The organism is Pseudomonas palmensis, assembly GCF_049942755.1.
Classification (GTDB): Bacteria; Pseudomonadota; Gammaproteobacteria; order Pseudomonadales; family Pseudomonadaceae; genus Aquipseudomonas; species Aquipseudomonas palmensis.
Genome location: NZ_CP187958.1, coordinates 3161577 through 3384696 on the forward strand (window position 1 = coordinate 3161577; position 223120 = coordinate 3384696).

The 223120-nt window shown below is 63.8% G+C and carries 219 protein-coding genes, 1 other RNA gene and 1 pseudogene (2 of these 221 only partly in view); 129 read left to right on the plus strand and 92 right to left on the minus strand.

Going from position 1 to position 223120, the window contains the following annotated elements; genetic code table 11:
* Window positions 1-515, plus strand: partial view of a hypothetical protein gene (locus ACPRTJ_RS14570; RefSeq protein WP_323157656.1) — the end only. It extends 610 nt beyond the left edge of the window; only the last 515 of its 1125 coding nucleotides appear in the window; its start codon lies off the left edge, out of view; it ends in the stop codon at window positions 513-515.
* Window positions 515-1597, plus strand: coding sequence for a hypothetical protein (locus tag ACPRTJ_RS14575; protein ID WP_323157655.1), 1083 nt, complete (start codon window positions 515-517; stop codon window positions 1595-1597). Before ACPRTJ_RS14570 ends, ACPRTJ_RS14575 begins: the two co-directional genes overlap by 1 nt.
* 613 nt (window positions 1598-2210) lie before the next feature.
* On the opposite strand, the gene ACPRTJ_RS14580 is transcribed toward ACPRTJ_RS14575, so the two are convergent.
* A complete protein-coding gene (locus ACPRTJ_RS14580; protein ID WP_426427049.1) occupies window positions 2211-2609 on the minus strand; it encodes a lysozyme inhibitor LprI family protein in 399 nt (132 codons plus the stop codon).
* A 36-nt stretch (window positions 2610-2645) separates the two neighbouring features.
* Window positions 2646-3275 carry a hypothetical protein gene (locus tag ACPRTJ_RS14585; protein WP_426427050.1) on the minus strand — a complete coding sequence of 210 codons (630 nt, stop codon included), beginning with the start codon at window positions 3273-3275 and terminating at the stop codon, window positions 2646-2648.
* A gap of 261 nt (window positions 3276-3536) precedes the next feature.
* Here ACPRTJ_RS14585 and ACPRTJ_RS14590 point away from each other — a divergent pair, with 261 nt between their 5' ends.
* Entirely contained in the window at window positions 3537-3689 is a 153-nt protein-coding gene (locus ACPRTJ_RS14590) for a helix-turn-helix domain-containing protein (protein ID WP_426427051.1), read from the plus strand.
* 270 nt (window positions 3690-3959) lie between these two features.
* Complete coding sequence (locus ACPRTJ_RS14595; protein ID WP_323157651.1) at window positions 3960-4877, plus strand: hypothetical protein; 918 nt, start codon at window positions 3960-3962, stop codon at window positions 4875-4877.
* A gap of 263 nt (window positions 4878-5140) precedes the next feature.
* Here the strand turns inward: ACPRTJ_RS14595 and ACPRTJ_RS14600 are convergent, their stop codons facing one another.
* Complete coding sequence (locus ACPRTJ_RS14600) at window positions 5141-5413, minus strand: helix-turn-helix domain-containing protein (RefSeq protein ID WP_426427052.1); 273 nt, start codon at window positions 5411-5413, stop codon at window positions 5141-5143.
* Window positions 5414-5493: 80 nt separating this feature from the next.
* Here ACPRTJ_RS14600 and ACPRTJ_RS14605 point away from each other — a divergent pair, with 80 nt between their 5' ends.
* A complete protein-coding gene (locus ACPRTJ_RS14605) occupies window positions 5494-6027 on the plus strand; it encodes a hypothetical protein (protein ID WP_323157649.1) in 534 nt (177 codons plus the stop codon).
* Window positions 6028-6047: 20 nt separating this feature from the next.
* Here ACPRTJ_RS14605 and ACPRTJ_RS14610 read toward each other — a convergent pair whose 3' ends face one another.
* Window positions 6048-7256 (minus strand): site-specific integrase, encoded by a 1209-nt coding sequence (locus tag ACPRTJ_RS14610; RefSeq protein ID WP_323157648.1) that lies wholly within the window; start codon window positions 7254-7256, stop codon window positions 6048-6050.
* A 333-nt stretch (window positions 7257-7589) separates the two neighbouring features.
* On the opposite strand from ACPRTJ_RS14610, the gene ACPRTJ_RS14615 reads away from it, so the two are divergent.
* From ACPRTJ_RS14615 to ACPRTJ_RS14655, 9 genes are all read left to right on the plus strand, one after another.
* Window positions 7590-8912, plus strand: a complete 1323-nt coding sequence (locus ACPRTJ_RS14615) for a tyrosine-type recombinase/integrase (RefSeq protein WP_426427053.1) — start codon at window positions 7590-7592, stop codon at window positions 8910-8912.
* Window positions 8913-9113: 201 nt separating this feature from the next.
* Entirely contained in the window at window positions 9114-10184 is a 1071-nt protein-coding gene (locus ACPRTJ_RS14620) for a hypothetical protein (protein WP_426427054.1), read from the plus strand.
* Between the two features lie 109 nt (window positions 10185-10293).
* Complete coding sequence (locus tag ACPRTJ_RS14625; RefSeq protein WP_426427055.1) at window positions 10294-10563, plus strand: helix-turn-helix transcriptional regulator; 270 nt, start codon at window positions 10294-10296, stop codon at window positions 10561-10563.
* Window positions 10563-10862: a helix-turn-helix domain-containing protein gene (locus ACPRTJ_RS14630; RefSeq protein ID WP_426427056.1), complete on the plus strand. Its 300-nt coding sequence runs from the start codon at window positions 10563-10565 to the stop codon at window positions 10860-10862. The genes ACPRTJ_RS14625 and ACPRTJ_RS14630 overlap by 1 nt, the downstream gene beginning before the upstream one ends.
* On the plus strand, window positions 10859-11269 hold the full coding sequence (locus ACPRTJ_RS14635) for a KilA-N domain-containing protein (RefSeq protein ID WP_426427057.1): 411 nt from the start codon (window positions 10859-10861) through the stop codon (window positions 11267-11269). The genes ACPRTJ_RS14630 and ACPRTJ_RS14635 overlap by 4 nt, the downstream gene beginning before the upstream one ends.
* 4 nt (window positions 11270-11273) lie before the next feature.
* Window positions 11274-11561 carry a hypothetical protein gene (locus ACPRTJ_RS14640; RefSeq protein WP_426427058.1) on the plus strand — a complete coding sequence of 96 codons (288 nt, stop codon included), beginning with the start codon at window positions 11274-11276 and terminating at the stop codon, window positions 11559-11561.
* A complete protein-coding gene (locus tag ACPRTJ_RS14645) occupies window positions 11554-11781 on the plus strand; it encodes a hypothetical protein (RefSeq protein ID WP_426427059.1) in 228 nt (75 codons plus the stop codon). Before ACPRTJ_RS14640 ends, ACPRTJ_RS14645 begins: the two co-directional genes overlap by 8 nt.
* Complete coding sequence (locus ACPRTJ_RS14650; protein WP_426427060.1) at window positions 11778-12668, plus strand: toprim domain-containing protein; 891 nt, start codon at window positions 11778-11780, stop codon at window positions 12666-12668. Before ACPRTJ_RS14645 ends, ACPRTJ_RS14650 begins: the two co-directional genes overlap by 4 nt.
* Entirely contained in the window at window positions 12655-14421 is a 1767-nt protein-coding gene (locus tag ACPRTJ_RS14655; RefSeq protein ID WP_426427061.1) for a DUF927 domain-containing protein, read from the plus strand. Before ACPRTJ_RS14650 ends, ACPRTJ_RS14655 begins: the two co-directional genes overlap by 14 nt.
* Window positions 14422-14993: 572 nt before the next feature.
* Here the strand turns inward: ACPRTJ_RS14655 and ACPRTJ_RS14660 are convergent.
* Entirely contained in the window at window positions 14994-15179 is a 186-nt protein-coding gene (locus ACPRTJ_RS14660) for a hypothetical protein (RefSeq protein ID WP_426427062.1), read from the minus strand.
* A 191-nt stretch (window positions 15180-15370) separates the two neighbouring features.
* Here ACPRTJ_RS14660 and ACPRTJ_RS14665 point away from each other — a divergent pair, with 191 nt between their 5' ends.
* The 12 genes from ACPRTJ_RS14665 (at window position 15371) to arsH (ending at window position 27425) form a co-directional block, all read left to right on the plus strand.
* The gene (locus tag ACPRTJ_RS14665; protein WP_426427063.1) at window positions 15371-16267 is read left to right on the plus strand and encodes a hypothetical protein; all 897 of its coding nucleotides are present in this window, start codon (window positions 15371-15373) and stop codon (window positions 16265-16267) included.
* Between the two features lie 1077 nt (window positions 16268-17344).
* The gene (locus tag ACPRTJ_RS14670; RefSeq protein ID WP_426427064.1) at window positions 17345-18373 is read left to right on the plus strand and encodes a hypothetical protein; all 1029 of its coding nucleotides are present in this window, start codon (window positions 17345-17347) and stop codon (window positions 18371-18373) included.
* A 940-nt stretch (window positions 18374-19313) separates the two neighbouring features.
* Window positions 19314-19526 (plus strand): hypothetical protein, encoded by a 213-nt coding sequence (locus tag ACPRTJ_RS14675; protein ID WP_274096824.1) that lies wholly within the window; start codon window positions 19314-19316, stop codon window positions 19524-19526.
* Window positions 19527-19738: 212 nt separating this feature from the next.
* Window positions 19739-21184 (plus strand): DUF6765 family protein, encoded by a 1446-nt coding sequence (locus ACPRTJ_RS14680; protein WP_058540834.1) that lies wholly within the window; start codon window positions 19739-19741, stop codon window positions 21182-21184.
* Between the two features lie 146 nt (window positions 21185-21330).
* Entirely contained in the window at window positions 21331-21900 is a 570-nt protein-coding gene (locus tag ACPRTJ_RS14685) for a TetR/AcrR family transcriptional regulator (RefSeq protein ID WP_210014854.1), read from the plus strand.
* 58 nt (window positions 21901-21958) lie between these two features.
* Window positions 21959-22804 (plus strand): SDR family NAD(P)-dependent oxidoreductase, encoded by an 846-nt coding sequence (locus tag ACPRTJ_RS14690; protein ID WP_078479487.1) that lies wholly within the window; start codon window positions 21959-21961, stop codon window positions 22802-22804.
* Window positions 22805-22866: 62 nt separating this feature from the next.
* Entirely contained in the window at window positions 22867-23724 is an 858-nt protein-coding gene (locus tag ACPRTJ_RS14695; RefSeq protein WP_426427065.1) for an SDR family NAD(P)-dependent oxidoreductase, read from the plus strand.
* 41 nt (window positions 23725-23765) lie between these two features.
* A complete protein-coding gene (locus ACPRTJ_RS14700; RefSeq protein ID WP_043860441.1) occupies window positions 23766-24464 on the plus strand; it encodes an epimerase in 699 nt (232 codons plus the stop codon).
* Window positions 24465-24562: 98 nt separating this feature from the next.
* Window positions 24563-24910 (plus strand): metalloregulator ArsR/SmtB family transcription factor, encoded by a 348-nt coding sequence (locus tag ACPRTJ_RS14705; RefSeq protein WP_058540837.1) that lies wholly within the window; start codon window positions 24563-24565, stop codon window positions 24908-24910.
* A 15-nt stretch (window positions 24911-24925) separates the two neighbouring features.
* Window positions 24926-26209, plus strand: a complete 1284-nt coding sequence (locus ACPRTJ_RS14710; protein ID WP_278929234.1) for an arsenic transporter — start codon at window positions 24926-24928, stop codon at window positions 26207-26209.
* Between the two features lie 31 nt (window positions 26210-26240).
* Window positions 26241-26711 (plus strand): arsenate reductase ArsC, encoded by a 471-nt coding sequence (locus tag ACPRTJ_RS14715; protein ID WP_043860438.1) that lies wholly within the window; start codon window positions 26241-26243, stop codon window positions 26709-26711.
* A 12-nt stretch (window positions 26712-26723) separates the two neighbouring features.
* On the plus strand, window positions 26724-27425 hold the full coding sequence (gene arsH, locus ACPRTJ_RS14720) for an arsenical resistance protein ArsH (RefSeq protein ID WP_426427066.1): 702 nt from the start codon (window positions 26724-26726) through the stop codon (window positions 27423-27425).
* 27 nt (window positions 27426-27452) lie between these two features.
* Here the strand turns inward: arsH and ACPRTJ_RS14725 are convergent, their stop codons facing one another.
* Complete coding sequence (locus tag ACPRTJ_RS14725; RefSeq protein ID WP_054914890.1) at window positions 27453-28226, minus strand: ParA family protein; 774 nt, start codon at window positions 28224-28226, stop codon at window positions 27453-27455.
* Between the two features lie 109 nt (window positions 28227-28335).
* Window positions 28336-28905 carry a TetR/AcrR family transcriptional regulator gene (locus ACPRTJ_RS14730; protein ID WP_426427067.1) on the minus strand — a complete coding sequence of 190 codons (570 nt, stop codon included), beginning with the start codon at window positions 28903-28905 and terminating at the stop codon, window positions 28336-28338.
* A gap of 138 nt (window positions 28906-29043) precedes the next feature.
* On the opposite strand from ACPRTJ_RS14730, the gene ACPRTJ_RS14735 reads away from it, so the two are divergent.
* The 3 genes from ACPRTJ_RS14735 to ACPRTJ_RS14745 all read left to right on the plus strand — a co-directional run bounded on the left by ACPRTJ_RS14735 (window position 29044) and on the right by ACPRTJ_RS14745 (window position 31009).
* Window positions 29044-29832 carry an SDR family NAD(P)-dependent oxidoreductase gene (locus tag ACPRTJ_RS14735; protein ID WP_058540840.1) on the plus strand — a complete coding sequence of 263 codons (789 nt, stop codon included), beginning with the start codon at window positions 29044-29046 and terminating at the stop codon, window positions 29830-29832.
* A 119-nt stretch (window positions 29833-29951) separates the two neighbouring features.
* Window positions 29952-30062: a hypothetical protein gene (locus tag ACPRTJ_RS14740; RefSeq protein WP_229590057.1), complete on the plus strand. Its 111-nt coding sequence runs from the start codon at window positions 29952-29954 to the stop codon at window positions 30060-30062.
* 14 nt (window positions 30063-30076) lie between these two features.
* Window positions 30077-31009 carry an alpha/beta fold hydrolase gene (locus ACPRTJ_RS14745; protein WP_426427068.1) on the plus strand — a complete coding sequence of 311 codons (933 nt, stop codon included), beginning with the start codon at window positions 30077-30079 and terminating at the stop codon, window positions 31007-31009.
* A 42-nt stretch (window positions 31010-31051) separates the two neighbouring features.
* Here the strand turns inward: ACPRTJ_RS14745 and ACPRTJ_RS14750 are convergent, their stop codons facing one another.
* From ACPRTJ_RS14750 to ACPRTJ_RS14765, 4 genes are all read right to left on the minus strand, one after another.
* Complete coding sequence (locus ACPRTJ_RS14750; protein WP_043860432.1) at window positions 31052-31393, minus strand: HopJ type III effector protein; 342 nt, start codon at window positions 31391-31393, stop codon at window positions 31052-31054.
* Window positions 31386-31682: a DUF1244 domain-containing protein gene (locus ACPRTJ_RS14755; RefSeq protein WP_043860431.1), complete on the minus strand. Its 297-nt coding sequence runs from the start codon at window positions 31680-31682 to the stop codon at window positions 31386-31388. Before ACPRTJ_RS14755 ends, ACPRTJ_RS14750 begins: the two co-directional genes overlap by 8 nt.
* A 26-nt stretch (window positions 31683-31708) precedes the next feature.
* Window positions 31709-32407: a dihydromonapterin reductase gene (gene folM / locus ACPRTJ_RS14760; protein ID WP_054914885.1), complete on the minus strand. Its 699-nt coding sequence runs from the start codon at window positions 32405-32407 to the stop codon at window positions 31709-31711.
* 86 nt (window positions 32408-32493) lie between these two features.
* Complete coding sequence (locus ACPRTJ_RS14765) at window positions 32494-33066, minus strand: antibiotic biosynthesis monooxygenase (RefSeq protein WP_043860429.1); 573 nt, start codon at window positions 33064-33066, stop codon at window positions 32494-32496.
* A gap of 229 nt (window positions 33067-33295) precedes the next feature.
* Between ACPRTJ_RS14765 and ACPRTJ_RS14770 the strand changes: the two genes are divergently transcribed.
* Complete coding sequence (locus ACPRTJ_RS14770; protein ID WP_043860428.1) at window positions 33296-34246, plus strand: MerR family transcriptional regulator; 951 nt, start codon at window positions 33296-33298, stop codon at window positions 34244-34246.
* An 85-nt stretch (window positions 34247-34331) separates the two neighbouring features.
* On the opposite strand, the gene ACPRTJ_RS14775 is transcribed toward ACPRTJ_RS14770, so the two are convergent.
* Entirely contained in the window at window positions 34332-34940 is a 609-nt protein-coding gene (locus ACPRTJ_RS14775; protein WP_043860427.1) for a hypothetical protein, read from the minus strand.
* A gap of 69 nt (window positions 34941-35009) precedes the next feature.
* Window positions 35010-35471 carry a PAS domain-containing protein gene (locus ACPRTJ_RS14780; protein WP_088515564.1) on the minus strand — a complete coding sequence of 154 codons (462 nt, stop codon included), beginning with the start codon at window positions 35469-35471 and terminating at the stop codon, window positions 35010-35012.
* A 150-nt stretch (window positions 35472-35621) separates the two neighbouring features.
* Here ACPRTJ_RS14780 and ACPRTJ_RS14785 point away from each other — a divergent pair, with 150 nt between their 5' ends.
* Complete coding sequence (locus ACPRTJ_RS14785; RefSeq protein ID WP_043860425.1) at window positions 35622-36077, plus strand: flavodoxin; 456 nt, start codon at window positions 35622-35624, stop codon at window positions 36075-36077.
* On the opposite strand, the gene ACPRTJ_RS14790 is transcribed toward ACPRTJ_RS14785, so the two are convergent.
* Window positions 36078-36965, minus strand: a complete 888-nt coding sequence (locus ACPRTJ_RS14790; protein WP_043860424.1) for a LysR family transcriptional regulator — start codon at window positions 36963-36965, stop codon at window positions 36078-36080.
* Window positions 36966-37061: 96 nt separating this feature from the next.
* Here ACPRTJ_RS14790 and ACPRTJ_RS14795 point away from each other — a divergent pair, with 96 nt between their 5' ends.
* The 4 genes from ACPRTJ_RS14795 to ACPRTJ_RS14810 all read left to right on the plus strand — a co-directional run bounded on the left by ACPRTJ_RS14795 (window position 37062) and on the right by ACPRTJ_RS14810 (window position 40245).
* Window positions 37062-37448 (plus strand): CidA/LrgA family protein, encoded by a 387-nt coding sequence (locus ACPRTJ_RS14795; RefSeq protein WP_043860423.1) that lies wholly within the window; start codon window positions 37062-37064, stop codon window positions 37446-37448.
* A complete protein-coding gene (locus ACPRTJ_RS14800) occupies window positions 37438-38124 on the plus strand; it encodes an LrgB family protein (RefSeq protein ID WP_426427069.1) in 687 nt (228 codons plus the stop codon). Before ACPRTJ_RS14795 ends, ACPRTJ_RS14800 begins: the two co-directional genes overlap by 11 nt.
* Window positions 38125-38316: 192 nt before the next feature.
* On the plus strand, window positions 38317-39222 hold the full coding sequence (locus tag ACPRTJ_RS14805) for an alpha/beta fold hydrolase (protein ID WP_426427070.1): 906 nt from the start codon (window positions 38317-38319) through the stop codon (window positions 39220-39222).
* Window positions 39223-39333: 111 nt separating this feature from the next.
* Window positions 39334-40245 (plus strand): SDR family oxidoreductase, encoded by a 912-nt coding sequence (locus ACPRTJ_RS14810; RefSeq protein WP_426427071.1) that lies wholly within the window; start codon window positions 39334-39336, stop codon window positions 40243-40245.
* A 293-nt stretch (window positions 40246-40538) separates the two neighbouring features.
* Here the strand turns inward: ACPRTJ_RS14810 and ACPRTJ_RS14815 are convergent, their stop codons facing one another.
* Entirely contained in the window at window positions 40539-41318 is a 780-nt protein-coding gene (locus ACPRTJ_RS14815) for an IclR family transcriptional regulator (RefSeq protein WP_426427072.1), read from the minus strand.
* A 118-nt stretch (window positions 41319-41436) separates the two neighbouring features.
* On the opposite strand from ACPRTJ_RS14815, the gene hmgA reads away from it, so the two are divergent.
* The 3 genes from hmgA to maiA are packed head-to-tail and all read left to right on the plus strand — an operon-like array spanning window position 41437 to window position 44672.
* Complete coding sequence (hmgA, locus tag ACPRTJ_RS14820; protein WP_043860418.1) at window positions 41437-42738, plus strand: homogentisate 1,2-dioxygenase; 1302 nt, start codon at window positions 41437-41439, stop codon at window positions 42736-42738.
* 2 nt (window positions 42739-42740) lie between these two features.
* On the plus strand, window positions 42741-44033 hold the full coding sequence (gene fahA / locus ACPRTJ_RS14825; RefSeq protein ID WP_043860417.1) for a fumarylacetoacetase: 1293 nt from the start codon (window positions 42741-42743) through the stop codon (window positions 44031-44033).
* 12 nt (window positions 44034-44045) lie between these two features.
* Window positions 44046-44672, plus strand: a complete 627-nt coding sequence (gene maiA / locus ACPRTJ_RS14830; protein WP_058540845.1) for a maleylacetoacetate isomerase — start codon at window positions 44046-44048, stop codon at window positions 44670-44672.
* A 77-nt stretch (window positions 44673-44749) separates the two neighbouring features.
* Here the strand turns inward: maiA and ACPRTJ_RS14835 are convergent, their stop codons facing one another.
* On the minus strand, window positions 44750-45556 hold the full coding sequence (locus ACPRTJ_RS14835) for a SirB1 family protein (RefSeq protein WP_123752863.1): 807 nt from the start codon (window positions 45554-45556) through the stop codon (window positions 44750-44752).
* A gap of 116 nt (window positions 45557-45672) precedes the next feature.
* On the opposite strand from ACPRTJ_RS14835, the gene ACPRTJ_RS14840 reads away from it, so the two are divergent.
* Window positions 45673-46695 (plus strand): Leu/Phe/Val dehydrogenase, encoded by a 1023-nt coding sequence (locus ACPRTJ_RS14840; protein ID WP_054914877.1) that lies wholly within the window; start codon window positions 45673-45675, stop codon window positions 46693-46695.
* Window positions 46696-46698: 3 nt separating this feature from the next.
* On the opposite strand, the gene ACPRTJ_RS14845 is transcribed toward ACPRTJ_RS14840, so the two are convergent.
* Window positions 46699-46962: a YebG family protein gene (locus ACPRTJ_RS14845; protein WP_043860413.1), complete on the minus strand. Its 264-nt coding sequence runs from the start codon at window positions 46960-46962 to the stop codon at window positions 46699-46701.
* Window positions 46963-47217: 255 nt separating this feature from the next.
* Here ACPRTJ_RS14845 and ACPRTJ_RS14850 point away from each other — a divergent pair, with 255 nt between their 5' ends.
* Complete coding sequence (locus tag ACPRTJ_RS14850) at window positions 47218-47688, plus strand: phosphate-starvation-inducible protein PsiE (RefSeq protein WP_043860412.1); 471 nt, start codon at window positions 47218-47220, stop codon at window positions 47686-47688.
* A gap of 7 nt (window positions 47689-47695) precedes the next feature.
* Here ACPRTJ_RS14850 and ACPRTJ_RS14855 read toward each other — a convergent pair whose 3' ends face one another.
* The 5 genes from ACPRTJ_RS14855 to ACPRTJ_RS14875 form a co-directional block, all read right to left on the minus strand.
* On the minus strand, window positions 47696-48004 hold the full coding sequence (locus ACPRTJ_RS14855; RefSeq protein WP_043860411.1) for a DUF3509 domain-containing protein: 309 nt from the start codon (window positions 48002-48004) through the stop codon (window positions 47696-47698).
* A 136-nt stretch (window positions 48005-48140) separates the two neighbouring features.
* Complete coding sequence (locus tag ACPRTJ_RS14860; protein WP_043860410.1) at window positions 48141-48554, minus strand: HPF/RaiA family ribosome-associated protein; 414 nt, start codon at window positions 48552-48554, stop codon at window positions 48141-48143.
* Window positions 48555-48802: 248 nt separating this feature from the next.
* Window positions 48803-51133, minus strand: coding sequence for a TonB-dependent Fe(3+) dicitrate receptor FecA (fecA, locus tag ACPRTJ_RS14865; RefSeq protein ID WP_426427073.1), 2331 nt, complete (start codon window positions 51131-51133; stop codon window positions 48803-48805).
* 89 nt (window positions 51134-51222) lie between these two features.
* Entirely contained in the window at window positions 51223-52152 is a 930-nt protein-coding gene (locus ACPRTJ_RS14870) for a FecR domain-containing protein (protein WP_426427074.1), read from the minus strand.
* Window positions 52149-52649, minus strand: a complete 501-nt coding sequence (locus tag ACPRTJ_RS14875) for a sigma-70 family RNA polymerase sigma factor (protein ID WP_088515558.1) — start codon at window positions 52647-52649, stop codon at window positions 52149-52151. The genes ACPRTJ_RS14870 and ACPRTJ_RS14875 overlap by 4 nt, the downstream gene beginning before the upstream one ends.
* Window positions 52650-52850: 201 nt before the next feature.
* On the opposite strand from ACPRTJ_RS14875, the gene ACPRTJ_RS14880 reads away from it, so the two are divergent.
* The 6 genes from ACPRTJ_RS14880 (at window position 52851) to ACPRTJ_RS14905 (ending at window position 59119) form a co-directional block, all read left to right on the plus strand.
* A complete protein-coding gene (locus ACPRTJ_RS14880; RefSeq protein ID WP_043859706.1) occupies window positions 52851-53156 on the plus strand; it encodes a DUF3649 domain-containing protein in 306 nt (101 codons plus the stop codon).
* On the plus strand, window positions 53153-54730 hold the full coding sequence (locus ACPRTJ_RS14885) for a PepSY-associated TM helix domain-containing protein (RefSeq protein ID WP_426427075.1): 1578 nt from the start codon (window positions 53153-53155) through the stop codon (window positions 54728-54730). The genes ACPRTJ_RS14880 and ACPRTJ_RS14885 overlap by 4 nt, the downstream gene beginning before the upstream one ends.
* The gene (locus tag ACPRTJ_RS14890; RefSeq protein ID WP_426427076.1) at window positions 54730-55056 is read left to right on the plus strand and encodes a DUF3325 domain-containing protein; all 327 of its coding nucleotides are present in this window, start codon (window positions 54730-54732) and stop codon (window positions 55054-55056) included. Before ACPRTJ_RS14885 ends, ACPRTJ_RS14890 begins: the two co-directional genes overlap by 1 nt.
* A gap of 4 nt (window positions 55057-55060) precedes the next feature.
* Complete coding sequence (locus ACPRTJ_RS14895; protein WP_058540851.1) at window positions 55061-55624, plus strand: RNA polymerase sigma factor; 564 nt, start codon at window positions 55061-55063, stop codon at window positions 55622-55624.
* Complete coding sequence (locus tag ACPRTJ_RS14900) at window positions 55621-56601, plus strand: FecR family protein (RefSeq protein WP_315405255.1); 981 nt, start codon at window positions 55621-55623, stop codon at window positions 56599-56601. Before ACPRTJ_RS14895 ends, ACPRTJ_RS14900 begins: the two co-directional genes overlap by 4 nt.
* A gap of 103 nt (window positions 56602-56704) precedes the next feature.
* A complete protein-coding gene (locus tag ACPRTJ_RS14905) occupies window positions 56705-59119 on the plus strand; it encodes a TonB-dependent siderophore receptor (RefSeq protein ID WP_236176816.1) in 2415 nt (804 codons plus the stop codon).
* Between the two features lie 65 nt (window positions 59120-59184).
* On the opposite strand, the gene ACPRTJ_RS14910 is transcribed toward ACPRTJ_RS14905, so the two are convergent.
* Window positions 59185-60060: a helix-turn-helix domain-containing protein gene (locus tag ACPRTJ_RS14910; RefSeq protein WP_426427077.1), complete on the minus strand. Its 876-nt coding sequence runs from the start codon at window positions 60058-60060 to the stop codon at window positions 59185-59187.
* Window positions 60061-60196: 136 nt separating this feature from the next.
* Here ACPRTJ_RS14910 and ACPRTJ_RS14915 point away from each other — a divergent pair, with 136 nt between their 5' ends.
* A complete protein-coding gene (locus tag ACPRTJ_RS14915) occupies window positions 60197-61111 on the plus strand; it encodes a DMT family transporter (protein ID WP_054914866.1) in 915 nt (304 codons plus the stop codon).
* Between the two features lie 37 nt (window positions 61112-61148).
* Here the strand turns inward: ACPRTJ_RS14915 and ACPRTJ_RS14920 are convergent, their stop codons facing one another.
* Both ACPRTJ_RS14920 and ACPRTJ_RS14925 read right to left on the minus strand, forming a co-directional pair.
* Window positions 61149-62120: a 2-hydroxyacid dehydrogenase gene (locus ACPRTJ_RS14920; RefSeq protein WP_054914865.1), complete on the minus strand. Its 972-nt coding sequence runs from the start codon at window positions 62118-62120 to the stop codon at window positions 61149-61151.
* A gap of 73 nt (window positions 62121-62193) precedes the next feature.
* Entirely contained in the window at window positions 62194-63141 is a 948-nt protein-coding gene (locus ACPRTJ_RS14925) for a LysR family transcriptional regulator (protein ID WP_043860975.1), read from the minus strand.
* Window positions 63142-63327: 186 nt separating this feature from the next.
* On the opposite strand from ACPRTJ_RS14925, the gene ACPRTJ_RS14930 reads away from it, so the two are divergent.
* Genes ACPRTJ_RS14930 through ACPRTJ_RS14945 form a run of 4 tightly spaced genes read left to right on the plus strand, consistent with a single transcriptional unit; the run spans window position 63328 to window position 68081 of the window.
* Window positions 63328-64839, plus strand: coding sequence for an efflux transporter outer membrane subunit (locus ACPRTJ_RS14930; protein ID WP_253086582.1), 1512 nt, complete (start codon window positions 63328-63330; stop codon window positions 64837-64839).
* The gene (locus ACPRTJ_RS14935; RefSeq protein ID WP_054914863.1) at window positions 64836-67022 is read left to right on the plus strand and encodes an FUSC family protein; all 2187 of its coding nucleotides are present in this window, start codon (window positions 64836-64838) and stop codon (window positions 67020-67022) included. Before ACPRTJ_RS14930 ends, ACPRTJ_RS14935 begins: the two co-directional genes overlap by 4 nt.
* On the plus strand, window positions 67012-67212 hold the full coding sequence (locus ACPRTJ_RS14940) for a DUF1656 domain-containing protein (RefSeq protein ID WP_043860978.1): 201 nt from the start codon (window positions 67012-67014) through the stop codon (window positions 67210-67212). Before ACPRTJ_RS14935 ends, ACPRTJ_RS14940 begins: the two co-directional genes overlap by 11 nt.
* An 11-nt stretch (window positions 67213-67223) precedes the next feature.
* On the plus strand, window positions 67224-68081 hold the full coding sequence (locus tag ACPRTJ_RS14945; RefSeq protein ID WP_043860979.1) for an efflux RND transporter periplasmic adaptor subunit: 858 nt from the start codon (window positions 67224-67226) through the stop codon (window positions 68079-68081).
* A 26-nt stretch (window positions 68082-68107) separates the two neighbouring features.
* Here ACPRTJ_RS14945 and ACPRTJ_RS14950 read toward each other — a convergent pair whose 3' ends face one another.
* Window positions 68108-68884 carry an enoyl-CoA hydratase gene (locus ACPRTJ_RS14950; protein ID WP_043860980.1) on the minus strand — a complete coding sequence of 259 codons (777 nt, stop codon included), beginning with the start codon at window positions 68882-68884 and terminating at the stop codon, window positions 68108-68110.
* A gap of 38 nt (window positions 68885-68922) precedes the next feature.
* A complete protein-coding gene (locus tag ACPRTJ_RS14955; RefSeq protein ID WP_043860981.1) occupies window positions 68923-69375 on the minus strand; it encodes a universal stress protein in 453 nt (150 codons plus the stop codon).
* A 170-nt stretch (window positions 69376-69545) separates the two neighbouring features.
* On the opposite strand from ACPRTJ_RS14955, the gene ACPRTJ_RS14960 reads away from it, so the two are divergent.
* The 5 genes from ACPRTJ_RS14960 to ACPRTJ_RS14980 all read left to right on the plus strand — a co-directional run bounded on the left by ACPRTJ_RS14960 (window position 69546) and on the right by ACPRTJ_RS14980 (window position 75656).
* The gene (locus ACPRTJ_RS14960) at window positions 69546-70457 is read left to right on the plus strand and encodes a LysR family transcriptional regulator (RefSeq protein WP_043860982.1); all 912 of its coding nucleotides are present in this window, start codon (window positions 69546-69548) and stop codon (window positions 70455-70457) included.
* A 191-nt stretch (window positions 70458-70648) separates the two neighbouring features.
* On the plus strand, window positions 70649-72202 hold the full coding sequence (locus ACPRTJ_RS14965) for an MFS transporter (RefSeq protein ID WP_043860983.1): 1554 nt from the start codon (window positions 70649-70651) through the stop codon (window positions 72200-72202).
* Window positions 72203-72222: 20 nt separating this feature from the next.
* The gene (locus ACPRTJ_RS14970) at window positions 72223-73299 is read left to right on the plus strand and encodes an HlyD family secretion protein (protein WP_043860984.1); all 1077 of its coding nucleotides are present in this window, start codon (window positions 72223-72225) and stop codon (window positions 73297-73299) included.
* Window positions 73296-74786 carry an efflux transporter outer membrane subunit gene (locus tag ACPRTJ_RS14975; RefSeq protein WP_043860985.1) on the plus strand — a complete coding sequence of 497 codons (1491 nt, stop codon included), beginning with the start codon at window positions 73296-73298 and terminating at the stop codon, window positions 74784-74786. The genes ACPRTJ_RS14970 and ACPRTJ_RS14975 overlap by 4 nt, the downstream gene beginning before the upstream one ends.
* Before the next feature lie 75 nt (window positions 74787-74861).
* The gene (locus ACPRTJ_RS14980; protein WP_043860986.1) at window positions 74862-75656 is read left to right on the plus strand and encodes an SDR family NAD(P)-dependent oxidoreductase; all 795 of its coding nucleotides are present in this window, start codon (window positions 74862-74864) and stop codon (window positions 75654-75656) included.
* Window positions 75657-75701: 45 nt separating this feature from the next.
* On the opposite strand, the gene ACPRTJ_RS14985 is transcribed toward ACPRTJ_RS14980, so the two are convergent.
* The 4 genes from ACPRTJ_RS14985 to ACPRTJ_RS15000 form a co-directional block, all read right to left on the minus strand.
* On the minus strand, window positions 75702-77393 hold the full coding sequence (locus ACPRTJ_RS14985; protein ID WP_043860987.1) for an alpha-keto acid decarboxylase family protein: 1692 nt from the start codon (window positions 77391-77393) through the stop codon (window positions 75702-75704).
* Between the two features lie 40 nt (window positions 77394-77433).
* Entirely contained in the window at window positions 77434-78795 is a 1362-nt protein-coding gene (gene paaK / locus ACPRTJ_RS14990; RefSeq protein WP_054914859.1) for a phenylacetate--CoA ligase PaaK, read from the minus strand.
* A gap of 114 nt (window positions 78796-78909) precedes the next feature.
* A complete protein-coding gene (locus ACPRTJ_RS14995; protein ID WP_078479507.1) occupies window positions 78910-80052 on the minus strand; it encodes an acyl-CoA dehydrogenase family protein in 1143 nt (380 codons plus the stop codon).
* Window positions 80053-80123: 71 nt separating this feature from the next.
* Complete coding sequence (locus ACPRTJ_RS15000; RefSeq protein WP_043860990.1) at window positions 80124-80537, minus strand: acyl-CoA thioesterase; 414 nt, start codon at window positions 80535-80537, stop codon at window positions 80124-80126.
* A 465-nt stretch (window positions 80538-81002) separates the two neighbouring features.
* Here ACPRTJ_RS15000 and ACPRTJ_RS15005 point away from each other — a divergent pair, with 465 nt between their 5' ends.
* Both ACPRTJ_RS15005 and ACPRTJ_RS15010 read left to right on the plus strand, forming a co-directional pair.
* On the plus strand, window positions 81003-81743 hold the full coding sequence (locus ACPRTJ_RS15005) for an SDR family NAD(P)-dependent oxidoreductase (protein WP_100633486.1): 741 nt from the start codon (window positions 81003-81005) through the stop codon (window positions 81741-81743).
* A gap of 45 nt (window positions 81744-81788) precedes the next feature.
* Entirely contained in the window at window positions 81789-82694 is a 906-nt protein-coding gene (locus ACPRTJ_RS15010; protein WP_043860993.1) for an HpcH/HpaI aldolase/citrate lyase family protein, read from the plus strand.
* Here the strand turns inward: ACPRTJ_RS15010 and ACPRTJ_RS15015 are convergent.
* From ACPRTJ_RS15015 to yaaA, 17 genes are all read right to left on the minus strand, one after another.
* Entirely contained in the window at window positions 82683-83351 is a 669-nt protein-coding gene (locus ACPRTJ_RS15015; RefSeq protein WP_052504232.1) for a TetR/AcrR family transcriptional regulator, read from the minus strand. The genes ACPRTJ_RS15010 and ACPRTJ_RS15015 overlap by 12 nt on opposite strands.
* A 241-nt stretch (window positions 83352-83592) precedes the next feature.
* Window positions 83593-84417 (minus strand): SDR family oxidoreductase, encoded by an 825-nt coding sequence (locus ACPRTJ_RS15020; protein WP_054914855.1) that lies wholly within the window; start codon window positions 84415-84417, stop codon window positions 83593-83595.
* The gene (locus ACPRTJ_RS15025) at window positions 84308-84787 is read right to left on the minus strand and encodes a thioredoxin family protein (RefSeq protein ID WP_426427078.1); all 480 of its coding nucleotides are present in this window, start codon (window positions 84785-84787) and stop codon (window positions 84308-84310) included. The genes ACPRTJ_RS15020 and ACPRTJ_RS15025 overlap by 110 nt, the downstream gene beginning before the upstream one ends.
* 76 nt (window positions 84788-84863) lie before the next feature.
* Window positions 84864-85328 carry a hypothetical protein gene (locus ACPRTJ_RS15030; protein ID WP_043860996.1) on the minus strand — a complete coding sequence of 155 codons (465 nt, stop codon included), beginning with the start codon at window positions 85326-85328 and terminating at the stop codon, window positions 84864-84866.
* 136 nt (window positions 85329-85464) lie between these two features.
* The gene (locus tag ACPRTJ_RS15035) at window positions 85465-86916 is read right to left on the minus strand and encodes a mannose-1-phosphate guanylyltransferase/mannose-6-phosphate isomerase (RefSeq protein WP_043860997.1); all 1452 of its coding nucleotides are present in this window, start codon (window positions 86914-86916) and stop codon (window positions 85465-85467) included.
* A 33-nt stretch (window positions 86917-86949) separates the two neighbouring features.
* Window positions 86950-87597, minus strand: a complete 648-nt coding sequence (locus tag ACPRTJ_RS15040; RefSeq protein WP_043860998.1) for an alginate O-acetyltransferase AlgF — start codon at window positions 87595-87597, stop codon at window positions 86950-86952.
* 12 nt (window positions 87598-87609) lie between these two features.
* A complete protein-coding gene (locus ACPRTJ_RS15045; protein ID WP_054914853.1) occupies window positions 87610-88773 on the minus strand; it encodes an alginate O-acetyltransferase in 1164 nt (387 codons plus the stop codon).
* 11 nt (window positions 88774-88784) lie between these two features.
* A complete protein-coding gene (locus ACPRTJ_RS15050) occupies window positions 88785-90242 on the minus strand; it encodes an MBOAT family O-acyltransferase (protein WP_058540860.1) in 1458 nt (485 codons plus the stop codon).
* Between the two features lie 127 nt (window positions 90243-90369).
* Window positions 90370-91476 carry a mannuronate-specific alginate lyase gene (locus ACPRTJ_RS15055; RefSeq protein WP_058541092.1) on the minus strand — a complete coding sequence of 369 codons (1107 nt, stop codon included), beginning with the start codon at window positions 91474-91476 and terminating at the stop codon, window positions 90370-90372.
* A gap of 7 nt (window positions 91477-91483) precedes the next feature.
* Window positions 91484-92926: an alginate O-acetyltransferase gene (locus ACPRTJ_RS15060; RefSeq protein WP_058540861.1), complete on the minus strand. Its 1443-nt coding sequence runs from the start codon at window positions 92924-92926 to the stop codon at window positions 91484-91486.
* A gap of 11 nt (window positions 92927-92937) precedes the next feature.
* Entirely contained in the window at window positions 92938-94497 is a 1560-nt protein-coding gene (gene algG, locus ACPRTJ_RS15065; protein WP_043861002.1) for a mannuronan 5-epimerase AlgG, read from the minus strand.
* 18 nt (window positions 94498-94515) lie between these two features.
* Complete coding sequence (locus ACPRTJ_RS15070; protein WP_426427079.1) at window positions 94516-96003, minus strand: alginate export family protein; 1488 nt, start codon at window positions 96001-96003, stop codon at window positions 94516-94518.
* Window positions 96000-97388 (minus strand): alginate biosynthesis TPR repeat lipoprotein AlgK, encoded by a 1389-nt coding sequence (gene algK / locus ACPRTJ_RS15075; protein WP_054914850.1) that lies wholly within the window; start codon window positions 97386-97388, stop codon window positions 96000-96002. The genes ACPRTJ_RS15070 and algK overlap by 4 nt, the downstream gene beginning before the upstream one ends.
* A gap of 103 nt (window positions 97389-97491) precedes the next feature.
* A complete protein-coding gene (locus tag ACPRTJ_RS15080) occupies window positions 97492-98658 on the minus strand; it encodes an alginate biosynthesis protein Alg44 (RefSeq protein ID WP_043861005.1) in 1167 nt (388 codons plus the stop codon).
* Between the two features lie 36 nt (window positions 98659-98694).
* Complete coding sequence (gene alg8, locus ACPRTJ_RS15085; protein ID WP_426427080.1) at window positions 98695-100185, minus strand: mannuronan synthase; 1491 nt, start codon at window positions 100183-100185, stop codon at window positions 98695-98697.
* 62 nt (window positions 100186-100247) lie between these two features.
* The gene (locus tag ACPRTJ_RS15090; protein WP_043861007.1) at window positions 100248-101564 is read right to left on the minus strand and encodes a nucleotide sugar dehydrogenase; all 1317 of its coding nucleotides are present in this window, start codon (window positions 101562-101564) and stop codon (window positions 100248-100250) included.
* Between the two features lie 795 nt (window positions 101565-102359).
* On the minus strand, window positions 102360-103139 hold the full coding sequence (gene yaaA, locus ACPRTJ_RS15095) for a peroxide stress protein YaaA (protein WP_043861008.1): 780 nt from the start codon (window positions 103137-103139) through the stop codon (window positions 102360-102362).
* 132 nt (window positions 103140-103271) lie between these two features.
* Here yaaA and ACPRTJ_RS15100 point away from each other — a divergent pair, with 132 nt between their 5' ends.
* From ACPRTJ_RS15100 to ACPRTJ_RS15125, 6 genes are all read left to right on the plus strand, one after another.
* Entirely contained in the window at window positions 103272-104390 is a 1119-nt protein-coding gene (locus tag ACPRTJ_RS15100) for a polysaccharide deacetylase family protein (RefSeq protein WP_415377621.1), read from the plus strand.
* 337 nt (window positions 104391-104727) lie between these two features.
* Complete coding sequence (locus ACPRTJ_RS15105; RefSeq protein WP_043861009.1) at window positions 104728-106122, plus strand: PhoH family protein; 1395 nt, start codon at window positions 104728-104730, stop codon at window positions 106120-106122.
* Between the two features lie 97 nt (window positions 106123-106219).
* Entirely contained in the window at window positions 106220-106693 is a 474-nt protein-coding gene (gene moaC, locus ACPRTJ_RS15110) for a cyclic pyranopterin monophosphate synthase MoaC (RefSeq protein WP_058540865.1), read from the plus strand.
* Window positions 106690-106935, plus strand: a complete 246-nt coding sequence (locus ACPRTJ_RS15115; protein WP_123752852.1) for a MoaD/ThiS family protein — start codon at window positions 106690-106692, stop codon at window positions 106933-106935. Before moaC ends, ACPRTJ_RS15115 begins: the two co-directional genes overlap by 4 nt.
* A 1-nt stretch (window position 106936) precedes the next feature.
* On the plus strand, window positions 106937-107383 hold the full coding sequence (gene moaE / locus ACPRTJ_RS15120) for a molybdopterin synthase catalytic subunit MoaE (RefSeq protein ID WP_123752851.1): 447 nt from the start codon (window positions 106937-106939) through the stop codon (window positions 107381-107383).
* Window positions 107384-107560: 177 nt separating this feature from the next.
* Window positions 107561-108340: an ABC transporter substrate-binding protein gene (locus ACPRTJ_RS15125; protein ID WP_426427081.1), complete on the plus strand. Its 780-nt coding sequence runs from the start codon at window positions 107561-107563 to the stop codon at window positions 108338-108340.
* Window positions 108341-108368: 28 nt separating this feature from the next.
* On the opposite strand, the gene ACPRTJ_RS15130 is transcribed toward ACPRTJ_RS15125, so the two are convergent.
* The 5 genes from ACPRTJ_RS15130 to algW form a co-directional block, all read right to left on the minus strand.
* Window positions 108369-108995 (minus strand): helix-turn-helix transcriptional regulator, encoded by a 627-nt coding sequence (locus ACPRTJ_RS15130; protein ID WP_054914846.1) that lies wholly within the window; start codon window positions 108993-108995, stop codon window positions 108369-108371.
* A 73-nt stretch (window positions 108996-109068) separates the two neighbouring features.
* Window positions 109069-110013, minus strand: a complete 945-nt coding sequence (locus ACPRTJ_RS15135; protein WP_426427082.1) for an ornithine cyclodeaminase family protein — start codon at window positions 110011-110013, stop codon at window positions 109069-109071.
* A 196-nt stretch (window positions 110014-110209) separates the two neighbouring features.
* Window positions 110210-111676, minus strand: a complete 1467-nt coding sequence (gene rhlB / locus ACPRTJ_RS15140; RefSeq protein WP_254996645.1) for an ATP-dependent RNA helicase RhlB — start codon at window positions 111674-111676, stop codon at window positions 110210-110212.
* 102 nt (window positions 111677-111778) lie between these two features.
* Window positions 111779-112438, minus strand: a complete 660-nt coding sequence (locus ACPRTJ_RS15145) for an alpha/beta hydrolase (protein WP_426427083.1) — start codon at window positions 112436-112438, stop codon at window positions 111779-111781.
* A gap of 149 nt (window positions 112439-112587) precedes the next feature.
* Window positions 112588-113745 carry a Do family serine endopeptidase AlgW gene (algW, locus tag ACPRTJ_RS15150; RefSeq protein WP_043861017.1) on the minus strand — a complete coding sequence of 386 codons (1158 nt, stop codon included), beginning with the start codon at window positions 113743-113745 and terminating at the stop codon, window positions 112588-112590.
* Window positions 113746-113985: 240 nt separating this feature from the next.
* On the opposite strand from algW, the gene ACPRTJ_RS15155 reads away from it, so the two are divergent.
* The 3 genes from ACPRTJ_RS15155 to cysN all read left to right on the plus strand — a co-directional run bounded on the left by ACPRTJ_RS15155 (window position 113986) and on the right by cysN (window position 117714).
* On the plus strand, window positions 113986-114744 hold the full coding sequence (locus ACPRTJ_RS15155) for a Nif3-like dinuclear metal center hexameric protein (protein WP_043861018.1): 759 nt from the start codon (window positions 113986-113988) through the stop codon (window positions 114742-114744).
* 136 nt (window positions 114745-114880) lie between these two features.
* Entirely contained in the window at window positions 114881-115798 is a 918-nt protein-coding gene (gene cysD / locus ACPRTJ_RS15160) for a sulfate adenylyltransferase subunit CysD (RefSeq protein ID WP_058540870.1), read from the plus strand.
* A 14-nt stretch (window positions 115799-115812) separates the two neighbouring features.
* Entirely contained in the window at window positions 115813-117714 is a 1902-nt protein-coding gene (cysN, locus tag ACPRTJ_RS15165) for a sulfate adenylyltransferase subunit CysN (RefSeq protein WP_123752848.1), read from the plus strand.
* 155 nt (window positions 117715-117869) lie between these two features.
* Here the strand turns inward: cysN and ACPRTJ_RS15170 are convergent, their stop codons facing one another.
* Complete coding sequence (locus tag ACPRTJ_RS15170; RefSeq protein WP_043861021.1) at window positions 117870-118349, minus strand: Lrp/AsnC family transcriptional regulator; 480 nt, start codon at window positions 118347-118349, stop codon at window positions 117870-117872.
* A 127-nt stretch (window positions 118350-118476) separates the two neighbouring features.
* Here ACPRTJ_RS15170 and ACPRTJ_RS15175 point away from each other — a divergent pair, with 127 nt between their 5' ends.
* Both ACPRTJ_RS15175 and mdeB read left to right on the plus strand, forming a co-directional pair.
* Window positions 118477-119673 (plus strand): methionine gamma-lyase, encoded by a 1197-nt coding sequence (locus ACPRTJ_RS15175; protein ID WP_043861022.1) that lies wholly within the window; start codon window positions 118477-118479, stop codon window positions 119671-119673.
* 25 nt (window positions 119674-119698) lie between these two features.
* A complete protein-coding gene (gene mdeB, locus ACPRTJ_RS15180) occupies window positions 119699-122380 on the plus strand; it encodes an alpha-ketoglutarate dehydrogenase (protein WP_426427084.1) in 2682 nt (893 codons plus the stop codon).
* Between the two features lie 129 nt (window positions 122381-122509).
* Here the strand turns inward: mdeB and ACPRTJ_RS15185 are convergent, their stop codons facing one another.
* Window positions 122510-122941: a YhcB family protein gene (locus ACPRTJ_RS15185; RefSeq protein ID WP_043862040.1), complete on the minus strand. Its 432-nt coding sequence runs from the start codon at window positions 122939-122941 to the stop codon at window positions 122510-122512.
* Window positions 122942-123078: 137 nt separating this feature from the next.
* On the opposite strand from ACPRTJ_RS15185, the gene ACPRTJ_RS15190 reads away from it, so the two are divergent.
* The 3 genes from ACPRTJ_RS15190 (at window position 123079) to zapE (ending at window position 126264) form a co-directional block, all read left to right on the plus strand.
* A complete protein-coding gene (locus ACPRTJ_RS15190; protein WP_054914842.1) occupies window positions 123079-123714 on the plus strand; it encodes an alpha/beta hydrolase in 636 nt (211 codons plus the stop codon).
* Window positions 123715-123738: 24 nt separating this feature from the next.
* A complete protein-coding gene (locus ACPRTJ_RS15195) occupies window positions 123739-125088 on the plus strand; it encodes a tryptophan--tRNA ligase (protein ID WP_286901260.1) in 1350 nt (449 codons plus the stop codon).
* An 81-nt stretch (window positions 125089-125169) separates the two neighbouring features.
* A complete protein-coding gene (gene zapE, locus ACPRTJ_RS15200; protein WP_043862043.1) occupies window positions 125170-126264 on the plus strand; it encodes a cell division protein ZapE in 1095 nt (364 codons plus the stop codon).
* A gap of 87 nt (window positions 126265-126351) precedes the next feature.
* Here zapE and ACPRTJ_RS15205 read toward each other — a convergent pair whose 3' ends face one another.
* The gene (locus ACPRTJ_RS15205; RefSeq protein WP_167400212.1) at window positions 126352-127248 is read right to left on the minus strand and encodes a GlxA family transcriptional regulator; all 897 of its coding nucleotides are present in this window, start codon (window positions 127246-127248) and stop codon (window positions 126352-126354) included.
* A 215-nt stretch (window positions 127249-127463) separates the two neighbouring features.
* Window positions 127464-128504 carry an NADP(H)-dependent aldo-keto reductase gene (locus ACPRTJ_RS15210; protein ID WP_043862044.1) on the minus strand — a complete coding sequence of 347 codons (1041 nt, stop codon included), beginning with the start codon at window positions 128502-128504 and terminating at the stop codon, window positions 127464-127466.
* Window positions 128505-128751: 247 nt separating this feature from the next.
* Between ACPRTJ_RS15210 and rplM the strand changes: the two genes are divergently transcribed.
* The 7 genes from rplM (at window position 128752) to ACPRTJ_RS15245 (ending at window position 133637) form a co-directional block, all read left to right on the plus strand.
* Window positions 128752-129180 carry a 50S ribosomal protein L13 gene (rplM, locus tag ACPRTJ_RS15215; RefSeq protein ID WP_043862045.1) on the plus strand — a complete coding sequence of 143 codons (429 nt, stop codon included), beginning with the start codon at window positions 128752-128754 and terminating at the stop codon, window positions 129178-129180.
* Between the two features lie 14 nt (window positions 129181-129194).
* Window positions 129195-129587 carry a 30S ribosomal protein S9 gene (rpsI, locus tag ACPRTJ_RS15220; protein ID WP_043862046.1) on the plus strand — a complete coding sequence of 131 codons (393 nt, stop codon included), beginning with the start codon at window positions 129195-129197 and terminating at the stop codon, window positions 129585-129587.
* Window positions 129588-129871: 284 nt separating this feature from the next.
* Window positions 129872-130465, plus strand: coding sequence for a ubiquinol-cytochrome c reductase iron-sulfur subunit (petA, locus tag ACPRTJ_RS15225; protein ID WP_043862047.1), 594 nt, complete (start codon window positions 129872-129874; stop codon window positions 130463-130465).
* On the plus strand, window positions 130465-131676 hold the full coding sequence (locus ACPRTJ_RS15230; RefSeq protein ID WP_043862048.1) for a cytochrome b: 1212 nt from the start codon (window positions 130465-130467) through the stop codon (window positions 131674-131676). The genes petA and ACPRTJ_RS15230 overlap by 1 nt, the downstream gene beginning before the upstream one ends.
* Entirely contained in the window at window positions 131676-132455 is a 780-nt protein-coding gene (locus tag ACPRTJ_RS15235) for a cytochrome c1 (RefSeq protein ID WP_043862049.1), read from the plus strand. Before ACPRTJ_RS15230 ends, ACPRTJ_RS15235 begins: the two co-directional genes overlap by 1 nt.
* Before the next feature lie 118 nt (window positions 132456-132573).
* Window positions 132574-133191: a glutathione S-transferase N-terminal domain-containing protein gene (locus tag ACPRTJ_RS15240; protein WP_043862050.1), complete on the plus strand. Its 618-nt coding sequence runs from the start codon at window positions 132574-132576 to the stop codon at window positions 133189-133191.
* Window positions 133192-133208: 17 nt separating this feature from the next.
* Window positions 133209-133637 (plus strand): ClpXP protease specificity-enhancing factor, encoded by a 429-nt coding sequence (locus ACPRTJ_RS15245; RefSeq protein ID WP_043862051.1) that lies wholly within the window; start codon window positions 133209-133211, stop codon window positions 133635-133637.
* 45 nt (window positions 133638-133682) lie between these two features.
* Here ACPRTJ_RS15245 and ACPRTJ_RS15250 read toward each other — a convergent pair whose 3' ends face one another.
* The 5 genes from ACPRTJ_RS15250 to ACPRTJ_RS15270 all read right to left on the minus strand — a co-directional run bounded on the left by ACPRTJ_RS15250 (window position 133683) and on the right by ACPRTJ_RS15270 (window position 137483).
* Window positions 133683-133901, minus strand: coding sequence for a YgdI/YgdR family lipoprotein (locus ACPRTJ_RS15250; RefSeq protein ID WP_043862052.1), 219 nt, complete (start codon window positions 133899-133901; stop codon window positions 133683-133685).
* 92 nt (window positions 133902-133993) lie between these two features.
* Window positions 133994-134572, minus strand: coding sequence for a BON domain-containing protein (locus tag ACPRTJ_RS15255; RefSeq protein WP_043862053.1), 579 nt, complete (start codon window positions 134570-134572; stop codon window positions 133994-133996).
* Window positions 134569-135162 (minus strand): phosphoheptose isomerase, encoded by a 594-nt coding sequence (locus ACPRTJ_RS15260; protein WP_043862054.1) that lies wholly within the window; start codon window positions 135160-135162, stop codon window positions 134569-134571. Before ACPRTJ_RS15260 ends, ACPRTJ_RS15255 begins: the two co-directional genes overlap by 4 nt.
* Before the next feature lie 135 nt (window positions 135163-135297).
* Window positions 135298-135669: a YraN family protein gene (locus ACPRTJ_RS15265; protein ID WP_426427085.1), complete on the minus strand. Its 372-nt coding sequence runs from the start codon at window positions 135667-135669 to the stop codon at window positions 135298-135300.
* On the minus strand, window positions 135669-137483 hold the full coding sequence (locus tag ACPRTJ_RS15270; RefSeq protein WP_058540875.1) for a penicillin-binding protein activator: 1815 nt from the start codon (window positions 137481-137483) through the stop codon (window positions 135669-135671). The genes ACPRTJ_RS15265 and ACPRTJ_RS15270 overlap by 1 nt, the downstream gene beginning before the upstream one ends.
* Before the next feature lie 269 nt (window positions 137484-137752).
* On the opposite strand from ACPRTJ_RS15270, the gene rsmI reads away from it, so the two are divergent.
* The 18 genes from rsmI to lpxC all read left to right on the plus strand — a co-directional run bounded on the left by rsmI (window position 137753) and on the right by lpxC (window position 157057).
* On the plus strand, window positions 137753-138547 hold the full coding sequence (gene rsmI / locus ACPRTJ_RS15275) for a 16S rRNA (cytidine(1402)-2'-O)-methyltransferase (RefSeq protein ID WP_229590060.1): 795 nt from the start codon (window positions 137753-137755) through the stop codon (window positions 138545-138547).
* Window positions 138548-138614: 67 nt separating this feature from the next.
* An RNA gene (gene rnpB / locus ACPRTJ_RS15280) (RNase P RNA component class A) lies at window positions 138615-138974 on the plus strand.
* A 308-nt stretch (window positions 138975-139282) separates the two neighbouring features.
* Window positions 139283-139738: a division/cell wall cluster transcriptional repressor MraZ gene (mraZ, locus tag ACPRTJ_RS15285; protein WP_043862058.1), complete on the plus strand. Its 456-nt coding sequence runs from the start codon at window positions 139283-139285 to the stop codon at window positions 139736-139738.
* A complete protein-coding gene (rsmH, locus tag ACPRTJ_RS15290; RefSeq protein ID WP_043862059.1) occupies window positions 139735-140682 on the plus strand; it encodes a 16S rRNA (cytosine(1402)-N(4))-methyltransferase RsmH in 948 nt (315 codons plus the stop codon). Before mraZ ends, rsmH begins: the two co-directional genes overlap by 4 nt.
* Window positions 140679-140972 carry a cell division protein FtsL gene (gene ftsL, locus ACPRTJ_RS15295; RefSeq protein WP_043862060.1) on the plus strand — a complete coding sequence of 98 codons (294 nt, stop codon included), beginning with the start codon at window positions 140679-140681 and terminating at the stop codon, window positions 140970-140972. The genes rsmH and ftsL overlap by 4 nt, the downstream gene beginning before the upstream one ends.
* On the plus strand, window positions 140972-142705 hold the full coding sequence (locus ACPRTJ_RS15300; RefSeq protein ID WP_162484872.1) for a peptidoglycan D,D-transpeptidase FtsI family protein: 1734 nt from the start codon (window positions 140972-140974) through the stop codon (window positions 142703-142705). The genes ftsL and ACPRTJ_RS15300 overlap by 1 nt, the downstream gene beginning before the upstream one ends.
* Complete coding sequence (locus ACPRTJ_RS15305; RefSeq protein WP_088515541.1) at window positions 142705-144171, plus strand: UDP-N-acetylmuramoyl-L-alanyl-D-glutamate--2,6-diaminopimelate ligase; 1467 nt, start codon at window positions 142705-142707, stop codon at window positions 144169-144171. The genes ACPRTJ_RS15300 and ACPRTJ_RS15305 overlap by 1 nt, the downstream gene beginning before the upstream one ends.
* Window positions 144164-145531 (plus strand): UDP-N-acetylmuramoyl-tripeptide--D-alanyl-D-alanine ligase, encoded by a 1368-nt coding sequence (locus ACPRTJ_RS15310; protein ID WP_196932581.1) that lies wholly within the window; start codon window positions 144164-144166, stop codon window positions 145529-145531. Before ACPRTJ_RS15305 ends, ACPRTJ_RS15310 begins: the two co-directional genes overlap by 8 nt.
* Window positions 145531-146613 carry a phospho-N-acetylmuramoyl-pentapeptide-transferase gene (gene mraY, locus ACPRTJ_RS15315; RefSeq protein WP_043862064.1) on the plus strand — a complete coding sequence of 361 codons (1083 nt, stop codon included), beginning with the start codon at window positions 145531-145533 and terminating at the stop codon, window positions 146611-146613. Before ACPRTJ_RS15310 ends, mraY begins: the two co-directional genes overlap by 1 nt.
* Window positions 146614-146619: 6 nt before the next feature.
* Window positions 146620-147966 carry a UDP-N-acetylmuramoyl-L-alanine--D-glutamate ligase gene (gene murD, locus ACPRTJ_RS15320; protein WP_104571974.1) on the plus strand — a complete coding sequence of 449 codons (1347 nt, stop codon included), beginning with the start codon at window positions 146620-146622 and terminating at the stop codon, window positions 147964-147966.
* A complete protein-coding gene (ftsW, locus tag ACPRTJ_RS15325) occupies window positions 147963-149177 on the plus strand; it encodes a putative lipid II flippase FtsW (RefSeq protein WP_054914837.1) in 1215 nt (404 codons plus the stop codon). Before murD ends, ftsW begins: the two co-directional genes overlap by 4 nt.
* On the plus strand, window positions 149167-150246 hold the full coding sequence (murG, locus tag ACPRTJ_RS15330; protein WP_104571975.1) for an undecaprenyldiphospho-muramoylpentapeptide beta-N-acetylglucosaminyltransferase: 1080 nt from the start codon (window positions 149167-149169) through the stop codon (window positions 150244-150246). The genes ftsW and murG overlap by 11 nt, the downstream gene beginning before the upstream one ends.
* Window positions 150239-151693 carry a UDP-N-acetylmuramate--L-alanine ligase gene (gene murC / locus ACPRTJ_RS15335; RefSeq protein ID WP_275728606.1) on the plus strand — a complete coding sequence of 485 codons (1455 nt, stop codon included), beginning with the start codon at window positions 150239-150241 and terminating at the stop codon, window positions 151691-151693. Before murG ends, murC begins: the two co-directional genes overlap by 8 nt.
* The gene (locus ACPRTJ_RS15340) at window positions 151690-152646 is read left to right on the plus strand and encodes a D-alanine--D-alanine ligase (RefSeq protein ID WP_043862069.1); all 957 of its coding nucleotides are present in this window, start codon (window positions 151690-151692) and stop codon (window positions 152644-152646) included. Before murC ends, ACPRTJ_RS15340 begins: the two co-directional genes overlap by 4 nt.
* 4 nt (window positions 152647-152650) lie before the next feature.
* Entirely contained in the window at window positions 152651-153517 is an 867-nt protein-coding gene (locus ACPRTJ_RS15345; RefSeq protein ID WP_058540880.1) for a cell division protein FtsQ/DivIB, read from the plus strand.
* Window positions 153518-153532: 15 nt separating this feature from the next.
* Window positions 153533-154786 carry a cell division protein FtsA gene (gene ftsA / locus ACPRTJ_RS15350; protein WP_043862071.1) on the plus strand — a complete coding sequence of 418 codons (1254 nt, stop codon included), beginning with the start codon at window positions 153533-153535 and terminating at the stop codon, window positions 154784-154786.
* A 56-nt stretch (window positions 154787-154842) separates the two neighbouring features.
* Entirely contained in the window at window positions 154843-156033 is a 1191-nt protein-coding gene (gene ftsZ / locus ACPRTJ_RS15355) for a cell division protein FtsZ (RefSeq protein WP_043862072.1), read from the plus strand.
* 112 nt (window positions 156034-156145) lie between these two features.
* Window positions 156146-157057, plus strand: coding sequence for a UDP-3-O-acyl-N-acetylglucosamine deacetylase (gene lpxC / locus ACPRTJ_RS15360; protein WP_043862073.1), 912 nt, complete (start codon window positions 156146-156148; stop codon window positions 157055-157057).
* A gap of 99 nt (window positions 157058-157156) precedes the next feature.
* Here the strand turns inward: lpxC and ACPRTJ_RS15365 are convergent, their stop codons facing one another.
* Window positions 157157-157606, minus strand: a complete 450-nt coding sequence (locus tag ACPRTJ_RS15365) for a DUF721 domain-containing protein (RefSeq protein ID WP_054914835.1) — start codon at window positions 157604-157606, stop codon at window positions 157157-157159.
* Window positions 157607-157868: 262 nt separating this feature from the next.
* Here ACPRTJ_RS15365 and secA point away from each other — a divergent pair, with 262 nt between their 5' ends.
* From secA to ACPRTJ_RS15385, 4 genes are all read left to right on the plus strand, one after another.
* Complete coding sequence (gene secA / locus ACPRTJ_RS15370) at window positions 157869-160604, plus strand: preprotein translocase subunit SecA (protein ID WP_054914834.1); 2736 nt, start codon at window positions 157869-157871, stop codon at window positions 160602-160604.
* 124 nt (window positions 160605-160728) lie between these two features.
* Window positions 160729-161946: a bifunctional glutamate N-acetyltransferase/amino-acid acetyltransferase ArgJ gene (gene argJ, locus ACPRTJ_RS15375; protein WP_258659932.1), complete on the plus strand. Its 1218-nt coding sequence runs from the start codon at window positions 160729-160731 to the stop codon at window positions 161944-161946.
* 101 nt (window positions 161947-162047) lie between these two features.
* Window positions 162048-162680: a glutathione S-transferase gene (locus ACPRTJ_RS15380; RefSeq protein ID WP_088515537.1), complete on the plus strand. Its 633-nt coding sequence runs from the start codon at window positions 162048-162050 to the stop codon at window positions 162678-162680.
* Window positions 162677-163621: a Nudix family hydrolase gene (locus ACPRTJ_RS15385; protein ID WP_043862078.1), complete on the plus strand. Its 945-nt coding sequence runs from the start codon at window positions 162677-162679 to the stop codon at window positions 163619-163621. Before ACPRTJ_RS15380 ends, ACPRTJ_RS15385 begins: the two co-directional genes overlap by 4 nt.
* 78 nt (window positions 163622-163699) lie before the next feature.
* On the opposite strand, the gene ACPRTJ_RS15390 is transcribed toward ACPRTJ_RS15385, so the two are convergent.
* The 3 genes from ACPRTJ_RS15390 to ACPRTJ_RS15400 are packed head-to-tail and all read right to left on the minus strand — an operon-like array spanning window position 163700 to window position 167263.
* Window positions 163700-164260 (minus strand): cob(I)yrinic acid a,c-diamide adenosyltransferase, encoded by a 561-nt coding sequence (locus tag ACPRTJ_RS15390; RefSeq protein ID WP_426427086.1) that lies wholly within the window; start codon window positions 164258-164260, stop codon window positions 163700-163702.
* A 2-nt stretch (window positions 164261-164262) separates the two neighbouring features.
* Entirely contained in the window at window positions 164263-166299 is a 2037-nt protein-coding gene (locus tag ACPRTJ_RS15395; protein WP_426427087.1) for a sensor histidine kinase, read from the minus strand.
* A 46-nt stretch (window positions 166300-166345) separates the two neighbouring features.
* Complete coding sequence (locus ACPRTJ_RS15400) at window positions 166346-167263, minus strand: putative 2-dehydropantoate 2-reductase (protein WP_426427088.1); 918 nt, start codon at window positions 167261-167263, stop codon at window positions 166346-166348.
* A 116-nt stretch (window positions 167264-167379) separates the two neighbouring features.
* On the opposite strand from ACPRTJ_RS15400, the gene ACPRTJ_RS15405 reads away from it, so the two are divergent.
* From ACPRTJ_RS15405 to ACPRTJ_RS15415, 3 genes are all read left to right on the plus strand, one after another.
* Entirely contained in the window at window positions 167380-167865 is a 486-nt protein-coding gene (locus tag ACPRTJ_RS15405) for a YajQ family cyclic di-GMP-binding protein (protein ID WP_043862082.1), read from the plus strand.
* A 117-nt stretch (window positions 167866-167982) separates the two neighbouring features.
* On the plus strand, window positions 167983-168828 hold the full coding sequence (locus ACPRTJ_RS15410; protein WP_043862083.1) for a mechanosensitive ion channel family protein: 846 nt from the start codon (window positions 167983-167985) through the stop codon (window positions 168826-168828).
* A gap of 195 nt (window positions 168829-169023) precedes the next feature.
* Entirely contained in the window at window positions 169024-170268 is a 1245-nt protein-coding gene (locus ACPRTJ_RS15415; protein ID WP_426427089.1) for an MFS transporter, read from the plus strand.
* Here ACPRTJ_RS15415 and ACPRTJ_RS15420 read toward each other — a convergent pair.
* Entirely contained in the window at window positions 170265-171818 is a 1554-nt protein-coding gene (locus tag ACPRTJ_RS15420) for an AmpG family muropeptide MFS transporter (protein WP_043862085.1), read from the minus strand. The two genes, ACPRTJ_RS15415 and ACPRTJ_RS15420, sit on opposite strands and share 4 nt — an antisense overlap.
* A 43-nt stretch (window positions 171819-171861) precedes the next feature.
* A complete protein-coding gene (locus tag ACPRTJ_RS15425) occupies window positions 171862-172215 on the minus strand; it encodes an MGMT family protein (RefSeq protein ID WP_043862086.1) in 354 nt (117 codons plus the stop codon).
* Window positions 172216-172358: 143 nt separating this feature from the next.
* On the opposite strand from ACPRTJ_RS15425, the gene ACPRTJ_RS15430 reads away from it, so the two are divergent.
* The 5 genes from ACPRTJ_RS15430 to groL all read left to right on the plus strand — a co-directional run bounded on the left by ACPRTJ_RS15430 (window position 172359) and on the right by groL (window position 176974).
* Window positions 172359-173366 carry a DUF481 domain-containing protein gene (locus tag ACPRTJ_RS15430; RefSeq protein WP_043862087.1) on the plus strand — a complete coding sequence of 336 codons (1008 nt, stop codon included), beginning with the start codon at window positions 172359-172361 and terminating at the stop codon, window positions 173364-173366.
* 100 nt (window positions 173367-173466) lie between these two features.
* On the plus strand, window positions 173467-174198 hold the full coding sequence (locus ACPRTJ_RS15435; RefSeq protein ID WP_426427090.1) for a HugZ family protein: 732 nt from the start codon (window positions 173467-173469) through the stop codon (window positions 174196-174198).
* 66 nt (window positions 174199-174264) lie between these two features.
* Window positions 174265-174723, plus strand: a complete 459-nt coding sequence (locus ACPRTJ_RS15440) for an FxsA family protein (RefSeq protein ID WP_054914827.1) — start codon at window positions 174265-174267, stop codon at window positions 174721-174723.
* Window positions 174724-174984: 261 nt separating this feature from the next.
* Window positions 174985-175278: a co-chaperone GroES gene (locus tag ACPRTJ_RS15445; protein ID WP_009050540.1), complete on the plus strand. Its 294-nt coding sequence runs from the start codon at window positions 174985-174987 to the stop codon at window positions 175276-175278.
* Between the two features lie 46 nt (window positions 175279-175324).
* Window positions 175325-176974, plus strand: a complete 1650-nt coding sequence (gene groL, locus ACPRTJ_RS15450) for a chaperonin GroEL (protein ID WP_043862090.1) — start codon at window positions 175325-175327, stop codon at window positions 176972-176974.
* Window positions 176975-177061: 87 nt separating this feature from the next.
* On the opposite strand, the gene ACPRTJ_RS15455 is transcribed toward groL, so the two are convergent.
* On the minus strand, window positions 177062-177817 hold the full coding sequence (locus ACPRTJ_RS15455) for a phosphatase PAP2 family protein (RefSeq protein ID WP_054914826.1): 756 nt from the start codon (window positions 177815-177817) through the stop codon (window positions 177062-177064).
* A 181-nt stretch (window positions 177818-177998) separates the two neighbouring features.
* Here ACPRTJ_RS15455 and colR point away from each other — a divergent pair, with 181 nt between their 5' ends.
* The 5 genes from colR (at window position 177999) to ACPRTJ_RS15480 (ending at window position 181693) form a co-directional block, all read left to right on the plus strand.
* Window positions 177999-178682 carry a two-component system response regulator ColR gene (colR, locus tag ACPRTJ_RS15460; protein ID WP_043862092.1) on the plus strand — a complete coding sequence of 228 codons (684 nt, stop codon included), beginning with the start codon at window positions 177999-178001 and terminating at the stop codon, window positions 178680-178682.
* Window positions 178672-179973: a sensor histidine kinase gene (locus ACPRTJ_RS15465; protein WP_043862093.1), complete on the plus strand. Its 1302-nt coding sequence runs from the start codon at window positions 178672-178674 to the stop codon at window positions 179971-179973. The genes colR and ACPRTJ_RS15465 overlap by 11 nt, the downstream gene beginning before the upstream one ends.
* A 97-nt stretch (window positions 179974-180070) precedes the next feature.
* Window positions 180071-180751 (plus strand): class I SAM-dependent methyltransferase, encoded by a 681-nt coding sequence (locus ACPRTJ_RS15470; protein ID WP_043862094.1) that lies wholly within the window; start codon window positions 180071-180073, stop codon window positions 180749-180751.
* Window positions 180752-180755: 4 nt separating this feature from the next.
* Window positions 180756-181469, plus strand: coding sequence for a lipopolysaccharide kinase InaA family protein (locus ACPRTJ_RS15475; RefSeq protein WP_043862095.1), 714 nt, complete (start codon window positions 180756-180758; stop codon window positions 181467-181469).
* Window positions 181466-181693, plus strand: coding sequence for a hypothetical protein (locus ACPRTJ_RS15480; RefSeq protein ID WP_043862096.1), 228 nt, complete (start codon window positions 181466-181468; stop codon window positions 181691-181693). The genes ACPRTJ_RS15475 and ACPRTJ_RS15480 overlap by 4 nt, the downstream gene beginning before the upstream one ends.
* Window positions 181694-181774: 81 nt before the next feature.
* Here ACPRTJ_RS15480 and ACPRTJ_RS15485 read toward each other — a convergent pair whose 3' ends face one another.
* The 9 genes from ACPRTJ_RS15485 to ACPRTJ_RS15525 form a co-directional block, all read right to left on the minus strand.
* Window positions 181775-184822 carry a multidrug efflux RND transporter permease subunit gene (locus ACPRTJ_RS15485; protein WP_100633520.1) on the minus strand — a complete coding sequence of 1016 codons (3048 nt, stop codon included), beginning with the start codon at window positions 184820-184822 and terminating at the stop codon, window positions 181775-181777.
* Between the two features lie 13 nt (window positions 184823-184835).
* Window positions 184836-185987: an efflux RND transporter periplasmic adaptor subunit gene (locus ACPRTJ_RS15490; RefSeq protein WP_043862098.1), complete on the minus strand. Its 1152-nt coding sequence runs from the start codon at window positions 185985-185987 to the stop codon at window positions 184836-184838.
* A 173-nt stretch (window positions 185988-186160) separates the two neighbouring features.
* Window positions 186161-187258 (minus strand): DUF1513 domain-containing protein, encoded by a 1098-nt coding sequence (locus tag ACPRTJ_RS15495; protein WP_088515534.1) that lies wholly within the window; start codon window positions 187256-187258, stop codon window positions 186161-186163.
* A gap of 2 nt (window positions 187259-187260) precedes the next feature.
* Window positions 187261-188325, minus strand: a complete 1065-nt coding sequence (locus ACPRTJ_RS15500; protein ID WP_043862100.1) for an imelysin family protein — start codon at window positions 188323-188325, stop codon at window positions 187261-187263.
* Window positions 188326-188339: 14 nt separating this feature from the next.
* Complete coding sequence (locus ACPRTJ_RS15505) at window positions 188340-189767, minus strand: di-heme oxidoredictase family protein (protein WP_043862101.1); 1428 nt, start codon at window positions 189765-189767, stop codon at window positions 188340-188342.
* Window positions 189768-189936: 169 nt separating this feature from the next.
* Window positions 189937-191268: an imelysin family protein gene (locus tag ACPRTJ_RS15510; RefSeq protein ID WP_043862102.1), complete on the minus strand. Its 1332-nt coding sequence runs from the start codon at window positions 191266-191268 to the stop codon at window positions 189937-189939.
* Between the two features lie 144 nt (window positions 191269-191412).
* Window positions 191413-193464: a putative bifunctional diguanylate cyclase/phosphodiesterase gene (locus ACPRTJ_RS15515; RefSeq protein ID WP_054914822.1), complete on the minus strand. Its 2052-nt coding sequence runs from the start codon at window positions 193462-193464 to the stop codon at window positions 191413-191415.
* Window positions 193465-193758: 294 nt separating this feature from the next.
* Complete coding sequence (locus ACPRTJ_RS15520; RefSeq protein WP_054914821.1) at window positions 193759-194355, minus strand: superoxide dismutase; 597 nt, start codon at window positions 194353-194355, stop codon at window positions 193759-193761.
* Between the two features lie 186 nt (window positions 194356-194541).
* Window positions 194542-195141, minus strand: a complete 600-nt coding sequence (locus ACPRTJ_RS15525; protein ID WP_043862105.1) for a LysE/ArgO family amino acid transporter — start codon at window positions 195139-195141, stop codon at window positions 194542-194544.
* A 122-nt stretch (window positions 195142-195263) separates the two neighbouring features.
* Between ACPRTJ_RS15525 and ACPRTJ_RS15530 the strand changes: the two genes are divergently transcribed.
* Genes ACPRTJ_RS15530 through ACPRTJ_RS15540 form a run of 3 tightly spaced genes read left to right on the plus strand, consistent with a single transcriptional unit; the run spans window position 195264 to window position 198062 of the window.
* Entirely contained in the window at window positions 195264-196190 is a 927-nt protein-coding gene (locus tag ACPRTJ_RS15530; RefSeq protein WP_043862106.1) for a LysR family transcriptional regulator ArgP, read from the plus strand.
* A gap of 12 nt (window positions 196191-196202) precedes the next feature.
* Window positions 196203-197198, plus strand: coding sequence for an NAD-dependent epimerase/dehydratase family protein (locus ACPRTJ_RS15535; protein ID WP_058540892.1), 996 nt, complete (start codon window positions 196203-196205; stop codon window positions 197196-197198).
* A 39-nt stretch (window positions 197199-197237) separates the two neighbouring features.
* Window positions 197238-198062, plus strand: a complete 825-nt coding sequence (locus tag ACPRTJ_RS15540) for a hypothetical protein (protein WP_058540893.1) — start codon at window positions 197238-197240, stop codon at window positions 198060-198062.
* 109 nt (window positions 198063-198171) lie between these two features.
* Here the strand turns inward: ACPRTJ_RS15540 and ACPRTJ_RS15545 are convergent, their stop codons facing one another.
* The 3 genes from ACPRTJ_RS15545 to ACPRTJ_RS15555 are packed head-to-tail and all read right to left on the minus strand — an operon-like array spanning window position 198172 to window position 200727.
* Entirely contained in the window at window positions 198172-199221 is a 1050-nt protein-coding gene (locus tag ACPRTJ_RS15545; RefSeq protein WP_058540894.1) for an alkene reductase, read from the minus strand.
* A 20-nt stretch (window positions 199222-199241) separates the two neighbouring features.
* Window positions 199242-200411 (minus strand): MFS transporter, encoded by a 1170-nt coding sequence (locus tag ACPRTJ_RS15550; protein ID WP_058540895.1) that lies wholly within the window; start codon window positions 200409-200411, stop codon window positions 199242-199244.
* 13 nt (window positions 200412-200424) lie between these two features.
* Entirely contained in the window at window positions 200425-200727 is a 303-nt protein-coding gene (locus ACPRTJ_RS15555) for an ArsR/SmtB family transcription factor (protein ID WP_043862111.1), read from the minus strand.
* A gap of 159 nt (window positions 200728-200886) precedes the next feature.
* On the opposite strand from ACPRTJ_RS15555, the gene ACPRTJ_RS15560 reads away from it, so the two are divergent.
* Window positions 200887-201477, plus strand: coding sequence for an ACP phosphodiesterase (locus ACPRTJ_RS15560; protein WP_043862112.1), 591 nt, complete (start codon window positions 200887-200889; stop codon window positions 201475-201477).
* On the opposite strand, the gene ACPRTJ_RS15565 is transcribed toward ACPRTJ_RS15560, so the two are convergent.
* Together ACPRTJ_RS15565 and olsB are read right to left on the minus strand one after the other, a co-directional pair.
* Complete coding sequence (locus tag ACPRTJ_RS15565; protein WP_123752839.1) at window positions 201453-202238, minus strand: lysophospholipid acyltransferase family protein; 786 nt, start codon at window positions 202236-202238, stop codon at window positions 201453-201455. The genes ACPRTJ_RS15560 and ACPRTJ_RS15565 overlap by 25 nt on opposite strands.
* A complete protein-coding gene (gene olsB, locus ACPRTJ_RS15570) occupies window positions 202238-202993 on the minus strand; it encodes an L-ornithine N(alpha)-acyltransferase (protein ID WP_043862114.1) in 756 nt (251 codons plus the stop codon). Before olsB ends, ACPRTJ_RS15565 begins: the two co-directional genes overlap by 1 nt.
* 133 nt (window positions 202994-203126) lie before the next feature.
* Between olsB and ACPRTJ_RS15575 the strand changes: the two genes are divergently transcribed.
* The 4 genes from ACPRTJ_RS15575 (at window position 203127) to ACPRTJ_RS15590 (ending at window position 206477) form a co-directional block, all read left to right on the plus strand.
* Complete coding sequence (locus tag ACPRTJ_RS15575; RefSeq protein WP_043862115.1) at window positions 203127-204020, plus strand: acyl-CoA dehydrogenase family protein; 894 nt, start codon at window positions 203127-203129, stop codon at window positions 204018-204020.
* A gap of 93 nt (window positions 204021-204113) precedes the next feature.
* Entirely contained in the window at window positions 204114-204695 is a 582-nt protein-coding gene (locus ACPRTJ_RS15580) for a YceI family protein (protein ID WP_043862116.1), read from the plus strand.
* Between the two features lies 1 nt (window position 204696).
* Window positions 204697-205854: a phospholipase D-like domain-containing protein gene (locus ACPRTJ_RS15585; RefSeq protein WP_054914815.1), complete on the plus strand. Its 1158-nt coding sequence runs from the start codon at window positions 204697-204699 to the stop codon at window positions 205852-205854.
* Window positions 205855-205895: 41 nt separating this feature from the next.
* Window positions 205896-206477, plus strand: a complete 582-nt coding sequence (locus ACPRTJ_RS15590) for a DJ-1/PfpI family protein (protein WP_043862118.1) — start codon at window positions 205896-205898, stop codon at window positions 206475-206477.
* 104 nt (window positions 206478-206581) lie between these two features.
* Here ACPRTJ_RS15590 and ACPRTJ_RS15595 read toward each other — a convergent pair whose 3' ends face one another.
* Window positions 206582-208105: a fumarate hydratase gene (locus tag ACPRTJ_RS15595; RefSeq protein WP_043862119.1), complete on the minus strand. Its 1524-nt coding sequence runs from the start codon at window positions 208103-208105 to the stop codon at window positions 206582-206584.
* Between the two features lie 283 nt (window positions 208106-208388).
* Between ACPRTJ_RS15595 and ACPRTJ_RS15600 the strand changes: the two genes are divergently transcribed.
* Window positions 208389-209501 (plus strand): GGDEF domain-containing protein, encoded by a 1113-nt coding sequence (locus ACPRTJ_RS15600; RefSeq protein ID WP_043862120.1) that lies wholly within the window; start codon window positions 208389-208391, stop codon window positions 209499-209501.
* Entirely contained in the window at window positions 209494-210420 is a 927-nt protein-coding gene (locus ACPRTJ_RS15605) for an iron-sulfur-binding ferredoxin reductase (protein ID WP_104571984.1), read from the plus strand. Before ACPRTJ_RS15600 ends, ACPRTJ_RS15605 begins: the two co-directional genes overlap by 8 nt.
* Before the next feature lie 463 nt (window positions 210421-210883).
* On the opposite strand, the gene pyk is transcribed toward ACPRTJ_RS15605, so the two are convergent.
* Window positions 210884-212335, minus strand: coding sequence for a pyruvate kinase (gene pyk, locus ACPRTJ_RS15610; RefSeq protein WP_043862122.1), 1452 nt, complete (start codon window positions 212333-212335; stop codon window positions 210884-210886).
* Window positions 212336-212538: 203 nt separating this feature from the next.
* On the opposite strand from pyk, the gene ACPRTJ_RS15615 reads away from it, so the two are divergent.
* From ACPRTJ_RS15615 to sbcB, 3 genes are all read left to right on the plus strand, one after another.
* Window positions 212539-212928: a tetratricopeptide repeat protein gene (locus ACPRTJ_RS15615; protein WP_043862123.1), complete on the plus strand. Its 390-nt coding sequence runs from the start codon at window positions 212539-212541 to the stop codon at window positions 212926-212928.
* A 157-nt stretch (window positions 212929-213085) separates the two neighbouring features.
* Window positions 213086-213445, plus strand: a complete 360-nt coding sequence (locus ACPRTJ_RS15620; RefSeq protein ID WP_043862124.1) for a PilZ domain-containing protein — start codon at window positions 213086-213088, stop codon at window positions 213443-213445.
* 38 nt (window positions 213446-213483) lie between these two features.
* Window positions 213484-214917, plus strand: coding sequence for an exodeoxyribonuclease I (gene sbcB, locus ACPRTJ_RS15625; RefSeq protein ID WP_426427091.1), 1434 nt, complete (start codon window positions 213484-213486; stop codon window positions 214915-214917).
* A 72-nt stretch (window positions 214918-214989) separates the two neighbouring features.
* Here sbcB and mvaT read toward each other — a convergent pair whose 3' ends face one another.
* Window positions 214990-215367, minus strand: coding sequence for a histone-like nucleoid-structuring protein MvaT (gene mvaT / locus ACPRTJ_RS15630; RefSeq protein ID WP_043862126.1), 378 nt, complete (start codon window positions 215365-215367; stop codon window positions 214990-214992).
* Window positions 215368-215667: 300 nt separating this feature from the next.
* Between mvaT and purU the strand changes: the two genes are divergently transcribed.
* Entirely contained in the window at window positions 215668-216516 is an 849-nt protein-coding gene (gene purU / locus ACPRTJ_RS15635; RefSeq protein ID WP_043862127.1) for a formyltetrahydrofolate deformylase, read from the plus strand.
* Window positions 216517-216566: 50 nt separating this feature from the next.
* On the opposite strand, the gene ACPRTJ_RS15640 is transcribed toward purU, so the two are convergent.
* From ACPRTJ_RS15640 to ACPRTJ_RS15660, 5 genes and pseudogenes are all read right to left on the minus strand, one after another.
* Window positions 216567-217559 (minus strand): lysylphosphatidylglycerol synthase transmembrane domain-containing protein, encoded by a 993-nt coding sequence (locus tag ACPRTJ_RS15640; protein ID WP_054914811.1) that lies wholly within the window; start codon window positions 217557-217559, stop codon window positions 216567-216569.
* The gene (locus tag ACPRTJ_RS15645; RefSeq protein ID WP_058540899.1) at window positions 217556-218329 is read right to left on the minus strand and encodes a DUF2334 domain-containing protein; all 774 of its coding nucleotides are present in this window, start codon (window positions 218327-218329) and stop codon (window positions 217556-217558) included. Before ACPRTJ_RS15645 ends, ACPRTJ_RS15640 begins: the two co-directional genes overlap by 4 nt.
* Window positions 218322-219446: a glycosyltransferase family 4 protein gene (locus tag ACPRTJ_RS15650; RefSeq protein ID WP_104571985.1), complete on the minus strand. Its 1125-nt coding sequence runs from the start codon at window positions 219444-219446 to the stop codon at window positions 218322-218324. The genes ACPRTJ_RS15645 and ACPRTJ_RS15650 overlap by 8 nt, the downstream gene beginning before the upstream one ends.
* Before the next feature lie 135 nt (window positions 219447-219581).
* The gene (locus ACPRTJ_RS15655; protein WP_370409115.1) at window positions 219582-220346 is read right to left on the minus strand and encodes a methyl-accepting chemotaxis protein; all 765 of its coding nucleotides are present in this window, start codon (window positions 220344-220346) and stop codon (window positions 219582-219584) included.
* A 141-nt stretch (window positions 220347-220487) separates the two neighbouring features.
* A pseudogene (locus ACPRTJ_RS15660) lies at window positions 220488-221456 on the minus strand (cache domain-containing protein); the annotation flags it as partial.
* Window positions 221457-221625: 169 nt separating this feature from the next.
* Here ACPRTJ_RS15660 and ACPRTJ_RS15665 point away from each other — a divergent pair.
* Window positions 221626-223098, plus strand: coding sequence for a helicase HerA-like domain-containing protein (locus ACPRTJ_RS15665; protein WP_043862132.1), 1473 nt, complete (start codon window positions 221626-221628; stop codon window positions 223096-223098).
* Here the strand turns inward: ACPRTJ_RS15665 and ACPRTJ_RS15670 are convergent.
* Window positions 223069-223120 carry the final stretch of a hypothetical protein gene (locus ACPRTJ_RS15670; RefSeq protein WP_426429168.1) on the minus strand. Its footprint extends 350 nt past the window's final position, so the window shows 52 of its 402 coding nt (coding positions 351-402); its start codon lies off the right edge, out of view — the gene reads right to left on this strand; its stop codon occupies window positions 223069-223071. The genes ACPRTJ_RS15665 and ACPRTJ_RS15670 overlap by 30 nt on opposite strands.

Here is a 223120-nt window from a genome sequence, read left to right on the forward strand (position 1 = left end):
GGGGCTATCATGCCTATCTTATCAAGTCTCCTGAAGTAGATAAGCAAAACGTAGTGGCACAACGTTTGAGTGAAGAAACGGTGCTCCAGCAAGAAGTTGAACAATTTGGCCTCCAGTTCAACGAGTTTGTCGAGTTCTTCCAATTGTATTGTGAGCTTGATGACGCTCTCGAACCCTTCCAAACTGCTGGCGAGACTCCGTCGGGGACGAATTGGCTTGGGAACGAAAACACCATTAATGGTTTTTTTGCTGCGGTGGCAGATTTCGGCTCTACTACCGATAGACAAACGCGAATCCGCAACGCAGTACTTGCTCAAATTGAGCGAGTAAAAATGGACCGAAATGAGGATTCGCTGGGACTTGAAAACTTCCAGAAAATAGTCACAGGTTTTCCTTCTAGAAAAACTAATATTGGATATGCAACCAGGAAGCTCATATTCGTTTGCTTCAAAGAATTCTTCCGGGATGAGGGCGCTACTCCGTTGAAGGATATTTGGGAACGAGAGGCTGAATAATGAATTTTGAAGAATGGGGGCGATTTGAATCAAGTGAACTGGGGGTCGATGAAACTTTTACAATTGCAGACTTCAATGGTGATTGCTCAGTAAATGGTTTTGTGGCGCTACCTGTATACGACTACTCGCCCAGGTACCACGAAAATGAGATATATGAGATAAAGATGCAGACTCAAGCAACTGCGCGTATATATCTCTTAACCTGTAAAGGATATGCTTTTGATTTTAATATCGCGTCAGAATTTTTTGCATGTGCTTTTCTGAAAGATGTCTGCGAGGAAGATCTAGAAGGTCCGAAGAGCTCTGATTATATATTCAAGTCTAGTTATATTGTTATCGAGTCTGCGTTCTTGATTGAGTATAATGAAGCATACTCCGCATCAAGCTCAATATGGGGCGGTTTTTCAGGGGGGAGTGGGAGCCATGTGGCGCATAAAATTCCTACGACTCAGACTATTTTAGCGTTACCTAATATGGTATTGCCAACGACATCTCATAGTGATGTAGTTATTCGGGCGAACAAGGATTTTTCGGTTCTTGGTAGATATCTCGCGCTGTATCAGCTTATAGAGCTAAGTTTTGATTATGATCTTGTGGAAGATATAAAAAGTCTCGGCCAGGATCTGAAAAATATTGGAAAGGTTCTGGCGACATATAATCACACTGAAACTGTTAGGCTGAATCGGCTGGTCTCAAAGTACTGGAAAGATGAAAGCAGCTTGCTGGCAGCTTTAGGTAGGTTTTTTTCAACGTCTCCTTACGATGCCGAGATTGAAGATCTTCTCTTCGGCTATGAGAAGGATGGGTTCCCCTGGGGCTTGAAAACAGATGCTGTGAAGCGAGCGGCATTTTTAGCGCAAGCAAGGGTATCGGTAGATAAGGCGTCTTTGAGCAGCGTCAAGTGTGGATGTACTGTAGAGGATCTACAAAAGGCGGTGACGTATATTATCTATAGGTTTCGGTGTGCCATCGCTCATGCTTCAATTGGTGAGTACATTATTACATTGGATGATGAAAAATTTGTGCACGAAAAGGCTGAGCCTTTGCTCATGAGCTTTATTTCCGAAATGTACAAGGTTTGATATTGGCGCCGAGTGTCCCGTCAGAAATGGCTCAGCAAATTCCATATGCCGAGCCGTTGGGGCGAATTAAAGTGCGTCTGAGGAGGAGTCTAATGTGACGCAGTTCAAATAACCCGTGTATCGGCGGCTGTCGTATTCGGCTGCATAGATGGGCTGAGTATTATTTAGCCTGTTTTGGCACATCAATGAAGCATGCTCTCCATAAAACGTTGCTATGTCTTGCGCTTCGCACTCGGCACTACCCTGTTTTTTGAATCGGCCACTTCTTTCATCAAGCGGGCAGGTTTCTAGGAACATGATTGTTTGAGGTGCATCCGAAATATATAGCTGGCGTCCCTCGTTTTTTGGGTCGTCATTATCCAGGCATCGAAAAAGAGCGTCTCTCTCTTTATCTTGTGCGGTGCGTGCTGTCATTAGCACGTTCGATAATGCCGAGCACATGCTGCTAGCGTAATTCCTGTTATTGAACTCAGCGACCTTGTACTCTTCGTAGTCGCATCCAGAGCCGGCTGCGCAGGCTAGCGAGAGAATTAAAGTAAACATATAAATCCTTTTAACAGTGGGTCAATAAGTTAGTTGTGTAATGTACTTAGCGTTCGTACTTCACGAGATCTTACTCACCACCATTCTGGGCGATCCATTCAAGCGCGTCCGCACGCTCTTGCGTCATGCTAAGCTCACAACCGGCCCCATTAAGAGAGTCCATTGTGCCGCCCGAAAGATTATAGTAGATACTGCAGTCAGCATCCCTGAATTTGATCCAAATCCGTTGAGCTTCCCGTAGTCTGTTCTTGCTCTCGTCTGATAAAACGCCCATCGCGTTCTTGTAAGCAAGATTTAATCTCGCATCTTGTAGTGATAGTTCGGCGCTGGAACATTCGACCATGTCATATGTTACGCCACCAGCTTTGTCCATGCAGTTGCTGTACGCTGGTGAATAATTGTCCTTGGCAAGTGCGCTGGTAGACAGGCCGCAGAGGATTGCGGCTATTGGGAAAATAGTTGATCGCATAATTGGTTCTCTATAAATAAAGGTGCATTACTTACGCTATGCGTTTTCAAATTCAATAGAGGATCTGGACTTGCTTGCGTCCTCGATAGCAGAAATGCACTCGTCGCGCTTTTGCTTTTTAGAGAACTCCATGCCTCGCGATCCAAACTTGCCGTGAATGTAGAGTTTTTTTCCAGCTTGACGGGTAATGCGTCTAACTTGGCTCAAGGGGACCTCTTCCATTGTCCCAAGCTCGGTAACAAACTTAAGGTTGAAATAGTCGGAGATAGAGTAGTTAGCCATATCTTTAGGAAGAAGCACTCTATCATTTTGCGGGTCCACCAGAACTCCAAAGTATGTCGAAGCTACCGATTGAGCAATTTTAAAGAAGGTAAATAGTGCAAAAACAATAATTACGCAGCCTATCGCCACCGAAGCAACTGTCTTTCCGCTGGCAAAAATCGCGTAAAGCCAATAAAAGATGACGACGGCGGCAATTGACGTGCCGCATGGCCGGGTCAAATTGCCTATGTCGAATACTCTTTGGCTGTACTCGTTCTCGGGATATTTAGACTTCAGTCTTGAGTAGTGGATTACTGATACAATCAGTAGCGGTAGTAAGGCTATGAAGCCGAACAAAAGCCCCATGAATTTAGACTGTTCTTGTTGCTGTTTTGCGGTGGCCAACGAATTATCTCCTTATGGTGATGGCTAATCGCTATACATCCTGTTTCCAAAGAAATTTAAAGCTTGTGTTTTCGGTTGCCAGTCGGATCTCGTGCTTACGGAGCCTCGCTTTCTCTCTGCCACGCCAGAACGGGTAGAGCTGGGCGATGTCACGATTAGTGTGTTCACGATTAGAGCACATCCCCACATCATTTGGGAATGCCATCATCCCTCAATCATCAGTTTGGTCTGCGCGTTCGCGAGCTCCGGCTAGCGTCCGGCATGACCCAAGAAGCCTTTGCAGATAGGTGCGGTTTCGCACGGACGTACATGTCTCGGATCGAAACCGGCGGTGCAAACCCTAGCTTGGTCGCGATCAAGATTCTCGCCGATGCCCTGGATAAAGAGTTGTCAGAACTCTTCGCAGGTCTCTGAAACCTCCTCAGTTTTAATCTCTCTCATGGAACCCGAGCACAGCGTCCAGCTAGTCAGGATATGGGGACGGCTTAAAATGTAAACTGTAAATAATGACTATCGTTCTGATGGATGATAGTCATGTTTAAGTTATGTCCGATATGCGAAGTGGAGATAGAAAAGGATTCAAAGCAGTGGTGTAATAAAACTTACTGCAGTCAGAAGTGTCGGAAGGTTTCTCATAGAAAAAAAGTATCCAAAAGTAAAAGGGCACTGCAACGCAGGGCCAACATGCGCCAAAATGATGAGGTTATGTATCTTGTGCGCGCATGTCAAAGAGCGGGGACTGTTCAGATTCTGAGCGGCCACACTTTGGAATCTTTCTTAGAAGTTATGAGCTTGGTGCGCAATCGACCTAAAGGAGAGGTAAATTTATGTCATATCGCCCCAGTGAAAGGCAAGAGTAGTATTGGTCTGTTTCATTGCCAAAACTTGTTTTACGGCGGGGCTTACCAAAATAAAAAGTTTGGCAGAAGATATCTCGGTGGGGGGTTGTCCATTAGCTATAAAAATTTGAGATCGAAGTGGCTCGTTGAAGAAGGTACCCCTGCAAACGATATTCTACTGCTGATCGAAGAGTTTTTAGGTGGCATCATTCCTCGATACCTTGAAATAGCGCCTGTTCGTAAATCAAAAAAGTACCAGCTTGTTGAAAGGATCGTAGAGCTAAATCCTGGCGTGAGCAGGGACGGGCTCATGAAGCTAAGCTATAATGCACTAGCTACAGAGTTAGGCGATCTTTGCCACGTGCCCGCTAACTTGCTCTCTGCCAGTTCCGAGTCAAAGTACATAGCTTATATGGATGGCTTGAGTCGTTTTATAGAGTATGGTGGCAAGCGTAAAGCGATGCTTTGCAAGCTCAGAAAAGCCATGGTGATTTCTTATATGGCTCTGGAGCGCGTAAAATATAGCGGAACTGTCAATAAGTACTTTTACGTAAAGTACGAGCCGCTTATTGACTTTAAATATGCCTTTGCGGTAATGAAGGATCCTCGTGAGTGGTCTGTCTTCAAGGATTTCATTTACGATTCAGTATTTTTCGTATTGCAGGGTGGAGAGCTAGATTTTGGGGTTTTCCGTAAACGGATGATGTCTTATCTCAGGTTTCCTAAAAGCCTCGAAGAATTGTTGAGCCGCAACTATTCTTGATCGTTTGGAAAGGGCTGTAATTCTGACCCTCTCAACTTTCTTCGTTTCAGAAAGCGTCAATGGCGACCATAAATACAAGCTGATTCACCATTGACGACTGTTAATTCAATGCAGCTAATCACCAGAATCATTGGCTTTCAAGGCTACCAGTTCAATCCTGTGGGCTCCCAAACGACGGAGAACCTCTAGGTCTACTAGGAGGATCGTACTTGGTAGGTCCAACATGCCTAGCACGTTACCAGTTTTACCCATCACTCGCACGCTCATCGGTTGTTCTCCTGGGCTTGGCGTTTCACGAATGCTTCCAGCGTTTTCACCCGTATTAGCCTCCGCTTCCCGAGCTTGAACGTTTCAAGCTCCCCGCGAGCAATCATTGCGTAAAGCATTGACCTGGCCACACCTATCAAACGTGCTGCCTCATCGACTCCAACAGAGATCGGTTTCAAAGGGGTACTGCTCTCCATCCTGCGCCTCCGCGTTATGGCTGGCGCAACGGATGCTGCGTCAGTGGAGCCACCATAAATGTGGTGCCACATTGGTGTCAACACGTTTGTGTTGTGTGTCCGGTTGTGTTGTGGCAACCTTGTGGAAATCCTTGGAGGTCTGGGGCAGATTCATGGCGATTAGAAAGAAAGCAGAAACCATTCATCTACGCGTTAGCGCAACCTCCAAGGCCTGCCTTGAAGGTTTGGCAAACGCGATGGGGAAGACGTCAACGCGGGTGCTTGAGGATCTGATAGCTGAAGCTGCTCAGAGCTGCGTGGCAGATGCTGACGGTGCTGTCGACGAACGCTTTTCTGGCAAGGATTGGACGTTGCTGAAGGCCTTGAAACTGGCTCAAATACCTGATGAGCCAATTCTCAAGAAGCTGAGGACGTATTTTTTGGCAGACAGAGCATTGAGCCAAAAAGATAGGTTTCTTGTCGAAGCCATCTTGTGGTCTCCAGATTCATTCTCTGGTGACACAGATATTTTTCTCGAATCTGAGGGGGTTATCAAAAAGCCCGACGAGTGTAGGGTTTTCAAGGTTGACTTGAATGCTATCAAGAATTTGATGCCATCACTAGAGGACTATGCGGAGTTCCGACTCAAGAACAAGCTTGTATCCCCCTCGTATAGAGAATATATGATGATGTTGGAGAAAAACTAAAAAGCTAGGTGATAGATCTTCTAGATTAGTTCTATAGCTGCTGCTTTGGTGTCTGGAGATAGGTGAGCGTAGCGCAGAGTCATCTTCAGGTCTGCGTGTCCAAGCAGGTCTCTAATCGTATTCAGCGCTACGCTCTGCATTGCTAACTTAGATGCAAATGTGTGGCGCAAGTCGTGCCAGCGGAAGGAATTGATTTCTGCCGCTTTCAGTACGCTATCCCAGGACTTTTTGACATTGTCCATGATGCCGCCGGTCCGGCTTGGGAAAATTATAGAATGACCGCTAGATTGCTCTTTCCAGGCTTTTAAAGATTTTAAGGCTTCTTCATGTAAAGGGATATGTCGGGTCTGGTCGGACTTCGTACCATCTCCGGCAACCGTTAGAGTCTTTTGCTGGAAGTCGACATCAGTCCAAGTCAAGTTGAATAACTCCCCTCGACGGACTCCTGTTTTGAGGCTGATGATCACCATTGGTTTCAGATGATCGGCGAATTCCCTAGTCCTCAAGTCAGGTAGTTCCTCCTGCCTACGCTCTAAGCGCCACTTGTTTGCACTATCGCGCTCCGCCCTAATTCGCTCCTCTCGGTCGTCTAGGGCTTGGCGCAGGCGTTTTTCCTCTTCCGCTGATAGGAATCGAACCCGTCCACGGGTGTCGAGCCTCATTGGTTTGAGTTTGGCCATGGGATGTTGCTCTATGATGCCCCACTCGACAGCTTTGGATAGTGCACCACGGAGCGCCGCCAATTTCCGATTAGCAGTTGCGTCCTTGAGGCCTGCCGTCAACCACTTAACCCGCATACCTTCCAGCTCTCGCTGAGTGATTTCTGTAAGGGCTTTCTCCATGAGAGCAACGAAGCTGTACTCTATGACGTGGCGGGTCTTTTTATGGGCCTTGTGGTGTGTTTCTAGCCAGGGGTAATAGGTTTCTTCAAGGTAGGTCTTTAGAGTGTGTGCTGAGCGACGTTTGTTCAGGGCGGCGATCAGGGGGGCACCATGAGCGTGGGCTTCCGCGAGCCAGCGGGCTGCTTCGGTCCTTGCTTGATCGAGGGTCATCATCCCCACTCGGCCCAGAGTGGCGGCTTGGTTTCGACCCCAGCTGACCATGTAGCTTGCGTGGCCACTGGGCAGCACGCGGATCGACAGGCCAGGCTGGGCGGTGTCGTGGATTCGAAATTGTTTCTCCTGCGGCTGGATGCTTGCGAGGATTTTGGCTGTGATCTTAGTTTTCATGGTTGGCATCTGTGACAGCAGGGTGACAGCAAAAGCGACTATACGGGGCTGTCTCGCTGGACTCAACCAGACATTGAGGCCCCGTGTTTATTGGGGCGAGCCGAAGCTCAATGAGCTCTAGAACGCACTCGTAACGCGAAGGTCGCAGGTTCGATTCCTGTCTCCGGCACCATCCAGCTGTTCCGATACGTCTCCTCCTGTATACGGAACCCCCTGAAAAGCCCGCCAAGTGCGGGCTTTCTTGTTTCTGCCTGTCTCGTTCGGTCTCTAGGCATATACCAGTTTTAGGTATACGTTAGGGTATACGCCGGTTCGACGAGAAAACGTATACCTATGGCACGCACCGTTACGCCCCTTTCAGACCCCAAATGCGAAGCTGCCAAGCCGCGGGAGAAGGACTACACCCTGTTCGACGGCCAGGGCCTGTTCCTGCTGGTCAAGAAAAGCGGCAGCAAGATCTGGCGCATGAAGTTCAAGCGGCCGGATGGCAGGGAAGGGCTAGCCACCTTCGGCAACTATCCAGCCTTGACCCTAAAGGCTGCGCGGGAGCGGCGTGCCGAAGCGCTGGAGCTGCTGGCGCACGGCAAAGACCCGATCGAGAACGCCAGGCAAGGAAAGATCGAGGCGGCGAATGCCAGGGCCAACACCTTTAGCGTGCTGGCCAAGGATTGGCACGAGGCATGTTCGAAGAAATGGTCTCCAGGCCATGCCGCGACGGTTTGGCGGCGGATCGAAACTTACCTGCTCCCGGCCCTGGGCCAGCGCCCGGTGGCCGGACTGAAGACCCGCGACCTGCTGGCGCCGCTCAAGGCCGTGGAGAAGCGCGAAGTTCTGGATACTGCCAGCCGACTACGGCAGTACATGACCGGCATCATGCGTATGGCTGTCCAGCATGGGCACATCGACACCAACCCGGCAATGGACCTACAGGGAGCAACCGCTACGCGCAAGACTGTCCACAGGCCTGCACTGGCGCTGGATCGTCTGCCTGAGCTGCTGCAGAGAATCGACCGCGATACCGGCCGGCGGCTGACCAGGTTGGCCACCCAGCTCACCCTGCTGGTGTTCATTCGATCCAGTGAGCTGCGATTCGCTCGTTGGCCAGAGATCGACACCGGCCGCTCCATGTGGGAGATCCCCGGCGAGCGCCAGCAGATCGAGGGCGTGAAGAACTCACATCGCGGCTCCAAGATGAGCACGCCCCACCTGGTGCCGCTGAGTCGACAGTCCCTGGCTACGCTTGAGCAGGTGCGCCAGCTCACCGGGCGCTTCGACCTGGTGTTCGCCGGCGATAGCAACCACTGGAAGCCCATGAGCGAGAACACGGTGAACAAGGCGTTGCGACGTATGGGCTACGACACCAAAACCGAAGTGTGTGGCCACGGGTTTAGGGCCATGGCTTGTTCCGCGCTGGTCGAATCGGGACTGTGGAGCAAGGACGCGGTGGAGCGCCAGATGAGCCATCAAGAGCGCAACAGCGTGCGAGCGGCCTACATCCACAAGGCCGAGTACATTGAGGAGCGTCGGCTGATGGTCCAATGGTGGGCTGACTACCTAGATGCAAACCGCGAACGGCACATCACGCCTTACGATTTTGCCCATCGCTTTGAAGGGGCTGGGATGGTTGTCCGAGGTAATTTCGGTAGCCGTACTTAATGCACTTTCATTCCCACCAGATACAGAGGTAGACTCAAACGCTATTACTGGACAGGCATCCAGCTTGATGCCGTGTAGCGTTTAGTCAACCTAGTCCGACGGGGCGAAAAATGGAGACCCATCCATTTGGTCGGCTGATCTATTATTGGGGCGCCTGGAGGGGCGTGCATGGTTCCGCGACAAAGCCGCGTGAGGCTGGATATGATCGCCGCTGAGTGGTCAGAGGAAAGGGCGATTAATCCCCGGCTACTGGCTACGGAGCTTGCTGCCTGCCTACGTTCTCTTTCGCCGGAGACCCACCCAATTCATGAAGCTTTTGCTTCCGTTACTATTACCTCAAGTCCAGTAGGCGCAGGGCCTATCACCTTTGGAGCGCTTGCGGCGTACTTTGAAGAAGTAGCTGATGGTCGAGCGCCCACCACCATTTTGGCAGCGACCGGCAAGGTACCTGCCTCTACTGTCACAATCGCGCGCTCATGGATATCTCGGCCAATAGCTGAGGCGGAGGAGCGGGCGCATTTCGCTGCTGGGTATGCACTACCTGCAAATGACAACCCAGTTCTAGCCGTCACAGTTCATTCTGTCTCACAACTCAGCCATTCTCCCCCACCGCAACCTTCAGGTAGCGAGGCTGGGTATCTGAAAATGCGTGAAAGCCATTTGCGGCAGAAGGGTGAACACAGTGCGGCAATAGAGCTTGAGGCGGCGAAGCAGAAAGCTCTGCTATTGGAGGCTGAAAACTCCAACCTTGTTGGGCGCATATCCTTGTACAAATCCAAGCTCGATGAGCTCAATGAAAAGTTTAGGGACGAACGAAGTGCTCGTCTAAACGCTGTCGAATTGCTTGAGGATGCGATGTCTCGCCTTGAATCTGCAGAATCAGCAAGGATGGTCGCAGAGACAAAAGCTGAAGCTGCTGAGATGGCCCTAGCGGTGGCACCAGAGAGAATTGCTGATGACTTTTCTAATCTGCAATCTTCGTTGGAGCAAGCAGGTAAATGGTTTGCCAAGCGGAATAAGCGCAGGCAAGCAGAGCAGGCAGGCGTTGAGCTTTTAATCATTGCAGGATTGCTGGATTTGCTTTTGGAACACGATCGTCCGCCTTACAACAAAGGGCGTATAGCGGAAGCCATCTCTCGTAAAGGATGGCCAGGGGCCGGTCTTAGGAACGTAAATGGCATGTTTGCCGAAGCTAAGAAGGCTGCCGAGGAGGCGGCATTGATAGCGACTTCAAAGGCTGTTGATATCCAGATGAGCAATCCCAAGAAGTAAATTGAATGCAAAAAATTGCAAATGCAAAACTCACTTTTGCAGATGCAATGACCCCCTCTGGTCCTCTGGTTAATTCTGTCCCGGCCTTCATAAACAACGGGAAACAGATATGACCAGCATCACTTCGGCAGCCCCCTCAATCATTGACGCGCGCTTGCTATGCGATCCAGCCACCACGCTAATTCGCATTCCTGAGATGGAAGCCATCACCGGTTACAAGCGACCGACGATTTACAAGCGTCTCAAGGACGACCCAACGTTTCCTAAACCAGTCCCTCTGAGCAACAGCAAGTCCCGTGGAGCACCGGTCGGCTGGGTACTCGCGGAGGTTCAGGCCTGGGTGCGCCAGCGCATCGCACTGCGGGAGGTGGCCGCCTAATGGACAAAAAAAAGGCCAACCATAAGGCCAGCCCGGAAGAATCTCGCCTCCAGAATACTAGCATCACTGCTCAGAACGCACGTCTCGCTGAGCGCATGGAACAAGGCTCTGTCGATACCTTCGCCATCATGCGTGAGCTGAACATCTGCCGCCCAGGTGCGCGTATCTGCGACCTGCGAAACGCTGGTTACAACATCATCACCAACCGCGTCGTGCTGACAGATGAGTGGGGCCGTACACATCGTGGTGTTGCCCTGTACACCCTGATTGCCAAACCTGGTGTGAAGGTGGCGGCATGACAGCCCGCATTGTCCCCTTTGACTACGAAGGCCAGGCTGTGCGCTTCAATGCTGACGGCTGGCTCCATGCAACCCAGATTGCAGAGCGCTTCAGCAAAGAGCCTCACGAATGGCTGCGCCTGCCAGATACCCAGCGCTACCTCGAAGGGCTGCAACGTAGATACGGGGAAATCCCGTATGTAAAAACCAGCCGTGCCCGTGCGGATCGTGGTGGCGGTACCTGGTTGCATCCGAAGCTGGCGGTGAAGTTTGCCCGGTGGCTCGACGTGATTGCTGGCATGGGCGGGCGTACGACCAATCTAGAGCTGGGCTTTGCAGACGCCGTGGCCAGGGCTGCCGCACTCGGTCTGCGAGTAGTACGCAACGGCGCCGAACGCTTCACGCCTAAAGACTTCGACGGGGAGTAACACCATGAAAATTCAAAACGGTGCTTCAGCGCCGATGGGATCGGCTTGCCTGAAGAAAGCTGCCGAGCTGTTTTACGTGACTCACCCCAAGGCTTCTAGGGCTGTGCTCGGGCCATTCCTCAGCCAGGCCGATGCCGAGTGCGGGCGCGTTGTTTTGCGTAGCGCTGACGCCATGGTGACGGCTTGCCTCGTCGATTCGCTGGACGAACTGACCTACTGGCACGCGGTGAACAATGGCCAGGTCTGCCGGGCATTCGCTGGCGCTGATCGGGAGGGCGTGAGCCATGACTAAGGTCACGCCTATTCGCCGCAAGGGGGCCGGTAGTCCACCTACTGCTGGCGCTCACATCGACAGCGCCAGCTATGCGCTGTTGGTGGAAACCCTAGCGGGCTTCCTGGAGCTGCGCCTTGCCGAGGGTGACGCGGGCCGTCACTGCCCTGAACTGGAGCGCCTGACCAACCAACTGGAACGGCTGGCCCAGCGTTTCACACCGCCGCAGGGGGCCGCATGACCGACGCCAAGATCCTTTTCCGTGACGCGCTCCAGTCGGTCTATGGGCCGCTCGATTGGCTGCCCCTGGGCGATAGCGACATTCACCGCTTCCACGTCCCCGGCGACAAGTCCGGCACCCTAAACGGCTGGTATTGCCTGTTTGCCGATGGCATCGCCTCGGGTGCGTTCGGGAGCTGGAAGACGGGCGGCACCAGCACCTGGTGTAGTCGTGAGCCGGTGGATGCCCGCGAAGCCCAGCAGGTGCGCCAGCGCATCGAGCAGGCCCAGCGCCAGCGGGAAGCCGAACGGCAGCGGCGCCAGCTCAAAGCCGCGGGCCTTGCGCAACGCTGGTGGCGTGACGCTCGCCGTGCTGATCCTGGTCACCCTTACCTGATCACCAAGGGCATTCGCGCCCACGGTCTGCGCCAGCGTGGTGAAGACCTGCTGGTGCCGCTGTATGCGGGTGGCGTGCTGGTGAACCTGCAACGGATCGCTGCGAACGGCGAAAAGCGCTTCCTGTATGGCGGGCGCATCAAGGGCGTCTATTCGCCACTGGGACGCATCACACCGGGCAAGCCTTTGTGCATCTGCGAAGGCTGGGCCACGGGTGCCACGCTTCACGAAAGCGGCTACACCGTCGCCTGCGTGATGAACGCCGGGAATCTGAAACCGGTGGCGCTGGAGCTACGGGCCGACTACCCCGGTACCGAAATCATCGTCGCCGGCGACGACGACCGCCAGACCGAAGCTGAAGGCAAGGGCAACCCAGGGCGCACCGCCGCCCATGAAGCTGCGGCCGCGTGTGGTGGCCTGGTGACCTTCCCCGAGTGGCCAGCCGATGCGCCGCTGCCACTTTCCGACTTCAACGACCTCGCTGCCTGGAGGTGTCGCCATGCGCCCGCCTGAAACCAACGTCATCAACCTGCGGCCAGAGGCGCCCAAGGTCGAGCCTGATCGTCCGTGCTGGGGCGTGTATGAGCATTGGGTGACCAATGAGAAAGGCCGCAGGCTCAAGCCTGGCGTGTACTGGCACGGCTTCAAGCGAAGCGCCGCTGACGATGACGGCGACGACGACAAGGCCGACCGCCCGATCATTGATGAGTGGATCGCCACGCCCGTGACCGTCGCCGCTCGCACCACCAACAGCGACGATGGCAGCGAGGGCCGGTTTCTGCGCCTGCTCACCGACAGCGGCCCCAAGGAGTGGATCATTCCTATGGAGGTGTTCGGCGGTAGTGGTGAGGACGCCAGGCGGACGCTGTTCGGCATGGGCGTCATCATCGCCCTGAAAAAGCGCGGTCAGTTCATGGAGTACCTGCTGGACCAACGCCCTGCAGAGGTGTTTGCCACTACCTGCCGCCCCGGCTGGCATGAGTCGGGCGCCTTTGTGCTGCCGGGACGCACCATTGGCAGCGACAAGGTGCGCTATCAGGCCAGCGCCAAGGGGCAAAACCTGTTCAGCGTGCGTGGGAGCCTGGATGGCTGGAAGGTCGAAGTGGCGGCCAAGTGCGAGGGAAACCCGGTACTGACCCTGGCGATCGGTTGCGCCCTCGCTGGCCCGCTGCTGAGCCTGGTGGGCGTGCTGGGTGGCGGTGTTCACCTAGTGGGCGACAGCTCAAGCGGCAAGTCGCTGGCGCAGCTGATCGGCTCATCGGTATGGGGCGACCCCGGCATATTCGCCGCGTCATGGGATATGACCAAGGGCGGCCTAGAGATCGAGGCATCGAGTCGCAACGACACCATGCTGCCCCTGGACGAAATCAAGCGGGCCGACCCCAAGCGCGTACAGGAGATGGCCTACTCGCTCGCCAACGGCCAGGGCAAGGGCACCATGACTCGCGATCGGGAAGCCCGCGGGAAACTGAGCTGGCGCCTCCTGGCGCTATCCAGCGGCGAGCGCTCCCTATCTGAGCACGCGGCCATCAGCGGTAACGCCGCCCATGCTGGTGCTGAGCTGCGCATGGTGGACGTGAACGCCGGCACCCGCACACACCGGGCCTTCGATGAATTGCACGGCCTGGAGGGCGCCGACTTCCACCGCCAGCTCACTGTGGCCGTAGGAGCGAACCACGGCCATATCGGGTCGGCATTCGTGGAGAAGCTTCTGGCCAGCGATGACCGCCCCGGCCTGCTCGAGGACTTCGCCGGTATCCGCGCCCAGTTCGTTGAGGACAACGCCCAGGCCGGGCGGGTGGCGGATCGCTTCGCGGTGATCGCGCTGGCGGGCGAAATGGCCATTGCCTACGGCCTACTGCCCTGGACGCCGGGCACCGCTCTGGCCGACTGCCAGCTGCTATACGGCGAGTGGCTGAGCCGGGTGGGCAGCGGCAATGCCGAGGACCGCCAGATCCTGGCCGGCATCCTCGACTTTATCGACAAGCACGGCAGTAGCCGGTTTTCGGACGTGAATGACCAGACGCCTGACGCCAAGGGACGGCGGCGCAACTCCAGCACCAGGTGCCGCTGCTCATCTGAAACCCGTTGTTTCGTCTTGGCGGCTGAATCCGCCTGTTTCATTGGCGTGGTCATGGCAGCCCGGTACGCGCTGCTGGTCCGCATATTGGCGCTGGTGCTGGGCCAGTTCGCACACAGGTTCGCAACCCCTTATGCGCGAACCTTCCGTGCGAACCTGAGTGGCCTACCTGTTGAGAAATGTTGAGGTTGCCAGCCGGCGGTTTCCACCCTGGTTTCCACGGTAATGGAGCCTTGCCAGTGGCAACCGGTCCAGGGCTCCGAGCATCGAATGACCACATGAAAACCACAGTGCTCGCTGCCCAGCGCCAGCCGATCCGATCTCAGGTTTTGTCAGGTTCCGTGTAAGACGAGTATCGCTGGGTGGGTGGAATTCGTGAAGGTCATGGTCAGCAATTGGGCTATGAGCGGGCCGGATTACGGCGTGAATCAGTGCGGTGTTGCCGCGTGGCAATTTGACATCTGTCCTTAGCAGGCAACAGTATTGAGGCGAAAAGGGCGAGGGATAGCTCTATGCTGTATGGATATCCAGTAAAAGGCTTTACTATGCTAGCTCTATCCAACAGAGTCGCCGGCACGCTCGCGCACGGCGGTGGAAGGGCTGATTATGCTTAGCATCCTCATGAAGTTCGCTCTCGTACTGACAACGATTGCGCCAATCGGTTTAACGCTCTCATTCTTGCTTTATCAAAGCAATGACCAGAAGCTATGGTCATTGTTTGTACTATTTTGTTCGTTGTCGCTCTGTGCGATTTGTCATCAGATAATTATATCTTCAGCCGCCAAACTCAACAAAACGACCGTCACGGCCGTTTCGATAAAGCCTGCCGACAAAGAAATTTCGGGATACTTTGTGGCGTATATGCTGCCGGTGCTAGGTGGTGGTAAGTACTTTCTTGAATCTCTCACTTTCGCTTTTTTTGCGCTGATGTTTTTTGTTTTCATTTGGGTGTCTAAGTCCTTCTACGCGAATCCGGTGTTAGCAATTTGCGGGTATAAGTTCTATGAGGTACAGCTAAATAATGGCGGAAACCTTCTGCTTATTACGAAGAAGGTTATAAGTAAGCCGGCAGATATTGGGAGAGTAAGCTACATAACATCACACACAGTGCTTGAGTCATCATAGGAGCCAATGGATGGATCTTTTTGTTTTGCTAGGAACAACGCCGCGTATTCTTAGAGTTGTTACGAGTGGCGAGCTTCAAACCGATATCGAGGCGGAGCTTCGTCGACAAGCTCAAGCATTCATTAGCAACAAAACCGACGTTGCCTTTGATGCGCGCTACCGGCCTGATGACGATGAGGTACTTCTGATAGATGGCTTCGATGATCTGGACGGCCTGATCGCCGCTGTACGGGAACCAGAAAACGCAGACACTTGGCAGCCCTCTGAGCAGGGGCTGGGTGTAATCAAAGGGCTGTTTGGAGGCTTCACTGAAAATGGATCGACGACAGTAGTCGTCCAAGCTTTCGATAAGCGTCAAGCAATAGCCACAGGAAGGTTTTCAATTTTTTATGACAAGAATACCTTCCGTCGACTAGATGGGATAGGTATCGCCTTAGACAACAAGCCAACCGCAGTACTCACTCAAGGTGTTGCTGAGAATTCGCCTACCGAACTTCGATTTGTTAGCCTTCACAATGCTCGGCGGCTTTTCGATATGGATGCCTATTATCATGAAAGCACTAAGGAAGAGGTAGAAAACTTCTTTAACCTTGACAAGTTCCATGGCTTTGACTCTAGTTGGCTTGATGCCAACATTGATAACTGGATACGCAAGAAGGTCACCTTCATTAATCAGGAAGGTATTCTCGACGCTTGCACGCCACAGGAACTGCGTATTGCAGCTGCCGGGTTTGACATTGATATAGGTGTTTACGATGAAGCCGGGCAAATGAAGCTCGTCTTCCCGGGGGACAAGAAGAGTCTCAAGGCGTTGCTAAGATTCCTGGATGAGGACATTTATCAGTCCCCAATTTCAGGTAACCGTTTCCAGACGAACTCCAAGAGGAAGATCGCCGCGCAAGCGTAAAGCATCAACAAGCTTTACCGGGCCTTTACCGAATGTGAGACAGGCATAAGACGGAACCAGCATGGCCTGGGCGTTTAAGGCCATACGCCAGGCGGTACCGGTAAAGCTGGTGACCGGCGCCGTCTCACATTGCTGGTGGTGCTGGGCGCTACTTTGACCACGCTTTGACGGATCACGGGCCAGGCAGATGGCGATCACGCCGGTGGCCGGGCGTCTGAGGTTTTTCCATCGCTGGAGGCCGTCAAAGTGGGGGCCTTGACCATCTTGTACCCCTGACAGACCCCTGACGGATTCTAGACAGGCCCTAGACGGATCGAGCGGCAGCGGTGGATAGGGACTATTGCGGCGAAGCCTGGCGGCGTTGAACATTCAGCCTGGTGCCGAGCATGCTTCGGTCTGATTGCCGTCAAGAATCCGCGAAAATATTAGACAGGCATTAGACGAAATCAGACAGGTCGCCTGGCGGCTCAATCGATGAATCCCTCAGCAGGCCTGGGCTACAGCTCTGTCCGTTGCATAAACATGGCTACGCGTCGTCAAATATTGCCGGCCGCCTATTCTGGACAGGCTCTGGACGGATTCAGGGCGCCAGCAGGTGGCCAGCCGGGCTGGGGAGCACGTCGGGAGCGGGGTGCGGGTCGGTGGGGTCGAGCGTCGAGCGAATGCCCGTCCAAAATGGCGCCAGCCTTGACCTGCCCTTGACCATCCTTGACAGAAATTCTTGACCCTTCCTGACGGATTGGACCGCTGGCGCTTGAGCATGATCGGCTGTAAGCCTTGCTGTACAAGGGCGGGCGCGAGGTATTGTGGTTCTGTGGGAGCGGTTGCCGTCAAAAAATCTCGCGCAGTCTCGTCAAGGGAAGTCCGGGGAGTCAAAACCTTGCATGGTCGTGGTCCGAAAACTCGAAGACAGAAGACCGCTGTTTGAGTTGTACGGTACGGCAGATACGTCGCAGAGCACTTGCTGATCTTCCCGCCGACTACCATATCAATGCAATGGTTCTGCGCCTTGCCTTTTGGCTCCCCTCAATCCAGCCATGCTGGCATAATGCTCTTAAATTAACTCGGATGTTCGTTATGGCTACAACAGAAGAAGAGATACAGGCATATGTTTCAGCAGAAATAGATAAAGTAATGCGAATCAGGTACACGTGGGTGTTTACTCCGTTGGCATTATCCTTTCTCTTGAAGCTCTACATGATTACCAGGCCAACATTTGGTGAGTCGTTATTTGCTACTGTTGCAGACTATGCCTATCCATTTTTAATAGGGATTTCTCTATTTTATTTGCTGTTTTGGTACTTGCAGACTGGCTTTAAGGATAAAGAAGTACTCAGGCGCGACCTAACACCCTACAGGAAAAGCCATTCAAATGATTTAAGTGGTGAGAGCTCAGTTGCATTAGAGGAGCTTAAGGAGGAAGTCGACGAGCTAAGGCGCACCTCTGGCGCATATATTCTTTCCGAAGAGGTTAAGAGTAAAATAATATCTGACACGGAGAGTGCTGTGCTCCTGCAGTTATTAACTAATCTTGAGGATTCACAAAATAAAGATCTCGCTTTCGATAGCATCGAAGAGTCTAGGGACATTGCGACTAGCAGAATTGAGGATGAATTAAAGAGGCTAATTCGAAGTAGTAGTATTAATTTGTCAGCCGGCGTGTTGATTGCTGCTTTGGGTATATTCGCTCTCGGTTCCTTCGTGTTTCCAGAATTTATAGGGGGCGCGGAAGTGAATTTGCTTTCAGGGCAGACGAATGCTTCAACATTACTGGCGCACTACGCGCCGCGTTTCTCCTTAGTAATCTCTATTGAAATACTTGCATTTTTCTTTTTGCGTCTACATAAATCTAATTTGTATGAGATAAAGTACTACCAGAACGAGCTGACAAATATAGAGCTAAAGTATATTTCGCTGCGGGCAGCAATTCAGCTGGATCGGAATGATACAGCGCACAAAGTAATAAGCAACTTTTCGGAGACCGAACGAAACCATGTTCTTGAAAAGGGGCAGTCGACCATTGAGCTTAAAAAAATTGAACTGGAAAAAAATCAGTTTATTGAGGTCGCAAAGTCTCTGGTTTCGCTCAGCCCTAAAGCTAAGTAATTAGACCAGGCTGGAGTAATCGCTGCAGGTTAGAGAGTTATGGCCATGGTTAAGGAGTTGAAGATCACCATTCCCTGCAGCAAGGGCATCCTCGATTGTATGACCTCACCCTGAGTTAATTGCCCCGACCTGCTTGGAAGGGGCTCAAATTCGAGCGCGTCGAAAAGCCGGAATATTTTCAGCATCCTCTGCTGGTGGTGAAACTACCAATATCGATCGACTCGAGTGAAGGGATATCGCTTCAGTGAACGGCCTTGACAGCAGGCAGAAACAGGTGGCCGGTCGTCCTGAGGAGAACTACTCGGATACTAAGCGGTTATCAGATAATCAGGTGCCCAGCTCATCGCCCATTGAGCACCACCACATCGGGGACCACGCCTAGTCCGTTATCGACTGTGACTACCTACGAGAGCTAGAACCGATACCTTTCCCGCCTGAGCTGGCGCTGCTGATCGTCAGGAAGGCCGCCGCCATGGTCTAAGTATTCGAGAACGAGGCGCTCGACTAGATGACCATGGACGCCAGCAGGGAGCTTCGTCTGGAATGGAGACGCGCAAGATTAACGGGCGGATGGGGCTCTAGCTTGTCTTCCCGCAGTCCTTCGGACATGCTTCTGGATCATTCTGAATCGCCCCTGGTTTCCTAGACACTCTCCAAGCTCAAACTTGGGCGTCATGCATGCCTCTTCGCATTCTGAGCAGGACTTCCGCATTCGCTCTCGGCCACAGTATGACGACGGCGTGTTCCTCGCAAGACTTTCACTCCACCTCAACGTCAGTCCCCTACCGGCTACAGGGCGGGCATCCCTATGATCGCCTGCCCATCGTCCAACGCCACGAAATGGGTCCTAAATACCGTGGCCTTTCGAGCGCAATAACGGGACGATCTCCCCGACAAGAACCTCAGCAACCCTGATACAGGTCCTAGCGCAGGTATCCCCATGACCGACCAAGAACGCTTGTCCACCATCCAACGCTACGCCTGGACCCTCGAACTACTCGGTGAAGCGCTCGTCCAGCATGACGAGGTGCTGGAGTGCGAGCACAACCCGCAGCTGAGCTTTCGCAACACGGCGGGTATTCATCAGGCCATTCGGATCATCAGCCAGTTGGCCAGTGAGCAGTGTGGAAAGTTGCTCAAGTCTGACGACTGATTATTGAGCGCAGACTGGCTCCATTGGCCATGAATTTAAATAGAACCGCTCTATATCGCCATGCCCATCAAACCGCACTTTCCCAACGTTAATACACGAAATAAAAATAACAATTATCATTGACTAATGGCCATTTGACACTATTTAAAGCTGTGCCTATAAACCCTTGCGGTCTTTTTTTGTTAAACAAAAACTGTTTAGGGGAAAGCGGCATGGATCAGGATTTTCACTTCTACGGTACTTACCACTCAGCACTGTGCGGCGGCTTCAACAAGGACGATGCAACCCTTATTGCCAAGGCAGCCAACTTCATCGACTTCTTCAGCGAGAGCACCTATGCCTCTTACTGGAGCCTGGTCAGCGACACCCAAAAATCTGCCAAGTACAACGTCGTGGCCAAGATGGACAACCCGCGCTACACCTACCAGGGCGGGCTGCTGGGTACGATGGGGGAGCCTGAAGATGGCCTGTGGTGCTCGTACCACTTCATCCCCGGCAACTACAACGACCCGGCCGGCACGCCCAGCCGAGAAGAAACCCATGGCGCCGAAGTGGCCAACTACCTGCCCAAGTTCATCAAGCGCGACACCTTTGGCGGCGAGCAGATACTGAGAAAGTACAACGCCAGCAAGGTGAAGGATCTGCAATACGGCAAGATGCTCAACCGGCCGCAAAGCGCACTCTCGCGCAGGCTTGTTCAAGATGCCGTGCTCTGCGCCACCGATGACGACCGGCTGGAGAAGATCATCAGCCTGGCCATCGGCGGGGCAGAGGTGCTGAAGGACAATCGTGCAGACGTGCTGCGCAGGTTCAGGCTGATCCTGCTGGGGGTCAGGGCGCATGTGATCGCCGACACCTGGGCCCACCAGGACCACTGCGGCCTCGACAACGTGATGAACACCTACTGGGATGCGGACTACGACCCGGACTCCTGGGAATGGTCCAAGATGGGCTACGGCCCACAGGCCATCTACTACATGGACGGCTCGTCGAAAAACTGGAACAGGAAAGTCCTGAAATCATCGGACACCAAGGGCGTGCCGTTCGCTAACCCCAACTTCGAAGCGGCCCCCAGCGGTACCAGTTATCTGGGCCACGGCTGGCTCGGGCACTTCCCCGACTACAGTTTCGCCAAGTTCAGGTACAAGCCTTGCTGGTCCAACCCCAAGCAGATGGTCGAGCGCGATAACCCCAAGGAATATGAATCCGCCTGGCTCGAGTTGACCAGTTTGTTTTGCCAGGTAAAAACAGGCAGGAAGTTGCAGTTGGATGACCGCATCAAAGACGAAATGAGCAAAGCCCGCCAGGCCATCGAGGCCCCCTGCGACCTTACCAAGGGCACCTCGGGAAGAAAGAGCTCGGAGCTCGCCTGGAAGCGCATTCTTACCGAAAAGCCAAGTTCGGAAATCAATGTGGACCTGGAGCCCGACACCCATGCGGTTCTGGAGGGCATGGTCCAGATCAGTACCGAGATCCATCGTTTCGGCACCAACTACGTTAATATCCAAAGCGATCTGTACCTGTTCCAGATTGCCGCCGACTATCACTTCCAGTTCGTGAAGCACTACGTCCAGGCCAACGATATCTATCACTTCACAAGCTCGTGGTCGCGGCAGCGAAGTACGTTGTCGGATGCCATCGTGAACCTGTTCGAGTAGTACCGGATAACGGCTATCAACCCCCCCGGGCGCCATGCCGGGGGGCTTGCCGTTCGGCACCGTCGCGGCATCCATCCCTTGCATTCACCCAAGAGCCAGGAATATAGTTGACTGATTACTCAGTCTTCTTAAGCGAACCTCCCTCCATGGCACGTCCCCTCAGCCCCGAAAAACGTGAAGCCTTGCTGTTGTCTGCGATGCAGGCAGTCGCCGAGCTGGGCGTGATGGCCAGCACGTCGAGCATTGCGCGGCGCGCCGGGGTTGCCGACGGTACCTTGTTCACCTACTTCAGCAGCAAGGAGGTGCTGTTCCAGGAGCTCTACCTGCACCTCAAGCAAAGCCTGGTGACGGCCATGATGTCGGACTTCCCGGCCCAGGCCGACTACCGCCAGCGCATGGAGTACATCTTCAATCGCTATGTCAGCTGGGGCCTGAACAATGCCCTGGAGCGCGTGGTGCTGGCACGGCTGTCGGCGTCGGGGCAGGTGACCGCAGAAACCCGCGCACTGGGCGCGCAGCCGTTCCAGGCCGTGTCCAGGACGATGGAGGGCGGGGTAGAGGACGGCGTGCTGATCGATGCCCCGATCAGCTTCATTTCTTCCGTGATCGAGAGTATCGCCACCACCACCATCGAACACATCGAGAAGTCCCCGGAGGAGGCCGACCGCCACCGCCAGCTGGGCTTCCATATGCTGTGGCGCGCCATTACGGCGTAAAAGCCTTGCCTTTTAACTGAGTGATTAATCACTCACAACTTGTAACAGGAGTATCTTCATGGCTGTTCAAAAGTGGTTCATTACCGGTGCTTCGGGTGGCCTGGGCCTGGCCCTTACCGAAAAGGCGCTGGCCCAGGGGCATACCGTGGTCGCCGCCGTGCGTCGTGTGGAGGCGATGCAGGCGTTGCAACAGGCGTATCCAAAGCGCCTTCATGTGGAAGCGCTCGACGTGACCGACCGCGAACAGGTACGCGCCGTTGCTGCCCGCCATCCCGATGTGGAGGTGGTGGTCAACAACGCGGGCGGGGCGGTGATCGGTGCGATGGAAGAGATGACCGACGCCGAAGTCGAGCAGCAGATCGCGCTCAACCTGATGGCGCCGATACAGGTCACCCGCGCCTTCATGGCGGCGATGCGCGCACAGCAGCGCGGTACCTTCATCCATGTCAGCAGTGTCGGCGGCCGTACCGCCTACCCGGGCGGCTCGCTGTATCACGCGGCCAAGTACGGTCTGGAAGGCTTCGCCGAAGCGGTGGCGCAAGAGCTGGCCGAGTTCGGCATCAACACCCTGATCATCGAGCCAGGTTCGATCAAGACCGGCTTCGTGGCCAACATCCGCTGGACCGAGCAGCTCGACGCCTACAAGGGCAGTGCGGTCGGCAACCTGCGCGGGTGGATCGAACAGCATGGCGAAGACACCGCCTCGGGCGACCCGCTGAAAATGGCCGACGCCATCTACACCCTCAGCCAGCTGCACAAGCCGCCGCTGCGCACCGTGCTCGGCGGGGATGCCTATGCGGCGCTGGAGGCCGGCTATGCCCGCAGCCTGGCGGACATTCAGGCACAGAAGGCGCTTGCCGAGTCGGTGATGCTGGAAGGCAAGGCCGGCTTTCGGCCCGAGTGAGCAGCCCCCTCTTTTACGTTGCCCATGCGCCGCGGTCGGCGCGTTGAAAAGGTTGAATGATCATGTCTGAAGTCTGGTTGATTACCGGTGCGTCCCGAGGCCTGGGGCGCGCCATTCTGGAGGCGGCGCTGCACAGCGGCGCCAAGGTGCTGGCCACTGCACGCGACATCACACGCTTCGTCGAGCTGCAGGCGCAGTACGGCGCCAACCTGGCCACGTTCGAACTGGACGTGACCGACGAACAGCAGGCCAGGCACGCCGTGGCCGAGGCCGTGCGCCGTTTTGGCCGGCTGGATGTGCTGGTCAACAACGCGGGCTTCGGCCATATCCAGCCGTTCGAGCATATCCCCACCGATGATTTTCGCGCCGAGGTCGAGACCAATCTGTTCGGCGTGGTCAACCTCACCCGTGCGGCCATTCCGGTGATGCGTTCCCAGGGCCGCGGCCATATCTTTCAGGTGTCATCGGCCGGCGGTCGCATCGCAAGCCCGGGCCTGTCGGCCTATCAGGCGGCCAAATGGGCCGTGGGCGGGTTCAGCGACGTGGTCGGCAAGGAGGTCGCGCCGTTCGGCATCCAGGTGTGCACCCTGGAGCCCGGCGGCATGCGTACCGACTGGGGCCACCAGGCCCGCAGCACGCTCACCGAGCTGGCCCCGGACTACATGGCGTCGATGGCCGCGTTCAAGGCCTTGATCGAGTCCTACGTGGGCAACGAAGTGGGCGACCCCGAGCGCATTGCACAGCTGATCGTGGCGCTGGCCGCTCGTGAAGGGCTGCCGTCGCGTCTACTGTTGGGGTCGGACGCCTTGTATGTGGTGGAGGTGGAAGAGGCCGCCCGCAGCGAAGCGATGCAGCGCTGGAAGCCGGTCAGCCTCGCGGCCGATTTCGGCACGGCACCGCCGCAATGGCCGTCGGCATGAAGCCGGCGCACCCTTCAAACTGAGCGAGGCCAGCCTACGCCATGAACATAGTGATCTTTGGTGCATCCGGCATGATCGGCAGCGGGGTGCTGCGCGAATGCCTGGCGGCGCAGGATGTGGAGTCCGTTCGCTTGATCGGGCGCTCACGCCTGAACGCCCAGCACCCCAAGCTCCGGCAGGTGGTCAGGCCGGCCTTCGCCGATAACCCGTCCACGCTGCTCGACGACGACCTGCGCGATGTGGATGCGTGTTTCTTCTGCCTGGGCGTTTCGGCGGCGGGCATGACCCAGGCGCAGTACACCCACATGACCTACCGCCTGACCCTGGCGGTGGCCCAGCGCGTGTGCGAGCTCAACCCGCATGCCACCTTCATCTACGTCTCCGGGGCGGGCGCCGACAGCAGCGAAACCAGCTCGACGATGTGGGCGCGGGTGCGCGGCATGACGGAGAACAGCCTGCTGCGCCTGCCGTTCAGGCGCGTGCACATCCTGCGCCCGGCGGTGATTCAGCCGTTGCATGGGGCCATCTCCAGAACCCGCGCGTACCGCGTGTTCTACCGGCTCACCGGCCCGCTGCTGAGCCTGGCGCGTGCGCTGTTGCCCGAAAAGGTGCTGAGCACCGAGGTCATCGGCCAGGCAATGCTGTCGATCGCCCGCCATGGTGCCACCCAGCCCGTGCTCGATTCGGCGCAGATCTACCACACGGCCTTGCGCGAAAAACCGGCCCCCAACGGCGGGTGACGCGCTGGGGAGGTTGATGGCAGGCGCTGAAAAATCCGGTTGCAGATAACATATGGATATCCGTATATTCGGTTATCCATATGTAAGGGCCGCCCACAATGATTACCCCACCCGACCTGTTCAAGAGCCTGGCCGACGAAACCCGCGCTCGCGCTGCGCTGCTGATCGCAGAGCAGGGCGAGTTGTGCGTGTGCGAGCTGATGTGCGCCCTGGGCGACAGCCAGCCCAAGATCAGCCGTCACCTGGCGCAGCTGCGTACCAGCGGCCTGTTGCTCGACCGCCGCCAGGGGCAGTGGGTGTATTACCGTCTCAACCCGCAACTGCCCGGCTGGGTGCACGACCTGCTGCAGGTGACGCTGCGCGCCAATGCCGACTGGCTCAAGGACAACACCACACGCTTGCACAACATGGACGGTCGCCCCGTTCGTGCTGCTGCCTGCTGCTGAGCCAGGAGCGCCCCGATGCTGACTGCCATCGCTGTTTTCCTGCTCACCCTGACCCTGGTCATCTGGCAACCCCGCGGCCTGGGCGTCGGCTGGAGCGCCAGCCTCGGCGCACTGCTGGCCCTGGCGCTGGGCGCGGTGTCGCTGCACGACATCCCCACGGTGTGGGCGATTGTGTGGAACGCCACCGCCACCTTCATCGCGATCATCGTCATCAGCCTGCTGCTCGACGAGGCCGGCTTCTTCGAATGGGCAGCCCTGCACGTGGCCCGCTGGGCGCGCGGCAACGGGCGCCGGCTGTTTGCCTTCATCGTGCTGCTGGGCGCTGCGGTCTCGGCGCTGTTCGCTAACGACGGTGCGGCGCTGATCCTTACCCCTATCGTCATGTCGATGCTGCTGGCGCTGCGTTTCTCCCCGGCTGCGACCCTGGCGTTCGTCATGGCCGCAGGCTTCATTGCCGACACCGCCAGCCTGCCGCTGGTGGTCTCCAACCTGGTGAACATCGTTTCGGCCGATTACTTCGGCCTGGGCTTTGGCGAATACGCATCGGTGATGGTGCCGGTGAACCTGGTGAGTGTGGCGGCCACCTTGCTGGTGCTGTTTCTGTACTTTCGCCGCGACATACCGGCGGTGTACGAGGTACAGGCACTGAAGGCGCCGGTGCTGGCGATCCGCGACCGCGCCACCTTCCGCGTGGGCGGGGGCGTGCTGGTGGCGCTGCTGGTGGGCCTGTTCCTGCTCGAGCCGCTGGGCATCCCGATCAGCGCCGTGGCGGCGGCCTGTGCAGTGGTGCTGTTCATCGTCGCTGCGCGCGGGCATGTGATCTCCACCCGGCGCGTGCTGCGCGATGCGCCCTGGCAGATCGTGGTGTTTTCGCTGGGTATGTACCTGGTGGTGTACGGCCTGAAAAACGCCGGCCTTACCGACCTGCTCACCCAGTTGCTGGACCGCCTTGCCGCCTATGGCGTGTGGGGCGCATCGCTGGGCACCGGGCTGCTTGCCGCAGTGCTGTCCTCGGTGATGAACAACCTGCCCAGCGTGCTGATCGGCGCGCTTTCGATTCACGCCAGCGAAGCCCAGGGTGTGGTGCGCGAGGCGATGGTCTACGCCAACGTCATCGGCTGCGACCTGGGCCCCAAGATCACCCCCATCGGCAGCCTGGCCACATTGCTCTGGCTGCATGTGCTGGCGCGCAAGGGCACGCGCATCACCTGGGGCTACTACTTCAAGGTCGGCCTGCTGCTGACGGTGCCTGTGCTGTTGATCACGCTTTCGGCCCTGGCCCTGCGCCTGAGCCTTTGACCATTCTGCCTGCCAAAGGGAGTACACCACCATGCGAGTTCTGTTCATGTGCACGGCCAACAGCTGTCGCAGCATCCTCTGCGAAGCGATGTTCAATCACCTCGCCCCGGCGGGCTTCGAGGCGTTGAGCGCCGGCAGCTTCCCCAGGGGGCAGGTGTTGCCGCGCAGTCTGCTGACCCTGCAGCAGGCCGGCATCAGCACCGCGGGCCTGAGCAGCAAGGGCAACGAGGCCTTCGCGGCCAACCCGCCGGATATCGTCATCACCGTGTGCGACAAGGCCGCAGGCGAGGCGTGCCCGGTGTTTTTCGGCCCGGCGCTCAAGGCCCACTGGGGCCTGGCCGACCCTTCCGAACAACCCGGCACCGACGACGAGGTGGAGGCGAACTTTCACCATGCCCTGGCGCGTATCGAGCGTCGCTGCCGGGCGTTTTTCGCGCTGCCATTCAGCCAGCTCGATGCCCACGCGCTCAAGCGTGAACTCGACCGCATTGCCACGCTCTGACCCGGAGGCCCCATGCACCACGACCTGCCCAACCTCGACCCGAGCCTGTTCGAAGGCCTGCCCACCGCCCTGCAGGCCGGCGAGCGAAAGCCGCGCATCCTGTTGCTGTACGGCTCCACCCGCGAGCGTTCCTTCAGCCGGTTGCTGACCGAGGAGGCCGCGCGCCTGCTCCAGCATTTTGGCGCCCAGACGCGCATCTTCGACCCCAGCGGCCTGCCACTGCCAGACGACGTACCGGTGGAGCACCCCAAGGTTCAGGAACTGCGCGAGCTGGTGCTGTGGTCCGAAGGCCAGGTGTGGTGTTCGCCTGAACGGCACGGCGCGATGTCGGCGGTGTTCAAGGCGCAGATCGACTGGGTGCCGCTGGCCCTCGGCGCCATTCGCCCCACCCAGGGCAAGACCCTGGCCTTGATGCAGGTGTGTGGCGGCTCGCAGTCGTTCAACGTGGTCAATCAGCTGCGCGTGCTGGGGCGCTGGATGCGCATGTTCACCATCCCCAACCAGTCGTCTGTGCCCAAGGCGTACATGGAGTTCGACGAGCAGGGCCGCATGAAGCCCTCGCCGTATTACGACCGGGTGGTGGATGTGATGGAAGAACTGGTCAAGTTCACGCTGCTGCTGCGCGACAGCCAGGCGCACCTGGTGGACCGCTACTCCGAGCGCAAGGAAACGGCGCAGGCGTTGTCCGATCGCATGCGCCAGGCGTCGATCTGACGCCAGGGCGCAACCGGCGGGCAGCCCTCAGGCAGCCCGCTCCAGCGCCCCCAGCAGGTCGACGAATTCGCGCGACAGCTTGTGCCGCGGTGCCATGTGCACCAGCGGTACCGACAGCTCGTGGGATTCGCGCATCTTCACCGAGCTGCTCAGGTACACCGGTAGCACCGGCAGCCCCTCGGCCAGCAGTTCGTCCACCAGGCTCTGGTGCAGCGCGGTGCGCGCGACGAACTGGTTGGCCACCACGCCTTCCACCTGCAGCGACTCGTTGTGGTCCTGGCGCAGTTCTTCCACCTGCTCGATCACGCTGTACAGCGCCTGGCGCGAAAAGCTGTCGCAATCGAACGGAATCAGCAGGCGGTCGGCGGCCACCAGCGCGCTGAAGGTGTAGAAGTTCAGCGACGGCGGGGTGTCGATGTAGATGCGCTCGTAGTCTTCGGACAGTTCAACCAGCAGCTTGCGCAGCTTGTTGATCTTGAACTTGCTCTCCAGCTTGGGCTGCAGGTCGGCCAGGTCGGGGCTGGCGGTCACCAGGTCGAGGTTGTCGTAGCGGGTGGGGGTGATGCACACGCGCCCGCGCTTGCTGCCCGGTGCGCTGGAGAGGGTCTGCTTGAAGAAGTCGCTGATGCCGGCCGGGATGTCGTCGCCGAGCAGGCCGGTGAGGTAGTGGGTGGTGTTGGCCTGGGGGTCGAGGTCCACCAGCAGCGTCCGATACCCTTCGGCGGCGCTGACGGCGGCAAGGTTGCAGGCGATGCTGGTCTTGCCCACGCCCCCTTTCTGATTGAATACGACACGGCGCATTGAGTTTCGAGTCCTTGTCAAAGGCCCGCTGCAACAGGGCTGCAGCGGGAACAGCTTCCATACTATGACCAAAAGGTTGCAGTTTTAAGACAACTGCGGGGCGGGCACCTCAGTCGGCGAGCGGGGCAACGATGGCCTTGCGGCACACCTCGATGATTTCGTCGGCCAATGGCGCATCGTCCGGGCAGGCGCGCGACAGCATGATCGCGCCCACCGCCTGGGCAAAGCGTTCGATCATCCTGGCGCGTGCGGTGCGCGGGTCTTGATCGCCGTTTTCGGCACCTGTGTGCTCGGCCCGCTTGAGCAGGCCCTCCAGGCCGTCGGCAAAGGTCGCCTTGATTGCGGCCGGCTGGCGCGCCGCGTCGCCACACAGGGCGGCCATGGTGCAGCCGGTGCTGCGTGCATCGCGGTGTTCGCGCGACAGGTAACGCTGGAAAAATTGCGCCACGTCCAGCGCTTCTTCGGCGCTGGCAGTCTTGGCCAGCCCGCAGGCAGCAGCCTCGGCCATCAGGTCGGCCTTGGAGCCGAAGTGCTTGTAGAAGCCGCCGTGGGTAAACCCTGCCGCCGCCATCAGGTCTGCCACGCCCACCCCGTCATAGCCGCGCTCGCGAAACAGTTCGGACGCGGTCTCGACGATGTGCGCGCGATTGGCCTGCGCCTGTGCCTTGGTGACCCTCATGTGCAGATTCCTCGCTGCGTGTGCCGTCAGTCAGGGGCCCACTATACATTGATGTCAACCGTCATCAAAACCGTTGACGGTTAAGATTATGGTCATCATCATAGCGGCTCGTTACCCACCCATCGAGAGCGCAACCCCATGACTACCCTTGCCACTGTTCTCATCACTGGTGCTTCTTCCGGTATCGGCGCTACCTACGCCGAGCGTTTTGCCCGTCGTGGCCATGACCTGGTGCTGGTAGCCCGCGACAGGCCTCGCCTCGACGGGCTGGCCAGCCGCCTGGCCCAGGCTCACGGCGTGGCCGTCGAGGTGTTGCAGGCCGACCTGACCCTGGCCCAAGACCTTGCCAGGGTCGAAACCCGCCTGCGCGAAGATGCCCGCATCGGCGTCCTCATCAACAACGCCGGGGCGGCGCAGTCGGGGGCCTTCGTCGAGCAGAGCGCCGACAGCGTCACGCGCATCATCACGCTCAACACCCTCGCGCTGGCGCGCCTGGCCCATGCCATCGCGCCACGGTTGGCGCAGGCTGGGGAGGGGGCCATCGTCAATATCGGCTCGGTGGTAGGGCTGGCACCGGAGCTGGGCATGACGGTGTATGGCGCTACCAAGGCGTTCGTGCAGTTCCTGTCGCAGGGGCTGAGCCTGGAGCTCTCGCCCAGCGGCGTATACGTGCAGGCGGTGTTGCCTGCGGCCACGCGTACCGAGATCTGGGAGCGCTCGGGCATCGACATCAACACCCTGACGCAGGTGATGGAGGTGGACCACCTGGTGGATGCGGCGCTGGTGGGGTTCGATCGCCGCGAGGGGGTGACCATCCCGCCGTTGCATGACGCCGCCCGCTGGACGGCCTTCCAGGCGGCCCGTCACACCCTGATCTCGGACATCCGCCAGGCCGAGGTGGCGGCGCGCTATACCGAGCTTGCCTGAGGCGGGCGCGGGCCGGCGCGCCGATGATCGGCGCCGGTGCCCGCGCAACCTGCCGGTGGCCGAACCCACAATGATAAGTCGCTGCGCCCCTGGGGCTGAATGACCTGTCCGGGCTGGTACTGCGCCGCACCGCGCGTTACGTTAGCCAGAAACAGACGGTCTACGCCTCGCGCATCACCCACAAGGGCTGGCCCACCCGCTGGCCGATGCTGCGCTGCGAAGGGCCCTGAAGGAGCCGGCACCGATGAATCACCCCCTCACCACCCAGGCGCCCAGCGTTGCCCAGCCGTTTCGCGAAGAGGCGGCAGACGGCTTCAGCCTGGGCGGCTTCACCTGGCGCCACGGCGCGGCGGACCCCACGCGGGCGGTGGTCATCATCAATGCCGCCACCTCGGTGCGCTGCCGTTTCTATTCGCGTTTTGCCGACTACCTGTTCGCCCATGGCGCCGACGTGATCACCTACGACTACCGCGGCATCGGCGAATCGCGCCCTGCCGCCTTGCGGGGTTTTCAGGCCAGCTGGTCGGACTGGGGCCGGCTGGATTTCGAGGCGATGCTCCAGCGCGCCCGGCGCGAGTTCCCTGGGCAGCCCATCGATGTGGTCGGGCACAGTTTCGGCGGTTGCGCGCTGGGCCTGGCGGCGTCGGCGGCGAGCATCCGGCGGGTGGTCACGGTGGGCGCGCAGTTCGCCTACTGGCGTGACTATGCCCCGGGCAGCCGCTGGCAGCTGCTGTGCAAATGGCACCTGGCAATGCCGCTGCTGACCCGCGTGTTCGGCTACTTTCCCGGCAAGCGCCTGGGCTGGATGGAAGACACCCCGGCCGGCGTGGTGCGCGACTGGGTGACACCCGCCGCTACCTATGAACAGCGGCCCAGCGGTCGCGCGCTGGGGGCGTTGGGCTTTGGCCAGGTGCAGGCCAGTATCCTGGCGATCAGCCTGACCGACGACCCGTTCGGTACGGTGCCGGCCATCGAGCGCCTGCTGGGCTACTTTACCGCCAGCGCGTGCACGCACCTGCGCATCGCCGCACAGCAGGTCGATGCCAAGGGGGTCGGTCATTTCGCGTTCTTTCACAGCCGCTTTCAGGCGCAGCTGTGGCCCATAGCCCTGGGCTGGCTGCGCAGTGCACAACTGCCGGCGCAGGTGCCCGGGCAGGTGATCGAACCCCAGGCATGAAAAAACGGCCCAGGCGGGCCGTTCTTGTGCAGCGGTGTGGCGTCAGCCCTTGCGTTGCAGCGGCGCGCCGGCGAACGTCACGCCGGCCAGGCCGTGCTGCATCAGCGCACGGATATTGGCGTGGTCGCTGCCCTCGGGGGTGGCCAGCACCGAGCGGTAGTGCTCACCGAACGCCAGCAGCGCGTGCTGGTCGCTCAGGCCTTCGAGTAGTGCCAGGCCCAGGGTCTTGCACGACCCTTCGTTCTGCCCGGCGGCGTTTTCCACACCGCCATTGGTGAAGGCCTGTGGCTGGTAGGTGTAGCCCTGGGCGATGAACGCCAGCGTGTCGGCGAATACATGTTCGCCACTGTCGAGTTGGCTGCGCAGGGTGTTCAGGTCAGTCATGGGGTTTTCCTTTGGCGAACGCCGCTTGCTGTTCGGCGCTGGCTTCTTTCTGGTATTGGGTTTTCCACTCGGCGTAGGGCATGCCGTAGACCACTTCGCGGGCGTCATCCAGGCTCAGGTCGATCTGGCGCTCGTCGGCGGCGGCCTTGTACCACTTGGACAGGCAGTTGCGGCAGAAGCCGGACAGGTTCATCAGGTCGATGTTCTGCACATCGGTGCGCTCGCGCAGGTGCGCTACCAGGCGGCGAAAGGCCGCCGCTTCGAGTTCGAGTTGCTGTTGCGGGTCCATGGGGGTTCCCTTCACGGTGCAGCGGCTCATCCGGCCGCGATGCGGTTCTTCAAATGGCGGCCACCGTTGATGACCACGTTGCTGCCGGTGCTGTACTGGCTGTCGAGCAGGAACATCACGGCCTCGATCAGCGGCTGGGCACCGGGTTCGAATTCAAGCAGGGCCTTCTTCAGCGCCTGCTGGCGGTACTGCTCGTCGCCGTCTTCCTTGAAGATCAGCAGGCCGGGCAGGATGGCGTTGACGCGCACGCTGGGGGCGTACTTCTCGGCGAACGACAGCACCATGTTCTGCAACGCCGCCTTGGTGGCGGCATAGCCGATATGGCTCTTGCTGCCGCGCGAGGAGGTTTCGTCGCAGATGTGGATGATGTCCGACTTGTCCAGCTTGAGCAGTTGCTCACCCAGTGCCAGGTTCAGGTGGTACGGCGCTTCCACGTGCAACTTGAACATGGTGTTCAGGTTGGCCAGGTCATCGTCGAGCCACAGCGAGGCGTTGTGGATGATCGCCCGCAGGCCGTCATAGCGGCTGCGCAGGTGGTCGATCAGGGCCAGGCGGTCCTGCTCCAGGCACAGGTCGGCCTGGAACTGCACGATGTTCGGGTGGGGCGCCTGCGCGCTGATGCTGCGGCTGGCGCTGACGACCGTGTGGCCGGCCTGCGCCAGTTTGATGGCCAGCGCGAGCCCGACTCGCTGGCTGGCCCCGGTAACAAGAATTGGGCTGTTCATGTAATGGGCGGTCAACTTCAGATATTCGCTTGGGTAGGCCCCAGCATACCCGAACTCGCCGCCGTTGCACGCCCCGGGGCGCTGCGTCAGCGGGTGCCCACGGGCGGCGCGGCAACGCTCTGCGGGGCAGGCTTGGGGTGCAGCCAGCTGGCCAGCAGGTGGGTCGACAGCGGGATGAACAGGTAGACCATCAGCGGGGTCAGGGCCAGGGTGCTCAGCAGTACCCGTGGCACCAGGCCGAGCTCGCCCAGCCAGTGGCCGAACAGCAGGTTGAAGGCCAGCGACACCGGAAAGAACGCCAGCCAGATGGCCACGGCCTGTTTCCAGCGCGGTGGACGTTGTGCCAGGGCCGGGCCGAACCAGCCGTCGATGCCGCTGACCCGGTGCTCGTGGGGCTGCTGGAACAGGCCGTTGCCGCGGGCCAGCCAGGCGCTGCGCGAGGCGGAAAACTCCCAGGCATGCAGGGTTTTCTCGTCGGCGAAGCGGAAGATGATCTGGAATTCGTCGTCGTTGGGCGGTGGGGCCAGTACGCCGGAACCCAAATAGCCGGGAAAGTCGGTAGCCAGCTGTTCGCCTTCGCGCAGCCAGGCGATCAGGTCTTCGTAGCGACCCTCGGCAACGCGGCGCGCCACCATCAAGGTAACCGGAGGGGTAGACATCGTGTATCTCCTGGTAAAAACCGGCGCGGCGGGTAGCCACGGCCATGCAACGCTGCCCGGGGTGGTGGGTGGCGTTCGAGTGTTCGTGTGGGAACAAGCAAGGATTATTCCGCAAATAAGCTGACTCGTCAGTGCTGATGTGTCGGCTGCCCGGCGCATGGTGCTTGCGGCGGGCTGGTACAAGGGGAGTAGAATTGCCTTTCACTACGCAATCACGGTCTTTACGGCGATGATCGAGCCTGATTCGGCTTCCCTCCCTGATGCTCCCCACCGCCAGGAGGAGCTTTTCCCCATCCGTGAAGTGGCGCGCCTGACTGGCATCAACCCGGTCACCCTGCGTGCCTGGGAGCGCCGTTATGGGCTGATCCAGCCGGTACGCACCGAAAGTGGGCACCGCCTGTATTCCCAGGCCGACATCGATGACGTGCGCAGCATTCTGGGTTGGATCGAGCGCGGCGTGGCGGTGAGCAAGGTCGGCAAGATCCTTGCGCGCAACCAGGCGACTCAGCAGCAGGCCCCCTCGGCCCAGGCGCCCGGCACGCAGGCGGACTGGAAGCAGTGGCAGGTGCAGCTGCGCCAGGCCGTCAAGGCATTCGACGAGAGGCGCCTGGAGCAGGTGTACGGGCAGGTCTTCGCCAGCTATCCGCTGGTGGTGGTGTTCCAGGACATCCTGATGCCGGTATGGCACGACCTGTGCGCGGCCGGCGAGGCATTCGGTGCGCAGAGCGAGTGGCTGTTTCTCGATGGCTTCCTGCGTGCCCGGGCCTTGCAGCGCCTGCAACTGGCCCGCGAACAGCAGGAGGTAAGCGTGGTGCTGGCGGCGATGCCGGGGCACTGCCGCGAGCTTGAGTTGCTGGTGGCGGCGCTGATGCTGGGCAGCAGCGAGGTGGTGATCAGGGTGTTGGCCGTGGGGCAGCCGCTGGAGGAACTGAGCCTGGTGTGCGAGCGCATGGCGCCGCAGGCACTGGTGCTGTTCTCCAACCATTCACCGACGGCCGAGCTGCCCAAGCGCTTGATGCGCCTGGCCCAGGGCCTGGATTGCCCGTTGTTGTTCGCGGGGGAGGCGGCGGAGCTGGCCCAGGATGCGCTGATGCGCTCGCAGGTGGCGTGCCTGGGCAGTGAGGGGCGTTTGATGCGTCGGCGCCTGCAGCAGTACCTGGCAGAGCACCTGGATACCTGAAACCCCTTCGCCGGCAAGGCCGGCTCCTGCAGGCAGTTGCAACCCTGCAGGGGCCGGCCTTGCCGGCGAAAGCCGCGCTGCGGTGTTAATCCGGATGCAATTCGGGATGCGCCAACCGGTGCTGGCGCAGGATGTACTGGCGCAACCGCTCGATCTCTTGGGGCTGGTGCTGGCTCAGCCGATACGCCGCCAGCCCGTCGGCCGTCTTGCGCTGCAAGGTGCCCTGCAGGTTGATCGGCGCGTCGGCCTCGGGGCTGAACCACAGGTTGAAGGTCTTGGGCGGCTTGCGATTGCGCGGTACCTGCACCAGCACACCGCGAAACGACATCTCGCACACCTTGAGGTCGGTGCTCAGGCCCAGCTCGTCGTCCAGCGCAACCGGCGGCTCCAGCGTGAGGCGCCAGGGGCGCATCATCGGCCCGTCTTCATAGATGCTCGGTGCGCCCAGTTGCAGGCTCACCGCATGGAACTCGTCTTCCACCAGCTGCAGCGGAAAGCTCATCTGCTGGTTCTCGAAATTCGCCTGCAGGGTCACCTGCTCCTGGGCCACCAGCCGGGTCAACAGTTGCTGCACCTCGCTGCCGCCATCAAGGCGCAGGCTGGAGGTGACGTCCGTCAGGTTCAGCTGTGGCGAACGGTGCATGGTCTGAATGAAATCCAGCTCATCCTGGGTCAGGAGGGCATCTGATTGCATGGGCGAACTCGGCAATTTCAATCGGGAATCATTTCTTCGTGGGTGATGGACAACGATTCGCTGGCTTTGTTAAGACCGTCCGTCGGGTTTCTGCGCGTCGAGCTTGGCGTACGCCCGGGCCAGTTCCTGCTCCAGTTCCAGCACCCGCTGCTCGGCGGCCACCTGGCGGCTCACGTCCTTCTGGATACCGATGAAGTACTTGAGCTGGTCGGCCTCGTTGAACACCGGGGTGATCGACAGCTCGTTCCAGAACGGCGTGCCGTCCTTGCGGTAGTTGAGCAGCACTTCCCGGCATGGCTGGCCGCTGCGGATGGCGTCGCGGATGCGTGCCCGGGCCGCATCGTCGCGCGGCTCGCCCTGCAGGAAGCGGCAGTCGCGGTACAGAATGTCGTTGGCCGCGTAGCCGGTCAGGCGTTCGAAGGCCGGGTTCACATAGATCAGGATGGTGTCGTCGTCGCCTTCCTGTTCGGCTACCACGATCCCGTCGTTGGAGGCATCAATCATGCGTTGCAGCAGCTTGGCGTTGATCATCGTGTCGAACCGAATGTGAAAGGGGCACCCAGGCGAAGGATTCTAGTGGATTGCCGAGCGGTCGGCATCTGCATGCGGGCCAATTGCCAGCGTCCGGAACCCGCATCAGGTGGTAGTATCCTACGCTTTTACTCAGCTTCGGGATTAGTTATGAAAGTTGCCATTCTTTCCGGCTCGGTCTACGGCACTGCCGAGGAAGTTGCACGCCATGCCGCCTCGCTGCTCCAGGCGGCGGGTTTCGAGACCCTGCTGGCCAACCGTGCCAACCTGCAGGACGTTCAGGGCTTTGCCCCGCAGGCCTTTCTGGCGATCACGTCCACCACCGGCATGGGCGAGCTGCCCGACAACCTGGTGCCGCTGTACAGCGAGATCCGCGATGTGCTGCCAGGTGCCTGGCGCGGCTTGCCCGGTGCGGTGATCGGTCTGGGCGACTCCTGCTATGGCGACACCTACTGCGGCGGCGGCGAGCAATTGCGCGAGCTGTTCGCCGAACTGGGCCTCGACGAAGTGCAGCCGATGCTGCGTCTGGACGCCAGTGAAACCGTCACCCCCGAAACCGACGCCGAGCCCTGGCTGGCCGAGTTCATCGCCAGGTTGCGCGGCTGATCACAGCGGTTGCGGGCGCTCGCGCAGCAGCGCCAGCCAGGCCTGCGCCGCCCGTGACAGGTAGGCGCCCTGGCGCCAGATGAAGGCGATGTCCCAGCGCAGGTCGCTGGGCTCGCTCAAGGTCACACGCACCACCCCCGGCCGTTCCAGGCCCCGCGCCACCACCCGTGGCAGCAACACCACGCCCTGGCCTGCCGCCACCAGTGCCGCCAGAAAATCCGCCTGGCCGCTGCGTCCGCCTTCCTTCGGGGTAAAGCCATAGGCCTGGCAGGCCGCCAGCAGGCGATCATTGAGCACGAAGCTGCGCTGGTACAGCAGAAACGGCGTGTCGGCCAGTTGCCCCAGGTTGATGCTGCCGGCAGTGGCCAGTGGGTGGGCTACCGGCAGCAGTGCATCCAGCGGTTCGTTGCAGAAGGGCTGGCACTCGAAGCCCGGTGTGGTGGGCGTGAGGCTGCCGCCCAGCTCCAGCTCGCCGCTGCGCACGGCGTGCTCCACGTTCAGGCTGCCGCCTTCGAGCAGTTGCACGGTGATGTTCGGGTAGCGCCGCCGGTACTCGGCGAACAACCCGGCAAACAGCGCGTCGCTGCCCAGCAGCGGCAGCCCCAGGCGCAACTCGCCCCGCGCCAGCTGGCCAAGGTCGTCGAGTTCGTTGTGCAGTTCCTGGCGCAGCCGCAGCATGGCCTCGCCGCGGGCCAGCACGATCTTGCCGGCGTCGGTCAGGTGCAACTGCGAGCCATGGCGATCGAGCAGGGCCATGCCCAGGTCGTGCTCCAGTTGCGCCACCTGCTTGCTCACGGCCGACTGGCTGATATGCAGGGTCTGCGCGGCCTGGGTGAAGCCGCCGCGATGAACCACTTCGACAAAACTGCGTAGTTGCTTGAATTCCATTGCCTGAATTCCATTATGGAATGGATGCCAGTCTAACAATTCGCTTTTTGCATGGGCAGCGGGATTTTAAACTGCAGGCCTCAGAGGACCCCTTCGATGACTGCCGTTTCATTCAAGAAATTTTCGCGCCTGCTCGCCGAACTGGGCGTGCTGCTGGTGCTGTACCTGCTCGGTTGCCAGCTGTCGGCCTGGCTGCACTGGCCGATCCCGGGCGGTGTGGTGGGCATGGCGCTGTTGCTGCTGGTATTCGCCACCGGGCGGGTCAAGCCGGCCACCCTGCAGACCGGCGCCACCCTGCTGATGGCAGAGATGCTGCTGTTCTTCATTCCGGCGCTGATGAGCCTGCTCGACTACGGCCCGCTGCTGCGCAGCGAAGGCTGGCGCATTCTGCTGGTGATCGGTGCAAGCACGCTGCTGGTGATGCTCGCCACTGCCTTCACGGTGGAGTGGGCGTGCCGCTGGAGGCTACGGCATGACGCTTGAGCCGATGTCGCTGTTCTGGCTGGCGCTGACCCTGCTGGCCTACCTGGGCAGCCGCTGGCTGTACCGACGTACCGAACGCTACCTGCTGTCGCCGCTGATCCTGGTCCCGGTGGTGCTGCTGGCGGTGGCGGTGCCGTTGCACACCGGTTACGCCGAGTACGCGCGCAACACCCACTGGCTGATGTCGGTGCTGGGCCCGGTCACCGTGGCCTTTGCGGTGCCGATCTGGCAGCAGCGGGCGCTGCTGGCACGCCACTGGCCGGCCCTGTCGCTGGGCATGCTGGTGGGCAGCGCGGCGTCCATCGGCAGTTCGTGGGCCCTGGCCCATGCGTTGTCGCTGGACAATCAGGTGAGCCTGTCGCTGCTGCCACGCTCGATCACCACACCCTTTGCCATGCCGCTGGCCCACGACCTGGGCGGTGTGCCGGAACTCACCGCGGTGTTCGTGATGTTCACCGGGGTGCTCGGTGCCCTGATGGGCGGGGTACTGCTCAAGTACCTGCCCTTGCGCACGCCGCTGGCACGCGGGGCGCTGTTCGGGGTGGGGGCGCATGGTGCCGGGGTCAGCCGAGCCCATGAGGTGGGCGGCGAAGAGGGCTCTGTGGCGGGGCTGGTAATGGTGCTGACGGGCATTTTCAACCTGTTCATGGCGCCACTGTTACGTCACCTGCTGTAAATATTTACTGCCCTGACCCGATGGGCCAATAAGCTGGCTGGCAATGCAACACCCGCCATCGAATCGCGCCTCTAGACTGACCGGCAGCAGAGCACACCCATGTGCCGAGGTGATTGCAATGACCGCCGCCAACCCTTTGCCCGACAACGCGCTGCCCCCAGGAAGTTGCAGCCCCGAACCAGGACCTGCGTGATGCCCCTCGCCGAGATTCCCTTGAGTGTCTGGCGTACCCGTGGTCGCAGTTTCACGTTTCGCCAGCAATCGATTCGCTACTGGAGCGCAGGGCAGGGCGAGCCCCTGCTTCTGCTGCACGGCTTCCCCACTGCCAGCTGGGACTGGCGCTACCTGTGGCAACCCCTGGCCCAGCGCTTTCGCGTGATCGCCTGCGACATGCTCGGCTTCGGTGACTCGTCCAAGCCGTTGCACCACACCTATAGCCTGCTGGAACAGGCAGACGTACAGCAGGCCCTGCTCGAACACCTGCAGGTTCAGGAGCCGGTGCACCTGCTGGCCCATGACTATGGCGCCACGGTGGCCCAGGAACTGCTGGCCCGTCACCACGAGGGGGCGGCCCAGGTGGCCAGTTGCGCGTTTCTCAACGCCGGCCTGTTCCCGGAGTGCCACCGTGCGTTGCTGGTGCACAAGCTCCTGCTCAGCCGGCTTGGCTGGCTGGTGGCGCGCTCGTTCGGGCGCGACGACCTGGTCAGGAATGTCACCCACCTCTATGGCCGCAGCACACGCCCCAGTGAAAGCGTGCTGGATGACTGCTGGAGCCTGATCGCCTCCAACCGCGGCAATCGCATCCTGCACAAGCTGGCAGCCTATGTACCCGAGCGCGTCACCTGGCGCGAGCGCTGGGTGGCGGCCTTGCAGCAGTCAGGCGTACCGCTGCGCCTTATCAATGGCGCCGCCGACCCGGTATCGGGCGCGCATGTGGTGGCGCGCTACTGCGAACTGGTGCCCCAACCCGACACCGTGACCCTGCAGGGCATCGGCCATTATCCGCACACCGAGGCACCGGTACAGGTGCTGCGCCACTACCTGGCATTTCGGCAGCAACCCCTGCCAAGCCTGGCGCACAAGGTCGCCTGGTCCTGATCATCCCGCTGCCTTATTGCCTGCCATTCAGCGTCCGCCCGGTTGATTGTCCGGGGCCGGGCGCTGGCTGACACTGGCTGCCATATTCCTTGCAGTTAACGGAGTGCCGAGATGACCGAGTCGATTCGCCTGGATGAAAAAGTAGTGATTGTGACCGGCGCTGGCGGGGGCCTCGGGCGTGCCCATGCGCTGCTGTTCGCCCGTCATGGTGCCCGCGTGGTGGTCAACGACCTGGGAGGCTCCACCCATGGTGAAGGCGCCAGCGCATCGGCGGCCGACCGCGTGGTGGCCGAGATTCGCGAGGCGGGCGGCACGGCGGTGGCCAGCCATGACTCGGTCACCGATGGCGAGCGTATCGTCCAGCAGGCGCTGGACACCTTCGGCCGCGTGGATGTGCTGGTCAACAACGCCGGCATCCTGCGGGACAAGACCTTTCACAAGATGGAGGACAGCGACTGGGACCAGGTGTACCGCGTGCATGTGGAGGGTGCCTACAAGCTCACCCGCGCCGCCTGGCCGCACCTGCGCGAGCAGAACGCGGGGCGGGTGATCTTCACCTCGTCCACCTCGGGCATCTATGGCAATTTCGGCCAGGCCAACTACGGCATGGCCAAGCTGGGCCTGTACGGGCTGACCCGCACCCTGGCGCTCGAGGGGCGCAAGCACGGCATCCTGGTCAATGCCATCGCCCCCACCGGCGGCACGCGCATGACCGAGGGGCTGATTCCGCCGCAGGTGTTCGAACAGCTCAAGCCCGAGCTGATCAGCCCGCTGGTGGTGTACCTGGGCAGTGATCGCTGCCAGGACACCGGCGGGCTGTACGAGGTCGGTGGCGGCTGGGTGGGCAAGGTGCGCTGGGAACGCAGCCTGGGGGTGGGCTTCGACCCGCGCCAGTGCATGAGCGTGGAAGACATCGCCGCAAGTTGGGATGCGATCGGCGATTTCGAGGGCGCGGTGCACCCGCAGGACAGCCTCGAGGCGTTGCAGCAGATGATGGCCAATCTGCACAGGCACGCAGGCTGAACCGGGCAGCACAAATAAAAAAGGCCGCTGCAAAAGCAGCGGCCAAGCAAGACGTAGATCAAGGAGCTTCAAAATCAACGTCGGTGAACCTGAAGGGGGAGGGTTCAACGTGTCAGGTGGTTACTCTAGGGGGAGAGGATTAACCTGACATTAACCGCCAAACCATCGGCCCAGCGCCTGGCGAAACCGCGTTTCGCTGCAAGCCCGGCCAGCATAGCCAGCCCCCCTACCGAAAAAAATAGACGTTTCGGACATTCACTGTTGCAAAGTGGGTAACAGTGCACCAAAACAGGTCACTGTGGTTCATAGCCCATGCGCCAGCTGATTGCCTGCGCCGCCGCCTGCAGCTGCTGCGCCGCTGGGCCCTGTTCATCGGCATGGAAAATCGAGGTAGGGCCAACCACGGTCAGCACGGCAGCGATGTTGCCCATGGCGTTGAACACCGGTGCCGACAGCGCATCCACCCCCGGCATCAGCAGGCCATGCACATGGTGCAGGCCGCGTGCGCGAATCTGCGCAAACAGCGCTTCGTAGTCTGCGGCGTCCTGGCCCAGGGCAAGCAGTTCCTGGTCGCGCAACTCGATGGTCTCGCGCTGGGGCAGGTAGGCCCCGAACACCAGCCCGGTGGACGAACTGAGCAACGGCAGCACCGAACCGATCTGCGTCACCACCGTCACGGCGCGCACCGCAGATTCGATGTTCACCACCGTTGCGCCCTGGTTGCCCCACACCGCGATAAAGCAGCTTTCATTGAGCGCGTCACGCAGCTGTGACAACGGCATGGCCGCCACTTTCAGCACGTCCATCCCGCCCAGCGCGGCCAGGCCCACGCGCAGGGCTTCACGGCCCAGTCCGTAGTGGTTGGTGGCCGGGTTCTGCTCGGCAAAGCCGCTGGCGATCAGGGCCTGCAGGTAGCGATGCACCTTGCTCGCGGGCATCTGCACATGCTCGGCCAGGCGCGACAGCGAGGTGGCCGGCGAGAGCTGGGCCAGCGCCTTGAGAATGTCGGTACCGACCTCCGCCGAGCGGACCTTCTGTTTGCCGTTGCTGTCGGCGGTGCTGGTTTTGCTCATGGGAAAGGGGTCCGTGTTGACAGGTGGGCGTCTTTATAGCTTGACGGGTTACAGGTATCAAATTACGTTATGCGTAATCAGTTTACGATAATAATAACGCTACCTGACTGGAGGCTCGATGAACGTCGATTCCACTCCCGCCCTCGCTTACCAGAGCGGCTTCGGCAACGAATTTGCCAGCGAGGCATTGCCCGGCGCCCTGCCGGTTGGCCAGAACTCCCCGCAAAAAGCCCCGTATGGCCTGTATGCCGAGCTGTTTTCCGGCACCGCATTCACCATGGCGCGCAGCGAGCAGCGGCGTACCTGGCTGTACCGTATCCGGCCATCGGCACTGCACCCGGCATTCGAACGCCTCGAGCGCCAGTTGAGCGGCGGCCCGCTGGGCCCGGTAACCCCCAACCGGCTGCGCTGGAGCCCGCTGGACATCCCGGCCGAGCCCACCGACTTCATCGACGGCTGGGTAGCCATGGCGGCCAACTCGGCGGCGCAAAAGCCGGCCGGCATCAGCATCTACAACTACCGCGCCAACCGTTCCATGGAGCGGGTGTTCTTCAACGCCGATGGCGAACTGCTGCTGGTCCCCGAGCAGGGCCGCCTGCGCCTCGTCACCGAGCTGGGCGTGCTGGACGTGGAGCCGCTGGAAATCGCCGTGCTGCCCCGTGGCCTGAAGTTTCGCGTCGAGCTGCTCGACAGTCAGGCGCGTGGCTACATTGCCGAAAACCACGGCGCGCCGCTGCGCATTCCGGACCTGGGCCCGCTGGGCAGCAACGGCCTGGCCAACCCGCGCGACTTCCTCGCGCCGGTGGCCCACTACGAAGAGCAGCAGGGCCCGGTACCGCTGGTACAGAAGTTCCTCGGCGAGCTGTGGGGCTGCGAACTGCAGCACTCGCCGCTGGACGTGGTGGCCTGGCACGGCAACAACGTGCCGTACAAATACGACCTGCGCCGTTTCAACACCATCGGCACGGTCAGCTTCGACCATCCCGACCCGTCGATCTTCACCGTGCTCACTTCGCCTACCAGCGTACCGGGCATGGCCAACATCGATTTCGTGATTTTCCCGCCGCGCTGGATGGTGGCCGAGAACACCTTCCGTCCGCCGTGGTTCCACCGCAACCTGATGAACGAGTTCATGGGGTTGATCAAGGGCGAGTACGACGCCAAGGCCGAAGGCTTCCTGCCCGGCGGCGCCTCGCTGCACAGCTGCATGAGCGCCCACGGCCCGGATGCCGAAACCTGCGCCAGGGCGATTGCCGCCGACCTTGCACCGAGCAAGATCGACAACACCATGGCGTTCATGTTCGAGACCAGCCAGGTGCTGCGCCCGACCCGCCATGCGCTTGAATGCCCGCAACTGCAGGCCGACTACGACACGTGCTGGGCCACCTTGCCGAGCACCTTCACCCCGAATCGGAGATAACCATGAACCAGTCCGCCATTGCCCGCAGTTGGGTCGAGCACGCCAACGGGCATAGCGATTTCCCGCTGCAGAACCTGCCGCTGGGTATCTTCAGCCGTGGCAGCGACGAGCGTCGCTGCGGTGTGGCCATCGGTGACGCGATTCTGGACCTCGACGCGGTGCTGGCCGCCGGGCTGTTCGACGGCCAGGCCCGCAATGCGGTGCAGGCCACCCGCGGTGGTGCGCTGAACGCCTATTTCGCCCTGGGCCGTGAGGCCCGCGTGGCCCTGCGCGAGCGCCTGCTCGAACTGCTGGGTGCCGACAGCCCGCACCAGGCTGCGCTGAAGCCGGCCCTGTACCCGGCCGCCGAGTGCCAGTTGCACCTGCCGGCGCGCATCGGCGACTACACCGACTTCTACGTAGGCATCGAGCACGCCAAGAACGTCGGCAAGCTGTTCCGCCCCGACAACCCGCTGCTGCCCAACTACAAATACGTGCCGATCGGCTACCACGGCCGTGCCTCGACCATTCGCCCGTCGGGTACCGATGTCCGTCGGCCCAACGGCCAGACCCTGCCCGCCGGGCAAACCGAGCCGAGCTTCGGCCCGTGCGCGCGGCTGGACTACGAACTGGAGCTGGGCATCTGGATCGGCCAGGGCAATGCCATGGGCGATGCCATCCCGGTAGCGCAGGCAGGCGAACACGTTGCCGGCTACTGCCTGCTCAACGACTGGTCGGCCCGCGACATCCAGGCCTGGGAATACCAGCCGCTGGGCCCGTTCCTGTCCAAGAGCTTCATCTCCACCGTGTCGCCCTGGGTGGTCACCGCCGAAGCGCTGGAGCCGTTCCGCTGCGCCCAGCCGGCACGCCCCGAAGGCGATCCGCAGCCGCTGGCGTACCTGCTCGACCCGCGTGACCAGGCGGGTGGCGCGTTCGACATCGAGCTGGAAGTGCTGCTGCTGACCGAGCGCATGCGCGAGCAGAACCTGCCGGCGCATCGCCTGACCCTGAGCAACACCCTGAGCATGTACTGGACCGTGGCGCAGATGGTTGCGCACCACAGTGTCAACGGCTGCCAGTTGCAGCCAGGCGACCTGTTCGGTTCGGGCACCCTGTCGGGCGCCAAGCCTGGCCAGTTCGGCAGCCTGCTGGAGATTACCGAGGGCGGCAAGGTGCCGATCGAACTGGCCAGTGGCGAGGTGCGCAGGTTCCTCGAAGACGGCGACGAGATCATCCTGCGCGCGCGCTGCAAGCGTGATGGCGTGGCCTCGATCGGTTTTGGCGAGTGCCGCGGCAAGATCCTGCCGGCACATTGAGAGGGTACGAGCATGGAACTGTATACCTACTACCGTTCTACCTCGTCGTACCGCGTGCGCATTGCGCTGGCGCTCAAGCAGCTGGATTACCAGTCGCTGCCGGTCAACCTGCTCAAGGGCGCGCAGCGCGAGGCCGAGTTCCTGGGGCTGAACCCCCAGGGGCGCATCCCGGCGCTGCGTATCGACTCGGGCGAGCTGCTGGTGCAGTCGCCGGCGATCATCGAGTACCTGGAGGAGGTTTATCCACAGCCTGCGCTGTTGCCGCAGTCGCCGGTGGCGCGGGCGCAGGCGCGCGCCGTGGCGGCGTTGATCGGTTGCGACATCCACCCGCTGCACAATGTCAGCGTGCTCAATCAGCTGCGTGAGCTGGGGCATGACGACACCCAGGTGAACGCCTGGATCGGCCACTGGATCACCCAGGGGCTGGCGGCGGTGGAGCAGATGATCGGCGAGGCGGGGTTCTGTTTCGGCGATGAGCCGGGGCTGGCGGATGTGTACCTGATCCCGCAGGTGTATGCGGCCGAACGGTTCAATGTGGACCTGTCGGGCTGGCCACGGATTCGCCGGGTGGTGGCGCTGGCCGGTGAGCATGATGCGTTCGTGCAGGCGCACCCTTCGCGTCAGCCGGATACCCCCTGATGGCCCATTCGCCGGCCAGGCCGGCTCCTGCAGGCGCTGCGCGGCCCGTGTAGGAGCCGGCCTGGCCGGCGAAGCTTTCAGTGCACCGAAGGCGTCGGCGGCGGCAGGTGGCTCAGCCGCTCGGTCAGGCGCAACCGCTGGATCGGGTCATCCGTCAGCATCAGCGCATGCTCCAGGTCAAACCGCTCTGCCTGCGGGCAATCCAGCCGCTGATACAGTGTCGCCCGCGCCAGGTAGTCGCTGGCGCTGGCCGAGCCCAGCACCAACACCCGCTCGGCATCCTTCAGCGCCGCAAGGTCATCATCATTGCTCGCATGCAACTGACGCAGGTTGCGCGACAGTCGTTGCAGCATCTGCTGTGCGCTGGCCGTCACCAGATGCTCGGCGCTCAACGGCAACTGCGGGCCGAACTGGCGGCTGAGCAACTCGCGACAATCGGCCGGGTACAACCGGCGCCCGCCGCAGGGGTCCAGCAGGTGATCGGCCCCCGGCACGCGCAACAGGAAATGCCCCGGAAAATTCACCCCCTCCAGTGGTATCGACAGCCCGCGGGCCAGCTCCAGCGTGAGGATCGCCAGTGCCAGCGGTTGTCCGCGACGACGTTGCAGCACCTTGTTCAGCAGCGCCGCCTGCGGGCGCAATGGGTGATATTCGTCCTGCTGGAAGCCCGCCGCGCTGAGCGCCCGCAGCAACGGCTGCGCCAGTTCGCTCACCGGCAGCATGGGCAGGCTCTGGCTGACCTGCTGCTGCACGAGCTGCAATTCGCCCAGCACCTGGGCCGGCTGCACGCTGGCATCGTGTTCGGCAGCGATCCACAGCGCCGCCTCGAACAGGGCGGCGGGGTTGCGTTCCAGGCAGGCCAGGCAGGCTTGGCGTGGGGTCATGGCAGTCTCCGCTCAAGCTTCTGTTGTAGCGCCGGCAGGGGCGTTCGTCCAGTGCCGCAACGTGTGCCTTCGCGCCGCCTATACTGGTGGGAGCACTGACTCACGAGGGCTGGGCAATGTTCGCTCTCATGCAAAGCACGCGCACCCACTCACTGCACCTGTGCGTCGACCCGGCCACGGGCCTCAAGGCGGTGATCGCCATTCACAACCAGCGGCTGGGCCCGGCCATGGGCGGTTGTCGCTATCTGCCTTACCCGGACGACGACACCGCAATGACCGATGCCATTCGCCTGGCCCAGGGCATGAGCTACAAGGCTGCCCTGGCGGGCCTGCCGCTGGGCGGTGGCAAGGCGGTGATCATCCGCAACCCCCATGTGGAAAACCGCGCCGCGCTGTTCGAGGCCTTCGGACGCTTCGTCGACAGCCTGGAGGGGCGCTACATCACCGCGACCGATAGCGGCACCTCGACCCTGGACATGGACTGCATCGCCCAGAGCACCCGGCACGTCACCAGTACCACCACCGCCGGCGACCCTTCGCCGCATTCGGCCATGGGCGTGTTCGCCGGCATCCGCGCCACGGCGATGGCGCGCCTGGGCACCGACAACCTGGAAGGGTTGCGCGTGGCTGTGCAGGGGTTGGGGAATGTCGGGTTTGCCCTGGCCGAGCAGTTGCATGCGGCGGGGGCGGTACTGCTGGTCAGCGACCATGACCCGGGGCGGGTGCAACTGGCCATGGAGCAGTTGAATGCGCTGCCGGTGGCCAGCGAAGCGCTGGTCAGCACGCCTTGCGACATCTTCGCGCCGTGCGGGCTGGGCCCGGTGCTCAACAGCCAGAGCGTCATGCAGCTGCGCTGTGCCGCGGTGGCCGGCTCGGCGAACAACCAGCTGACCCACCTTCAGGTCGCCGACCAGCTCGAAACCCGCGGCATTCTGTATGCCCCGGACTACATCATCAATTCCGGCGGGCTGATCTACGTGGCGCTGACCCACCAGGGCCAGGACCTTGGCACCATCACCGCGCACCTGGCGCGCATCCCCACGCGGCTGACCGAGGTCTTCGCCCACGCCCAGGCCGAGAAGAGTTCGCCGGCCCGCGTGGCCCAGCAACTGGCCGAGAAGCTGGTGTACAACGCCTGATGCCTACTCGGCGGGCTGCTCGGCAAGCAGCTCGGACAACGCGTCGGGCTGGCTCTTGAAGGCCTTGGCGAACACATCGCGGTTCTTCGCCATGTAGATACCCGCTTCCTCGACCTGCTGTTCGCTCAGCGACGGCACGGCCTTCTGCAGCACCTCGGCGAGCAGTTCGGCCAGCTCGAGCATCTTGTCGTGACGGTCTGCTTCAGCTTTATCCATGAACAAGCGCTCCAGATCGCGGCTGCTGCGGTATACCACTTCGACGGCCATTCATCACCTCACATGCCTTTCGATAATTGATGTGTACGAGTACTGTGTTTTTATACAGGTAAAAGCATAAGGCAAACCACCACGTTTGGGTAGTGGCATTTTTATAGCTCAATTTGCTCGCAATGGTGGGGTGGCGGGTGTCTTGCGGCAATCGGTCGCCTTCTCAAGCTGTGCCGCTGGCCTTTTTACTGCATGCAGGCAAAGCGTCACCTGGGTGGCGCATCCTCCCTTCGTCGTTTCCAAGGAATTCGCATCGTGAACATCAAATGGGCTGAAAAAGTGCGCAAGGGCCTGCATGGCTCGGCGGATTCGCTGGGCAACCTGTGCGTGGAGGCCTTTCATTACCTGGCACTGTTCGGCATCGGTGCCATCACCGCCTATGCAGCGGTGTCGGCATTCATCGAGATGATCGGCAAGGGTGGGGTGAGCGTCGATGACATCCTGCTGCTGTTCATCTACCTGGAGCTGGGGGCGATGGTGGGGATCTACTTCAAGACCAACCACATGCCCATCCGCTTCCTGCTGTACGTGGCGATCACCGCGCTTACGCGCCTGCTGATCGGCGACGTGTCGCACCACAAGGCCCCCGACGTGGGCCTGCTGTATGTGTGCGGCGGGATCCTGCTGCTGTCGTTCTCGATCCTGGTGGTGCGCTACGCCTCGTCGCGCTACCCCTCCACCAAGGCCATCGACGCCAGCGGCAAGGAAATCGAAGAGGCCAAGTAGCCTTGGCTCACGCCCCCGCGCGGCGCTCGCTGGCGGCGCGCAGGCCCGGGGTGCGTGCACCGTCGCGGGTCATGCTGGCCAGAATCTCCATGGCGCTGTGGCCCTGCTCGATGGCAATGCCAAAGCGCACGCTCTCGATCAGGCGCGCCAGGCGCTTGGGGTCATTGCGCTGGGCCGGGCTGATCAGGCGCTTGGCCACCACGCCCTGATCGTCGGACAGGGTCAGCATGATGCTGCCATCGAGCCGCTCGATACTCAGGTTGACCCGGTAGGTGTCGGCAAATGCAGCGTTGATCTGTTGGAAGGGGTTGATCATGGGGCTGTACCTGGCAAAGACATGTTCTGATTGACCGGGCCCTGGCCAGGTTGGTTCAGGTGGCGTTGCGGGGCAGGTGCCGAGTGGTCAATAAAAAAGGCGAGCCGTGGCTCGCCTTCTTTCATTGCCTTGGCTGTCAGGCCTGACGGGCCTGCAGGGCTTGCTCGTTCTCCAGGAATTCTTCCTGCAGCAGGGCATCGGCTGCCGGGGCGGTTGCGACCTTCTGGGTCACGCCACGTTTGCCGCGCAGTTTGCCGAACAGGTGCTCGAGGGAATGCTCGAGTTTGGTCGCGGCGCCTTCGATGGCCTGCTCCAGGCTATCGGCCTTGTGGCTGACGGAAATCGGTTGATGGCCTTTGGGGCGTGCCTCCATCTGGCAGCGCATGTCGTGGGGGCCTGGCTTGTCGCCGTTCTCATCGCGCAGGTGGACTTCGATGCGGGTGAGGTCTTCTTCGTAGCGTTCGAGCGTGCTTTCTACCGTAGTGCGTACCCACTCTTCGAGACGGGCACTGCTTTGGATATGGTTGTCGCTGTTGACTTGGATTTGCATAGTTCAATCCCTTATTCAGCTAGCTCGCAAGAGAACGATGCGGGCCATTGCGGCCTGTGGAAATCATCGCCTCTTGACTACAAGGTCAGGCAGTTGGCAGAACTTTTCAAGTGCTTGAAGAAGAAAAATATTTTGTGGCAATTAAACAGGTGAAAGGTTGTCTGGGGGTGTCCTGAGTCAATGCGCGGCCCCCCGGCAAGGTGCGCTCCTGTAGGAGCCGGCCTTGCCGGCGAAGCAGGCGCTACCGATCAGAAAGCGACCGATGTCTGCAGATAGACCGTCCGTGGCTCACCCACATACTTGCCCTTGTTGTTGTCGTCGAACGAGCGCGTGAAGTACTGGTGGTTGAAGATGTTCTTCACCCCCACCGCCACGTTCAGGTTCGACAGCTGCGGCCCGAAGTCATAGCCGGCGCGGCTGCTGAACAGCATGTAGCCCGGGATGCGCCCGGCCGCGCCGTCTGCGCTTTGGGCCGAGGTGTTGGCGTTGTCGGCGAACTGGCTGCTCTGGTAGGTGCTGTCCAGGTTCAGCTTCCACGGCCCATCGGTGTAACCCAGCCCCAGCGTACCCTTGTGCCTGGAGGAGAACGGCACACGATTGCCCTTGTTCGGCCCATCTTCGCGGATGGTCGCGTCAACGAAGGCATAGCTGGCGTACACATCGAACCCGGCCAGCGCCGGCGTGAGGCCGTCCAGCGCGTACTTCACGCTCGTTTCCAGGCCCTGGTGGCGGGTTTCACCACGGGCGATCACGTCGTCGGTGGTCTGGTTGCTTTCGTACTGGTTGTCGAAATTGATCAGGAACAGCCCGGCCTCGGCCTGCAGGTTGCCGTTGTCGTAGCGCGTGCCCAGCTCCCAGGTGCGGGCCTTCTCGGGCTTCACTTCACCCTGGTTCACGCGGTTGGGCATCTGGCTGTACTGCACGCTGCCGAACGAACCCTCGGTGTTGGCGTAGAGGTTCCAGCTGTCGCTCAGGTGGTACATCACGTTCAGCGCCGGCAACGCGGTGTTGTAGTCGCCCTTGTATTCCAGGCCCTTGAGCTTGTTGCTCTGCTGCGACTTGATCATCTCGTAGCGGATACCCGGGGTGATGGTCCACTGGCCGATGTCGATGCGGTCATCCAGAAACAGCGCATGGGCATCGGTGCCGCCACGGGTGTCGCGGTCGTTGGGGCTGGAGGTGGTCGGCAACTGGCCGGCGCTGACGCTCTCCATGTAGCGCAGCTCGTGCCCGGCCTCGTTGATGTAGCGGTAGCCAAGGCCCACCTCGTGGTGGCTGTCGCCCAGCGCAAAGCCCTGGGTGAAACGGGTTTCGATGCCGCGCACCCAGTACTCGCGCGGCGACAGCGAGATCGACCTGTTCTGCACCAGGTAGCCACTGCGCAGGGTCTTGGTGAAGAAGCTGTTGACGCTGAACTGGCGCTCGCCTTCCTTGTAGTCGTAACCGGCGTTGAACATCGTGCGCCGGCCCCAGAACTTGTCCTGCAGGCGGGTCGACTGGTACGGGTCGGCGTCGTAGTCGGCCACGTTGAGGCCGCCGGGCATCTGCGCCTCGCCCTCGTAGTACTGCGCCATGGCATGCAGGCTGTTGGCCTCGTCCAGTTGCAGCTTGCCCTTGAGGATCAGGTCGTCGATCTGCGTGTCGCTGTGCTCGCGCCAGTCGCCACCGTGGGTGCCCGAATACAGGATCGCGCCGCCCAGGCCGTTGTCGGCGGTGCCGCCGGCCAGCAGGTTGGCGCTGCTCTTGAAACCGTCGTGGCTGGAGGAGGGGCTGGTCTGGGTCTGCAGGCCGGCCTTCAGCGTGGGTTCGTCAGGGATCGCGCGGGTCACGAAGTTGACGATGCCGCCCACGTTCTGCGGCCCGTAGCGCACGGCGCCGCCGCCGCGTACCACGTCCACCGCGTCCATGTTGCCCAGGCTGATCGGCGCGAACGACAGCTGTGGCTGGCCATAGGGCGCGAACGGCACCGGAATGCCGTCCATCAGCACCGTGGAGCGCGAGGCCAGGCGCGGGTTGAGCCCGCGGATGCCGAAGTTCAGCGCCATGTCGTGGCTGCCGGTGCCGTTGTTTTCCGGCGCATTCACCCCGGGTATGCGGTTGAGCACTTCCCGTGCGCTGCTGGCGCCGGTGCGTTCGAACTCTTCACGGCGGATCACGTCCCGCGCGCCGGGGTGTTCGAACACGTTGTCCTGGGTGGCTTCACCCAGCCAGTCGCCGACCACGCTGGAGCTGCCCAGCTCCAGCGGCGCGCCGGCGGCCGGGGCCAGCGGTTGCAGGCTGTAGGCGTTGTCGCCTTCGGCGCGGGCCTGCAGGCCGGTGCCTTCAAGCAGCGCGGCCAGGCCCTGTGCAGTGGAATACTCGCCTTCCAGGCCACGGCTTTTCACGCCCTGGGTCACCTGCGAGCCGAACGAGATCAGCACGCCGCTTTCACGCCCGAACTGGTTCAGGGCGTCTTCCAGCGACATCGGGGCGATGTGGTAGGTGCGTGCCTGGGCGGCGTGCAGGGGCGCAACGGCGCCGAAGGTGAGGCTGGCGCCCAGCAGCAGGGCATGGGCGAGGGGGCTTAGGCGAAGCGGCATGCAAAGGGTCCTTGAGAAGGTCGGGGCAAAGGGTTCTGCCTTCTCTGTCACGCGAGATGAAAAAACGGCTCAAGGTTCTGAAAATAATCTCAGGCGCGGGCTTCTACCGTGACCCAGTAGCGGGTGAAGCGCCGCACGCGCACCGGCAGCGACACCTCCAGCAGGTCCAGAATGCGTTCGCTGTCGGCCAGCGGGTAGCTGCCCGACAGCAGCAGGTCGGCCACCGCCGAATCGCACGTGAGCTGGCCGCGACGGTAGCGGGCCAGGTCGTCGATGAAGTCCCCCAGGCGCGTATGCGCAGCCACCAGCATGCCGTCGACCCAGGCGCCGGTGTTGGCATCCACCGCATGGGTGGCGCCCCAGCGTGGCCCGTCGAAACGCGCCTGCTTCCCGGCTTCAAGCGCATGCCCGGCAAGCATCGCCCGGCCCTGCAGCACCGCCACCTGGCTGTGGTCGGCCCACTGGCGCACGTTGAAGCGCCCGCTCGACAGTTGCAGCAGGCCGTTGCCGGTCACCACGCGCAGGGGGCGGGGGTCGTCGGCCACATTGAGCAGCAGTTCGCCTTCGAGCAGGTGGATCAGCCGCTGTTCGCGGTCCAGGCGCACGTCGGCGGCGCTGGCGGTGTTCAGGTGCAGGTGCGTGCCGTCGTCCAGGCGCATCTGGCGGCGCTGGCCCAGCGGGCTGCGGTAGTCGGCCAGCAGGGGCGGCAGCGGGTTGTGCTGCTGCAGGGCCAGCCCGCAGGCGCCGCCCACCCCGAGCAGCAACAGCGCCTTGAGCGCGCGCCGCCGGCTGGCCGAGCGTGGCGCCTGCAGGGCGGCGTGCGCCAGTGGCGAAGACAGCCCGCGCAGGCGCTGATTGACCCGCTGTATGTGCTCCCAGGCGCGACGGTGTTCTTCGCTGGCCTGCAGCCAGCGCTCCATGGCCAGTTGCTGGCGGCTGTCGAGGGCACCGCCCTGCAGTTCGATCAGCCAGTGCACCGCCTGTTCTGCCACCTTTGGCGAGAATTCCTGGGCGTTCACAGGGCGAAGTAGCAGCGCATGGCCGCCTTGTTCAGATGGCGCTTCACGGTGGCCAGCGAAATGCCCAGCTCCCGGGCGATGTCGGCGTAGCCCAGGCCGTCGACCTGGGCCATCAGGAAGGCGCGCTTGACCACCACGGGCAGGCCGTCGAGCAGCCGGTCGAGTTCGATCAGGGTTTCCAGAATGATCGCGCGATGTTCTTCGCAAGGCGCCACCGCTTCGGGTAGCTGGGCCAGTGCCTGGTAGTAGGCGCGTTCCAGGTCCTGGCGGCGGTAGTGGTTGAACAGCACGCGCTTGGCCACCGTGGTGAGGAAGGCGCGAGGTTCGTTGAGCGTTGGTGTTTCGCGCGCCTGCAGCAGGCGCATGAAGGTGTCCTGGGCCAGGTCGGCGGCGCTGTGCGGGCAGCCCAGGCGCTGTCGCAGCCAGCCGGTGAGCCAGTTGTGATGGGCGCTGTAGAGGCCTTCGAGCGAAGCAGGGGCGGGCTGGGCACTGGGCACCGTGACAACTCCGGCGCCGGGGGATGCGCAAAAGAATAAGAATTGTTCGCATTGTAGGATTTGACGCCACAGGCTTCAAGTCACCCGCTGCAAGCGGCCATACCACCGATCTGCTTCTTCATGGCCGGTTGAAGCGGTGTCTTTGCATCTGCGAATATTAATCATTAATATTACGCCCCTCCTCACACTGGACCCGCTGTCATGAAAAGCAAAGCCGCCGGGCTGCCCTTCAGTTATCGCCTGGCCGTGACCTCGCGCAGCCTCGCGGCGCTGCTCGGCGGTTACCTGCTGGCGGCCATGGCCAGCGTGTGCATCACCTTGTTGCTGCCCATGCCCAAGGCCGACGCGGTCGTCACCGGCATGATGCTGTCGTTTCTGTTCTACCTGGTGGCGATCCTCTGGTGCTTCGCCTGTCGCAGCGCCTGGCATGCCTGGCTCGGGGTGCTGCTGCCCGGCGCCGCGCTGGCCGCCATCAACGGCCTGGCCTACTGGATGCAAACCCCATGAAAGAAGGCTTTCGCCAGGCCATGGCCTGGCTGCACACCTGGGCCGGGCTGATCTTCGGCTGGCTGCTGTTCGCGATCTTCCTCACCGGCACGCTGTCGTACTTCAAGAACGAAATCAGCCACTGGACCCAGCCGGAGATCCCGTACCGCACCCTCGACACCACCGCCAGCCTGAGCCTGGCGCAGCGCTACCTGCAAACCAACGCCGCCGATGCCGGCAGCTGGTTCATCCAGTTGCCCGAAGCACGCGACCCGACCCTGCGCGTGGGCTGGCGTGCACCCGGCGCCGGCCGGCGCGATTTCAACGAAAAGATCCTCGACCCCGCCACCGGCAATCAACTGCACCCGCGCGACAGCAGCGGCGGCGAGTTCTTCTACCGCTTCCACTTCCAGTTGCAGATGCCCTACCCGTGGGGCCGCTGGCTGTCGACCTTCTGCGCGCTGATGATGCTGGTGGGGCTGGTCACCGGCATCATCACCCACAAGAAGATCTTCAAGGAGTTCTTCACCTTCCGCCCCGGCAAGGGCCAGCGTTCCTGGCTCGACGGCCACAACGCGATCGGCGTGCTGGTGCTGCCGTTCCACCTGATGATCAGCTACAGCAGCCTGGTGATCTTCATGGCCATGGTGATGCCGGCCAGCATCAGCACGATGTATGGCGACAACCTCCAGGCCTATTACAACGAGCTGTTTTCGCGCGACGAGCCGGTCAAGCCGGCGGGCACCCCGGCACCGCTGGTGCCGCTGGCGCAGCTGTATGCCCAGGCGCGCCAGCAGGCGCCCGGCAGCGAGATCAGCTGGGTCGAGGTGCAGAACCCCGGTGACCTCAACGCACGGGTGCGCCTGGTGCGTGCCGGCAACGAGGGCATCGCCCAGAACCGCGGCGCCGGCTGGCTGTTCGACGGCGTGCAGGGCACCCCGCTCAAGGCCCCGGGCGAGCAGAGCACACCGTTGGTGATTGCCGCCGGCATGTACGGCCTGCACATGGGCCACTTCGCCGGCCCGACGCTGCGCTGGCTGTACTTCGTGTTCGGCCTGGCCGGCACTGCCGTGATCGGCACGGGGCTGGTGATGTGGCTGGGCAAGCGCCAGCTCAAGCACGCCAAGAGTGGCACCCAGCCCTTCGAACTGCGTCTGGTCGAGGTGCTCAACATCGCCAGCATGAGCGGGCTGATCCTCGCCGTGGCGGCGTTCTTCTGGGCCAACCGCCTGTTGCCGGTGGCCCTTGAAGGACGTGCCGATCTTGAGGTCGACAGCTTCTTTGCCGTCTGGGACCTGGCCCTGCTGCACGCACTGTTGCGCCCCGGGCGCCGCGCCTGGGGCGAGCAACTGCTGCTGGGCGCGGTACTGTTCGCCGCCTTGCCGGTGCTCAACGCCCTGACCACCGGCACCGGCCTGCTGCCTGCGATCGCCCAGGGCGACTGGATGATTGCCGGGTTCGACCTCACCGCGCTGGGCTGTGGCCTGCTGCTGGCCTGGATGGCGCGCAAGATGCTGCGCCCGCAGGTGTTGGCGCCCAAGCGCGCGGCACGCACGCCCAGGGCCGCACCGCTGATCGAAAGCGAGGTGCAGTGATGCTGGCCATCGCGTTGTTCGGCTTTGCCGCAGTGGCGGCGTTGTGCCTGGCCATGGAGCGCCATTACACCGACCTGCTGGGGCACAAGCCCACGCCCCGCCGCCTGCGTGGCCTGCGCATGGGCGGCTGGTTGCTGATTGCCGTGGCACTGGGGCTGGCGGTACGTCACAGCGGCTGGGCCATGGGCCTGTTGGAGCTGAGCGCGGTAGTGATGGGCGGCTTGTGCGCGTGGGTGTTCGTCCTTCCCTACGCCCCGCGCCTGCTGCTGGGCCTGGCCGCGGCCAGCCTGGTGCTGGCGCCGCTGGCACTGCTGGCGCCGTACTGAAACGATGAGCGAGCCGCTCGACAGCCACGACGACGCCCCGGGCCGCGCACGTTTCGTGCAGGTGTTCGTGGCCCAGCGTGCGCGCATGGAGCGCCTGGTTAGCCGCCGCGTGGGCTGTCGGGCCACCGCCGCCGACCTGGTGCAGGAACTGTTCCTGCGCTTCTGGCGTCGCCCGCAGGTCGAGGTCGAGGCGCTGGACACCTACCTGCTGCGCTGCGCCGGCAATATCGCCATCGACCACTTGCGCAGCCAAGGCGCCCGCGAGCGGGTCAACGACAGCCTGCTGGCGCCGCATCAAGACAGCCATGCCAGCGAGCCCGAGGCCGCGCTGGAGGCCGACAGCGACCTGCGTCGGATCGAGGCTGCCCTGCGCGAGCTGCCCGAGCGCACCCGCCAGATCTTCCTGCTCAACCGTATCCACGGCCGCACCTATGCCGACATTGCGCGGGCCATGGGCCTGTCCCAAAGCGCCGTGGAAAAACATATGATGCGTGCCCTCGAGGCCTGCAAGGCGAGTATCGCCGCCGAGCCTGCCGTGCCCCGCAAGCCAGGGAATGCCCCGCGATGAACGCTCCAGCCCCACCTACCGCCGAACAGCAGCAGGCCGCGCTCGCCTGGCTCGGCCAGATCAACCAGCAGCCCGCGCGTGCCGAGGGCGCCGCGTTCAAGCGCTGGTTGCTGGCCGACCCTGCGCACCCGCAGGCCTGGCGCCAGGCCCAGGCGCTGTGGCAGCAGACCGCCGCGCCTGCAGCACGCCTGGCCGCCGAAGACGCCCCGGCACTGGACGCCTACCTACGCGCGATGGACCGGCCCCGGCGCCGTTGGCCGGCCCGTGTGGCCGGGTTGGCTCTGGCTGCCAGCGTGGTGCTGGGCGTGGCGATGGGGGCGGGCTGGCACCCGGCCAACTGGGTCGATGACCTGGGCGCCGATTACGTGGCCGCGGTGGGCGAGCTCAAGGCCGTGACCCTGGCCGACCAGTCGCACCTGCTGCTGGATGCCGACAGCGCCATCGACGTGGACTTCAGCGGTGGGCAGCGTCGCGTGCAGGTGCGGCGCGGCGCGGTGTTCTTTGAGGTCACGCATACCGGTGCGCCGTTCACCGTGCAGGCCGATGGCGGCGAGGTGCGGGTGATGGGTACCCGGTTCGAGGTGCGTCGCCAGCCCCAGGGCACCACCGTTACCGTGCTGTCGGGCAAGGTCGGGGTCACGCCGGCGCCGGGGCAGGCGCAGCAGGTGCTCACGGCCGGCCAGCAGGTGGAGTACGCCCAGGGCCTGGCCGGTGCAGTGCAGGGCGTGGACAGCGAGAACCGCCTGGCCTGGCGCGAGGGCTGGCTCAACTACTACCAGGCGCCGCTGGCGCAGGTGGTCGACGACCTGGCGCGGCATTACCCCGGGCGCATCGTGCTGCTGGACGACGCCCTGGCGGCGCGCAAGGTCAGCGGCAGCTTCCCCGCCGCCGACCCGCTGGCGGCGCTGGACGCCCTGGGGGCGGTGGCCGGCTTCCAGCGCAAGACCCTGCTCGGGCGGGTCACGCTGCTGCGCTGAAAAATATTTTCACGGCCCGGTGAGGTAAGTACGTGCGGCAACCGTGTAGTGATTGAAAGTGCGATTCATTCGCATGAAACAGGTTCACTCACAGGTCGACGGCATGAAGTTCAGGGCAAAATCATCATTGGTGCGTTGCGTTTCAATCGGGCTTGGGGCGGCAGCGTGGCTGCCGCTGGGGGCGGGCGTGAGCCAGGCGGTGGCGGCGCAGCAGGTCGAGCAGGTGTACCGCTTTGCCCAGCCCAGCAAACCCTTGCCCCAGGCGCTCAACGACTTCAGCCGGGTCACCGGGTTGAGCGTGGTCTACACCGTCGAGCTGCCCGGCCTTGCCGCGCCGGCCCTGACGGGCACGTTCAGTGCCGAGCAGGCCCTGCAGCGCCTGCTGGGCAACAGCGGCTTCACCTATCGCCGCGTGAATGCGCGCACCCTCACCGTCGAACCGCTGGCCCAGGCCGGTGCACTCAACCTCGAGCCCACCACGGTCTCGTCCCAGCAGGACAGCGTCGGCAGCTACCAGCCGCCGGCCACCAGCGCGATCATGCGCAGCCAGGTGCCGAACCTGGAGATCCCCCAGGCCATCAACGTGGTGCCGGCCCAGGTGCTCGCCGACCAGGCGCCGCGCAACCTCGACGATGCGCTGAGCAACGTCAGCGGCATCACCCAGGGCAACAACTTCGGCGCCACCGCCGACACCGTGATGAAGCGCGGCTTCGGCGACAACCGCGACGGCTCGATCATGCGTGACGGCATGCCGCTGGTGCAGGGGCGCAGCCTCAATGCCAGCACCGAGCGGGTCGAAGTGCTCAAGGGCCCGGCCTCGCTGCTGTACGGCATCCAGGACCCGGGCGGGGTGATCAACGTGGTCAGCAAGCGCCCGCAACTGCAGCGCTACAACGCGGTGAACCTGCGCGGCTCCAGCTATGGCAGCGGCAAGAACGGCAGCGGCGGCGGGCTCGACAGTACCGGCGCGCTGGGCGACAGCAACTTCGCCTACCGCCTGGTGCTCGACCACGAGGACGAAGACTACTGGCGCAACTTCGGCACCCACCGCGAGACGCTGGTGGCGCCGTCGCTGGCCTGGTTCGGTGAAGACACCCAGGTGCAGCTGGCCTATGAGCACCGCGAGTTCCTGTACCCGTTCGACCGCGGCACGGCCATCGACCCGCGCACCAACCACCCGCTGAACATCCCCAGCACACGTCGGCTGGACGAGCCCTTCAACAACATGGAAGGGCGCTCGGACCTGTACCGCCTGGAGGTCGACCATCAGCTTGCCGATGACTGGAAACTCCACTTCGGCTACAGCTTCAACCGCGAAACCTACGATGCCAGCCAGGTGCGCGTCACCGCGGTTGACCCTGCCAAGGGCGCCCTCACGCGCAACCTGGACGGCACCCGTGGCGCCCTGAGCAGCGACCGCTTCGCCACCGTCAGCCTGGACGGCAAGCTGCAACTGGCAGGCATGCAGCACGACGTGCTGGTGGGGGTGGATGACGAGTACCGCAAGGTGTTTCGTGCCGACCTGATTCGCGGCGCCCGCAACACCTTCGATTACCTGAACCCGGTGTACGGCCAGGTCCAGCCCGGCACCGCCGTGCGCGACAGCGACAGCGACCAGACCGACAAGCTGCGTAGCAACTCGTTGTTCTTCCAGGACTCGATCCACCTCGACGAGCACTGGATTCTGGTGGCCGGTGCGCGCTATCAGCAGTTCGACCAGTACGCCGGTCGCGGCCGGCCGTTCAAGGCCAACACCGACAACAGCGGCCAGGCCTGGGTGCCGCGTGCGGGGCTGGTGTACAAGGTCGACGACACGCTGTCGTTCTATGGCAGCTACACCGAGTCGTTCAAGCCCAACTCCAGCATCGCGCCGATGACCGGTGGCCTGGTGCTGGATTCCTCGATTGCCCCCGAAGAGGGCAAGTCGTGGGAGCTGGGGGCCAAGCTCGACCTGCCGGGGGCGATCACCGGCAGCGTGGCGTTGTTCGACATCACCAAGCAGAACGTGCTGGTGGCCAATTTCGACACGGCCACCGGCGACACCCTGTACAGCAGCGCCGGCGAAGTGAAGTCGCGCGGCCTGGAGATGGACCTCACCGGGCAGGTGAGCGAGCGCTGGAGCCTGATCGGCAGCTATGCCTTCACCGACGCCCAAGTGTCCCAGGACCCCAAGCTCAAGGGCAACCGCCTGCAGAACGTGGCGCGGCATACCGGGTCGTTGTCGGCGGTGTATGACGTGGGCAGCCTGTTCGGTGGTGATCGCCTGCGGGTCGGCGCCGGGGCGCGCTATGTGGGCGAGCGGGCCGGCAACGCGGAGAACGATTTCGACCTGCCGGCGTACACCGTGGCGGATGCGTTCGCCAGTTATGAAACCCGGCTGGATGAGCACAAGGTGCGCTTTCAGCTGAACGTGAAGAACCTGTTCGACAAGACCTACTACAGCTCGGCGGTAAACCGTTACTTCGTGGCAGTGGGGGATTCGCGGCAGGTGAGCCTGTCGAGTACGCTGGAGTTCTGAGAGCACAGGAAGAACACCCACCGTGAGGGCGGTGGGGGCCCTGTGGGAGCGGGCTTGACCCGCGATCAGCGGCGCATGGCCAACCGATAATCCCCCGGCGTGGCCCCCACCACCTGCCTGAAGCGATTGCTGAAATGGCTGGCACTGGCAAACCCGCACGCCAATGCCACCTCGCCCAACGCCCCGTCGCCACAGCGCAGCAGCTGGCGTGCCCGGGCCAGGCGCCGCGCCAGCAGGTACTGGTGCGGCGGCAGGCCGAAGCTTGCGCGGAACATCCGTGCAAAGTGGTAGTGCGACAGGTTGCACAGCAACGCCAGCTCACCCAGGCTGATCGCCTGCTCCAGGTGTGCCTCGATGTAGTCGGCCAGGTGCCGGCGCTGATGCGTCGCCAACCCGCCCTTCAGGCGCAGCCCCCGACGCAGCCCCACCTGGTTGAGCACCGCATGGTCGAGAATCTCGTGGGCCAGGCTGCTGGTCAGCAGGCGCTCGCTGGGCTCGTCCCAGTTCAGCTCGATCAGCCGGCCAAAGCGCAGCGCCTGCTCCGGGTCGTCGATGAAGGTCGCTTCGTGCAGTTGCACCTCGCGCGGTTCGCGGTCCAGCAGGCGGGTGCAGGCCAGGGCGAACTGCGCCTGGCTGATGTACAGGTGCGCCAGGCGGATGCTGCCATTGATCACCCAGTTCGAGGCGTGCTCGGCCGGCAGGATGCACAGCTTGCCGGGCCCGCCCTTGGCGGCGGGGCGATCCCGGCGAAAGGTGCCGGTGCCGCCGGCGATATAGCACGACAGCGTGTGGTGGCTGGGCGCTTCGTAGTCGCGGGCGTCGTGGCGGTTGTTCCACAGGGCTGCGACCAGCTCGTCGCCAAGCTGCGCACTGTGTTCCAGGCGGGCATTGGGCGAGGCGTGCATGGCTTGAAAGACTTGCAACTGGTCCAGCGGCGTCATGGGGTCTACCTCTGTCGGCCATCCTACTCGCGGCCACCGGGCCTGACAGCCCCGCCCAGCAAAAAACCGCAAGTTTGTGCAAGCGCACGGGGCGGCCCGCGCCGGACACTGCAGGCTGTCGTGAGGAGTGCATGCCATGAACCTGTCGTTGTACCTGCTGACCGTGCTGATCTGGGGCACCACCTGGATCGCCCTGAAACTGCAGCTGGGGGTGGTGGCCATCCCGGTGTCCATCGTCTATCGCTTTGCCCTGGCGGCGCTGGTGCTGTTTGCCGTGCTGTTGATCGGGCGGCGCCTGCAAGTGATGAACCGGCGCGGGCACCTGATCTGCCTGGCGCAGGGGCTGTGCCTGTTCTGCGTGAACTTCATGTGCTTTCTGACGGCCAGCCAGTGGATTCCCAGCGGCCTGATCGCGGTGGTGTTCTCCACCGCCACGCTATGGAACGCACTCAATGCGCGGGTGTTCTTCGGGCAGCAGGTGGCGGCCAACGTGCTGGCGGGTGGCGCGCTGGGGCTGGGCGGGTTGGGGCTGCTGTTCTGGCCGGAGCTGGCCGGGCATGCGGCCAGCCGCGAAACCCTGATCGGCCTGGGCCTGGCGTTGCTGGGTACGCTGTGTTTCTCGGCGGGCAACATGCTCTCGAGCCTGCAGCAGAAGGCCGGCTTGCGGCCGATGACCACCAATGCCTGGGGCATGCTCTACGGGGCCGGAATGCTGGCGCTGTACTGCGTGGTCAGCGGTATTCCGTTCGCGATGGAATGGAATGTGCGGTATGTGGGGTCGCTGCTGTACCTGGTGATCCCGGGGTCGGTGATCGGCTTTACCGCGTACCTGACGCTGGTGGGGCGCATGGGGCCGGAGCGTGCGGCGTACTGCACGGTGCTGTTCCCGCTGGTGGCGCTGAACGTGTCGGCGTTCTACGAGGGGTACCAGTGGACAGCGCCGGCGCTGGGCGGGCTGGTGCTGGTGATGCTGGGCAATGTGCTGGTGTTCAGGAAGGGGCGGGTGGTGACGCCTTCGCCGGCAAGGCCGGCGCCTACCAGGGCCGCGTAACCCTTGCAGGAGCCCGCCTTGCTGGCGAATGGCAGCCTTACTTCCACACCTGCGGGTTCACCAGGTCGCGCGGGCGCTCGCCCAGCAGTGCCGCGCGCAGGTTGTCGATGGCACGGTTGGCCATCGCCTCGCGGGTTTCGGCCGTAGCCGAGCCCACATGCGGCAAGGTCACCGCATTGGCCAGCTGGAACAGCGGCGAATCGCTCAGCGGCTCCTTCTCGTACACATCCAGCCCTGCACCGCGAATCGTGCCCTGCTGCAACGCCGCCACCAGCGCCGCCTCATCCACCACCGGCCCTCGCGACACGTTGACCAGAAACGCACTGGGCTTCATCAGCTTCAGTTCGCGCTCGCCAATCAGGTGCCTGGTGTTGGCCCCCAACGGCACCACCAGGCACACGAAGTCGGCTTCGGCCAGCAGTTGATCCAGGCTGCGGTACTGCGCGCCCAGTTCCTGCTCCAGCGCGGTCTTGCGGCTGTTGCCGCTGTAGATCACCGGCATGTTGAAGCCGAACCGGCCACGCCGCGCAATCGCCGCGCCGATGTTGCCCAGCCCGACGATGCCCAGCGTCTTGCCATGCACGTCGCTGCCAAAGTGTGCCGGGCCCACGGTGGCTTTCCATTCGCCGGCCTTGGTCCAGGCGTCCAGCTCGGCCACCCGCCGCGCCGCGCTCATGATCAGCGCAAAGCCGAGGTCGGCGGTGCTTTCGGTGAGGACGTCAGGGGTGTTGGTCAGGGCGATGCCGCGCTGGTTGAAGTAGGCCAGGTCGTAGTTGTCGTAACCCACCGACACGCTCGATACCACCTGCAGCTGCTCAGCGTTGTGCAGCTGCGCTTCGCCCAGCTTGCGCCCCACCCCGATCAGGCCGTGGGCCTGGGGCAGCGCTTCGTTGAACTGGGCATTGATGTCGCCCAGCTTGGGGTTGGGCACGATCACGTTGAAGTCTTGCTGCAGACGCTCGACCATCGGGGCGGTGATGCGGCTGAAGGCCAGTACGGTCTTTTTCATCGGCGAACTCGCTGCGGGCAGGGGAGAATGGGTAGCACGCTATCATTCTCCGCCGCCCCTGTGCAGCAAGATTTCAGGTGGCGATGAGCAGCTCGTGGGTCTTGAGGTCGGCCTCGTGGGCCGCGAGGATCTCCGGCAGCGAGTTGCGCAGGTACTCGACCCAGGTCTTGATCTTCGCATCCAGGTACTGGCGCGAAGGGTAGATCGCGTACAGGTTCAGCTCCTGCAGGCGGTACTCGGGCATCACCCGTACCAGGCTGCCGTCGCGCAGGCCGTCGATGGCCGAGTAGATCGGCAGCACGCCCACGCCCATGCCGCTGCGGATCGCCGCCTTCATGGCATCGGCCGAGTTCACCTGGAAGGGCGCCTGGGTGATGTTCACCACCTCCTGGCCCTCGGGGCCGTCGAACAGCCATTTTTCCAGCGGGATCACCGGGCTCACCATGCGCAGGCAGGCGTGCTTGAGCAGGTCGGCCGGCTTGTGCGCCACGCCGTGGCGCTTCACGTATTCGGGCGAGGCGCACACGATGCTGTAGGTGATGCCCAGGCGCTGCGACACGAAACCCGAGTCCGGCAGCTCGCTGGCGAGCACGATGGACACGTCGTAGCCCTCGTCCAGCAGGTCGGGCACGCGGTTGGCCATGGTCAGGTCGAAGGTCACGTCGGGGTGCGTTTCGCGGTAGCGGGCGATGGCATCGATGACGAAATGCTGGCCCACGCCGGTCATCGAGTGCACCTTCAGTTGCCCGGCCGGGCGCGCATGCGCGTCGCTGGCCTCGGCCTCGGCTTCCTCCACGTAGGTGAGGATCTGCTCGCAGCGCATCAGGTAGCGCTTGCCCGCTTCGGTCAGTGCGATGCGCCGGGTGGTGCGGTTGAGCAGGCGGGTTTGCAGGTGCGCTTCAAGATTGGAAACCGCCCGCGACACGTTCGCGGTGGTCGTATCCAGTTGCACGGCAGCGGCGGTGAAACTGCCGACTTGCGCGACGCAACTGAAAGCACGCATGTTTTGCAGGGTGTCCATGGGGCGCTCTCAAGGAAGACGACAGAATTGTGACATGAAGTAACCAAAGCAGTCTTCAGACTAAAGCCGGATTATCGCGGTTTTCGTAACAAAGATTCGCAGTAAAGCACGCTTATCGCCAGTGCGGCGGCCCCCTAGAATTGCGTCACCTAGCGTCATCCACCTTCTAGTCGGGAACTCGCAGCTGTGCCGCGTCGCATCATCAGAGCGCTGAATGCGCTCAGTGTCTGTGCCTTTAGCTTGACCTTGAGCGGCTGTATCGGAACCTGGGGCATCGCCCCGCAAAGCAAGACGCTGCAAGCCAATACCCTGACCACCGACGCGGCCATCCGAGCAGCCGCGCAGGATGCCCACTGGCCCGACCAGCAATGGTGGCAAGCCTATGGCGACCCACAACTGGCGCGCTGGATCGCCCTGGCGCTCCAGGGCAGCCCGACCATGGCCATGGCCGCTGCCCGCGTGCGTGAAGCCAGGGCCATGGCCGGGGTGATCGAGGCCGACGAAAAACTGCAGGTCAACGGCCAGTCCAGCCTCAAGCGCCACAACTGGCCCGAAGATCAGTTCTATGGCCCTGGCGCGCTGTCCGGTGCCAACACCTGGGACAACAATGCCACCCTGGGGCTGAGCTATGCGCTGGACCTGTGGGGCCGCGAGCGCAATGCCAGCGAGCAGGCCGTGGACATGGCCCACATGAGCGTGGCCCAGGCGCGCCAGGCGCAGCTTGAACTGCAGAACAACATCGTCAAGGTGTACATCCAGCTGTCGCTGCACTTTGCCCAGCGCGACATCGTCAAGGCCGAGCTGGCCCAGCAGGAGCAGATCCTGGCCCTGGCCGAACGGCGCCTGGCCGGCGGCATCGGCACCCATTTCGAGGTCAGCCAGGCGCAGACGCCGCTGCCCGAAACCCATCGCCAGCTCGACAGCCTCGATGAAGAAATCGCCCTGGCGCGCAACCAGCTGGCCGCGCTGGCCGGCAAGGGCCCGGGCGAGGGCGCGCAGTTGCAGCGGCCGAATCTCTCGTTGGCCACCGCACTCAAGCTGCCGTCGGCGCTGCCTGCCGAGCTGGTGGGGCAGCGTCCCGACGTGGTTGCCAGCCGCTGGCAGGTGGCGGCCCAGGCGCGCGGTATCGATGTGGCGCATGCCGGCTTCTTCCCCAACGTCGACCTGGTCGGCGGGCTCGGCTTCATGGCCACCGGCGGCGGTGCGCTGGAGTTTCTCACCGGGCGCAAGTTCAACTACAACGTCGGCCCGGCCATCAGCCTGCCGGTGTTCGACGGTGGCCGCCTGCGCTCGCAACTGGGCGTGGCCTCGGCCGGCTACGACATCGCCGTGGCGCGCTACAACCAGACCGTGGTCGAGGCCCTCAAGGGGGTGTCCGACCAGTTGATCCGCCGCCACTCGATGGACGAGCAGCAGCACTTTGCCGCCGAGTCGGTGGCCTCGGCGCAGAAGACCTACGACATCGCCATGATCGCGTTCCAGCGCGGCCTCACCGACTACCTCAACGTGCTCAATGCGCAGACCCTGCTGTTTCGCCAGCAGCAGATCCAGCAGCAGGTGCAGGCCGCGCGCCTGACCGCGCATGCCGAACTGGTCACCGCCCTGGGCGGTGGGCTGGGCGCCGGCAACGATGTGCCGACGCCGGATAAGCAGGACGCACCGGCCACCCCGCGCACCCTGGCGGTGTTCGACAAATGAGCGCCATGACCCTGCCGTTTCGCTGGCTGGCATCACTTGAATGGCGTCGCGGCTTCTTCGAATGGGCGCGTAGCGACGGCGTCACCTGGGTGTACATCTTCAAGGTGCTGAGCGCGGCGTTTCTCACCCTGTGGCTGGCCATGCGACTGGAGCTGCCGCAGCCGCGCACCGCGATGATCACCGTGTTCATCGTGATGCAGTTGCAGAGCGGCCACGTGTTCGCCAAGAGCTTCTACCGCCTGCTCGGCACCCTGGCCGGTTCGTCGGTGATGGTCGCGCTGATCGCGATCTTCCCGCAGAACACCGAGCTGTTCCTGCCCAGCCTGGCGATCTGGGTGGGCATCTGCTCGGCGGGGGCGATGCGCTACCGCAACTTTCGCGCCTATGGCTTCGTGCTGGCCGGCTACACCGCGGCCATGGTCGGCCTGCCGGCCCTGCAGCACCCCGACGGTGCATTCATGGCGGCAGTGTGGCGGGTGCTGGAGATCTCCCTGGGCATCCTGGTGTCGACCCTGGTCAGCGCCGCGATCCTGCCGCAGTCGGCCAGTGCCTCGATGCGCAACGCCCTGTACCAGCGCTTTGGCGTGTTCGCCGGCTTCGTCGCCGAAGGCCTGCGCGGCGACAGCCAGCGCGACCGCTTCGAAAGCAGCAACGTGCGCTTCATCGCCGAGGCGGTGGGCCTGGAAAGCCTGCGCAGCGTGACCGCCTTCGAAGACCCGCACATGCGCCGGCGCAACGGCCGCCTGGGCCGCATGAACAGCGAGTTCATGGCCATCACCACGCGCTTCAACGCCCTGCACCAACTGCTCGAGCGCCTGCGCCAGCGCGGCCCGCTGCAGATCGTCACGGCCATCGAGCCGGGCCTCGATGCTCTGGCCAACCTGCTCGACGGCTATGCCGGGCGCTCGCTGACCCACGCCGATGCCGCACGCCTGGCCGAGCAACTGGCCGCCTACAAGGACGACCTGCCCGAGCGGGTACGCAGCCTGCGCGCCGCCTACCTCGACACCGCGCCCAGCGACGCCGACCTGCTCGACTTTCACACCGCCTACGAACTGCTGTACCGCTTCGTCGACGACCTGCACAGCTATGCCCAGACCCACGCCTCGCTGGCCGAGCATAGCCACGCCCGTGAGCAATGGGACGAACCCTACGTGGCCCAGACCAACTGGCTGGTGTCGCTGGCCGCCGGCGTGCGGGCCGCGTTCATCCTGCTGGTGCTGGGCAGCTTCTGGCTGGCCACGGCGTGGCCCAGCGGGGCCATGATGACCCTGATCGCGGCGGCCACCGTGGGCCTGTCGGCGGCCACCCCCAACCCCAAGCGCATGTCGTTCCAGATGGCCTGCGGCACCCTGTTCGGCGCGCTGGTGGGGTTCTTCGAAACCTTCTTCGTGTTCCCCTGGATCGACGGCTTCCCGCTGCTGTGCATGGTGCTGGCGCCGGTGTTCGTGGTGGGCGCGTTCCTGGCCTCGCGCCCGGCCTACGCCGGTTATGGCCTGGGCCTGCTGATCTTCTTCTCGACCGGCTCGGTGCCCGACAACCTCACCGTCTACAACCCCTACACCTTCGTCAACGACTACATCGCCATGGTCATCGGCATGCTGGTGTGCGCGGCGGCCGGGGCGATCATCCTGCCGCCCAACAGCCGCTGGCTGTGGAGCCGCCTGGAGCAGGACCTGCGCGGCCAGGTGCTGTTCGCCATCAGCGGGCGCCTGCGCGGGCTGGGCTCGGCGTTCGAGAGCCGCACCCGTGACCTGCTGCACCAGGCCTATGGCCTGGCCGTGGGCCAGCCCCAGGTGCAGAGCAAGCTGCTGCGCTGGATGTTCGTGGTGCTGGAGGTGGGCCACGCGATCATCGAGCTGCGCAAGGAACAGGCGATACTCCCGGTGCACCCGTGCTATGCCGAGTCCCAGCCCTGGCGCCAGGCCATCCGCGTGATGGGCCGGGCGCTGGCGCGGCTGTTCCTGCAGCCCACCGCCAGCAATCACGAGCGTGCGCTGGTGGCAGTGGACCATGCGATCAGCCGCGTGCAGGCCACCGACGAACCTTTTGCCCGGCACTTCGACACCTCGGCCCTGCGCCGGGTGCAGAGCTACCTGCACTTCATCCGTACCTCGCTGCTCGACCCACAATCGCCGCTGGCCCACCTGCCCGCGACGCAAGGACTGCCCGATGCCCCGTGAAATCGCCTTCCACGGCCTGTACATGCCCACCATGACCTTGATGTTCCTGTTCGCCGCAGGGCTTGCCTGGGGGCTGGACCGGTTCATTGCCGGGCATGACGGCTACCGTTTTTTCTGGCACCCGGCGCTGCTGCGCCTGTGCCTGTTCATTTGCCTCTTTGGCGCCATGGCGCTGACCGTCTACCGTTGAGACCCTAGTCGATGAAAAAGTTTTTCAGCCTGATCGCCACCTTGCTGGTACTGGCAGCTGCCGTGGCGATCGGCCGGCAATTGTGGGTGCAGTACATGAACACGCCCTGGACCCGCGACGGGCGGGTACGCGCCGACATCATCAACGTGGCCGCCGACGTGCCCGGGTATGTGGTGGACGTGCCGGTGCGCGACAACCAGCTGGTGAAGAAGGGCGACCTGCTGATCCAGATCGACCCCGAGCACTACGAGGTGGCGGTCAGGCAGGCGCAGGCGCTGGTAGCCTCGCGCAAGGCCACCTGGGAGATGCGCAAGGTCAATGCGCACCGGCGTGCCGACATGGACAACCTGGTGATCTCGAGGGAGAACCGCGACGACGCCAGCAACATCGCCAACTCGGCCCTGGCTGACTACCAGCAGGCCCAGGCGCAGCTGGCGGCGGCAGAGCTGGACCTCAAGCGCACGCGCATCCTGGCCACGGTGGACGGCTACGTGACCAACCTCAACGTGCACCGCGGCGACTATGCGCGCACCGGTGAGCCGAAGATGGCGGTGGTCGACAAGGACTCGTTCTGGGTCTACGGCTTCTTCGAGGAGACCAAGCTGCCGCACGTGAAGGTGGGCGATCAGGCCGACCTGCAGATGATGAGCGGCGAGGTGCTCAAGGGGCATGTGGAGAGCATCTCGCGCGGCATCTATGACCGCGACAACCCTGAAAGCCGCGAGCTGATCGCCGACGTCAACCCCACCTTCAACTGGGTGCGCCTGGCCCAGCGGGTACCGGTGCGCATCCACATCGACGAGGTGCCCGAAGGCTTCCTGCTGGCAGCGGGCACCACCTGCACGGTGGTGGTCAAGCCGCGCGATTGAGCGCGTGCCGCTGCCATGGCGAACGTTCAGCGGTGCATGAACTGCGGCTCGCGCTTCTCGGCGAAGGCGGCCATGCCTTCCTTCTGGTCCTCGATGGCGAAGGTGGAATGAAACAGCCGGCGCTCCTGGCGCACGCCTTCGCTCAAGGTGGTTTCGAAGGCGCCGTTCACCGCCTCCTTGGCCATCATCGCTACCGGCCCGGAGTAGCCGGCGATCCGCGCCGCGACACGCAAGGCTTCGTTGAGCAGCGCCGCGTCGCTCACCACCCGGCTCACCAGGCCGCAGCGCTCGGCTTCGTGGGCGTCCAGGGTGCGCCCGGTGAGCACCATGTCCATGGCCTTGGCCTTGCCGATGAAGTGCGCCAGGCGCTGGCTGCCGCCGGCACCGGGGATGGTCCCCAGCTTGATTTCCGGCTGGCCGAAGCGCGCGCTCTCGGCGGCGATGATGAAGTCGCACATCAGCGCCATCTCGCAGCCACCGCCCAGTGCGTAGCCGGCCACCGCGGCGATCACCGGCTTGCGAAAGCTGGCCAGGCGCTCCCAGTCCACGGTCACGAAGTCGCTGGTGTACACGTCGATGTAGTTGCGGTTGCGCATGGCCATTATGTCGGCCCCGGCGGCGAACACCGTGTCGGTGCCGGTCAGCACCACGGCGCGCACGCTGCGGTCCTGTTCCAGGCGGTCGAGCACGCCGGCCAGCTCCGCCGCCAGTTCGGCGCACAGGGCATTGAGCGACAGCGGCCGGTTGAGGCGAATCAGCGCCACCGCGTCAATCTGTTCCAGCAGCAGGTAATCGAGTTTCATCCGTGTAGTCTCGTTCAAGGGGTGAGTGCAAGGGGGCGTCAGAGATGACGCGCATCGACCAGTACCGGGCAACCGGCCTTGTCGATGACTTTGCTGCTGATCGAGGGGTCGAACATGCGGTCCAGCCGCGACAGGTGGCGGTGGCCCATCACGATCAGGTCGCTGCCCAGGCGCTTGGCCTCGGCGACGATGCTCGACACCGGGTCGCCATTGACCAGGTTGCCTTCGGTCTGGAAGCCGCGTTCGCGCAGGTGGGTCACCGCCTGCAGCATGCTCATGTCGGCCACCTGCTGTTCATGGCTGGCCGCCGGGTATTCGGTTTCGTCCTGCGGGCTGATGTGGCCGTCCTGTTCGGGCAGTGCGTAGGCACGGTCGACCGCCAGCAGCACATGCAGGCGATGACGGGTCTGCTCGCAGAACGTGCTGACGGTTTCCAGGATGCCGTGGCTGCGTGGCGAGCCATCGATGGCGATCAAAACGACGCTGTACATGGGGCAGGGTCCACTCACTGTGCAAAGAGCAGCATTCTTGAAAAAAGCATGCGGCGCGGTAAATGGTGCAGCGTGCAATGACTAGTTGCGCCACATGCAGGGGCTGTGAGCGCGGCGGAAACTGTTAAGCTTTGCCCCGGACTCAACGAAGCAATGAATGGATGCTTGCCATGCACTTTCCAGATATGAATTTGCTGGTCGCGCTGGATGCGCTGCTCGATGAAGGCAGTGTGGTCGGCGCGGCGCGGCGGATGAACCTGAGCCCCGCGGCCATGAGCCGTACCCTGACGCGCATTCGCCATGCGGTGGGTGACCCGATTCTGGTGCGCGCCGGCCGCGGCCTGGTGCCCACGCCCAAGGCCATGGCCCTGCGCAGTCAGGTGCGCAGCGTGGTGGAGCAGGCCAACCAGGTGTTCAGTTCCAGTGACGAGGTCGACCTGCAGAGCCTGGAACGGGCCTTCAACCTGCGCGCCAACGATGTATTCATCGCGCCCTTTGCCGCGCCCCTGCTGGAAACCATGCGCGAACAGGCGCCGCACACGGTGCTGCGCTTCGTGCCCGAAGGCGAGGGCGGCGACGAGGACGCCGCACTGCGCGACGGGCGCCTGGACCTGTACATCAGTGCCACGCGCAACCTCGGCCCCGAGATCAAGGTGCAGAGCCTGTTCTCCACCACCTTCGTCGGCCTGGCGCGGGTCGATCACCCGATCTTCGATGACGAGATCACCCCCGAGCGCTTCGCCGGCTACGAGCAGATCAGCGTGTCGCGCCGTGGCCGCGCCGCCGGCCCGATCGATGCGGCGCTGGCCGGCATGGGCCTGCAGCGGCGCGTGGCGCTGATCACCCCGAGCTTTCATTCGGCGATGTTCTCGCTGCCCGACTCCGAGTTGCTGCTGGCGCTACCCGAGCACGTGCTGATGAGCGTGGCCCGGCTCGGCCTGCCGCTGCGCTCGTTCCGCATCCCGATGGCGCTGGAGGCGGTAACCATCATGCAGGCCTGGCACCCGCGCTTCGACAACGACCCCGCCCACCGCTGGTTGCGCCAGACCCTCAAGGAATGCTGCTCCAGGCACTACGCCTGAGCCCGGGGCAGGCACGCGTTATCGACGGCTTTTGTGGATTGCGTTTGACGCAGCAATAAACTGCGAATATGTCAGTTTTCGTCATCTATTGGCCTCCATAGACTTGCCGGGTACTTAACTACCCGGAGTCCTCCTGCCATGTGTGTGCCTTTTTTCTGCCGTGCTTCAGCGCCTGTGGGCGGGGGCCGGCCATGACGTCGCTGGCGGCCCAGGCGCCCTTGGGGGCCACCCCGGCGCCCGCCGCGGCGCCTGCCAAACCGGCCGCCCCGGCTGCCTTCGGCCTGCGTATCGTGGTGGGCCTGGTCGGCGTGCTGCTGGCGGTGCTGTGCGCCGGCCTCAACGAGATGGTCACCAAGATGGCCCTGGCCGACATCCGTGGCGGGATGCACATCGGCGCCGACGAAGGGGCCTGGCTGGTGGCGCTGTACTCGGCCACCTCGGTGTCGGCCATGGCCTTTGCGCCCTGGTGCTCGGTGACCTTCTCGCTGCGCCGCTTCACCCTGTGTGCCATCGGCGCCTTTGCCGTACTGGGGCTGCTCTGCCCGTTTGCACCCAACCTCGAAAGCCTGATGCTGCTGCGCACCCTGCAAGGCCTTGCCGGGGGCGCGCTGCCGCCGATGCTGATGAGCGTGGCGCTGCGCTTTCTGCCCCCCGGCATCAAGCTCTACGGCCTGGCCGGCTACGCCCTGACCGCAACCTTCGGGCCGAGCCTGGGCCTGCCGCTGGCGGGCATGTGGACCGAGTATGTCGGCTGGCAGTGGGCGTTCTGGCAGATCATCCTGCCCTCGCTGGTGGCCATGGGCTGCGTGGCCTGGGGCCTGCCGCAGGACCCGTTGCGCCTGGAGCGCTTCAAGCAGTTCGACTGGCGCGGCCTGTTGCTGGGGCTGCCGGCCATCTGCTCGATCGTGATCGGCCTGTCCCAGGGCGACCGCATGGGCTGGTTCAACTCGCCGCTGATCTGCTGGCTGCTGGGCGGCGGGGTGGTGCTGCTGGTGCTGTTCATGATCAACGAATGGTCGCACCCGCTGCCGTTCTTCAAGCTGCAGATGCTGCGCAACCGCAACCTGACCCACGCCCTGATCACCCTGGGCGGGGTGCTGGTGGTGCTGTCGGCCGTGATCATCATCCCCACCAACTACCTGGCCCAGGTCCAGGGCTATCGGCCCGTGCACAGCGGCCCGGTGATGCTGCTGGTGGCGCTGCCGCAACTGCTGGCGCTGCCGCTGACCGCGGCGCTGTGCAACATCCGCGCGGTGGACTGCCGCTGGGTGCTGGCCATCGGCCTGGGCATGCTCGCCATGTCATGCCTGGGCGGCACGCAGATCACCTCGCAGTGGGTGCGCGAAAACTTCTATGTGCTGCAACTGTTCCAGATCTTCGGCCAGCCGATGGCGGTGATCCCGCTGCTGATGCTCGCCACCGGCGGCATGACCCCGCAGGACGGCCCGTTCGCCTCGGCCTGGTTCAACACCATCAAGGGCCTGGCTTCGGTGGTGGCCGCCGGGGTGCTGGAGGCCCTGACCACGGTGCGCCGGCATTTCCACTCCAACATGCTGGTGGACAACCTGGGCAACTCGCCGCTGGCCGCCAGCGATGCGCCGGGGTTGGCCAGGCGCATCCATGAGCAGGCCGTGGTGCTGACCTCGGCCGACCTTTACCTGTGCATGGCGCTGCTGGCACTGGCGCTGATCGTGCTGATTCCCTTTGTGCCTACCCGGATCTACCCGCCGCGTGCAGTGGCCTAGTCCCGTCGAGAGAGAAAGACATGACCTCAAGTAAAACTTCCAGACTCACCCTGATCGCCGTGGCGGTGATCGTCGTCGCCGGCCTGGCCTATGTGGCGCTGCCCGCGCTGTTCGGCAGCGGCGGCACGCAGTCCACCAACGATGCGTACGTCACGGCCGACTACACCGTGGTGGCGCCCAAGGTGTCGGGCTTCATCAAGGCGGTCCACGTCGAGGACAACCAGCAGGTCAAGGCCGGCCAGGTGCTGGCGCAGATCGACGACCGCGACTTCCAGGCGGCGCTGGCCGCCGCCGACGCGCAGTTGCTGATGTCCCGCGCGCAGTACCAGAACGCCCGCGCCACCCTCGAACGCCAGGCTTCGCTGATCGCCCAGGCCCAGGCCACGGTGGCTGCCGACGAGGCGGCGCTGGCGTTCGCCAACCATGAACTGACCCGTCACACCCGCCTGGCCGAGCAGGGCGCCGGCACCGTGCAGAACGCCCAGCAGGCGCGCAGCCGGGTCGATCAGGCCCAGGCTCGCCTGGCCAACACCCGTGCGGCGCTGGCCGCGGCACGCAAGCAGGTGGACATTCTCACCGCGCAGGTGGAGGCGGCCCAGGGCGGCCTCAAGCATGCCGAGGCCGCGCTGGACCGTGCCCGCCTGGACCTGTCCTACACGCAGATCGTCGCACCCATCGACGGCATGGTCGGCGAGCGCGCCGTGCGCGTGGGCGCCTACGTCAACCCGGGCGCACGGCTGCTCTCGGTGGTGCCGCTGGCGCAGGCCTACGTGGTCGGCAACTTCCAGGAAACCCAGCTGACCCACGTGCAGCCAGGCCAGGCAGTGCTGGTGAGCGTGGATACCTTTGCCGGTGAACAGCTGCGCGGCCATGTGCAGAGCGTGGCCCCGGCCACCGGCCTGACCTTTGCCGCAGTCAAGCCGGACAACGCCACCGGCAACTTCACCAAGGTGGTGCAGCGCATCCCGGTGAAGATCGTGCTCGACGCCGACCAGCCATTGCTCAGCCGCCTGCGCGTGGGCATGTCGGTGATCGCCAAAATTGATACCCAGAGCCCGGCCAGGGCCCAGGCCGGCAACGAGGTCAGCGCTCGATGAACTTCGCACAGGCTACTTCGCCCTTGCTGCTGGGCGCCACGCTGACCCTCGGCGCCTGCAGCCTGGGCCCCGATTTCGAAGCGCCGCGCTCCACCGCGCCGTCGGCCTGGCCGACCCTGCAGGAGAAGGCCGGCCCCAGCCAGCCCGAGGCGACACCGCTGCAGGCGCGCTGGTGGGAGCAGTTCAACGATGCGCAGCTGTCGTCACTGGTACAGCGCGCGGTCGAACGCAACCTGGACCTGCAGGTGGCCACCGCCCGGCTGATGCAGAGCCGCGCGGTGCGCAGCAGCATTGCCTCCGAGCAGTACCCGTCGGTCGACCTGAACGGCAACTACAGCCGCGCCCGCAACAGCGAGGATGGCCTCAACGACCCGTCCGGCAAGAACGGCAAGTCGGCCTTCAACCTGTGGCAGGGCGACTTCACCGCTGCCTGGGAACTGGACCTGTGGGGCCGGGTGCGGCGTGAGGTGGAGGCCGCCGACGCCAGCGTCGAGGTGGCCGAAAACGACCGCCAGGGCGTGCTGCTGTCGTTGCTGGCCGAGACCGCCCACGACTATATCCAGCTGCGTGCGGTGCAGAGCACCCTGGCGGTGATCCGCGAGAACCTCGACGTGTCGCGCCACAGCCTGCGCCTGTCGCAGATGCGCCTGAACGATGGCGTGGCGACCAACCTCGACGTGGCCCAGGCCAAGGCGCAGGTGGCGTCCATCGAGGCGCGCCTGCCCACCCTGGAAGACCGCCAGGCGCAACTGATCAACGCCCTGAGCCTGCTGCTGGCCGAACCGCCACGCAGCCTGCAGAACGAACTGCTGCAACCGGCACCGATGCCGCAGACCGCGCAGCGCTTTGCCATGGGCCTGCCCTCGGAGCTGGCCGAGCGGCGCCCCGACATCCGCCAGGCACAGGCGCAACTGCACGCCGCCACGGCCAGCATCGGGGTGGCCAAGGCCAACTTCTATCCGAGCATCCGCCTGTCGGGCAGCGCGGGGTTCCAGTCGCTGCAACTGTCGGACTTCGGCAACTGGAGTTCGCGCCGGTTTGCCATCGGCCCGCAGTTGAGCCTGCCGATCTTCGAAGGCGGGCGCCTGACCGGCGTGCTCAAGCTGCGCGAGGCGCAGCAGCAGGAAGCGGCTGTGCAGTACCAGCAGGTGGTGCTGCGCGCCTGGCACGAGATCGACGATGTGCTGCGCCTGTACAACGCCAGCCAGCTGCGCCGCGACCTGCTCGACGAAGCGGTGCGCCAGAGCCGGGTGGCGCTGGACACCGCGCGCAACCAGTACGTGGAGGGCGCGGTCGACTTCCTCAACGTGCTGACCGTGCAGAGCGCCTTGCTGGCCAACCAGGAGCAGTGGGTCGAAAGCTCGGCGGCGGTGTCGCTGGCCATGGTCGGCCTGTACAAATCCCTGGGCGGGGGCTGGCAGTCATTTGCCCCACCGGCCCAGGCCAGCGCTGAACTCGATCGAGGGCAGCGGTCAAAGCACCCATGAGGCCTGCGCCGGCCGTGCCCCGGCACGGCCGGCGCCACGCCGGGGTTCACATGTCATCCAGAAAAGGACGCAGGTATGAATATTTCCTTGCACGGCAAGCGTGCGATCGTCAGCGGCTCCACCGCCGGTATCGGCTTTGCCATTGCCCACGGGCTGGCCGAGGCCGGTGCCGAGGTGGTGGTCAACGGGCGCACCAAGGCCCGTGTCACGCGCGCCGTCGAACAGATCCAGCGCAAGTTGCCGGGGGCCAAGGTCAAGGGCATTGCGGCCGACCTGGGCACGGCCGAGGGGGCGGACATCTTGTTTGCCAAGGAGCCGGAAACCGACATCCTGGTCAACAACCTGGGCATCTTCGAGCCCAAGGGCTTCTTCGAGATCAGCGACGAGGACTGGCAGCGCTTCTTCGAGGTCAACGTGATGAGCGCGGTGCGCCTGTCGCGCCATTACGCCAAGGGCATGGCCACGCGCGAGTGGGGCCGGGTGCTGTTCCTGTCGAGTGAATCGGCGCTGCAGATCCCGACCGAGATGGTGCACTACGGCACCACCAAGACCGCTCTGCTGGCGATTTCCCGCGGGCTGGCCGAGACCCTGGCCGGTACCGGCGTGACCGTCAATGCGGTGCTGCCGGGCCCGACCCGCTCCGAAGGCGTGGGCGGCTACTTCAGCCAGATGGCCAGGGAGCAGGGGGTGGACAGCGAGACGCTGGAGGCCCGGTTCATTGCCGAGCACCGCCCCAGCTCGGTCATCAAGCGCCTGGCCACGGTCGAGGAGGTCGCCAACATGGTGGTCTACCTGGCCTCGCGCCAGGCCAGCGCCACCACCGGCGCAGCCCTGCGCGTGGATGGCGGCGTGGTTCGTTCCATCGCCTGATGCACCCTGCCGCGCCCGGGCGAGCGACTCGCCCGGGCGCGGCCTTCAGCCGGCAATCGCCGGCAGGCTGGCCGGTTGCAGCCCGTAGTCGAACTCGGCGAACAGCCGGGCAAAGCGCTTGAGCGATTCGGGCGCGTCCATGCGCTCCATCACCACTTCGATGAACACCAGCGTGTCGGCCTGTGCGGCCTGGGCCAGCGCATCTTCGAGCTGGTCCTCGGTGTGCACGGTGAAGCTGCGCGAGCGCTCGCGGGTGTCCAGCACGCTGGCCAGTTGCGCATAGCGCCAGGGGTTCACGTCGTTGTAGCTGGCATGCTCGCCCAGGATCAGCCGTTCGATGGTGTAGCCATCGTTGTTGATCAGGAAGATCACCGGCTTGAGGTTGTGCGCCAGAATCGTCGACAGCTCCTGCACGGTCATCTGCAACGAGCCGTCGCCGATGAACAGCAGTTGGCGGCGTGTCGGTGCGGCCAGCAGGCTGCCCAGCAGCGCGGGCAGGGTGTAGCCGATCGAACCCCAGATCGGCTGGGTGATGCAGGTTGCCCCGGTCGGCAGGCGCAGGCCGCTGATGCCCGCCGACGAGGTACCGCTTTCGGCGATGACCAGGTCGTCGGCTTCGATCAGGTGGCCGATGCGCTGCCAGAAGCGCAGCTGGCTCAGCGGCTTGCCCGACAGCGCGGCGAACGCCGGGCTGGCACTGAACGGCGGGATGCGCTGGGCGCGGCGCTCGCGTGCCAGCGCCTGTTGGCCCAGCGCCTGGAGCACCTGGCCCAGGCTCACGGCGGTGTAGTGCTGCCTGGCGATCGAGGCCGCGTAGGCGTGCAGCTGGATCAGCGCGCCGTCCATGAAGCTGTGGGAGAACAGCGCGGTGCTGGTGTCGGTGAAGCGTGCGCCAAGGCTGATCACGCAGTCGGATTGCTCCAGTGCCGCACGCACGCCGGGCGCGGAGCCGGCACCGGCGTAGGTGCCGAGGAACAGCGGGTGCGACTCGGGCAGCATGGCCTTGGCCGGCGGCAGGCAGGCGAAGGGCAGGTCGAAGCGCTCGATCAGCTCGAGCACCTGGGGCACCAGGCCAAAGCGCGCCACGTCCATGTCCACCAGCAGCACCGGCGAGCTGGCGGCATCCAGGCGTGCCACCAGCGCCCGTACCACCGCCTGCAGTTGCCCCGGCTCGCTGCGCGGCTCGCTCAGTTGCAGCGGCGTGTCGGGCACCTCGATCGGCAGGGTGGCCAGGTCGCTGGGCAGTTGCAGGTACACCGGGCGGCGTTCGCGGTAGCAGGTCTGCAATACGCGGTCGATTTCCATGGCGGCGTTTTCCACGGTGATGCGCGCCTGGGCCACAGTGAACTGGCGCAGGGTCACCATGATGTTGTCGTAGTTGCCGTCGCCCAGGGTGTGGTGCATCAGGGCCCGGTCGATGATCGCGTGCAGCGGCGGCATGCCCGACACCATGATCACCGGCACCCGCTCGGCATAGGCGCCGGCGATGCCGTTGAGTGCACTGAGGTCGCCCACCCCGTAGGTGGTCAGCACCGCGCCGAAGCCCTGGGTGCGGGCGTAGCCGTCGGCCGCGTAGGCCGCGTTGAGTTCGTTGCAGTTGCCGATGAAGTCGAGCGTGGGCAGCGCCTCGACCTGTTCGAGCAGGGTCAGGTTGTAGTCGCCGGGCACGCCGAACAGGTGGCGGATGCCGAATTCCTGAAGGCGGCGCAGCAGAAAATCGCCAATGGTCATGTCCATGAGTAGGGGAGCCTCGTGATCCTTGAGAGAGGGTGCGCCGCTAGGGCTGGCGGCGCAGGTCGATGACGTTGCCGGCCTTGCCTTCGGAACGCTTGAGGGTGTGGCACGGGTGCAGCTGGATGTGGGTGCTGATGCCCACGTGCACCTTGATCTGGTGGCTCAGTTGCTGGCAGGCGGCCTGTTGCTGCCGGGCGCTCAGGCCGCTGTGTTCCGGGCGCAGCTCGACGTGGACGGCCAGCACGTCGAGGTTACCCTGGCGGCTGACATGCAGCTGGTACACCGGGCTGAACATCAGCAGCTTGAGCAGTTGCTCCTCGATCTGGCTGGGGAACACGTTGACCCCGCGGATGATCAGCATGTCGTCGCTGCGCCCGGTGATGCGGTCGATGCGGCGCATGGCGCGACCGTTGCCGGGCAACAGGCGGGTGAGGTCGCGGGTGCGGTAGCGCACCATCGGTAGCGCTTCCTTGCTCAGGGTGGTCAGCACCAGTTCGCCGAACTGCCCGTCGGGCAGCACCGCGCCGGTGACCGGGTCGATGATCTCGGGGTAGAAGTGGTCTTCCCAGAGTGTCGGGCCGTCCTGGGTGTCGAGGTGCTCCATGGCCACCCCCGGGCCCATCACTTCCGACAGGCCGTAGATGTCCAGGGCCTTGATGCCCAGGCGCTGTTCCAGCTCGCCGCGCATCTGTCCGCCCCACGGCTCGGCGCCGAAGATCCCGGCGCGCAGCGACAGCGACTGCGGGTCGATGCCCTGGCGTTCGATCTCTTCGGCGATGTTGAGCATGTAGGACGGCGTCACCATGATGATGTCCGGCTGGAAGTCCTTGAGCAGCTGCACCTGGCGTGCGGTCTGCCCGCCCGACATCGGGATCACCGTGCAGCCCAGTTTCTCGGCGCCGTAGTGTGCGCCAAGGCCTCCGGTGAACAGGCCGTAGCCATAGGCGATATGGATGCGGTCGCCGCGCCGCCCGCCCGCAGCGCGGATCGAGCGCGCCACCAGCGAGGCCCACACGTCGATATCGTTGCGCGTGTAGCCGACCACGGTGGGCTGGCCGGTGGTGCCGCTGGAGGCATGCAGGCGCAGCACCTGGTCCATCGGCACGGCGAACAGGCCGAAGGGGTAGTGGTCGCGCAACTGTGCCTTGCTGGTCAGCGGGAAGTGCGCCAGGTCGTCGAGGTGCTTGAGGTCGTAGGGGTGCACGTCCAGTGCATGGAACTGCTCGCGGTACCAGGCCACATGGGTGTAGGCATGCAGCAGGGTCTGGCGCAGGCGCAGCAATTGGTGCTGGCGCAACTCGTCGAGGCCGGCCTGTTCCAGGTGGTCATCGAACGGTTGGGCGAAGGGCACCGGGGCCAGGGCGGCGACAGGGCTTGCGTGCAGTAAAGTCGATTCGATCGGCATCGGGTCTGTTCTCTACCAGGAAGGGGAGTGGTCAAGGGCGCCCACGCTCGCGCTGCCATGCCCGCGCGCCGGGTGGGGCCGGGCGCGCAGGTGGCAGGGGCGGGCGCTGCGGGATCAGCCGGCCTGGGTCAGGCGCAGCAGCTGGTTGAAGATGTTCTTCTGGTGCATCTCTTCGGTACCGCCCACGCTGGCAAAGCCCAGCGCGTCCTTGACCAGGGTGGCGATGTCGCCTTCGTGGTAGCCCAGGCTGCCATACAGCTTGAGCAGGCTGATGGCGCTGTGGATGAAGTCCTGCGCGGCGCCGAGCTTGGCGATCGAGCAGCTCATCAGCGCCTGGGGGTCGTTGCCCAGCAGCTGGTCGAGCGCGGCGTACACCATCCAGCGGTTGCGCTCCATGCCCATGGCGATGTCCACCAGGCGCTTCTGCACGTACTGGTGGGTGTCGATGGCGCTGTTGAAGCTCTGGCGGTTGGCCGCGTAGTGCATGGCCTCGGCCAGGAACGGCGTGGGCAGGTTGGCCGCTACCAGGCCGTAGTACGCACGCCCCAGCGAGATGATCCTGATCAGTTGCTGCAGGCCGCGGCCCGGCTCGCCCAGTACCTGTTCGGCCGGCACCGGCAGGTTGTCGAAGTGCAGCGGGCCGGTGGGCAGGTGCTTGTTGCCCAGCTTGTCGTCCGGCTCGCCACGGGTCAGGCCGGGGGTGTCCTTGTCGATGATCACCAGGGCGATGTTGTGCTTGGAGTCGGTGGCCAGGCGGGTCACGATCAGCAGGAAGTCGGCCACCGGTGCATGGGCGATGTTGAACTTGCTGCCGGTCAGCCGGTAGCCGTCCGCGCACGGGGTCAGCAGGCTGTGGATACTGCGCACGTCGGTGCCGGTGCCCGGTTCGGCGATGCCGGTGGCGCTCAGCGCGCCGGCCAGGATCGCGCTCAGGTAGCGGTCCTTCTGGGCGTCGCTGCCGTAGAGCATCAGGGCACGGACCATGCCGGCCTGGGCAATCACCGACAGCAGCAGCTCGGGCGTGCGGATCGACGAGGCCAGGCCTTCCAGCGCGGCACTGAAGCCCCACCAGTCTTCACCCAGGCCGCCGTATTCGAGCGGGATGACCAGCTTCCACAGGCCCGCGTCGCACAGGCGCTGCCAGCCGTAGTGATCGAAACCGGGGGCGGCGCTGCGCCGCGCCTCGGCCAGTTCCACGCCGATGGCGCGGTAGGTCGACAGCAGCGCGAGCTGCTGTGGAGTCCAGGAGAGTTTCATTGAGCGTACCTTTGCAGTCGGTTCGCCGGGGCGCCTGAGCGTCGGCGAACGGTTCGTCCCTGAGCGCCGGCTCAGCCTTCCTGGAAAGCCAGGACCTGATCCTTGAATGCCTGGGGCACAGGCACGGTGGCCTGTTTGTCGTAGTCGAACATCACGTGGTACGACTTGGCCCTGGCCACCACCTCGTGGGTATCGTCCTGGCGGCGCATGGTGTGCTCGATCTCGAAGCTCTTGGTGCCGAATTTCACCACGGCGCTGCTGACCACCAGGGTTTCGCCGTACATGGCCTGCTTGAGGTAGTCGCACTCGCTGCGCACCATGATGTGCGGCAGTTTTTCGCTCTTTGGCAGTTGCAGCAGGTGGTGCATGTAGCAGAGGTAGGCATGTTGCATGTAGTCATAATAGATGGGGCTGCTTACATGGCCCATCGAGTCGGTGTCGCGGTATTTGATTTCAATGACGGTCTCAAAGCCTTTCTGGCTCATGGTGCACTTCCTTTTGTTTGTTCTGTTTGAAGTTGGCGAAATGTTCTTGAAACTTCTCGGCAACTTGTTCGGTCCCTTGAAAGTGGGTTTCAAGTTGTTTCAAATGCTAGGCAAGTTGAACTTGCAAGGCTACTCGCGTTTGTTTGCGTAAAACTCGATTTCGCGCTGCAACGCTTGTCTGCCGTGGGGTTGCTGGCTGCTGGTTGTACGCCATGGTTCGTTTGTGGGGGCGGCCTTGAGGGTGGCGTTGAATTGCTCGCATTTCGCCGCCGACAACGAACTTTGGTCATGAATATTTAATATTCCTGGCAATGCGAGCAATCCACGGCGGGTACACGGGCACGGCTCTTGTGTGTGGGGTTTTTAATGCGAGTAGTTGTTCGGCAGGCATTCTTTTAGCATGGCCGCCACTCAGGCGCCGTTGTTGTAGCGGCCCTGTATCGCCATTCAGGGAGTGCAGTGTTCATGACCAATCAAGACAGGGTGGCGGTGGTCACCGGTGCGGCCAGCGGTATTGGCGCGGCGACCGCCCTGCAGCTGGCACGGGAGGGTTTTCAGGTGGCGTGCCTGGACCGTGACGAAGGCGGCCTGGATCGCACCCTGCATGCGCTGGGCCCAGGCCATCGGCCGTTCGCCCTGGACCTGTGCGATGAACAGGCAGTGGCCGCGGTGTTCGCCGAAATCGCCCGGTGGCACGGGCGCATCGATGGCCTGGCCACCTGCGCCGGGGTGGTCGACACCACGGCATTCGACGACCTGAGCGTGGCGCGCCTGCGCCAGTTGCTGGAGGTCAACCTGCTTGCCACCTTCAGCGTGGTGCAGCACAGCGTGCCCTTGATGCGCGCCGGCGGGCATATATGCACCGTGGCCAGCGTCGCCGGCATTCGCGGCGGTGGCCTGGCCGGCACGCTCGGCTACGCCACCAGCAAGGGCGCGGTAATCACCCTGAGCAAGGGCCTGGCGCGCGAACTGGGCCCGCGCGGGCTGACCGTCAATTGCGTCGCCCCGGCGGTGATCCGCACGCCGATGCTCGATGACACCACGCGCGTCGCCGGCAAGCTCGAACAGCTGCACGGCATGACCGCCTTGCGCCGCGAGGGCCGTGCCGAGGAAGCCGCCGAGGTGATCGCCTGGCTGCTGTCGGGCAAGGCCTCGTTCGTCAGCGGCACCACCATCGCCGTGGACGGCGGCCTGGCGATGCTCTGAGGCGCTTTCTTTTCTTCCTTTTCTTCTCTGTACAGGACGTCAACCATGGCAGTTTCCAAGGACAACCCACTGGCGCTTTGCCGCACCTTTTTCTTCATTCCCGGCGCCGACGAGCGCGCGTTGCTGGCGGCACTCGACGGCGATGGCGACGTGCTGGTGCAGGAGCTGGAGGACTTCACCCCACCGGCGCGACGCCCCGAGGCGCGTGCACTGGCGGTGGATATCCTGCAGCGCTGGCGCGCCTGCGGGCGGGTCAGTGCGGTGCGCATCAACCCGTTTGAAACCTGTGGCCACGAGGACCTGGCGGCAGTGATGGCTGGCCGCCCACAGGTGGTGATGATGTCCAAGGTCGAGCGCCGCGAGCAGATGATCGAGCTGGACCAGTTGATCACCGAGCTTGAGGGGCGCCATGGCATCGCTGCCGGCAGCACGTTGATCGTACCGAACATCGAGACCGCGCTGGGCGTGGTGCGCGCCATCGAGATCGCCGCCGCCAGCCCGCGTATCAAGGCGATGCTGGTGGCCACCGAGGACATGGTGGCCGACCTGGGCGCCGGGCGCAGCCGCGCCGGCACCGAGCTGTATTACCCGCGCTCGCGCTTTCTGCTCGAATGCGCGGCGGCGGGGGTGCTGGCCATCGACTCGCCCTACACCTTTGCCGACGCGCAGGGTGCCGAAGCCGACATGCAGTTCGCCCGCTCCATCGGCTACCAGGCCAAGGGTGTGGTCAACCCGGCGCACGTGGCGGTCGCCAATCGCTACCTCACCCCCGCTGACGCGGACGCCGAACTGGCGCGCCGGCAGGTGGCGGCGTTCGAGGCGGCGGCCCAGGGCGGCAACGTGCGTGCCGAGGTCGATGGCCTGGTGGTGGAAGTGCCCAGCTACCTGCAGGCGCTGCGCTTGCTGGAGCGTTACGAGCAGTTGCAGGCGCGCCAGGCGCTACGCCGCTGAGCTGTGCGGCTGCGCGCGGGCGCGGGCGGTGGCCAGCGGCATGGCCGGCGGGAGGCACAACAGCCCGATCAGCGAGCTGCTGATCGCATCCTCGATCTGCGCCTGGCTCATCTGCGGCGAGTCGAGGATGTAGGCCTTGACCATCGAGGTGATCACCTGCGCCGCCAGCCAGGCGGCCAGGTGCAGGTTGCTGTGAGCCAGCGTGGCCCGCCAGCGGTCCAGCAGGCGCTCGATGGACAGGGTGATGCGGGCCTTGTGCTGCAGGTCGTCGACGCTGCGGCTCAGGTTGGCCAGGTCGGTGTCGAGCAGCCGGTGCAGCTCCGGTTCCTGCTGGTGCAGGTGCAGCAGGGCCTGTACCAGCAGCCTGAGGTGGGCCGGCAGGTCGGCCACCTCGTGGGCGCCGGCGACCTCCAGAATCACCCGGTTCATGGCCTGCGCATGGCGCTCATGCAACGCCGCGATCAATGCATCCTTGTTCGGGAAGTACTGATAGACCGAGCCCACGCTGACCCCGGCGCGCTGGGCCACCAGGTTGGTGTTGGTGCCCTGGTAGCCATGCTTGACCACCACCTTGGCGGTGGAGGTGAGGATGGTTTCGACCATCATCCGCGAGCGGGCCTGGGTGGGGATCTTGCGCGGAAGGTTAAGGTGTTTCACGAATGTCTCCAGAAAGGGCCTGATTGCATTTGTGAGAAAGGCTGCCAGCAGGCAGCGGTGCTCCGACCTTGGAGATTTCTCCCTGATTGCCTGGAGCGCGCCGCCGCTGTGGCAATGCAGCCGATCCAGTACGAGGGCGATTCTTGGCCTTGGAGACGCTTTGGAAAATGCTCTGGTGTGCACTTTATAGTTAGCGATAGGGTCAGCTATCGCCGGCGCAGGCCCCCGCAAACCGGGCAGATCAGAGGCTGCGATCAAGGCCGAAACGTTTCTTCAGCACCTTTTCCAGCAGCCGTTTGGGCAGCACGCCGGCCAGCAGCGGCAAGGCGCGGCTGCCGTTGCCCAGGCGCAGCAGGTCGGGCGGGGTACGCTGCTGTACGGCCTTGAGCAGGCCCTGGGCGAACGCGCTGGCGGGGGTCGGTCTGTCCTGCGAGGCGCGGGCGCGGGCGCGCACCTGCTCGCGCAATGGCCACCACGGCGAGTCTTGCGCCAGCACCTGCTCGGCCTCGCGCCCGGCATTGCTGGCGAAGCTTGAGGCGATGGCGCCGGGCTGCACTTCCATCACGCCGATGCCGAACGGCGCCAGTTCCAGGCGCAGCGCATCGCTGAGCGCATGCACCGCCGCCTTGGATGCGCAATAGGCGCCGGCGAACGGGGTGACCAGCACACCCGACACGCTGCCGATGTTCACCACCAGGCCGCGATTGCGTCGCAGCAAGGGGAACAGTGCACGGGTCACACCGATCAGTGCGAACACGTTGGTCTCGAACTGGCGCTGCATGGCCTCGACACCGCCGTCCAGCAGCGGCCCCATCGCGCCGTAGCCTGCGTTGTTGATCAGGATGTCGAGGCCGCCATGGGCCGTTTCGATGGCGTCGGCCAGGCGTACCAGGGCGTCCTCGTCGTTGACGTCCAGCTGGCGGCTGCTGAAGCCGGCCTTGATCAGCGTGGCGACGTCATCGGCCTTGCGCGCGGTCGCCCACACGTCGTAGCCGGCGGACTTGAAGCTGTCGGCGAGGGCGCGGCCGATGCCGCTGGAGCAACCGGTGATCAGGACGACGGGCATGGAAGGGGGCTCTCCTCAGAATATGGTGTTCGGTCAGGGCGTCGATCAGCCGGGTGATGCTCGTGGCGCACACCACGAGGTTGGGGCCGGCGACGGGCAACAGGATATGTGAAGGCAGGTAGTGCAGCGACAGGCTCTGGAACAGGCAGGTCAGGGCCGGTTCTTGCGGGTGATCCTCGAACAGGTCGACGTTGAAATAGTGGAAGTCGACCTGAGGATGTTGACTGCCAAGCCGTGCAACATCGGGATGCATCGTGCGGCAAGGCGGGCAACTGGCCGAGCCCACCATGACCATGGCCGGGCGTTGGCGTGTGCAATCGTCGAGCAGCGCCTGGAGCTGGTCGAGGCGGGTCACGGGCCTGAGTGACATGGTGGTGCCTCCTGCAAGAATTGCGGTGCGCTCCATTCAACCCCGGCTGGCGTGTCTGAGGTAACTGGCAAAAATACTAGTTGGCAAAGCCACCCTGCAGGTGCTCGGCACGAAATTCCAGGGTTTGCGGGCGGTAGCCTGAGCGCAGGGGGGGCAGGGGCAGGCAGTCGTGCCAGCTGGCCTCGGGCTGCAGGTCGCCGGGGCCGCGGTAGCGCGGTGCGGCGTAGGTGTTCTCGGCCAGGTTGACGGTGTCGCCGGGGGCGTAGGCGGCCACGCGCCAGCGCAGCTCGACCAGCGGCACGCGGTTGGCGTTCTTTATCTGTACGCGCAGCGGGCGGTCGGCCGGGCAGGCGTCGGGGGCGTAGTCCAGGCGCAGTTCCAGGCGGGCCAGCTGGCTGGCCTCGCGGTTGTCCAGCCACACCACCCACAGCCCCACCAGGCCCAGGCCGAGCAGCGCGGCCATGGAGATCGGCAAGGCCTTGGCCGGGTAGCGCAGCAGCAGGACCAGCCAGGTGAGGATGAGCAGGATACCGATGAACATGGAGGGCGCCTTGGGTGCGGATGAAGGATCATCCTACCCTGATAAAAGCATCGCGGGTCAAGCCCGCTCCCACAGGTTCGATGGCGACCGTTGTGGGAGCGGGCTTGACCCGCGAAAGGGCCTTCCGGGCTTCAGATCACTGTGCGATGGTCTTGATCGACACCCCGCGCTCCACTGGCGTGGAGCGCCCGTAGATGTCTTCGAAACGCTCGATGTCGTCCTCGCCCAGGTAGCTGCCCGACTGCACCTCGATGATCTCCAGCGGGATCTTGCCCGGGTTGCGCAGGCGGTGCACCGAGGCGATCGGGATGTACGTGGACTGGTTCTCGCACAGCAGGAACACGTTCTCGTCGCACGTCACCTCGGCCGTGCCCGACACCACGATCCAGTGCTCGGCACGGTGGTGGTGCATCTGCAGCGACAGGCTGGCGCCGGGTTTTACCGTGATGTGCTTGACCTGGAAGCGCCCGCCCATGTCCACCGAGTCATACGAGCCCCACGGGCGGTACACCTCGCAGTGGTTCTGGGTTTCGTTGCGGCCCTGGGCGTCCAGGGTGTTGACCATCTGCTTGACCCCCTGAACCTTGTCCTTGTGCGCGATCATCATGGCGTCCTTGGTCTCGACCACCACGATGTTCTCCAGGCCGATCACCGATACCAGCTTGCCGTTGCCGTGGATCATGCAGTTGTGGCTGTCCTGCACCACCACGTCGCCCTTGGTCACGTTGCCGTTGGTGTCCTTCTCGTGCACGTCCCACAGCGACGACCAGCAGCCCACGTCGCTCCAGCCCGCACTCAGCGGCACCACGCAGGCGCGCTGGGTCTTTTCCATCACCGCGTAGTCGATGGAGTTGTCCGGGCAGCAGGCGAAGGTGGCCTCGTCGATGCTGATGCTGTCGCCGTCTTCCAGGCTGCGCTCCAGGGTCAGCAGGCAGGTGTCGTAGATGTCGGGGTCGTGCTTTTTCAGCTCTTCGAGGAAGCGGCTGGCGCGGAACAGGAACATGCCGCTGTTCCAGTAGTAGCCGCCACTTTTGACGAACTCGGTGGCGCGTTTTTCGTCCGGTTTTTCAACGAACTGTGCCACGCGGCTGATGCCTTCGGGCAGCAGGGCGTCCTGGCTCGACTTGATGTAGCCGTAGCCGGTTTCCGGCTTGGTCGCCGGCACCCCGAACAGCACCATTTCGCCGCGTTCGGCGGCCACCGTGGCCAGGGCCAGGGCGCGTTGCAGGGCCTTCTGGTCGTCCAGCACGTGGTCGGCCGGCAGCACCAGCATCAGCTCGTCGCGGCCTTCGTTGACCAGTTTCATGGCCGTGAGCGCCACGGCCGGCGCGGTGTTGCGCCCGAACGGTTCCATCAGGATCGCCTGGGTGTCCAGGTTCAGGTTGGCCAACTGCTCGTTGACGATGAAACGGTGGTCCTTGTTGCACACCACGATGGGCGCGTCCATGCCGTCGAACACCAGGCGCGACAGGGTTTGCTGGAACAGCGTGTGTTCACCGGTCAGGGCCAGGAACTGCTTGGGGAATTGCTTGCGCGACAGGGGCCACAGACGCGAGCCGCTACCACCGGACAGGATGACTGGAATCATGGGTAATCTCCGAACGTTGAAAGGGGCAGTTGATTAACGGGTGGACACAGGGCGCTTGACCCAGACCGGCGACAGGTTGCTGCCACTGCCGGTCACATACAGCACGGCCGCTTCGCCACGTTCGAGCGCAACGGGCTTGAGGTCGCTGACTTTCTTGTCGCCTTCATACAGCGCCAGGCTGACCTTGACCGGGTTGATCTCGCGCTCGCCGCGAGCCTTGGCCGCCACCGGCTTGACCACTTCGGTCTTGCCATCGGCGGTCTTCAGGGTCAGGGCCTGGTCGCTCAGGTTCTGCACGCGTACCAGGGATTTCTGCTTGTTCTTGAACGGCGGTTCCTCGACCAGTTGCGGCTGGCCGCTGCCGTGGTTGACCAGGGTGTAGTAGTGATCGCCCGCCAGCTTGACCGGTACGGTCTGGCTGCCGACCTTGGCGCTGTAGTCGCCCTGGGGCATGAAGCTGAAATCGCTGCTGCCCTGGGCGGCCACTTCGCTGATCTGGGTGTTGCCGACACTGGCGGCCACCGGCTGGTTGCCGGCGTTGTACAGGCGCACGAAGGTCGAGCCCTTGGGCGCGCTGGGGCCATACAGTGCGGCATCGGCGCCGGCCCAGGCCTGCAGCGAGAGCAGGCTCATGCCGGCGGTCAGGGCGAATGCTTTGGCAATGCGGTGCTTGGTGGTCATGTGCAGTTCCTCTCAGTGTTGCGTCCGATTGGACGACAGGGCCATGTCTTGATTGGCGGTACGGGTTTGCTTCAGCTGCGCGATCCACTGCGGATCGAAGGCGCTGAGGTCGTTTTTCATTGGCAGATAACGTTCCGGGAACTCCCATACCAGCACCTGTGGGGCGCTGGTCTTGAAGGCGTCGGTCTGCAGGTACTTGAGCATCGGCAGCAGCGGGCCATGGCCGTCCTCGGCGTAATTGACCACGTCGCTGCGCAGCGCCTGCTGCAACGCACCGAGGAAGTTCCAGTGCGGGTTGGCGCTGTAGCTGGTGCCGATCAGCGCCACGGGGATCTCGTTGTCGGCAAACAGCGCGTCGTCGCTGTCGGCCTGGTCCTGGGCCCGGGCAGGGCGGGTGGTGCGTTGCTGCAGGCTGTCCGGGGCCGGCAGCAGGTGGCTGAACAACGGGTCCAGCGGCAGGAAGTTGGTGAGGTCGCCCTTGTACGGTGTGGCGGCTTTGGCTTCGGTGACGAACTGCTGCGGCGTGCCGCTGAGCAGGGTCTGGCGGGCCACGGCTTCGGCCAGGTGGCGTGCCACCACCTCGGCGCCCAGTGGTGTCCAGTGGGTGTCGGTGCGCAGGAACACCTGGCCCTGGGCCTTGGCCGCCTGCAGCGGGCCGAGCAGGTCCGGGGCGAACACGCCGGCCTGGCGCGCCTTGGCATGGAACTGGTTGTACAGGTCGGCATGCAGGCTGGCGGGCGTCTGCTCACCGATGTACTCCGGGTACAGGCGGGCCTTGGCCGGAATGATCGCCAGCACCAGTTGCACACCGTGCTGCTTGAGGGTGTCGCGCACGCCGCGGATCAGTGCGAGGTTCTCGGCCTCGAACTGTTCGCTGCCGGCCACCGGCTTGAACTCTTCATCGCTGAACAGCCATTGCTCGCGGCCCAGCACCACACCCGGGCGGCCTTCGTTGAACAGTTTGAAGTCCAGCGCCGCCCAGAGGTTGGTGCCCAGGCGCTTGATCGGGAACTGCGCGTCGTAGTGGGTTTCGGCGGCCTTGGCCAGCTTGCCGTCGAGCAGGGACATCTGCGCGGTGCGCTGGAAACTGCCCAGGCCCCCCAGCGACCAGATGCCCAGGCCCAGCAGCAGGGCCATGAACAGCACGGCGTAGAGTTTGCGTAATGATCGGGTCATGGTCGGCTCGCTCAGAACTGGAAGTAGAGGAACGGCGAGTAGCTTTGCGCCGAGAGTTTGAGGATCGAGGCCACGAACAGCAGCAGCACCAGCGCGCGGGTCATGTACAGGCCCCAGTCCAGGCTCACGCTGCCGTCGCCATGCACGGCCACCGGGCTAGCCTTGGCCGTGGGCTTGGCATTGCGGTAGAAGTCGCGCAGGCCGAAGAACGCCAGGCTCAGGTAGGCGATCACCAGGGTGGCCACTTGCAGGCCGGTGAGGCTGGCGCGGTTGAGTTCCGACAGCTGCCATTCACCGAAGCTGAACATGGCGCCGTACATGCGTGCGGCCACGTGCAGGTTTTCGGCGCGGAAGATCACCCAGCCCATCACCACCAGCAGGAAGGTGAAGGCCCACTTGACCGGGTTGAAGCGCTGCGGGTTGGTGTCCAGGCCCAGTGCGCGCTCGATCGCCAGCCACATGCCGTGCCAGGCGCCCCAGATGATGTAGGTGAAGTTGGCGCCGTGCCACAGGCCGCCCAGCAGCATGGTCAGGAACAGGTTGCGGTAGGTGGCGAAGGTGCCGCCGCGGTTGCCGCCCAGGGTGATGTACAGGTAGTCGCGCAGCCAGGTGGACAGGCTGATGTGCCAGCGCCGCCAGAACTCGGTGATCGACTGGCTGATGTAGGGCTGCTTGAAGTTCTCCATGAAGCGAAAGCCCATCATCAGGCCCAGGCCGATGGCCATGTCGCTGTAGCCGGAGAAGTCGAAGTACAGCTGCGCGGTGTAGGCCAGTGCGCCCAGCCAGGCGTCGCCGGTGGTCGGGTTCTGCAGGGCGAAGCAGTGGTCGGCGACCACCGCCAGGGTGTCGGCGATGAATACCTTCTTGATGAAGCCCTGCATGAACCGCGTGCAGCCTTCGGAGAACTTGTCCAGGGTGTGGGTGCGGTGGTTGAACTGGTCGGCCAGGTCGCGAAAGCGCAGCACGGGGCCGGCGATCAGGTGCGGGAAGATCGCCACGAACGCGGCGAAGTCGATCAGGTTGCGGGTGGCCGGGGTGTCGCCGCGGTACACGTCGATGATGTAGCTGATCGACTCGAAGATGTAGAACGAGATGCCGATGGGCAACAGGATGTGGGTGAGGATGAACGGCTCCAGGCCGTACGAGGTCATGATCGCGTTGATGCTGTCGACGCCGAAGTTGGCGTACTTGAAGTAGCCCAGGATACCCAGGTCGACCACCACCCCCAGCAGCAGCCAGCGCTGGGCCGGCTTGGTGCGCACGCCGGCGGCGCCCACCTTGAGGCCGATCCAGTAGTTCCACAGGGTGACCGCGGCGAACAGCGCCAGGAAGTCCACCCGCCACCAGGCGTAGAACACGTAGCTGGCCAGCAGCAGCAGGGCGTTGCGGTAGCGTTGCCCGCTCAGGTAGTACAGGCCGAGAAAGATCGGCAGGAACAGGAACAGGAACACATTGGACGAGAACACCATCCCGATCTCTCCTTGTCGTTATCCACAATCGGGGCAGCAGCCCCCCAAACCCCCCGCTGAAATTGCGGGGGAACCAGATCAAACGCATCGCGGGTCAAGCCCGCTCCCACAGGGATTGCGGTCGTTGCTACTTCTTCTGTTCTGCCTGCGGGTCGTAGACGCGCGTCAGGTCGCCGCCCAGGCGGAAACTCTTGAACGGCTGCATCGCGTGCTTGCGCTTGAGCGCATCGGCGTCGCACTGGTACAGGCTGCACCACGGCTCAAGCCAGGCGTATTTGCTGTCGATCTTCAGATCGTCCATGTCCTGCTTCTGGCCATTGCGCGCCTTGAACGCACTCGGGTCTCTGGCCCCGGACAACACCCGCTCGCCCAGGCGCTTGAGCGCGCCGTTGTTTTCCGGGCGCAGGTCCACGCCGTTGGCCTGGGCGAAGCTGGCGATCATCGATAGCGGCGGCAGTGCGTAGTTGTGGTACGCCAGGGCGCGCTGCTTGCGCTTCATCTCGTTGGGCAGAAAGCCCTGCGCATCGACCTGGTTGGCACCCACGCGGTACTCCTTCACGGCCCAGTCGAACAGGTCGCGGCGATCGGTCGCCACCGCCGTGGCCATCACCGACCAGGCGGCCCAGTACGAGTGGTTGTTGATCTTTTCCAGCGGCAGGTCGCTCCAGTCCTTGACCGTCTGCTCGGCCAGGCGCGCGAACCATTTCTCGATCTGTTCGGCCTGGGCCTGGTGCGCCGCCAGTGGCTGTGCGTTGGAGAACTTCAGGCGCAGGTATGCCGAGCTCAGGCTGCCCAGCGCCCATTTGCGCATCGACTTGCCGGTGTGGTTGTAGTCGGTGGACATCAGCGCATCGGCCTGCGCCCAGGTGCCCAGCCACTGCAGGGTGCAGTCCAGCTGCTGCGGGCGGCCGTCGCGCATGTACTGCATCACCTGCTTGCTGACCCCGCGCTCCAGCGTGGTGATGCTGGCGGTGGAATCGCGAAAGGCCTGTTCGGATGCCTTGTTCAGCGTCGCGCGGGCCTTGTCCGAGCCTTCGTACTTGCTGCGAAACTGCAGCGCGCCGGTGTAGGGCTTGGGCACGGCCTCACAGGTGAAGTCGTTGGGGCTGGTCTTGGGTTTCTCGATGCCGGCGTAGTAGCCCTGCGGCGGGACCAGCCCGCCGGCCTGCACCGCCGGGCCGAACAGGGCCAGGGCGAGCAGGGCGGGGGTGGCAAGGGTGCGGATGGATGTCATGTGCGCCTCACAGGCCGGCCTGGGCAGCATGCTGCCCGGCGCCGGCGATCGGGTTGCGTGTACACAGCCTGGCCTGGACCTTCTGGCTGCCGCTTTCGGGACCCTGCACTTCCACCGCGAGCAAGGTCTGGTTGGCCCAGTCCTCGTCCTCGCGCAACTGGAAGGCGAAGCGTCCGTCGGTGTCGGAGGTTTCGGGTTTTTCGATCTTCAGGTCCTCGTGACGACCATTGAGGTACCACAGGGTGGCCTGCAAGGTCTTGACCGACTTGTCTTCGAACTGGATGTCCAGTTGATGACGGCCGTTGACCAGGTTCTTGATCACGCCGTTCTTGCCATTGACCAGCAGCTCGTTGGTGCCCGGCTTGAGCGAGGTGCTGACGCTCATCTGCGCAGGCTTGCCTTCGCAGCCGTTGTCGAGCAGGGCGAGCATCTGGCGCCAGATGGTTTCCTGGTCCAGGCGGTACAGCGGCGAGAACTCCCACACCAGGATCTTGGGCGGGTTGTTCTGGAACTCCTCGCTGCCCAGGTACTGGATCATCGAACCTTCCAGGCCGCCACCGGGGAACGCGACGTTGAGCACGTCGGCGCCGATGTACTGCTGCAGAAAACCCGAGAAGTTGTAGTTCTTGCCGCTGTGGCTGGTGCCCACCAGGGTGATCTGCGGGTTGCCCGAGTCGCCGAACAGGTCGTCGCCGCCACTCTCGCCCTTGGGCTCGGTGACGAACTGGTCCATGTACTGCACCGCGTAGCTGGTGCCGCACAGTTGGCCGGCGACGTTGTGCAGGGTGCCGGTCTTGCCCATGCGGCCGGACGGGTGGCTTTCGAATTCACGCCGCGGGATGTCGGCGAAGGCCGGCATGCTGTGCACGGTGTCGGCCACGATTTTTGCCGCACGCTCGGCGCCATAGGGCGTCCAGTGCTGGTCGCCGCGGAAGTAGAAGTCCTTGCCCTGCTGCGCGGCCGGCAACTGTTCGTTGGTCAGCGGTGACAGGTCGGGCACGTTGTAGCCCATTTGGGCGAAGCGCTTGAGCATGGCCTGGTAGTTGCGCAGGGCCTTCTCGTAGTTGAACGCGGCCTTGTCGGCCGGGTTGAGCATGTTGCGGTTCACCAGGCCACGGGTGGGCTGGTACACCACCACCAGTTCCACGCCGCGCGCCTTGAATGCATCGTGCACCTGCTGCAGGCGTTTGTAGCCGGCCGGGGTGGTGCTGAATTCGGTGCGCAGGTCTTCGCGGGTACGGAACAGCCAGTCGCCCTGGGCTTGCACCAGGGTGGTGAAGTTCTGCTGGTAGCGGGTGGTGTAGCGGCTGGCATCGTGGGCTTCGGGGCACAGTTGGCAGCACGGCTGGGCGGTGAAGCTGGGCGCCTGCACCTCGTCGGCACGCACGCCGTTGCTGATCGCCAGCAGCGCCGCACTCAGGCCAAGCAGTTTCATCAGGTGTGGGGTCATGTCAGGTTTCCTCAATCCGCCATGTCGGTCTGGCGTTCGACCGGGTCGATCAGTACGGCTTTGCCCTGGCGCACCATCAGGTCGAGAATCTCGTCCTGGCGATCGCCCAGCACCCCGGAGAAACTGATGCCGCTGGACTTGCTCGGGGCCAGCATCGACACCCGGTACAGCTCCACGCTCAGGGGCGAGTCGATCGACAGCGGGCCGCTGCCGTTGGCCGCCAGTTCACCGCCCACCACGATCAGCGACACCTTGGTGTCGAACGGGTCCAGGTCGATGTCGCGGTCGGTATCGGACAGGTCCTTGATGTGCCCGTACACACCCACCAGGCCGTTGGCCATGGCGAGGTTTTCGTACAGGCGGATGTTCACGCTGTTGCGCACGCGGATGCCGTGGCGACGGTTGCTGATGACCTTGTTGCCCCAGATCAGGTTGTCGCCGCTTTCGTACAGGGTGATGCCGTCGGTGTGGTTGCGGTAGATCTCGTTGTAGGCGATCAGGTTGTTGACGCTGTTGCGGTCGATCACCACGCCCGAGAGCTTGTTGTCGTAGCTCTTGTTGTTGATGATCCAGCTGTCGTTGACCTCGCGCGAGACGATGATGCCGTGCTTCTTCTTGGTGCCATGCACGGTGTTGCCGGCGATGATCAGGCGGTGCGAACGGTCGTGGGGGTCGATGCCGTACACGATGTTGTCGCGGTAGGTGTTGTCCTTGACCACGAAGTCGCTGGTCTCGTAGCAGTAGAAGCCGTACCACATGTCGCTGAACTCGGAGCCGATGATCCAGCCGGTGGGTTCGGGGCGGCCCATCTGCTTGGCCATGTTGGGCGTGTACTGCGAAATGCTCACGCCGTAGGACTTGCTCTGGGCATAGCCGAAGCTGGCCATGCGGGTGTTGACGATGTAGGTCTCGGTGCCGCCCCACGAGAGCAGGAACGGGCGAAATTCCTTGGGGGTGCGGAAGGTCGCCGGGCCGTTGTCCTTTTCGCGCCAGCCGGTGACGCGGGTGTCACTGACGAACAGCTTGCCGTCGTTGACGATGAACGCACCGCCTTCCTGGGACAGGCGCAGTTCCTTGACCTTGGCATCGATCTCGAGCACGCCCTTTTGCCCCACCACGATCGGCAGGCGCGACAGGTATACCCCCGGCGCGGTTTCACGCAGGTACTGGGCCGGCACGTGCTTGCTCAGCTCGGTGAAGTCGACATGCCCGTCATCGACGAAGATCGCCTGCGGGATGCCGTGCTGGCGGGCTACCCATTCGGCCATCTTGTTGTCGCCACCGATGAACTCCTTGAGGGCGTCTTCCTGCAGCATGCGGCGTACCGTGACCTTGCCCTTGCGTGCACGCTGGATCTTGGCCTGCACCGCTTCGGCGGTGTAGCCGCTGAGGTCGGGCAGGGTCGGCGCCGGTATCTGCAACGGCTCGATCGGCGCGCTGCTGACGGTGTAGGTCTTGGCGTGCTGCAGCTCTTTGGCCGGGCTGGCCACGGGCAGGCCGTTGGCCAGGGCGATGCTGCTGGCCAGCAGCAGGCTGCCGGCGATCAGCGTGTTGAGCGGGTAAAGGTTCATGTCAATGCACTCCAGGCATCAGAAACGCCAGATCACGTCGATGAAGGCGCGGTGCATGTACGAGTCCGCTTCCTTGCCATAGGCGTCGCCTGGCTTGAACACCCCACCGCGAAAGCGCACCAGTGCCGACGGTTCGTCGATCGACTGGCTCAGCGCGGCCGGCAGCAGGCCCTGCTTGAAGTACTTGGTGACCACCAGGTCCATCTCCTGGCCGAGGTCTTTTTCGCCCTGGATCAGCGGGCGGTTGATGCCGTCATCATCGACCACGGCGTTGATGCCGCTGCTGCCGATGTTCTGCTTGCCGTCGACGCGCCAGAACTTGTGGTACACCAGGCTTGCGTCGTAGTCGTCGCGCAGTTGCCAGGAGGTGAACAGGGTGGCGGCCTGCAGGTTGCCCAGCTCGCCACGGAAGGCCTCGCCGAAGCGGTGCACACGCGAGCGGGTGCCGGTGAAGTTGGAGCGGTTGCTCTCAAGGCCGGTCTGTTCGAAGTTGCCCGAGCCGTCGCTGCCACCGCCGCCGCCGCTGCCGCGGGCATAGGCCGCGCCCACCTGCCAGTTGGGGTCCAGGCGCAGGCGGATGCCCAGGTCGGTGGCCCAGGCGTTGACATCGCCGCTCTGCTTTTGCGTGGCCAGCTGGTCGCCGTTGGCCAGGGTGGTGGCGCTCAGGCGATCACGGTCGCCGGTGAGCCAGGTGACGCTGCCCCAGTAGTTGACGGTGTTCTGGTTGCGCCAGTTGTAGGCGTCGCTGTTGGCCTCAAGGCCCAGCCAGGTGAGGTCGCCGTTGCGGGTCTTGTCCAGCGGGTCGAGGGTCTCGCCCGGGTTCTTCAGCTTGCCGTCGTCGTGGGTGTGGTGCGCGCGCAGGCCGACCCAGTGGCCGGGGGTCCATTGCGCGGCCACGTCGCCGTAGACGTGCAGGCGGTCCTTGTCTTCGGGGGCCAGGTCGGTGAGGTCGGTGCGGTACTCGCTGAAACGCTGGGCCACGCCGGCGTTGGCGCGCAGCAGGGTGGTGTCGAAGGTCCAGTTCAGCGCCTCGATGTTGGTGTCGCGCCACATGCCGTCGTCGCTGCGCAGGCGCTGGCGGCCCAGGCGCAGTTGCTCGCCGGGGTAGGCGGTCAGGCCGCTGTAGCCGACCCAGAACTCGCGCATGGCCAGGTAGCTCTTGTCCTGCTCGCGGCCGCTGGCGCGGCGGGTTTCGACCTGGCTGTCGTCGTCGGCCTGGCGCAGGGTGTCGGTGTCGATGGTGTCGGTGGCGGTGACCGCCTGGCCCATGGCGTAGGCGCTCCAGTTGCCGCGCTCGCCATACACCCAGGGGCGCAGGTCCAGGCCCAGGCCGTTGACGTCGCCGCCGGAGCGGGTGCCCAGGTCGCGGTCATCCTCGGACTGGCCGGTGACTTTCACTTCCAGGCCGAAGTTCTTCTCGGCGGTCATCGCGGCCAGGGTCGGGCACGACCAGAGCAGGGCACAGCCCAGGCCCAGGCCGGCCTTCATCCACGGGTTGAGTGTCATAGGGATTCCTCGCCGTCTTGTTCGGTGGTGTCCTGCAGGGCCTGCATGGCCTGGGCGCCGGGGCCCTGACCCATGGCGCCACGGGCCTGGCGCTCCTGTTGCAACAGGCGCTGGGCCTGGGCCTTCTGCGGGGCGGATAGCTGCTGGTCGAGCTCGCCGGCCATCGCCGTCGATTGCTCGCTGGGGTTGGCCTGCGCCAGTTGCGCGAACACCCAGGCGTTGACCAGGTCCTGGCGAATGCCGCGACCTTCGCTGAACAGCTGGGCCAGCGCGTAGTCGGCGCTGAGCTGGCCGCCACGGGCGGCGCGCAGCAGGTGATCGACGGCTTTCTGCGGTTCGACCTGGCCCAGATAGCCACGGCGGTAGAGCTGGCCGAGGTAGTAGTGGGCGCTGATTTCGCCGGCATCGGCGGCGGACTGCAGGTGCGTCTCGGCTTTTTTCGCGTCGGCCGGCACGGCCTTGCCTTCGTAGTAGAGGCGGCCCAGCAGCAGCTCGGCGCGCGGTTGTGCGGCCTCGCGGCCCTTGTCGATGTAGGCCAGCAACTGGTCGCTGTCGCCCAGCTCGGGGAAGCTGTAGAGCAGTTGCGCCAGGCTGACCCAGGACGCGGGGTTGCTCGGTGCGACCTGTTCGAGCAGGGCCTGGGCGGTTTTCTCGTCGGTCTGGCCCAGGCTGGGGTCGGCCAGTACGCGGGCCACGCTGTCGACCCGGCTGGCCGGTACCGCACCGCGGGCATAGGCGGCCTTGAGCTGGTCGATCAGCGCGGCCTGTTGTTCGGGCTGGGCGCGCTTCTGGTACACGCTGGCCAGTTCCACATAGCAGATGTCGGTGCTGGCCAGTGCGGCCTTGCAGATACGTTCCACCTCGTCCAGGTGCTGGTCGTAGGTGTTCTGGGTACGGTACAGCAGCACCTGGGCCAGGCCCGCCTCGGGGTAGCCGGCGGCGCGCCATTGGTCGATCTGCTGCTGGGCATCGAGGTCGGGGAAACTCTGCGGGTATTGCAGGTAGAGCATGGCCAGCGGGATCAGGGTGTTGCTTTCCCCGGCGGCGAAGGCCTGCTTGAGCAGGCCCTGGGCCTCGTGGCGCTCGGCCTCGCTGCTGTCGGGCTTGGCCACCAGCAGACGGCCGAGGCGGGCCTGGGCGCGGGGCGAGGTGCGGGCGGCGGCGCGGTAGGTGGCCTCGGCCTGCCTGAGCTTGGCCGGGTCACCGGTTTCGACCTGGATATCGGCCAGGCCTACCTGGGCCTCGCTGTAGCCCAGGTCGGCGAGTTGCTGGTAGTTGCGCTCGGCCAGGGCGGTGTCGCCGCGCTTGAGGGCTTCGTTGGCCAGGCGCTGGTCGGGCAGGCCGGCGCAACCGGCCAGGCTGACGGCCAGGGCCAGTGCACCCATCGGTAGGAGCCGGCCTTGCCGGCGAAGGGGGCTGCACGATTCGCCGGCAAGGCCGGCTCCTACAGGGATCGCGGTGTGTTGGGTAGTCACCGGCATGTCCTCTTCAAAGCCCACGGGCCACGGCCTTGTCGATCAGCCAGTCCATCGACGGACCCCGGTCGCTGTTGACCGACACCGGGCGCCCGGCCAGCTCGCTGGGCATCGGCGCATCCGGCTTGATCTGCACGCGAATGTCCGAAGACAGGTCGTCGCTGTTCTGGCTGGTGCTGCTGACGATGCGACCCTGGCGCACGTCGTCTTCGCCGGCCACCTGGAAGTTGACGCGGGTGCCGGGCTGCACTTCGTCGAACTGGCGGTAGCTGAAACGGGCCTCGATGATCGGGTTGGTGGTGCGCGGGATCAGCTGGAAGATCACTGCGCCCTTGCTCGCGTATTGCCCGTCATCAACCAGTTGCCTGGCCACCACGCAGTCGCACGGGCTGGTGAGGGTGCCGCTGAGCTGCTTGCCGAACAGTTCCTCGACCCGCGCCGGCTCCAGTTGCTGGTCGTCCAGGTGGCCCTTGAGCAGGTCGAGCATGCTGGTGTTGAACGAGGCCAGCGGCGCGCCCTTGACCACCGGGCCGTCCGCCTTCACCAGGCTCTGCACGGTGCCGTCGCGCGGCATGGTGACGTTGGTGGTGGGGACGCTGACCACCCCGGCTTCGGCATGGCTGACGAAGTACAGGCCGTACACCGACTTGGCGATGAAGCCGAACGCGGCCACGCCGACCACGAACACGCCGAGGCTGAAGGTGACCGCACGCAGGCGGCCGAAGGCGCTCAGGCCGCCGCCGGTGTCCTTCTGCTTGCGCGCCTTGGTGAAGTTGTCGCGTTGCAGGGTGCTGAGCACGTCGCCGATGCTGATCAGCTCGCCCGACAGGTGCGAGGTGATGATGTGGCGCAGGGTGGCGATGTCGCGCTGTTCCAGGTTCTGGAACTGCACGCCGGTACGACCGTCGGCGACGTTGTGCGAGCGCACCTGGAACTCGATGTCGATGGCCAGGCCCAGGTTGTCGACCACGAACTGCAGGCGGCCGCGCACCACTTCGCCGACCTTCAGCGGGTGGCGGGTGTAGAAGCTCAGGCCACCGGCCGAGAGGTCCTCGACCTTGACTTCGAGGGTCTCGCGGTTGGCCCCCAGGTAGCGCAGCTTGGCGGGGATCTTTACCCGGGCGTGCTGACGCTGGGCTTCGGACTCATGCACGACATTGGCATTCACGGCGGTATTCATGGCGATATGTTCCTGTTTATTCCGTAGGGCGGCGGCTCACACGACCATGAACAGCACAGCGACGAAGATGCTGGCTGCCGAGAAGGTCATGGTCCGCGAAGACCAGGTGTTGAACCATTGTTGAAAGCTCGCGAGGTCGCGTTTGAGCGCAGTGGGCTGGCGGGTCCAGGACTGCTTGTCGAGGCGGAAGAACACGTAGATCTTCATGATTGCGCCGACGATCTGGTTGTAATAGAGAATCAGCGGGTAGGCCGGGCCGATGGCATGCCCCGAGCACATCAGCATCAGGGTCAGGATCAGGCGGGTGATGCCGATCCACAGCAGGTACACCAGCAGGAAGGCAGGGCCGAACTTGAGGCTGGCGATCAGCGCCACGGTGAGCCCGAGCAGGCTGGTCCACATCGACACGCGCTGGTCGAACAGCACCACGCTGGTGAACAGGCCGAGGCGGCGAACGCCCAGGCCCAGGGCGCGGGAGTTCTGGCGCAGGTTGTTGCCGTACCAGCGGTACATGAGCTTGCGGCTGGCCTTGATGAAGCTCTTTTCCGGCGGGTGCTCGACCGTGTTGATTGCCGCATCCGGCACGTAGAACGTGTGGTAGCCCAGGCGCATGAGGCTGAACCAGCTGGACTTGTCGTCGCCGGTGAGGAACTTGAAGCGGCCCAGGCGCCAGTGCTGCAGCGAGTCGTTCTCGACGTCCTTGATGAACTCGGGGTTGGTCACCACGGCGGCGCGGAACACCGACATGCGCCCGGTCATGGTCAGCACGCGCTTGGACAGGGCCATCGAGCACATGTTGATGTGGCGCTGGGCAAAGCGCAGCTTGTGCCACTCGCTCATGATGTAGCCGCCGCGCACTTCGCAGAATTCGTTGGTGGTCAGGCCACCGACATTGGGGTAGAGCTTGAACCAGGGCACGGTCTTGGCCACCACGCCTTCGCCGAGCACGGTGTCGCCGTCGATCACCGCGACCACCGCGTTCTCGTCGGGCAGGTGGCGCGAGATGGCGCGAAAGCCGTAGGCCAGGCCGTCACGCTTGCCGGTGCCGGCGATGCGCACGAAGTCCAGGGCCACGCGGTCGGGCGGGTTGAACTTGGCCCACAGGCTTTTCACCAGCAGTTCGTCGCTCATTTCCACCAGCGAGCAGACCACGGTGGTGGGGTAGCCGCAGTCGATTGCCTCGCGGATCACCGAGCTGTACACCTGCGCGGTGGTCAGGGCGTCGATGCGAAAGCTGGTGACCATCAGGTACACGTGCGACGGGTCGGCCGCGCTGCCCAGTTTGCGCACCTTGCGTCGCAGCATCGGGTAGACGATGTAGAGGAACAGCATGCCCCGCACGAAGTGCGTGGCACCCATGGAATAACGCCAGATTCCGACAGCGCCGATGAGGAAGATGAAGTCCTTGGAGTCGGGGTCGAAAACGGTCTTGGGCAAGGCCAGGGCGATCAGCATGAGCAGGCTCACGTAGAACAGCCATCCGGCGACCTGTAGCAGGCCGTGCTTGAGCCTTTGCATGGTGTGCATCCGTAGCGAATGAATGGGAAGGAACTGCACGGGGCTGGGGCGACCCCGTGCAGTGGCTGCTGTTACCAGCAGATGCCTTCGGTGCGGCTGGTGGGGCAGGTCGGCTTGCCCATGAAACCGACCAGGTCGATGACCTGCTTGCCGGCCGGGGCCTGTTGCGCCAGCGCACGGAACTTCTCGTCGCGGTTACCCAGCACGATCACGTCGGCGTGGTTGATCACCTGCTCGAAATCGGCGTTGAGCAGGGACGAGACGTGGGGGATCTTCGACTCGATGTAGTCCTTGTTGGCGCCGTGCACGCGGGCGTACTCGACGTTGCTGTCGTAGATGTTGAGCTCGTAGCCCTTGCCGATCAGGCGTTCGGCCAGTTCCACCAGCGGGCTCTCGCGCAGGTCGTCGGTGCCGGCCTTGAAGCTCAGGCCCAGCAGGGCAACCTTGCGCTTGTCGTGGCTTTCGATGATGTCGAAGGCGTTCTGCACCTGGGACTCGTTGCTGGTCATCAGCGAGTTGAGCAGCGGCGCCTTCACGTCCAGGCTGCCGGCGCGGTAGGTGAGGGCGCGCACGTCCTTGGGCAGGCACGAGCCGCCGAAGGCGAAGCCTGGGCGCATGTAGTACTGCGACAGGTTCAGGGCCTTGTCCTGGCACACCACTTCCATCACTTCGCGGCCATCGACGCCGCAGGCCTTGGCGATGTTGCCGATCTCGTTGGCGAAGGTGACCTTGGTGGCGTGCCACACGTTGCAGGTGTACTTGATCATCTCGGCCACTTCGATGTCCTTGCGGATGATCGGGGCGTCGAGCTCTTCGTAGAGGGCCTGCAGCACGTCGCCGCTGGCGCGGTCGAGTTCACCGATGACAGTCATCGGCGGCTGGTCGTAGTCCTTGATCGCGGTGCTTTCGCGCAGGAACTCGGGGTTGACCGCCACGCCGAAGTCGACGCCGGCCTTCTTGCCCGAGCAGTCTTCGAGAATCGGGATCACCACGTTCTTGACGGTGCCCGGCAGTACGGTGCTGCGCACCACGATGGTGTGGCGGCTGCTCTTGTCGCGCAGTACCAGACCGATTTCGCGGCACACCGACTCGATGTATTCCAGGCCCAGGTCGCCGTTCTTCTTGCTCGGCGTACCGACGCAGATCATCGACACGTCGCTGTCGCGAATGGCCTGGGCAAAATCGGTGGTGCCCCGCAGGCGCTGGTTGGCAATGCCTTGTTGCAACAGGGCTTCGAGGCCCGGTTCCACGATGGGGGATTTGCCCTGGTTGATCAGGTCGATCTTGGTCGCCGATACATCCACGCCGATCACTTCATGGCCCCGGGCGGACAGGCAGCCCGCACAGACCGCACCTACATAACCCAAACCAAAGATGCTGATACGCATCGCATTCACCTCATGTGTTTATCATGTCGGCGCACAACTAAGCGCCAGACCGGGTTGGTTGACCAGTAAATTCAGGGTGCACGGAAGTGTCACGGTTAAACCGCTAACTGCCGGCAGGCAAATTAAATTGGAGTGCGAAAAATAAAAGGCACTCAAGTTGGCGGCTAATGGCCATTTACATTAGGGGGTGAGCCCTGGACGGTATCCGTCTTTATTGCAGTACCCACTGCGCGTACTGCTGTGCTTGTTATTTCAAGTGGATTAAATCCTTTGAAATCAACCACTAGGACGATTTTTAAGGGTGCTCTCTCCTGGCTTGGACGCGTAATCTTGTCGAACAATTGCGCGGACAAAAAAGTGCTTTCAAAACTTCCTGATACTGTCCATTTGTCATGTACGTCATCTCTCACATCCATCACGAGATAATCCGTACCGGTGGTATGAGCGAGCCTCAAGGGGATAAGTTCCAGGTTCGCCCGAGTCGCCGTGAAGGATTTTTTAATATTTCAACAGTTGACGATACTTTCACTTTGATAGCACACGGCAGTTTCGTCCCGTGTCTGTAGGGCAAACTTGGAGGGGGATGTTTTTATGCCAGCATGAAAAAAAATTTCAGGATATTTCGTCAGAAAACTACGAACGGTCTTATGACGTTTGGCGATATGGCTAGAGGGGGTGGTTTTTTGGCGCCACGGGATTGGCGCCTGGCGGGCTGTGAGGACGCCATCGCGAGTCAAGCCCGCGCCCGCAAGGATTCAGGTGATCCCGGTGGGAGCGGGGGACCCGCGATGCTTTCTACTCGGCCGGGTGGTCGCGCAGGAACACCAGGTTGTCCGGTTTGGACTGCTCGGCACTGTAGTAGTAGCCCTGCACGTCGAACTGCTTGAGCCGCTCGGGGTCGTCGATGCGCTCCTGGGTCACGAAGCGGGTCATCATGCCCCGCGCCTTCTTGGCATAGAAGCTGATGATCTTGTACTGGCCATTCTTGAAGTCGCGAAACTCGGTGTTGATCACCCGCGCCTTCAACGCGCTGCGCTTGACCGCCGAGAAGTACTCGTTGCTGGCCAGGTTCAGCAGCAGGTCGTCGCCTTGCTCGGCCAGCGCCTGGTTCAGCCACTCGCTGATGCGCGTGCCCCAGAAGGCGTAGAGGTCCTTGCCGCGGGCGTTGGCCAGCTTGGTGCCCATCTCCAGCCGGTAGGGCTGCATCAGGTCCAGCGGACGCAGCAGGCCGTACAGCCCCGACAGCATGCGCAGGTGCTGCTGGGCATAGGTGAAGTCGTCTTCGCTCAGGCTCTGTGCATCCAGGCCGGTGTACACGTCGCCCTTGAACGCCAGCAGCGCCTGCTTGGCGTTGGCCGGGGTGAAGTTCGGGGTCCAGCTGCCGAAGCGCGCGGCATTGAGGCCGGCCAGCTTGTCCGAGAGGTGCATCAGGTCGCTGATCTGCTGCGGCGAAAGTTCGCGCAGTTGCAGGATCAGTTCCTGGGAGTCGTCCAGGTATTGCGGCAGGGTGTGCCGCTGGGTAACGGGCGGGGTGTCGTAATCGAGGGTCTTGGCGGGTGAGATCACCGTCAGCATGAGGTCGGCTCCTTGAATCGTGGCGTCGATTCTACGGGCGGGGGGCGCCGATCTCCAGCTATCGCGCCAATAGCCAAGACCCTGGCGGCGCTTGGCGCTATAGTGCGCGGCGAGAAAATGGAGAGTGTGATCGTGCGCATAGCCCTTCTTTTACTGGCCGGCCTGCTGAGCACGCTGGTGCACGCTGCCCCGGTCGAGCTGGCCCGGTTCGACCGCAGCGTGTGGCCCGAACAACTCGACAGCCCGGCCCTGTTCGATGTGGCCTCGCGTGCCGAAATCCTCAGCTTTGCCCGCGTGCTGTATGACAGCGAGGCCCTGAGCGAGGCGCAGCTGGCCGAGCGCCTGAACCTTCGCCAGGTCAACCTGGTGACGCTGAATGCCTTGCGTCAGCGCCTGTGGCAGCGGCTGTGGCGCAACTATGACCTGGCCCAGCAGAGCTGCGAGCAGGACGCCTCGTTCTGCTACGCCATCGACAGCCTGCCGGACCTGCGCCAGCAGGCGGGCAAGTTCAGTGTTGCAGACGATTCGTTCTACGCCGGTTGGGCGCAGCCAAGCCGGCGTTTTCACGAGTACTACCTGAACGAGCAATTGCGCAAGGCGGCGCTGTTTACCCAGACCTCCAGCGAGGTGGAGCGGTTTTCCGACCAGGAGCGCGATGGCCAGGCACTCAACGACCGGCTGTTCGTGCTCAGCTTCGATGGCGGTCCGGGGCCGGCTACCGAGGCGCTGACCGACTACCTGCGCCGGCAGAAGCTTGGCGGGCTGTTCTTCGTGGTGGGCAAGAACCTGCAGGCGCGCCGCGACCAGACCTCGGCCGCGGCGCTGCAACAACTGTATGCCGGGCAGTGCGTGGGGCTGCAGGGCTGGCAGTACAGCTCGCATGCGCAGTGGACCGGCTGGCAGGACTCGGTGGTCTCCAGCCGGGCACTGGTGCAGAGCAGCCTGCCCGAGGCATTCGTGCCGCTGTTTCGCCCGCCCTACGGGCAGCGCCGCGCCGACAGTGCGGCGTTTTTCGCCGGCCAGCAGCTGCAGGTGATGTTGTGGGATATCGACGCCCAGGACCAGGCCGGGTTGAATGCCGAGCAGTCGGCGCAGCGGGTGCTGAGCCTGATGCTGCTGTGGCGTCGCGGGGTGATCCAGTTTCATGACGGCCAGCCCAGGGCCCAGGCGGCGATCGACTGGTTGCTGCAGCACACGGCCCAGAGCGGGATTGGCTGGGGCGACTGCCGGGAATTCGCCGAAACCCCGTAATCGCTGGGCGCGGCGGCACCCGGCGGAAAAAATCGCCAGGCGTTCATCGGGGTTTGATCATTAACTGTAGTGGTGCTTGCGGCTCACGCCAAGGGCTTGACCGCACAACGAAAAATAAACTTCAAAAAAACGTAAAAACGCTTTTTATCGTCACGGGTTTTGCGGTATCAAGAAGTCAGACCGCCGAACCCTGCAGCACAGGTGGCGTACTAATGGCCCCTCCTTTGTTCGCAGCTTCCCTACCGTAACGACGCGGCCAGGGGGAGACCGGCGGTCACTTCGCGGCGCAGCACCGCCCAGGTATTGCGTCGTCTGGCCCCTACAAAGGTGACCGAGTATGGATGATCAAGGACGTAACGTTTCTTCCAACCAGCCAATCCTTTACGTGCTCGATACCAATGTTCTGATTCACGATCCGAACGCCTTGCTGAATTTCGAGGAACACCACGTCGCGCTGCCGATGACCGTGCTCGAGGAGCTCGACAAACTCAAGACCGGCAAACACACGATCGCCGCCGAATGCCGCCAGGCCATTCGTCTGATCGACCAGACCCTGGGCGATGCCACGCCCGAGGATGTCGAGCAGGGCGTACCGATCCAGCGCGGCAAGAGCGGCCCCAAGGGCTTCCTGTCGATCCTGATGACCCCACGCGCCGAACCCAACCGGCTGCTGCCAGAACACCTCAACGACAACATCATCATCAACCAGTTGCTCGAGCTGCGTAGCCGGCGCAAGGAACTGGACGTGGTGCTGGTGACCAAAGACATCAACATGCGCCTCAAGGCCCGCGCCTGCGGTATCGCCGCCGAGGACTACAGTACCGATCAGCTGGTCGACGACGTTTCGTTGCTGCCCAAGGGCTACCATTCGGTCAGCGGCTCGTTCTGGGACCGCGTCAACAAGGTCGAGACCCGCCAGGAGCGCGGGCGCACCTGGCACCGCGTGCAGCTGGCCGACAACCTGCCGGCGGTTCACATCAACGAGTTCATCATCGACGAGCAGGGCTTCGTCGGCTGGGTCAAGGGCATCCGTGACAGCGAGTTGCTGCTGCTCGACCTGCATCAGGAGCCACTGCTGCACCAGGAAGCCTGGGGCCTGAAACCGCGTGACATCCATCAGGGCCTGGCGCTGTTCGCCCTGCTCGACCCCGACATCCACCTGGTCAACCTCACCGGTGCCGCAGGTTCGGGCAAGACCATCCTGGCACTGGCCGCAGCCATCGAGCAGACGATGGTCAGCAAGCGCTATCGGCGCATCATCGCCACCCGCAGCGTGCAGGGGCTGGACCAGGAAATCGGCTTCCTGCCGGGCACCGAAGCGGAAAAAATGGAGCCCTGGCTGGGGGCGATCACCGACAACCTCGAAGCCTTGCACATGGACGACGAAAACACCCATGGCAGCGTCGAGTACATCCTCGAGCGCGTGCCGTTGCAGTTCAAGTCGCTCAACTACATTCGCGGTCGCAGCTTCCAGCAGAGCCTGATCCTGATCGACGAATGCCAGAACCTCACCCCGCACCAGATGAAGACCATCATCACCCGTGCCGGGGCCGGGTCCAAGGTGATCTGCCTGGGCAACCTGGCGCAGATCGACACCCCTTACCTGTCCGCCACCAGCTCGGGCCTGACCTACCTGACCGAGCGCTTCAAGGACTTCCCCAACGGCGTGCACATCACCCTGCAGGGCGTGCCGCGTTCGGTCCTGGCCGAATACGCCGAATCCCACCTGTAACCCCTGCCACCGGGCGGCCTTGCGCCGCCCGGTTTTTTCCGCTGCCTAATGTTGACCCCTGGGTTTACAATCGGTGCTCCTGATCAGGAGTAACCCTGTGCTGACTCATCTCGATTCCCAAGGTCGGGCCAACATGGTCGACGTCACCGACAAAGCCGTCACATCGCGCGAGGCGGTGGCCGAAGCGCGGGTGCGCATGCTCCCGCAAACCTTGCAGATGATCGTGGCTGGCGGCCACCCCAAGGGCGACGTGTTTGCCGTGGCGCGCATTGCCGGCATCCAGGCGGCAAAGAAGACCAGCGATCTGATCCCGCTGTGCCACCCGTTGATGCTCACCAGCGTCAAGCTCGAGCTGACTGGCGAAGGCGACGACACGGTGCATATCGTGGCGCGCTGCAAGCTGGCCGGGCAGACCGGCGTCGAGATGGAGGCCCTGACGGCCGCCAGTGTGGCGGCGCTGACGATCTACGACATGTGCAAGGCGGTGGACCGGGGCATGACCATCCACAGCGTGCGTGTGCTGGAAAAACTGGGCGGCAAGAGCGGGCACTACCAGGTGGAGGCGCCATGAACATCGACGTGGTGTATTTCGCGCGGTATCGCGAGGCGCTGGACAGCGACGGCGAACGCCTCGACGGGCTGTTCGACAGCGTCGACGATGTGCGCAAGGCCCTGCTGGCACGCGGGGAGGGGTACGCGATGCTGGGCGAGCAGAACCTGATGTGCGCGCGCAACCAGGAGTTGTGCAGGCTCGAGGAGCCGGTGGCCGACGGCGACGAAGTAGCGTTCTTTCCGCCCGTGACCGGGGGCTGAGGTGGGCGTTCGAGTGCAGGCCGCCGCGTTCGACCCCGGCGCCGAGACCAATGCGATGCACGCGGCCAACGTCGGGGTGGGCGCGGTGGTGTCGTTTGTCGGCTATGTGCGCGACTTCAACGACGGTCGCGAGGTGGCGGGGATGTTCCTGGAGCATTACCCGGGCATGACCGAAAAGGCCCTGGCCAAGATCGTGCTGGAGGCCGAGCAGCGCTGGCCGTTGCTCAAGGTCGAAGTGCTGCACCGTATCGGCGCATTGCAGCCGGGTGAGCCGATCGTGTTCGTGGGGGTAGCCAGTGCGCACCGGCAGGCGGCGTTCCAGGCGTGCGACTTCGTGATGGACTATCTCAAGACCCGCGCGCCGTTCTGGAAGAAGGAGCAGACCGGCGAGGGGCCGCGCTGGGTCGAGGGGCGCCAGAGTGATGCGGACGCTGCGGGGCGTTGGTAGACGCCCCGCCGGCAAGGCTGGCTCCTGCAACGGTGCGGTGCCGCGAATCGGTTGAAAATTAATACACAAAAGTCCAGTATGGAATTATAAGTACAAAATAGTTCCAGGCTGCCTTGTGCCCGCCGCTTTTTCCTCTGTCTTGCAACACACCCCAACAACGAGCGAGAGAGACCGCTGATGAAAACCCCATCCCTGTTGGCTGCGCTGGCGTTGAGCCTGTTTGCCGCCGCCCCGTCGTTCGCCGCTGAAAAGACCCTGCGCATCGGTATCGAAGCTGCCTACCCACCGTTCGCGTTCAAGACCGCCGACGGCGCTATCAGTGGCTTCGACTACGACATCGGCAACGCCCTGTGCGCGCAGATGCAGGTCAAGTGCCAGTGGACCGAACAGGAATACGACGGCCTGATCCCGTCGCTCAAGGTCAAGAAGATCGACGCCGCCCTGTCGTCGATCACCATCACCGAAGACCGCAAGAAGTCGGTGGACTTCACCCACAAGTACTACTTCACCTCCGCACGCGTGGCCATGAAGGTCGGCAGCCAGGTCGATGACGACTTCGCCAACCTCAAGGGCAAGCGCATCGGCGTGCAGCGCGCGACCACCACCGACCGCTATGTGACTGCGGAACTGGTGCCCAAGGGCATCGAGATCGTGCGCTACACCAGCAACGAGGAAATCTTCATGGACCTGGTGGCCGGTCGCCTGGACGGTGTGTTCGCTGACACCATCCCGCTTGAACAGGGCTTCCTGGAGACGCCCAAGGGCCAGGGTTACGGGTTTGTCGGGCCAGAGCTGAAAGACCCCAAGTACGTGGGTGAGGGCGCCGGGATCGCGGTGCGCAAGGGCAACACCGAACTGGTCGCCCAGCTGAACGCGGCCATCGACGCCATTCGCGCCAATGGCGAGTACCAGAAGATCCAGGCCAAGTACTTCAAGTCCGACATCTACGGCGACTGACCGTCGCCTGCCCGAGGCCTGAGTTCGTTCAGGCCTTGAGCTCCTTGAGGTGCTTGTACACCGTGGCCCGGCCCATGTTCAGCACGTTGGCCACGTAGTTGGCGGCGCTCTTGCCGCGAAACGCACCCTCGGCGTGCAGAGCCAGCACCAGTTCGCGCTTGTGGTCGCGATTCAGGTTGCTCAGTGCCAGCTGGCGCTCGCGCAGCCAGCTGTTGAGAAACGTGTTGATGCGCTCCTGCCAGTCATCGCGAAACAGCGCGTCGGGCTGGGCGATCAGCCGGGTGGGCGAGAGAAACAGGTCCAGCGCCGCCTTGGCGTTTTCGAACATCGAGATGTTCAGGTTGATGCACAGCACGGCCTGCGGCTTGCCCTGGGCGTCGCGCAGCACGGTGCTGAGCGAGCGGATCTTCTGCCCGTCCCAATTGAGCTTTTCGTAGGGGCCGATGTTGGTTTCGTCGGTACCTGCCTCGAACATGTCTTCCAGGGCCGCATCGTCGCCGATCTCGCGCTTGGACAGGTTATTGGCGATGTAGTCGATCTTCTGGCTGCGCAGGTCGTGCAGCACCACCTCGGCGTGGGGGAAGAACAGCGTGGCGATGGCGTCGGCAATCGCGCGAAAGTTGCTCAGGGCGGGGTCGTGGGGCGGTATCGGCATGCAGGCGGGCTCCAGGCGGTGTCAGCGCCCTAGGCAAAGGGCGCTGGGAGTGTGCCGCAAACGCGGGCGGGCGTCACCCGTGCAGGCGGTACAGGGCGTTGGCCAGGGCGATGTCTTCCAGGCCCAGGCCGATGGAGCGGAAGAAGGCATGGCGCTGGTAGGTCGGGCGCGGCGCGTGCTCGCTGAGCAACTGGGCCAGGTCGCCGATGATGGCGTCGGCCTGCCAGCCGTGCTGCTCGCTGGCGATGCGCATCTCGCCGGCCGAGCCGGGTGTGGTCAGGCGGTAGTCGCAGTACACGTCCATGTCGGTCAGGCACTCGGGCGGCACTTCGTGGGCGCGTACCGCGTTGGTGCTGATCGAGGTGATCAGGGCCGGCTTGCTCAGCTGGCGCGGGTCGATCACAGGCTTTGCCGACGAGGTGCACAGCATGATCACGTCGGCGTCGTGCAGTGCTGATTGCAGGTCGTCCACCAGGCTCAGGCGCGGGTCGAGTGCACCGAGGGCTTCGCGCTGCTCGGCGCTTTTATCCTTGAGGCCTGGCGAGTGCAGGCGGATGTCCTGCCAGTCGCGCACGCCGCGCACATAGTGCAGGTGGGCCTGGGCGATGGGGCCGCTGCCGATCACGGTCAGGCGCCTGGCGCTGGTGGGGGCCAGGGCGTCGACCGCGACGGCGGTGGTGGCAGCGGTGCGTGCGGTGGTCAGTTCGCCGGCGTCGCACAATAGCAGTGGCTGGCCGCTGTCCATGGACATCAGCAATGTCCAGGCGGTGATCAGCGGCGCGCCTTCGCGCACGATGTAGGGCGAGGTCTTGACGCCGTAGACGCGGTCTTCGGCGAGCACCCCGCCGTAGTTGATGAAGTCGCCCCTGCCGGCCGGGAACTCCACCAGCTGTTGCGGCGGCTGCACGGCCTGGCCGGCGGCCAGGTCACGGAACAGCTTGCGCAGGATCTGCGGCACGTCCACCTGCGCGAGCAGTTGGCGGGCCAGGGGCTGGTCGATCACGCGTGGGGTAGACATGCGGCGCTCCATTTGAACTATTTTGTCTATTATGGACAAATAGTTTAATTGCGCCAACCCTATCGCGGGTCGAGCCCGCCCCCGCAATCATTACTGTGGTCGCTGTGGGAGCGGGCTTGACCCGCGATGAGCCAGCCCGGTCAGCGCAAAAAAAAACGCAGCCGGCGAGGGCTGCGTTTTCTGTCCATCAATCGACTCAGTGATGCTTGCGCGCCACCGGCTTGAGCAGCTCGGTCGGCGGGGTCTCGCAACTGATCTTGCGCCCCAGCAATGCCTCGATACCCGGCAACTGGTACGAATCGTCCTCACCGGCGAAGCTGATCGACACGCCACTGGTACCCGCACGGCCGGTACGGCCGATACGGTGCACGTAGTCGTCCGGGTCTTCGGGCAGGGTGAAGTTGATCACGTGGCTGATGCCGTCGATGTGGATCCCGCGACCGGCCACATCGGTGGCCACCAGCACGGTGACCCGGCCTTCGCGGAAATTCTCCAGGGTCTTGATGCGCTTGTGCTGCGGCACATCGCCCGACAATTGCGCGGCATTCACGCCGTCACGCACCAGGCGCTCTTCGATACGGCGCACCTCGTCCTTGCGGTTGGCGAACACGATGACCCGCTCCCACTTGTTCTCGGTCACCAGGTTGTACAGCAGCTTGTACTTGTCGGCACCGGCTACCGCATACACATGCTGCTCGACGGTTTCGCTGGCAACGTTCTCCGGCTCGATCTCGACGATGGCCGGGTCGGTGGTCCACTGTTGCGCCAGGTTCATCACGTCTTCGGTGAAGGTGGCCGAGAACAGCAGCGTCTGGCGCTCGCTCTTGGGCGGGGTCTGGCGGATGATCTGGCGAACCTGCGGGATGAAGCCCATGTCGAGCATGCGGTCGGCTTCGTCCAGCACCAGCACCTCGACCATGTCCAGGTGCGCTTCGCCGCGCTGGTTGAAGTCCAGCAGGCGACCCGGGGTGGCCACCAGGATGTCGCAGTGGCGTGCCTCAAGGGCCTTGAGCTGCTTGTCGAAGTCCATGCCACCGACGAACGTCATCACGTTCAGGCCGGTGTACTTGGTCAGCTCGGCGGCGTCCTTGGCGATCTGCACCACCAGTTCGCGGGTAGGGGCGATGATCAGCGCCCGCGGCTCGCCCATGTAGCGCTCTTTGGGCGGCGGGGTCTGTTGCAGCTGGCTGATGATCGAGATCAGGAACGCGGCGGTCTTGCCGGTGCCGGTCTGGGCCCGGCCGATCGCATCCTTGCCACGCAGGGTGAAGCCCAGTACTTCGGCCTGGATCGGCGTGCAGTACGGGAAACCCAGGTCGTGGATGGCATGCATCAGCTCGGGCGAGAGCTTGAAGTCGTGGAAGCGGGTCTTGCCCTCTTGCGGTTCCACCACAAAGTCTTCCAGTTTCCAGGTGCTGGCCTGGGGTTTTGGCTTGCGCTCGCGGCGCGGCTTGGCCTCGGCCGGTTTGCTCGCCGGTTGCTCCAGGGGTTTTTCCGCCGGCTTTTCGGCGCGCGCTGGCGCGGCGGCTTCGGTCTGAGCCTTGAGCGGCGCGGCGGGAGCCGGGGCCTTGGGTGCTGCGGGCGGCTGCACGGTAGCAACGCTTTCGGTGGCGAGTTGCTCAACCTCGCTCTTTCCGAACATCTTCTTGAGTGCTTTGAGCACGGTCATCTCATCAATTGGTTAAGGAATGTACGCCGGCCAGTGTAATGCAAGATTCGGGCGCGGCGTAGTGGATTGCTCCGACAACTACAGACAAGGCGTTTTTTAGCGCAGACGCTCGATCAGCCAGGCGCCGATGTCCTGGATTTCCTCGGGCAGCACGGCGTGTTCCATCGGGTATTCCTTCCACTGCACGGTGACGCCCCAGCTGTTCAGGTACTCGAAGGCGGCACGCCCCATGGACGGGATGACCACCGGGTCGTACACGCCGTGCAGGCACAGCGCGGGAATGCGCTGCTGGCTGGCGCTGAGCACGGTGCTGTCGGTGAAGCTCGGGGCGTAGGTGGAAAGGGCCATTACCCCGCCCAGCGTCTCCTGCCACTTTACATAGGCGGTGTGCAGAACCACTGCACCGCCCTGGGAGAAGCCGGCCAGGATGATGCGCGACAGGGCGACGCCCTTGGCCTGTTCCTGCTTGATAAGGTCGATGACCGCCTGTGCCGAGGCGTCGAGTTGCGCTTCGTCGATGGCGCGTGCACCCGGCGTCAGCGCCTTGATGTCGTACCAGCTGGGCATGGCGTAGCCATTGTTGATGGTGACCGGCTGGGTGGGTGCCTGCGGCATCACGAAGCGCGTGCTCAGCAGTACTTCCTGCAGGGCTTCGGCCACCGGCATGAAGTCGTAGCGGTCGGCGCCCAGGCCATGCAGCCAGATGACACAGGCGTCGGCGGTTTTCTGGGGTTCGAGAATCAGGGGATTGGTCATGACTGCTCCGAAAAAGTGCACGCAGGCCGGGGTGCGTGCTTGAAAAAAGGCATCGCTGGCGTTGCGTGCAAGGCTGTCACAGAACAGTCGGTTGTGCCAATCACCCGCCGCACGCAGTGCTGCGCCGATGCGGCGTCAGGCCGGCGCGGTCAGTCCTCTTCCTTGGGCGCGGGTGCAGGCGGTGGACGCAGGCCGATCTCGGCGATCAGCTTCAGCGGCTTGCCGTTGCGCACCACTTCGATGGCCACCTTGTCGTTGGGCTTGATCCGCGCCACCTGGTTCATCGAGCGCCGGCCATCGCCGGCCGGTTCGCCGTTGATGCTCAGAATCACGTCACCCAGCTGCAGGCCGGCCTTCTGCGCCGGCCCGTCGCGGAAGATGCCCGCCACCACGATGCCTGGCCGGCCCTGCATGCCGAACGACTCGGCCAGCTCCTGGCTCAGCGGTTGCACCTCGATGCCCAGCCAGCCGCGAATCACCTGGCCATGCTCGATGATCGACTTCATCACCTCCAGCGCCAGCTTGGTGGGGATGGCGAAGCCGATGCCCTGCGAGCCGCCGGACTTGGAGAAGATCGCGGTGTTGATGCCGGTCAGGTTGCCATTGGCATCCACCAGCGCGCCACCGGAGTTGCCCGGGTTGATGGCCGCGTCGGTCTGGATGAAGTCTTCGTAGTTGTTCAGGCCCAGCTGGTTGCGCCCGGTGGCGCTGATGATGCCCATGGTCACGGTCTGGCCGACGCCGAACGGGTTGCCGATGGCCAGCGCCACATCACCGATGTGGATGTTGTCCGAGCGCCCGATGGTGATCGAGGGCAGGTTCTTGAGGTCGATCTTGAGCACGGCCAGGTCGGTTTCCGGGTCGCTGCCGATCACCCGTGCCAGGGTCTCGCGGCCGTCCTTGAGCGCCACCACGATCTGGTCGGCGCCGGAAGTCACGTGGTTGTTGGTCAGCAGGTAGCCCTCCGGGCTCATGATCACCGCCGAGCCCAGGCTCGATTCCCAGCGCCGCTGCTTGGGCAGGTTGTCACCGAAGAAGCGGCGGAACTGTGGGTCTTCGAACAGCGGGTGCGCGGTCTTGTTGACCACCTTGGTGGTGTACAGGTTGGCCACTGCGGGGGCCGCATTGCTCACCGCATCGGCATACGACACGGGGCCCTGCATCAGCCGCGTGGTCTGCGGCGCCTGCTGCAGGTTGACGTCCTGGCTGGGCAGGCCGACCCATTGGGGAAATTGCTGGATGACCAGCAGGGCGATCAGTACGCCGGTGACCAGTGGCCAGGCAAAGTAACGCAGAGCCTTGAACATGAGATGGATCCTGGGAGGTGGCCAGAGCCGATGCCGCAGTGGGGAGTAGATGAACGCGCGCGATCATACTGCGGCAAGGCCCGTGCAGGAACTGCTAAATCACGTCGAGCCATGACGGTCATGGCGCCGCGCCCCCGGGCAGTTGCCGTCGGTTTCCCCAAAAACGGTCGACGGCTCATAATGGCGGCCATTATACGAGGCCTTGTGCCACGCTGAACTGCTGAATTGAGGAGTCTTTGCATGGCTGTTGCCCTGAGCACCCTGGTCGAGGAAGCCGATCGCTACCTTGGCAGCGCAAAAATCCAGGACTACTGCCCCAACGGCCTGCAGGTCGAGGGCAACCCGCAAGTGTCGCGCATCGTCACCGGCGTCACCGCCAGCCAGGCATTGCTGGACGCTGCGGTCGAGGCGGGCGCCGACCTGGTGCTGGTGCACCACGGCTACTTCTGGAAGGGTGAGAACCCCTGCATCACCGGCATGAAGCAGCGCCGCCTCAAGACCCTGCTCAAACACGACCTGAGCCTGCTGGCCTACCACCTGCCGCTGGACCTGCACCCCGAGGTGGGCAACAACGTGCAGCTGGCGCGCCAGCTGGACATCACCGTCGAGGGCCCGCTGGACCCGGCCAACCCACGGGTGGTGGGGCTGGTGGGCTCGCTGGCCGAACCGATGTCGGCGCGGGATTTCGCGCGCAAGGTCAGCGACGTGATGGGCCGCGAGCCGCTGCTGATCGAAGGCGACGAGGTCATTCGCCGGGTGGGCTGGTGCACCGGCGGCGGCCAGGGCTACATCGACCAGGCGATTGCCGCAGGGGTCGACCTGTACTTGAGCGGCGAGGCGTCGGAACAGACTTTCCACAGTGCTCGCGAGAACGGCATCAGCTTCATCGCCGCCGGCCACCACGCCACCGAGCGTTACGGGGTGCAGGCGCTGGGCGATTACCTAGCACGTCGATTCGCTCTGGAACACCTGTTCATCGACTGCCCGAACCCGATCTGAGGCTAAAACGCCAAGGCATATTCTTATACTGTTTCGTTCTAGTAGCCTGCCTAAATAGAATCGGGTGCTGTGATAAAGTGGCCCGCTCGAACACGGCCCGCTGGCCGTCCATAAGATTGATTTTCCGTGAGTAGCCATGGTCGACAAGCTGACGCATTTGAAACAGTTGGAGGCGGAGAGCATCCACATCATTCGTGAGGTGGCCGCCGAGTTCGACAACCCGGTGATGCTGTACTCGATCGGCAAGGATTCGGCCGTGATGCTGCACCTGGCACGCAAGGCCTTCTTCCCGGGCAAGCTGCCGTTTCCGGTGATGCACGTCGACACCCAGTGGAAATTCCAGGAGATGTACAGCTTCCGCGACAAGATGGTCGAGGAAATGGGCCTGGAGCTGATCACCCACGTCAACCCCGATGGCGTTGCCCAGGGCATCAATCCGTTCACCCACGGCAGTGCCAAGCACACCGACATCATGAAGACCGAGGGCCTCAAGCAGGCGCTCGACAAGCACGGCTTCGACGCCGCCTTCGGTGGCGCGCGCCGCGACGAAGAGAAGTCGCGGGCCAAGGAGCGCGTGTACTCGTTCCGTGACAGCAAGCACCGCTGGGACCCGAAGAACCAGCGCCCAGAGCTGTGGAACGTGTACAACGGCAAGGTCAACAAGGGCGAGTCGATTCGCGTGTTCCCGCTGTCGAACTGGACCGAGCTGGATATCTGGCAGTACATCTACCTCGAAGGCATCCCGATCGTGCCGCTGTACTTTGCAGCCGAGCGCGAAGTGATCGAGAAGAACGGCACCCTGATCATGATCGATGACGAGCGCATCCTGGAGCACCTCTCGGATGAAGAGAAGGCTCGCATCGTCAAGAAGAAAGTGCGTTTCCGTACCCTTGGCTGCTACCCGTTGACGGGCGCGGTGGAGTCGGAGGCCGAGAGCCTGACCGACATCATTCAGGAAATGCTCCTGACGCGCACTTCCGAGCGCCAGGGCCGCGTCATCGACCACGATGGCGCAGGTTCCATGGAAGACAAGAAACGTCAGGGCTATTTCTAAGTTAGGGTCAGACCATGTCGCACCAATCCGAATTGATCAGCGAGGACATCCTCGCCTACCTGGCCCAGCACGAACGCAAGGAACTGCTGCGCTTCTTGACCTGTGGTAACGTCGACGACGGCAAGAGCACCCTGATCGGGCGCCTGCTGCACGACTCCAAGATGATCTACGAAGACCATCTGGAAGCCATTACCCGCGATTCGAAGAAAGTCGGCACCACCGGTGACGACATCGACCTGGCATTGCTGGTCGACGGCCTGCAGGCCGAGCGCGAGCAGGGCATCACCATCGATGTGGCCTACCGCTATTTCTCCACGGCCAAGCGCAAGTTCATCATCGCCGACACCCCGGGCCACGAGCAGTACACCCGCAACATGGCCACCGGTGCGTCCACCTGCGACCTGGCGATCATCCTGGTGGATGCGCGCTACGGCGTGCAGACCCAGACCCGCCGGCACAGCTACATCGCTTCGCTGCTGGGCATCAAGCACATCGTCGTGGCCGTGAACAAGATGGACCTCAAGGGCTTCGACCAGGACGTGTTCGAAGGCATCAAGGCCGACTACCTGAAGTTTGCCGAAGCCATCAACATGACCCCCAGCAGCCTGCACTTCGTGCCGATGTCGGCGCTCAAGGGCGACAACGTGGTCAACCGCAGCGAGCGTTCGCCGTGGTACACCGGCCCTGCGCTGATGGAAATCCTCGAAACCGTGGAAGTGGCGGCCGACCGCAACTTCACCGACCTGCGTTTTCCGGTGCAGTACGTCAACCGTCCCAACCTGAACTTCCGTGGCTTTGCCGGCACCCTGGCCAGCGGCGTGGTACACAAGGGCGACGAAATCGTGGTGCTGCCGTCGGGCAAGAGCAGCCGCGTGAAGTCCATCGTCACCTACGAAGGTGAGCTGGAGCAGGCCGGCCCGGGCCAGGCCGTGACCCTGACCATGGAAGACGAGATCGACATCTCCCGTGGCGACCTGCTGGTGCATGCCGACAACGTCCCGCCGGTGACCGACCAGTTCGACGCCATGCTGGTGTGGATGGCCGAAGAGCCGATGCTGCCGGGCAAGAAATACGACATCAAGCGCGCCACCAGCTACGTGCCGGGCTCGATTGCCAGCATCGCCCACAAGGTCGATGTGAACACCCTGGAACAGGGCGCTGCGAGTGCGTTGCAGCTCAACGAGATCGGCAAGGTCAAGGTGAGCCTGGATGCTCCGATCGCGCTGGACGGCTACGACAGCAACCGCACCACCGGCGCGTTCATCATCATCGACCGCCTGACCAACGGCACCGTGGGCGCGGGCATGATCATCGCGCCACCGGTACTGCCTCACGGCAGCACCGGCCAGCATGGCAGGCAGGCCCACGTGACCACCGAGGAGCGTGCCTTGCGCTTCGGCCAGCAGCCGGCCACCGTGCTGTTCAGCGGCCTGTCGGGCGCGGGCAAGAGCACCCTGGCGTATGCCGTTGAGCGCAAGCTGTTCGACATGGGCCGTGCGGTGTACGTGCTCGATGGGCAGAACCTGCGCCATGACCTGAACAAAGGCCTGCCGCAGGACCGTGCCGGGCGTACCGAGAACTGGCGTCGTGCTGCGCATGTGGCGCGTCAGTTCAACGAAGCGGGCTTGCTGACCCTGGCCGCGTTCGTGGCACCGGATGCCGAAGGCCGTGAACAGGCCAAGGCGCTGATCGGCAAGGAGCGCTTGCTGACCGTTTACGTCCAGGCTTCGCCGTTGGCGTGCCGTGAGCGTGATCCGCAGGGGCTGTACGCGGCCGGTGGCGACAACATCCCGGGCGAGAGCTTCCCATATGACGTGCCGCAGGATGCGGACCTGGTGATCGACACCCAGAGCGTTGGCGTGGAAGAGGGCGTCAAGCAGGTACTGGAACTGCTGCGCAAGCGTGGCGCGATCTAAGCGCTGCTGCTGAATGAAAAGCCCGCGATGGTGAAGGCCATCGCGGGCTTTTTTGTGGCGGCTGGCCGCTTCGCCGGCAAGGCCGGCTCCTACGGTGAGCGCAAGGCCATGCAGGAGCAGGCCTTGCCGGGGAAGTGCCCAGCGGACACGCCGCTTCAAATATGCTTCTGTGCCACCGGAATCACCCGCTTCTCCTTCACCGCCTTGAACGAGAAGCTCGAATAGATCTCCTTCACCCCCGGCAGCCGCTGCAGTACCTCGCGGGTGAACTCGCCGAACGACTCCAGATCCCGCGCCAGAATCTCCAGCAGGAAGTCATAGCGCCCGGAGATGTTGTGACACGCCACGATTTCGGGGATATCCATCAGCCGCTGCTCGAATGCCCGGGCCATCTCCTTGCTGTGCGAATCCATCATGATGCTGACGAAGGCGGTCACTCCGAAGCCCAGTGCCTTGGGTGACAGGATGGCCTGATAGCCGGTGATGTAGCCCGACTCCTCCAGCAGCTTGACCCGCCGCCAGCACGGCGAGGTGGTCAGGGCGACGCTGTCGGCGAGCTCGGCCACGGTCAGTCGGGCGTTGTCTTGCAGCGCGGCCAGCAGTGCGCGGTCGGTACGGTCGATGGCGCTAGGCATGTCTTGCCCTCCATAGCCTGTTCTTGTTGTTTTTATGTCAGTGAGCGGCGCTTTTCGTAGGCGTATTTGGAAAAATTTAAGCCGGTCTGTGGAATAAGCTTATAACAAACCACAAGAGGCGGTTGCCATGCACGGCTCCAACAAGCTCCCAGGATTTGCCACCCGCGCCATTCACCATGGCTACGACCCACAGGACCACGGCGGCGCACTGGTGCCACCGGTCTACCAGACCGCGACGTTCACCTTCCCCACCGTGGAATACGGCGCTGCGTGCTTTGCCGGCGAGCAGGCCGGGCATTTCTACAGCCGCATCTCCAACCCCACCCTCAACCTGCTGGAAGCACGCATGGCCTCGCTGGAAGGCGGCGAGGCCGGGCTGGCGCTGGCCTCGGGCATGGGGGCGATCACGTCCACGCTATGGACGCTGCTGCGCCCCGGTGACGAGGTGCTGCTGGGCAACACCCTGTACGGCTGCACCTTTGCCTTCTTGCACCACGGCATCGGCGAGTTCGGGGTCAAGCTGCGTCATGTGGACATGGCCGACCTGCAGGCATTGGAGGCGGCCATGACGCCGGCCACCCGGGTGATCTATTTCGAGTCGCCGGCCAACCCCAACATGCACATGGCCGATATCGCCGGCGTGGCGAAGATTGCACGCAAGCACGGCGCGACCGTGGTGGTCGACAACACCTACTGCACGCCGTACCTGCAACGGCCACTGGAGCTGGGCGCCGACCTGGTGGTGCATTCGGCCACCAAGTACCTGAGCGGCCATGGCGACATCACTGCTGGCATTGTGGTGGGCAGCCAGGCACTGGTGGACCGTATACGTCTGCAGGGCCTCAAGGACATGACCGGTGCGGTGCTCTCGCCCCATGACGCCGCACTGCTGATGCGCGGCATCAAGACCCTCAACCTGCGCATGGACCGCCACTGCGCCAACGCTCAGGTGCTGGCCGAGTTCCTCGCCGGGCAGCCGCAGGTAGAGCTGATCCATTACCCGGGCCTGGCGAGCTTCCCGCAGTACACCCTGGCCCGCCAGCAGATGAGCCAGCCGGGCGGCATGATCGCCTTCGAACTCAAGGGCGGCATCGGTGCCGGGCGGCGGTTCATGAACGCCCTGCAACTGTTCAGCCGGGCGGTGAGCCTGGGCGATGCCGAGTCGCTGGCGCAGCACCCGGCAAGCATGACTCATTCCAGCTATACCCCAGAGGAGCGTGCGCATTACGGCATCTCCGAGGGGCTGGTGCGGTTGTCGGTGGGGCTGGAAGACATCGACGACCTGCTGGCCGATGTGCAACAGGCACTCAAGGCGAGTGCCTGAACCCGTCACGGATGAGGTCAATGCAATGGTGGCAATGATGAACCTTGTGCCTGGCGACGGCGTGCCCGGTGACAGCGACCCTGGCGAAACTGCAGAGTGGCTGGAGGCGCTGGAGTCGACCCTGGCGCACTGCGGCCCAGCCCGCGCGCGGTTTCTGCTCGAACAGTTGGAGGCGCATGCCCGCGAACTGGGCCTGGAGCGTGGTGCCCAGCCGTACTCGGCGTACCGCAACACCCTGTCGCTCGAACATCAGGGCGCCTACCCGGGCGACCTGGAACTGGACGAGCGCATCACCAGCATCCTGCGCTGGAATGCCCTGGCGATGGTGGTGCGTGCCAACCATGCTTACGGTGACCTGGGCGGTCACATCGCCAGTTACGCTTCGGCCGCAGAGATCTTCGAGGTGGGGTTTCAGCATTTTTTTCGCGGCGAGGAGGGCGGCGAGCAGCGCACGGCCGACCTGGTGTTCTTCCAGCCGCACTCGGCGCCCGGCATCTATGCCCGGGCCTTTCTTGAAGGGCGCCTGAGCGAGGCTCAGCTGGCCAGCTATCGGCAGGAGGTCGCAGGCGATGGCCTGTGCTCCTACCCGCACCCGTGGCTGATGCCCGACTTCTGGCAGTTTCCCACCGGGTCGATGGGCATCGGCCCGCTCAACGCCGTGTACCAGGCGCGCTTCATGCGCTACCTGCAGCACCGCGGCCTGGCTGATACCGCGCAGCGCCATGTGTGGGGCGTGTTCGGCGATGGCGAGATGGACGAGCCCGAATCCATCGCCGGGCTGACGCTGGCGGCCCGTGAGCAACTCGACAACCTGACCTTCATCGTCAACTGCAACCTGCAGCGCCTGGATGGTCCGGTGCGTGGCAATGGCCAGATCATCCAGGAGCTGGAGTCGCTGTTCAGCGGCGCCGGCTGGAACGTGATCAAGGTGTTGTGGGGCTCGGAATGGGATGCGCTGTTTGCCCGCGACAGCGAGCACGTGCTGCTGCGCCAGCTGGCGGCAACCCCCGACGGCCAGTTCCAGACCTTGGGGGCCAATGACGGCGCCTACAACCTGGAACACTTCTTCAACCAGCACCCGGCCTTGCAGCGCCTGGTCGAGCACATGAGCTCGGCCGAGATCAACGCGCTCAAGCGCGGTGGCCATGATTTTCGCAAGCTGTATGCCGCCTTTGCCGCCGCCAAGGCGTGCAAGGGCCGGCCGACGGTGATCCTGGCCAAGACCAAGAAGGGCTACGGCATGAGTGCGGCCGGCGAGTCGCGCATGACCGCGCACCAGGCCAAGAAGCTCGACGTGCAGGCGCTGCTGGCCTTCCGTGACCGCTTCCACTTGCCCTTGAGCGATGCGCAGGTTGAGCAGTTGCAGTTCTACCGGCCGGACGAAAACAGCCGGGAGATGCGCTACCTGCGCGAGCGGCGCAATGCCCTGGGCGGCAGCCTGCCGTCGCGGCGGCCCCAGGCGCGCACGCTGCCGGTACCGGCGCTGGAGGTGATGGGCGGTTTTGCAATGCACGCCGAGGGCAAGGAGATGTCCACCACCATGGCTGCGGTGCGCATGCTCGGTGCCTGGCTCAAGGCCCCGGAGCTGGGGCCGCGGGTGGTGCCGATCGTCGCCGATGAAGCGCGCACCTTCGGCATGGCCAGCCTGTTCCGGCAGATCGGCATCTACTCGCCCCATGGGCAGCGCTACGAACCCGAAGATGCCAGTTCGCTGCTCTCCTACAGGGAGTCGCGCGATGGTCAGTTGCTGGAGGAGGGCATCACCGAGGCCGGGGCCCTGTCGTCCTGGGTAGCGGCGGCCACCTCCTATGCGGTGCATGGCGAGCCGATGTTGCCGGTGTACATCTATTACTCGATGTTCGGCTTCCAGCGGGTCGGCGACCTGATATGGGCGGCGGCCGACCAGCGTGCACGGGGCCTGCTGCTGGGGGCTACGGCAGGGCGCACCACCCTGGGCGGCGAAGGCTTGCAGCACCAGGATGGCTCGAGCCTGGTGATGGCGGCCATGGTGCCCAACTGCCGCGCCTGGGAGCCGTGCTTTGCCGGCGAACTGGCGGTGATTCTGGAACACGCGGCGCGGCGCATGCTGGTGGAGCAGTGCGACGAGTTTCACTATGTGGCGGTGATGAATGAAAGTTATCCACACCCCTCCCTGCCACCTGAGGCACATGCGGCAGTGTTGCGCGGGATGTACCGGTTTGCCGAACAGCCGGTGGAGCATGCCCTGGGGCGGGTTCGCCTGCTGGGCTCCGGGGCGATCCTGCGCGAGGTGATCGCCGCGAGCGAGCTGCTGGCGGCGGGCTGGGGCATCGCCAGCGAGGTGTTCAGTGTGACCAGCTTCAGCGAACTGGCGCGTGATGCACGGGATGTGCAGCGCGGGCAGCGTCTGGGGCTGGGTGGCAGCAGCCATCTGGCGCAATGCCTGGTGGGAGATACGCCGGTGATTGCCGCAACTGACTATGTACGTGCCTGGCCGCAATTGATTGCCGAGTACGTGCCGGCGCCGTACGTGACGCTGGGCACCGACGGCTTCGGGCGCAGCGATACGCGCCAGCGGTTGCGCCAGTTCTTCGAGGTGGACCGCTTCAGTGTGGTGCTGGCCAGCTTGCAGGCGCTGGTGGATGACGGGCTGCTGGAGGTCGATGTGATGGCGCAGGCACGGGCCAGGTATCCGGCGCTGGATGCGGCGGGCCCCTGGTATCGTTGATGTGAGGGGATGAAAAAAGGGGCCGGTGATCGGCCCCTTTTTTCTTTGTATCGGATGGTTGGGTGTGGCATTCGCCGGCAAGGCCGGCTCCAGCAGGAGCGCGCCATGCCAGTGACGGGGCCGCTGCGATCAGCGCTTGAGCCCGTAATGCTCATCCAGCATGCCCGGGGTGTTCGGTGCCTTGGGCGCGTAGTCGCGTGGCACTTCGGTGTCCTTGGGCGGGGTCAGACGGTCACGCGGGCCCTGCGCTTCGGAGTGCAGTGCGGCCAGCAGGCGCTGACGGGTCTGTTCGTCCAGGGCCAGACGGTTGGCGCCTTCGGCCAGGTGGTCCTGCACTTCCTGGTAGCTCTGGGTCAGCTTCTTGACCAGCGCCGCGGTGCTGTTGAAATGGGTCACCACTTCACTCTGATAACTGTCAAAACGTTCCTGGATATCGTCCAGCTGCCGCTGGGTGCTGCTCGGGGCGGCATTGGGCAAGAGGCGGGCGACCAGGAAACCAACGACTACACCCACTACCAGGGCCAGGGTCGGCAACAACCAAACTAAGAGCGAGAGTTCCACGAGTCCTTCCTCTATAAACGGCTTTGCTTTACGTTAACGGCTCGGACCTGCGCTGTATACCGCGAGCGATCGCAAATATCTCAGACAGAATCATCAGCTAGACGAGTCGACCCCTCCAGAGGTCACGGAGTTCACCCTTGCTTATCCGCGAAACCCCCGTATTCATCGATGGCCCGGTTGGCCAGCTGGAAGCCCTGTACCTGGACGTGGCAGACCCTCGCGGCATCGTCCTGCTGTGCCACCCCAACCCCGTGCAGGGCGGCACCATGACCAACAAGGTGGTGTCGATGCTGCAGCGCACCGCACGCGATGCCGGCTACATCACCCTGCGCTTCAACTACCGCGGTGTAGGCCAGAGCGCTGGCAGCCATGACATGGGCAGCGGCGAAGTCGACGATGCACAGGCCGCTGCAGCCTGGCTGCGCGAAAAACATCCCGAATTACCTTTGACGCTGATGGGCTTCTCCTTCGGCGGCTTCGTCGCGGCCAGCCTCGGCGGCCGGCTCGAAGCCCAGGGCGTCACGCTCAAGCACCTGTTCATGGTAGCCCCGGCAGTGATGCGCCTTGGCGGTACCGACGGCCTGCCGCAGGCAGGTGCCTTGAGCGTGATCCAGCCCGAAACCGACGAGGTGATCGATCCGCAGATCGTCTACGCCTGGTCCGATGCACTGGCGCGCCCCCATGAGCTGCTGAAAGTGGCAGAATGCGGTCACTTTTTTCACGGCAAGCTGACCGACCTCAAGGATCTGGTGCTGCCACGCCTTTCGAACTGATACAAGCCTGATAAGCGATTACCCATGACCACTCGTATCCTTACCGGTATCACCACCACGGGCACGCCGCACCTTGGCAACTATGCCGGTGCCATCCGCCCGGCGGTCCTCGCCAGCCAGCAGCCGGGCGTCGACTCGTTCTACTTCCTGGCCGACTACCATGCGCTGATCAAGTGCGATGACCCGCAGCGCATCCAGCGCTCGCGTCTGGAAATCGCCGCCACCTGGCTGGCCGGCGGCCTGGACCCGGAACGCGTGACCTTCTACCGCCAGTCCGACATTCCCGAGATCCCCGAGCTGACCTGGCTGCTGACCTGCGTGGCGGCCAAGGGCCTGCTCAATCGCGCGCATGCCTACAAGGCCTCGGTGGACAAGAACCTGGAAAGCGGCGAAGACCCGGATGCGGGCGTGAGCATGGGCCTGTACAGCTATCCGGTGCTGATGGCGGCGGACATCCTGATGTTCAATGCCAACAAGGTGCCGGTGGGGCGCGACCAGATCCAGCACGTGGAAATGGCCCGTGATATCGGGCAGCGCTTCAACCACCTGTTCGGCCAGGGCAAGGACTTCTTCGCCATGCCCGAGGCGCTGATCGAGGAAAGCGTGGCCACCTTGCCGGGCCTGGACGGTCGCAAGATGTCCAAGAGCTACGACAACACCATCCCGCTGTTCACCAGTGCCAAGGAGATGAAGGACGCGATCTCGCGCATCGTCACCGACTCGCGCGCGCCGGGCGAGGCCAAGGACCCGGACAACTCGCACCTGTTCACCCTGTTCCAGGCCTTTGCCACCGCCGAGCAAGCCGAAGCCTTCCGCAGCGAGCTGCTGCAGGGGCTGGGTTGGGGCGAAGCCAAGCAGCGCCTGTTCCAGCTGGTCGACGGCCAGTTGAGCGCGCCGCGCGAGCATTACCACCAGCTGATTTCCCGCCCGGCGGACCTGGAGGATATTCTTCTGGCCGGCGCGCAGAAGGCCCGCAAGATCGCCACGCCGTTTCTTGAGCAACTGCGCGAAGCAGTGGGCCTGCGCTCGTTCCGCAGCACGGTTCAGGTCAGCGGTGAAACCAGGAAGAAGGCGGTCAAGGCGGCACGCTTCGTGAGCTTCCGTGAAGAGGACGGCAGCTTCCGCTTCCGTCTGCTGGCAGCCGACGGCGAGCAGTTGCTGCTGTCGCGCAGCTTTGCCGACGGCAAGGCGGCCGGTGCGGTGAGCAAGCAGTTGCAACTGGGCCAGCCGCTGGATGTACGTGACGAAGGCCTGGGCTTCAGCCTGTGGCTGGAAGGCGAGTGCGTGGCCGACGGCCCGCAGTTCGCCGATGCCACGGCGCGCGATGCCGCCATCGAGAGCCTGCGCGCTGCCTTGCAGCCCCAGCAGGACTGACCGTCAATCGCAAGTCTGATTGCCATTACCCGGGGCCGTCGCTACAGTGACGGCCCGCTTTTGTTGCCTTGCTAACGAATTATGACGCCCCTAGAACGATATCAAGCAGATCTGAAACGTCCCGAATTCTTCCATGACGCGGCGCAGGAAACAGCGGTGCGTCACTTGCAGCGCCTGTACGACGACCTGGTCGCGGCGCACAACAGCAAGCCGGGTGTGTTCGGCAAGCTGTTCGGCAGGAAAGAGCAGGCGCCCGTCAAGGGCCTGTATTTCTGGGGTGGGGTAGGGCGCGGTAAGACCTACCTGGTCGATACGTTCTATGAGGCGCTGCCTTTCCCGCAGAAAGTGCGTACGCACTTCCACCGCTTCATGAAGCGCGTGCACGAGGAAATGAAGACCCTCAAGGGCGAGAAGAACCCGCTGACCATCATTGCCAAGCGGTTCTCCGACGAGGCGCGGGTGATCTGCTTCGACGAGTTCTTCGTGTCCGATATCACCGACGCGATGATCCTTGGCACCCTGATGGAGGAGCTGTTCAAGAACGGCGTGACCCTGGTGGCCACCTCCAACATCGTGCCGGACGGCCTGTACAAGGACGGCCTGCAGCGTGCGCGCTTCCTGCCGGCAATTGCCCTGATCAAGCAGAACACCGACATCGTCAACGTCGACAGCGGCGTGGACTATCGCCTGCGTCACCTGGAGCAGGCCGAGCTGTTCCACTTCCCGCTGAATGAAGCGGCCCACGAAAGCCTGCGCAAGAGCTTTCGCGCATTGACGCCGGAATGCACCCAGGCGGTGGAAAACGACGTGCTGATGATCGAGAACCGCGAGATCCGTGCGCTGCGTACCTGCGACGACGTGGCCTGGTTCGACTTCCGCGAACTGTGCGACGGCCCGCGCAGCCAGAACGACTACATCGAACTGGGCAAGATCTTCCATGCGGTGCTGCTCAGTGGCGTGGAGCAGATGGGCGTGGCCACCGACGACCTGGCGCGTCGCTTCATCAACATGGTCGACGAGTTCTACGACCGCAACGTCAAGCTGATCATCTCGGCTGAAGTGGAGCTCAAGGACCTGTACACCGGCGGGCGCCTGAGCTTCGAGTTCCAGCGTACCCTGAGCCGCTTGCTGGAGATGCAGTCCCACGAGTTCCTGTCGCGGGCACACAAGCCTTAAATCGCGTCACTGCTGTCGCGGCTCACGCCCGCTCCCACAGAGGTTTGCAGCGAACCTGTGGGGGCGGGCGTGACCCGCGATAGGCCCTCAGGCCTCCTGCATGAATTGCTGCCGATACTGGTTAGGCGACAGCTCCGTGTGCTGCCTGAACAATCGCGCAAAAAAGCTGGCGTCGTCATAGCCCACCTCGTAGCTGATGGTCTTGATGCTCTTGCGCGTCCCTGACAGCAAGCCCTTCGCCGTCTCGATCCGCAGCCGTTGCAGATAATGCAGCGGCTTGTCCCCCGTCGCACTCTGGAACCTGCGCATGAAGTTGCGGATGCTCATGCCATGGTTGCGTGCCACGTCCTCGAAACGGAACTTGTCGGCGAAGTGTTCCTCCAGCCACTGCTGGATCTGCAGGATGATCAGGTCCTGGTGCAGCTTCTGTCCGCCAAAGCCCATGCGCCCCGGGGTGTAGTTGCGTTGCACCTCGTAGAGGATGTCGCGGGCCACGGCCTGGGCCACGTTGGCCCCGCAGAAGCGCTCGATCAGGTAGATGTACAGGTCGCAGGCCGAGGTGGCGCCGCCGGCGCAATAGAGGTTGTCGGCATCGGTGAGGTGTTTGTCCTGGTTCAGCGACACCTTCGGGAAGCGTTCGGCGAACTGGCCGAAGAAGCGCCAGTAGGTGGTGGCCTCCTTGCCATCGAGCAGGCCGGCCTCGGCCAGCCAGAACACGCCGCTGGCCTCGCCGCACAGCACAGCGCCTCGGGCATGCTGCTCGCGCAGCCAGGGCAGTACCTGGGGGTAGCGCTGGCACAGGGCATCGAAGTCGTCCCAGAACGCCGGCAGGATGATCACGTCGGCCTGCTCGAGGCCGCTGTCCACCGGTAGCTGCACGCCGCTGAAGCTCTGCACGGGCAGCCCGTCGGGGCTCACGAGGCGGGTTTCGAACATCGGTTGCAGGCCCAGGCCCAGTTGCTTGCCATAGCGCAGGCTGGCCAGGTGGAAGAAATCCTTGGCCTGCATCAGGGTCGATGCGAATACCTTGTCGATGGCCAGGATGCTGACGCGCCGCAGCGATGCGGTAGGTTGGGTAAACATCATTGTCGTTATTCTTATAGGGTAGAGTGGTCAATCACCGGCTGGATCGTCTTATTTTTTGGCGATTGTGTCTACCCTCGGTTCCCGCAGCGGGCTGCGGGAACCGTTGCAGCGCTTTACGGGGCGGGGTTGGGCTGATCCTGGTGGATCGCATCGATGGCGGCCAGCAGCTCGTCACCGAGCTTCAGGCTGGCGCTTGCCAGGTTGCTGTCCAGTTGCGCCAGCGAGGTGGCGCCGATGATGTTGCTGGTCACGAACGGCTGCTGGGTCACGAAGGCCAGGGCCATCTGTGCCGGGTCCAGGCCGTGCTCGCGGGCCAGGGCCACATAACGGCTGCACGCGGCGACGGTCTGCGGGTTGGAATAGCGCGAGAAGCGGTTGAACAGGGTCAGGCGGCCGTTTTCCGGGCGCGCGCCGTTCTCGTACTTGCCCGACAGCATGCCGAAGGCCAGCGGCGAGTAGGCCAGCAGGCCGCACTGCTCGCGGATGGCGATTTCCGCCAGGCCCACTTCGAAGCTGCGGTTGAGCAGGTTGTACGGGTTCTGGATCGAGACCGCACGGGGCCAGCCGCGGCTTTCGGCCAGTTGCAGGAACTTCATGGTGCCCCACGGGGTTTCGTTGGACAGGCCGATGTGGCGGATCTTGCCTGCCTTGACCTGCTCGTCGAGCACTTCGAGGGTTTCTTCCAGCGGCGTGAAGTGGTCCTGGGGCAGGTGCTGGTAGCCCAGCTTGCCGAAGAAGTTGGTACTGCGCTCGGGCCAGTGCAGCTGGTACAGGTCGATCCAGTCGGTCTGCAGGCGCTTGAGGCTGGCGTCCAGGGCTGCCACGATGTGCTGGCGGTTGTGCTTGAGCTGGCCGTCGCGAATGTGGCTGATGCCGTTGCCGGGGCCGGCCACCTTGCTGGCCAGGATCCAGTCGGCGCGATCGCCGCGCTGGCTGAACCAGTTGCCGATGATCTGCTCGGTGGCCGAGTAGGTTTCCGGGCGCGGCGGCACCGGGTACATCTCCGCGGTATCGATGAAATTGATCCCGGCCGCCTTGGCCCGTTCGATCTGGGCGAAGCCCTCGGCCTGGTCGTTCTGCTCGCCCCAGGTCATGCTGCCCAGGCACAATGCACTCACGTTGAGGTCGGTGCGACCCAGCTGGCGATACTCCATGACGATCTCCACGGCAAAAGAAGCATAAAAGCAGGTTGATATTTTTTCTGCAATCTGGATAATTCTGCACCTCTCTCAGCAGTGGAAGTGATGCCCCGCCGCCGAAGAATCTTGCCGAGTATTGGACGTGCTGACCCGAGCCCCCGATAGCGTCCGTATCCGGCTGCCTTTGACCTTGTCAAAGTACGCACTATTCAGTAAGATCTGCCGTCTTAAAATTGCGGGACGGCCCCTGAGGCTATAAAGAATGAAAACTTTTACTGCTAAACCGGAAACAGTAAAACGCGACTGGTTCGTCGTTGACGCTGCTGGCAAGACCCTGGGTCGTCTGGCCACTGAGATCGCGAGCCGTCTGCGTGGCAAGCACAAGCCAGAATACACCCCTCACGTTGACACCGGCGACTACATCGTCGTGATCAATGCCGAGCAGGTACGTGTTACTGGTGCCAAGACTTCGGACAAAATGTACTACTCCCACTCCGGTTTCCCGGGCGGCATCAAGGAAATCAACTTCGAGAAGTTGATCGCCAAAGCGCCTGAGCGCGTGATCGAGACCGCGGTAAAGGGCATGCTGCCTAAAAACCCGCTGGGTCGCGACATGTACCGTAAGCTGAAAGTCTATGCGGGCGCTGTACACCCTCATACTGCTCAGCAGCCCCAAGAACTGAAGATTTAACGGAATAGTTCATTATGTCGGCGACTCAAAATTACGGCACTGGCCGTCGCAAGACTGCAACCGCACGCGTTTTCCTGCGTCCGGGCACTGGCAGCATCTCCATCAACAACCGCTCCCTCGAGACCTTCTTCGGTCGTGAAACCGCGCGCATGGTAGTTCGCCAGCCGCTGGAACTCACCGAAACCACCGAGAAGTTCGACATCTACGTCACCGTCATCGGTGGTGGTGTCAGCGGTCAAGCGGGCGCTATCCGTCACGGTATCACCCGTGCACTGATGGACTACGACGAAACCCTGCGTGGCGCTCTGCGCAAAGCTGGCTTCGTTACCCGTGACGCTCGTGAAGTCGAGCGTAAGAAAGTGGGTCTGCGTAAAGCACGTAAGCGTCCTCAGTACTCCAAGCGTTAATTCGCTTCGGCGTTCAAAAAAAGCCCGGTTCCTGGTGGAACCGGGCTTTTTTTATGTCTTGAATAAAAGGGGCTGCCGACCCTGTGTGACAACTTGCCGCATAGACGCAGGTCAAGTGCTATAAGGGATACAGCCTTTATGCCGGGTAATAACCTTGTCTTCGATGGGTCTTTTCATTACCATGCGGCAAATTTTTAGCAGTTCGAAATTTATTTTTAGCAGTTCGAAATTTACTTAGTAGATGCCTGTTGCAACAGGCCACAAAGCTGATGGGAGAGGACTGAATGAGCAATGACGGCGTCAATGCAGGCCGGCGTCGCTTCCTGGTAGCAGCCACGTCCGTGGTGGGTGCTGCAGGAGCGGTGGGGGCTGCGGTCCCGTTCGTAGGGTCATGGTTTCCCAGTGCCAAGGCGAAAGCTGCCGGTGCACCGGTCAAGGTCAACATCGCCAAGGTGGAGCCCGGCCAGCAGATGATTGCTGAATGGCGCGGCCAGCCCGTGTTCATCGTCCGCCGCACCGAGGAGATCCTGGGCAACCTGAAGAAGATCACCGGTGAGCTCTCCGACCCCGAGTCCAAGGCGTCGGAGCAGCCGGCCTACGTCGACCCGTCGAACCGCTCGATCAAGCCGGAAATCCTCGTGCTCGTCGGCCTGTGCACCCACCTGGGCTGCTCGCCGACCTTCCGTCCCGAAGTGGCGCCTGTCGACCTGGGTCCCAAGTGGGTGGGTGGCTATTTCTGCCCATGCCACGGCTCCCACTACGACCTCGCCGGCCGCGTCTACAAGTCCCAGCCAGCGCCGCTCAATCTGCCAGTGCCACCGCACTCGTACGAGTCGGATGACATCATCGTCGTCGGCGTCGATCAGGAGAACGCGTGATGAGTAAGTTCATGGACTGGGTTGACGCCCGCTTCCCCGCCACCAAGATGTGGGAAGATCACCTGAGCAAGTACTACGCACCGAAGAACTTCAACTTCTTCTATTTCTTCGGCTCCCTGGCCCTGCTGGTCCTGGTCAACCAGATCGTGACCGGCGTGTGGCTGACCATGAGCTTCACCCCTTCGGCCGAAGAGGCGTTCGCCTCGGTCGAATACATCATGCGTGACGTCGAATACGGCTGGATCCTGCGCTACCTGCACTCCACGGGTGCGTCGGCGTTCTTCATCGTGGTCTACCTGCACATGTTCCGTGGCCTGCTCTACGGCTCGTACCAGAAGCCACGCGAGCTGGTATGGCTGTTCGGCATGCTGATCTACCTGGCGCTGATGGCAGAGGCCTTCATGGGCTACCTGCTGCCCTGGGGCCAGATGTCGTACTGGGGTGCCCAGGTGATCATCTCGCTGTTCGGCGCCATCCCGGTCATCGGCGGCGACCTGACCCAGTGGATCCGTGGCGACTACCTGATCTCCGGCATTACCCTGAACCGCTTCTTCGCCCTGCACGTGGTGGCCCTGCCGATCGTGATTCTCGGCCTGGTGGTGCTGCACATCCTGGCGCTGCACGAAGTGGGTTCGAACAACCCGGATGGCGTGGACATCAAGAAGAAAAAGGACGAGAACGGCATTCCGCTGGACGGCATCCCGTTCCACCCGTACTACACCGTCAAGGATATCGTCGGCGTGGTGGTGTTCCTGTTCGTCTTCTGCATGATCGTGTTCTTCTTCCCGGAAATGGGCGGCTACTTCCTGGAGAAACCCAACTTCGAACAGGCCAACGCGTTCAAGACCCCGGAGCACATCGCCCCTGTGTGGTACTTCACGCCGTTCTACGCGATCCTGCGTGCGGTACCCGACAAGCTGCTGGGCGTGATCGCCATGGGTGCTGCGATCGCGGTGCTGTTCGTGCTGCCATGGCTGGACCGTAGCCCGGTCAAGTCGATGCGCTACAAGGGCTGGATGAGCAAGGCCTGGCTGTGGGTGTTCTGCATCTCCTTCGTGATCCTGGGCGTGCTCGGCGTGCTGGCGCCAACCCCGGGTCGCACCTTGCTGTCGCAGGTATGTACCTTCCTGTATTTCGCCTACTTCATTCTGATGCCGTTCTACACCAGGCTCGAGAAGACCAAACCGGTTCCGGAAAGGGTGACTGGCTGATGAAAAAGCTATTTGCAGTATTGCTCCTGGCAGTGATGCCTTCGCTGACCTTCGCCGCCGAACACGGCGTGGAACTGGACAAGGTCGACATCGACCTGACCGACAAGGCCGCCATGCAGGACGGCGCACGGACCTTTGCCAACTATTGCATGGGTTGCCACAGCGCCAAGTTCCAGCGTTACGAGCGTGTCGCCGATGACCTGGGCATCCCGCACGAGCTGATGCTCGAGAAGCTGGTGTTCACCGGCGCCAAGATCGGCGACCACATGAACATCGGCATGCAGCCGGCCGACGCCAAGGCCTGGTTCGGTGCGGCGCCGCCCGACCTGACCCTGGTGGCGCGGGTACGCGGCACCGATTGGCTGTACAGCTACCTGCGGGCCTTCTACGAGGACCCGTCACGCCCTTGGGGTGTGAACAACAAGGTCTTCCCCAACGTTGGCATGCCAAACGTGCTGGTGGGCCTGCAGGGGCGTCAGGTGGTCGGTTGCAAGCAGATCCAGACCGTGGTCGAGGGCAAGAAGCAGTTTGACCCGCTCACCGGTGCCCCGCTGACCCACGAAGCGTGCGATCAGCTGACCATCGTGCCGAAATCCGGTACCCTGACCGACGAGCAGTTCGACGAGAAGGTCAAGAACCTGGTGACCTTCCTGGCCTACTCGGCCAACCCGGTCAAGCTGCAGAGCCAGCGCATCGGCACCTACGTGCTGCTGTACCTGGCCTTCTTCTTCGTGTTCGCCTACCTGCTCAAGCGCGAATACTGGAAGGACGTGCACTGATCACAGGGTAAAATCTGTTAGTTTAACGCGCGCCCTGGGGTCCCTCTGCAGTATGGAGGGCCCCCAGGGCGCGTTTGCATTTGTAATTTCATAAGTTCAACACGCGAGGAGGACCCCCATGGGCGTGACCAATCGGTTAGCCTGCTACTCCGACCCCGCTGATCATTATTCTCATCGGGTGCGCATCGTTCTCGCCGAGAAAGGTGTCGGCGTCGAGATCATCAGTGTCGAAGCCGGGCGCCAGCCGCCCAAGCTGCTGGAAGCCAACCCGTATGGCAGCGTACCGACCCTGGTTGATCGTGACCTGGCGTTGTATGAGTCGACCGTGGTGATGGAATACCTCGACGAGCGCTACCCGCACCCGCCGCTGTTGCCGGTCTACCCGGTGGCGCGTGCCAACAGCCGCCTGCTGATCCACCGTATCCAGCGTGACTGGTGTTCGCTGGTGGACCTGATTCTCGACCCGCGCAGCAAGGAGCCTGCCCGCGTGCAGGCGCGCAAAGAGCTGCGCGAGAGCCTTACCGGCGTTTCGCCGTTGTTCGCCGACAAGCCTTGTTTCCTGAGTGAGGAGCAAAGCCTGGTGGATTGTTGTCTATTGCCCATACTGTGGCGTTTGCCGGTATTGGGTATCGAACTGCCGCGGCCAGCCAAGCCGCTGCTCGATTACATGGAGCGTCAGTTTGCGCGGGAAGCCTTCAAGGCCAGCCTGTCCGCCGCTGAACGCGATATGCGTTAGGTTTTAAGGAGCCGTTGATGAACTCCAGTCGTCCGTATCTGGTGCGAGCCTTGTATGAGTGGATCGTGGACAACGATTGCACGCCGCACATGCTGGTCAATGCCGAGTACCCTGCGGTGCAGGTGCCTCAGGGCTTCGCCAGCGATGGCCAGATCGTTTTGAACGTGTCGCCCAATGCTGTGCGTCACTTGCACATGGATAACGAAGCCGTGAGCTTCGAGGGGCGTTTCGGTGGGGTTGCCCACACGCTGTACGTGCCTGCCGGCGCCATCCTGGGTATCTATGCCCGTGAGAATGGCCAGGGCATGGTGTTCGAACTCGAGCCGCCACTGATGGAGGATGACGACCTCGAGGACGAGGGCGTCGAGCCGGATGATGACGGCCCGCCGAGTGGCGGGCAGCCGCCGCGGCCAAGTGGGCGGCCGAGCCTGAAAGTGGTGAAATGAAAAAAGGCGACCTTGCGGGGTCGCCTTTTTTTTGGGCCTGTGTGCTTACAGGTCGGTGATGGTGCGCACCTGATCCTTGTTCACACGGGTGCGTTTGCCGTCGAGCTGCTGGAACTCGTAGAAGCCGGAGCTGCGTTCGAGTTTCGGCGCGTCGACCGCCTGGAACTCACGGCCGTCATTGAGGGTGATCAGGCTTGGGGTGGAGCAGCCGGCCAGGGTGGCGAAGGTAGCGATCAGCAGGGTGGCGAACAGGCCGTTCTTCATGGGTATTCCTGTGGGGTGTCGGTGGGGGTTGCGGTGCGCCGGCGGCTTCACGCCCTTCACCGGCGAGGCCGGCGAAGGGTGTGAAGCCGCGGTCAGTCAATGTATTCGAACAGCTTGACGATCTTCTGCACACCCGACACGCCTTGCACCAGGTTGGTGGCCTGATTGGCTTCCTGCTGGGTCAGCAGGCCCAGCAGGTAGACGATGCCGTTCTCGGTCACCACCTTGATGCGCGAACCGGGGATGTTGCTGTCGGTCAGCATCTGGGCCTTGATCTTGGTGGTCAGCCAGGCGTCATTGTTGCGTGCCAGCAGCGAGGAGGGCGGCAGCACCTGAAGTTCGTTGTGCACCTTCTTGACCCGCTGCACCTGACCGGCGGTTTGCTCGGCCAGGCTCTTGAGGTCGGCGCGCGGGGTCTGCCCGGCCAGCAGCACGATGCCGTTGAAGCTGGTGACGACGATGTGCGAGTTCTTGTCCAGGTCCGGGCTGGCCTTGGCCACGTTCACCGCTACCTTGGTTTCGATCAGCGAGTCGTCGATCTTGCTGCCGAAGGTGCGAGTGCCGCGATCGTCCTCGATCGGGTTTTCGCGGCTGGCAGTAATCACCGAACTGCAGCCGGTGATGCTCAGGCACAGGGTCAGGGCCATCAGGCCAAGGCGATTAGGGGTCATTCTTCACTCCCGAACAATTGGCTGTCGATCAAGTCGCAAAGGCAGTGGATCGCCAGCAGGTGGACTTCCTGGATGCGTGCGGTGACGGTGGCCGGTACGCGAATCTCCACATCTTCGGGCAGCAGCAGCGAGGCCATGCCGCCGCCATCGCGTCCGGTCAGAGCTACGACAATCATTTCGCGATCATGTGCGGCCTGGATCGCCTGAATGATGTTCGCCGAGTTGCCGCTGGTGGAAATCGCCAGCAGCACGTCGCCCGGTTGGCCCAGGGCGCGGATCTGCTTGGAGAAGATCTCGTTGTAGCTGTAGTCGTTGGCGATCGAGGTAATGGTCGAGCTGTCGGTGGTCAGCGCGATGGCCGGCAGGCTCGGGCGCTCGCGCTCGAAGCGGTTGAGCAGTTCGGACGAGAAGTGCTGGGCATCGCCCGCCGAGCCGCCGTTGCCGCAGGCGAGCATCTTGCCCTCGTTGAGCAGCGCGTTGACCATCACCTGACTGGCTTGCTCGATGTGTGGTGCAAGGACTTCCATCGCCTGTTGCTTGGTGTTGATGCTGGCCTGGAATAGCTGGCGAATTCGGGATTGCATGTCCATCTGTGTGACCTTAAGTGGGGCGGCTGGTCGGGCGTGTCGCAACGTCTTGAAGACCCTGCGGCACATGACTGTGCAGCCCGCGAAACAAAGAGCAAAAAAGTTGAGTGGGTAACGGATGCATCAAGCGGGGCGGGTTCAACTGTCGAAAGCGTTCTTCAGCCAGTCGAGCGGTGTGCCCGAGTGGCCGCGGCCCTGCAGGGCAATCACGTCGAAACGACAGGGCTGGTTGGCCCAGCGCGCCTCCTGCTGCAGAAAATACTGGGCCGCTAGCACCAGTTTTTGCTGTTTGCGGGTATCGACGCTGGCCAGTGCTCCGCCAAAGCCCGCGTGCAGCCGGTAGCGGACTTCGACGAATACTACTGTATCGCCGTCAAGCATGACCAGATCAAGCTCGCCGCGTTTGCATCGCCAGTTCTGCGCCAGCAACTGCAGGCCCTGCGCCTGAAGGTAACGCAGGGCCTGCTGTTCGGCCGCGATACCCGCGGCCTGGCGAGAACCGTCGGGCATCAGCGCGGGGTGTCCGGCAGGCGCTTGACCTGACCGCCGGTGAACTCGGCCCATGGCAACTGGCGTTCGATGCGTTGGTTGGCGTTCATGCTCAGGCTGCCGGACAGGCCTTCGATACGGTTGTCCGGCAGTGCCTTGAGCTGGCCCAGGCGCGGCGCGAGGCTGTAGGCATCGGCACCCATCGCGTACAGGCGACCGATGCTGCCGGCCGCTTGCGGCCACTGGCGTACCACCTGCTGGCGCAGGCTGTTGCCGGTGTCGAGCAGCCACGGCGTTTCGCAGAAGCGAATGCCGTTCATGTCGTTGTACTCGTTGACGTTGCCGCTGGCGCTGTACACGTTGGAGGTGGCGTACACCGGTACGTCACCGGCGTACTGGAAGTTCAGCGTCGGCTTGATCTGCTGGGCCTGGGTCGGGGTTGCGGCCAGGAAGATGAAATCGATGTCCTGGCGACGCGATGGCTGTGCCGAGACACTGCCGCCCACGGTGCTCTGCAGGCTCTTGGCGCGGCCTTCGCTCTGGCGCAGCTGGAACAGGTCGGCGATCTGCTGGGCCAGGGCTACCGGCTGCGACACGTGGGCAGCGGCAATCAGGGTGCCGCCCTTGGCTTCCCAGTCCTGGCGGAAGGCCTTGAGTACGCGATCGCCCCATTCGCCGCTCGGCACCAGGGCCACGGCACGACGCATGCCGTCGGCCTGGGCGCGGCGCGAGACTTCGCGGGCTTCGTCTTCGGCGGCCAGGCCGAACTGGAACAGTTGCGCCGGGCCGGTCTGGCCGGCGTCGCTGTAGTTCAGTGCCAGGGTGGTGATCGGCAGTTGCGGGTAGGCGCTCAACTGCTTGACCAGGTTCTTCTCGAGCGGGCCTACCACCAGCTGGACGCCGCTGGCCTGGGCCTTGCGGTAGAAGTCATCGAGCGAGGTCAGGCGCGAGCTGTCGAAGACTTCGACCGAAGGCGGCTTCTGGCCGGCCTGCTGGGCCTGGAAGTGCGCCGCCATGAAGCCGTCGCGCAGGGCGCGGGCGACACCTGCCAGCGGGCCTTCCTGAGGCAGCAGCAGGGCGATCTTGGTCAGCGGCTGGCTGGCCAGTTCCTTGAGTTTGAGCAGGGGCTGTGGCAGTTGCACGGCGGCAGGGTGGCCGGCGTGCTGGTTGCGCCAGCTTTCGATGGCGGCCTGCTGCTGTTCGAGGGTGCCGGCGCTCTTGACGGCCAGGGCCAGGCTGGTCCAGCCGGCCATCACGTCGGTGCCGGTGCCTTGCAGTTGTTCGGTGGGCAGGGCGGCAACCAGGTTCCAGATGGCCTCGTGGTTGGCACTGGCGGCGGCGCCGCTGAGCAGGGGAGCCATGGCGACGCGCTGTTGCGCGGCAGCCAGGGTCTGGCCATCGGCTTCCAGGGCGGCGGCGTGCACGCTGCGGGTGCGCACCTGAAGCTCGGGCGGCAGTTCGTCCAACCGGGCCAGGCTCGGGTGGCTCAGGGCGGTGAGGGCGGCCTTGGGCTGGTTGCGGCTCATCGCCAGCTCGGCGCCAAGGGTGCTGGCGAACACTTGCTGGGCCGGCTTGAGGGTATCTAGCGGCACCTGCTCGAGGATCCGCGAGGCCCGTGCGAAGTCTTTCTGGTGGTAGGCCAGGTCAGCGGCGCTCAGGCGCAACAATGCGGCCTTTTCAGGTGTCTTGCTGGTGGCGGCCTGGTCGAGCAGTTGCTCGATGCTGGCATCCGGAGTGCGCGGCAGCTCACCCAGGCTGGACGAGGGCGAACTGGCGCAGGCTGCCAGCAGGGCAGCGAGGCAGAGGGCTGAGAGCAGCCGCAGGCAAGCGATCATGTAAAAATCCTGTTACTCGATCAAATTAACCTGCAATTGTACCCAAGCGCTGGCCGGGGCGCGATCTTGCTGGCGTTAATCCTTCAATATAGGTTGCCCTGCGCAGGCGTGCCGCCGCTGTGGGTAACGCATTGTTGCCGCCTTACGGGCTACAATGGCGCTTTGTTCTCTATTTACAGGTGTGTGCTGTGACCGATGCTCCAGGTGCTTCCAATTCCACTGCCGGCAAGCTTTTCGTGGTGGCTACGCCCATTGGCAACCTGGATGACATGAGCGCCCGGGCCTTGAAGGTGCTGCGCGAGGCGGCGCTGATCGCGGCCGAGGACACGCGCCACTCGGTTCGCCTGCTGCAGCACTTCGGCATCAACACGCCGCTGGCCGCCTGTCACGAGCACAACGAGCGCGACGAGGGCAGCCGCTTCATCACGCGCCTGCTGGCCGGCGACGATGTGGCGTTGATCTCCGATGCCGGTACGCCGCTGATCTCTGACCCGGGCTACCACCTGGTGCGCCAGGCGCGAGCGGCGGGCATCGATGTGGTGCCGGTACCGGGCGCCTGCGCACTGATCGCGGCGTTGTCGGCGGCGGGCCTGCCGTCCGACCGGTTCATCTTCGAGGGTTTTCTGCCGGCCAAGGCGGTAGGTCGCCGCGCGCGCCTGAGCCAGGTCAAGGAAGAACCCCGTACGCTGATTTTCTATGAGGCGCCGCACCGCATTCTGGAGTGTCTGCAGGACATGGAGGCGGTGTTTGGCGGCGAACGGCCGGCGTTGCTGGCTCGTGAGCTGACCAAGACCTTCGAGACCCTGAAGGGGCTGCCCCTGGCCGAGCTGCGCGCGTTTGTCGAAAACGACAGCAATCAGCAGCGTGGGGAGTGCGTGGTGCTGGTGGCGGGCTGGACCGCCCCGGAGAACGAAGAGGCCGTGAGCAGCGAAGTGATGCGCGTGCTTGATCTTCTGCTGGCAGAGATGCCGCTCAAGCGTGCAGCGGCCCTGGCGGCGGAAATTACCGGGGTGCGGAAGAATGTTTTGTATCAAATAGCGTTGGAAAAACAGAAAGACCACTAATGTCATAGTGATATTATTTGTTTTATCGCTTGTTCTCGGGGCCCGCTGCCGTTAACCTTTGCGGCGGAGAGTCGATTGGACAGTCGCTGCCTTCTTTTGTTCCGCAAAAGAGGGGGGAGGAAAGTCCGGGCTCCATAGGGCGGAGTGCCAGGTAATGCCTGGGGGGCGTGAGCCTACGGAAAGTGCCACAGAAAATAACCGCCTAAGCACTTCGGTGCCGGTAAGGGTGAAAAGGTGCGGTAAGAGCGCACCGCACGGCTGGCAACAGTCCGTGGCTAGGTAAACCCCACTTGGAGCAAGACCAAATAGGGTTCCATATGGCGCGGCCCGCGTTGGAACCGGGTAGGTTGCTAAAGGCGTCCAGTGATGGCCGTCGTAGAGGAATGACTGTCCTCGACAGAACCCGGCTTACAGATCGACTCTCCACCTTTTCCCTTCCTGCTTGATTCGATAGCAGATGTGTTCTGGTAATACCAAAAAAATCTTACTCTTCATAAATCACTTTAACTTTGCACTCTATCCGTTTGAGTGAATTTGCCTTTCCCCGTCAAAACCCCTCTCGATTCTCCTCTTTGTATCGCCTTGTTGCTCTAAATCGCCGATCTGTAAGGGTTTTCCTTATAAGCGCGCCTTGACGGTGTGGTGGGCGGATTCCTATAGTGTGCGCAAGTGGCGGAAAGTGGCATGAAGTGGGTTTTCAGACACAAAAAAGCTAACATTTAGGGAAGTGCAGCCGTGTTTCGCGGAGCCAACGCAATCAACCTCGACGCAAAAGGCCGTCTCGCAATGCCGAGCCGGTACCGTGACGAGCTCGATTCGCGCAGTTCCGGGCAGTTGATCGTGACGATCGACGCGGTTGATCCCTGCTTGTGCGTGTATCCGCTGGATGAGTGGGAACTGATCGAAGCCAAGCTGCGTGCCTTGCCGTCGTTACGCGAAGAGAACCGTCGCCTGCAGCGTCTGCTGATCGGCAATGCGGTGGATCTGGAGCTCGACGGCAGTGGGCGTTTCCTGGTGCCACCGCGTCTGCGCGAGTACGCCAAGCTGGACAAGCGGGCGATGCTGGTGGGGCAACTGAACAAATTCCAACTGTGGGACGAGGACGCCTGGAACGCTGTTGCTGCAGCTGACCTGGTGGCCATTCAACAACCGGGCGCGATGCCTGATGAACTGCGTGATCTGATCCTGTGACTATAGATAGTGGCTTCAAACACATCACCGTACTGCTTGACGAAGCCGTCGAGGCTCTCGCCGTACGCGCCGATGGCTGCTATCTGGATGGCACCTTCGGGCGTGGCGGGCACAGTCGGCTGATTCTCCAGCACCTGGGGCCGCAGGGTCGGCTGCTGGGGTTCGACAAGGACCCACAAGCGATTGCCACCGGGCAAGCGCTGGCGGCCGAAGACGGCCGCTTTGTCATTGTGCAGCGCAGTTTCGCCGAGCTGGGCGCCGAAGTCGCCGAGCGGGGCCTGTCCGGCAAGGTCAATGGCATCCTGCTCGACCTGGGCGTGTCCTCGCCACAGCTCGATGACCCCGAGCGCGGCTTCAGTTTCATGAACGACGGCCCGCTGGACATGCGCATGGACCCGAGTCGTGGCGTCAGCGCCGCCGAATTCATCGCCACCGCGCCGGCCGAAGAAATCGCCCGCGTGTTCAAGGAGTACGGCGAAGAGCGTTTCGCCAAGCGCATGGCCAACGCCGTGGTCGCCCGTCGCGAACAGCAACCCTTTACCCGTACCGCCGACCTCGCCGAAGTGCTCAAGGTCGCCAACCCCGCGTGGGAAAAGGGCAAGAACCCCGCCACCCGTGCTTTCCAGGGGCTGCGCATTCACGTCAACAACGAGCTGGGCGACCTCGAAGCCGGGCTCGAGGCTGCCCTCGACACGCTCGAGATCGGTGGCCGTCTGGTGGTCATCAGCTTCCATTCGCTGGAAGACCGCATCGTCAAGCTGTTCATGCGCAAGCTGGCCAAGGGAGAGGCCGACAACCTGCCGCGCAACCTGCCGGTACAACACAAGCCCTTCGAGCCCAAGATCAAGGTCCATGGCAAGGCGCAGTTCGCCTCCGAGGCCGAGCTCAAGGCCAACCCGCGCTCGCGTAGCGCGGTCATGCGTGTGGCGGAGAAGCTGCGTTGAGCAGGCTTTTCGCCAAGCCCTTGCCAGGCGGCAGCTTCCTGATGCTGCTGCTGTTCATTGGCGTGCTCGTTTCGTCGGTGGCGGTGTCCTACAGTGCGCACTGGAACCGCCAGTTGCTCAATACCCTGTACGGCGAGCTCAACGAACGCGACAAGGCGCAGGCCGAGTGGGGCCGGTTGATTCTGGAACAGAGCACCTGGACCGCCCACAGCCGCATCGAGAACCTGGCCAGCGAACAGCTGCACATGCGCATTCCCGCCGCTGACGAAGTACGGATGGTGGCGCCATGATGAAACTTGAAGGCGCACTCTACCCGTGGCGGTTCCGCGTTGTGGTCGGCCTGCTGGTGATCATGGTGGGGGCCATTGCCTGGCGTATCGTCGACCTGCAGGTGGTCGACCGCGACTTCCTCAAGGGGCAGGGCGATGCCCGCAGCCTGCGTCACATTCCGATTCCTGCGCACCGCGGGCTGATCACCGACCGCAACGGCGAGCCGCTGGCCGTGAGTACGCCGGTTACCACCCTGTGGGCCAACCCCAAGGAGATGCAGGCTGCCAAGGACCGCTGGCCGGCGCTTGCCGCCGCGCTCAAGCAGAACCCGCAGCAACTGGCCGAGCGCCTCGAACAGCAGGCCAACAAGGAATTCATCTACCTGGTCCGCGGCCTTACCCCGGAGCAGGGCCAGGTGGTGCTCGACCTCAAGGTGCCCGGCGTGTACGGCATTGAAGAGTTCCGCCGCTTCTATCCCGCCGGCGATGTCGCTGCGCACATGGTCGGGTTCACCGACCTCGACGATCACGGTCGCGAGGGGGTGGAGCTCGCCTACGACGAGTGGCTGGCCGGGGTGCCCGGCAAGCGGCAGGTGATCAAGGACCGGCGCGGCCGGCTGATCAAGGACGTACAGGTCACCAAGAACGCCAAGGCCGGCAAGACCTTGGCGTTGTCCATCGACCTGCGTCTGCAGTACCTGGCCACCCGCGAACTGCGTAACGCGATTGCCGAACAGGAAGCCAAGGCCGGTAGCCTGGTGATCATGGATGTGAAGACCGGCGAAGTGCTGGCCATGGTCAACCAGCCCACCTACAACCCCAACAACCGCCGCAGCATGTTCCCGGCGGCGATGCGCAACCGTGCCATCATCGACGTGTTCGAGCCGGGCTCCACGGTCAAGCCTTTCTCCATGAGCGCCGCCCTGCAAAGTGGGCGCTGGAAGCCGACCGACAAGGTCGAGGTCTATCCGGGCACCCTGCAGCTGGGCCGCTACACCATTCGTGACGTGTCCAGGAGCGAAGGCCCGATCCTCGACCTGACCGGCATCCTGATCAACTCCAGTAACGTGGGCATGAGCAAGATCGCCTTCGATATCGGTGGCGAATCCATCTACCGCGTGATGTCGCAACTGGGCCTGGGCCAGTACACCGGCCTGGGCTTCCCGGGCGAGCGTGTCGGCAACCTGCCCAACCACCGCGAGTGGCGCAAGGCCGAGACCGCGACCCTGTCCTACGGCTACGGCCTGTCGGTGACCGCGTTGCAGCTGGTGCATGCCTACGCCGCGCTGGCCAACAACGGCAAGATGGTACCGCTGAGCATTCTCAAGGTGGACAAGACCCCGGAAGCCACCCAGGTGGTGCCCGAGGATACCGCCAAGACCATCCAGGGCATGCTGCAGCAGGTCATCGAAGCGCCACGTGGCGTGTTCCGTGCGCAGGTGCCTTCCTATCACGTGGGCGGCAAGTCGGGTACGGCCCGTAAGGCCACCGTCGGTTCCAAGGGCTACACCGAGAACGCCTACCGCTCGCTGTTCACCGGCTTCGGCCCGATGAGCGATCCGCGCTATGCCATCGTGGTGGTGATCGACGAGCCGAGCAAGGGTGGCTACTTCGGCGGCCTGGTATCGGCGCCGGTATTCAGCAAGGTCATGTCCGGCACCCTGCGACTGATGAACGTGCCGCCAGACAACCTGCCGGCTCCTACTCCACAGCAGCAGGCCGGTGCTGCGCCCGCCAAGGGAGGGCGCGGTTGATGTCGATGCCATTGAGTAAGCTGTTTGCCCTGAGCGGCAACAACGACCCGTTGATCCGCGAACTGACCCTGGACAGCCGCAAGGTCCGTGCCGGGGACTTGTTCCTCGCGGTGCCGGGTGCGCGTGTCGACGGGCGCGAGCATATTGCCGATGCGCTCAAGCGCGGCGCGGCAGCCGTGGCCTATGAAGTGCAGAACACCACCGTGCTGCCGATCACCGATGTGCCGATGATTCCGGTCAAGGGCCTGATTGCCCAGCTGTCGGATATCGCGGGGCGCTTCTATGGCGAGCCGAGCCGCCAGCTCGAGCTGATCGGCGTGACCGGCACCAACGGCAAGACCAGCGTCACCCAGCTGGTGGCCCAGGCGCTCGACCTGCTGGGCCAGCACTGCGGCCTGATCGGCACCCTGGGTACCGGTTTCTACGGCCAGCTGCAAAGTGGCCGGCTGACCACGCCAGATCCGATTGCCGTGCAGTCGACCCTGGGCGACCTGAAGAAGGCTGGCGCCAGGGCCGTGGCTATGGAAGTGTCCTCCCATGCGCTGGAACAGGGCCGGGTAGCGGCACTGGCCTTCGACATCGTGGTAATGACCAACCTGTCACGCGATCACCTGGACTACCACGGCAGCATGGAGGCTTACCAGGCCGCCAAGGCGCGCCTGTTCGCCTGGCCCGACCTGCGCTCGCGGGTGGTCAATCTGGACGATGCCTTCGGGCGTGAGCTGGCGGCGCAGAAGGGTGATTCGCGTCTGATCAGCTACAGCCTCTTCGACCCTGCCGCCTCGCTGTACTGCCGCGAAGCGAAGTTCGACGACGATGGCGTGCGTGCGGTGCTGGTGACGGCACAGGGCGAGCATATGCTGCGCAGCCGCCTGCTCGGGCGCTTCAACCTCAGCAACATGCTGGCCGCGGTCGGTACGCTGATGGCGATGGATCATCCGCTGGACGAAATTCTCAAGGTCACGCCGCAGCTCGAAGGCCCCGTAGGGCGCATGCAGCGCCTGGGCGGTGGCAGCAAGCCGTTGGTGGTGGTCGATTACGCCCACACCCCCGATGCCCTGGAAAAGGTCCTCGAAGCCCTGCGTCCCCATGCGCAAGGCAAGCTGCTATGCCTGTTCGGCTGCGGCGGCGACCGCGATCGCGGCAAGCGCCCGCTGATGGCCGAAGTGGCCGAGCGCCTGGCCGACCGCGTGCTGGTCACCGACGACAACCCGCGCAGCGAGGCGCCCCAGCAGATTTTCGACGATATCCGCCCAGGCTTTGCCCGGGGTGAAAGCGTCGAGTTCATCGCCGGCCGTGGCCCGGCGATTGCGCACCTGATCGCCACCGCCGCTGCCGACGACGTCATCGTGCTGGCGGGCAAGGGGCACGAGGATTACCAGGAGATCAACGGCGAGCGCCATGACTTCTCCGACCTGGTCGAGGCCGAAAGAGCCCTGGCAGCCTGGGAGGCCCCGAATGCTTGAGTCAATGTCCCTCAGCCAGTTGGTAGCGCCGCTGCAGGGCCGCCTGCATGGCCAGGATGCAACCTTCGATGGCGTCAGCATCGACAGCCGCGCGATCACCCCTGGCCAGTTGTTCGTCGCCCTGGCCGGGCCGCGTTTCGACGGTCACGATTACCTGGACGAAGTGGCTGCCAAGGGCGCCGTTGCGGCGCTGGTGCAGCACGAAGTGCCGGGCAGCAGCCTGCCGCAACTGGTGGTTGCCGATACCCGCCTGGGCCTGGGCCAGTTGGGGGCGCTCAATCGCGCCGCCTTCGACAAGCCGGTTGCCGCAATCACCGGCTCCAGTGGCAAGACCACGGTCAAGGAGATGCTGGCCAGCATCCTGCGCACCCGCGGGCCGGTACTGGCCACCCGTGGCAACCTCAACAACGACTTCGGCGCACCGCTGACCCTGCTGGAGCTGGCCCCGCACCATACGGCGGCGGTCATCGAGCTGGGCGCCTCGCGCATCGGCGAAATCGCCTACACCGTCGGCCTGACCCGGCCGCAGGTGGTGATCATCAACAACGCCGGTACCGCTCATGTGGGTGAGTTCGGCGGGCCGGAGAAAATCGTCGAAGCCAAGGGCGAGATCCTCGAAGGCCTGGGCCAGGATGGCGTGGCGGTATTGAACCTGGATGACAAGGCCTTCGGCATCTGGAAGCAGCGCGCCGGCCATCACCCTGTGATCACTTTCGCCCTGGCCAATGCCGACGCAGATTTTCATGCCACCGACATTCGTCACGACGAACGCGGCTGCCCCGGTTTCGAATTGCGCAGCCCGCTGGGCAACGCCCGCGTCCAGCTCAACCTGCTGGGCACCCACAATGTCAGCAACGCCCTGGCCGCCGCGGCTGCCGCACAGGCTTTCGGCGTGACACTGGAAGACATCGTCGAGGGTCTTGACGCGGTGCAGCCGGTCAAAGGCCGCACCGTGGTGCACATGGCGCCCACCGGTGTGCGCGTGATCGACGACAGTTACAACGCAAACCCCACCTCCATGTGCGCTGCCGTTGATATACTCGCCGGCTTTTCCGGGCGTACCGTCCTGGTGCTCGGGGATATCGGCGAATTGGGCCAGTGGGCCGAGGAAGGGCATCGGCAGGTCGGCGCATACGCCAGGGGCAAGGTTGCAGCACTTTATGCCGTGGGCCCGATGATGGCCGAAGCGGTCAAGGCATTTGGCACCGGGGCCCATCATTTCGCCACTCAAGCTGACTTGATCGACGCCGTTCGCGTCGAGCAGGCCAACAACACCACCATTTTGATCAAGGGTTCGCGCAGCGCTGCGATGGAAAACGTCGTGGCGGCCTTGTGCGGTTCCAGCGGGGAGAAACATTAATGCTGCTGCTGCTGGCTGAGTATCTGCAACAGTTCTACAAAGGCTTCGCGGTCTTTCAGTACCTGACCCTGCGCGGGATTCTGGGTGTACTGACCGCGTTGTCGCTGGCCCTGTGGTTGGGCCCCTGGATGATTCGTACCCTGCAGATTCGCCAGATCGGTCAAGCCGTGCGCAATGACGGCCCGCAATCGCACCTCTCCAAGTCCGGCACCCCGACCATGGGCGGTGCGCTGATTCTGTCCGCCATCGGCGTGAGCACGCTGCTGTGGGCCGACCTCACCAACCGTTATGTGTGGGTGGTGCTGATCGTCACCCTGCTGTTCGGCGCCATCGGCTGGGTCGACGACTACCGCAAGGTGATCGAGAAGAACTCGCGTGGCCTGCCAAGCCGCTGGAAGTACTTCTGGCAATCGGTGTTCGGCCTGGGCGCGGCGATCTTCCTGTACATGACCGCGCCCACCAGCGTGGAAACCACCCTGATCGTGCCGATGCTCAAGGATGTCACCATCCCGCTGGGCATCGGCTTCGTGGTGCTGACCTATTTCGTCATCGTGGGTTCGAGCAACGCGGTCAACCTGACCGACGGCCTGGACGGCCTGGCGATCATGCCGACGGTGATGGTCGGTGGTGCGCTGGGTATCTTCTGCTACCTGTCGGGCAACGTGAAGTTCGCCGAATACCTGCTGATCCCCTACGTGCCGGGCGCGGGCGAGCTGATCGTGTTCTGCGGCGCGCTGATCGGTGCGGGCCTGGGCTTTCTGTGGTTCAACACCTACCCGGCGCAGGTGTTCATGGGTGACGTCGGCGCCCTGGCACTGGGTGCCGCGTTGGGCACCATTGCCGTGATCGTGCGTCAGGAGATCGTGCTGTTCATCATGGGCGGCGTGTTCGTGATGGAGACCCTGTCGGTGGTGATCCAGGTGGCCTCCTTCAAGCTGACCGGCAAGCGCGTGTTTCGCATGGCACCGATCCACCACCACTTTGAACTCAAGGGTTGGCCCGAGCCTCGGGTGATCGTCCGCTTCTGGATCATCACCGTGATTCTCGTGCTGTTCGGCCTTGCCACCCTGAAACTGAGGTAGAAACGAGTGTCCCTGATCGCGTCTGACCACTTCCGCATCGTTGTCGGCCTCGGCAAGAGCGGCATGTCCCTGGTTCGCTTCCTGGCGAACCGGGGCATTGCGTTTGCGGTGGCCGACACCCGCGAGAACCCGCCGGAGCTGGCGACCTTGCGTCGCGACTACCCGCAGGTGGAAGTGCGTTGTGGCGAACTGGATGTGGAGTTCCTGTGCCGTGCCGACGAGCTGTACGTCAGCCCCGGCCTGGCCCTTGCGACCCCGGCCCTGCAGCAGGCGGCCGCGCGCGGCGTGAAGCTGTCGGGCGACATCGAGTTGTTCGCGCGCAATGCCAAGGCGCCGATCATTGCCATCAGCGGTTCCAATGCCAAGAGCACCGTCACCACCCTGGTCGGGGAGATGGCCGTTGCGGCAGGCAAACGTGTGGCAGTGGGCGGCAACCTCGGTACCCCGGCACTGGACCTGCTGGACGACGCCATCGAGCTGTACGTGATGGAGCTGTCGAGCTTCCAGCTGGAGACCACCGATCAGCTGAATGCCGAAGTGGCCACCGTGCTCAACGTCAGCGAAGACCACATGGACCGCTACAGCGGCCTGCCGGCCTATCACCTGGCCAAGCACCGGATCTTCCGGGGAGCACGGCAGGTGGTGGTCAACCGCCAGGATGCCCTGAGCCGTCCGCTGCCGATGGAAAACGTGCCGTGCTGGACGTTCGGCCTGAATGTGCCCGACTTCAAGGGCTTCGGGCTGCGCGAAGAGAACGGCGAGAAGTACCTGGCGTTCGAGTTCCAGACCCTGATGCCGGTGCGCGAGCTGAAGATCCGTGGTGCGCACAACCAGTCCAACGCCCTCGCGGCGCTGGCCCTGGGGCATGCCGCAGGCCTGCCGTTCGACGCCATGCTGGCCAGCCTGCGCACCTTTGCCGGCCTGGCCCACCGTTGCCAGTGGCTGCGCGAGCGTGACGGCGTGAGCTGGTACGACGACTCCAAGGCCACCAACGTCGGTGCCGCGCTGGCGGCCATCGAAGGCCTGGGTGCGGATATCGACGGCAAGCTGGTGCTGGTGGCCGGCGGCGACGGCAAGGGCGCGGATTTCTCGGCGCTGCGTGCCCCGGTGGCGGCGCACTGCCGCGCCGTGGTGCTGCTGGGCCGTGATGCCGAGCGCCTGGCCCAGGCATTGGGCGACAGCGTGCCGCTGATTCGCGTCAGCAGCCTCGACGAAGCCGTGCAGCAGGGCGCCGCGCTGGCCCAGCCAGGCGACGCCGTGCTGCTGTCGCCTGCCTGCGCAAGCCTGGACATGTTCAAGAACTTCGAAGAGCGTGGGCGCCTGTTCGCCCAGGCCGTGGAGGGGCTGGCATGATCTTCGGCATCATCAAGCCTTATCCGTCCCCCCTGGTCACCGGTCGCGGCATCGACCTCGATTTCGCCATGCTCGCGGGCTGCCTGGCGCTGCTGGGCCTTGGCCTGGTGATGATCACCTCGGCCTCCTCGGAAGTGGCCGCGTTGCAGTCGGGCAACCCGCTTTACCACATGATCCGTCACCTGGTGTACGTGGCCATCGGCCTGGTCGCCTGCGTCGTCACCATGATGGTGCCGATCGCCACCTGGCAGCGCATGGGCTTCATGATGCTGGTCGGTGCCTTCGGGTTGCTGGTGCTGGTACTGGTGCCGGGCATCGGCCGCGAAGTGAACGGCTCGATGCGCTGGATCGGCTTCAGCTTCTTCAACGTGCAGCCTTCCGAAATCGCCAAGGTGTTCGTGGTGATCTACCTGGCGGGCTACCTGGTGCGCCGCCAGACCGAGGTACGCGAGAGCTGGATGGGCTTCTTCAAGCCGTTCATCGTGCTGCTGCCGATGGCCGGCCTGCTGCTGATGGAGCCGGACTTCGGCGCCACGGTGGTGATGATGGGCGCCGCCGCGGCGATGCTGTTCCTGGGCGGGGTGGGGCTGTTCCGCTTCAGCCTGATGGTGGTGCTGGCGGTGGCGGCGGTGTTCATTCTGGTACAGGCGCAGCCCTACCGGATGGCGCGCCTGATCACCTTCACCGACCCCTGGTCGGATCAATTCGGTTCCGGCTATCAGCTGACCCAGGCCCTGATTGCCTTCGGCCGCGGTGAGTGGCTGGGCGTGGGCCTGGGCAACAGCGTGCAGAAGCAGTTCTACCTGCCCGAAGCACACACCGACTTCGTGTTCTCGGTACTGGCCGAAGAGCTGGGCGTGGTCGGTTCGCTGCTGACCGTTGCGCTGTTCGTGTTCGTCAGCCTGCGCGCGATGTACATCGGTCTGTGGGCCGAGAAAGCCAAGCAGTTCTTTGCCGCCTACATGGCCTACGGCCTGGCCTTCCTGTGGATCGGCCAGTTCCTGATCAACATCGGGGTGAACGTCGGCCTGCTGCCGACCAAGGGCCTGACCCTGCCGTTCCTCAGCTACGGCGGCAGCTCGCTGGTGATCTGCTGCGTGTGCATGGGCCTGCTGCTGCGCATCGAGTGGGAGAGCCGCACGCACCTGGGCAGCGAAGAACATGAATTCGATGAGAGCGATTTTGCCGAGGAGCCAAGACATGGCCGTTGAAGGCAAAAACGTATTGATCATGGCAGGCGGCACCGGGGGCCACGTGTTCCCGGCCCTGGCCTGCGCCCGTGAGTTCCAGGCACGCGGTTACACCGTGCACTGGCTGGGCACCCCACGCGGTATCGAAAACGAGCTGGTGCCCCAGGCCGGGTTGCAACTGCACCTGATCCAGGTCACCGGCTTGCGTGGCAAGGGCAAGCTGTCGCTGCTCAAGGCGCCGTTCACCCTGTTCAAGGCGGTGCTGCAGGCGCGGCGCATCATCCGTCGGCTCAAGCCGGTGTGTGTGGTCGGCTTTGGCGGCTATGTGACCGGCCCGGGCGGTGTGGCGGCGAAGCTGGCTGGCGTGCCCGTGGTGATCCACGAGCAGAACGCCAAGGCCGGTACCGCCAATCGGCTGCTGGTGCCGCTGGCAGGCCGAGTCTGCGAAGCTTTCCCGAACACCTTCGAGGCCAGCGACAAACTGCGCACCACCGGCAACCCGGTGCGCGGCGAGCTGTTCCTGGAGCCTGTGCGCGAGCCACTGGCCGGGCGCCGCGCGCGCCTGCTGGTGCTGGGCGGCAGCCTGGGCGCGGAACCGTTGAACAAACTGTTGCCACAGGCCCTGGCCCTGGTACCCGAGGCCCTGCGCCCCGAGGTGTTCCACCAGGCCGGCAAGCAGCATGACCAGATTACCGCCGAGCGCTATCGCGAGGCCGGGATCGAGGCTCAGGTAGAGCCGTTCATCAAAGACATGGCCCACGCCTATGGCTGGGCCGACCTGGTGATCTGCCGGGCCGGTGCGCTGACCGTCAGCGAACTGGCTGCGGCCGGTCTGCCCTCGATGCTGGTGCCGCTGCCCCATGCCATCGACGATCACCAGACCCACAACGCCCACTATCTGGCACGTGAAGGCGCCGCCTTCCTGATGCCGCAAGCGACAACTGGCGCAGCGCAGCTCGCTGAACGCCTGAACGAGGTACTGATGCAACCGCAAAAACTCGACACCATGGCCAGCACCGCACGACGCCTGGCCAAGCCCGCGGCTACCAGCACCGTGGTCGATATCTGCCTGGAGGTGGCCCATGGTTGAAAGCCAGAAAGCCATCCCGCAACCTGAAATGCGCCGTATCCGCCGCATCCACTTCGTCGGTATCGGCGGCGTGGGCATGTGCGGTATTGCCGAGGTATTGCTCAACCTAGGTTACCAGGTTTCCGGCTCGGACCTCAAGGCCTCGCCGGTCACCGAGCGCCTGGAGTCCTTTGGTGCCGAAATCTTCCTTGGCCACCGCGCCGAGAACGCCGCCAGTGCCGATGTACTGGTGGTGTCCAGTGCCATCAATACGGCCAACCCGGAAGTGGCGACGGCCCTTGAGCGGCGTATCCCCGTGGTACCGCGTGCCGAGATGCTCGCCGAACTGATGCGCTATCGTCACGGCATCGCGGTAGCCGGTACCCACGGCAAGACCACCACCACCAGCCTGCTGGCCTCGGTGTTCGCCGCCGGCGGCCTGGACCCGACCTTCGTGATCGGTGGCCGGCTGAATGCAGCAGGTACCAATGCACAACTGGGTACCAGCCGCTACCTGATCGCCGAAGCCGACGAAAGCGACGCCAGCTTCCTGCACCTGCAGCCGTTGGTGGCCGTGGTCACCAACATCGACGCCGACCACATGGCGACCTATGAAGGCGACTTCAACAAGCTGAAGAAGACCTTCGTCGAGTTCCTCCACAACCTGCCGTTCTACGGCCTGGCCGTGGTATGCCTGGATGATCCGGTGGTGCGCGAGATCCTGCCGCTGGTCAAGCGCCCGGCAGTGACCTACGGCTTTGCCGAAGAAGCCGACGTGCGCGCGATCAATGTGCGCCAGTCGGGCATGCAGACCCACTTCACCGTGCTGCGCCGTGACCGCGAGCCGCTGGACGTGTCGGTGAACATGCCGGGCAACCACAATGTGCTCAATGCACTGGCCACCATTGCCATCGCCACCGACGAGGGCATCAGCGACGAGGCCATCGTGCAGGGGCTTTCGGGCTTCCAGGGCGTGGGCCGACGTTTCCAGGTGTACGGCGAACTGCCGGTCGACGGTGGCAGCGTGATGCTGGTGGACGACTACGGTCACCACCCCACCGAAGTGGCGGCCGTGATCAAGGCCGTGCGCGGTGGCTGGCCGGAGCGCCGCCTGGTGATGGTCTACCAGCCGCACCGCTACAGCCGTACCCGCGACCTGTACGACGACTTCGTGCAGGTGCTGGCCGATGCCAACGTGCTGCTGCTGATGGAGGTCTACCCGGCCGGCGAAGAGCCGATTCCGGGGGCCGACAGCCGCCAGCTGTGCCACAGCATCCGTCAGCGTGGCCAGCTGGACCCGATCTACATCGAGCGCGGCATCGAGCTGGCGCCACTGGTCAAGCCGCTGCTGCGTGCCGGTGACATCCTGCTGTGCCAGGGTGCCGGCGACATCGGTGGCCTGGCCCCGCAATTGTTGAAAAGCCCATTGTTCGCGGGCGCGGTTACCACCGCAGGGAAGGCCAAATGACTGCTCAATACTCCAAGCTGCACTCGACCATCGACCCGAAGGCCTTCGGCCGTGTCGGCGTGCTGTACGGCGGCAAGAGCGCCGAGCGCGAGGTGTCGCTCAAGTCCGGCGCCGCGGTGATCGAGGCGCTCACCAGCGCTGGCGTCGAGGTGATCGCCATCGACGTGGGTGACGATCTGCTCGACCGCCTGCAGCGCGAGAAGCTCGACCGCGCCTTCATCATTCTCCACGGCCGTGGCGGTGAAGACGGCAGCATGCAGGGCCTGCTCGAGTGCCTGGGTATCCCCTACACCGGCAGCGGCATCCTGGCGTCGGCCCTGGCGATGGACAAGTTGCGCACCAAACAGGTGTGGAAAAGCCTGGGTATTCCAACCCCGCACCACGCGGTGCTGGCCAGCGAGCAAGACTGTATTTCTGCGGGCGCGGAACTGGGCTTCCCTTTGATCGTCAAACCGGCCCATGAAGGCTCCAGTATCGGTATGGCGAAAGTGAGCAGCGTCGAAGAATTGATCGTTGCCTGGAAGGACGCCGCCACCTACGACTCGCAAGTATTGGTTGAACAATGGATTCACGGTCCGGAGTTCACCATTGCCGTGCTGCGCGGCCAGGTGCTGCCGCCGATTGCGCTGGGCACCCCGCACACGTTCTACGACTACGACGCCAAGTACGTCGCCAACGATACCCAGTACCGCATTCCGTGCGGCCTGGACGCTGCCAAGGAACAGGAACTGATCGAACTGACCGCACGTGCGTGCGACGCCATCGGCATTGCCGGCTGGGGTCGTCTGGACGTGATGCAGGACGAGCAGGGCAACTTCTGGCCTCTGGAAGTCAACACCGCACCAGGCATGACCGATCACAGCCTGGTCCCAATGGCGGCACGCGCGGCCGGCCTGGACTTCCAGCAGTTGGTGCTGGCGATCCTGGCGGCCAGCGTCGAGGCGCGAGGTTAAGCCCATGCAAGGCGCGATGGTACGTCATCAGCAACCCGCCACCGGCCGCAAGCCGGTGCCGCGCGGTGCCAGCCGGATGGTGGCCAAGGAGCCACTGTCGGCGCGCCTGCCCAAGGCCAATTTCAGCGTGTTCAAGCGTCTGCTGTGGCCGGTTCTGCTGGTAGCGGCCGGGTTCGGTGCCTACGAGGGCGCACAGCGCCTGATGCCGTATGCCGACCGGCCGATCACCAAGATCGCCGTGCAGGGCGACCTGAGCTACATCAGCCAGCAGGCCGTGCAGCAGCGTATCGCGCCCTATGTGGCCGCCAGCTTCTTCACCGTCGACCTGGCCAGCATGCGCACCGAGCTCGAGCAGATGCCGTGGATCGCGCATGCCGAAGTGCGCCGCGTGTGGCCGGACGAAGTGGTGATCCGCCTCGAGGAACAGCTGCCGGTGGCGCGCTGGGGCGACGAGGCCCTGCTCAACAACCAGGGCCAGGCCTTCACCCCGCGCGAGCTGGCCAACTACGAGCACCTGCCGCAGCTGTTCGGGCCGCAGCGGGCGCAGCAGCAAGTGATGCAGCAATATCAGGTACTGAGCCAGATGTTGCGGCCCATGGGCTTCTCGATCGCCCGGCTGGAACTGCGCGAGCGGGGCAGCTGGTTCCTGACCACCGGTGCCGGCAGCGCCGGGCCGGGTATCGAGTTGCTGCTGGGGCGCGACCATCTGGTGGAAAAGATGCGCCGCTTCATTGCCATTTACGACAAGACGCTCAAAGAACAGATCACGAACATCGCCCGCATCGATCTGCGTTACGCCAATGGCCTGGCCGTTGGCTGGCGGGAACCGAATGCACCGACGACAGCCCAACCCGCTGTTGCGAAGAATTAGAGAGAGGCAGGACCCATGGCAAATGCGCATAGCGGCAAAATGATCGTCGGGCTGGATATCGGTACGTCCAAGGTGGTTGCACTGGTGGGCGAAGTGGCCGCCGATGGCACCTTGGAAATCGTCGGTATCGGCACCCATCCATCGCGCGGGCTGAAGAAGGGCGTGGTGGTCAATATCGAATCCACCGTGCAGTCGATCCAGCGCGCCGTCGAAGAGGCCCAACTGATGGCTGGCTGCCGGATTCACTCGGCGTTCGTCGGCGTGGCGGGCAATCACATCCGCAGCCTGAACTCCCACGGTATCGTCGCCATCCGCGATCGCGAAGTCAGCGCGGCGGACCTGGAGCGGGTGCTGGACGCGGCCCAGGCCGTGGCCATCCCGGCCGACCAGCGGGTGCTGCACACCCTGCCGCAGGACTACGTGATCGACAACCAGGAAGGCGTGCGCGAGCCGCTGGGCATGTCCGGCGTGCGCCTGGAAGCCAAGGTGCACGTGGTCACCTGTGCGGTCAATGCAGCACAGAACATCGAAAAATGCGTGCGCCGCTGCGGCCTTGAAATCGACGACATCATCCTCGAGCAACTGGCTTCGGCCTACTCGGTGCTGACCGATGACGAAAAAGAGCTGGGCGTGTGCCTGGTGGACATCGGCGGCGGTACCACCGACATCGCGATCTTCACCGAGGGCGCCATCCGCCACACGGCGGTGATTCCGATTGCCGGCGACCAGGTGACCAACGACATCGCCATGGCGCTGCGTACCCCCACCCAGTACGCCGAAGAGATCAAGATCCGCTACGCCTGTGCCCTGGCCAAGCTGGCCGGCGCCGGCGAAACCATCAAGGTGCCGAGCGTGGGCGATCGTCCGCCGCGCGAACTGTCGCGCCAGGCCCTGGCCGAAGTGGTCGAGCCACGCTACGACGAACTGTTCACCCTGATCCAGGCCGAACTGCGTCGCAGTGGCTACGAAGACCTGGTGCCGGCCGGCATCGTGCTCACCGGCGGTACCGCCAAGATGGAAGGCGCGGTGGAACTGGCCGAAGAGATTTTCCACATGCCGGTACGCCTGGGCGTGCCTTACACCGTGCGGGGTCTGAGCGACGTGGTGCGCAACCCCATCTATTCCACCGGCGTGGGCCTTCTGACCTATGGCCTGCAGAAGCAGTCCGAAGGCGTGACCCTGACCGGTATCAGCAGCAACAGCTATGGCGATGAACCGAAGGCCCCGGTGCTTGAGCGACTCAAGCGCTGGGTCCAGGGCAACTTTTAAGTTTCAAAGCAGTAGTAGTAGGCGCAAAAAACTAGAGAACTGAAAGGAGAGGGAAAATGTTCGAGCTCGTAGACAACGTCCCGCAAAGCCCGGTCATCAAAGTGATCGGCGTCGGTGGCGGCGGTGGCAACGCCGTCAATCACATGGTCAAGAGCAACATCGAAGGCGTCGAATTCATCTGCGCCAACACCGATGCTCAAGCGCTGAAAAACATCGGCGCGCGCACCATCCTGCAACTGGGTACCGGCGTGACCAAGGGCCTGGGTGCAGGTGCCAATCCGGAAGTCGGTCGTCAGGCCGCGCTGGAAGACCGTGAGCGCATCGCCGAAGTGCTGCAAGGCACCAACATGGTGTTCATCACCACCGGCATGGGCGGCGGTACCGGTACCGGTGCTGCTCCGATCATCGCCGAAGTGGCCAAGGAAATGGGCATCCTCACCGTTGCGGTGGTGACCCGTCCGTTCCCGTTCGAAGGTCGCAAGCGCATGCAGATCGCCGACGAGGGCATCCGTGCCCTGGCCGACAGCGTCGATTCGCTGATCACCATTCCGAACGAGAAGCTGCTGACCATCCTGGGCAAGGATGCCAGCCTGCTGTCGGCCTTCGCCAAGGCTGACGACGTGCTCGCCGGTGCCGTTCGCGGTATCTCCGACATCATCAAGCGCCCGGGCATGATCAACGTCGACTTCGCCGACGTGCGTACCGTGATGAGCGAGATGGGCATGGCCATGATGGGTACCGGCTGCGCCAGCGGTCCGAACCGTGCGCGTGAAGCGACCGAGGCGGCCATCCGCAACCCGCTGCTCGAAGACGTCAACCTGCAGGGCGCCCGCGGCATCCTGGTGAACATCACCGCAGGTCCTGACCTGTCGCTGGGTGAATACTCCGATGTGGGCAGCATCATCGAGGCATTCGCCTCCGACCACGCCATGGTCAAGGTCGGTACCGTCATCGACCCGGACATGCGCGACGAGCTGCACGTCACCGTGGTAGCCACCGGCCTGGGTGCCAAGATCGAGAAACCGGTCAAGGTCATCGACAACACCCTGCAAGCGTCCGCTGTACAGACCCCAGCCCCTGCACCGGCCCGTCCGGAGCAACCTTCGGTCAACTACCGCGATCTGGAGCGTCCGACCGTCATGCGCAACCAGGCTCACGCCGGGGCCGCTGCGGCACAGAAGCTGAACCCGCAGGACGACCTGGATTATCTGGATATCCCGGCTTTCCTGCGTCGTCAGGCCGATTAATGGAATTTATCAGGGCTATGAAGGTGATTGGTGTTCAGCAAAGGCCGGGTCTGCTATTATCCTCAGCCTTTGTTGATACCAGTTCGCAATTTGCGCTGAAGCGGCCAATGCCATGATTAAACAACGCACCCTGAAAAATATCATCCGTGCCACAGGTGTCGGCCTGCACTCCGGGGAAAAGGTTTACCTGACCCTCAAGCCCGCCCCTGTGGATACCGGCATCGTATTTTGCCGTGCCGACCTCGACCCTGTGGTGCAGATCCCTGCCCGTGCGGAAAACGTCGGCGAGACGACCATGTCCACGACACTGGTCAATGGCGATACCAAGGTAGACACGGTAGAGCACCTGCTCTCGGCCATGGCTGGCCTGGGCATCGATAACGCCTACGTCGAGCTCTCCGCGTCCGAAGTGCCAATTATGGACGGCAGCGCCGGGCCCTTTGTATTCCTGATTCAATCTGCCGGCCTGGAAGAACAGGACGCAGCCAAGAAGTTCATCCGCATCCTGCGTGAAGTGACAGTGGAAGACGGCGACAAGCGCGCCACTTTCCTGCCTTTCGAAGGGTTCAAGGTGAGTTTCGAGATCGATTTCGACCACCCGGTGTTCCACAACCGGACCCAGAGTGCCAGCGTGGACTTTTCCAGCACCTCGTTCGTGAAGGAAGTCAGCCGCGCCCGTACCTTCGGGTTCATGAGTGACATCGAGTACCTGCGCAAGCACAACCTCGCCCTCGGCGGCAGCGTGGAAAACGCCATCGTCGTGGACAAGGATGGCGTGCTCAACGAAGACGGCCTTCGCTACGAAGACGAATTCGTCAAGCACAAGATCCTCGATGCGATTGGCGACCTCTACCTGCTGGGCAACAGCCTGATCGGCGAGTTCAAGGGCTACAAGTCCGGACACGCGCTGAACAATCAGCTGCTGCGCAAGCTGATCGAGGAAACCGATGCGTGGGAAGTGGTGACGTTCGAAGATGCCAGCACGGCACCGATCTCTTACATGCGTCCGGTTGCGGCAGTGTAAGTACGAACTCTCTCTTCTTTAGTTATTTTTTGGGGCTGCCTTCGGGTGGCCCTTTTTTATTGCAGCGCAGTCGCAGGTTTGCGAGCGCTGTGCGCTCGTCTATCCCTTGCCGTGCCTGGCCAGGCGCTCCAGCGCCGCCTTGAGCTTGGGGTCGGTGATCCCTTCGGCCGTAGCGTGGATGTTCTGCGCCGAACGTGTCGAGATGTCCATCGGGTGCCCCGCCGCGGGTGCCACACCGGCCACCGGCTGCACCCTGAAATTGATGCGGGTCAGGCTGCTGAAGGCCTCCATCATCTGCAACTGGCGCAGCAGGCGTTTCTGCTGGTAACGCAGGCGCGTGGCCCAGTGCCCGTCGGTGACGATCAGCAGCAGCGTACCCTCGCGCCACGAGGCCACATGGCAATGCTCACGCGCTGCCGGCTGCAACTGGCTCTCTACCAGGCGCTGCAGCTGGGCCAGGCGCTGGGCCTGGCTGAACAGGGCCTTGAGCGGTCGCGCTTCACGCAAAAGCACGGCGGGTGCACGGGCGGGCAGGGGGCGAAAAGCCATGGGCAGGGTCCGAAAAGTACAGTGGCGCCATCTTAACAGATCGCCCCGCCGGTAATTCTTCATGTGACGATGGGTTGAAGTTGGCGAAAAAGGCCTTATTGTAAAAAAGCCCCGTCAAAAGCGCTGTGCCAGCATCGTGGAAATCCGCCACTTTCCTCACCATCGTTTCCGGGTAGAATGCTCGTTCGCATGCGGCCATAAGGGCTGCACGGGCGACTCACGGGGCCGCCCTCCATCCCTACGTGTGGAAGATCCTGCCAATATGTTTGCGCCTTTGTTAAAAAAACTTTTTGGAAGCAAGAACGAGCGTGAAGTCAAACGCATGCTCAAGACGGTACAGATCGTCAATGCCTTCGAAGAGCAGATGGTCGCCCTGACGGACGAGCAGTTGCGGGCCAAGACCGCAGCGTTCAAAGAGCGCCTGGCCAAAGGCGAGACCCTTGACCAACTGTTGCCCGAAGCCTTCGCCGTTGCGCGCGAGGCCGGCAAGCGGGTCATGGGCATGCGTCACTTCGATGTACAGCTGATCGGTGGCATGACCTTGCACGAGGGCATGATCGCAGAGATGCGTACCGGTGAAGGCAAGACCCTGGTGGCGACCCTGGGCGTGTACCTCAACGCGCTGTCCGGCAAGGGCGTGCACGTGGTCACGGTCAACGACTACCTGGCCCGCCGCGACGCCAACTGGATGCGCCCTCTGTATGAATACCTGGGCCTCACCGTGGGTGTGGTCACCCCGTTCCAGCCGCCGGAAGAAAAGCGCATCGCCTATGCCGCCGACATCACCTACGGCACCAACAACGAATTCGGTTTCGACTACCTGCGCGACAACATGGCGTTCAGCATGGAAGAGAAATTCCAGCGCGAGCTGAATTTCGCCGTGATCGACGAAGTCGACTCCATCCTGATCGACGAAGCCCGTACCCCGCTGATCATCTCCGGCCAGGCCGAAGACAGCTCCAAGCTGTACATCGAGATCAACAAGCTGATCCCGCAGCTCAAGCAGCACATCGAAGAGGTCGAAGGCCAGGTCACCCAGGAAGGCCACTACAGCATCGACGAGAAGACCCGCCAGGTCGAACTCAACGAAGCCGGCCACCAGTACATCGAAGAGATGCTCACCCAGGTCGGCATGCTGGCCGAGGGCGAGAGCCTCTACTCGGCGCACAACCTGGGCCTGCTGACCCACGTGTATGCCGGCCTGCGTGCCCACAAGCTGTTCCACCGCAATGTCGAGTACATCGTGCAGGACGGCCAGATCCTGCTGATCGACGAGCACACCGGCCGCACCATGCCGGGCCGTCGCCTGTCCGAGGGCCTGCACCAGGCCATCGAGGCCAAGGAAAACCTGAACATCCAGCCCGAGAGCCAGACCCTGGCCTCGACCACGTTCCAGAACTACTTCCGCCTGTACAACAAGCTGTCCGGCATGACCGGTACCGCTGACACCGAAGCGTTCGAATTCGCCCAGATCTACCAGCTCAACGTGATGGTGATCCCGCCGAACAAGCCGCTGGCGCGCAAGGACTTCAACGACCTGGTCTACCTGACCGCCGAAGAGAAGTACACCGCGATCATCGCCGACATCAAGGAGAGCATGGCTTCCGGGCGTCCGGTGCTGGTGGGTACCGCCACCATCGAAACCTCCGAGCACATGTCCAACCTGCTGATCAAGGAAGGCATCGATCACAAGGTCCTGAACGCCAAGTTCCACGAGAAGGAAGCCGAGATCATCGCCCAGGCCGGTCGCCCGGGTGCACTGACCATCGCCACCAACATGGCCGGTCGTGGTACCGACATCCTGCTGGGCGGCAACTGGGAAGTCGAAGTGGCTGCCATGGACAACCCGACGCCCGAGCAGGTTGCCCAGGTCAAGGCCGACTGGCAGAAGCGTCACCAGCAGGTGATCGAGTCCGGTGGTCTGCACGTGATCGCCTCCGAGCGCCACGAATCGCGCCGTATCGACAACCAGTTGCGTGGCCGTTCCGGCCGTCAGGGCGACCCGGGCTCGAGCCGCTTCTACCTGTCGCTGGAAGACAGCCTGATGCGCATCTTCGCCTCCGACCGGGTCAAGAACTTCATGAAGGCCCTGGGCATGCAGTCCGGCGAGGCCATCGAGCACCGCATGGTCACCAACGCCATCGAGAAGGCCCAGCGCAAGGTCGAAGGTCGCAACTTCGACATCCGCAAACAACTGCTCGAATTCGACGACGTGGCCAACGAGCAGCGTAAGGTCATCTACCACATGCGCAACAGCCTGCTGGCGGCGACCAACATCGGCGATACCATCGCCGAGTTCCGCCAGGAAGTGCTCGATGCCACCGTGGCCCAGCACATTCCGCCACAGTCGCTGCCCGAGCAGTGGGACGTGCCGGGCCTGGAAGCGGCACTGGCCAGCGATTTCGGGGTCAAGCTGCCGATCCAGCAGTGGCTGGACGAAGACGACCACCTGTACGAAGAGACCCTGCGCGAGAAGTTGATGGCCGAGCTGATGGCGGCCTACAACGAGAAGGAAGAGCAGGCCAGCGCCGATGCCCTGCGTACCTTCGAGAAGCAGATCCTGCTGCGTGTGATCGACGACCTGTGGAAAGACCACCTGTCGACCATGGATCACCTGCGCCACGGTATCCACCTGCGTGGCTACGCCCAGAAGAACCCGAAGCAGGAATACAAGCGCGAGTCGTTTGCCCTGTTCCAGGAACTGCTGGACTCGATCAAGCGCGACACCATCCGCGTGCTCTCGCACGTTCAGGTTCGCCGCGAAGACCCGATCGAAGAGGAAGCACGCCTGCGCCGCGAAGCCGAAGAGCTGGCCCAGCGCATGCAGTTCCAGCACGCCGAGGCCCCTGGCCTGGAAGCGGGCGAGCTGCTTGAGGAGGGTGCCGACGTCGCCGTGGCCGCAGCGCCGGTGCGCAACGAGCAGAAGCTGGGTCGCAACGAACCCTGCTGGTGCGGTTCGGGCAAGAAGTTCAAGCAGTGCCACGGCAAGATCGACTGATCGCACCGCTGTTGCCCCCTGCTGATATCTGAACACCGCGCCGCGACGGGCCCAACCGTCGCGGCGTTGTTCCATCTCAAGCGCCGGTATCTCGAGCCGGCGCCTTTTTTCTAGGAGCGCTTTCATGGCTGTCGGTCTTGGTCCTTTGCCAACGTTGCACCCGGTTCCAGGTTTTGAACTCGGTATTGCCTCTGCGGGCATCAAGCGCCCCGGGCGCAAGGACGTTGTGGTAATGCGCTGCGCCGAAGGCTCCAGCGTTGCCGGCGTGTTCACCCTCAATGCGTTCTGCGCTGCCCCGGTGATCCTGGCCAAGCAGCGCGTGCAGGGCAGTGTGCGTTACCTGCTGACCAACACCGGCAACGCCAACGCCGGTACCGGCGCCCCCGGCCTGGCCGCTGCCGAGCGCACCTGCGCCAGGCTGGCCGAGCTGGCGGGTGTCGACGCCGATGCGGTGCTGCCGTTCTCCACCGGTGTGATCGGTGAGCCACTGCCGGTCGAGAAGATCGAAGGCGCGCTGCAGGCCGCCCTGGACGACCTGTCGGAAAGCAACTGGGCCGAGGCCGCCACCGGCATCATGACCACCGACACCCTGCCCAAGGGGGCCAGCCGCCAGTTCCAGCATGACGGCGTGACCATCACCGTGACCGGCATCAGCAAGGGTGCCGGGATGATCCGCCCGAACATGGCGACCATGCTCGGCTACATCGCCACCGACGCCAAGGTGGCGCCGGCCGTGCTCAAGGACCTGCTGCTGGACGGCGCCAACAAGTCGTTCAACCGCATCACCATCGACGGCGATACCTCGACCAACGATTGCTGCATGCTGATCGCCACCGGCAAGGCCGACGTGGCTGAAGTGACCGAAGCCCGCGGCCCGCTGTTCGACGCGTTGAAAAAGGCGGTGTTCGAGGTGTGCATGGAAGTGGCCCAGGCCATCGTGCGTGACGGTGAAGGCGCGACCAAGTTCGTGACCGTTCAGGTCAACGGTGGTGGCAATCATCAGGAATGCCTGGACGTCGGCTATGCCGTGGCGCATTCGCCGCTGATCAAGACCGCGCTGTTCGCCTCCGACCCGAACTGGGGCCGGATCCTGGCAGCTGTGGGCCGTGCTGGCGTGCCGAACCTGGACGTGAGCCTGATCGACGTGTACCTGGACGATGTGTGCATCGCCAGCAAAGGCGGCCGCAACGCCACCTACACCGAGGCCCAGGGCTCGGCCGTGATGGCCCAGGAAGAGATCACCATCCGCATCGACCTGGGGCGTGGCGACTGCAGCGAGACGATCTGGACCACCGACCTGTCCCATGAGTATGTGAAGATCAACGCCGAATACCGTACCTGACCGTATTGCGGGTCAAGCCCGCTCCCTCAAGGATTGCAGTAACCCTGTGGGAGCGGGCTTGACCCGCGATAGGCCCCCGCACATCCCGATGGAGCCCACCCATGAGCTACCAACTGATCATCGGCGACAAGCTGTATTCCTCCTGGTCGCTGCGCGCCGCCCTGGCCCTCGAACTGGCCAGGGTGCCCTACACCGAACTGCTGATCACCCTCAACCAGCCCGATACCCGCCAGCGCATCCTTGCGCACTCCGCCACCGGCAAGGTGCCCCTGCTCAAGTCCGAACACGGCACCATCGCCGATTCTCTGGCAATCGCCGAATACCTGGCCGAGCGCCACCCTGAAGCCAACCTGTGGCCCAGCGACATCGCTGCCCGGGCCCAGGCGCGTTCGGCCTGCGCGCAGATGCACAGTGGCTTCTTCGCCCTGCGCAGCACCATGCCGATGAACCTGGACCACGATCAGGCCCTTGAGAGCATTCCACTCGAGGTGCAGATCGACATCGATCGCATCGTCGCGCTGTGGTCCGAGTGCCGCCTGGTGGCCAAGACCCCGGGCCCGTACCTGTTCGGCGAACTGAGCCTGGCCGACGCCTTCTTCGCCCCGGTGGCGGTGCGCCTGCGCAGCTACCGTGTCGAACTGCCAGCGGCAGCCGCCGCCTACGTCGAGGCCATCTACCAGTGGCCGGCCTTCCAGGCCTGGCAGCAGGCTGCGCTGGCGGAGCGTGCGTCGTGAAGCGGGTGCATGTTGCCGCTGCGGTGATCCGTGGCACCGATGGGCGCATCCTGATTGCGCGCCGTGCCGACAGCCAGCATCAGGGCGGCCTGTGGGAGTTTCCCGGCGGCAAGGTGGAGGCGGGGGAGGCGGTCGAGATCGCCCTGGCCCGCGAGCTGCACGAGGAACTGGGCATCGTCGTGACCCGTGCACGGCCCTTGATCAAGGTGCGTCACGACTACCCCGACAAGCAGGTGCTGCTGGACGTGTGGGAGGTCGACGGCTTTACCGGCGAGCCCCATGGCGCCGAAGGCCAGCCACTGGCCTGGGTGTCGCCACGCGAACTGCCGCAATACGACTTCCCTGAAGCCAACCAGCCCATCGTGGCGGCCGCGCGGTTGCCTGGCCACTACCTGATCACCCCGGGCGAACTGGAAGCCCCGCAGTTGCTGCGCGGCATCCAGAAGGCGATTGCCGGCGGGATCAAGCTGGTGCAGTTGCGTGCGCCCAACGGCTACGACCCCAAGTACCGCGATGTGGCGGTGGATGCGGTGGGGCTGTGTGCCGGCAAGGCGCAGTTGATGCTCAAGGGGCCGCTGGAGTGGCTGGGCGATTTCCCGGCGGCAGGGTGGCACCTTACGGCCGAGCAGTTGCGCAAATATGCGCCCAAGGGCCGACCGTTCCCCAGGGAGCGCTGGCTGGCCGCGTCGTGTCACAACGCCGAAGAACTGGCGCTGGCCGAGCAGATGGGGGTGGATTTCGTCACCCTGTCGCCGGTGCAGGCGACCCAGACGCATCCCGAGGCGGTACCGTTGGGCTGGGAGCAGGCCAGCGAGCTGATCGAAGGCTTCAACCGGCCGGTGTATGTGCTGGGTGGCGTGGGGCCGGCTGATTGCGAGCGGGCCTGGCAGTTCGGCGCCCAAGGCGTGGCCGGAATTCGGGCGTTCTGGCCTGAGGCCTGAGTGAAGCCTCGCCGGCAAGGCCGGCTCCTACAGACGGCGCTGACCTTTGTAGGAGCCGGCCTTGCCGGCGAAGCGGCGTCATGGCCTGGCCGCAGCCTGCCACAACACCTCCGCCACCCCCTGGCGCCGCGCAATCACCCGCGCCGACACGAACAGCAAGTCCGACAGCCGATTGATGTACGCCAGCCCCACCCCAGCCAGCGGCTCTGCCGCATTCAACTGCTGACACCGCCGCTCCGCACTGCGGGCCAGGCTGCGGCATACATGCGCCTGGGCAATCAGCGCCGAACCGCCCGGCAGAATGAAGTTCTCCAGAGGCCCCAGCTCTTCGTTCCAGTGGTCGATCGCCGCTTCCAGGCGCTGTACCTCGGCCTCGTTCAAGGCCTGGTAACTGGGCATCGCCAGCTCACCACCCAGGTCGAACAGCCGATGCTGACACGGCGCCAGCACTTCGACCACCTCGTCCAGGTGTTGCTCGGCCAGGCCTGCCAGCAACACGCCCAGCTGGCTGTTGAGCGTGTCCACCTCGCCGATGGCCTCGATGCGCGGATGGTCCTTGGCGACGCGACGGCCGTCGCCCAGGCCGGTTTCGCCCTTGTCGCCGGTGCGGGTGTAAATCTTCGACAAGCGAAAACCCATGCTCATGACTCCATCGTTGGCGGGCTGGGGGGTGGCATCGGCAGGTTGCTCAGCGGCAGGCGCAAGGTGAAGCACGTGCCCTGACCTGGCGCCGACTGCACCTCCATCTGGCCCTTGTGGTTGTTGGTGATGATGAAATACGACACCGACAGGCCCAGGCCAGTGCCCTGGCCGATTTCCTTGGTGGTGAAGAACGGCTCGAAGGTGCGCTTGCGCACCGCCTCGGGCATGCCCACGCCGTTGTCTTCGACCTGGATCTCGGCCCACGGCGGGTTGAGCCGGGTACGCAGGATGATACGCCCCGGTTCGCTGTCGTCTTCGCGCTGGTGAATCGCCTGGGCGGCGTTCTTGAGCAGGTTGAGCAGCACCTGTTCCAGCTCGTTGGCGGTGCCGGGCACCGGGCCCAGGGCCGGGTCGAACTGGCGCACGATGGCCTGGCCCTTGAAGTCGAAGCCTTCGGTCAGGTCGAAGTCGTTGCCGGCGATCTCCACCGCCTGGTCGATCAATGCCGGCAGGTCGCACGGTGCCATCTGGCGGTTGCTGCGGCGGCTGAAGCTGAGCATGTGGGTGACGATCTTGGCCGCCCGTGCGCCGGCCTGCTGGATGCCATCGAGCAACTGGGGTACCTGGCGGTTTTCCAGGTACTGGTTGACCGTACCCAGGTCGATGCCGGTTTCGCTGGCCTGCTCCAGGTTCTTCGGCAGGTCGGGGGACAGGCGTCGACGGATGTTCTGCACGTTGTGCAGGATCGCCCCCAGCGGGTTGTTGATCTCGTGGGCCATGCCAGCTGCCAGGCCACCGACCGAGAGCATCTTCTCCGACTGCACCATCATCTCTTCGAGCGACAGGCGCTGGGTGATGTCGTCGATGCGAATCACCACGCCGCGCCCGCCACCGCCCATCAGCGGGTAGAAGGTCAGGGCGTAGTGGCGCGCATCGTCGCCCCTGGTCCAGGTGACCCGCTCGATCTTGGCCACGCGGTGCTTCTCGACGCTTTCCTTGAGCTGCGGCAGGAACGGCTTGAGCGGCTCGAACGCGAGGAAGATCGGCTGGTTCAGCGCCTCGTCCAGCGGCGTGCCGGAAAGCGCGCTGGCCTCCTGGTTCCACTGGGTCACGTAGAGCTGTTCGTCCAGGGCGATCAGTGCCGAGGGCATGGAGTCGATGATGCTGTTGAGGTAGTTCTGAAAGCCGGTGAGCTTGCGCTCGATCTTGCTGCGCACCTGTACTTCGAGTTCCAGCTTGCGGTTGGTGTGACGGGTTTCCTCGGCCAGGCCCTGGGCCTGGTCATAGGCGGTCTGGAATTCATCGCGGGCGCGCTTGAGTTGCTGTTCGCGGGCTTCGATGCGCGACAGCATGGTGTTGAACGCCTCGGCCAGGCTGCCGATTTCGTCGCGGTTGCCGGGGCGCGCGCGCAGGGCATAGTTCTCTTCGCGGGTTACCTGGCGCGAGAGCTGTTCGAGCTGGTAGATCGGCTGGGTGATCAGGCGCTTGATCTGCCGCGCAATCAGCATCCATAGCAGGATGCTGAACACCAGGATGCCCAGGCTGGCGGTCAGTGTGCCGGTATAGAAGGCCATCGGCAGCTCGCTGCTGGCCACCAGCAGCAGATGCCCGGGCGGGCTGCCGGGGCGCGGCAGGGTTACCAGCTGGGTGCTGCGAAACTCGGTCAGGCGCCAGCTTTCGATGTTGCGGTAGCGCTTGGGCACTGCCAGGGGTTCGCCGTGCTGCAACTGCGCCAGCAGCTTGCCGTCGCTGCCATACAGCGCGGCGGCGCGCAGCGGGGTGTAGCTGTCCAGTTCCTTGAGCAGGTCGTTGGCCGCCTCTGGCGAGTCGGCGGCGCGCTGTGCCAGCTCCGGGTGCGATACCAGGCGGCCGATGGTCTGCAGGGCCTGGGGCGCCATGGCCTCCTGGGAGATCCAGTAGGCGGCGCTGATGAAGGTCAGGTTGGCCACCAGCAGAATGGTGATCAGCAGCACCAGCAGGGCGGCCAGCAGCTTCTGGCCGACCGGCAGGTTTTCCAGGCGTTCGCGCAAGGGCATGGTGACGGCGTGATCCTGTGGGTGGAGAGGCAGGGTAGCGTTGCCCTCAGTCGCTGGGCAACCCGCGTGCGTTCAGGTGTTCGACCAGGCGCCGGTGCAGCCGTTCAAGGTGCGCCAGATGGCGGCCGTGGCGGGCGGCAACGCGGCAGGCGTGGCCGAGCAGGTAGTGGATCTCGGTGCGTCGGCCCTGGCGCACGTCCTGGTACATGGAAGAGTAGTTCGCCGCCGTGGCCTGGATGACCCGTTCGACCTCGACCTGCAGATCGGTGGCGGCTTCGGGCTGGCCGCAGTGCTGCAGCAGCTCGGCCAGCTCCGCGCACAGCGTGGCCACCTCGCAGTGATGCTCGGCCAGGCCGCCGTTGCGGCACGCATGCAGCACGGTCAGTGGGTTGATGGCGCAGTTGAGCGCCAGCTTGCGCCATAGCCGGGTGAGGATGTCCGGGGTCCACTGGTGCGGGATGCCGGCGTCGGTCAGGTCGTCGAGCCAATCGGGCGGCAGCGGGTTGGCCGGGTCGCCCAGCCAGTTGAAGCCATGCCCGGCAAAGTTCACCTGCCAGTCGGCTTCGCGAAACGCGCCCTCGGTGCTGGAGGCGAAGATGCAGCGTGCGTGGGGGACCTGGCTGGCGACTTCGTCCTGGCTGCCCAGGCCGTTCTGCAGCAGCACCAGCTCGGCATTGCGCGCCAGTCGCGGCGCCAGCTGCGCCACTGCCGCGGGCGCGTCGTAGGCCTTGCAGGCCACCAGCAGCCGGTGGATAGGCGTGCCTGCATCGGCGGTTTCGGCGGGGATCGCGTGGCGCTGCGCCTGGCCGTTGTGTAGCAGGCTCAGTCCGCCCGCCGCCTCGTAGGCGTGCAGGCGTGCAGGGTCGCGCAGGATCAGGCGGACCGCCTTGCCGGCCTGTGCCAGGCGGCAGGCCCAGAGGCTGCCCAGGCTGCCGGCGCCGAGAATATGCCAGGTGCTGCTCATCTGCGTTTCGCAACCGTTATAATGAACCCGCATTTTAACCGTCAAACCCGGCACGCTCCATCATGCTCTGCGACCAGGGGCCCATGAGCGTGCGTTTATTTTTTTGGAGAATGGATATGCCGTCGTTCGACGTGGTATCGGAACTGGACAAGCACGAAGTCACCAACGCCGTGGAAAACGCGGTCAAGGAGCTCGACCGCCGCTACGACCTCAAGGGCAAGGGCAGCTTCGAGTTCAAGGAAAAGGAACTGACCGTCAACCTCACCGCCGAGGCCGAGTTCCAGCTCGAGGCGATGATCGACATCCTCAAGCTGGCGCTGGTCAAGCGCAAGATCGACGTGCAGTGCCTGGAGGTCAAGGATGCCTTCGCATCGGGCAAGGTGATGAAGCAGGAAGCGACGCTGAAGGAAGGCATCGACAAGGAACTGGCCAAGAAGATCGTCGCCCACATCAAGGACGCCAAGCTCAAGGTCCAGGCCGCCATCCAGGGCGAGCAGGTACGTGTCACCGGCAAGAAACGCGACGACCTGCAGGAAGCCATCGCGGCCCTGCGTGCCAAGGAGTTCGGCATGCCGCTGCAGTTCAACAACTTCCGCGACTGATCCCCGTGTACCCGGAACCTTGGCGCCGTTTCGGCGTCCGAGGTTTCTGCGGCCGCTGAAACGATTGCGGCGCCACGCTTTCCCCGTTTTTTGCCGCCCGGCATCAGGAGACAACCTATGGATTTGAACGCTGAAGTGGATCAGCTGGTCAGGACTTCGCAGACCTGGATCCCGATGATCATGGAATATGGCAGTCGCCTGTTGCTGGCGCTGCTGACCCTGGCCATCGGCTGGTGGGTGATCAACAAGGTCACCTACCGCCTGGGCAAGCTGCTGGCCCTGCGCAACGCCGACCTGGCGCTGCAAGGCTTCATCAGCAGCCTGGCGAACATCATTCTGAAGATCCTGCTGGTGGTCAGCGTGGCCTCGATGATCGGCATCGAGACCACCTCGTTCGTGGCCGCCATCGGTGCCGCCGGCCTGGCCATCGGCCTGGCCTTGCAGGGCAGCCTGGCGAACTTCGCCGGCGGGGTGCTGATCCTGCTGTTCCGTCCGTTCCGCCTGGGCGACTGGATCGAGGCCCAGGGGGTCAGCGGTACCGTGGACAGCATCCAGATCTTCCACACGGTGCTGCGTACCGGTGACAACAAGACGGTGATCCTGCCCAACGGCAGCCTGTCCAACGGCATCATCACCAACACCAACCGCCAGCCGACCCGCAAGGTGGTGTTCGATGTGGGCGTGGACTACGAGGCCGACCTGCAGGTAGCGCGCAAGGTGCTGCTGGACCTGGCCAATGACCCGCGGGTGCTGCAGGAACCGGGCGCGCCCCAGGCGGTGATTTCGGCACTGGGCGACAGCTCGATCACCGTGTCGCTGCGAGCCTGGGTGAAGACGGCTGACTACTGGGACGTGATGTTCATGCTCAACGAGCATGCGCGCGACCGGTTGAAGGCCGAGGGCATCGACATCCCGTTTCCGCAGCGGGTAATCCGTGTGGTGCAGGAAGCGGCCGTGCAGTAACACGCCTCGAGCTCATCGCGGGTCAAGCCCGATCCCACAGGTACATCATGTGTCTGGAGACAGTGATGACCGCGTGGGAGCGCGGCTTGCCCCGCGATTCGGGTGCACCGATTACACTTGTTCACTTCTTGTTACTGTCCGACCTTTGCCTTTTCTGGCATACAGGCTGGCTGATTTTCCCTGCCAGGCCTTGCCATGCTTACCCCGCTGATAAACATCACCCCGTTCCGGGCATTCTGTTTCGCCATGACCCTGGCGTTGTTCGAATTGCTGACCTACCTGGCCAGCGACGTGGTGATGCCTGCCATGCCCACGGTGGTGGGCGACCTGAATGCCAGCCCCGAATTCATCCCCCATGCGCTGAACCTCTACCTGCTTGGCGGTGTGCTGCTGCAGTGGCTGATCGGCCCGCTGGCCGACCGCTACGGGCGGCGTCCGCTGCTGCTGTGGGGGTGCGCCATCTTCTGCCTGGCCTGCCTGGCCACCTACTGGGTCGAGGGCATCGAGCTGTTCAACCTGCTGCGCCTGTTGCAGGGCATTGGCCTGGGCTTTGTGGTCACGGTCAGCTACCCGGCCCTGAACGAAGCCTTCAGCGAGGCGGATGCGGTGCGCATGATGGCCCTGCTGGCCAACATCGCGCTGCTTTCGCCGCTGCTCGGCCCACTGGTAGGCACCGTGCTGCTGGAATGGGTGTCGTGGCGCTGGCTGTTCGTACTGTTCGCAGGGTTCGCCGTGCTGACCTGGTGCGCGCTGTACCGCTTCATGCCTGAAACCCTGGGGGTGGAGCGACGCGACGGTACGCGCCTGGCCTTCCAGCCCATCCACCTGCTGCCCTTGCTGGCCGGTTACGGGCAACTGCTGGGCAACCGCCGCTTCGTTGCCGGCAGCGCTGCCCTGGGCCTGGTGGGCCTGCCGCTGATCGGCTGGATCGGTCTGTCGCCGGTGCTGCTGATTCATGACGAGGGCTTGAGCACCCTGGACTATGCACTGTGGCAATTGCCGGTGTTCGGCGGCCTGATTGCGGGCAACCTGATCATCAACCGCATTGCCGAGCGCTACAGCCTGCGCGTGCTGATCCGCAAGGCCCTGTGGCCGTATCTGATCGGCCTGGGCGCGGCCATGCTGGGCACCTGGCTGTACCCCTCGGTGTTCAGCCTGGTGGCGGGCATGTCGCTGTACGCACTGGGCCTGGGCATCGCCAACGCGGTGCTGTACCGCATGACGCTGTTCTCCAGCGAGCAGAGCAAGGGCCTGGTGTCGGCGATGCTGGGCATGATCACCATCGCCTTGCTGGGCCTGGGCGGCGCCTTGCTGGCGATGCTGGGGGCAGGGGCGAGCCTGTTGAGCTTCGCCCTGGCGGCAGGTTGCGCCGGGTTGCTGGCGCTGTGGCCGTTGCGCACGGTGCTGCAGGACGACGCCGAACTGGCGTCGCTGGTCTAGGCTCCGGGGCGCTCGGTGGTCTCGGGCTCCACGGGGGCCAGCTTGCCGCGCCGCAGTTCCTGGTGCCAGTGCAAGGCGATCAGGATCAGCGTTGGCACCCCGAGCATCGCGGTGATCAGGAAGAAGTCGTGATAGCCGTACTTCTCGACCATCACGCCTGAGTAGCCACCGATCAGGCGCGGCAACAGCAGCATGATCGAGCTGAGCAGGGCGTACTGGGTGGCCGAGAACTTCAGGTTGGTCAGGCTCGACAGGTAGGCCACGAAGGCCGAGGTCGCCAGACCCGAGCTGAAGTTGTCGAGCGAGATGGTCACCACCAGCATCTGCAGGTTCGGCCCCATGTCGGCGAGCATCAGGAACAGCAGGTTGGTCGCCGCCGAGGTCACACCGCCGATGAACAGGATCGGCAGGATGCCGAAGCGCACGATCAGCAGGCCGCCCATGCCGGCCCCGAACAGGGTCATGAACAGGCCGAAGATCTTGCTGACGCTGGCGATCTGGTCCTTGGTGAAGCCCTGGTCGATATAGAACACGTTGGCCATCACGCCCATCACCGTGTCCGACATGCGGTAGGTGGCGATCAGCCCCAGCAGCAGCAACGCCTGCCAGCGGTAGCGCACGATGAAGTCGTTGACCGGGGTCAGCACCGGGGCCAGCCCGCGTCGCCCCATGGACGACAGGCACAGCGTGGTGAGGGTGATGTAGAGGATCGCGCGCAGGAAGGCGCGGTCTTCAAGCAGCAGGTCGAGCAGGCTGGCGCCTTCGAACAGCACGCTGGCGAAATCGGTGTTGTACAGCTGGGTGAACATCGCAGGTACCGACACCAGCAGAATGATCAGCACGAAGACCGAGGCCAGCTGGTGGCCGAAGCCGTAGCGCGCCGCCGACAGCTGGGTACGCAGTGGTACGGGCGGCTCGCGCATCAGCAGGCTGGTGATCAGGGCGGGCACCATCAGCACGCCGAACAGCACATAGGTGCCGGTCCAGGCGCTGTGCTTGTAGCTGAAGCCGGTGGAGCCGAACCCTTCGGCAAAGAACAGCGCGCCCGCAGTGGCCAGCAGGGCGGCGACCCGGTAGCCGGCCATGTAGCTGGCGGCCAGGGCGGCCTGGCGCTGGTCGCCGGCGATCTCGAGGCGGTAGGCATCCACGGCGATGTCCTGGGTGGCCGAGGCGAAGGCCACCAGCACCGCCAGCGCGATCAGCCACGACAGGTGCTTCTGCGGGTCGCAAAAGCCCATGCCGACCAGGCCGATGACCACCAGGATCTGTGACAGCACCAGCCAGGAACGGCGTCGGCCAAGCTTGCCCAGCAATGGCAGGCGCCATTGGTCCAGCAGTGGCGACCATACCCACTTGAAGGCGTAGGCCAGGCCGATCAGGCTGGCATAACCGATGGTTTCACGGGCAACCCCGGCTTCGCGCAGCCATACCGACAGGGTCGAGAACACCAACATATAGGGCAGGCCGGCGGCAAAGCCGAGCAGCAACAGCACCAGGGTCGACGGGCTGGCATAGGCAGCGAGCGCAGCGCGCCAGGTTTTACGGGGCATGGGCCAACATCTGCCTCAAGTTTGCGAAAACAAAGCGCGCACTCTAACCGCTGTGCTCCATCGGGCGCCAGCCATGGCGCAACATATCCACACGATTGTTCCGGACGGTCACCCCTTCGGCCCGCAGGCGGGCCCGCTGCTCATCCCCGGAGGGCGTGCCAAGGGCCAGGCTCAGGCGTCCGCCGGCGCCCAGCACGCGGTGCCAGGGCAGGCGAGTGTCGCTCGGCAACTGGCTGAGGGTGCGCCCCACCCAGCGCGCCGCGCGGCCCAGGCCGGCGATGGCCGCCAGTTCACCATAGCTGACCACCTTGCCTGGCGGCAGTTGGCCCAGCACCAGGTAGAGCGCCGTCCGTCGGTCTTCTGCGCGCTGCTGCGCGTCGGTCAAGGCCGCGCTCATCGGGGCGTTGCGGGGCAGTGAAGGGGGCAGGGCGCACAAATACGAATTGAACTCATCGGCATTGGCAGGGTCAGTCCTTGTTCTGCTGGCGGGTATCTGGATAATGCCCGATTTTTCTGCGAACCCGAGTTTCTGTACTGCCTATGTATTCTAGAGCCTTGTTGTGCCTTGTGATGACCGGTGTCTGCGCCCCTGCGGTGGCCGATACCGTATGGATGAAGAACGGCGACCGGCTCAGCGGCAAGATCAAGGTCTTCGACGGTGGCAAGCTGGTGCTGCAGACCGAGTACGGTGGCTCCATCGCGCTGGACTGGAAGAAGGTCAAGACCCTGGAGAGCGACCAGGAACTGCTGGTCAAGCAGGACGCCTACACCGGCGAGAAGGCCAAGTCGCTGCAGGCCGGTGAAGACGGCCAGGTGATCCTGGCCAATGGCGAGGCGCCCAAGGCGGTTGAACTGGCCAGCATCCAGCAGATCATGAAGCCCAAGCCGCTGGTCGAAGACATGCTGTGGAAGGGCAACATCGACCTGGCACTGGACTACAAGCGCGCCGAAACCGACAGTGACGACTACGACGTCGACTTCAAGACCACTGCCCGTCACGGTCGCTGGCGGCATAACGCCGAGGGCGAGTACAACCGCGAGACCAAGAACGACACGACCACCACCAACAACTGGAGCGCCGAATACGCGCTGGACCGCTTCATTACCGAGCAGTGGTTCTGGCAGGGGCGTCTGAACTACAAGCGCGATCACATCGAAGACCTGACCCGCCAGCGCACGGTCGGTACCGGCCCGGGCTACCAGTTCTGGGACGACGAGCTGGGCGCGTTCTCGCTTGGTTCGCTGCTCAACCGCACCGACTACGAGTACAGCGACGGCGGCAAGGACAACTTCTATTCGCTGGGCGTGAAGTGGGACTACAACCGCTACCTGATCGGCAAGTCGGTCGAGCTGTTCACCAACGGCGAGGTTGGCAAGCCGCTGGGCGGCGTGGCGGACTACAGCCTGGATGCCGAGGTAGGCCTGCGCTACAAGGTCACCGAATGGGCATCGCTGAACCTGAAGGCCGAGAAGGACATCATCAGCGGCACCAGCGACAGCGACCTGGACAAGACGCGCTACACCGTCGGCTTCGGCGTGGCCTGGTAAACCGCTTTCGCATTCAGGGGCCGGCGCCTGCAGGCCCCTTGGCAATCGCCACTGATAATGATTAGCTTGTCGCGATCACACCTTTCCCAGGAGCACCCCCGTGAGCGCGAAGGCTGCAAGGCAGGCAAGAGAGCTGCTGCTCAAGGAGTACCGTGGCGTACTCTCGACCCATTCCAAATCGATGCCCGGCTTCCCCTTCGGTTCCGTGGTGCCGTATTGCCTGGACGCCGACGGTAACCCGCTGATCCTGATCAGTCGCATTGCCCAGCACACCCACAACCTGCAAAAAGACCCCAAGTGTTCGCTGCTGGTAGGCGAGCGCGATGCCGAGGACGTGCAGGCGGTGGGTCGTCTTACCGTGATGGCCGAGGCCCACAAGCTGGCCGACCCCGAGGCCATCGAGGCCGCCGCCGGGCGCTATTACCGCTACTTCCCCGAATCGAGCCAGTACCACAGTGCCCACGACTTCGACTTCTGGGTGCTCAGCCCGGTGCGCCATCGCTACATCGGCGGCTTCGGCGCGATTCACTGGCTGGACGACGTGACCCTGGCCAACCCGTTCGCCGGCAAGGCCGAGGTGAGCATGGTCGAGCACATGAACGACGACCATGCCAACGCCATCGTGCACTACGTCGAGCTCAGCGGCCTGCCTGCCAGCGCACCGGCCTCGCTGGTAGGGATCGATACCGAGGGCATGCACCTGCGCATCGGCCAGGGCCTGCACTGGCTGGCGTTTCCAAGGTCTTGCAATACACCGATACAAGTACGCGAAGCCCTGGTTTTGCTGGCCCGCGCCGAACAGTGGCCTGATCGCGAGGCGGTCGAGGGTTGAAATTGCAACGGCCAGCAACCATTTAAGGTCGTACCTGCAAGGACATCTTGCGTAGAGGAACCCTTGATGCGTGCTTTTCTACTGCTGTTTCTGCTTTTCCCGGTGCTCGAGCTGTATGTGTTTTTCAAGGTCAGCACCGCGATCGGATTTTTCCCGGCGCTGCTGCTGATCATCGCGGGCTCGGCCCTCGGTGTGCTGGTGGTGCGGGTCGCGGGCCTTGCCACCGCGCTGCGTGCGCGGGCGAGCCTGCAGCGCGGCGAATTGCCGGCCGAAGACATGTTCCACGGCCTGATGCTGGCCCTGGGTGGCGGTCTGCTGTTGCTCCCCGGCTTCATCAGCGACGTGATCGGCCTGATCGTGCTGTTGCCGTTCAGCCGCCGGTTGCTGGCCAACAAGCTGCGCCAGCGCGCCGAAGCCCAGGCCATGCGTCAGCGCGCCTTCGGCGACGACCCGTTCAATGCGCCGCCCGGCGCACCGCGTCAGCCCAATGTGATCGAAGGCGAATACGAAAAGCGTGACCCGTGACGCGAGCGCTCGCCCGCGTAGCATGAAACGGCCCTTCGGGGCCGTTTTTCATTTGGCGCGCCGGCCTGCAAAAATTTTCATCGGCAAGCCTTGTAATCGCCTTGGCCGACCTCATGTATGGGTCACCGCAAGGTTTCTGGGCATTTGCCCCAGACAATACATGCGTGGCCCGCCCCGCGGTCCACGATCGGCTACGCCGAAAGCATCAACACGCCGGTAACGATACCGGCCGATGAAAACCACTATCAGGAGAGATCGACAATGAAGCTTCGTCCTCTGCATGACCGCGTCGTCATCCGTCGCAGCGAAGAAGAATCGAAAACCGCTGGCGGTATCGTTCTGCCAGGCTCGGCCGCTGAAAAACCCAACCGTGGCGAAATCGTCGCCGTGGGTACCGGCCGCATCCTGGACAACGGCGAAGTGCGCGCGCTGGCCGTGAAAGTGGGTGACAAGGTGGTTTTCGGCCCGTACTCGGGCAGCAACACTGTGAAAGTTGACGGCGAAGACCTGCTGGTAATGGCTGAGAACGAGATTCTCGCCGTTATCGAAGGCTGATCCGCTGGTTTCCCGTTACTCCAAAGTATTCAAGGATTAAACGATCATGGCTGCTAAAGACGTAAAATTCGGCGATTCCGCCCGTAAGAAAATGCTGGTTGGCGTCAACGTTCTGGCTGACGCGGTAAAAGCGACCCTGGGCCCGAAAGGCCGCAACGTGGTTCTGGCCAAGAGCTTCGGCGCGCCAACCATCACCAAAGACGGTGTTTCGGTTGCCAAGGAAATCGAACTCAAGGACGCCTTCGAGAACATGGGCGCCCAACTGCTGAAAGACGTGGCCTCCAAGGCTAACGACGAAGCAGGCGACGGCACCACCACCGCTACCGTTCTGGCACAGGCCATCGTCAGCGAAGGCCTCAAGGCCGTTGCTGCCGGCATGAACCCGATGGACCTCAAGCGCGGTATCGACAAGGCCACCATCGCCATCGTCAAAGAGCTGAAGAACCTGTCCAAGCCATGCGCCGATTCCAAGGCCATCGCTCAGGTCGGTACCATCTCGGCCAACTCCGACACCTCCATCGGTGAAATCATTGCCGAAGCCATGGAAAAAGTCGGTAAAGAAGGCGTGATCACCGTCGAAGAAGGCTCGGGCCTGGAAAACGAACTGTCGGTTGTAGAAGGCATGCAGTTCGACCGTGGCTACCTGTCCCCTTACTTCGTCAACAAGCCGGACACCATGGTTGCCGAGCTCGACGGCCCGCTGCTGCTGCTGGTCGACAAGAAGATCTCCAACATCCGCGAACTGCTGCCAGTACTGGAAGCCGTTGCCAAGGCCGGTCGTCCGCTGCTGATCGTGGCTGAAGACGTCGAAGGCGAAGCGCTGGCTACCCTGGTGGTCAACAACATGCGCGGCATCGTGAAAGTGGCTGCGGTCAAGGCACCTGGCTTCGGCGACCGCCGCAAGGCCATGCTGCAGGACATCGCCGTCCTGACCGGCGGTACCGTGATCTCCGAAGAAATCGGCCTGAGCCTGGAGTCGACCACCCTGGAGCACCTGGGCAACGCCAAGCGCGTGACCTTGTCCAAGGAAAACACCACCATCATCGACGGTGCTGGCGTTGAAGCCGACATCGAAGCACGCGTCAAGCAGATCCGTGCCCAGATCGAAGAGACTTCCTCGGACTACGACCGTGAAAAACTGCAAGAGCGTCTGGCCAAGCTGGCTGGCGGTGTTGCCGTGATCAAGGTCGGTGCCGGCACCGAAGTTGAAATGAAAGAGAAGAAAGCCCGCGTTGAAGACGCCCTGCACGCTACCCGCGCAGCCGTCGAAGAAGGCGTGGTACCTGGCGGTGGCGTGGCGCTGGTTCGCTCGCTGCAGGCCATTGCCGAGCTCAAGGGTGACAACGAAGACCAGAACGTGGGTATCCAGTTGCTGCGTCGCGCCGTCGAGTCCCCACTGCGCCAGATCGTTGCCAACGCCGGCGACGAGCCAAGCGTGGTAGTCGACAAGGTCAAGCAAGGTTCGGGCAACTTCGGTTACAACGCTGCTACCGGCGAGTACGGCGACATGATCGAAATGGGCATCCTGGACCCTGCCAAGGTGACCCGTTCGGCTCTGCAGGCCGCGGCCTCGATCGGTGGTCTGATGATCACTACCGAAGCCATGGTTGCCGATGCGCCTGAAGACAAGGCTGCCGGTGGCATGCCTGACATGGGCGGCATGGGTGGCATGGGCGGCATGGGCGGCATGATGTAAGCCAGCCTTACCCGCTTGAAGAAGAGCCCCGCCTTGTGCGGGGCTTTTTTATGTCTGGCAGAAACCCTTCGCCAGCAAAGCTGGCTCCTACAGACGTTCAGCGAATCCTGTAGGTGCCAGCCTGGCTGGCGAAGCGGCCAGTGACGGCTTGCGATACAACACCAGCCAGTAGCACCCCAACCCGATCAGCCAGCAGAACACTGCGGTCCACACATTGTGCGAAAAGAAGTGGGCGCCCTGCAGCATCCTGCCCACCGAAAACACCACCCCCAGGCCAAAGGCGAACACCAGCGCGGCCTTGGCCAGGCGTGGCTTGCGATCACGCAGGACAAAAAACAGCGCAAACAGGGTAAACCCCGTGGCCGCATGCCCGCCCGGCCAGCAGCGCCCTGGCTTGTCGGTGGCGGGGCGGGCCTCTAACAGCTTGCTGTAGGTTTCCTGGCCGCCGAATTCGCTCAGGCTCCAGGGGCACTGCACCGCCGTCGCGGCCTTGAGCGGCGTCACGAAGCCGGTCGACAGGCCCATCGCCAACACCAGGCAACCCAGTTCCCGGCGCCAGCTCTTGAGGCGCTGCAGCACAAAGCTGGCGGCAAAGCCGACGATGGCCAGTACCGCGAACAGGATGACCAGCTCCTTGGCGCGATCATGCAGGATGTCTTCGAGAAAATAGCTGTGACGACCGATGAACTGGCCCGCCTGCGGGTCGAACGCGAGGTTGGCCAGGGCCATGTCCAGGTCGGTCAGCTCCAGCAGGATCAGGCACACGGCGGTCAGCAGCGGAATGCCCAGGGCAATCCACAGGTTCAGCGGGCGGGACGCGGGCAAAGGGGGAGTGGCAGGCATGGCAGGGTCCAGGCAGGCAATGGAAACTGCCGATTGTGTGCCGCCGCGCCTACGCTATGTGTGAAGCTGGGGTGAAAAAAATGTCAGTTGCGATTAAATCCATGCGGCGCTGGCGGGGCCTGGACGATGGCCTTAAGCTGCGCCTGCCAAGCAGGCAAACGAGGACGGGGGAGAGGTACCGATGCGAATTCTACTGGTTGAAGACAACCGCGATATCCTGGCCAACCTGGCCGATTACCTGGGCCTCAAGGGCTACACCGTCGACTGCGCCCAGGACGGCCTGTCGGGCCTGCACCTGGCTGCCACCGAGCACTACGACCTGATCGTGCTCGACATCATGCTGCCCGGCATCGACGGCTACACGCTGTGCAAGCGCCTGCGCGAGGATGCCCGGCGCGATACCCCGGTGATCATGCTGACCGCCCGCGACCAGCTCGACGACCGCCTGCAGGGCTTTCGCTCCGGCGCCGACGACTACCTGCTCAAGCCGTTCGCCCTGTCGGAACTGGCCGCGCGCATCGAAGCGGTGCTGCGCCGGGCCCAGGGCGGTGGCCGGCGCAGCCTGAACGTCGGCGACCTGAGCTACGACCTCGACACCCTGGAGGTCACCCGCCAGGGCAAGTTCCTCAAGCTCAACCCGGTCGGCCTCAAGCTGCTTGCAGTGCTGATGCAGAAGAGCCCCCACGTGCTGCGCCGCGAGGTACTGGAAGAAGCCCTGTGGGGCGACGACTGCCCCGACAGTGACAGCCTGCGTAGCCACGTCCACCAGTTGCGCCAGGTGATCGACAAGCCATTCGACAAGCCCCTGCTGCATACCGTGCACGGTGTTGGCTATCGACTGGCCGAGGGTCGTGATGGAGTTTAAGCAAAGCCTTGCCCAGCGCATCATCATCGCCTTCGCGCTGATGAGCGCGCTGGTGGCCGGGGCCTTCGCCTTCGGCATCGTGGCCACCGTGCACCTGGTGGAAGAGCGCCTGATTTCCTCGGTACTGGGGGGCGACCTCAAGCGCATGCTGCTGATGGACAGCGTATCGGAGTGGAGCCACCGCCCGCGGCCCGACCAGTTGTTCTACTACAGTGGTGGGCGCGACGACTTCGACCTGCCCAAGGACCTGCGCCACCTCACCCCGGGGTTTCACGAAGTGTTTCGCGAGCACCTGTCGTACCACGCCATGGTCGAGGTGGTGGACGGGCGGCACTACGTGCTGCTGCAGGACCAGAGCGATTTCGAAGAACGCGAGCGCGTGCTGTTCGCCGTGGTGGTGGTGGGCTTCGTGCTCAGCCTGGCACTGGCGGTATTTCTCGGCTGGGTGCTGGCACGGCGGGTGATGGCCCCGGTGATCCGGCTGGCGCGCCAGGTGCGCCACCGCGACCAGTTGCTGGGCCTGGCGCCGCCCCTGGCGCCGGACTACGCGGCCGACGAAGTGGGGCAACTGGCGGTGGCCTTCGACGCCACCCTGGGGCGCCTGCGTGATGCACTGACCCGCGAGCGGCTGTTCACCAGCGATGTCAGCCATGAACTGCGCACGCCCCTGATGGTGCTGGCCAGCTCGTGCGAGCTGCTGCTGGAGAACCCGGCCATCGACAATCGCGCCCGCGCCCAGGTCGAACGCATTTCGCGGGCCACCGAAGAAATGCGCGAGCTGGTGCAGACCTTCCTCATGCTCGCCCGCGCCCAGCGCGACGAGGGTGCCGTCGCTTCGCGGGCAAGCCTGCGTGAGGTGGGCAACGAACTGATCGGCGTCTGGCGCGACACCATCGAGCAGAAGGGGCTGACCCTCACCTACCACGACACCGGCGCGCTGCCCACCCTGTACAACGCCACGTTCCTGCAATCGGTGATGGGCAACCTGCTGCGCAATGCGGCGCACTACACCGACCAGGGGTACATCCGCCTCACCCTGGAGCCCGATGGCTTCACCGTCGAGGACAGCGGCGTGGGAATTCCCGAGGAGCATCGCGAGGCCATGTTCCAGCCGTTCGTGCGCGGCGGCGAAAAGCGCGGGGAAGGGCTCGGGCTGGGCCTGTCGCTGGTGCAGCGGATCTGCGAGGACCAGGGCTGGAGCGTCAGCCTGAGCGCCGCCGAACCCCATGGTTGCCGGTTCCATGTGAAATTGGGCACGGCTGGGTCGCAGGCCTCCGGAAACACCTTGTAACTTAGCGACGCAACCTGACATTTTTTTCACGTTCGCATGACCTGACGCCAACGTCGCCCTGCTTAAGGTAGGCGGCATTGGAGTCAGGAGATGCACCATGCGCAGTCCCATCAAGCTCAAGTTTTCCGAAAAGTACGACGAGCAGCACGCTCAACAGTACCTGCACAAGCACCAGGACGGCATTGCCCGCCGCTTGTCCCACCAGCGTGACGAGCAATTGGCCCGGCGTGCCCTGGCGCTGGCCGGGGAGCCTGGCCTGGTGCTGGACCTGCCCAGCGGTGCCGGCCGTTTCTGGCCGCTGCTGGCCGAAAAGGCCAACCGCGTGATCATCGGCGCCGACAATTCCGCCGCCATGCTGCAGATCGCCTGCGGGTCGCAACCGGCAGAAGTGGTCAAACGGGTACGGCCCTTGCAGACATCAGCCTTCGCCATCGATCTGCCGGACAACGCGGTAGACAGCATTTTCTGCATGCGGCTGTTCCACCACATTGGCGAAGCGGCCCATCGCAAGGCGATTCTTTCGGAGTTTCAACGGGTTAGCCGCGATAGCGTGATCATCTCGTTGTGGGTGGACGGCAACATCAAGGCCTGGCGGCGTAAACGCCTGGAAGCACGCCGTAACAACGGGCAGGCCGATGGCAGTTACCAGAACCGTTTTGTGTTACCAGCTGCTACGGTTGAACAGGAGTTCGAGGCCGCAGGTTTCCGTATTCAGGAACGAATGGACTTTTTGCCGTTCTATGCGATGTGGCGAGTTTACGTATTGCGCAAGGGGTGAAGGAATGGCTGTGGAAGGAACGGGCGGTACGGCGGTCTCGGATCAATTCGATTACTTCTGGCAGCGCCAGGGCGAATGGGTGGAGGCACCCAACCAGCGGCGTGGCGGCGAAAGCGGCGTGCAGCGCCTGAGCGACGAGACGGGCCATCTGCTGTATGCCAAGCGCCAGGTCGGGCATATCTACCGCAGCCTGTTGCACCCTTTCGGTCGCCCCACGGTATTGCGTGAGTTCGCTGCCCTGAGCAGTTTCGAGCAGTTGGGCGTGCGGGTGCCGCATATCGTCTATTGCGGCGTGGAGCGCGATGCCCAGCACCAGTGGCGGGCGCTGCTGGTCAGCGAGGCGCTGGATGGTTTCGAGGAGATCGACCTGTGGTACGCCGGCGGCGGGCGCGAGCAGCACGGCGAGGCGCTGCACGACCGGGTGCTCGAGGACCTGGCCGGCAACCTGGCGCGCATGCACCGCGGGCACTGGCAGCATGGCTGCCTGTACAGCAAGCATATTTTCGTGAAGGTGACCGGCGAGGGCGCGGATGCGCGTGCCGAGGTCGCCTTGCTGGACCTGGAGAAGTGCCGCCGGCGCATCAGCTGCCAGCGTGCGGCCGCCAATGACCTGAAGCAACTGCGCCGCCATTCGTCGTGGAACGATGCGGACTGGAAGAAGTTGCTCTACTTTTACGAAGTGGCGTTTGGCAGCGCTGTCAAAGGTTTAGAGCAATGAAACTAGAAATAGCACGAGGTTTGTTTCTGCTTGTGGCGTTGGCGGTGGCTTCGGTGGCTTTCGCCGCGTGGGAGGAGCCGCGTCCGCAGGTGCTCAGTTCCATCGACCTGGGCGCGCAGTGCCCGCTGCCGCGGACGGCCAAGCCGGTCGTCACGGCGCAACCGGACCATGACCTGCTGTTGTTCCTGTTCGGCATGAGCCGGGGGCTGCGCTCCAACGGGTGATGAAGTGTATCGGCGCGGGTCAAGCCCGCTCCCACAGGGTTGCAGTGATCCTTGTGGGAGCAGGCTTGACCCGCGATGCGTTCAACTCGATTCCAGCGCCGTACTTGGCATTTCCTTCCTGGCCAGCAACGTATACACGCACGGCAACACGAACAACGTGAACAGCGTGCCCACCGACATCCCGGTGGCGATCACCATGCCGATGTCGAACCGACTCACCGCCCCGGCGCCCGTCGCCAGTATCAGCGGCACCATGCCGAATACCATCGCCGCCGTGGTCATCAGCACCGGCCGCAGGCGTATCGCTGCCGCTTCCTCTACGGCATCCCGCGCATTCAGCCCCTTGTGCAGGCGCAACTGGTTGGCGAACTCGACGATCAGGATGCCATGCTTGCTGATCAGCCCGATCAGCGTCACCAGCCCCACCTGGGTGTAGATGTTCATGCTCGACCACCCCAGAAACAGCGGGATCAATGCTCCACAGATCGACAGGGGCACCGTCACCAGGATCACCAGCGGGTCGCGGAAACTCTCGAACTGCGCCGCCAGCACCAGAAAGATGATCGCCAGCGCCAGGCCGAAGGTCACCCACAGCGCACTGCCTTCCTGCACGAACTGACGTGCCTGCCCGCTGTAGTCGAAGGCGAAGCCTGCCGGTGCCTCCTGCTGGGCGATGCTGCGCACCGTCTCCAGGGCCTCGCCCATGCTCACCAGCGGGAAGCCCTGGATGATCGCCGAGTTCAGCTGCTGGAACTGGTTGAGCTGGCGCGGCCGCGCGCGGTCGCTGACGCTGATCAGGGTCGACAGGGGCAGCATCCGGCCCTGCTCGTTCTTCACGTAGTAGTTGTTCAGCCAGCCGGGGTTGTCGCGGTAGGCCTGCTCGACCTGGGCGATCACCTTGTAGCTGCGCCCCTCGATGGTGAAGCGGTTGATCTCGGCCTCGCCCAGCAGCGTGGCCAGGGTGCCGCCCAGGGCATCCATCGACACCCCCATCTGCGCCGCCTTGGCCCGGTCGATATCTACCACCACCTCCGGCTTGTCGAATGCCAGGTCGATGTCCAGGAAGGCGAACTTGCCCGAGGCCTGGGCGCGGTCCTTGACCCGTTGCGCCACTTCCAGCAACGACACGTAGTCATTCGGCGTGTTGATCACGAAGGCGAATGGCAGGCCTTCGCCGGTGCCCGGCAGGGAGGGCAGGTTGAAGCCGAAGATCTGCAGGCCGCTGATGGTCGCCAGCTTGGCCTGCACCTCGGGCAGCAACTCCATCTGGGTGCGGCTGCGCTGGTTCCACGGCTTGAGCAGAAAGCCGCCGATGCCCGATTGCACGCCGTTGAAGCCGTTGATCTGGAACGAGGAGTAGTACTCGGGGAATGACTTGAAGATCGTGATGAACTCGTCGGTGTAGGCGTTCAGGTAATCGAGGTTGGCCGGTTGCGGGGCGGTGGCCATCATGAAGATGATGCCCTGGTCTTCGTCCGGGGCCAGCTCGTTCTTGCTGAACATCAGAAACACCGGGATCAGGCACAGCACGATCAGGGCGAACACAATCACCACCGGCCGGGTCTCGAGGGTGCCGTGCAAAAGCGTCTGGTAGCGGCGCTTGAGCCGCTCGAACAGCTGGTCGAGACGATGGGCCAGGCCGCTGGGGTTCTGCTCCGGGCGCAGCAGCAGGGCACACATCATCGGCGACAGGGTCAGCGCGACAATGCCGGAAATCACCACGGCCCCGGCCAGGGTCAGGGCGAACTCCTTGAACAGGGCCCCGGTGAGGCCCTCCAGGAAACCGATGGGGGCGTACACCGCCGCCAGGGTGATGGTCATCGAGACCACCGGCATGGCGATCTCCCGGGCGCCTTCCAGCGCGGCGTCGAACGGCGTCTTGCCCTCCTCGATATGGCGGTGGATGTTCTCCACCACCACGATCGCATCGTCCACCACCAGGCCGATGGCCAACACCATCGCCAGCAGCGTCAACAGGTTCAGCGAGTAGCCCATCAATTGCATGAAGAACAGCACGCCGATCATCGACAGCGGGATGGTGATCACCGGGATCAGCACCGAGCGCAGCGCGCCGAGAAACAGGAACACCACCACGATCACGATCAGCACCGCCTCGACCAGGGTCTTGACCACCTCGTCGATGGAGGCCTGGATGAACAGCGTGGCGTCATAGGCGATGGAGGCCTTGAGGTTGGGCGGCAACTGCGCTTCCAGCTCCGGCATCAGCTTGCGCACCTCCTTGATCACGTCCAGCGGGTTGGCGGCCGGGGTGGCCTTGATGCCGATGTACACCGACGGCGTGCCGTCGAACGAGCTGACCGTGTCGTAGTTCTCCGCGCCCATCTCCACCCGTGCCACATCGCCCAGCAGCACGCGGCTGTCGCCCTTGGTCTTGAGCGGGATGGCGGCGAAGGCTTCGGCCGACTTGAGTTCGGTGGTGGCGTTGATGCTGGTGACCACGTACTGGCCCTTGACCTCGCCGGCGGCGGACAGGAAGTTGTAGCGGCGCACCGCGGCAGTCACATCGCCGGCGCTCAGGCCGTAGCCGGCCAGCTTCACCGGGTCGATCCACAGGCGCATGGCGAACACCTGGTTGCCGAGGATCTCGGCTTCGGCCATGCCGGGCAGGGTGGCGAGCTTGGGCTGGATCACCCGCGACAGGTAGTCGGTGATCTGCGGGTTGCTCAGCTCCTTGCTGTAGAAGCTGATGTACATCAGCGCCGAGGCATCGGCGGCCTCCTTGCTCAGCACCGGGTCCTCGGCGTCCTGGGGCAGCTTGTTCTTGACCTCGTTGGCCTTGGCCAGCAGCTCGGTGAACAGCCGGTCGCTGTCGGAGCCGATGCGCGCGTAGATCGAGATCACCGAAAAATTCTGCCGGCTCACCGAGGTCATGTAGTCGATGCCTTCGGCACTGGCCAGGCTCTGCTGCAGGGGCTGGGTGATGTAGCCCTGGATGGTTTCGGCGTTGGCCCCTGGGTAAGCGGTGGTCACCGTGATCAGGGCGTTTTCCATCTGCGGGTACTGGCGGATCGGCAGTTTGCTCCATGCCTGGAACCCCAGCAGCACGATCAGCAGGCTGACCACGCTGGCCAGCACCGGGCGACGGATGAACGGGTCGGTAAAGGCCATGGCGGTTCCTTGGTCAGTCGGCGCCGGGCTGGCTGGTCGGTTCGGCTTGCAGGGTCTTGTCGGCGCTCAGGGTGACGGCAGCGCCCTGGGTCAGCTTCAACTGGCCGGCGGTGACCACCGTTTCGCCGGGCGTGAGGCCCTTGGCGATCACCACCAGGCCGTCGCGGCGCTCGCCGGTCTCGACGAAGCGCCGCTCGGCGATCAGTTGCGGCTGGCCATCGGCCGTGGTCTGCACCTTGCCGTCTTCGGACTTTTGCGGCACGGCGACATACACCGAGTTGCCATAGAGGGTGTAGGTGACGGCGCTCTGCGGCACCACCACCGCGTTGCGCGGGTTGGGCAGCAACACCTGCAGGCTGGCGAACATGCCCGGCAGCAACGTGCCGTCGGGGTTGGCCAGGGTGGCGCGCACCTGCAGGTTGCGGGTGGTGTCGTCGACCTTGGGGTTGATCGCGCTGAGGGTGGCGGTGAAGCTGCGGTGCGGGTAGGCGGCCACCGAGACCAGCGCCTGCTGGCCGAGGCTGAGGTTGGGCAGCGCCTGTTCCGGCACGAAGAAGTCGACATACAGGCTGCTCAGGTCCTGCAGGGTGGCGATCACCGTGCCGCTGGCCAGGTAGCTGCCCAGGTCGACCTGGCGGATACCGATGGTGCCGGTGAACGGCGCGTTGATGCTCTTTTTCGCCAGGGATGCCTTGAGTTGCGCCACCACCGCCTGGTTGCGCAGCAGCTGGGCGCGCAGGCGGTCGAATTCGCCCTTGGAGATGGCCTGGCTGCCGACCAGCTGGCTGCCTCGCTGATAATCCACCTGGGCCAGCCCGAGGTCGGCCTGGGCGGTGCCGAGCAGGGCAGTCTCCACGTCGCTGTCCAGCTGCAGCAGCAGTTGCCCGGCCTTGACCTGCTGGCCGGATTCGAAGTGCAGGGCCTTGACCGTGCCGGCGATCTCCAGGCTCAGGTCCACCCCTTGCAGGGCCTTGAGGCTGCCCACGGCGGGCAGGCGGCTTTGCCAGGGCTGCTCGCGCGCCTCGGCGGCGGCAACGCTGACCGGCGGCTTGGGCGCGGAGAACTGCTGGATCTGGCGGTAGATGGACAAGCCCTTGTAGCCGCCCAGGGCCAGCACCAGCAGCAGGACGATACCCAGCATGATGAGCATGCGACGGCGCAGCATGGACCAGCTCCCTGGAAGCGTTGTTGCGCAAGTCTAGTCGGTCGCGGCGCAGGGGCGGTGTGCTGGTTCGGTATATTTTATGTTGTCTGTACCGACGTCACCGCGGGTCAAGCCCGCTCCCACAAGGTTCCAGGTGTTCCCTGTGGGAGCGGGCTTGACCCGCGATTGCTATATCAGATCAGGTGCAGATGGTTGTCCCACAACCCCGAAGGCAGTTGCAGCGGTTGCCCCACCAGCGCTGCCTTGCGGCAGTCGTACAGCCGGCAACGCCCTTGCCCGGAGGTCACCACAAAGCCATCGGCCACTGCGCCCACGCCCGCGCAGTCCGGCATCGGCGCATCCAGCTTCACCTCGGCGCTGTCCAGGTCCCAGATGAACAGGCGGTTGGCCCGTGGCGCGGTCATCGCCACCAGTCGCAGCTCGCTGTGCACCGCCACGCTGGCGGTGTACTGGGCCATGGACTGCAACTGGTGCTCCGGCACCGGGAAGGCCACGAACGGCTGCCCCGGACGCTTGATCGCCAGCAGCTCGGCGGTTTCGTCCGAGCCGCCCATGAACTGCTGGCACGCCAGCACGGTGCCGTCGTCGGCAATCGCCAGGTGGCGCACGCTGTTCATCTGCTGGCTCAGGGTTTCCTTGCTCAGCAGGGTGCCGTCGCGCTGCATCAGCACCAGGCTGGGCTGCATCGCATCCAGGTTCATCTCCACCCGGCTCTCGGCTTCGGTGCGGATACCGCCATTGGCCACCACCAGGGTCTCGCCGTCAGGCAGCCACGACACCTGGTGCGGGCCGATGCCGTGGGTCGGGATTTCCGAATGATGGGCCAGGCGTTCGCCTTCGAAGCGGTACACACCCAGCACGCCACGGCCCGGGTCGGTAGTGTCGTTCTCGGTGGCGTACAGCCATTCGCCGCCCTTGTGGATCACCGCGTGGCCATAGAAGTGCCGGTTCGGCTGCGAGGCCAGGGTCTGCAGCAGGCGCCCGTCGCGCAGGTCGATCAGGTAGCTCTCGGTCCCGGGGCGGCGCGCCACGAACAGCGCGATCGGCCGCTCGGGGTGGTTGATGATGTCGTGGCAGCGCAGGCCGACCTGGGTGGCGAACACCTGGGTGCCGTCCAGGCGATAGCCCACGGCATAGTGCTTGCCGTCGGCATCGTCACGGGCCGACAGCAGCAGCGGCTGCTGGCCCTTGCTGCGCCACAGGGTCCAGCCACCCAGGGTCAGGGCGCTGAGCAGCACGCTACCGAGTTTGAGGGCCTGGCGTCGCAACATGATCAGTCACCGTCGTTGGCATTGAAGCCCAGCTGGATGTTCAGCGCCTTGGCCAGTTCACCTTCATGCAGGCGGTGAACCACGTTCAGGCTGTCGTAGAAGGCGTTCAGTTGCTCGCGGCCGGCATCGTCCTGGAGCATTTCGCCCAGGGGCCGGTCGATCGCCTTCAGTTGCTTGAGGGCATCAGCATAGGCCGCGTCGATCTTGTCGGCCAGGGCCTTCTGGTCCTTGCCCAGCAGGCCGCGCAGGCCCTGGTTGTCGACCCCGACCCACACGGTCTGGGCGGCGATCAGGCTGGCTTCCAGGCTCTTGAGCGAGGAGTGGCTGCGCCAGGCTTCAGCCTGCAGCGGCTGCGGGATGCCCTTGCTCAGGCGACCCATCGGCGTGCCGAGCTTCTTCTTCAGGGTGTCCAGCGCGGTGACCTGGGCGCGCAGCAGGTCGGCGATCGCCTCATGGGAGTCGGCGTAGCGCTGGTTGGGGAACTTGGTCATCTGCGCCAGCATGCCGTCGGTGCTGTTCCAGCCCTTGAGGATCTCTTCGGCGAGGTTCTTCTGGTGTTCGCCAATGGCCACCAGCAGCGGGCAATAACGGGCCTTCTGTTCGGCGGTGGCGACGTCCGGCTTGCTGTCGAACAGGATGTACTCGTAGGCCGACAGGCCGCGGACCACGACGCTGGACTTGGCCACGGTCTCGGCATCCACCGGCTTGTCGCCGTTGACCAGTTGCTCGACCTGACGGCCCACCAGGTTCTTCTTGTCGGGCCAGAACTGCACCTGCCAGGCGCGGTTGCCCTCGGCCAGCGGGCCGATCAGCAGCGGTTGCAACTCGGCCCAGGCTTTTTGTGCGTGCAGGAAGTCGGCGCGTGCGGTGGCCAGGTCGGCCTTGCCTTCGCAGAAGGCCAGGGCGCTGACGGCCAGCTGGCGGTCGGCTTCGACCCAGCGGCTGTAGGTCGGCAGGATCACCTGCTTGGCGATCGCGGCAGAGGTCACGGCCTGCGGGTCCTGCGGCGAGCAGGCGCCCAGGGCGATGGCGGCGAGGCTGGTGAACAACAGCTTGGGACGGAACATGTCCGGCTCCTTCTCTAGAGTGAGTTCAGGAACGCCAGCAACGCGGCGCGTTGCTCGGCATTGAAGGTCAAGACGTGCTGGCGCGCAGGCTCGGCTTCGCCGCCGTGCCAGAGCACGGCCTCGAGCAGGTTGCGGGCGCGCCCGTCATGCAGAAACTGGGTATGACCACTGACGGTCTGATTCAGGCCGATGCCCCACAGCGGCGCGGTGCGCCAGTCCTGGCCACCGGCGGCGAATTCGCTGCGGTTGTCGGCCAGCCCCGGGCCCATGTCGTGCAGCAACAGGTCGCTGTAGGGGCGGATGGTCTGGTTGGCCAGCTCCGGCTCGGCGGCATTGGCCGAGGTGGTGAATGTGGGGGTGTGGCAGCCCTGGCAGCCGGCCTGGAAGAACAGGTTCTTGCCAGCCAGCACCTGGGGCGAATCGACGTCCTTGCGTACCGGCACCGCCAGGTTGCGGGTGTAGAACAGCACCAGGCGCAGGATGTTGTCGCTGACCTCCTGCTCGCCATCGGCGCCGTTGCCATTGGGCTGGGCCAGGCAATCGAGCTGCGCCGGGGTGCAGTCGTCGCGCGGCACCAGGCTGCTGGTCAGGCCCATGTCGCTGGAGAACGCATGGGCGTTCTGCTGGTTGAGGTTGGGTTGCCCGGCCTTCCAGCCGAAGCGGCCAAGTACCTGCTTGCCCTGGGCGTCGTCCCATACCAGGTTGGGCCGGCCACGAATGCCGGTGCCGTTGCGCCCCTCGGGGTCGGCGTTGGCCAGGATGGCCTCATCAGGGATGGCCTCGAGCAGGCCCAGGCCGATCATCGGCGGCGCGACGCGTGCCGAGAAGCGTGTGTCGGGGTGCATCGGGCCGTAGCCAAGCTGGGTGATCTGCAGCTGCGGCTTGCGCAGTTCGACCTGGGTGCCGTCCTTGAAGGTGACGTTCACCGGGGTGTAGCTGACCCGCACCTTGCCCTCGGGGGCCACGCCGGGCACGGCCATGTCCTGCAACTGCCCGCCATAGACCGGCTCGGGCACGATGCCCAGTTGCTCGATGACCTTGGCGTATTCGGGCTGGTCGGGGATCGACAGGCGCACCAGCATCGATACCGCGTTTTTGGCGCCCTCTGCGGGCGGGTGCCCGCGCCCGTCGCGAATATGGCAGTTCTGGCAGGCGTTGGTGTTGAACAGCGGGCCCAGGCCATCGCGTGCGGTGGTGGTGGACGGGGCGATCACCCACGGGCTGCGGAAGAAGCTGTTGCCCACGCTGAAGTCCAGGCGCTGGCTCGGGGTGAGGTTGGCCGAGGGCATGGAGTAGGCGTTGCGGTCGCGCTTGTTCACGGTGGTGCTGCCACCGGCACGCGCCTCGCCAGGTTCGGCCTTGGTGAAACGCGGGGCGTCGTCACAGGCGCTCAGGGCCAGGGCCAATAGCAGGGGAAGGGCGCGGTGAAGCGGAGCGGGCATCGAGAATCCTGAATGGCTAGCGTAAAACCGGCGTGCAAGCTTAGCAGGCGCGGGGGATATGAATAAGAGGGATTTGCGTTTGCTGGATGAAATCTGCTTCAGCTTCCAGCGAAGAGGTCCCACAAAAAAAGGCGACCCGAAGGCCGCCTCTGTTTCAGCACGCTACCACTCAGAACTCGTGGTCAGCGGTGTCCGGGTTCAGGTCGGTGATGCCCAGTTTGCCCGCAGCCTGTTCGATGGCACCGGTCTGCTTGACCAGCGCGGCGATGGCGTCACGCACGATCTGGTTGCCCGCAGCGTTGTCGGCAGCGATCAACTGGTCGTAGTGCTCACCCTTGAGGGCGTGGTCGACCATCACCTGGATCTTCGCCTCGGTGGCTTCCAGATCGGCCTTCAGGGTGTTGTCGGTGGCCGGATCGACCTTGGCCACCAGCGACGACAGGCTCGGGCCGCTCAGCTTGGTGCCGTCGGTGCGGGTGTACTCGCCCAGGTAGACGTTGCGGATACCCTTGGCGTCGTAGAAGTGCGAGTAGTGGGTGTTGTCGCTGAAGCAGTCCTGCTCGTCCTCAGGCGAGTTGGCTTCCAGCGAGACCTTCATGCGCTCGCCCGCGAGTTCGCCCAGCGACAGGCTGCCCATGCCGAACAGCATCTTGCGCAGGCCGTTGGCGACAGGTTCTGCCTCCAGGGTGGCGCGATAGTTGTCGGCCACTGCCGGCTTCCAGTTGCCGACCATTTCTTCCAGGTCGTTGACCAGCAGCTGGGTCACGGCCTTGAGGTAGGCACGACGACGCTCGTTGTGACCGCCGGTGGCGCCTTCGCCTTGCAGGTAGTCCGAGGCAGGGCGGTTGCCGGCGCCCGGGCCGGTGCCGTTGAGGTCCTGGCCCCACAGCAGGAATTCGATGGCGTGGTAGCCGGTGGCGACGTTGGCTTCCGAACCGCCCAGCTCGTTCAGGCTGGCCAGCTTCTCGGGGGTCAGGTCCTTGACGTCGACCTTGTCTTCGCCCACCTGGATCTCGGTGTTGGCGATGATGTTGGCGGTGGCGGCCGGGTTGCCCAGGGCGTGTTCATAGCTCTTGTCGACGTAGTCGATCAGGCCTTCGTCCAGCGGCCAGGCGTTCACCTGACCTTCCCAGTCGTCGATGATGGTGTTGCCGAAGCGGAACACTTCGCTCTGCAGGTACGGTACACGGGCGGCTACCCAGGCAGTCCTGGCGGCGGCCAGGGTGTCGGCGTCGGGCTTGGCAAGGAAGGCATCGACTGCGGTCTGCAGGGTCTTGGCGGTGCTCAGCGAGTCGCTGTACACGGCATACACCATCTCGGCGTAGTGCTTGACCACCGCCTGGGCGGCGGCTTCGTCGACGGCCCCGGACGCCTGGGTGGTGCTGGCGGCAGCAGGTGCGGCGGCCTGTGGTGCGGCGGCCTTGTCCTTGTCATCGCCGCAGCCGGCGAGGGAGATGGCAATGGCCAGCAGACTGGCGGTGGCCAGAGGCATACGAATCATGGGCTATTCCTGCGTCGAGAGGTTGAACAGGCGTGCAGCCGCACGCAAAGGTGCAACATAATGCGAAAGATATGCATTTTCTGTAAAGAGGTTGCCACGTAAAAATTCAAATGCTGTTCACGCTGCCCTTGGCGGCAGCGTCACTCACAGAATCGATACCTGGTTGCGTTGCGCCGCTTTGAGGAAGGCGGTCAGCTCGCGTGCCGGCAGCGGTTTGCTGTAGTGGTAGCCCTGACCTTCATGACAGCCCTGGGCAATGATGTAGGCTTCCTGCTCGGCGGTTTCCACGCCCTCGGCGATCACCTGCATGCCCAGGCTCTTGCCCAGCTGGATTATCGCGCGAACGATGGTGGCGTCGTCGTCATCGTCGAGCAGGTCCTGCACGAAGCTCTTGTCGATCTTGATCTTGTCCAGCGGCAGCGACTTGAGGTAGCTGAGCGAGGAGTAGCCGGTGCCGAAGTCGTCGATCGCAATCAGCGCGCCGGAGCGGCGCAGGCTCAGCAGGTGCTGGGCGGCAGTGCTGATGTCTTCCATCAGGCCGGTCTCGGTCACTTCCAGTTCCAGGCTGCGCGGCGGCAGGCGGTAGATCTGCAGCAGGTTGTTGACCACCCGGGGCAGCTCGCTGTGGTGCAGTTGCACGGTCGACAGGTTGACTGCCATGCGCAGGTCGCTGAAGCCCTGGTCGTGCCATTCGCGCAGTTGCCGGCAGGCCTGGTCGAGCACCCATTCGCCGATCACGATGATGTTGCCGTTCTGTTCGGCCAGCGGTATGAACTGATCGGGCGGAACCATGCCCAGCTCCGGGTGCTGCCAGCGCAGCAGCGCCTCGACGCCCACCACGCGGTGGTCGCGGTAGCTGATCTGCGGTTGGTAAACCAGGTACAGCTGATTGCGCGGCAGGGCTTCGCGCAGGTCCTTTTCCAGCTCGCGGCGCCGGCGCATCTCGCTGTCGACGCTGGCGATGTAGAACTGATAGCGGTTGCGCGAACGGCTCTTGGCCAGGGTCATGGTCTGTTCGGCCTTTTGCAGCAGCTTCTCGGTGCTGTCGCCGTCTTCGGGGAACAGGGTGATGCCGATGGTGGCGCGCAGGCGGATCTCCTGATGGTCCAGGGCGAACGGCGCTTCCAGGTCATCGAGAATGCTCTGGGCCAGCTCGGCGGCCTCGTAGGGTTGTTCGATGTCGGCCTGCACCAGCGCGAACTGGTCGCCGCCCAGGCGGGCGAGGGCACCCAGGCGACCGCTGTGGGCACGCAGGCGGTCGGCCAGGGCCAGCAGCAACTGGTCGCCGGCCTGGTAGCTGAATTGTTCGTTGATGCCCTTGAAGTCGTCCAGGCCTACGCACAGCACCGCAACCCGGCGCTGGAGGCGCCCGGCATCGACCAGGATCTTGTCCAGTTGCTGTTGCAGTTGCTGGCGGTTGGGCAGGCCGGTGAGAAAGTCGTACTGGGCCATGCGCAGCAGGCTGTTCTCGGCCTCGTGGCGCAGGTGGGTATTGCGTTCGATGGACGCCAACAGTTGGTTGGCGGTGTTCACCCACAGGCCCAGTTCGTTCTTCTCGTGGCCCTTGAGCAGCGGCAGCTGATGCTGGCTGGGGCGGTCGGGGTTGATCTGGGTGAGGTTCTCGATGAGCTTGGACAGTGGCTTGGTCAGCAGCCAGTGGTAGACCAGGTAAAGCACCAGCCCCATGGCCAGGGCGCGGAGCACGCCGGCAATGAAGATGATCACCGAATTGACCACGAAGCCCTGGCCGTAGGCGCCGGTATCGAGGGTGATGCTCAGGTCGCCGTAGTATTCGCTGTAGGGCGCGCGGCCGACGAGCTGGGTGGTGTAGGTGCGTTCCTGGCCGAGGATCAGGTCGGTGAGCCAGCGGGTCGGCAGTTCCTGCAGAGGGCGCGACTTTTCTGCCAGCATGGTTTCGTTGGGGTGGCCGATGGAGGCCATGCGCACGGACTCATCCTGGAACAGCCCCTCGATGACCTGCATGCCCATTTCGCGGTCCAGGCTGTATACGGCCTGGGTGGAAGGGTCGCGGAACATGTCGAGGATTCGCTGGGCGTCGTTGGCGACAGCCTGGCGGGTCTTGTAGGCATCGAAGACGATCTGCGCACAGCTGAGTACCACGCCCACGGCCAGTGCCGAGAGCAGGACCACTCTGAGCAACTTGACCGACAAGCTGTTTTTGAGTTCCAGCTTCAATGGGGTTTCCTTAATCCATGCGCATGGCATCATTTTGCCATCATCTGTGGCAATCCACTATCGGCCGTTGGCAGGATTCATGATCCAGCGGTCACTGTATCGGTTGCCCGGCCTTGCGACTTGAGCGATGTACGACAAGTTTCCCAACGATTGATGTTAGCGCGGTATGGGGGGGCAGCAAGAGAGGGTGTTGGTGAAATTGGTTAAAAAAGGTTGGTGGGTGGGGTTTTGCTCTTTGCCGCTTTTTCGGCATAAAAAAACCCGGCCTGAGCCGGGTTTTTTCAGAAGCAGCACTTATGCAGTGAAGGTCTTGCCTTCGAACTGCTCAGCCACGAACTTCCAGTTGACCAGGTTCCAGAACGCCTCGACATACTTCGGACGCACGTTACGGTAGTCGATGTAGTAGGCATGCTCCCACACGTCGCAGGTCAGCAGCGGGGTGTCACCGCTGGTCAGCGGGTTGCCGGCACCGATGGTGCTAGCCAGCGCCAGGGAGCCGTCAGCTTTCTTGACCAGCCAGCCCCAACCGGAACCGAAGGTGCCAACCGACGTCTTGGTGAACTCTTCCTTGAACTTGTCGAACGAACCGAACGCGGCGTTGATGGCTTCAGCCAGCGAACCGGTAGGCTGGCCACCAGCGTTTGGCGCCAGGCAGTTCCAGTAGAAGGTGTGGTTCCAGACCTGAGCGGCGTTGTTGAAGATACCGCCCGAAGAAGTCTTGACGATCTCTTCCAGGGTCTTGCCTTCGAACTCGGTGCCTGGCACCAGGTTGTTCAGGTTCACGACGTAGGTGTTGTGGTGCTTGTCGTGGTGGTATTCCAGGGTTTCCTTGGAAATGTGCGGCTGCAGGGCATCGTGTGCGTAAGGCAGCGGCGGCAATTCAAAAGCCATGGTGATTCTCCTAATCAGGTCTGTTGCGGTGAGCGCAAGGCCGATCACGGGCGGCCGGAATGCATCGGCGAGTTTTTACTCTTTGCGACGCAGATTCGGGATCATAGCACCGGGCCCTGACCTAAACCACGCAACAAGTGTATGGAATAGAGGTTCCAGAGCCTTTGCCGACAACTGACGAACGGGTCAGCCCAGCGCCAGTTGCAACGCCACCGCAAACATCATCACCGCCACCATCAGGTCCAGCAGGCGCCAGGTGCCAGGCCGGGCCAGCCACGGCGCCAACCAGGCCGCACCCAGCGCCAGGGTGAAGAACCACAGCAGCGAGGCACTGGCTGCACCCGCCACGTAGGCACCTGGCACGCTTTGCTGCGCACCCAGCGAGCCGATCAGCAACACGGTATCCAGGTACACGTGGGGGTTGAGCAGGGTCACCGCCAGGGCACTGAGCAACACCGCGCGACGCGAACGCTGACCCAGGCCCTCGCCCTGCTCCAGGCTCTGGCTGGAGCAGGCGCGTATCAGCGCCTTGCTGCCATACCACAGCAGAAACACCACCCCACCCCAGCGCGCGACCGCCAGCAGGGTCGGGTTCTGCGCCAGCACCGTGGCCAGACCGAACACGCCAAGCGCCACCAGCACCGCATCACAGAACACGCACAGCGCCGCCACCGGCAGGTGGTGCTCACGGCGCAGGCTCTGCGCCAGCACGAAAGCGTTCTGGGTGCCGATGGCCATGATCAGCCCGAAGGCGACCAGCAGGCCGTTGAGGTAGCTTTGCCACATGGGAGGTGCTCCGCGAAGCAGCCACACGGGCTGCCGAAAATACAGGGGGGATCGCTGGCTATTGTGCGGACAGTGGGCGTATAAGAAAAACCAATAAACCTCATCCGGCATTAGGGAAACTGATGTTCGACTACAAGTTGCTTTCCGCCCTGGCGGCGGTGATCGAGCAGGGCGGTTTTGAGCGGGGCGCACAGTTGCTCGGGCTGTCGCAATCGGCCATTTCGCAACGCATCAAGCTGCTGGAGGCGCGCGTTGGCCAGCCGGTGCTGGTACGCGCCGCGCCGCCAGCGCCCACCGAGATCGGCAAGCGCCTGCTCAACCATGTACAGCAGGTGCGCCTGCTCGAGCGCGACCTGCAGCATCAGGTGCCGGCGCTGGACGATGGCGGCCAGCCCGAGCGTCTGCGGGTAGCGCTCAACGCCGACAGCCTGGCCACCTGGTGGGCGGCGGCGGTCGGGGCGTTCTGTGCACAGGAGCGGGTGCTGCTGGAGCTGGTGGTGGAAGACCAGGAGGTGGGCCTCAAGCGCATGCGCGCTGGCGAAGTGGCGGCCTGCCTGTGCGCCAGCGAGCGACCGGTTGCCGGGGCGCGCAGCGAGCTGCTCGGCGCCATGCGCTACCGTGCGCTGGCCAGCCCCGACTTCATGGCGCGCCACTTTCCCCAGGGGGTAGAGGTGGCGCGTCTGGCCCGCACCCCGGCCGTGGTGTTCGGCCCGGACGATTTTCTGCAGCACCGCTACCTGGTGTCGCTGGGTATCGATGGTGCATTCCTGCATCACCTGTGCCCGTCTTCGGAGGGCTTTCTGCGCATGACCGAAGCCGGCGTGGGTTGGGGCCTGGTGCCCGAATTGCAGGCCCAGGCGCAACTGGCCAGCGGGCAGCTGGTGGAAATTCTGGCGGATAAGCCGATCGATGTGCCGCTGTACTGGCATCATTGGCGCAATGGCGGGCAATTGCTCGGCCAACTCACCGACCACCTGCGGCGCAGCGCCAGCAGTTGGTTGGTGCCGTGGTCGGGTTTGCCGGCGTCTGCATCATCTGCAAACAAGTAGGCGGAGTGCTTCATGCGAATTCTGGTCACCGGCGCAAGCGGCTTCATTGGCGGGCGCTTTGCGCGCTTTGCCCTGGAGCAGGGCATGGAGGTACGGGTCAATGGCCGGCGGGCCGAAGGCGTCGAGCACCTGGTGCGCCGCGGCGCCCAGTTCATTCCGGGGGACCTGGGCGACCCGGAGTTGGCCCGGCGGGTCTGCCAAGGCGTCGAAACCGTGGTGCACTGCGCCGGTGCGGTGGGCAACTGGGGACGCTACCAGGACTTTCACCAGGGCAACGTGGTGGTCACCGAGAACGTGGTGGAGGCGTGCCTGAAGGAACACGTTCGTCGCCTGGTGCACCTGTCCTCGCCGTCGATCTACTGGAACGGGCGCTCGCGCCTGGGGGTGACCGAAGAGCAGGTGCCGCGGCGCCTGCACGATGCCTACGCGACCACCAAGTACCTGGCCGAGCAGAAGGTTTTCGGTGCCCAGGAGTTCGGCCTGGAAGTGCTGGCCCTGCGCCCGCGCTTCGTCACCGGGGCAGGGGATGTGAGCATCTTCCCGCGCCTGCTCAAGATGCAGCAGAAACGCCGTCTGGCGATCATCGGCAACGGCTTGAACAAGGTCGACTTCACCAGCGTGCAGAACCTCAACGAGGCGCTGATCAACGCGGTGCTGGCCGGCAACGACGCGCTCGGGCAGGCCTACAACATCAGCAACGGCCACCCGCTACCGCTGTGGGACGTTATCAATTACGTGATGCGGCGCATGGACCTGCCCCAGGTCACGCGCTACCGCTCCAGTGGCCTGGCCTACAGCCTGGGCGCGCTGAACGAGGGGGCCTGCCTGCTGTGGCCGGGCCGTCCGCAACCGACCCTGTCGCGTCTGGCGGTGCAGGTGATGAACAAGGATTTCACCCTGGACATCAGCCGCGCCCGCCAGCAACTGGACTACCGCCCGCAGGTCAGCCTGTGGGCGGCGCTGGATGAATTCTGCGGCTGGTGGAAGGCCCAGCACGGCGGCCACTGACTTATACTGGCGCTCATTTGCACTCACGGCGGTTGATCCATGCGCAACGATGCTCACGACGATTTCGATGATGTACCCAGCCTCAAGGCCGGCGGTCGCGATGATGACGACTTTGCCCCGGCGCCAGGTGCACGGGTGGCCGCCGTGCGCGGCAAACCGCGCAAGCCGGCGGCCACCGGGCCGTTGTGGGCGCTGGTGGGCGCTTCGTTCATCGCCCTGGCCGGGCTTGGCTGGTGGAGCTTCCAGCAGATTTCGCTGATGGAGCAGCAACTGGTGGCCACCCAGGAAAGCTTTGCGCGCATCAGTGAAGAAGCTGCCGGGCGCCTGCAGGACATCAGCGGCAAGGTGGCGGCCAGCGAGTCGAGCGTCAGCACCGGCAGCGAGGCACTGAAGCTGCAGATAAAGCAGTTGCAGGCCAGCCTCGCCGAGCAGAGCAAGCAGCAGCAGGGCGTAGCCGGGCAGCAGGGTGACCTGGGCAAGCGGCTGGAGCAGGCCCTGGCGCAGGTTGGCGAGCAGCAGGCGACCAATGCCCAGTTGCAGGCGCAACTCAAGGCCGTGGCCACGGAGCTGGCGGCGGTGAAGGCGGCGCAGGCTGATACCGGCAAGGTCGATGCGCAGCTCAAGAGCCTGTCGACGGAGATTGCCGCATTGAAGAAGCAGGGGGATCCGGGGGCGGCGATCCAGCGCCTGGAACAGGACCTGATCGTGCTCAAGAGCGAGCAGGAGAATCGCCCGGCGGCGGCTGCCGGGGCGGGTGCCTCGACGGCGGAGTTCGATGCGTTTCGCGGGCAGGTGACCCGCAACATCACCACCTTGCAGAGCCAGGTGCAGAACCTGCAACGGCAGATCAACGCCAAGCCCTGATCCGCTGTGAAGCTATCGCGGGTCAAGCCCGCTCCCACCGGTACAGTGGCTGTCTGCACACCACCGATACCCTTGTGGGAGCGGGCTTGACCCGCGAAAGAGCCGACGCTTACATCACCGGGTAATCGATGTACCCGACCGGGCCCTTGGAGTAGAACGTGTCAGGCCGTGGCTCGTTCAGCGGTGCATCCGCTTGCAGCCGTGCCGGCAGGTCGGGGTTGGCAATGAACGGCACGCCGAAGGCCACCGCATCGGCCGTGCCGTTGGCAATGGCAGCATTCGCACTGGCCTTGTCGAAGCGTTCGTTGGCGATGTACGGCCCGCCAAACGCCTCTTTGAGCAACGGCCCGATGCTGTCTTCGGCCACTCGCTCACGCGCACAGATGAAGGCGATGCCACGTTTGCCGAGCTCCCGCGCCACGTAGGTGAACGTCTCGGTCAGGTTGGCATCGCCCATGTCGTGCAGGTCGGCCCGTGGCGACAGGTGCACGCCCACGCGCTGCGCGCCCCACACGTCGATGAGCGCATCGGTCGCTTCCAGCAGCAGCCGTGCACGGTTCTCCAGCGAGCCACCGTACTCGTCGGTGCGCTGGTTGGTGCTGCTCTGCAGGAACTGATCGATCAGGTAGCCGTTGGCCGCATGCAGCTCCACACCGTCGAAGCCGGCCGCCTTGGCGTTCTCGGCACCGATGCGGTAGGCCTCGATGATGTCGGCGATTTCCTCGGTTTCCAGCGCGCGCGGGGTGACGAATTCGGTGATCGGGCGCACCAGGCTCACATGCCCCTTGGGCTGCACCGCGCTCGGCGCAACCGGCGTTTCGCCGTTCAGGTACAGCGGGTGCGAGATGCGTCCCACGTGCCACAGTTGCAGGAAGATGCGCCCGCCAGCACCGTGCAGCGCCTTGGTCACGTTGGTCCAGCCACGCACCTGGTCGTTGCTCCAGATGCCCGGTGTGTCGGGGTAGCCCACGCCCAGCGGGGTCACCGAGGTGGCCTCGCTGAGAATCAGCCCGGCGCTGGCGCGCTGCACGTAGTACTCGGCCATCAGCGCGTTGGGTACGCGGCCTTCGTCGGCCCGGCAGCGGGTCAGCGGGGCCATGATGATGCGGTTGGGCAACTCGAGGTCGCCAAGGGTGATCGGGTCGAATAGCGTTGTCATGTGCGTGAACCTCGTGGCAATCAGTGAGTGGCAGGTGCCAGGTCGGCGTTGTTGCCGCCCTGGCTGAATGTGATAAGGGTGACGATCAGGGCCAGCACGGCCAGCGCCGCTGCCGCCAGGGGCACGCGGGTCAGGCCCAGGCCCTGGTCGATCACGGTGCCGCCGACCCAGGCGCCCAGCGCATTGCCCAGGTTGAAGGCACCGATGTTCAGGGTCGACACCAGGTTCGGTGCCGCCCTGCCGAAGCTCACCACGTTGACCTGCAGGGCCGGCACGGCGGCGAACGCGGCGGTGGCCCAGAGGAACAGGGTGATCTCGGCCGGAATCAGCGCGGTGCTGGTCCAGCTCAGGGCGGTCGAGATGACCGCCATGGCGGCGAACACGCCCATCAGCGTGGCGGCCAGGCGACGATCGGCCAGCTTGCCGCCCAGGATGTTGCCCAGGGTCAGGCCCAGGCCGATCAACAGCAGGGTCCAGGTCACGCCGCGCGGCGACACGCCGGTGACATCACCCAGCAACGGCGCCACATAGGTGAACAGGGCGAACATCGAGGCCGAGAACAGCACGGTCATCGACAGCGATAGCCAGATGCCTGCGCCCTTGAGCGCAGCCAGCTCGGCACGCATGTCGAGTTTCTCTTCGTCGCGCTTGATCGGCAGGAAGCGGATCAGGCCGATCAGCGCGATCACGCCGATCACGGTCACTGCCCAGAACGTCGAGCGCCAGCCGTACACCTGGCCCAGCGCGGTACCCAGTGGCACGCCCAGCACGTTGGCCAGGGTCAGGCCGGTGAACATCAGCGCCACGGCCGAGGCGCGGCGGTTGGCCGGAACCAGGTTGGCCGCCACCACCGAACCGATGCCGAAGAAGGCGCCGTGGCACAGCGCGGTGACCACGCGGGCAAACATCAGCACGTTGTAGTCGGTGGCCAGGGCGCACAGCAGGTTGCCGATGATGAATACCCCCATCAGCGCCACCAGTGCGGCCTTGCGCGGCAGCCGGGCGGTGGCCAGGGCCATGAACGGCGCGCCGATGGCCACGCCCAGCGCGTAGCCGGTCACCAGCCAGCCGGCACCGGGGATCGACACACCCAGGTCGCTTGCCACATCCGGCAGCAGGCCCATGATGACGAACTCGGTGGTACCGATGGCGAAGGCGCTCAGCGCCAGGATCAACAGCGAAAGGGGCATTGCAAGGTCCTTGTCAGAGCTCTTGGCTCATCTGCTGGAGGAAGGCCTGGATGGTTTCCTCGTTGCGTTTGAAGAAGTGCCACTGGCCAATCTTCTGGCTGCTGATCAGCCCCGCGCGCTGCAAGGTGGCCAGGTGGGCCGAGACCGTGGACTGCGACAGGCCGCAGCGTTGGTCGATCTGCCCGGCGCACACACCGTGTTCGGTGCTGTGGTGCTGGTCAGGGAAGCAGGCTTGCGGGTCTTTCAACCAGTTCAGGATTTCTCGCCGTACTGGGTGGGCCAGGGCTTTTATTATTTCGTCGAGATCAAGAGGCATGGGTGGGCTCGTGGTGGGTATAGCGTTATATCGCGATGGGGCGAAATATAAATCGGTATTTCGCGATATACAAATATGATTTGGTTCTGTCGTGCGCATGAATCGCTATATCGGGTTATAACGATATTCAAGCGGGCAAGCGGTGCTAGACTGCGGCCTATGAACTACCTCGCACACCTTCACCTGGGCGGCCAGCAGCCCGAACAACTGCTCGGCAGCCTGTACGGCGACTTCGTCAAGGGGCCGTTGCAGGGGCGCTTTGCCCAGCCGCTGGAAGCCGCCATCCGCCTGCACCGCCAGATCGACGTGTACACCGACAGCCACCCGCGGGTACTGGCGGCGCTGGCGCGTTTTCCGCGTGAGCGGCGCCGTTATGCCGGGATCATCCTCGATGTGTTTTTCGACCACTGCCTGGCGCTGCACTGGCACGACTATGCCCGGCAGCCGCTGAGCCAGTTCACCGGGCGCGTGTACCAGGTGCTGGCGGCCGAGCCCGAGCTGCCCGGGCGCCTGGCGCAGATTGCGCCGTACATGGCGGCGGACGACTGGTTGGGCTCGTACCGCGAGTTCGCGGTGCTCGAACAGGTGTTCAACGGTATTGCCCGGCGCCTGTCCCGCCCCGAGGGTATGGCAGGCGCGATGCAGGAGGTACAGGCGCTGTACGGCCCGCTGATGGAAGACTTTCGCCACTTCTACCCCGAACTGCAGGGCTTTGCGGCCGACGCTCAGGCCGCCTTGGCGCGGCGCTGAGGCTGGGCCACCGGCTGGGCGCCGAACAGCGCCGTGTGGATCGCCAGCTGGGCATTGAACGCCAGTGCCGCACGTTCCTGGCCGGCGCTCTGGATGGGCGCCAGCAGGTGGATCTGCACCTCGCCACAGTCGTGGGCAAACAGGCGCAGCAGGTGCGAGAGCAGGTCGTCATCGCCCACGAACGGCGCGATGGGGTCGGGCTTGCCGCCCCGCAGGTAGCGCACGGCCACCGGTTGCACGGGCGTGGCGGTGTCGATTGCGCTGGCCAGCAGGCGCCCGTGGAAGGTGCGCAGGCTGCGCCCGTCGGTGGTGGTGCCTTCGGGGAAGATCAGCACCGGGCAGGCCTGTTGCAGGTGGCGCGCGATCTGCTGGCGCAGCAGCTGGCTGTCGCCGCCGCCGCGGCGGATGAACAGGGTGCCGGCCTTGAGCGCGAGCCAGCCGGCTACCGGCCACTGGCGCACCTCGGCCTTGGACAGGAACGACATCGGCGCGAGCATGCCCAGCAGCGGGATGTCGGTCCACGACACGTGGTTGCTGACCCACAGCATCGTTTGCTGCGGGCGGTTGCCGATCACCGTGACCTTGAACGGCAAGGCCCGGGCAAGCCGGGCCATGAACAGTTGCGACCAGCGCTGGCGGCGGTCGTCGGGAGTACTCAGGTGCAGGCGCTCGTACAGGCTGAACAGGCTGGCCATGCCCAGCCCGAACAGCACCACCAGCAGCACCCGGACGATTCGCGCATACACGCGCAGGCGTTGCATCACACCGCCGCCTTGAAGTGGCGGGCGTAGCGTGGGCACAGCTCGTCGCGCTTGAGCAGGATGAACACGTCGGCCACCTGGAAGTCTTCGTCCCAGCACGGCTCGCCGCAGATCTTGGCGCCCAGGCGCATGTAGGCCTTGAGCAGTGGCGGCATCTCGGCGATGACGTTGCCGGGCAGTGCCAGGCTGGGCAGCGGGTTCTTCGGTTCGGCGCGCAGGTGCTCGGTGCACAGGTAGCGCTCGCGCAGGCGTTGCATGATCGCGTGGGCCTGCACGCCGCCGTCCTGCATGGGGATGCTGGCGCAACCCATCAGGTAGCTGTAGCGGCCCTCGTTGAGTACCTCGGCAAGCTCGCCCCACAGCACCGCGATGGTGCCGCCGTTGCGGTAGGCCGGGTCGACGCAGGTGCGCCCCAGTTCAAGGATGGGGCCCTGCAGATGGCCCAGGCCATGCAGGCTGAACTCCTCTTCGCTGTAGAAGCGCCCCAGGCTGCTGGCGGCCTGGTGGTCGAGCAGGCGGGTGGTGGCCACCAGGTGCCCGCTGTTGAGGTCGCGTACGCCGATGTGCTGGCAGTGGATGTCGTAGTCGTCCATGTCCAGCCCGTGTTCGGCGCCTTTGAGCCTGGCCTTGAATTCGCTGCTGAACACGCGAAAGCGCAATGCCTGGGCTTCGTGCAGCGCGGCGGGGCCGACCAGGCGCTCGGCCTGCAGACGGCGTTCGTTACGGGTGTCGCCAGGGCATGCAGTCAGGGTCATTGCGAGTCTCCATAAGCCAGCCATGGGGTTGCGGCCGGTCGACTATGTTGTGCAAGCTCAGCCTAGGTAGACGCGGTGTCACCCCCATGAAGCTTTGGTGATGCTTGTATGACAGCCCTCAAGGAGCACGCCGATGGCCTGGCTGCAGCGACTCAACGATCCCATTCCGCCCTTGGCAACCGGTAACCTGGGTGACACCTACGCCAGCCTGCTGGAGCAGCTCGGCACGGTCAGCCCGTTCGAGCTGGCAGTGCTGGGCGGGCAAGCCATGCCGACCCCGGGGCTGGCGTTTCTGGTGGGCTACCAGGCCGCCTTGCGCGTGCTGTGGCCCAGCGCCCCGGCCGGCCTCGGCGCCCTGTGTGCGAGTGAGCGGCGCAGCGTGCGCGCCGCCGACATGGGCATGCGCCTGGCGCTCGACACGCTGCGCCTGAGCGGCAGCAAGGACTTCGTCACCGCCGGGCCGGACGCCGACTGGCTGCTGGTGGCGGCGCGCTGCGAAGCACCGGGCCAGGCGCCTCGGCTGAGCCTGGCGGTGGTGTACCCGGGGGAGCCCGGTGTGCGCGTGGAGCCCTTGCCGAGCCTGCCGTTGATGCCTGAGGTCGGGCATGCCCGCCTGCACCTTGAACAGGCCCTGTGCGAACGCCTGGCCGGTGACGGCTGGGATGCCTACGTCAAGCCGTTCCGCTCGCTGGAAGACCTGTACGTGCTGAGCGCCCTGAGCGCCTGGCTGTACGGGGTAGGCCGCGCCAATGCCTGGCCGCAGGGGCTTTTGCTGCGCCTGATCGGGCTGCTGGCCGGGTGTGCCGAAGGCAGCCGGCAATGCGCCGATTCGGCGGCGTTCCACCTGTTGCTGGGCGGCCTGTTCGCGCAGTTCTCGCAACTGAGCGGCGAGCTCGACCAGGCGCTGACGAGCACGCCGGGGCCCTGGGCCGAGCTGTGGCAGCGCGACCAGGGTATCCTGCAGATCGCCAGCGCGGCGCGGGCCAGGCGCCTGGCCAAGGCATGGGCCGGCAGCGGGTTGGCCTGAGATTGCCGGGCTGCCCGCATGGCCACAGGCTGTCGCTTGCTGCCGTGCGGGCAGGCGGGTAATGTTGGCGGCTTTACGCTTTCAGGAACCTGCATGTTCAGCCTGCCCCGAATCGCTCTCGCCCTGCTGGCCCTGGCGAGCCTGCCTGCTCAGGCCAACTGGCACCTGGACGGCGAATCGTCGCGCCTGTCGTTCATCACCAGCAAGAACGGCAACGTGTCCGAGGTGCATCGCTTTCTGGTGCTGCATGGCAAGGTCGATCGCAAGGGTGCGGCCGAGCTGCAGATCGAGATGGACTCGGTCAGCAGCGGCATCCCGCTGCGTGACGAGCGCATGCGCAACGACCTGTTCGAGGTGGCCAAATACCCCGACGCGACCATCCAGGCGCAGATCGACCTGCGTCCGATCAACGACCTGGCCAACGGTGCCCAGGTCGAACTGCGCCTGCCGGTGACCGTCAACCTGCACGGCAAGACCCACAGCTACAACGCGCAGCTGCTCGCCACCCGGCTCGACGAGCGGCGTTTCCAGGTGGTGACCCTGGAGCCGCTGGTACTGAGCGCCGATCACTTTGACCTGCTGCCCGGCCTCAAGACGTTGCAGAAGCTCGCCGGGCTGCAGTCGATCAACCTGTCGGTGCCGGTGGGTGCGGTACTGATCTTCACGGCGCGCTGAAATGGCCGGGCCGGTGTTTCCATGGCGTGCCGGCAACCAGTTCGAACTGCTGATCGACGGCCCGCAGTTCTTCCCGCGCATGCTGCAGACGATCATGGGTGCCGAGCACCAGGTCGACCTGGAGCTGTACCTGGTCGAGGCCGGGGCGTGTGCCGAGGCCATGGTGCAGGCGCTGGTGCAGGCCGCCGAGCGCGGCGTGCGGGTACGCTGCCTGTTCGATGACTACGGCTCGCTGGCCTTTACCTTGAGCCTGCGTCAGCGCCTGCTGGGCGCCGGCGTTGAGTTGCGCTGGTACAACCGCCTGCGTTGGCGCCGGGGGCTGCGCAACCTGTACCGCGACCACCGCAAGCTGCTGCTGGTGGACCAGGCCTGGGCGGTGGTCGGCGGCACCGGGGTCACCGACCAGTTCTGGACACCGGGCGAGCCGGTCAGCGAATGGCACGAGGTGATGGTGCAGATGCAGGGGCCGCTGGTGGCCGACTGGCAGATGCTGTTCGATCGCCAGTGGCGTTCCAACCTGCGCCGCACCGCGTGGCGCCCACCCACCCATTTCGGCCTGGCGCACCTGCCGCGGGTGCCGGTTGCAGGCCCGGGCCTGGGCCGGGTGGCCTATGCCGACGCCCGCCAGCACCGCGACATCCTGCAGTCGCTGGTGCGTGCGCTGATCAGCGGAAAGCGTCGTATCTGGCTGGCCACGCCGTATTTTCTGCCCACCTGGAAGGTGCGCCGGGCTTTGCGCCGCGCGGCCGCGCTGGGCATCGATGTGCGCCTGCTGCTGACCGGCCCGCGTACCGACCATCCTTCGGTACGCTATGCCGGTCATCGCTATTACCCGCGCCTGCTGCGGGCAGGGGTGAAGATATTCGAATACCAGCCATGCTTCCTGCACCTGAAGATGGTGCTGGTGGACGACTGGGTGAGCATTGGCTCATGCAATTTCGACCACTGGAACCTGCGTTTCAACCTTGAGGCCAACGTCGAGGCCATCGACCCGCAACTGACCGCCGACGTGGTGGCGAGCTTCGAGCGCGACTTTGCCCTGAGCCGCCAGGTCGACCTGGACGACTGGCAGGCGCGGCCGCTGTGGCGGCGTGTGAAACAGCGTATCTGGGGCTGGCTGGACCGGGTGGTGGTCAACCTGCTGGACCGGCGCGACTGAGGTTCTTTCGATTTTCCCCCGCATCAGAAGGAGTTGACGAAATGGCAGCGAAAAAGATTCTCATGCTGGTCGGCGATTACGTCGAAGACTATGAAGTGATGGTGCCGTTCCAGGCGCTGCAGATGGTTGGCCACACGGTGCATGCGGTGTGCCCGGGCAAGTCGGCCGGGCAGTCGGTACGTACCGCCATCCATGACTTCGAGGGCGACCAGACCTACAGCGAGAAGCCGGGGCACAACTTTGGCCTGAACTTCGATTTCGCCCAGGTGCGTGCCGAAGACTACGACGCGCTGGTGATCCCGGGCGGGCGTGCGCCGGAGTACCTGCGCCTGAATGAAGAGGTGCTGCAATTGGTGCGCGCCATCGACCAGGCGGGCAAGCCGATTGCGGCGGTGTGCCATGGGGCGCAACTGCTGGCGGCGGCCGGGGTGCTGGAGGGGCGCGAGTGCAGTGCGTACCCGGCGTGTGCGCCGGAGGTGCGCCTGGCAGGTGGGCGTTACGTCGAGATCGAGGTGACGGCGGCGCATGTGCAGGGCAACCTGGCCAGTGCGCCGGCCTGGCCTGCGCACCCGGCGTGGCTGGCGGGGTTCCTGGGGTTGCTGGGTACGCGCATTACCCTCTGAAAGCCTTCGCTGGCGTGCCGGCGAAGAGGCCGGTACAGGCAACAAAAAAGCGGCAAGGGATCACTCCCTTGCCGCTTTCAGCTTTCAGCTTGTAGCGCTGGCGCTTACTTCACTTCCACTGCCAGGCTTTGCGCGATCTTGCTCTGCCACAGCGCAGGCCCGGTGATGTGCACCGACTCGCCATTGCTGTCGACCGCAACGGTCACCGGCATGTCTTTCACGTCGAACTCGTAGATCGCTTCCATCCCCAGTTCGGCAAATGCCAGCACCTTGGATTTCTTGATCGCCTGAGCCACCAGGTAGGCAGCGCCACCCACGGCCATCAGGTACACGGCCTTGTTGTCCTTGATCGCGTCGATGGCGGTCGGGCCGCGCTCGGACTTGCCGATCATGCCCAGCAGGCCGGTCTGCTCCAGGATCTGACGGGTGAACTTGTCCATCCGCGTTGCGGTGGTCGGGCCTGCCGGGCCAACCACTTCTTCGCGCACCGGATCAACCGGGCCGACGTAGTAGATGAAGCGGCCCTTGAGGTCCACCGGCAGCTCTTCGCCACGGTTGAGCATCTCGACCATGCGCTTGTGCGCGGCGTCGCGGCCGGTCAGCATCTTGCCGTTGAGCAGGATGGTCTCGCCCGGCTTCCAGCTCTGCACGTCTTCCGGGGTCAGGGTGTCGAGGTTGACGCGACGGGCCGACGGGCCGGCTTCCCAGACGATTTCCGGGTAGGCGTCCAGCGACGGTGCTTCCAGCTCTGCAGGGCCGGAACCATCGAGCACGAAGTGCGCGTGACGGGTGGCTGCGCAGTTGGGGATCATGCACACCGGCAACGAGGCCGCGTGGGTCGGGTAGTCCATGATCTTGACGTCGAGCACGGTGGTCAGGCCGCCCAGGCCCTGGGCGCCGATGCCCAGCTGGTTGACCTTCTCGAACAGTTCCAGGCGGATCTCTTCGATGCGGTTCTGCGGGCCACGGGCCTTGAGCTCGTGGATGTCGATGGACTCCATCAACACTTCCTTGGCCATCACCGCAGCCTTCTCGGCAGTACCGCCGATACCGATGCCGAGCATGCCCGGCGGGCACCAGCCGGCGCCCATGGTCGGAACGGTCTTGAGCACCCAGTCGACGATCGAGTCGGACGGGTTGAGCATGGCCATCTTCGACTTGTTTTCCGAACCGCCGCCCTTGGCCGCGACATCGACCTCGACCTTGTCGCCAGGGACGATCGAGTAGTGGATCACGGCCGGGGTGTTGTCCTTGGTGTTCTTGCGGGCACCTGCCGGGTCGGCCAGGATCGAGGCGCGCAGCACGTTCTCGGGCAGGTTGTAGGCGCGACGCACGCCTTCGTTGATCATGTCGTCCAGGCTCATGGTCGCGCCATCCCAGCGCACGTCCATGCCGACGCGCACGAACACGGTGACGATACCGGTGTCCTGGCAGATCGGCCGGTGGCCGGTGGCGCACATGCGCGAGTTGATCAGGATCTGCGCGATGGAGTCGCGCGCAGCCGGCGACTCTTCACGCAGGTAGGCCTCGTGCATGGCCTGGATGAAATCGACGGGGTGGTAGTACGAAATGAACTGCAGGGCGTCGGCAACGCTCTGAATCAGGTCGTCTTGCTTGATCACGGTCATGCAGCGCGCTCCTCTTAAAGACGGGAACATTCATTAAGGTATCGCGACGTTCACGGGCCGAGGCGTCGCAATGACCTTTCAAGGCGCGCCGACACGCAGTGGCCGACGCAAAAAGGCGCGGCAGTATAGCGCGCATCGCCTGCCGGTACACGCGCCAGTGCGGCCAACCATGGTCGCCTGCTGCCAGGCACTGTTTTTGCGTGGCAATTATTTCGAACACGTCCTACAGTACCGACTGCCCCCCGTCACAACCGCTGCCGCTCGGCTGCCTGGTGAGTCACCCGTGACCGAAACCGCTCTGCAAAAGCTTCTTCTCAAGCGTTTCCTGCTGGCTGCCGGCAGTTACCTGCTGGTGCTGCTGCTGGCCTGGGTCGCCGTGCTGGGCGGGCATGTGCAGGCGCCGGTGCCGGTCATCGGCGCGAGCAGTGTGCTGCTGTTGCTCAACCTGGCGTGGCTGGGCTGGGTGTTTGCCAGTGGCGTCAACCTGCGCTGGCGCGACCCCAGCCTCACGGAGTTCCAGGTGCTGCTGGCAGCGGCCTGGCAAACCTGGCTGCTGGCCAACCTGGACCAGGCCCGTGGCACCTTCTTGGTGCTGTACCCGTTGATCCTGATGTTCGGCCTGTTCCACCTCAACGGCCGTTCGTTCACCCGCTGCGCGCTGGTGGTGCTGTGCAGCTTTCTCGGCCTGAACCTGTGGGAGTGGGGCAACGGGCGCCTGTCGGACCCGGCGCTGGCGGCGTTGCAGGTATGCACGCTGTTCGTGGTGCTGTGCTGGTTGTGCCTGTATGCCCGCTACGTGCAGGCCTCGCGCCAGCGCATGCGCCAGCGCCGCATCGCCCTGCAGGCGCACCAGGACACCCTGCGCGGCATGATGGGGCAACTGGAGGAACTGGTGGCCACCGACGAGCTGACCGGCCTGTTCAACCGCCGGCATTTTCTGCGCCTGGCCAGCGATGCCCTGGCCAGCATGCCCATGGGGAGCCGGCATGGTCTGGCGCTGATCGACCTGGACCATTTCAAGCGCATCAACGACGCCCACGGGCATGCGGTCGGCGACCGGGTACTGCAGGCCTTTGCCCAGGTTGCCAGCGAGCACCTGTGCGACGCCGCGGTGCTGGCCCGCTATGGCGGCGAGGAGTTCGTGCTGCTGTTGCCTGATTGCACGGCCCAGGCCCTGGAACATTGCTGCGAGCGTCTGCGTCAGGCCTTTGGTGCGTTGCCCTCGGCGGCGATGCAGGGGCAGGTGGGGCCCTTGAGCCTGTCGGTCGGGATGACCCTGCTGACAGCCGAGGATGACCTGGACAATGCATTGCACCGTGCCGACCAGGCGCTGTACCGCGCCAAGCGCAGCGGCCGAAATCGCTGTGTGCCGGCCTGGGAGGTGGTGGATGCCTGAGTTGTGCGTAGGTGAGCGCAGTTGGCAGGTGGCCGAGGGCAGCAACCTGCTGGATGCGCTGAACGAGGCTGGCGTGGGCGTGCCCTACAGCTGCCGGGCGGGGAGCTGCCATGCATGCCTGGTGCGCTGTCTGGCGGGTGTGCCGGGTGATGCCAGGCCCGATGCGCTGAGCGAAGGCAAGCGCCTGGAGGGCTGGCGGCTGGCCTGCCAGTGCCGGGTCGAGAGTGACCTGCAGGTAGCGGTGTTCGACCCGGTGCGCGATGGGGCGCCGGCGCGGGTCGTCGCGCTGGACTGGCTGGGCGCGCAGGTGCTGCGCCTGCGCCTGCAACCGGACAGGCCGTTGCGGTATCAGGCGGGGCAGCATCTGGTGCTGTGGAGCGCGCAGGGTGTTGCGCGACCGTATTCGCTGGCCAGCGTGCCGGGCGAGGATGAATGGCTCGAATTTCACCTGGATTGCCGGCATGCCGGGGCGTTCTGCAGCGCGGCGCGGGGTTTGCAGGTGGGCGACCTGGTGCGCCTGGGGGAGTTGCGCGGCGGCGCGCTGCATTACGATCCGGACTGGCAGGCCCGGCCGTTGTGGCTGCTGGCGGCGGGTTCCGGGCTGGCGCCACTGTGGGGGATTGTGCGCGAGGCGCTGCGTCAGGAGCATCAGGGGGCGATCAGGGTGGTGCATGTGGCGAGCGAGGCGGGTGGGCATTACCTGCAGCGGGAGCTGGATGACCTGGCGCGGCGGTACCCGCAGGTGGAGGTGCAGTTGCTGATACCGGAGGAGTTGGGGCCGATGCGTCTGGCGTCGCGTCAGACGATTGCGCTGGCTTGTGGCTCTGCGTCGAGTGTGGAGCGGTTTGCGCGTGGGATGTTTCTGGCGGGGTTGCCGCGTAATCAGCTGTTCGCGGATGTATTCGTGGGGCATGCCTGAGGATTTGTTCCCATAAGGAGGTACTTCAGGTTCCTGTGGCGTTTGCTCTGGCTCTGGCTCTGGCTCTGGCTCTGGCTCTTGATCTTGATCTTGATCTTGATCTTGATCTTGATCTGCTTTTGATTTTGATCTTCCGTCCCCCAGAAGGCCGGAGGGAGGGTACCCGTAGCGAAGCGTAGGGCCTGATGATGGACGGAGCGGTTTTGCTTACTTTTTCCAAGAAAAAAGTAAGCCGCTGTAAGAGCGGAAGGGGCCCTCGGCGTCTGTATTCATGTTGGATATGCTCGCTGTCATTGGAACCACTGATCCAGAGTTGAGAGATTATCCAGCCTGGATGGCGACTCCACTCGGCCTTCTGAAGGGCCGGCAGATCAAAGCCAGCTCAAGATCACCGGCACCGGCGTATCGCACCCATAAAAAAGCCCCGCCATCAAGGCGGGGCTCTAGTGACAACCGGTCAGCTTCAGACCAACGGATCACCGACATGCAGAATCTTCATGCCATTGGTGCCACCGATGGTGTGGTAGCTGTCACCCTTGGTCAGGATGACCCAGTCACCTTGCTCGACCACGCCACGCTTGAGCAGCTCGTCCACCGCCGCCTGGCTGACTTGCTCCGGCGCCAGCGCCGCAGGGTCGAACGGTACGGTGTACACGCCACGGAACATCGCAACCCGCGCCTGGGTCTCGCGGTGCGGCGAGAAGGCGAAGATCGGGATCGACGAACGAATACGCGACATGATCAGCGGGGTGTAGCCACTCTCGGTCAAGGCAATGATCGCCTTCACACCCGGGAAGTGGTTGGCGGTGTACATGGCCGCCAGCGCGATGCTCTCGTCGCAACGGCTGAACTGCGTGCCCATGCGGTGGCTGGAGGTCTTGCTGGTAGGGTGCTTCTCGGCGCCCAGGCAGATCCGCGCCATGGCCTGTACCGCCTCGAGCGGGTAGGCACCGGCAGCACTCTCGGCCGACAGCATTACCGCGTCGGTGTAGTCGAGCACGGCGTTGGCCACGTCGGACACTTCGGCACGGGTCGGCATCGGGTTCTGGATCATCGACTCCATCATCTGGGTCGCGGTGATCACCGCCTTGTTGTGGCGGCGTGCATGCAGAATGATCTTCTTCTGGATGCCCACCAGCTCGGCGTCGCCGATTTCCACACCCAGGTCACCACGGGCCACCATCACTGCATCACTGGCGCGAATCAGGCCGTCGAGGGTCTCGTCGTCGGCCACGGCTTCGGCACGTTCGATCTTGGCCACCAGCCAGGCAGTACCACCGGACTCGTCACGCAGGCGACGGGCGTATTCCATGTCGCTGGCATCACGCGGGAACGACACGGCCAGGTAGTCCAGGTCCATCTCGGCCGCCAGCTTGATATCGGCCTTGTCTTTTTCGGTCAGGGCCGGGGCGGTCAGGCCGCCGCCGCGACGGTTGATGCCCTTGTGGTCCGACAGCGGGCCGCCGATCAGCACCACGCAGTGCAGGGCGTCGGCGCTGGCGGTTTCGACGCGCATGACCACGCGGCCGTCGTCGAGCAGCAGTTCGTCACCCACGCCGCAGTCCTTTACCAGGTCCGGGTAGTCGATGCCGACGATATCCTGGGTGCCTTCGGTGAGCGGGTGAGCCGTGGAGAAGGTGAAGCGGTCGCCGACCTTGAGTTCGATTCGCTTGTTGGCAAACTTGGCAATGCGGATCTTCGGCCCTTGCAGGTCGCCCAGCAGCGCGACGTGGCGGCCATGCTTGGCGGCGATGTCACGGATCATGCGGGCGCGAGCCTTGTGCTCGTCCGGGGTGCCGTGCGAGAAGTTCAAGCGAGCGACGTCCAGACCCGCAAGGATCAGTTGCTCTATAACTTCCGGCGAGTTGCTGGCGGGGCCAAGGGTGGCGACAATTTTGGTGCGGCGGATGGTCATGCACAGACTCCTGTAGTGAAGCGCAGCGAAAGGCTACTCCGGAAAATCGCTGTAGTCATTGTTCCTTTGCACTACCTTGGTGGGAGGAGGAGGGGCGGTTGAACGAGTGGCAAGCGGCAAGCGCAATGCAGTCCGCTTGCCGCTGTTCCTCCTATAGCTTTCAAGGAAAGCGCCGATACACTGCTCAGTAGAGGAGACCCCCCATGCGAGCCTTGATCGTTTTAGCCCTGGCGACCAGTGTCGTCGGTTGCACCCGCTGGTCGATGGACCATCACCTGAACAATGCCTACCGCGCCTATGATCGCGGCAACTGCGAGCAGGTCATGCTCGAGCTGTCGCAGGTCGACCGCACCAGCCGTGCGCGCCCGTTCATCCACCCCGAGGCGTCGATGCTGCGCGGTCAGTGCCTGGAGCGCCAGAAGCTCTATGTGGATGCGGCGCAGACCTACCAGTACATCATCACCCAGTACCCGCGCAACGAGTACGCCTACCGTGCCCGCGCCCGCCTGCAGACCCTCGAGCAGCTTGGCCACTATCGCCCCAATGGCGAGCCGGCCATCGCCCGTCCGGCCAGCAGCACCCCCTGGCGTTGATGGCCGCGCAACGACGTCGATACTGACGTTAATACTAAAGTGCGCGGGTCCGAATGTGACGGGGCAGTCAGGTTGCGCTAGGCTTGTGAGGTACATGCGGTACACCAGAACGATCCAGCGCGACCCTGCTCAAGGGTCTTCGACAGCGACTCCTATCATGTTTACCGAACGTCGAATCGAGCGTCACCTGCTCCCGTATTACCTCAAGGTCTTCAACCGGTTTACCGGGTTGCCCATCGGTTATCTGGGCAATGTGTCCGAAGACGGCCTGATGCTGATCAGCGACCTGCCATTGCTGGTGGGCCCCGATTTCGAACTGCAGCTCAAGGTGCCCGGGCGCGCCGGTGCGCTGCACGTGATCAACCTCACCGCCAGCTGCCTGTGGTGCCACGAAGACGAGAACCCGGGGCACTACGATTCCGGCTTCATGCTGCTGCAGGCCCCTCGCGAATACGACGAACTGGTGTCGTCGCTGCGCAACTATTTCAGCTTCCACCCGTTGAGTGCGTCGGCCTGAGGTAGACTCCCGGCAGATTTTCTGTTCAGGACGACGCCGTGAGCTCCAGCATTTTCTGGCACGACTATGAAACCACCGGTATCAACCCGCGCAGCGACCGGCCCCTGCAGGTGGCAGGGGTGCGCACCGATCTGGACCTCAACGAGATCGAGCCGCCGGTCAACCTCTTCTGCCAACCCGCCGACGATATTCTGCCGCACCCTGCGGCGTGCCTGATAACCGGCATTACCCCGGCGCAGCTGGCCACCCAGGGCCTGTGCGAAGCCGAGTTCATGACCCGGGTGCACGCCGAGCTGGCGCGCCCGGGTACTTGCGGGGCCGGCTACAACTCGCTGCGTTTCGACGACGAAGTGACGCGTTACAGCCTGTATCGCAACTTTTTCGACCCCTATGCCCGCGAGTGGCAGGGCGGCAACAGCCGCTGGGACCTTATCGATGTGGTGCGCACTGCCTACGCCCTGCGCCCCGATGGCATCCAGTGGCCGCAGCGCGACGGCCAGGTGAGCCTGAAGCTGGAGTTGCTGACGGCGGTCAATGGCATCGATCACGGGCAGGCGCACGAGGCGCTTGCGGATGTGCGTGCCACGTTGGCAATGGCGCGCTTGATCCGCGAGAAGCAACCCAGGCTGTATGCATGGTTGTTCCAGTTGCGCAGCAAGCAGAAAGTCCTCGATCAAGTGCGTTTGTTGCAACCGCTTGTGCATATTTCCGGACGCTTTTCTGCGGCACGTAATTATCTTGGCGTGGTGCTGCCCCTGGCCTGGCATCCACGCAATCGCAATGCGCTGATTGTGTGCGACTTGCATCAGGATATCGCACCATTGCTGACGGAAGATGCCGAAGTGTTGCGTCAGCGTCTGTACACCCGACGCGAGGAAATGTCCGAGGGACAATTGCCGGTACCGTTGAAATTAATTCAGATCAATCGCTGCCCGGTGGTCGCGCCCTTGAGTGTATTGCGCGGTGAAGATCAGCAACGCCTTGGCCTGGATATGACGTTGTATCAACAGCGCGCCGAGCAGTTGAGTGCCGCCCAGGCCGTGTGGCAGAACAAGTTGAGCGCTATTTATGACAGTCAGGAATTCGCCCCGAGCGAAGACCCCGAGCAACAGCTGTATGACGGATTTATCGGTGATCGCGACCGACGCCTGTGTGAACAAGTAAGAACCGTGGAGCCCGAGCAATTAGCCACGGGTCAGTGGATGTTCGACGATGCACGATTGCCGGAGTTGCTGTTTCGCTACCGTGCGCGCAATTTTCCGCAGACCTTGGATGCACAGGAGCGCCAGCGTTGGCTCGGGTTCTGCCAGCAGCGCCTGAGCGACCCGGCAATGGGCGCTCCGAATACCCTTGAAGGCTTCGAGCAGGCATTGCAGAGCGCCTGGCTGGATGCCGATGCCACGCAGCGCGAGTTGCTGGCGCAATGGCGAGCCCATGCCATGAACTTGCGCGAACGGTTTGCCCTGCAGTAATTGCAGGCAATAAAAAACGCCAGCATGCTGGCGTTTTGGGCTGACCTGTAACCGGGTTACAGTGTCCAGCGATTAACCGAGCAGGGTCGCCCAGCCTTCTACTACGTCACCACCCCACTTGGCTTTCCACTCTTTGAGTGTCTTGTGGTTGCCACCTTTGGTTTCGATGACTTCGCCATTGTGCGGGTTCTTGTATTGCTTGACCTTGCGTGCACGCTTGGTGCCGGTGGTTTTAACCGGGCCGCGAGGGGCCTTGTTCAGTTTGGCCTCAGGGTCCAGCAGAGCAATAATGTCGCGCAGCGACTTGGAGTACTCGCCCATCAGCTCGCGCAGTTTGGCTTCAAACTCCAGCTCGGTTTTCAGCTTGTTGTCTTCGGACAGGTTCTTCAGGCGGGCTTGCAGTTCTTTGATGGCTTCTTCGGTAGCGCGGTATTCGTTGATCAGGGACATGAGGTATTCCTTGGAGGGAAGGGACGCAGGACAGCGGTGCAGCAATAATAGTCAGACACTTAATACAAGTAAACATTAAACCGCCGTCATTGCGGAATACCTTCATAATTGAAAGGGTATTGTGACGAGATACTCCCAATTATCCGCTTCAATTGTTAAATAACTTTAATGTGCCCTTGACGAGGTGCAAGCCCAGGCTGGCTGCGGTGTGAGGTTGTGATACACGGTATGCAATCACTACTGCAGTTTTTCCGGGCAGTCGTTAGAATACGCGCCTTTGCGAACTCTGGAGCCCCTCTCATGCGCACCTATCGGCTGGTGATCGCTTGCCCCGACCGTGTCGGCATCGTCGCCAAAGTCAGTAATTTTCTGGCGTCCCATAACGGCTGGATCACCGAAGCGAGCCATCATTCCGATGACCTGAGCGGCTGGTTCTTCATGCGTCACGAAATCCGTGCCGATACCCTGCCTTTCGGCATCGAGGCGCTGCGCGAAGCGTTCGCGCCGATTGCCGAAGAGTTTTCGATGGTGTGGCGCATTACCGACACCGACCAGAAGAAACGCGTGGTGCTGATGGCCAGCCGCGAGTCCCATTGCCTGGCCGACCTGCTGCACCGCTGGCACAGCAACGAGCTGGACTGCGATATCCCGTGCGTGATCTCCAACCACAACGACCTGCGTAGCATGGTCGAGTGGCACGGCATTCCGTTCTACCACGTACCGGTCGACCCGCAGAACAAGCAGCCGGCATTTGCCGAGGTGTCGCGCCTGGTCAAGGAGCATGCCGCCGACGTGGTGGTGCTGGCGCGCTACATGCAGATCCTGCCGCCACAGCTGTGCCAGGAATACGCCCAGCAGGTGATCAACATTCACCACAGCTTCCTGCCGTCGTTCGTGGGGGCCAAGCCGTATCACCAGGCGTCGATGCGAGGCGTGAAGCTGATCGGCGCCACCTGCCACTACGTGACCGAAGAGCTGGATGCCGGCCCGATCATCGAGCAGGACGTGGTGCGTGTGAGCCACAGCGACAGCATCGAGGACATGGTGCGTTTCGGTCGCGACGTCGAGAAGATGGTGCTGGCCCGCGGCCTGCGCTATCACCTGGAAGACCGCGTGCTGGTGCACGGCAACAAGACGGTGGTGTTCTAGGACCGCACCGGCCCTTCGCCAGCCTTGCTGGCGAAGGGCACAACGCGTGTCTACCGCCGTGCCAGGCGCAACCGCTCCAGCAGCGGCTTGCCCAGCAGGCAGACGAACACCGGGCCGCCCACCACCAGATAGAAGTAGTACGTCACCACCCGCCATATCAGAATCGCCGCTGCCGCGGTCGACTTGCCCACCATGGGCGTCAGCAGCGTCGCCGAGGTCAACTCCGCCGCGCCAGCCCCGCCGGGCAACAGGCTGAACTGGCCGGCACTCAGGGCGAGCATCTGCACCAGAAAGCTCGACACCCACTGCAGGTCTGCCCCCAGCCCGCGCAACACCAGGTACAGCACGCTGTAGCGCAGCGCCCAGTGCAGGCAGGTGAGCCCGAACACCAGCGCCAGTACCCGCTTGGGCAGGCGCCAGGTGGCGGCAAACGCGCGAAAGAAGTGCAGCACCTTGCGCGCCCAGCGTCGGCACGTGGCGTCACGCACCTTCAACCGCCGCAGCAGCCGGCCCATCGCACGCATCAACCCGCGGCGCCAGCGCAGTATCGCCAGCCCCGCCAGCAGGGCGGCGAACATCATCAGCGCACTGGCCAGCAGCATGCCCTGCATGCTTGCGCTGAAGCGGTGGAACAGCATGTAGATGACAATCCCGAACATCGCGCACAGGAAGAACACCAGGTCATTGAGCTGGTCCATGGCGAACACCGCGCTGCTCTGGGCCGGTCGCACCCGGTGCCTGGCCAGCAGGGCCACCAGCGCCAGTGGCCCGCCGCTGCCGCCGGGGGTGGAGCAGATGGCGAACTCGGTGGCCATGATCACCCCCAGGCTGCGCACCCGCCCCAGCGCCGCCCCCTGGGTGCCGAGCAGCAGACGCAGGCGCAGGGCGTTGATGCACCAGCACAGCACGATCATGCCGAACAACCCCATCAGCAGCGCCAGCGGGAACCGCTGCAGGCGCGGCAGCAGGTCGCTGCCGCCCAGCAGCGTCGGTACCAGCAGCGCCAGCAGCAGGGCCAGCGTGAGCCAGCCCAGGCGAGTCATGCGCCGGGCCTGCTGGCCAGCCAGGCCATCTTGGTCATGGGGGTACGGCCCTGCTGCAGCAGTTGCTGCAGGGTGTCGAGCCAGTAGCGGCGCGAATAGGCATGGCGCATGTCCACCGGGTGCAGCCCGAGGCGGATCGTGGCCGCCTGCTGCAGGCGTGCCCGGCGCGCCTCGCTGAGTACTTTCGACAGCCCGCGGCGCCAGGCACTGCGGGCGCTCCACACCAGCCCCGGGGCGTCGATGCGGCTGAAGTCGGGCAGGCGGAACAGGTGCTGCGGGTCGCTGGTGTAGTGCAGCGGGGTTTCGCGCAGGGCCTGGCGAGTGCCTTCGCTCATCAGCCAGGCCGGGGCAACGAAGCCGGTCAGCGGCCAATCGCAGGCCTGGAACAGCTCGATCCCGGCATTCAGGCGATGCAGCGCCTGGGCCTGGCCCAGGGCGTAGAACTCACCCTCCCAGGTATAGATGCGGCGCATGAAGTACTCGCGCGGCGAACGTGGCGGCGGACCGTCGTCGGCATGGTAGTAGCCATGCAGGGCCAGTTCGTCGCCCCGGCTCAGTCGCCGCTCCAGCACCTGGCGAAAGGCCGGGGCCTGCTGCACAGGGTTGCGCCGGTGGAAGTCGGGTACCACCAGCAGGGTCATGGGGATGTCGCCCAGGGCGTCGACGGCTTCGACGAAGGGCTGGTAGTCGGGCCAGGTTTCCGGGGCCACGTCGTGCAGCACCAGCAGTACGCTGGGGTGCTGGTTGTGCAGGTCAGGCTGTTCAGGCATGGGCGCGCACCGGTTGCTCGTGATGGCCCAGCACGGCCCGATAGTGTTCGAGCAGGCCGCCGACCACTGTGTCCCAGGCGTAGTGCTGTTCGGCATGCCGGCGTGCCTGCTGCCCCAGTTGCGGTGCGCCGGCCTCGAACAGCTCGCGCACGGCGGCGGCCATCGCCTGGCCGTCGTTGGGCGTGCACAGCCGGCCGTAGCTCGGTTCGACGATTTCGGTAAAGGCCCCGGCCGCTACCGCCACCACCGGGATGCCGCTGGCCATGGCCTCGAGTATCACCAGCCCGAAGGTCTCCTGGTCGCCGGCGTGCAGCAGCGCATCGGCACTGGCCAGCAGGCGGGCGACCTGGGTGGCCGGGCAGAAGTGGTTGATGATGGTGACGTTGGCCGGCACGTTGCTGGGCATGTGCGAACCCACCAGCAGCAGGTGATAGTGCTTGCCCAGGCGTTTCATGCAGTCCAGCAGCACGGGCAGGTTCTTCTCCCGGGAGCCGCGCCCGGCGAACACCAGCAGGCGCGTGGTGTCGGCCAGCCCCAGATCGGCGCGCAGGCCGGGGTCGCGATGATCGGGGTGGAAGGTCTGCAGGTCCACCCCGAGGCGCTGTACATGCACATTGCCGATGCCCAGCCCGCGCAGCTTGTCGGCCATCACCTGGCTGGGCGCCAGCACCCGGTCGAAGTTGCCGTACAGCTTGCTGACATAGGCTTCGACATTGGGCGTGAACCAGTGGCCCATGCGGTTGCCGACCAGCAGCGGCAGGTCGGAATGATAGAACCCGATCACCGGCACATCGAGCTGGCGCCGTGCATCGAGCGCGGCCCAGGCGGTGAGGTAGGGGTCGCCCACTTCGATCAGGTCCGGTTGCAGGTCATGCAGTACGTTGCGCCAGGGCGCCAGACGCAGCGGGAAGCGGTAGCCGTTGCCGAAGGGCAGGGCGGGGGCAGGCACCTGATAGATGCCATTGGCATGGCTGGCGCTGGCGCCGGGGATCAGCAGGCTGTGGCGAACGCCGGGGTTCAGGCCCAGGCGGCGGTGTTTGGCATCAAGATAGGTACGCACACCGCCACTGGCGGGGGCGTAGAACATGGTGATGTCAGCGATGTGCACGATCAGCATCCCTCCGAGACCGTCTTCAGGTTGTCATCGCGCATGGATATGCGGTGGATGACGCGCCCTAGGGTGGACCTCAGTGAAGGATAGTTTGTTCGATCATGTTGCGCGCCCGGCGAGCAAGCCGCCGGGCGCGCGCGGTCAGATGCGGAAGGTACCGACCAGGTGCTTGAGGCGGCCGGCCTGCTGTTCCAGGTCGGAACAGGCACGCAGGGTGGCCTGCAGGTTCTCCACGCCTTCCTGGTTGAGCATGTTGATTTCGTTGATGTCCATGTTGATCGACTCGACCACCGAGGTCTGCTCTTCGGTGGCGGTGGCCACCGACTGGTTCATGCCGTCGATCTCGCCGATACGCAGGGTCACGCTGCCCAGGCGCTCGCCGGCCTGGTTGGCGATCGAGACGCTGTCCTGGCTGTGGCGCTGGCTCTGGCTCATGGTGTCGACCGACTCGCGGGCGCCGACCTGCAGCTCTTCGATCATGCTCTGCACCTGTTGTGCCGACTCCTGGGTACGGTGGGCCAGGTTGCGCACTTCATCGGCCACCACGGCAAACCCGCGCCCGGCTTCACCGGCACGGGCCGCCTCGATGGCCGCGTTGAGGGCCAGCAGGTTGGTCTGTTGCGAGATGCTGGTGATCACTTCGAGGATCTGACCGATGTTCACGGTCTTGCTGTTGAGCGTCTCGATGTGCGAGCTGGAGGTGGAGATAAGGTCCGACAGACGGTTCATCGCCTGGATGCTGCGGTCTACCACCTGCTGGCCCTCTTCGGCCAGGTGGCGTGCAGAGCTGGCCTGCTGCGAGGCTTGCGCGGCGTTATGGGCGATTTCCTGGGCAGCGGCGCCCAGCTCGTTGATCGCGGCGGCCACGCTGTTGGTGCGGTTGGCCTGCTCGTCGGAGTTGACCATCGAGGAGTTGGAGGCGCTGACCACGCGCAGTGCCACTTCGTTGACCTGCTGGGTGGCCGAGGACACTTCGCGGATCGAGCTGTGGATACGCTCGACGAAGTGGTTGAAGGCGCGGCCCAGGGTGCCGAATTCGTCGTTGCTGTGGATGCTCAGCCGCTTGGTCAGGTCGCCTTCGCCCTGGGCGATGTCTTCCATGGCGCGGGTCATGATGTGCAGCGGTTGCAGCAGCACGCGGATGAGCATGCCGAGCAGGGCGATGATGATGGCCACCGCAATCACGGTGACGATCACCGCCGAGGTGCGGAACTTGCTCAGCATCGCGTAGGCTTTTTCTTTATCGATCGAGAGACCGATGTGCCAGTTGGCCGATGGCAGGCCTTTGACCGGTGCGAAACTGAGGATACGGGTCTGGCCGTTGTTCTCGACCTCGGTCAGTTCCTTGGTCAGGCGCGGGGTGTTGTTCGGGTACAGGTCCGACAGCGACTTCATCACCAGGTCCTTGTCCGGGTGCACCAGGATCTTGCCTTGGTCGTTCACCAGAAACGCGTAGCCCATGCCGCCGAAATTCAGGGAGTTGATGATCTTGACCAGGGCGTCCAGCTCCATGTCGCCACCGACCACGCCCAGTTCGCGCGACACTGTGGCGTTCATGCCGATCACCATCTTGCCGGTACTGATGTCCAGGTAGGGTTCGGTCAGGGTCGGGCCGTTGGCCGCCATGCTGTCCTTGTACCAGTCGCGGATGCGCGGATCGTAGCCGTCAGGCATCTGGATCACCGGGCGCACGGTGAAGCCGCCGTCGGTCTTGCCCATGTACACCGTGATGAAGCTCGACGCCAGCACCTTCTGGTCCAGCAGCGAATCGAGGTTGCCGGGAGCTGCCGCGATGTTCTGTGCCAGGTTCTCTACCAGCAGCAGGCGTCCTTCGAAGAGGTTCTTGATGTTGGTCGAGGCGGCATCGCCCATTTCGCCGACATAGTTTTCCAGATCTTCGTGAATCGCATTACGCTGCAGGTAATCGTTGTAGAGAGTAAAGAGGGTGAAGGCCACAAGGACGATCAGGGAAGCAGCCAGCAAGATCTTATGGCTGAAACGGAAGCTTTTATTCATGGCGTATTGGGTCCGCTAAGGTCTTTATATCCGGGTCATTCGCACAAAGGCATCTTGAAAGCAGTGCAGTTCCCATGTCCTTGTCGGGCTTTTCCTGACTTTCTGGGTGAAACATCAACACTTGGTATCGGCCGAGTACTACTAAAGCTTGAACAGAGGGTGAAAAAACATGCCTGACTCTTCGCAGTTCATTCTCGGTGCGGACCTGGCGGGGCAGCCGGTGTGCCAGGCCATGCGTCTGGCCAACCGTCACGGACTGGTTGCCGGGGCCACCGGCACCGGCAAGACCGTGACCTTGCAGCACCTGGCCGAGGCCTTCAGCGATGCCGGCGTGGCGGTGTTCGCTGCCGACGTCAAAGGCGACCTGTGCGGCCTGGGTGCGGTGGGCAACCCGCAGGGCAAGGTGGCCGAGCGGATTGCCGGCATGCCCTGGCTCGAGCATCGGCCGCAGGCGTATCCGGTGACCCTGTGGGATGTGCACGGCAAGTCCGGGCACCCGTTGCGCACGACCTTGAGCGAAATGGGCCCGTTGCTGCTGGGCAACCTGCTCGAACTCAACGACAGCCAGCAGGCGGCGCTGTATGCGGCGTTCAAGGTGGCCGATCGCGAGGGCCTGTTGCTGCTGGACATCAAGGACCTCAAGGCGCTGCTCGGCCACCTCAAGGACAACCCGCAGGTGCTCGGCGAAGACAGTGCGCTGATGACCAGCGGTTCCAGCCAGGCCCTGTTGCGGCGCCTGGCGACCCTGGAGCAGCAAGGGGCCGAGGCTCTGTTCGGTGAGCCGGCGTTGCAGTTGCCAGACCTGCTGCAGCCTGCTGCCGACGGGCGCGGGCGCATCCACCTGCTCGATGCCAGCCGCCTGGTGCACGAGGCGCCGAAGGTGTATGCGACCTTCCTGCTGTGGTTGCTGGCGGAGCTGTTCGAGCAGTTGCCCGAGCGTGGCGATGCGGACAAGCCTCTGCTGGCGCTGTTTTTCGATGAGGCGCACCTGTTGTTCAGCGGCACGCCCAAGGCCTTGCAGGATCGTCTGGAACAGGTGGTGCGGTTGATTCGTTCCAAGGGGGTGGGGGTGTATTTCGTGACTCAGTCGCCGGGCGACCTGCCGGACGATGTGCTCGCCCAGCTCGGCCTGCGTATCCAGCATGGCTTGCGTGCGTTCACGGCCAAGGAGCAGAAGTCGCTGCGGGCGGTGGCCGATGGGTTTCGGCCGAACCCGGCGTTCGACACCCTGGCGGTGCTGACCGAGCTTGGCATTGGCGAGGCGTTGGTGGGCACCCTGCAGGACAAGGGCACGCCGGGCATGGTCGAGCGGGTACTGATCGCGCCGCCGCAATCGCGCATCGGGCCGTTGAGCGAGGCCGAGCGGGCGGCGCTGATTGCGGCGTCGCCGTTGCAGGGGCGCTATGACAAGCCGATCGATCGGGAGTCGGCGTACGAGATATTGATGGCGCGCAAGGGGCAGGTACCATCGGCGCAGCAGGCGCCGGCCGAGGAAAGCCTGGCCGACAAGGCCGGGGAGTTCTTGCAGAGCGCGGCGGGGCAGGCGATCAAGTCGGCGGTGCGCCAGGCGGCCAATCAGTTCGGACGGCAACTGGTGCGGGGCTTGATGGGCTCACTGCTGGGGGGCAGCAAGCGCCGCTGACAAGGCGTCGAGGCAGTGGAGT

Bases quoted from the DNA above. Each gene is read 5' to 3' on its own strand.
- ACPRTJ_RS14775 (WP_043860427.1), bottom strand. From the start codon at position 34,940: ATGCAATCAGATGCCCTCCTGACCCAGGATGAGCTGGATTTCATTCAG.
- ACPRTJ_RS14705 (WP_058540837.1), top strand. From the start codon at position 24,563: ATGATTACCCCACCCGACCTGTTCAAGAGCCTGGCCGACGAAACCCGC.
- ACPRTJ_RS14780 (WP_088515564.1), bottom strand. From the start codon at position 35,471: ATGATCAACGCCAAGCTGCTGCAACGCATGATTGATGCCTCCAACGAC.
- mvaT (WP_043862126.1), bottom strand. From the start codon at position 215,367: ATGTCCCTGATCAACGAATACCGCGCTACCGAAGAAGCCATCAAAGAA.
- ACPRTJ_RS15175 (WP_043861022.1), top strand. From the start codon at position 118,477: ATGCACGGCTCCAACAAGCTCCCAGGATTTGCCACCCGCGCCATTCAC.
- ACPRTJ_RS15445 (WP_009050540.1), top strand. From the start codon at position 174,985: ATGAAGCTTCGTCCTCTGCATGACCGCGTCGTCATCCGTCGCAGCGAA.
- paaK (WP_054914859.1), bottom strand. From the start codon at position 78,795: ATGCCGATCGAATCGACTTTACTGCACGCAAGCCCTGTCGCCGCCCTG.
- ACPRTJ_RS15310 (WP_196932581.1), top strand. From the start codon at position 144,164: ATGCTTGAGTCAATGTCCCTCAGCCAGTTGGTAGCGCCGCTGCAGGGC.
- ACPRTJ_RS14735 (WP_058540840.1), top strand. From the start codon at position 29,044: ATGACTACCCTTGCCACTGTTCTCATCACTGGTGCTTCTTCCGGTATC.
- ACPRTJ_RS15115 (WP_123752852.1), top strand. From the start codon at position 106,690: ATGAACATCGACGTGGTGTATTTCGCGCGGTATCGCGAGGCGCTGGAC.
- ACPRTJ_RS15060 (WP_058540861.1), bottom strand. From the start codon at position 92,926: ATGACCCCACACCTGATGAAACTGCTTGGCCTGAGTGCGGCGCTGCTG.
- ACPRTJ_RS15050 (WP_058540860.1), bottom strand. From the start codon at position 90,242: ATGGTGTTCTCGTCCAATGTGTTCCTGTTCCTGTTCCTGCCGATCTTT.
- ACPRTJ_RS15105 (WP_043861009.1), top strand. From the start codon at position 104,728: ATGGATGATCAAGGACGTAACGTTTCTTCCAACCAGCCAATCCTTTAC.
- ACPRTJ_RS14800 (WP_426427069.1), top strand. From the start codon at position 37,438: ATGACGCTTGAGCCGATGTCGCTGTTCTGGCTGGCGCTGACCCTGCTG.
- ACPRTJ_RS14815 (WP_426427072.1), bottom strand. From the start codon at position 41,318: ATGAGCAAAACCAGCACCGCCGACAGCAACGGCAAACAGAAGGTCCGC.
- ACPRTJ_RS14970 (WP_043860984.1), top strand. From the start codon at position 72,223: ATGACCTCAAGTAAAACTTCCAGACTCACCCTGATCGCCGTGGCGGTG.
- ACPRTJ_RS15000 (WP_043860990.1), bottom strand. From the start codon at position 80,537: ATGAGCCAGAAAGGCTTTGAGACCGTCATTGAAATCAAATACCGCGAC.
- ACPRTJ_RS14695 (WP_426427065.1), top strand. From the start codon at position 22,867: ATGTCTGAAGTCTGGTTGATTACCGGTGCGTCCCGAGGCCTGGGGCGC.
- ACPRTJ_RS14635 (WP_426427057.1), top strand. From the start codon at position 10,859: ATGACAGCCCGCATTGTCCCCTTTGACTACGAAGGCCAGGCTGTGCGC.
- ACPRTJ_RS15420 (WP_043862085.1), bottom strand. From the start codon at position 171,818: ATGCCCCGTAAAACCTGGCGCGCTGCGCTCGCTGCCTATGCCAGCCCG.
- ACPRTJ_RS15425 (WP_043862086.1), bottom strand. From the start codon at position 172,215: ATGAGCGCGGCCTTGACCGACGCGCAGCAGCGCGCAGAAGACCGACGG.
- ACPRTJ_RS15580 (WP_043862116.1), top strand. From the start codon at position 204,114: ATGTTCAGCCTGCCCCGAATCGCTCTCGCCCTGCTGGCCCTGGCGAGC.
- ftsA (WP_043862071.1), top strand. From the start codon at position 153,533: ATGGCAAATGCGCATAGCGGCAAAATGATCGTCGGGCTGGATATCGGT.
- ACPRTJ_RS15495 (WP_088515534.1), bottom strand. From the start codon at position 187,258: ATGTTGCGACGCCAGGCCCTCAAACTCGGTAGCGTGCTGCTCAGCGCC.
- ACPRTJ_RS15040 (WP_043860998.1), bottom strand. From the start codon at position 87,597: ATGACCACCAAGCACCGCATTGCCAAAGCATTCGCCCTGACCGCCGGC.
- ACPRTJ_RS15565 (WP_123752839.1), bottom strand. From the start codon at position 202,238: ATGCAACGCCTGCGCGTGTATGCGCGAATCGTCCGGGTGCTGCTGGTG.
- ACPRTJ_RS14675 (WP_274096824.1), top strand. From the start codon at position 19,314: ATGACCGACCAAGAACGCTTGTCCACCATCCAACGCTACGCCTGGACC.
- ACPRTJ_RS14950 (WP_043860980.1), bottom strand. From the start codon at position 68,884: ATGAAACTCGATTACCTGCTGCTGGAACAGATTGACGCGGTGGCGCTG.
- ACPRTJ_RS14770 (WP_043860428.1), top strand. From the start codon at position 33,296: ATGATCGAGCCTGATTCGGCTTCCCTCCCTGATGCTCCCCACCGCCAG.
- ACPRTJ_RS15645 (WP_058540899.1), bottom strand. From the start codon at position 218,329: ATGCCTGAACAGCCTGACCTGCACAACCAGCACCCCAGCGTACTGCTG.
- purU (WP_043862127.1), top strand. From the start codon at position 215,668: ATGCGCACCTATCGGCTGGTGATCGCTTGCCCCGACCGTGTCGGCATC.
- ACPRTJ_RS14940 (WP_043860978.1), top strand. From the start codon at position 67,012: ATGCCCCGTGAAATCGCCTTCCACGGCCTGTACATGCCCACCATGACC.
- ACPRTJ_RS15405 (WP_043862082.1), top strand. From the start codon at position 167,380: ATGCCGTCGTTCGACGTGGTATCGGAACTGGACAAGCACGAAGTCACC.
- cysD (WP_058540870.1), top strand. From the start codon at position 114,881: ATGGTCGACAAGCTGACGCATTTGAAACAGTTGGAGGCGGAGAGCATC.
- ACPRTJ_RS14880 (WP_043859706.1), top strand. From the start codon at position 52,851: ATGAAAAGCAAAGCCGCCGGGCTGCCCTTCAGTTATCGCCTGGCCGTG.
- ACPRTJ_RS14630 (WP_426427056.1), top strand. From the start codon at position 10,563: ATGGACAAAAAAAAGGCCAACCATAAGGCCAGCCCGGAAGAATCTCGC.
- ACPRTJ_RS14925 (WP_043860975.1), bottom strand. From the start codon at position 63,141: ATGGACACCCTGCAAAACATGCGTGCTTTCAGTTGCGTCGCGCAAGTC.
- murC (WP_275728606.1), top strand. From the start codon at position 150,239: ATGGTTGAAAGCCAGAAAGCCATCCCGCAACCTGAAATGCGCCGTATC.
- ACPRTJ_RS15345 (WP_058540880.1), top strand. From the start codon at position 152,651: ATGCAAGGCGCGATGGTACGTCATCAGCAACCCGCCACCGGCCGCAAG.
- ACPRTJ_RS15655 (WP_370409115.1), bottom strand. From the start codon at position 220,346: ATGGTCAACTCCGACGAGCAGGCCAACCGCACCAACAGCGTGGCCGCC.
- ACPRTJ_RS15055 (WP_058541092.1), bottom strand. From the start codon at position 91,476: ATGACATCCATCCGCACCCTTGCCACCCCCGCCCTGCTCGCCCTGGCC.
- ACPRTJ_RS15510 (WP_043862102.1), bottom strand. From the start codon at position 191,268: ATGATTCGTATGCCTCTGGCCACCGCCAGTCTGCTGGCCATTGCCATC.
- ACPRTJ_RS14620 (WP_426427054.1), top strand. From the start codon at position 9,114: ATGATCGCCGCTGAGTGGTCAGAGGAAAGGGCGATTAATCCCCGGCTA.
- ACPRTJ_RS14955 (WP_043860981.1), bottom strand. From the start codon at position 69,375: ATGTACAGCGTCGTTTTGATCGCCATCGATGGCTCGCCACGCAGCCAC.
- ACPRTJ_RS14660 (WP_426427062.1), bottom strand. From the start codon at position 15,179: ATGAAAACAAAAAACATCAGCGCAAAAAAAGCGAAAGTGAGAGATTCA.
- ACPRTJ_RS15465 (WP_043862093.1), top strand. From the start codon at position 178,672: ATGGAGTTTAAGCAAAGCCTTGCCCAGCGCATCATCATCGCCTTCGCG.
- zapE (WP_043862043.1), top strand. From the start codon at position 125,170: ATGACGCCCCTAGAACGATATCAAGCAGATCTGAAACGTCCCGAATTC.
- ACPRTJ_RS14715 (WP_043860438.1), top strand. From the start codon at position 26,241: ATGCGAGTTCTGTTCATGTGCACGGCCAACAGCTGTCGCAGCATCCTC.
- ACPRTJ_RS14725 (WP_054914890.1), bottom strand. From the start codon at position 28,226: ATGCGCCGTGTCGTATTCAATCAGAAAGGGGGCGTGGGCAAGACCAGC.
- folM (WP_054914885.1), bottom strand. From the start codon at position 32,407: ATGAACAGCCCAATTCTTGTTACCGGGGCCAGCCAGCGAGTCGGGCTC.
- ACPRTJ_RS15245 (WP_043862051.1), top strand. From the start codon at position 133,209: ATGAACTCCAGTCGTCCGTATCTGGTGCGAGCCTTGTATGAGTGGATC.
- ACPRTJ_RS15535 (WP_058540892.1), top strand. From the start codon at position 196,203: ATGCGAATTCTGGTCACCGGCGCAAGCGGCTTCATTGGCGGGCGCTTT.
- ACPRTJ_RS15650 (WP_104571985.1), bottom strand. From the start codon at position 219,446: ATGCTGATCGTGCACATCGCTGACATCACCATGTTCTACGCCCCCGCC.
- ACPRTJ_RS15145 (WP_426427083.1), bottom strand. From the start codon at position 112,438: ATGACCAATCCCCTGATTCTCGAACCCCAGAAAACCGCCGACGCCTGT.
- ACPRTJ_RS14855 (WP_043860411.1), bottom strand. From the start codon at position 48,004: ATGATCAACCCCTTCCAACAGATCAACGCTGCATTTGCCGACACCTAC.
- ACPRTJ_RS15485 (WP_100633520.1), bottom strand. From the start codon at position 184,822: ATGGCCTTTACCGACCCGTTCATCCGTCGCCCGGTGCTGGCCAGCGTG.
- ACPRTJ_RS14995 (WP_078479507.1), bottom strand. From the start codon at position 80,052: ATGAAACTCTCCTGGACTCCACAGCAGCTCGCGCTGCTGTCGACCTAC.
- ACPRTJ_RS14910 (WP_426427077.1), bottom strand. From the start codon at position 60,060: ATGACGCCGCTGGACCAGTTGCAAGTCTTTCAAGCCATGCACGCCTCG.
- ACPRTJ_RS14905 (WP_236176816.1), top strand. From the start codon at position 56,705: ATGAAGTTCAGGGCAAAATCATCATTGGTGCGTTGCGTTTCAATCGGG.
- ACPRTJ_RS14845 (WP_043860413.1), bottom strand. From the start codon at position 46,962: ATGGCCGTCGAAGTGGTATACCGCAGCAGCCGCGATCTGGAGCGCTTG.
- ACPRTJ_RS14935 (WP_054914863.1), top strand. From the start codon at position 64,836: ATGAGCGCCATGACCCTGCCGTTTCGCTGGCTGGCATCACTTGAATGG.
- ACPRTJ_RS15550 (WP_058540895.1), bottom strand. From the start codon at position 200,411: ATGCCCCTTTCGCTGTTGATCCTGGCGCTGAGCGCCTTCGCCATCGGT.
- ACPRTJ_RS15430 (WP_043862087.1), top strand. From the start codon at position 172,359: ATGTATTCTAGAGCCTTGTTGTGCCTTGTGATGACCGGTGTCTGCGCC.
- rplM (WP_043862045.1), top strand. From the start codon at position 128,752: ATGAAAACTTTTACTGCTAAACCGGAAACAGTAAAACGCGACTGGTTC.
- ACPRTJ_RS15125 (WP_426427081.1), top strand. From the start codon at position 107,561: ATGAAAACCCCATCCCTGTTGGCTGCGCTGGCGTTGAGCCTGTTTGCC.
- ACPRTJ_RS14885 (WP_426427075.1), top strand. From the start codon at position 53,153: ATGAAAGAAGGCTTTCGCCAGGCCATGGCCTGGCTGCACACCTGGGCC.
- ACPRTJ_RS15640 (WP_054914811.1), bottom strand. From the start codon at position 217,559: ATGACTCGCCTGGGCTGGCTCACGCTGGCCCTGCTGCTGGCGCTGCTG.
- ACPRTJ_RS14945 (WP_043860979.1), top strand. From the start codon at position 67,224: ATGAAAAAGTTTTTCAGCCTGATCGCCACCTTGCTGGTACTGGCAGCT.
- ACPRTJ_RS15030 (WP_043860996.1), bottom strand. From the start codon at position 85,328: ATGTTCATCGGTATCCTGCTCATCCTCACCTGGCTGGTCCTGCTGCTG.
- ACPRTJ_RS14580 (WP_426427049.1), bottom strand. From the start codon at position 2,609: ATGCGATCAACTATTTTCCCAATAGCCGCAATCCTCTGCGGCCTGTCT.
- algK (WP_054914850.1), bottom strand. From the start codon at position 97,388: ATGGGTGCACTGGCCCTGGCCGTCAGCCTGGCCGGTTGCGCCGGCCTG.
- ACPRTJ_RS15620 (WP_043862124.1), top strand. From the start codon at position 213,086: ATGTTTACCGAACGTCGAATCGAGCGTCACCTGCTCCCGTATTACCTC.
- ACPRTJ_RS15300 (WP_162484872.1), top strand. From the start codon at position 140,972: ATGAAACTTGAAGGCGCACTCTACCCGTGGCGGTTCCGCGTTGTGGTC.
- ACPRTJ_RS14655 (WP_426427061.1), top strand. From the start codon at position 12,655: ATGCGCCCGCCTGAAACCAACGTCATCAACCTGCGGCCAGAGGCGCCC.
- ACPRTJ_RS15500 (WP_043862100.1), bottom strand. From the start codon at position 188,325: ATGTTCCGTCCCAAGCTGTTGTTCACCAGCCTCGCCGCCATCGCCCTG.
- olsB (WP_043862114.1), bottom strand. From the start codon at position 202,993: ATGACCCTGACTGCATGCCCTGGCGACACCCGTAACGAACGCCGTCTG.
- ACPRTJ_RS15590 (WP_043862118.1), top strand. From the start codon at position 205,896: ATGGCAGCGAAAAAGATTCTCATGCTGGTCGGCGATTACGTCGAAGAC.
- petA (WP_043862047.1), top strand. From the start codon at position 129,872: ATGAGCAATGACGGCGTCAATGCAGGCCGGCGTCGCTTCCTGGTAGCA.
- ACPRTJ_RS15575 (WP_043862115.1), top strand. From the start codon at position 203,127: ATGGCCTGGCTGCAGCGACTCAACGATCCCATTCCGCCCTTGGCAACC.
- ACPRTJ_RS15170 (WP_043861021.1), bottom strand. From the start codon at position 118,349: ATGCCTAGCGCCATCGACCGTACCGACCGCGCACTGCTGGCCGCGCTG.
- ACPRTJ_RS14700 (WP_043860441.1), top strand. From the start codon at position 23,766: ATGAACATAGTGATCTTTGGTGCATCCGGCATGATCGGCAGCGGGGTG.
- ACPRTJ_RS15080 (WP_043861005.1), bottom strand. From the start codon at position 98,658: ATGAATACCGCCGTGAATGCCAATGTCGTGCATGAGTCCGAAGCCCAG.
- ACPRTJ_RS14745 (WP_426427068.1), top strand. From the start codon at position 30,077: ATGAATCACCCCCTCACCACCCAGGCGCCCAGCGTTGCCCAGCCGTTT.
- ACPRTJ_RS14790 (WP_043860424.1), bottom strand. From the start codon at position 36,965: ATGGAATTCAAGCAACTACGCAGTTTTGTCGAAGTGGTTCATCGCGGC.
- ACPRTJ_RS14650 (WP_426427060.1), top strand. From the start codon at position 11,778: ATGACCGACGCCAAGATCCTTTTCCGTGACGCGCTCCAGTCGGTCTAT.
- ACPRTJ_RS15010 (WP_043860993.1), top strand. From the start codon at position 81,789: ATGGCAGTTTCCAAGGACAACCCACTGGCGCTTTGCCGCACCTTTTTC.
- ACPRTJ_RS15415 (WP_426427089.1), top strand. From the start codon at position 169,024: ATGCTTACCCCGCTGATAAACATCACCCCGTTCCGGGCATTCTGTTTC.
- ACPRTJ_RS14640 (WP_426427058.1), top strand. From the start codon at position 11,274: ATGAAAATTCAAAACGGTGCTTCAGCGCCGATGGGATCGGCTTGCCTG.
- ACPRTJ_RS15090 (WP_043861007.1), bottom strand. From the start codon at position 101,564: ATGCGTATCAGCATCTTTGGTTTGGGTTATGTAGGTGCGGTCTGTGCG.
- ACPRTJ_RS14795 (WP_043860423.1), top strand. From the start codon at position 37,062: ATGACTGCCGTTTCATTCAAGAAATTTTCGCGCCTGCTCGCCGAACTG.
- ACPRTJ_RS15455 (WP_054914826.1), bottom strand. From the start codon at position 177,817: ATGCCTGCCACTCCCCCTTTGCCCGCGTCCCGCCCGCTGAACCTGTGG.
- ACPRTJ_RS15020 (WP_054914855.1), bottom strand. From the start codon at position 84,417: ATGCCCGTCGTCCTGATCACCGGTTGCTCCAGCGGCATCGGCCGCGCC.
- ACPRTJ_RS14920 (WP_054914865.1), bottom strand. From the start codon at position 62,120: ATGAAAAAGACCGTACTGGCCTTCAGCCGCATCACCGCCCCGATGGTC.
- ACPRTJ_RS15005 (WP_100633486.1), top strand. From the start codon at position 81,003: ATGACCAATCAAGACAGGGTGGCGGTGGTCACCGGTGCGGCCAGCGGT.
- ACPRTJ_RS15595 (WP_043862119.1), bottom strand. From the start codon at position 208,105: ATGACCGTGATCAAGCAAGACGACCTGATTCAGAGCGTTGCCGACGCC.
- ACPRTJ_RS14665 (WP_426427063.1), top strand. From the start codon at position 15,371: ATGGATCTTTTTGTTTTGCTAGGAACAACGCCGCGTATTCTTAGAGTT.
- ACPRTJ_RS15135 (WP_426427082.1), bottom strand. From the start codon at position 110,013: ATGTCTACCCCACGCGTGATCGACCAGCCCCTGGCCCGCCAACTGCTC.
- ACPRTJ_RS14685 (WP_210014854.1), top strand. From the start codon at position 21,331: ATGGCACGTCCCCTCAGCCCCGAAAAACGTGAAGCCTTGCTGTTGTCT.
- ACPRTJ_RS15155 (WP_043861018.1), top strand. From the start codon at position 113,986: ATGGCTGTTGCCCTGAGCACCCTGGTCGAGGAAGCCGATCGCTACCTT.
- ACPRTJ_RS15605 (WP_104571984.1), top strand. From the start codon at position 209,494: ATGCCTGAGTTGTGCGTAGGTGAGCGCAGTTGGCAGGTGGCCGAGGGC.
- ACPRTJ_RS15480 (WP_043862096.1), top strand. From the start codon at position 181,466: ATGAAACTAGAAATAGCACGAGGTTTGTTTCTGCTTGTGGCGTTGGCG.
- algW (WP_043861017.1), bottom strand. From the start codon at position 113,745: ATGTTCAAGGCTCTGCGTTACTTTGCCTGGCCACTGGTCACCGGCGTA.
- ACPRTJ_RS14915 (WP_054914866.1), top strand. From the start codon at position 60,197: ATGAACCTGTCGTTGTACCTGCTGACCGTGCTGATCTGGGGCACCACC.
- ACPRTJ_RS15545 (WP_058540894.1), bottom strand. From the start codon at position 199,221: ATGACAACGCTATTCGACCCGATCACCCTTGGCGACCTCGAGTTGCCC.
- ACPRTJ_RS14895 (WP_058540851.1), top strand. From the start codon at position 55,061: ATGAGCGAGCCGCTCGACAGCCACGACGACGCCCCGGGCCGCGCACGT.
- ACPRTJ_RS14810 (WP_426427071.1), top strand. From the start codon at position 39,334: ATGACCGAGTCGATTCGCCTGGATGAAAAAGTAGTGATTGTGACCGGC.
- yaaA (WP_043861008.1), bottom strand. From the start codon at position 103,139: ATGCTGACGGTGATCTCACCCGCCAAGACCCTCGATTACGACACCCCG.
- ACPRTJ_RS15130 (WP_054914846.1), bottom strand. From the start codon at position 108,995: ATGCCGATACCGCCCCACGACCCCGCCCTGAGCAACTTTCGCGCGATT.
- ACPRTJ_RS15560 (WP_043862112.1), top strand. From the start codon at position 200,887: ATGAACTACCTCGCACACCTTCACCTGGGCGGCCAGCAGCCCGAACAA.
- ACPRTJ_RS15365 (WP_054914835.1), bottom strand. From the start codon at position 157,606: ATGGCTTTTCGCCCCCTGCCCGCCCGTGCACCCGCCGTGCTTTTGCGT.
- ftsW (WP_054914837.1), top strand. From the start codon at position 147,963: ATGATCTTCGGCATCATCAAGCCTTATCCGTCCCCCCTGGTCACCGGT.
- ACPRTJ_RS14755 (WP_043860431.1), bottom strand. From the start codon at position 31,682: ATGGACCCGCAACAGCAACTCGAACTCGAAGCGGCGGCCTTTCGCCGC.
- rpsI (WP_043862046.1), top strand. From the start codon at position 129,195: ATGTCGGCGACTCAAAATTACGGCACTGGCCGTCGCAAGACTGCAACC.
- ACPRTJ_RS14835 (WP_123752863.1), bottom strand. From the start codon at position 45,556: ATGACCCCACGCCAAGCCTGCCTGGCCTGCCTGGAACGCAACCCCGCC.
- ACPRTJ_RS15250 (WP_043862052.1), bottom strand. From the start codon at position 133,901: ATGAAGAACGGCCTGTTCGCCACCCTGCTGATCGCTACCTTCGCCACC.
- ACPRTJ_RS15530 (WP_043862106.1), top strand. From the start codon at position 195,264: ATGTTCGACTACAAGTTGCTTTCCGCCCTGGCGGCGGTGATCGAGCAG.
- ACPRTJ_RS15270 (WP_058540875.1), bottom strand. From the start codon at position 137,483: ATGATCGCTTGCCTGCGGCTGCTCTCAGCCCTCTGCCTCGCTGCCCTG.
- groL (WP_043862090.1), top strand. From the start codon at position 175,325: ATGGCTGCTAAAGACGTAAAATTCGGCGATTCCGCCCGTAAGAAAATG.
- murG (WP_104571975.1), top strand. From the start codon at position 149,167: ATGGCCGTTGAAGGCAAAAACGTATTGATCATGGCAGGCGGCACCGGG.
- ACPRTJ_RS15470 (WP_043862094.1), top strand. From the start codon at position 180,071: ATGCGCAGTCCCATCAAGCTCAAGTTTTCCGAAAAGTACGACGAGCAG.
- ACPRTJ_RS15400 (WP_426427088.1), bottom strand. From the start codon at position 167,263: ATGAGCAGCACCTGGCATATTCTCGGCGCCGGCAGCCTGGGCAGCCTC.
- ACPRTJ_RS14625 (WP_426427055.1), top strand. From the start codon at position 10,294: ATGACCAGCATCACTTCGGCAGCCCCCTCAATCATTGACGCGCGCTTG.
- ACPRTJ_RS15585 (WP_054914815.1), top strand. From the start codon at position 204,697: ATGGCCGGGCCGGTGTTTCCATGGCGTGCCGGCAACCAGTTCGAACTG.
- ACPRTJ_RS14890 (WP_426427076.1), top strand. From the start codon at position 54,730: ATGCTGGCCATCGCGTTGTTCGGCTTTGCCGCAGTGGCGGCGTTGTGC.
- ACPRTJ_RS15540 (WP_058540893.1), top strand. From the start codon at position 197,238: ATGCGCAACGATGCTCACGACGATTTCGATGATGTACCCAGCCTCAAG.
- ACPRTJ_RS15525 (WP_043862105.1), bottom strand. From the start codon at position 195,141: ATGTGGCAAAGCTACCTCAACGGCCTGCTGGTCGCCTTCGGGCTGATC.
- ACPRTJ_RS14605 (WP_323157649.1), top strand. From the start codon at position 5,494: ATGGCGATTAGAAAGAAAGCAGAAACCATTCATCTACGCGTTAGCGCA.
- ACPRTJ_RS15035 (WP_043860997.1), bottom strand. From the start codon at position 86,916: ATGATTCCAGTCATCCTGTCCGGTGGTAGCGGCTCGCGTCTGTGGCCC.
- ACPRTJ_RS15235 (WP_043862049.1), top strand. From the start codon at position 131,676: ATGAAAAAGCTATTTGCAGTATTGCTCCTGGCAGTGATGCCTTCGCTG.
- ACPRTJ_RS15475 (WP_043862095.1), top strand. From the start codon at position 180,756: ATGGCTGTGGAAGGAACGGGCGGTACGGCGGTCTCGGATCAATTCGAT.
- fecA (WP_426427073.1), bottom strand. From the start codon at position 51,133: ATGCCGCTTCGCCTAAGCCCCCTCGCCCATGCCCTGCTGCTGGGCGCC.
- ftsZ (WP_043862072.1), top strand. From the start codon at position 154,843: ATGTTCGAGCTCGTAGACAACGTCCCGCAAAGCCCGGTCATCAAAGTG.
- secA (WP_054914834.1), top strand. From the start codon at position 157,869: ATGTTTGCGCCTTTGTTAAAAAAACTTTTTGGAAGCAAGAACGAGCGT.
- ACPRTJ_RS15555 (WP_043862111.1), bottom strand. From the start codon at position 200,727: ATGCCTCTTGATCTCGACGAAATAATAAAAGCCCTGGCCCACCCAGTA.
- ACPRTJ_RS14805 (WP_426427070.1), top strand. From the start codon at position 38,317: ATGCCCCTCGCCGAGATTCCCTTGAGTGTCTGGCGTACCCGTGGTCGC.
- ACPRTJ_RS14710 (WP_278929234.1), top strand. From the start codon at position 24,926: ATGCTGACTGCCATCGCTGTTTTCCTGCTCACCCTGACCCTGGTCATC.
- ACPRTJ_RS14840 (WP_054914877.1), top strand. From the start codon at position 45,673: ATGTTCGCTCTCATGCAAAGCACGCGCACCCACTCACTGCACCTGTGC.
- ACPRTJ_RS15615 (WP_043862123.1), top strand. From the start codon at position 212,539: ATGCGAGCCTTGATCGTTTTAGCCCTGGCGACCAGTGTCGTCGGTTGC.
- ACPRTJ_RS15230 (WP_043862048.1), top strand. From the start codon at position 130,465: ATGAGTAAGTTCATGGACTGGGTTGACGCCCGCTTCCCCGCCACCAAG.
- ACPRTJ_RS14960 (WP_043860982.1), top strand. From the start codon at position 69,546: ATGCACTTTCCAGATATGAATTTGCTGGTCGCGCTGGATGCGCTGCTC.
- ACPRTJ_RS14600 (WP_426427052.1), bottom strand. From the start codon at position 5,413: ATGTGGCACCACATTTATGGTGGCTCCACTGACGCAGCATCCGTTGCG.
- argJ (WP_258659932.1), top strand. From the start codon at position 160,729: ATGGCTGTCGGTCTTGGTCCTTTGCCAACGTTGCACCCGGTTCCAGGT.
- ACPRTJ_RS14590 (WP_426427051.1), top strand. From the start codon at position 3,537: ATGACCCAAGAAGCCTTTGCAGATAGGTGCGGTTTCGCACGGACGTAC.
- ACPRTJ_RS15305 (WP_088515541.1), top strand. From the start codon at position 142,705: ATGTCGATGCCATTGAGTAAGCTGTTTGCCCTGAGCGGCAACAACGAC.
- ACPRTJ_RS15265 (WP_426427085.1), bottom strand. From the start codon at position 135,669: ATGCCCGACGGTTCTCGCCAGGCCGCGGGTATCGCGGCCGAACAGCAG.
- fahA (WP_043860417.1), top strand. From the start codon at position 42,741: ATGAACCAGTCCGCCATTGCCCGCAGTTGGGTCGAGCACGCCAACGGG.
- ACPRTJ_RS14900 (WP_315405255.1), top strand. From the start codon at position 55,621: ATGAACGCTCCAGCCCCACCTACCGCCGAACAGCAGCAGGCCGCGCTC.
- pyk (WP_043862122.1), bottom strand. From the start codon at position 212,335: ATGACCATCCGCCGCACCAAAATTGTCGCCACCCTTGGCCCCGCCAGC.
- ACPRTJ_RS14860 (WP_043860410.1), bottom strand. From the start codon at position 48,554: ATGCAAATCCAAGTCAACAGCGACAACCATATCCAAAGCAGTGCCCGT.
- arsH (WP_426427066.1), top strand. From the start codon at position 26,724: ATGCACCACGACCTGCCCAACCTCGACCCGAGCCTGTTCGAAGGCCTG.
- ACPRTJ_RS15410 (WP_043862083.1), top strand. From the start codon at position 167,983: ATGGATTTGAACGCTGAAGTGGATCAGCTGGTCAGGACTTCGCAGACC.
- ACPRTJ_RS15070 (WP_426427079.1), bottom strand. From the start codon at position 96,003: ATGACACTCAACCCGTGGATGAAGGCCGGCCTGGGCCTGGGCTGTGCC.
- ACPRTJ_RS14595 (WP_323157651.1), top strand. From the start codon at position 3,960: ATGCGCCAAAATGATGAGGTTATGTATCTTGTGCGCGCATGTCAAAGA.
- ACPRTJ_RS14975 (WP_043860985.1), top strand. From the start codon at position 73,296: ATGAACTTCGCACAGGCTACTTCGCCCTTGCTGCTGGGCGCCACGCTG.
- ACPRTJ_RS15025 (WP_426427078.1), bottom strand. From the start codon at position 84,787: ATGTCACTCAGGCCCGTGACCCGCCTCGACCAGCTCCAGGCGCTGCTC.
- ACPRTJ_RS15195 (WP_286901260.1), top strand. From the start codon at position 123,739: ATGACCACTCGTATCCTTACCGGTATCACCACCACGGGCACGCCGCAC.
- rsmI (WP_229590060.1), top strand. From the start codon at position 137,753: ATGAGCGCCCGGGCCTTGAAGGTGCTGCGCGAGGCGGCGCTGATCGCG.
- lpxC (WP_043862073.1), top strand. From the start codon at position 156,146: ATGATTAAACAACGCACCCTGAAAAATATCATCCGTGCCACAGGTGTC.
- mdeB (WP_426427084.1), top strand. From the start codon at position 119,699: ATGGTGGCAATGATGAACCTTGTGCCTGGCGACGGCGTGCCCGGTGAC.
- ACPRTJ_RS15255 (WP_043862053.1), bottom strand. From the start codon at position 134,572: ATGACCCCTAATCGCCTTGGCCTGATGGCCCTGACCCTGTGCCTGAGC.
- ACPRTJ_RS15045 (WP_054914853.1), bottom strand. From the start codon at position 88,773: ATGACCCGATCATTACGCAAACTCTACGCCGTGCTGTTCATGGCCCTG.
- ACPRTJ_RS15665 (WP_043862132.1), top strand. From the start codon at position 221,626: ATGCCTGACTCTTCGCAGTTCATTCTCGGTGCGGACCTGGCGGGGCAG.
- ACPRTJ_RS14680 (WP_058540834.1), top strand. From the start codon at position 19,739: ATGGATCAGGATTTTCACTTCTACGGTACTTACCACTCAGCACTGTGC.
- maiA (WP_058540845.1), top strand. From the start codon at position 44,046: ATGGAACTGTATACCTACTACCGTTCTACCTCGTCGTACCGCGTGCGC.
- ACPRTJ_RS14765 (WP_043860429.1), bottom strand. From the start codon at position 33,066: ATGTCTACCCCTCCGGTTACCTTGATGGTGGCGCGCCGCGTTGCCGAG.
- ACPRTJ_RS14985 (WP_043860987.1), bottom strand. From the start codon at position 77,393: ATGGACATGACCATTGGCGATTTTCTGCTGCGCCGCCTTCAGGAATTC.
- ACPRTJ_RS15395 (WP_426427087.1), bottom strand. From the start codon at position 166,299: ATGCCCTTGCGCGAACGCCTGGAAAACCTGCCGGTCGGCCAGAAGCTG.
- ACPRTJ_RS15380 (WP_088515537.1), top strand. From the start codon at position 162,048: ATGAGCTACCAACTGATCATCGGCGACAAGCTGTATTCCTCCTGGTCG.
- algG (WP_043861002.1), bottom strand. From the start codon at position 94,497: ATGAACCTTTACCCGCTCAACACGCTGATCGCCGGCAGCCTGCTGCTG.
- colR (WP_043862092.1), top strand. From the start codon at position 177,999: ATGCGAATTCTACTGGTTGAAGACAACCGCGATATCCTGGCCAACCTG.
- ACPRTJ_RS14730 (WP_426427067.1), bottom strand. From the start codon at position 28,905: ATGAGGGTCACCAAGGCACAGGCGCAGGCCAATCGCGCGCACATCGTC.
- ACPRTJ_RS15390 (WP_426427086.1), bottom strand. From the start codon at position 164,260: ATGGGTTTTCGCTTGTCGAAGATTTACACCCGCACCGGCGACAAGGGC.
- ACPRTJ_RS14785 (WP_043860425.1), top strand. From the start codon at position 35,622: ATGAAAGTTGCCATTCTTTCCGGCTCGGTCTACGGCACTGCCGAGGAA.
- ACPRTJ_RS14690 (WP_078479487.1), top strand. From the start codon at position 21,959: ATGGCTGTTCAAAAGTGGTTCATTACCGGTGCTTCGGGTGGCCTGGGC.
- ACPRTJ_RS15440 (WP_054914827.1), top strand. From the start codon at position 174,265: ATGCGTGCTTTTCTACTGCTGTTTCTGCTTTTCCCGGTGCTCGAGCTG.
- ACPRTJ_RS15505 (WP_043862101.1), bottom strand. From the start codon at position 189,767: ATGCCCGCTCCGCTTCACCGCGCCCTTCCCCTGCTATTGGCCCTGGCC.
- ACPRTJ_RS14965 (WP_043860983.1), top strand. From the start codon at position 70,649: ATGACGTCGCTGGCGGCCCAGGCGCCCTTGGGGGCCACCCCGGCGCCC.
- ACPRTJ_RS14575 (WP_323157655.1), top strand. From the start codon at position 515: ATGAATTTTGAAGAATGGGGGCGATTTGAATCAAGTGAACTGGGGGTC.
- ACPRTJ_RS15240 (WP_043862050.1), top strand. From the start codon at position 132,574: ATGGGCGTGACCAATCGGTTAGCCTGCTACTCCGACCCCGCTGATCAT.
- ACPRTJ_RS14750 (WP_043860432.1), bottom strand. From the start codon at position 31,393: ATGACTGACCTGAACACCCTGCGCAGCCAACTCGACAGTGGCGAACAT.
- mraY (WP_043862064.1), top strand. From the start codon at position 145,531: ATGCTGCTGCTGCTGGCTGAGTATCTGCAACAGTTCTACAAAGGCTTC.
- ACPRTJ_RS14980 (WP_043860986.1), top strand. From the start codon at position 74,862: ATGAATATTTCCTTGCACGGCAAGCGTGCGATCGTCAGCGGCTCCACC.
- ACPRTJ_RS15520 (WP_054914821.1), bottom strand. From the start codon at position 194,355: ATGGCTTTTGAATTGCCGCCGCTGCCTTACGCACACGATGCCCTGCAG.
- ACPRTJ_RS15490 (WP_043862098.1), bottom strand. From the start codon at position 185,987: ATGCTGCGCCGTCGCATGCTCATCATGCTGGGTATCGTCCTGCTGCTG.
- ACPRTJ_RS14645 (WP_426427059.1), top strand. From the start codon at position 11,554: ATGACTAAGGTCACGCCTATTCGCCGCAAGGGGGCCGGTAGTCCACCT.
- ACPRTJ_RS14615 (WP_426427053.1), top strand. From the start codon at position 7,590: ATGGCACGCACCGTTACGCCCCTTTCAGACCCCAAATGCGAAGCTGCC.
- ACPRTJ_RS14670 (WP_426427064.1), top strand. From the start codon at position 17,345: ATGGCTACAACAGAAGAAGAGATACAGGCATATGTTTCAGCAGAAATA.
- ACPRTJ_RS14610 (WP_323157648.1), bottom strand. From the start codon at position 7,256: ATGAAAACTAAGATCACAGCCAAAATCCTCGCAAGCATCCAGCCGCAG.
- ACPRTJ_RS15340 (WP_043862069.1), top strand. From the start codon at position 151,690: ATGACTGCTCAATACTCCAAGCTGCACTCGACCATCGACCCGAAGGCC.
- ACPRTJ_RS15260 (WP_043862054.1), bottom strand. From the start codon at position 135,162: ATGGACATGCAATCCCGAATTCGCCAGCTATTCCAGGCCAGCATCAAC.
- hmgA (WP_043860418.1), top strand. From the start codon at position 41,437: ATGAACGTCGATTCCACTCCCGCCCTCGCTTACCAGAGCGGCTTCGGC.
- ACPRTJ_RS15210 (WP_043862044.1), bottom strand. From the start codon at position 128,504: ATGGAGTATCGCCAGCTGGGTCGCACCGACCTCAACGTGAGTGCATTG.
- alg8 (WP_426427080.1), bottom strand. From the start codon at position 100,185: ATGCACACCATGCAAAGGCTCAAGCACGGCCTGCTACAGGTCGCCGGA.
- cysN (WP_123752848.1), top strand. From the start codon at position 115,813: ATGTCGCACCAATCCGAATTGATCAGCGAGGACATCCTCGCCTACCTG.